Here is a 230,686-nt window from a genome sequence, read left to right on the forward strand (position 1 = left end):
CATGGCTATGCCCGGGCGCGCAAGCCGGTTGCAGGAGACTTCAGCAGCCACCGCCGACGAAGTGAACAATTTCAAACTTGTCCCCGGATGCAACCGGAGATGCGGCCCAGGTACTGCGAGGAACGATCTCGCCGTTCTGCTCCACGGCAATACGGTCTCCCTTGAGAGCAAGGGAGGTAATGAGATCGGCTACGGTAGGTGCGGCGGGCAGATCATCGATCGTGCGATCCTGCCCATTTAACGTGATCTGCATATCCTGACTGTATCAGGACAGGTGCCCCCCTACGCACTAGCGCAGGGTATGCCAGAGGAACCAGATGAGGAAGCCGCAGACCGCGAGGGCAAGGTTGAACAGCATGGCGAACATCAGCCCACGGTAGGCACCGGTCGGGTGCTCCGCGTAGACATCGTCCTCCGGGAAGAAGTTGACCTTTCGGGAGACAACCCGCAACACGGGGGACTGATCGGCATGCGCGCTTACGATAGGACCGGACACGTTCTACGCTCCTCCACTGCTGGGTCTATCGGCGAAGGAGCCTCGAACTTCAAAATGGAACGAGCTGTTTCAAATCGAGCCAGAATGGAACTGAAAGCTCACTCCAGATCCAATTCCACCTCATCCACATAGCACCAGCCCCATGTCTCACCGGGCTCGAAGGAGCGCATGACGGGATGCTGTGTGTGATGAAAATGCTTGGTCGCATGCTTGTTATGTGAAGAATCGCAACAGCCGACGTGGCCGCACTCCAGACAGAGGCGGAGGTGCACCTAGCGGTCGCCTGTCTTCAGGCATTCTTCGCAGCCTTGCGGGGTGCGGGGCGCTACGTTGTGGATGTGATCCAAGTGCTGACAGGTCTTCATCTTCTTCCTCTCTTTTCGATGCGAAATATTTCTCTCTTTTCCGCGTTAACTTCGGTTCTCTACCGCACATCTTCGGGTATATGATGGCTGGTGCCAAAAATCTGCCGTTCTTTTCGGTTGTGAAAAGTTGCCATTCCCTGCATCGAATCACCGCTGAATGCACGGTACCACCGTTGATGCCTTGACTCTTGACAGACGAAAAACTAGAGTCGTGACGTACCCGTAAGCGATGTTATTCCGGAGTCTTACTGGAACATGCCTACTCATCCCTATACGTGGAACTACATCCCTCTGCTGATCCAGATTCTCGTTGCAGTGGGTATGGGTTGCTCGATGACGACCGTCTCCTTTCTGATTGGCCGGCATCGCAGGCTCAAGACCAAACTCGAAGCCTATGAGTGCGGCATTCCCGCCGAAGGCGATGCGCGCGGACGCTTCTCCGTGCGTTTCTACATGGTCGCCATGCTGTTCATCCTTTTCGATGTGGAAGCGGTTTTCATGATGCCGTGGGCGGTGATCTATCGCCAGCTGCCGGCGATCACCGGTTCGCGCTGGTTCGGCTTCTGGGAGATGCTGGTCTATCTCGGCTTCGTTTTTATCGGGCTCTTCTACATCATGAAAAAGGGCGTTCTCGACTGGGCTTCAGACAAGGGTGATTTATAAGAGATGACCGATCCTGCGCTCGATAAGGATGCTGTTCTTCAGGCTCATGCAGAGAACCGAGCCATTGCCTCCCTTCTTGCTGCCATTCCCGACGCGGTCACCGATGCAAAGTACGACCGTAATGAACTGACACTCACCATTGCCAAGGATCGAATCCGCGCCGCCTGCAAGACGGTGCAAACTGCCGGCTATAACTTTCTCGAAGACGTAACCTGCGTCGATTGGTATCCGAGCGAGCCGCGCTTCCAGGTGACGTATCACATCGTCTCCCACACGCTGAATGAACGCGTGCGGCTGATCGCCATGGTCGACAGCGTCGATCCGACGATCGACAGCATCACGCCGATATGGCCTTCCGCAAACTTCTATGAGCGCGAGGTCTGGGATCTCTTTGGTGTGCGTTTCCATGAGCACCCGTCGCTCCGCCGCATCATGATGCCCGAAGAATGGAAGGGCCATCCGCTACGCAAGGACTACCCTGTGGAGGGCTACCGCTGATGCCGGCCGATCTTTCTGAATTTGTCCCTACCTCTGCGCTGATCAAGCCGCGCCCGGAAGAAGGCTCGAAGGACCGCACGCTGGTCCTCAACATGGGCCCACAGCATCCGTCCACGCACGGCGTGCTGCGCCTGGTGATCGAGATCGACGGCGAGACGGTGCTCAACGTCGTTCCTGACATCGGCTACCTGCATACCGGCATCGAGAAGACCTGCGAAGCGAAGTTCTACCAGCAGGTCGTGCCGATGACTGATCGCATCGATTACCTCAGTCCGATGACCAACAATCTCTGTTATTGTCTGGCCGTCGAGAAGCTGCTGCAGCTGGAGATCCCTGACCGCGCACAGTGGATTCGCGTGCTCTTCAACGAGCTCACGCGCCTCAATTCACATCTGGTCTGGCTGGGCACGCACGCCATGGACATCGGCGCGCTCACCGTCTTCCTCTACTGCTTCCGCGAGCGCGAACAGATCCTGCGCATCTTTGAGGCTGTTGCCGGCCAGCGCATGATGACTTCGTACTTCCGCGTCGGAGGCCTCTCACTCGAACCGCCACTCGATCTTCTCGGCAGAATCCGCGACTTTCTGAAGACGATGCCGGAGAAGATCGACGAGTATCAGAACCTGCTCACCGGCAATCCGATCTGGGTAAGCCGCCTGAAGAACGTCGGCCATCTGAGCGCGGAAGATGCCATCGCGCTCGGCGTAACCGGTCCTCCGCTCCGTGCCTCGGGCGTCGATTGGGATCTGCGCCGTGACATGCCCTATTCGAGCTACGAGAAGTTCCAGTTCAAGGTGCCAATCTCGCATGACTGCGACGTGTGGGCACGCTATGTTATCCGCCTCGAAGAGATGCGCGAGTCGGTAAAGATTTGCATGCAGGCGCTCGACGGTATGCCGGAAGGCGATATCCGCGCGCATGCACCGAAGATTGTCCTGCCTGATCGCGAAAAGATGAAGACCGAGATGGAGTCGCTCATCCATCACTTCAAGATCGTCACCGAAGGCTTCGCCGTACCCGCGGGCCAGGTTTACCAGGCGGTGGAATCGCCGCGCGGCGAGATGGGCTACTTCGTCGTCAGCGACGGTACAGCCAAACCCTATCGCGTGCACATGCGAAATCCCTCTTTCGCAACCCTGCAGGCGTTACAGACCATGTGCGCCGGCCGACTGATCGCTGACGTAGTTGCGGTGATCGGCTCCATCGACATCGTGCTGGGAGAGATTGACCGATGAGTTCGAAAAATACACTGGCATGGCTGGAAGAACAGACAGAGTCTCTGGCAGCCCGGACAGGAGCAGGCGCTGCTTTCTGGCCACAGCTGCAAGCAGCACTTCACTCTCTCGCCGCAGCTGAGCCGATCGCAGCCCATGTAACCGTAGCTGTGGCAGAAGAGGAACCGTGGCTGCTGACTGCATCGGCCGGTCTCTTTACGCTCAAGTTCGCGCTCGATACGCTGAGCGACACGTTGATCTATTCCTTCGTCTCAGATGAGCTGCTCGAGGTGCTTCCGCTCGAATCCGAGATCCTGCACTACGGCGTGATGCACCTCCGGCAATCTCCCTGGGGTGTGATCGATGGGCCGGACGAAGATGTGAGCACCTACTTCGTGGATGATCCGCAGAGCGTGCAGTATGACCCGCTGGCCGAGCAGGTCGCGCGGTGGGGACTGGAAGCGTTGCTTGGCGGCTTCGAACAGATTGCAGAGCTGGAAGCCCTGGCAGCAGAAGAGGAAGAAGACGAGGAGGAGGAGCACACGCATGGCGGCGGCAGCGGACACTAGCCTCTATCGCGAGCTCTGGATCTCCTTTGCCTCGCTGATTCGCTCCTATGTAGCGGCGCACGATATCGGCCGGGCAATCGGCCACGCTTTTGTGGATGAGGGCGAAGATGGGCATCTTTCGCTGCGCTCCGAGCAGCGCGTCCTGTCTGTCGACTTCGAGACGGCAACAGGTACCGGAAGCTGGGCTCTCTATGAAGAAGATCCTGGCCCGGAACGGGCTCTGGCCCAGGGCACATTCACGATAGGCGAAGACAGTCTGGTCGCATTCAGCGACCGGCGCGGGCGGCTGGAGCTGGAAGTCGCCGCAGAGGCATTCACGGCTAAGGTGTTTGACGAGGAGTAGGCGTTGGCTACGGAAAAGACGACCATATTTTCAACAGAGACGGCTGCACGCTTCGACCGGCTGGTCACGCTCTATCCGGTCAAGCGCTCGGCGCTCGTTCCCATGCTGCTCTATGCGCAGGACGATCTCGGCTACATCACGCCGGGCGCCGTAGCTGAAATTGCGCAGCGCCTCGATCTGCGCGAGAACGACGTGGAAAGCGTGCTCAGCTATTACTCCATGCTACGCACCAAGCCCGCCGGCAAGTACAACCTGCAGGTCTGCACCAATATCAGCTGCATGCTGCGCGACGGCTACGGTATTTATGAGCACTGCAAAAAGCGGCTCGGAATCGGGCATAAAGAGGTCACAGCTGATGGTCTCTTTTCGCTTGAAGAGGTGGAGTGCATCGGAGCCTGCAGCTGGGCGCCTGCCATGCAGGTGAATTACGACTTCTATGACGAGCTCACGCCGGAAAAGGTCGACGTGATCATTGAGGACTACAAGGCAGGCCGCGGAAAGGAAACGGTGTAACGATGCCCAGGCTCGTCTCCCATCCCGACGAAGTCAAGATCATCTCGCGCCGCTTCGGCCAGGGCGCGACCGACATCGACAAGTACATCGAGCTCGACGGCTACAAAGCCGTGCGCATGGCCATTGAAAAAGGCCCCGAGTGGATCATCAATGAGATGAAGGCCTCTGGCCTGCGCGGTCGCGGCGGCGCTGGATTCCCCACCGGGCTCAAATGGTCTTTCGTGCCCAAGCAGTCCGACAGGGCGAAGTACGTTCTCGTCAACGGCGACGAGAGCGAGCCGGCCACCTGCAAGGATCACGTTATCTTCCTGCACGATCCCCATGCGGTCATCGAAGGCACCATGATCGCCGCCCTCGCCATCGGGGCGAAGATGGGCTTCATCTATCTGCGCGGCGAGTATCGCTACCTGCTCAAGATCATGGAGAAGGCCGTTGCCGACGCTTATGCCAAAGGCTTCCTGGGCAAGAACATCTTCGGCTCGGGCATCGATCTTGAAATTGTGACGCAGACCGGTGCAGGAGCCTACGAAGTCGGAGAAGAGTCGGCGCTGATGGAGTCGCTCGAAGGCAAGCGCGGCGTGCCGCGCATCAAGCCTCCCTTCCCTGCTGTCGTCGGCCTGTACGGCGGCCCTACGGTCATCAACAATGCCGAGACGATCGCTTCTGTGCCGCATATCCTGCTGATGGGCGGCGAGCCCTACGCGAAGGTCGGCTCCGAACGCAATGGCGGAACGCGTCTCTTTGGCATCAGCGGCCACGTTGAGCGCCCTGGCGTCTATGAGCTGCCAATGGGCTACAACCTCAAGAAGGCTATCTACGAGGTTGCCGGCGGCGTAAAGGACGGCAAGGCACTCAAGGCCGTCGTCCCCGGCGGATCTTCGACGCCCGTATTGCTGCCGGACGAAATCGACGTAGGCCTCGATTTCGACCAGATGGGCAAGGCCGGCACCATGCTCGGCTCAGGCGGCATCGTGGTCATCGACGAGAGCGTCTGCATGGTCGAGTTCGCGCTGCGGACGATCAAGTTCTATCAGCATGAGAGCTGCGGGTGGTGTATTCCCTGCCGCGAAGGCACAGATTGGCTGAAGAAGTCGATTACCCGCCTGCACGCCGGCGGCGCGGAAGCGAAGGACATCGATAACATCCGCTATCTTGCCGAGAACATGCTGGGCCGCACCTTCTGCCCGCTCGGGGATGCAGCGGCGATGCCCACGATCGCTTTCGTCAAGAAGTTCCGCAAGGAATTCGAGGATCACCTGAACGGCAAGGGCTGCCCTTATCACCCTTCGATCGACCGTGAACCGGCGCTGGTATAACGCGCTCAGAAAGAGACTGGTATGGCTGACGTAACCTTCACTGTCGACGGCAAAAAGCTTACCGCTCCAGCGGGAACGCTGCTCATTGATGCCTGCAGAACTGCCGGCATCGAAATCCCTGCCTTCTGCTACTATCCCAATCTTTCGTTGCAGGCCGCCTGCCGCATGTGCGTCGTCCGCATCGAGAAGATTCCGAAGCTGCAGACCGCCTGCACGACACCGGTCGCCGAAGGCATGGTGGTGCAGACCGAAACTGAGGAAATCAAACAGTCCCGCAAGGCGATGCTCGAGCTGCTGCTCGGCAACCATCCGCTCGACTGCCCGGTCTGCGATGCCGGCGGCGAGTGCGAACTGCAGGACATGACCTTCAAGTACGGCGCCGGTGAGTCGAAATACGTCGAGACCAAGCAGCACCGCGAAGAGCAGCAGTGGTCCCCGGTCGTCTTCTACGACCGCCCCCGCTGCATTCTCTGCTATCGCTGTGTCCGCGTCTGTGGCGAGGGTATGGATGTCTGGGCTCTGGCCGTCGAGAATCGTGGCGCCAGCGCGGTCATCGCACCAAACCAGGGGGATCAGCTCGACTGCGAAGAATGCGGCATGTGCATCGACATCTGCCCGGTCGGCGCGCTCACCTCGGAGACCTATCGCTACAAGACCCGCCCCTGGGAGATGAATCATGTCGGCACCGTCTGCGCGCATTGCGGAGATGGCTGCAAGACCACCCTGGGCATGCGCCGCGCCGATGACGGCATGGAGATTGTACGCGCCGACAACCGCGACAAGAGCGGTATCAACAATGACTTTCTCTGCCTCAAGGGCCGCTATGCCTTCGACTTCGCCAATCACACCGAGCGGCTCACCAAACCTCTGGTTCGCGGCGCCGACGGCAAGCTCGCGCCTGTGAGCTGGGAAGAAGCGCTCGACTTCGCGGCGAAAAAGCTTGCAGAAGTTCGCGATACACGCGGCGGCAAGGCCATCGGCGTCATCGGCTCCAACCGCACGACCAACGAAGAGAACTATCTGCTGCAAAAGCTCGCGCGCGGCGTGTTGAAGACGAACAACATCGACCACCACCGCACTGCCGACTATGCGGCCTTCGCTGCTGCCCTTAAGGGCCATGCTGGCCGTGAAGCTTCTCTGCGCGATTTCTTCGACGCTCCCGCAATCCTTCTTCTGGGCAATAATCCCACCGAGCAGCATCCGGCCCTGGCATGGCAGATTCGCAGCAATGTTCGCCTGCATCGTTCGCGTCTTTATGTCGCGAATCACGAGCACATCAAGCTGCGCCGTCAGGCCAAGGCTGTTGCGGATATTCCGCAGACTGCTTACCCCGCCCTGGTGCAGTATCTGGCCGGTCATGACAGTGCCCTCGAGTCGAATGAATCGCTGGCCAGCTTCCGTGAAGCCATTCGCAAGGAAGAGTCGCTACTTATCGCCTTCGGCTCCGAGTATCGTGGACGCGATATTCAGGCGCTGGTGGAGTTCGCGCTCTCACTCCCCAATGCGAAGATTGCCTGCCTTGGCGATTACGCCAACTCACGTGGTGCGGCCGATATGGGCATGCTGCCTGACCTGCTGCCCGGCTATGTGCCGGTTACTGCGCCTGGACACTTCGCCGAAGAATATGGCGCATTGCCGACAGAACCGGGTCTCGATCTTGTCGAGATGTTTGACGCTGCCGGCGCTGGCGATCTTGCTGCTCTCTATATCGTCGGCTCGAATCCCGTAGCCCGCTACGGGGTCGACCCCTCAGCCCTCAAGAATACATTCCTCGTTGTGCAGGACATGTTCCTCACCGAGACGGCTGTGCTCGCCGATGTGGTCTTCCCTGCCGCCAATCTTTATGAGAAGGCCGGCACTGCGACGAACACGTACGGTGATCTGCAGCTGGTCAAGAAGGGCGCGGACAAGAGCGGTGTACGGGCCGACTTCGAGATCATTGTCCGCATGGCCGCCAAGCTGGGCGCCAATCCCCGGGCCTTCGTGCCTGTCGGCAAAGGGGTACGGGCCGATTTCGGCCAGACCCGCGGCGCACAGTCCGGTGAAGCCGATCGCCATCAGGTATGGCTCGCCGCACACAGCCTCGAGCCGAAGCTCAGCCCCTTCGATCCCTTCGCGATCTTCGACGAAATCCAGCGACTGGTTCCGGCCTATGATGTTCCCCGCCTCGACCTGCTGCTGGGCAACGATGAACATGTGAAGTCCGAGCTCGTGCAGATTGATGGCACCGTGGTACGCCGCGATCTGGTCCTGCCGGCCAACGATCATCTCGCGACCTCGGGGACTCTCGGCCGCTACAGTGCAAAGCTCACCGAGGTTGCCAACTCTCCGACCATGTTGACCAGTGCCGAGGAAACGGCAGCAGATTGATGGCGCCCTGCTGAGGCAAGAGCAGACACATAACGCATCAGGAACGCATTCAGGAAGGCCCTTGTGGAAGTAAGCATCTGGATTTTCTTATTGCTGAGCGTGTTAAAGGTGATCGTCGTCACGGTCATTCTGCTGACCGCGGTCGCCTACACGGTGCTGCTGGAGCGCAAGGTGGTGGGCCGCATCCAAAATCGCTGGGGACCCAGCCGCGTCGGCCCCTTCGGCCTGCTCCAGCCGCTCGCTGACGGGTTGAAACTCTTTCTGAAAGAAGACCTGATGCCGGAGTCGGTCTATCGGCCGCTGTTTGTGCTCGCACCGATCATCGCGCTGGCCTGCGCCCTGATGTCGATCTCCATGATCCCCTTTGGCGACGACATTCGTTACAAGGGAGTCGATCTCTTCCAGATCTCCGATGTCAATATCGGTCTGCTCATCCTGCTGGCCATCACCGGCGTCGGCGTTTACGGCATTGCGCTCTCGGGCTGGGCGTCGAACAATAAATACTCGCTGCTGGGCGCGCTGCGCGCCAGTGCCCAGGTCATCAGCTACGAGCTCGCCCTCGGACTTTCACTGGTCGGCGTCATCCTGCGCTCGCAGTCCCTGCGCCTGCGCGACATTGTCGACGTCCAGGCGACGCACGGCCTGCTTTCGTGGAATGTCTTCGGCGGATTCCAGTTCGTTGCTTTCTTTATCTATCTCACCGCTGCGTATGCGGAAACCAACCGCGCGCCGTTCGACCTTCCCGAAGCTGAAAGCGAGCTCACGGCCGGCTACCATACGGAATACAGCTCGATGAAGTTCGCCATGTTCTTCATGGCCGAGTATGCCAACATGATCACCGTCAGCTGCGTGGCGACGCTGCTTTTCCTTGGCGGCTGGTCGAGCCCGTTCGGCAACCTTCTGCCGGCGATTGGCGGCCCGATTGTTCAGGCGCTCCTGCCGGTCTTCTGGTTCGTTGCAAAAGTCTTCTTCTTCCTCTTTCTCTATGTCTGGGTGCGCGGCACGCTGCCGCGCTTCCGTTATGACCAGCTGATGAGCTTCGGCTGGAAGTTTCTGATGCCACTGGCGGTGTTGAATATCATCGCCACCAGCCTGTGGCTTGCGTTCCGTGCCGGCTAGCCTCTATTTCGCAACCGGTCTGACTTCGTGCGACTCAACAGGCACACATGTGAGTGATTGAAGCGATGCATCTGGTTCTCTTCTTCATCTTCGGCGGGCTTTGCGTGTTAGGAGCGCTGAATCTCCTGCTGCAAAGGCATCCCATCAACTCCGCGCTCTCGCTCATCGTCGTGATGAGTTCGCTGGCCGTGCTCTACCTGCTGCTCGGAGCCGAGTTCCTGGCCGCGGCACAGGTTATCGTTTACGCCGGTGCCATCATGGTGCTCTTCACCTTCGTCATCATGCTGCTCAACGCAGGCAAGGAAGAGAAGACGCACGGCAGCAAGGCTGCATATCTGGTCGGTTTCCCCGGCGCCGCGGCGATCATCGCCACACTCACCTACATGTTCCTGCAGAACAGCGGCCCACTGGGCGGCGCGAAACTCGGCGACTACCTGGTGACGACGCAGGACCTGAGCCGCGTGCTCTTCCGCGATCTTCTGTTGCCCTTTGAAGTCACCTCCGTCCTCATTCTGGTAGCGATCCTCGGCGCCGTCGCGCTAGCAAGAAGGGAGCACTGATCGATGGTCGTCCCTATCTCCTATTACCTCATCCTCAGCGCCATCCTGTTCTCGATCGGCGTCGCCGCTTTTCTTGTCAAGCGCAACATCATCAGCGTCTTCATGTCCATTGAGCTGATGCTGAACGCGGTGAATCTCAGCTTCGTGGCTTTTGCTCACCACTGGCACCAGGTGAGCGGGCAGATTTTCGTCTTCTTCGTCATGGTCGTCGCCGCCGCCGAGGCCGCCGTAGGCCTGGCCATCATCATCGCCGTCTTCCGTACGCGGAATACCCTGAACGTCGACTCGGTCGACCTGATGAAACTGTGAGGCCGAGGCAATCATGAACGGTTCCCTGCATCTCTGGCTTCTCCCCGTCATCCCCTTTGCCGGCTTCCTGTTAAACGGGTTGCTGGGCCGCCGCCTGCCCAAGGCCCTGGTCACGGGGATCGCGTGGATCGCCACCCTGGTTCCCTTTCTCCTGGTCGCCAATATCTGGTTCCATCTCGGCTCCATCCAGCAGCCTTATATCGAGAACCTCGGAACCTGGATCGCCGCCGGCAGCTTCCATGCTGACTTCGCCCTGCAGCTCGATCACCTGACGATGATCATGCTGCTGGTCGTCACCGGCGTCGGCTTCCTCATTCACATCTACTCGGCCGGCTACATGGCGCATGAAGAGGGTTACTGGCGGTTCTTTGCCTACCTCAATCTCTTCATGTTCTTCATGCTCACGCTCGTGCTCTCTGAGAACTTCCTGCTGATGTTCGTCGGCTGGGAAGGCGTGGGTCTCGCCTCGTACCTGCTCATCGGCTTCTATTTCCTCAAGGACTCAGCGGCGAATGCCGGCAAGAAGGCCTTCGTCGTCAACCGCATCGGCGACTTCGGCTTCCTGCTGGCCATGTTTCTGCTGGTCGCGCATTTCGGCACGCTCAGCTACAGTGGCGTCTTCGCGCAGATCTCGCAGCATCCCGAATGGCAGGGCGGCTTCCTGACCGCGATCGCCATCCTTCTTGTAGTCGGCGCCACCGGCAAGTCGGCCCAGATTCCACTCTATGTCTGGCTGCCGGACGCAATGGAAGGCCCGACCCCGGTATCGGCCCTGATTCACGCAGCCACCATGGTCACGGCTGGCGTGTACATGATCGCCCGCTCGCATGTGCTCTTTGATCGCTCTCCCTTTGCGCTCACCATCGTAGCGATCATCGGTGCGGCCACGGCCTTCTTCGCAGCAACCATCGGTCTTGTCCAGACGGATATCAAGCGCGTCCTCGCCTACTCGACCGTCTCGCAGCTGGGCTACATGTTCCTAGCCTGCGGTGTGGCTTCCTACGCTTCGGGCATCTTCCACCTGGTCACCCACGCGTTCTTCAAGGCATTGCTCTTCCTCGCCGCGGGCTCGGTTATCCATGCCCTTGGCGGCGAGCAGGACATGCGCGTAATGGGCGGCCTGCGCAAGAAGATTCCGGCCACCTTCTGGACGATGACCGCGGGCGTCATTGCTATCGCCGGTATTCCTCCTTTCGCCGGTTTCTTCAGCAAGGACGAGATTCTCTATCAGGCCTTTCTCTCGCCCAACGGCGGCAAGATTCTCTGGTTTGTCGGCCTGGTTACGGCCTTCCTGACCTCGTTCTACATGTTCCGGCTCTGGTATCTGACCTTCTTCGGCGAGAGCCGCGCGCATGAAGCTTCTGCGCTGCTCGATCACGGTGCCGCCGTACACGCCAGCTCGAGCTCCACATTGACCCTCGAAGAAGAACCCGATCACGGTCATGGGCATGGCCATGGTCACGGTGTGCATGAAAGCCCCGCCGTCATGCTGATTCCGCTGGCCATCCTTGCGCTCCTGTCCTTCATCGGCGGCTGGATCGGCGTGCCAGCCGCTCTGCATGGCCACAACGAGATCGCGCACTTCCTCGCTCCTATCTTCGGTGGCGAGGAGAATCCCGCAGGCTCTAACGGCCTGGCGTTGACGCTTGCCGCAGTATCCACTCTCACCGCCATCGCCGGCTGGTTCACCGCGCACTTCCTCTATTACATGCGACCCGAGCTTCCGGCCAAACTGGCGCAGAGCATGCGCGGCCTCTACCTCCTGCTGCTGAACAAATACAAGGTGGATGAGCTCTACAACTTCGTTTTTGTCACACCGCTGCTGCTCTTCTCGCGCTATGCACTCAAGACTGTCTTCGATATGGGTGTCGTCGATGGAGCAGCCTATGCGGCCGGCTCGGTAACCCAGGGTCTGGGCGCAATTGCTCAACGTTTTCAGTCCGGCAATCTCCGATCCTATGCAGGATGGCTCTCGCTGGGAGCCGCAGTATTGCTGATTCTTACGTATTTCGGATTCACCACGCACTTCACCTTGCGATAACGCAACGATGCCATGACCACCAACGAAGACACGACGCACTACAGATAAGGACATTCTTCGTGGAAATACCTTCGATCCTCTCGCTGATCACCTTCGTACCCGCTGCGGGCGCGGTGGTGGTCGCCCTGCTGCCGCGGAAGGGGCGTCTCATCCAGTGGTGGTCGCTGCTGGTGGCGCTTGCCACCTTCCTGCTGACCCTGCACCTGCCCGCGCATTACATCTACGGTCAGAGCGGCTTCCAGTTCGAGCAGAACGTGCCGTGGATCGCGAACCCGGCGATCCGCTACCATCTTGGCGTCGACGGCATCTCGATGTGGCTGGTCGTGCTCACCGGATTCCTCTCCGTCATCGGCGTACTGGCCTCCTGGAAGACTATTGAGCATCGGGCGAAGGAATTCTACTTCTTCTTCCTGCTTCAGCAGACGGCGATGCTTGGCGTTTTCGTCGCCCTCGACCTGATCCTCTACTACGGCTTCTGGGAGCTCTCGCTGATTCCGATGGCGATCCTCATCGCCATGTTCGGCAAGGACCGCGGCCCCAAGACAGCCATCAAGTTTTTCACCTACACCTTCATCCCTTCGGCACTTTTCCTGGTCGCGATCCTCTATCTCTACGCGAAGACCGGCACCTTCGATTACGTCGAGCTCCAGCATGCGCTCTCCGGAGGAGGCCTCTTCACCGCTAACGCACTGTGCTGGGTCTCGCTCGCCTTTCTCGCCGCCTTCTCGGTAAAAGTTCCTGTCTTCCCGCTGCACGGCTGGCTCGCGGATACCATCTGTGACGCGCCCACCGCCATGGCCATGGTGGTCGCAGGCAAACTCGGCCTTTACTCGATCCTGCGCTACAATCTCGGCCTCTTTCCTGAACAGGCGCGCGAAATCGCCCCGCTCATGATTGCCCTGGCCGTCATTGGCTTGCTCTACGGAGCTTGTATCGCCCTGGTACAGAAGGATATGAAGCGCCTGGTGGCATACTCGATCATGAGCCACCTCAGCTTCTGCACCCTCGGCATCTTCTGCTTCGCGGTCGCCGGGCTCAACGGAGCGGTCTACCAGATTCTCAACCACGGCATTTCCGGCTCGGCCATCCTGATCCTCATCGGCATCCTCTACGATCGCTTCGGCACCTACGAGATGCCGGAGTACGGCGGTCTTGCCGCGAAGACGCCCTGGCTCGTCACGCTCTTTGTCATCACTACGCTCTCGCTGGTCGGCCTCCCTATTCTCAACGGCTTCGTTGGCGAGTTCCTCATCCTTAGCGGCAGCTTTGCCAACCACATGGGCTGGGTAGCCGCAGCCACGGTCGGTGTCATTCTCGGCGCAGCCTACATGCTGATGATGGTGCAGAAGATCTTCTACGGCCCTGAATCCTCGCTCATCAAGACCGGACCTGCAGCCGACCTTACCTCCCGTGAACACCTGCTTCTCTGGCCCATGGCCATCCTGATGCTGGTCATGGGGGTGGCTTCTCCCTATTGGATCCGCGCCATCGACGGCTCAGTCAGTGGCCTCGCCGATCACGCAGCACAGACTCTCACCTATCTGGAGAAGCGATGAATACCGTAGCTCCCATCCTTCGCATTCTCCCTGAGGTTGTCCTTACCATTACAGGCATCCTCATCATGCTTGCCGAGCCGATGCTCGCGCCCAAAGCCAGCCGTAAGCCGCTGGGCTGGCTCGCCGTAGCCGGCACGCTCGTGGCTCTCGGGGCCAGCCATTATCAGTGCAAACTTGCTCCCGGCACGGCCTTCTTCAACACCATCCAGACGGACGCGTTCAGCAGCTTCTTCCACGTCACCATTGCAGGTATCGTGCTGGTTTCGCTGCTTGTCGCGCTTGATTCGACAAACGAGCACACACCGTTCCTTGGTGAATACTTCGCGCTCGTCGTCTTCGGCGCCGTCGGCATGATGCTGATGACCTCAGCCTCTGAGCTGCTCGTCGTCTTCATCGGCCTGGAAATCTCGTCGATCTCTACCTACATCCTTGCAGGCTTCCGCCGGAAGAGCGCCAAGGCGCCCGAGTCCTCGATCAAGTACTTCCTGCTCGGCTCCTTCGCCACCGCCTTCTTCCTTTACGGCATTGCGCTGACCTTTGGCGCTACCGGCACCACCACTATCTCCGGTATCGCTCAAGGCCTGACCACCAGCCAGACCCCGGCTCTCGCCCTCGTCGGCTCGGCCATGATCCTTATCGGTCTCGGCTTCAAGGTCTCCGCCGCTCCCTTCCAGGTCTGGACGCCTGATGTCTACGAAGGCGCTCCTTCTCCTGTTGTCGGTCTCATGTCGACCGCGCCCAAGGCTGCAGCCTTTGCCGTATTACTCCGCGTGCTCTACGGCGCCTTCCCGGCCCTGCACGCCAACTGGGTGCCGCTCATCTGGATCATCGCCGCGCTCTCGATGACCATCGGTAACCTCGGCGCGCTGCGACAGGTCAATGTCAAGCGCATGCTCGCCTACTCATCCATTGCGCATGCCGGCTACCTGCTCGTTGCCTTCACCGCTCTCTCGGCGGATGGCATCGCCGCGGCCAGCTTCTATGCTCTCTCCTACGCCGCCATGAATGTCGGCATCTTCGCCGTCGTCAGCCATGCCGGCGGCTATGAAGACCGCCTGACCGAGATCGAGGATTATCGCGGCCTCGCTTATCGTTCGCCGTTGCTTGGCGGGGCGATGGGCTTCTTCCTTATCTCGCTGATCGGCATCCCCTTCACCGGTGGATTCTTCGGCAAGTTCTATGTCTTCTCCGCCGCTATCCACTCGGGTTTTGTCTGGCTGGCGGTCATCGGCCTCCTCAACAGCGGTATTGCGGCGTACTACTACCTCCGCGTACTGGCCACGGTCTATAACCGCCCTTATGCAGCGGTTACGGCACCTCCGCTACCGCGCGCCAAAGTCTCGCTGCTGATTGCGCTCTTCCTCACCGTAGCTACGACCCTGATTCTCGGTATCGCACCGGGCAGAATCCTCTCCCAGGCCAAGGCCGGAGCACTCACGCTGCTTCCCACACAAACGACCGAGGCTCCGAGCCAGGGCCAATAACAACCCCAGCTTCCCAGCACAAGAAAGAGGATCCCGATGGGATCCTCTTTCTTGTTTCTGCCTTCATCGAGAGAGAGTGTGGCCGGTTTCCATATCCCATATGGGCTGCTGCCCCTCTATGGCCTCACGGTCCTGCTTTCAAGCAAGCAAAAAGCCCCCGCCAAAGCGGAGGCTTTTGCGAGCCAGGTCAACGAGATTACTTGGCGGTGAGGAAGATCACGACCAGCGTGAAGAGCGTGAGCGACTCGATAAAGGCGAGACCGAGCACGAGCAGAAGCTGAATGCCGGAGCGCGCACCAGGATTGCGGGCGATCGCCTCGGTGGCCGAAGCCGTTGCCTTACCCTGACCAACGCCGCAAAGACCGGCAGCGATACCCATGCCGATACCGGCACCGATCGGCACCAGGCTGACAGCACCGCTGCCCGAACCGGTCTGGGCGAAAGCGGGCGAGGCAATAAGCAGGCACGCCAAAGTCATGAAAAGATACTGAAGTTTACGCATACTTCCTCCTAGCTCCCCTATAAGGTATGCCGCCAGTGGGTGGTTGAGGCTCACCGTGCTGGCCCCCTCACGCTGAACGGCTCCGAAGCGCAGCGGCGGAAGCGCATCTCCGCTGCCCGGAAATCTCTTTAGTGCTCGACTGTAACCGCCATCGAAAGATAGATGAACGTGAGCAGCATGAATACGTATGCCTGGATAAGCGCCACGCCGAAGTGCAGTCCCAGGAAGACCACCGGGACACCGATCGGAATCATGGAGAAGAAGACCAGGGTCAACAGATCGCTGGCAAACATATTCGCGTAAAGACGAATAGTGAGCGACATGATGCGGGCGAGGTGCGAGATGATTTCGATCGGGAACATCAGCGGGGTCAACCACCAGATGGGCCCTGCGAAGTGCTTCACATAGCCCACCGGCCCCTGGGCGCGGACGCCGTTCCAGTTGTAATAAATGAAGGTGAGCAGCGCGAGCGCGAGCGGCACGACCGGATTCGCGGTAGGCGTCTCAATGCCCGGCAGCAGACCGAACAGGTTGCAGCACACCACGAACAGCAGAATCAGCGTGGCGTAGGCGACGTGCGGTTCGTAGCCGTGGCCGATAATGGCTTCGCCCTGGCTACCGACAAAATCGTTCACCAACTCGAAAACACCCTGCACCGTGCCCGGCTTCTCCACGCTGAGCGTGGCTCGCGCGATCACGAAGAAGAACAGCAGGCCAAACATGATGATGAGTTCGAGCGTGAGCGTGTTATCGCGCAGCGGCGCGTGCGGATGCGAGAAGTGAATGCCCAGGCGCGTCAGGAACGGCACGAGCGGCGCGGCGAAATAGACATTCAGCAGGTGCGTCAGAGCAGTGAGTAGGCTCAGCATAACAATCCAGTTGGAAACAATATCAGATCAGGAGCGGAGTAGGCGGACAGATTCTACGGTCAGAGCGACAACGCCTAATCCGAGACTCGCGACAAGCCCATAAGGCACGCCGTGAGAACACTTTAGGGTAACATACAGCATCCCTCCGGCGAGCACCAGACGCAGGAAAAACATGCTCACAACCCGAAAGGTCGTGCGTGGCGTCTGTTTCCCGTCCAGTTTGTCGTTCACAAAGGAGATCAGCCGCTGCCACTCGTAGAGGCCGGTAATCGAGATGATGCCGCCTGCCAGGCAGGCCAGCGCCGCTACCCATCCCTGGATAAATCCAAAAACGCCGCAGGCAATCAGGGTCAGGACGGCACATAGCCGCATGGCACGGCGCATGGTGGCCGCGAGATCGGCATCGGTAAAGTTCAGCATGGAGCCTATGTCTGTCATGGTCCTATTTCATCTGCGCTATGGAGGTGTGCAGCCGGCTATTCCTTGGCGCTCAGCGCCTGCCGGACAGCTTCTATCAGCCCGGCGACCGCACCGAAAATCAGGCCGACGATGTAGATCCAATGCTGGTGCAGCCAGTGATCCAGCATGGCCCCGGCGCCCCAGCCGATGAACACCGCGCACGGCATCACCACGGCGATCTGCGTCAGCCGCTCGGCCTTCGCAATGCTTTGAAGGTTTCCGCCCTGTTTGTTCCTGGAGCTCTGGTCTGCCATCGTATGCGCCTGCTTCCGCCGGCACCGCTGCTGGTCAGAATCGCTTTCTTATTCAATCACAAGCAGCCCTCCCGTGGCAGGCAGAGCCGGTTGCCGCCGGTATACTGGCTGAGAATCTCATTCAAGGAAGTCCAGTGTTCGAGTCAGAGTTTGAGCGGAATCTTTTCACGCTCCGCCAGGAAAAGCTGAAGCAGATTGAGGCGCTGGGGCAGCGCGCCTACCCCAACTCCTTTGCCGCCACGCATACCCTCGCGGCCATTCGCGAGCAGTACGATGCCGTTACCGGCGAAGTGCTCGAAGCCACTCGCGTGGAAGTTGCGGTGGCCGGCCGCATCATGGCCATTCGCGCCCAGGGCAAAGCCGGTTTTGCGCAGCTTCAGCAGGAAGGCATCCGCCTCCAGCTCTATGTCCGCAAAGATGCCGTCGGGGATACCGCCTTCGAGCTCTATAAGCTTCTCGACCTCGGCGATCACATCGGTGTCTCGGGCTATCTCTTCCGCACCCGCACCGGCGAACTCTCCATCCACGTCGAGACCATCTCTTTCCTGGCCAAGGCCATGCTGGCCCTGCCGGACAAGTTCCATGGCCTCTCCGACATCGAACTGCGCTACCGCCAACGCTACGCCGACCTCATCATGAACGGCGTGCTCAACGAGGAGCCGACCGAAGAGACTGAGACCACCGAAGCACCGAAGGGCATCCGGGTCCGTGATGTCTTCGTGAAGCGCGCGAAGCTGCTCTCCGCGCTCCGCCGCTTCTTTGATTCACGCGGTTACATCGAAGTCGAAACTCCGATGATGCAGTCCATTGCCGGCGGCGCTGCTGCGCGTCCATTCATCACGCATCACAACACGCTCGATCTCGATCTCTTCCTGCGCATCGCGCCAGAGCTTTATCTCAAGCGGCTGGTGGTCGGCGGCATGGACCGCGTCTACGAGATCAACCGCAACTTCCGCAATGAAGGCATCTCGACACAGCACAACCCCGAGTTCACCATGCTCGAGTTCTATCAGGCCTATGCGAACTATCACGACCTGATGAACCTGACCGAGGAGATCATCACCTACGTTGCGAACGAGGTGAACGGGACCACGATCACGCACTTCAACGGCGTGGAGATCGATCTCGGCAAGTGGCGCCGGTTCTCGATGCGCGAAGCGATTCTCGAATTCTGGCCGGAGACTGCCGGTGAGAAGCCTTCCCCTGATATCTTCCTGAGCGACGATGGCGTAGCTGGTCTCGTGCAGCGACTGCGCGCAGCCGGCGAAAAAGTCGACTTCCAGCCCGGCGAACCGCGCGGCAAGACCATTGCCACCGTCTTTGAGACTGTGGCCGAAGAGCACCTCATTCAGCCGACGATCATCTACGACTTCCCTCTCGCCGTATCGCCGCTTTCAAAGCAGAAGCCGGATGAGCCGGACTGGGTCGAACGCTTCGAGTTCTACATCGGCGGCTTCGAGGTGGGCAATGCCTTCAGCGAGCTGAACGACCCCGTGGAGCAGGAGTCACGATTCAAGCAGCAGCTCAGCGAACGCGAGCGCGGCGACGATGAGGCGCACCAGATGGACGAGGATTACGTCCGCGCCCTGGGCTACGGTCTGCCGCCCACCGGCGGCGAAGGTATCGGCATCGATCGCCTGACCATGCTGCTGACCGGCGCGCGGTCGATCCGCGATGTCATTCTCTTTCCCCTGCTGCGCCCGCAGAAGCCGCAGGAGAATACCGCAGAAGCAGCAGCGGAATAACCCGTCTCAAGCTCAACCCGCTGCTGCTTATGCCGTAAGCAGCAGCGGTTCGTTCTTTGTGATCATCATGGTGTGCTCGTGATGCGCAGCCAGCCCGCGATCGCTCGTGCGCATGGTCCATCCATCGCTCGCGAGATACGCCTTCGCCGATTTGCTTGCGATGATCGGCTCGATGGTGATGACCAGCCCCTCGGTCAGCAATGTCTTCGCATACGGGTCGGCATAGTTCGGCACCGAAGGCTTCTCGTGGATTGTCCTTCCAATGCCATGTCCGCACAACTCGCGGATCACATGAAATCCGCTACGCTTCACTTCGGCTTCAACAGCCGCACCGATATCCGCGACACGATTGCCTGCGCGCGCAGCCACCAAAGCCGCGTTAAAGGCGCGGCGCGCGCATGAGGCCAGATCTGCGCCCAGCCCATGCGGAGCTTCATCCACGCTGTCGCGGCCGACAATCACCGTCTCGCAGGCATCGGCCATAAAACCGTCTTTCTCAATCGTCACATCGAGCTTCAGCACATCGCCGGCACGAAGCTTGCGGTCACCCGGAATGCCGTGCACGATCTCCTGGTTCACGCTGATGCAGCTTGTCCCTGGAAACTGGTAGACCAGCTCCGGCGCCGATCGCGCTCCAGCCTCGCGCATCACCTGCGCCCCAATCTCATCCAGGTCGTGCGTGGTCACACCCGAGCGCACACCTGCCTTCATCGCCTCAAGCATCCGGCGCACCACCTGACCAGCGGCTTTCATGCCTGCCAGCTCTTCCGGGGTATTGATCGACATATGTTCTCCTTGCTTCTTTCGATGACGGCACGAAGAGCCGTCCTAACGCAGGCTGCTACTCTCCGAGCAGCAGCCTCTGCGTGGTATACGCGCGGCCCGTCACACCGTCGCATTCAATCAGCAGCGCAGCCATGCGTGGATCGCCCTTGGCCGCTTCAAACTTGCCAGGCATCCCGGTGAGGAACCGCTGCAAGACCAGCTCTTTCTCCACACCGATCACACTTTCATAGGGACCGCTCATGCCTACGTCCGTCTGGTATGCCGTGCCTCCAGGCAGCACGCGGTTGTCAGCGGTGGGTACATGGGTATGCGTACCGACGACAGCGGTCACCCGCCCATCGAGATACCAGCCGAGCGCGACCTTTTCCGAGGTGGCCTCAGCATGGAAATCCACAAAGATCACCTTCGCCTGGATTGTTTCCAGCAGCGCATCCATTTTGCGGAACGGATCATCATTCGATGCCATGAAGACGCGCCCCTGCAGGTTGATGACGGCATAAGCCTGCCCATTCGGCAACGTGCCCTCATACACACCGTGCCCCGGTGTGCCGCTGACATAGTTCGCGGGACGAATCACGCGGCGCGGGCGCTCATGGCTGTCCTCAGGGACAGACTGCATGTATTCGATGAGCTCACGTTTGTCCCACACATGATTACCGGTGGTGAGCACATGCGCGCCCAGGTCAAAGAGCTCCTCCGCGATTGCTGGCGTACAGCCAAATCCACCAGCGGCATTCTCCGCATTGATGATGACCAGATCGACGCCGCGTTCGGCAATAACATGGGCGATGTGTTCCCGCACAATACGGCGCCCGGCACTGCCGAAGACGTCCCCAACAAAGAGAATGCGCAAGTGAGTGATTGCCTCCTGAGATATATGTTCATGCTACATGTACGCCCCGGAAATCTTCTGCGCCTCCGTTCACACAGCCGAAACGTTACGATTCCGCACCGGACACAGTTACGAATACTTTTTCACCGTCTTCCCGCCTTTCACGGTAATTCCCGGTATGGTCTTTGGCTCCTACTGTGTTAGCGTGGCAATATGGCCGTCAATACCCGATTCGCAACTGGCGTTCACGCCCTTCTCCTGCTCGCTGCCGAACCGGATGTACTGCAGACCTCGGAGGACGTAGCGGGCAAGCTCAACACCAACCCTGTCGTAATTCGTCGTGTTTTCTCGCTGCTGCAACAGGCTGAACTGGTGGAAAGCCAGAAAGGACCGCACGGTGGTTCACGCCTGGCCAGGCCGGCGAAAGAGATCACGCTGAGCGATATCCATCGCGCCCTGGATGCTGGCGGACTTTTCCATACGGTCAGCTTCCCTGGCACACAGCAGGCTCGCGTTACTGCTGCTCTCGATCAGATCTTTACCTCTGTCAGCAAGACCGTGACAAAGGAACTGGAACAGGTCACTCTCAGCCAGCTGCTCAAGAAGATTTCGAAGAAGCCTTCCAAATAAGCCGCGGGGCGTTCGTCCCTGCGGCTTGTTCTATCCTTTTCCTCATTCCTATCTCAGTTGCGGAATTCTCGCCTGGCTCCAGCGCCAGGTCAGCAGCGCAGCGATCAGCACCAGTGCGGTTGTCAGCCCGCTCCACAATCCATAAAGCCCCCAGTGCATGCGAAAGCAGAGCCACGCGCCCAGAGGCAGGCCAATCACCCAATAACCGACAAGATTGGCCAGCATCGGCACCCGTGTCTCGCCCAGCCCGCGCAATGCCCCCGTGGCCACAGTCTGCGCCCCGTCAAAGACTTGAAAAGTCGCAACGACCAGCAGAATATGCACGCCCAGGGCAAGAACCCGCGGATCGCGCGTATAAATACTGAGAACCGGGCGCGGGATCAATAGAAAAAGCAGCGCCGCCAATGTCATAAACCCTACACCCAGCCCCAGAGCCATCCAGCCCGCCCGCTTCGCACGCTCCGGATTCCCCGCTCCGATGGCATGACCTACAGCGACTGCGCCGGCCGCAGAGATTCCCAACGGCACCATAAAGGTGTATGCGGCACAGCTGAGAGCAATCTCATGTGTAGCCAATGAAATGGCATCGAGATGCGCAGCCAGAATGGTCGCTGTTCCAAAGGCGGCGACTTCCAGGATCACCTGGGAAGCAGCCGGCACCCCCAGCTTTAGCAGGGCGCGAATGCGTGCCCAGTCTGGTGCTGGCCAGCGCGCAAAAAGTGGGTGACCTCGGCGGCGCTCGTGCAGCCACGCAAAGAACATCAGCACGGCGGCCATATATATACGGGCAAAAACTGTCGAACAGGCCGAGCCGCGCACGCCCATTGCCGGCATCCCGAACTTGCCGTAGATAAAGACCCAATTCCCGAGCAGATTGACCAGATTGGCAGAAATCAGGGCAAAAGTGACCGGACGTACCTGTCCCACCCCCTGCAGGTAGCGTCGAAACCCACCGTAGACCAGCAGCGGCAGGGTGCCCAGATTCAAGAAGCCGACATATTGCCGGGTGAACACGGCCACCAGAGGATCGACACCTCGACCGGTAAACAGCGGCCGCGCCACAAACATAAACGCCATCAGAAGAGGCGTGAAGGCCAACGCAATATACATGCCCTGAGCCAGAGAGCGATGACAATCATCGAAATCCTTCGCTCCCCAGGAACGCGAGACCAGCGTATCCAGCCCGAGCAGCAATCCGATGCCGAAAATCGACGGCGCGTAATAGATCGCATTGCCGAGGCCGACAGCCCCGATTGCGGCAGGGCCCAGTTTGCCCACCATGATGACGTCGACGACTGTCATCGTCATCCAGCCGATCTCGGAAAGAGCGACGGGAATGGCCAACGCCAGCAATGCCCTCAATTCGGCAGCAAGATTCGGTCGCCGGTTTGCCGGCTCATCGAAGATCAGCGGTTCGGAGGCGCTGCTATCTGTCCCCATGATCAGAAATCGCCCTCGTGCGATTTCCCGATTGTAGCCGCGCCATGGAAGCGGGAGAGCTATGTTATAGTGAACAAAGAAGTAGGAGAGTTGGCCGAGTGGTTGAAGGCGCACGCTTGGAAAGCGTGTGTAGGAGAAATCCTACCGTGGGTTCGAATCCCACACTCTCCGCCATCCTGCACCAGCTCATTCCATAAAAATCGAATAAATTGAGCAAAATCAGGCGCTTTGGCTTGTCAGAGTGCTGTTGCCGCACCCAATAAGAGAGCTTCATCTTATTGAACAGGATGCTACCTGCCAGCCTTAGGAAAAGCCTTGCTCGTGTCGTCGCAGGAAGTCAACCTGGCGTTAGACACTGCAACTTCCCTTCACCTTTTCCAGTAAGTCTGCCGGGTGGATAGGCTTTTCCAATATTTCAAAGTCTCCCTCCTGCTGTGCGCGCTTCAGCATATCCCTCATCGTTGCTTTTCCGGAAAACAGCAGCACTCTGCATGCGGGATATTTCGCTCGAATATATTTTCCCAAGTCGATGCCTGTCATACCTGGCATGGCCACATCACTGATGAGCAGGTCGGGAACAATCAGTTCTGCTGCGCTCAGTACGTCCTGGAAGCGATGAAAGGACTGGGCGGCGAAGCCAGACTGGCTAAGAATGACGGCCAGCGTATCAGCAATGATGGATTCGTCGTCGACGACAAAAACAGTTCGCGAAGTCTTCATGCGCGCTCTTCCTTAATTCCGGTGAGTAACCCAGCTCGATGCAAGATACTTCGTTTCATCTCTTGGACGTGCTGCCACCTTTTATCTTGAGGTGGCAGCATCACTCAGCATCTCGTGGGATGTTTATTAGCGCTTCGTGCTAATCGCTATGTTCCTGTTTGTTGCTGCTATCTTCCGGCTGTAACGTTGCGTTCCTTCTTAAAGCAGCCAGTCTTGCCGCATTCTGCCGATTGCATTCGCGACAGCGCTGGCTGCTTCCGAAGTAGAACCCATGGATGAGAAGATCGTGCCCTTTCGGGCAGTGCGTGCGATCCTTGGCAATGGTCGGCTTCATGCATTCCTTCCCCAGGGGCCATGCTGCTCTTTATTTCAGCGTGTATGTAATACCGGCGCTGAACTGGAAGGAGTTCTTCTTGCTGCCATAAGCCGGATCATTCAGGAAGTCATCGAGAGCCGAAAGGTTGAACCCGAGCCGCTTGTAGACCGGGAAGGCCAGGCCTGCCGTCGCCAGTGCAGACCACGCACTCGGCGTATTGAATGCCGGGGTGACGGTCAGTCCCTGGTTCAGAACGATGCCGTGCACAAGCTTGACCATGTACGCATCACCGGCATCGGCACCGATCAGATCCTTGTCCGGCGTTTTGACCTCAGGCACGACGCCGGGGGTGTATCCAAAATTTTGCCGCTCGTAGTGGATATCGCCCTTCAGGTCGAGCTCCTCCCTTGGGCTCTTGTAGGCCACAAACCCCAGACCGCCGCCATAAATCTGCTGAAGGCTCAAGCCCTGGGAGTAATTGTGATCGAAAGAGACATCGGCAAGCGCATAAAGCCGCGACGAAAGAAACCAGTCCTGCTCTGCGCCGGCATGAATAATGTTGGTCTTGGTTGTAACCGTGCCGGGCTGCGAAAGTGACCCGTATGCCGCAGCAAAATCAGCCATTGTCCGGTAGCGTGGATCAAGCCAGCTCACGGTCGGAACCGTCCGGATGAAATTTGCGGCTCCGGTAAAGGTACGGCTGTTCTGCGTTGCTTCCACATCGGCGAGGCCTGCGCTTAAAGTCCCATTCCATCCCTGGCCCCAGCCCGGATGGCTGTGGACTTCCTTGTCATAAGCAGCTGCGTCGACCATGTACTGCACATTCGCCTGTGGAATCTCTTTTGCCTGCCCTTCAGGGCCTACCTGGACGTTGCCATTCTGTATGGCCACCGCGCCTTTCGGCACGTCGGAATCGGCATTCTTGCGTGAGAGATGCTGACCCTGCTGAATCACGGCAAAATGCTGCGTTGTCTGAATGGACTTGATCTTGTCCCAGCTCAGGGTCAGATCTCCTGCACCATCACTGTGAAAGGTCACGGTTCCGGCGGTCTCACTCACCAGCTTGCCTCGCAGCTGGTCACCATTCGAGAGCGTAAGGACATCAGGGCTGGTCGCAGCTTGAGCAAAGGCTTTATGAATCCACCCATTCGTCAGTGAACCCGCCACCAGTACGACCGCAATCGGCATCGTTTTCAGGAATCGGGGGGAAAACCAGTTGGTTTTAGGGTTGAACATAGATCAGAAGTCTCCCTTCATCGTGCGTTTCCGTTGAGCCTGGTCCGGACATATAAGCGGTACTCCATCGCCATGGACCAGAATTGCGAGATAGCGAGCTCGGCAGGCCGCCTCACTTCAGTGCAGATATAGGCTGCCTGCCTGCTCATTCCTCATAAGAGCTACTGCTTGGCTTCGCTCTTCGCCACGTGATAGCCGGCCTTTTGCGCGTCGGCTTCCGACATGTATTTGCCCTGCTTCGTCTTGCCGTAATACTTGGTGCCTTCACGGTGATAAACGCCGGAAGCCGTGTTCACCCACACCATGCCCTTCTGCGGCGCCTGCGCAGTCGCGGCCTGCGGCTTGTCACTCGGGGCGGTGCTGATGGTATGCGTGTCGGCCAGGGTATTTCCCGTGGAAGGCGTGGAAGCAGCAGGAGTAGTGGCAGCGCTCGCTGCTTTCTTCCCTTTCTTTGTGGCCTTGGTGGTCGTAGTGGTTGGAGTGGTAGAGGAAGCGCTAGTCGACGGTTGCGTGGTCTGCGCGAAAAGCGGAGCCGCGCCGAGGATGAGGGCAAGAGCCGCGGTTACAAGTGAACTGCTTGTTGTCTTCGATGACATCTGTTGTTCTCCTTGAAAAATCACTGCTGCGTGGGGGCCTGGATATAACGCGGAAATTATGCGGAAAGAGTCGATGTGCAGAAGGCGCAGCGCCGCGCGTCGAGCGCGACCTCGCTCTTGCATTCGGGGCATTTCTTCTTGTCAGGAACAACAGGCTGTTCTTTCTTCAACCGGCTCATGAGGCTATTTACCGGCACAACGACGAAGAAATAGATCGATGCAGCGATCAAGAGGAACGAAATTACGGCGTTGGCAAAGTCTCCGTAAAGGAACTTTGCCCCATTGACCTCGAAGGAAAACCCTGAGAAATCGGGCTTCTTCACGAGAGCCGCAATGATGGGAGTAATGAGGTCCTTGACGAGGGCGCTGACCACGGTGCCAAACGCTGCGCCCATCACCACGCCTACCGCCAGGTCAACAACGTTGCCGCGTACAACAAAATCACGAAATCCTTTCAACATAGAGCACGTTCTCCTGATTTCTGGCCTTTCACTGGGTCAAGACAACGCGCAATTCGGAAAAGTCACATCGATGTGCCGCAATGCAGATTTTTTTGGGGAGGGTACAGAAACCTGTACAAGAAAGAGGGATGGGACGGAAGATATGAGATGCTAAGGGCGGTATGAATCGCCCCTCTACTGGCTGGTCCAGTTCTGTCCCAGATCCAGATGAAGATCTCCTGCTCCAAGCGCTGCAAGCGCCCGATGGCGATCTCCGCGCGTTTGAAAAGCTGGTCCTGCGTTACCAGAAGCGCGTGGTTGCCAATTGCCGCGGCATTACACGAGACTCCAACAATGCCGAGGATCTGGCGCAGGAGGTGCTCGTAAAAGTCTTTTTTGGGTTGCCGGGATTCAAGAGAGAGTCATCCTTCGGACGCTGGCTGCAGCGGATCAAGATCAATCACTGCCTGAACCACCTCAAGAAACAGCACGGGCGCTCTTTCGTCGATATCGGTGACCCTGACGTGGACACGGTCGACGAGCTTAAGGTTAAAGTCACCGCTGAGCAACTCGCAGGCGCTATCGGAGACCGACAGATCATCAGCGCTGTACTCGAGGCCATGCCGAACACGCTCAGAGTCCCGCTGGTTCTATGCGACATGGACGAACTGTCCTATGAAGAGGTCGCACAGTCTTTGGGAATTGGCCTCTCAGCAGCCAAGATGCGGATCAAGCGCGCGCGTGAGGAGTTCAGGACACGATACGAAAAGGCACAGTCGTCCCAGGCGACAGCGATTAGCAGATGAGCAACGGGCAGAGTGATCCAGAGAGACATGAGGAAGAGGTGGACCCAGGTGAGCCGATTGCGCAGCTCGCCGGGTTTGAATATGACGTCTCTACCGGGCTCCTGGGACGAATCAGGCGCGCCATCTCGCGCAGAACGACGGCTGCACAGGTAACATCGTTCACCTTCGATCTCCCTTTCGTCGTGTTCAAGGAGTTCTGGACGATGTTAGCGGAGCACCTTAATTTGAAGTAAGTCAGTGGAGGATGCCGGGCATGGAAGAAAAACTTTTTGATTCATTTCGGAGCCTTGGAGCCTCAGTGCTCGCTGCACTGCCAAAGGTAGCTGTAGGCATTGTGCTGGTGGTTCTAGGCCTTGTCGTCGCCAAGGTCATCGAGATTATCCTGCGTACTCTGCTGGTGCGGTTGCGCTTCGACAGCCTGGTAGAAAGGGCCGGCATCGACAAGGCACTGCAGAGAATCGGCCTGCGCCAGCAACTGAATCTCTTCCTGCCCAAGCTCATCTACTTCCTGATCATCTTCCTGCTGGCCAAGACCGCCAGCGATGCCCTCGGCCTGACTGCCATCTCCAACGCGATCGGAGCCTTCTTCGATTATCTGCCGAACATCATTGCGGCCCTTCTGCTCATGATCCTTGGAACCACCCTTGGACAATTCGCAGGGCAGATGGTGACACAGGCTGCCGAAAATGCGGGCATCGACTCAGCTCCAACGCTCGGCAAGCTGGTCTCCGCGCTGATCGTTTTCATCGTTGCCATGATGGCCATCGGCCAGCTCAAGATCGATACGGAGATGGTCCGCATCGTAACCAGCTTTCTCCTCGGAGCCGGGGCACTTGCCTTTGGACTGGCCTTCGGGCTGGGGACGCGGGACATTGTGCGCAATATTGTGAGCGGATTTTATGTTCGCAAGGTGCTTGTCATCGGCAAGCCGCTAGAGGTCGCAGGGCAAAACGGCGTTCTCACTGCCATTACTGCAACACACACCATTCTCGAAAGCGATGGAAGAGATATCGTGATTGCAAACTCGAACTTCATGGAACAAACGAGCAAGCAGTAGATACGAATCACCAGTCGGCTGCGAAATCTCTATATTGTTGTCTTCCACTGCGCAATGGGCTAGGCTCTTTCAACTCTGCAGAATCGGCAGGCCAGCGAAATCGAGCACGCGGGCCTGCCCAAAGATAGGGTGCTACGTTCTTCCCCCTGCCCGATCAGAAATTCAGGCGTGCACCGAGCAACATATTACGCGGCGGCATCGTGGATGATGTCTGGCCGAAACCTCCGTCGGCAAGGTTGGTGTCGACGCCGTTGAGATTGACGCGATTGAAGATGTTGAAGGTGTCGATCCTTAATTCGAGATTCACGCCCTCCCATATCTGCGTACTCTTCTTGAGTGTGAAATCGGTGTCCGCATAACCTGGATCACGGAACTGGTTGGGTGTTTCGCCGCCCTCCTGACCGACGTTCGGCAGAGTGAACTGACCGCAGGGTAGCGCTCCACCGGGACAGGTCTGAAAGAGGCCGTGGCCGGACTGATAGTCCTTGCGGTCATGCTTCTGCTTGTAATTCGTCACGTTCGGGTAGTCGTTGTTATCGCCATCGGCGTTAAAGTCGCCACTGCCGGCGGCGAAGCGCAGGTTGCCGGCGGCTTGCTCGCTGGCGTAGTTGGCGGAGGTGAGCGGAGTGCCGTCAGACGCAGTGGTGCTGAGCGCGAGCGGATTCCCGGTATAGACGGTGAAAGGATAGCCGGACTGGAGCACCGTCGTGCCAGCCAGCGTCCAACCACCCAGGGCATGCCGGGCAAAGCTGTTCCCGAGCTTATCGCCGGGCAGCAGATAGCTGACTCCCAGCGAGAAGCGATTCGGCACATCCCATGGCGAGGGCGCATAGAAGCGGGAGTAAGGATAAGCCACGGGATAGTTCTGCCAGTTATCCATGGCCTTGCCGTGCGTATAGGACGCAGTCAGGAAACCGCGGCGAGCGAAACGTCCTTTTACCGCGACGATGAGTGCCTGATAGTTGGCGATAGCACCGTTGAAGGCATAGCTGATGGAGCCGAAGCTGGTGTTCAGACGCGTCTGGGTGCCCGAGCCGGTGAAATTGCCGGAGGAGTCGAAGCTGGGGTGCGCGAGGAGGTCGCCAGCATAGGCGTTCACATCGTTGCCATAGGAAGTTGCGCCCTCATTGCCTCCACCGGTCACAAGGTCTCCGGAGTGCGAGCCGACATAGCCAATGCTCGCCGTCATGTCACGCGTGATCTGGTGCTCGATGGCGAGCGACCAGTTCAGGGTGAAAGGAGAGCTCAGCGAACTGTCGACACCGCCTACGCTGATCTGCGAGCCGACCAGTCCGCCCTTGGCATCCAGTGAACCGCCCTGAAAAGCCGGATAGGGGAAGCCGAAGGGAAAGGTGTTCTGCGTGCCGTAGCCAAAGATGGGAGCAGCGGTGGAACCGTTGTTATAGAAGGTGGGAACGATGGGTCCAGGCGGATTCGAACCTAGGCCATTCTCCGCATTTCCGAGCGTGAAGTAGTCGTGATAGAGACCGAAGCCGCCGCGGACCACCCACTCACCGTTGGCGAATGGATCGAAGGCAAAACCGCCGCGTGGTGCGAAATTCCAATTGAGGTCTTTCTTAAAGACGTGATCCTGTTGCGTCATCACGCCATTGGCTACCTGCTGCGCAAACGTTGCTCCGTCGCCCAGGTGGAAGTTCGCGAGCACCGTACCCTTGAGCGCGACATACGGATTGCCGAAGTTATCGTAACGGATGCCGTAGTTAATGGTGAGTTTGCGCGAAACCTTCCACGTGTCCTCAACGAAGGCGCCGCCTGTGGTCTCCTGATAACCGTAGTTGCGGACACCAGGTTTACCCGTGAGCGGATCGTAGGCGAGGCCCGACTCGCTGTACGGATCATCATTGATCAAGTTGATCATGTTGGTGTAGCTCAGGCTCGGCTGTCCATAGGCGCCAGCGAAGTAGGCAAGGTCATCCCCATGCCAGCCCTCGTAGCCCGCCTTGATCGAGTGTGCGCCGTGAATGTGCGTAAGCACGTCGCGCCAGTGATAGCTGTGCTGCACATAGTCGCCAAGCGCGAAGCCGTCACCAAAGCCAACACCGAGGCCGGTAACGCTGACAATGGGCACGGTAAAGAGGCCCGAGGATGGCGCGAAGCCCTCGATGCGGTTGTAGCCCATGAAGGCCTCATTGAGCGTATTCGGCGAGAAGGTATGTGTCTCGTTGCCCTGCAGCGAGAAGGTGTAGTAGTTATCGGTCTCGTTGAAAGCGGGACGGACCGAAGGACCGCCGGTGTTGATCGTGTCGCGATAGAAGAGACCGTAGACGCGGTCTTTCGAGAAATACTTATCGATACGGATGTTGTACTGCTTGGAGTTGTTGTAGCTCGAAGAGTTGAAGTTCCCCTGATCGAAGACGGCGGTGCCGCAAGGGATGTTATCGGTGCTCGGCGTACCGCAGCCCGTGTTGGCTGCCGTGTCTTGCGGGCCAAAGGCCTGCTGCGCAGTCTGAAAAACGTTGCGGAAGGTAGCGTTCGAGGCCGGGTATTTCGTAAAGAGCTGCACCTCAGGGCTGTTAGGACGCACGCTCTGCGCGAAGGCAACGAAGGCCGGGTCTTCATAGGTCTGCAGCGAAGCGCCGTTCGAGGTGAGCGAAAGATACGGCTCGTAACTGGCGAAGAAGAAGAACTTCTTGCCGGGAATCACCGGACCGCCGGCGCCGAATGACATGTTGTTGGTGTGATATGGCGCCAGCTTCTCCGGCTGGGGTACACCGAACTCACCGCGCGCCTGTAATCCTTGGTAGGTGTAGTACTCGCTGGCAAATCCATGATACTGATCAGCACCTGAGCGTGTGGACATGACCGTCTGGAGCGAGCTGGCGCGACCGTAGTCGACGGTATAGGTGTTGGTCTGTACCGTGGTCTCGGCCAGCGAATCAACATTGGGCGTGAGATTGACGACACCCGGGCGAATGCTGCTCGTCACGTCGAGGCCGTCGACGATGTACATGTTGCCGTTCTGGCCGCGGCCATTGGCGCTGGCGTCAACGTAATTCTCAGGGTTGAAGTTGGTGGCAGTCGATGCTCCGAGGCCGGTCACACCAGGCGTGAGCGTGATGAGCGCAGTGGGATTGCGCGAGGCCAGAGGCAGGTTCTCGAGCGCAGTCTGATCGAGCGTCTGCTGATTGCGGCTGTCGGCCGTATCGAGCAGCGGAGCCTGCGTAGTCACAGTAACGCTGGTGTTTACCTGGCCGATGGCGAGTGTGAGTGCGACGTTGCGCGTCTCGGCGGCGGTAAGCACGATGGCTGTCGAGGCATTGGAGAAGCCCTTAACCACGGCGGAGACGGTATAGTTGCCTGGTCCGAGGCTGGCGAAGCGGAAGACGCCGGCGGAATCGCTGGTGGTGCTCTGCGCGATCTTCGTATCGTCATTGACGATGGTGACTTTCGCAGCCGGGATCGAAGCACCGCTTGTATCCTGCACGCTGCCCTGTACACCGGCAGTGAACTGTGCCATCGCTGTGCGGGTAGAAAAGAGCAGCAGGAGAGCAAGAACGGAAAGAAGAGATTTCATGACCAGGCTGGATGCTGGGGTGGAATACAAGCTGCGCTGTGACTCGCTCTGCGGTGGAACACTTCTCAAATGCTTCATCTGGACCTCGTAAAAGCTGTCTCACTCCTGAAAGACCTGCATCTGCAACGTGTGCAGGCAGGTCGCAACCGCGAAGGCGCAGCCCACTTCTGCTGCCGGACTGGCGCTTCATCGCGAAACCCGAGTGAGCCTACCGGCGGCCATGAGCGATAGACATGAGCCACCTAGATCAGCCCTCTCTAGTCCGAATGGACTAGGGACGGCCGCAGATGGAGTAGTTTTGCTATGGTGGGGAGGGTGCGAACGGGCTTCCCCTCCAGGCCGCAGGCATACGATGAGTACAAGGACGAAGTTGAGATTCGATCTGCAGCGCACAGCGTGGATGCTGCTCATGCTCCTTCCTCTCCTGGGCTCATGCCATCGACAGCCTTCCGTCGTTATCGCTGTCATTCCGCGCACCTCGGGCGTGCTGATGTGGGAGCCTGAACACGGCGGCGCACTGGCTACAGCCCTCCCACAGGGAGCGGATATCTACTGGAACGCACCGACACGCGAAGATGATATTCAAGGTCAGATCGCTCTGGTGGATCGCGTAGCCTCGCGCTCCTACCAGGGACTTGTACTCTCACCCGATCACGCGCTCGCACTCATTACGCCGGTGCGACGCGCGATTGCGCGCGGACTGCCAACAGTTGTACTGGGCTCACCGCTGGCAATGCCTGCGGGCAATGGCCTGTGGTACGTACTGAACGATGAGCAGACGGGCGCACGGATGGCCGCACAGAGGCTCACAGCGATGCTCGGCGGCAAAGGCTCGATTGCGGTGCTGGGCATCAATCCAGATATCACCGGCATTGTGGAGCGGGCGCGCCTCTTCGAGGGCGATCTGGCCCAGAGCGCGCCAGAAATCCGCGTAGTCGTAAACCGGAGCGGCTCCTTCAATCTCCCTCACGAACAGCAGGTGGCTGAAGAGACGCTAAGGGAGCATCCGGAGATCGACGTGATCGTGACCATGACGGCCACCGCCATGCACAGTGCACTGGCTGCCATCGCGGCATCTCCGGAGAAGCATATCCGTGTGATTGCCTTCGATCCTGACTCACTGACCTTCGATAGCCCGAATCTCGATAGCATGATCTTCGAGAACACGCGACGCATGGGAACAGAAGCAGTGCAGCTCCTGCTCGCCGAGCATCGCGGCATAAGCCAGCCCGCCGTCACTTACGTCGAACCCGTACTGGTAACGCGTGAGAATATACATACCGACGAAGTCACTCAGTTGACCTCGATGGACTGGCGGCCCGCACGCATGCGTTGGAAGTGGAGTGTGGGACCATGAGCGAGGCAGGCATCGGAGCAGGCCGTGCAGGCAGGCGCAGTAGCTATTCTGCATCACGCGTGTGGTTCATTACCGGAGTCTCCGCCGTTCTGCTGGCCGCGATATTGGCCGGAATATTTATCTATTGGCGCAGCCCCACGCGTGGTCTGCCATACCATGACGCCTTCGCGGAGTTGCATACCGGGGAGTGGACCGCTTATGGCGGCACGTGGGAGGTTGCGCAGGGCGCCATCCACAATGACTCCGACGAGCGCGGCGCAAAGCTGGTAACCGGATCGCAATACTGGCGCAACTACTCGATAGAAGCCGACGTGATGCTGCTCGGCATGGGCGGCGATGCGGGACTGATCGTGCGCACCAGCAATGAAGAGGAAGGCGTGGATGCCTATAACGGCTATTATGCAGGACTGCGCACGCTCGACAATACGCTGACGCTGGGGCGAGCCGGTTACGGCTGGATGGAGGTGAACTTTCCTCTCAAGCCGCGCGGCACGCGCGTCGTAGCATCGCGATGGTATCACCTGAAACTGCTGGCCTACGGCTGCCAGCTGGTAGCTTCTGCGGCGCCGCTGCTCCCTGATGCTCATGCCGGCTCGCCCACGATTATTTCCATTACCGATGAGAGCTGCCTCCCTGCAGGCCGTGCCGGGCTGCGCTCATATTCCTCTGGCGGTATCTGGCGCAACGTGGCGATAAAACCCGCGACACGCCGTGATCTCGATGAGATGCTTTCACAAGGCCGTTCACAGATAGCGGCCACACCGCAGCATTCGCTGACCGAGCTGTCAAATGCCGGCGGCTCGATCACACCACCGGCAGAGGACCAACCGCCAGCACTGCCCTCGAGTCCGAACACGCAACCGATCAGCAGCCTGCGCCTGGCTTCGCTGGCGCGACCGGTGACCTCGACCGTGCGCGGTATCGTCATCCTGAATTCACCCGCGCTCTTCGTCGAGGACGCGACCGGCGGTGTGGCTGTACATCTCAAAACACCGCAGCCACTCAAGGTGGGGGACGAGGTCGAAGTCACCGGGGAGGTGCATGCCGACGCCTTCAGCTCGCGGCTCGAAGATGCGGTGGTGCGCGTGCTCTGGGAGGGCACTCCGATGCCAGCCGTCTCGGTTACCGCTTCGCAAGCGGCCACCGGAGCCTTCGATTCGACTTTTGTCGAGGTCACAGGCGCGCTCGAGAAAAAATCTTACGGGCCTGATGATTCCCTTATTCTCGATCTCGATTCCGGCCAGCAGTCCTTCCGTGCCATCCTCAACCGCGGCCGCGCGGGGGAGATTTATGAGCGCGTAAAACCCGGCAGCACACTCTTACTGCGCGGAGTCACAGTGGTAGACCCGGCTTACACGCAGTCACTCACGCCTTTCGCCGTACTGGTGCACTCCAGCGACGATCTCGAAATTCTTGCCGGGCCGCCATGGTGGAGCACGGGCCACCTGGTTGCGATCGGTATAGGGTTGCTGCTAGCGGCTCTGGTCACAAACTTCCTCTATCACCGTATCGACCGGATGCGCCTGCGTGCGGTCATTGAGGAACGTGAGCGGTTGGCCTATGAGATGCATGACACCCTGGCACAGAGCGTAGCTGGCATCGGTTTCCAGCTCGAAGCGATCCGCACTCAAACACCTGAAACCCTCGCGAAGGTACACCGCCAACTTGACCAGGCAAGCGAACTGGTGCGCCACAGTCATGCCGAGGCTCGGCGCAGCATCCGCATGCTAAGGCCTCAACAACTTGAGTCCGAGGGACTGCTGACTGCCCTCACACACACAGCCGAACGCCTGGTGGAAGGTGGTCCAGTACAGATCCACGCAGTCTCTCTGGGTGAACCACGAGCGCTGCCGCTGCGTGTCGCTGACGCGCTCTATCGCATCGGACAGGAAGCTCTGGCCAACGCCGTGCGCCATGCCCATCCAGGCATCATCCGTATCGAGATCGAGTACACACGGCAAACGGTGCGGCTGCTCATCGCCGACGACGGCATCGGCTTTGCACAGGGCGAAGAGCAGGGCCTCGGCCTGTTAGGCATGCGCAAACGTGCAGCCAGCATTGCGGCACGGCTCAATATCCGCAATCGCAAGACAAGTGGCCCAATACAGGGCACGGACGTACAGGTGACTGCGCCGCTGCCACCTGAGAATTCATGGCTGGCATGGCCGGCGACAGCATGGCGATATCTTAGGGAGTTACATCATGGCTGATCTGGAACAAAAGCCGATCCGTATTCTTATTGTCGACGATCACCCCGTAGTGCGTGCCGGCCTCACCAGCATGCTCGGCACGCAGGACGATCTTGAAGTTGTTGCCTCCGCTTCCTCTGGCGAGGCCGCGCTAGCACTGCTCGGACAGACTATCTGCGACGTAGTATTGCTCGACCTGCGTATGCCGGGCATGAGCGGCGTAGAGACGATTCTCGAGATGAAAAAGGCCGGGCGCAGTGCGCGTACCATCGTGCTCACCAGCTTTGAAACCGATGAGGACATCTACCGCGCAGTGCAGGCCGGTGCGCAAGGTTACCTACTCAAGGACACCTCGCTCAGGGAGATGATCGAGGCCATCAAGAGCGTACACGCCGGCAAGCGTTATATCCCGCGCGATATCGCGGCGAGACTCGCCGAACGGATGATGCGCACAGACCTCACGGCACGCGAACTGGAAATCTTAAAGATGCTCTCCAAAGGGCTAACCAACAAGCAGATCGGCCAGGTACTCGGCATCAGCGACAACACGGTAAAGAACCATGTGAACAGCATCATTGAAAAACTCGAGGTATCCGATCGCACCGAGGCCGCGACTACCGCCATTCAGCGAGGACTTATTTCGATCGAAGAGGCGTAAGATCGCTTTCGGCAGTCACTCAGCTGGTCGCGCTAGAAACGATGTAGCCCAGGTGGACTATGGACCCCGATCGAAGTGACAGGCGACACTGACGGAGCAGTCAGTCGTCAGAGCACGGGCCGGGCGACACTTCGACTGCGGGAGAGACCGCCTCTTGCTCGATCGTCGTGACTTCCTCAAGATTCTTGCCGCTGCCGGAGCTGCCCAGGGGCTCGGGCCTGCCCATGCACTCTTCGCACAACAAGGCACGACTCTGCGTAAAGGACAGTATGCGCCGGGACGTATTGCGAATGAACTGACGCTCTACCTGCCTGGAGAGGAAGAGACTCTGCGCGCTGTTCCCTCGGTGAGCGGACTCGCCGGCGATGCGCTCACGGTGAAGCTTGGCGCGGAATCGGCATCGATCAAAACAGGCGACGCATTCCACGGATGGCGCCTGCTCACAATCGCAGGCATGAATGGCGTGGAAACGGCGATCTTCGAAAAGCATGTGACGCACCGCGGCGCGCTGGCTTACGTCACCGAAGAGCGCGGCACGATTGCGTGGATTCCGAAGTACGTCGGCGATCTCTCGAAGATCCGTCCACGACCCACCCATACGCCGCATGGTGTGAAGCTCGAGCGCGCACCGCGCTACATACCCGGACCTGATGTGACTGGCGAATACTTGCTGAACTCGAACGAAGACCCGTGCTTCGAGAATGTCGCAGCGCTCGGCGAAGAATATATCGGCTGGACCCTGGTGGCCAACGAGCAGGGTGGCCCAAAGAGCTGCCTCTATCTTGAAGCCGATGGCATTTCGCGCGAGATCGCAGGCAAGCCTGAGGGCGAGGGCACATGGGAGCCGGACCAGGTAGGCGCATATTTCGATCCTGCCGCGCTGCTCTCCGATGACAACCCCAAGCTCTACGCATATCGCAAGGGTTACAGTAAGCGGACGCTGCTCGGAGGCTACCTTCCGGTGGCAAATATCGGCGTGTGGAATGCCGAGTACAGCTGCGGTTACGAGGTGATGGTGCTGCTGCCTCCGGGGGAAGATGCGAAACCCATCGGCCGTGTACGCTCAATGGTGCCTGATACACAGCGCAGCTCCGAAAAAGACATTGACGGCACGCTATTTGTCGATCGCTATTGGAATTGCGGGCCACAGGAGTTCTACTCCGAGCTGGCCGGGATCTGGAACCGGTGGTCGTCTCTATACGATGCAGCGATGCCGATCTCGATCCCCGATGAGGCACTTCTGAATGCGGCGCGCGGAGGCATTACGCTCTCACGCTGCAGCTACCGCGGACTCGAACCCACCTACCAGATCGGCGAGGGCGCGTACACCAAGATTCCCGAACGCAGCCATGCACTCTTCCCCGTCGCACACTACGAATTCGTGTGGGTGCAGCAACTGTGGAATCTGAACGCCGATGCCGATGCGTACTTCGATCATTACCTTGATAAGTATGTACTGCCGAACGGCGACTTTCTCTACAACACGCAGGATCAGGTAGAAGCGCCACTGAACATTGGCATCTTCCTTACGAACTCGGCACGCTCGTGGGACTATGGCCACGATCTCGATGCGCTGCGCAGGCGTCTGCCGGTGCTCGAGCGAATGATCGACTTTGTTCTCACGCGCTACGAATACAGTAAGCAAGCGTATTCTGCTGGCGACCGGCGCCGCGGACTCATCTACGGCTCGCCTGAAGCAGATCTTGGTGATCCGCACAACGACTTCCCTGCCTCGCATCCTCTCTACTACCAAAACTCTGTGTGGACCTGGCGCGGATTCACCGAGCACGCGCGCTGTCTGCGCTCAGCGAGCGCGGCTGCACATGACGACGCGCTGCGCGCCGCAGCAGACAAGTACGCAGCGCTGGCGCAGGAAATGCGCGGGCTCATCCAGAGCTCATTGGAAGCCACGCTGGCCTTGCGCAATACCGCAATGAAAGAGGCGGGGATTACCCCCTTCACGCCGGATGACATTCACCGCGATCCCAAAGACCTCTCCAGCTACGAGAACCATCGCTTTATGCAGGATTGGTTCACCGCCGACTGGGGGGATGAGACGCTCGATCTCGGCCATCTGAAGCATCGTGAGATAGCCGGCCTCCAGATCATCGGGCTGCACACCGACGGAGCGTGGGCGCGCACCTCAAACTTCATGGATCACGGCAGCCTCTCGGTGAAGATCCGCCAGAAGGACTATCGCCCCTTCCTGCTGAACCTCTACGCGCTGCTCTGCTATGCATGCGACCCAGGTTCAGGGTATGCGCCGGAAGACGCTTTTATCCCCGGCAGCTTTCCAGGCGAAGGCAATCGCTACGGCTGGGCATCGGTGGTAAACAGCACATTACAGCCTGCACTTGGACTCCGCTGGCTACTCTGCTATGAAGAAACACATGCCGATGTTTGTCACCTCCAAAAGGCTGCTCCGAAGGACTGGTTCACTGCAGGCAAGACTATCTCCGTCCAGCACTGCCCAACGCGCTTCGGCCAAGTAAGTTGGACCACCCACGCACTGGACGATCACCACTGGACGATCACGCTCGAGGTAGAAACAGGCTTCTCAGGAGACATCGTACTGCACATTCATCCACGTTCTGGCGAAGCGATTCGCACCGCAACGGTTGGAACCGTGGACCAGGATACGATCACACTGCTGCACCCGCTTTTCGCCTCACAAACAAGATTCGAGATCGACATTACTTAACCTATTCACTTACGAGGTCACGACAGATATTTGCCCTGTGGCCTGCTTGTCATGTTTTCAAGCTTTTTGCTGGAGCGTCTATGATTCCTCCCCGCCTGGTGTGCACAAGCCGCCGGATTTTCGATCGCCGCACCTTTTTAAAGCACGCCGGTGTAACTGCTGCAGCTGCTGTTGCATTTCATACGTACCCGCTATGGGCTTGGGCATCCATCGATGTATCAAAGAATCCACAACCCGCGGTGAAAAATCGCGCACCGCTCGCATCGAACGCGTTCTATCGATTACCGCTCTGCTCCATCCGGCCGGCGGGATGGCTGCGCGCGCAGATGGAAGTACAGGCCAACGGCCTCAGCGGTCATTTGGATGAAGTCTGGGGTGATGTTGGACCAGACAGCGGCTGGCTCGGAGGCAACGGAGAATCCTGGGAGCGTGGACCGTACTTCGTCGATGGCCTAGTCCCGCTTGCCTGGCAACTCGACGATGTGCGGCTCAAGGCCAAGGCACAGCATTTCATGGAATGGACACTGACGCACCCCTCCCCGAATGGCATGTTCGGTCCGGCAAATAACGATGACTGGTGGCCGCGCATGGTGATGCTGAAGGCTCTCACACAGTATCAGGAGGCAACCGGCGATACCCGCGTCATTCCCTTGATGTCGAGCTATTTTGACTATCAACGCAAGACGCTGCCGACACGTCCGCTGCGCGATTGGGGTAAGTTTCGCTGGCAGGACAATGCACTCTCGGTCATCTGGCTCTATAACCGCACAGGTGATCCAAAGCTGCTTGCATTACTCGATCTCCTGCACCAGCAGGGTTTCAACTGGAAAGCAAACTTCGCCGATTTCCGCTATACCCAGCGCATCACACCAGAAGTGATTAAGCTAAGCGAAAACAACGGCCTCAATGACATAGCGCTGGCAACGCACGGCGTTAACAACGGGCAGGCGCTGAAGGCCGGACCGGTGTGGTCGGTAGTCTCCGGCCAGGAAAGCGATCGTCACGCCCTGCGCGTCATGCTCGATGCCCTCGACAAGTATCATGGCCTGCCGAACGGCATGTTCTCCTGCGACGAGCATCTTGGCGGCCCAAACCCATCGCAGGGCAGCGAACTTTGTACTGTGGTCGAGACGATGTTTTCGCTCGAAGAGTCCATGGCCATCCTCGGGGAGCCTTGGATCGGCGATCGTCTTGAACGCATCGCCTTCAATGCGCTTCCCGGTGCCTTTACTGACGACATGTGGGCACATCAGTACGATCAGGAGCCTAACCAGGTGGAGGTAAGCCTGCACAGCAAGCCGTGGACGACGGATGGACCGGAGTCAAACCTGTATGGCCTGGCACCACACTTCGGCTGCTGCACAGCAAACTTCCATCAGGGGTGGCCGAAATTTGCGGCGAGCCTATGGATGGCCTCGGCAGACGACGGTCTGGCAGCGGTGGCATACGCACCGTGCGAGGTACATACGACCGTTCGCGATACAGCGATACGCATCGCGGTAGAAACCGAATATCCGTTCCGCGACACAGTGCGCATACACGTGGAACCTGCAGCAGAAGTGTATTTTCCCCTGCGCTTGCGAATTCCGGAGTGGGCAGAACGCGGCGTGGCTATCAAGATCAATGGCCAGTCGCAGCCTGCGCCGAAAGCAGGGACCTTTGCAGTGGTCGATCGCCAATGGAGCCCCAATGATCTCGTCGAAATACGGCTACCGCTTGCGCTGCGCGTGACACGCGGGTTCCAACAGTCAGTATCGATCTCACGCGGGCCGTTGCTTTTCTCCTATCCCATCGCAGAAGACTGGGTAAAACTGCAGGAACACGGCGAGAAGTCATCGGACTGGCAGGTATTTCCTGCATCCGGGTGGAACTACGCGCTGGCGGTGGACGAGAACAACACGAAGACGATCGCAACAGAAGAGATAGCCATAGGTCAAACACCATTCACAATGAAAACGCCGGGCGTAAAGCTGCACACCGCTGCACGCAAGCTCCCCTCCTGGCGAGCCGTGGATGGCGTGGCCGATCCAGTGCCGCAGAGCCCGGTAACAAGCGACGAGGCCCAAATGCAGATCGAGCTTGTGCCCTATGCCGCCGCGAAACTGCGTATCACTGCATTCCCGGTCCTAAAGAGCTAGCTTTTATCATCCTGTGTAATGCGATTTGCCTTCAGGACCATTGAATCCTTCATATGGATACATATCGCAAGGCGCACATACGGCAGTAACCGTGCGTTATGAAGTTCTAGCCCCCGGACCGGTCGATACTTTGCAGAACCCAAAGGCGTGCTGGTACTTTGGGCAAGGAGCATAAGGGAGTTTCTGTGAAGCCGACACCATCTCAGCACCTTTCGCAGCCATTCGTTCTTGATCGCCGGCGATTTCTTGAACTGGGCCTCGCCAGTGCTGCCGGCTTATTGGTGGATGCTCCGTCGCACGCAGCGGAGAACTCGCCAGCGATTGCGACACATGGCTTGTTCATGGAACTGGCGCCCGGTGCGGTTGAGCCGCAGGGCTGGCTGGGTGCATGGCTTTCCAAGCAGGCTGCCGAGCTTGGCTCGCACCTGCCGGAAATCTCCTGGCCATTCAGCGCAGAATACTGGAACGGTCTCGAACAGGGACCCAGTTGGTGGCCCTGGGAGCAGCGCGCTTATTGGACCGATGGCGCGACGCGGCTGGCTATCGTCACGCGCGACAGCACGCTGATGCAAAAAGTACAGGTGCCGATCGGTTTCACCCTTGCCCATGCTCGCGCCAATGGCTATCTCGGCCCATCTTATTTCGAGGATCCAATCGGCGACGAACATCGTTGGCCACAGATGGTCTTTTTCCGCAGCCTAATGGCTTGTGCCGATGCACAAGTGGGCCCATCCGGCATAGCAGAAGCCATGCGGAAACACTATCTCAACGACCCGGCAGATTATGCCCTGCCCGAGCGCAATATTACGAACATTGAGCCCATGCTGTGGTGCTACAGGCAGACTGGTGATCCAAAGCTGCTCTCTCTGGCCGAGGAGTCCTGGCGACGCTTTCAGGCTCAGGTCGCGGACACGCCGGGACACGGAGACTTAGGCAGCACGCGGGTCTATGCCGACAGCCCGATCCATGCACATGGTGTGACCTATGCCGAGACTGCTAAGCTGCCCGCCATTCTTTACATGTATACCGGCAATCCGGAGTACTTGCGCTTTGCCCTGGCCGCACAGCAGCGCATCTTCTCGCACCATATGCTGGTAGATGGAATTCCTTCGACGTCCGAATGGTTCCGTACTCGAACTTCGCTTGACTCACATGAGACCTGCGACATCGTGGATCACACCTGGGGCTGGGGATATATGCTGCAGGCTACCGGCGACGGTGTCTGGAGTGATCGCATCGAGCGGGCCTGCTTCAATGCGGGGCCGGGGGCTATTCGCAATGACTGGAAGGCGCTGCAGTACTTTTCTTGCCCGAACCAGTTTCTAGCAACCGAGAAGTCCGACCACAACGTGATGGCGCATGGCAGTTACATGATGGCCTATCAGCCAAACCCCGGTCAGCGTACTGCGTGTTGCGGCGGCAATGTGCATCGGCTTTACCCGAATTACGTAAGCCGTATGTGGATGCGCTCGGTCGAAGGCGGGCTCGTCGCGACACTCTACGGCCCTTCGACACTCCGCACTACCGTAGGTCCCGAGCGTACTCCCGTCGAAATTGTGCAAACAACAGAGTATCCGTTCCGCGATACCATCACCTTCCGATTTGCAGGAGCGCATGAAGCGAAGTTCCCGCTCGCACTGCGCGTGCCTGCCTGGTGCAAGCGGCCGCAACTCACACTCAACGGAAGTACCGTTACACTCACGCCGCAGAAGGGATTCGTTACGCTGGAGCACCGCTTCCGTCCTGGCGACACCCTGACATTGACACTTCCCATGGCGTTGGCTCGTACAGCATGGCCATATGGAGGCGTTGCATTGGAACGCGGTCCTCTGGTGTTTTCCCTTCCCATTCAGGAAAAGTGGAGTACCTTCACAGTGCCCGACTACTCCACCTCAGCCTTCCCTGGTTACAACGCAACGCCCACCAGCGCATGGAACTATGGACTGGCTCTAAATGCGAGCCCTCTCGATGGACAGATAAGCGTACACGAGTCCAATGGCGCAATCTCAGACGATCCGTGGTCGCACCCACCGATCAATATCACCGTAGCTGCGCGCAAAATCGAAAACTATACATTGCAGGACATCACCAACCAGGAGGGCCAGTCTTTCACCCCGCCCCTGCCCGACCTTGCTTTTACGCAGGTTCACCCTGAGCTCGAGCAGATCACTCTGGTGCCCTACGGATCGACACAGCTACGCGTCACGATCTTTCCTGATCTCGGAACACCGCATGCGCAAGAATCCAGTTAGACTTTTTCGAAGCTCCGATAGCCGTCTGATCCCGCAGAAAGTGGCACTTCGATGACACATCTCGCGCCATGCTCTACTTCTTCGAACGTCATCTTTCCGCCTATCCGGTCCACAATCAGCTTCGCGATCGAAAGTCCCAGGCCCGCACCGCTTCCTGAAGCATTGGCCAGAGCTCTGCTGGTATAAAAGCGTTCAAACACTTTTTGCTGCTCGTCGCGAGGGATGCCGGGGCCCTCATCCTGAAAATCGATACCAAGACGGTCCGACTCAAGCCTCCAATGGATATCCAGAAATGAGCCACGCGGAGAGTACTTCACCGCGTTGTGCAGCACATTCATGAAAGCGATGCGGAGAAGAGAGCGATCTGCAAGCACAGTAATATTGCGCATGGCGTCTCCGTCCTGCCGCACGGTGAGCTGCTTTTCTTCGATCAGGACTTCAAGCACGCCGAGTACTTCATCCACCAGGTCCCGCACCACAAATGCGCTCTGAGCCTCACCTGGCTGGCTGGACTCGGCCCGAGCCAGCAGCAAAAGACCGTTGATTGTTTCGTTCAGGCGAGCGGTTTCTTCAAGGACGCTCTCTAAAGTTTCCTGATAGGTATCCAGGCCTGCATGCTGCTCCAGGGTTACCTCGCTCATCGTGCGAATAGAAGCCAGCGGAGTGCGCAACTCGTGGGCTGCATCCGCCGTAAAGCGCTTCAACTGCTGAAATGCCTCATCGAGTCTCCCCAGAAGATGATTGAAGACCTTCGCTAACTGCCCTAGCTCGTCTCCTGGATTCGCAATCTCCAGACGATCATGCAGATTATTGGCCGTGATGCCCTGCGCGCGCTCCGTCATCTCTTTGAGAGGTCGAAGCGCACGGGCTGCGATGATCTGCCCAGCCGCTCCCGCCACCAGCAGCGCCAGAGGGACCGCAATCAGCAGCAACACCAGAAATTGCGTCATCCTCTCCCGCAGCGGAGCCAGGCTATACCCAAGCCGGATCACCATCGTCACACCATTCAGGGTGTGAATATGGCTGATGATCACTGCATACGTACCATCCTCAAGCCGCACTGCGCGCTCATTGAAGCTCCTGTCTCCCTCGTCTCTGCGCAACGGACCGCCCAATGGCATTCCGTGCAGGGCCGGGCTTCGATAGAGCACCAGCCCGGAAAGATCGCGCACTTCCATGAGCCGGTCGACCAACAGGTGAGATTGCGGACGCGAATAGTAGTTATCCTGCATGTGCAAGCTGCCGGATTGGTCGAAGTAGAGCAACCCTTCAGCCGTCACCACATCCTGCACTTCGTCATGAAAGATCTGCCGGCTGAGCACTGCATATTGAAACGCAAAGACCAGGCTCGCATAGACCAGTAGAAGAACAGCCAGCACGGCTACATACCAGAGCGTCAGCCGGCTTCGCAGACTTAATGGCAAATGCGGCATCAGACCTCCGGCTCCCGTAGCGTGAAACCCAGCCCGCGAACGGTCTGCAGCAGCTTTACTCCGAACGGGTCGTCGATCTTTCTGCGCAGCCGCGCGACCTGTACATCGATGACATTGTCGATCGGGGTGAAGCGCGAAGTTTCGTGCCATATATCCCGCGCCAGCATCTCGCGGGATACCGTGCGCCCGCGGTTCTCGACGAGATACAACAGCAGGTCGAACTCCCGCACCGTTAGTTCCAATCGCTGCCCATCACGCATGGCCATTCTCTTTTTCGCATCCACGCATAGGTCTGCTACCTGCAGCATCGCCGCAGTCTGAGCCGGAACAGTCCGCCGTAACTGTACATCAATGCGTGCCAGCAGCTCTGGAAATGAAAACGGCTTGCCGAGGTAGTCATCCGCGCCCAGGCGCAATCCCGTAACCCGGTCGTCGATTGTGTTGTGCGAGGTAAGAATCAGCACGCGTACATCCGTACCCTCACTACGCAGTTGCTGAAGCAAATCCAGTCCGGTGCGTTGCGGGAGTGTCAGGTCCAGTATCAGCAAGTCGGGATGCTGATTGTGTATAAGGAAAAATCCCTCCTCTGCCGAGCCTGCAGTCAGAACTTCGTAGCCGGCGCCGTCTCCCCCCGCAGCTACTGCTTCTGACAGCTTCCTGTCGTCATCGATGATCAGGATTTTCGCTCGTGCAGAAGACATGCCCATTTCACCCACTCTCATCATTTCGCAGCTCCGCGTCACCGGCAAGCACCCTGCTGCGATGTCAGAATCTTGTCAGATTTCTGTCAGCCCTATCCGTGGTCAACTCCAGATAAATCGTTACGCACGGAGGATCACACCGATGAACATTAAACTTCTTGCCGCATTCCTGCTTACCTCCACCTGCTGCCTGGCACAATCTGCTCCCGCTGCTCCCGTGCTCGACGCTCCGATCACACTGCCCATCATCTTCACTTCGAACGTCGCCGCACACGGCTCGCACGCAGGGGAAGGCTTCCAGGCTCGCACCACGCAGTCTGTCACCCTTGCTGGTGGCCAGGTACTTCCTAAGGGGGCTCGCATTACCGGCCATGTGGACACCGCTACGCCTTTTGTCTTCGATAACACCCCTTATGCGCGTCAGAAGACCTCTGTTCTCTCCATCCGCTTCGATTCCGTTGAGGTGAATCATCAGGCCGTGCCGCTTAACATCACCGTGCGCGCCATTGCCGATCCAGTCACCAGCATCGAGGCGCAAACCCCGATCAATCACGATATTGATCCTTCCGGAACCACGACGCAGATTGGCGGCGATCAGCGCTATCCCTGGAATGCGCCCGTGACGAATGAAGACGGCGATATCGTTGCCTACTCTCGTCATGGCGGTGTCTATGCGCACCTCATCGCTTCCGGACGCTGCGACGCCAGCACAACAGAGGTTTCAGTCGGTATCTACTCCGCCTCCGCTTGCGGACTCTACGGCTTTCCGCAAACTACCGCTGAAGAGATGGGTTCACCCTCGCACCCGTCCGTGCTGACCCTCGCCTCCACACACGATTCGCCCAGGATCTGGAAAGGTTCGACCGCACTGCTTGAGGTCATCGCCCCGCAGTCTTCGGTCGCCTCACGCTAAAGACTCCATAAGCCTAACCTCTGGAGACCGAACGCATGCTCAACATCGGGCCGGCACTCAAGGTGACGATCCATCTCAATCGAGATACAGGCGCCAAGCACGGCTTCCTGGTCGATGACATCCTCGATTTCCTGCAGAAACGCGGTATTGCAGGCGCCACTGCCATCCAGGCCTTCGCAGGTTTCGGTGCACACCGGCGCCTGCACACCGAGGGAGCGGGTGACGTCGGAGGAGAACATCTTCCCGTTCTTATCTATTTCATCGATGAACCGGCGAAGATCGACGCAATCCTCGACGACCTTCTCGCTTTTGTCACCGATGGTCTCGTCGAGATGCACCCAACGCAGGTGCTCCGCTCCATCACTGCCACGGAAAAGGTCATTACCTAGTGAAGCTTGTTTTGCGGAAGTCCATTTCCCCGCTCTTCCGTGGCATGCCATTTTTACTTGCCACTGCCTTTATCGCTTCTCCCTTTGTCTTCGCTCAGACTGCTGGCCCCACACAACCGGCGAGCCTGACCCTCGCTACGGCAGAAAATACGGCACTCCTGAATCAACCTCGCATGCTCGCCGCCCAGCAACGCGCACGCGCCGCAGGAGAACAGATTCGGGAGGCACGCTCCGCCGACTTCCCCACGATCGGCTTCAATACCACCGGCGTACGCGTCGCCGATCCCGGTACAGCAACGGCTGCCGGCAACATTACCACCTCTTCCATCTCGGATCGCTTCGCGTATGGCGGAACTCTCTCCCAGCTCGTCACGGACTTTGGACGAACCCACGCACTTGTGCAACAAAGCCGCGACCAGGCATCGGCACAGGCTGATCTTGCTATCCTGACCCGGGCGCAGGTGCGTCTCAATGTGCGCACAGCCTACTATCAGGTACTCGGCGCAGAGGCTGTGCTCCGCGCCGCGCAATCCGCAAAAGCTACCCGTGAGCTGGTCGCGCATCAACTCACCGAGCTTTCTAAAAGCGAGCTGCGTTCCACGCTCGACGTGCAATTCGCAACCGTCCTGGTCGAGCAGGCCGATCTTGCCGTCGTGCAGGCGCAGAGCCTTGTCGCGCAGGACCGCGCACATCTGGCAACGGCAATGGGACTGCAGCAGTCCATCGCTGCGCCACTCGCGGATGAGAGCCCCGCCGGAGATCCGCTCCCCGCATCGCCAGATAGTCTCCAACATGACGCACAGACACAGCGTGCCGATCTACAGGCCGCAGTGGCTCAGCAAAGCGCAGCACAACACTATGCCGAGGCCGAACAGCGGCTTTCCTGGCCAAAGCTGACTGTCCTTGCCGCAGCCGGTCAGATTCCTTATCACGACGCAACGCTGCATGACGATTATGCCGCCGCAGGATTCAATCTGAATATCCCCATATTTAACGGCGGTCTCTTTGCCGCGCAGCGTGCGCAGGCAGCGCATGAGGCCAGCGCCGCCGCACGAGATACCCAACAGGTACGGCTCGAGGTCAATGAACAGGTGCAAAGCGCCTGGTATCGAGCCGAAGAGGCATTCCAGAGCATCGCCGTCACCGCCAAACTCGTCGCCGCCAGCAGAGAGGCTCTGCGCCTCGCGCAGGATCGATACGACGCCGGACTTGGCAGCATCGTCGAGCTGAACGAAGCACAGTTGAATGAAACGTCGGCCGAGATACAGGCCGCCGATGCCAATTACACCTACCTCACCCGCCGCGCCCAGCTTGACTTTGCAACCGGCCAGCTCAACTGAAAGGTCTGCCGATGACGCCTCGGAAAAGAACTGTCTTATTTGGAAGCCTTACTGCCGTCAGCGCTCTTCTCGCCGCCTGCTCAAAACAGGCAGCTCCCACGGAAGCGACGCCTACCGTTCCGGTAGCCGCGGTCGGCTATGCGAACCTACAGAACGATCTTGTATTGACGGCCGAATTCCACCCTTACCAGGATGTCGATGTCATGGCCAAGGTCGCCGGCTATGTCAGGCAGATCAACGTCGACATCGGCGATCACGTCCATCAGGGACAGATACTCGCCACGCTCGAAGTCCCTGAAATACAGGATGACCTTGCAAAAGCAAAAGCAGGTCAAGCTGCAGCCGAGGCGAATATCGCCACCGCAGAGGCTGCTGTCGAACATGCCAGGGCCGCAGCCAGCATCGCATCCCTCTCTTACCAGCGCATTGAAGATGTGGCCAATCGCGATCGTGGCCTCGTGCCGAAGCAGGAAGTCGACGTCGCGCAGTCGCGCAAAGCCGAAGCCAGCGCGCAACTGGACAGCGCCGTTTCATCACTGAAAGCTGCGCAGCAGGCGCGTCTCGAAGCCGATTCTGAATATTCGCGCGCAGACGCGATGGTGCAATACGCGACGATTCGAGCGCCTTTCACCGGGGTCGTCACAAAGCGGTATGCCAATACCGGCTCAATGATCCAGGCAGGTATCTCCTCCCAGACGCAGGCTATGCCCCTCGTCAGCCTCGCACAGAATGACCTTCTCCGTCTGATCCTGCCCGTCCCTGTCAGCGATGTCTCCAGCATCCACAATGGCGAAGCCGTGGACGTGGATGTGGTCAGCCTCGGCCGCACGCTCAAGGGCACAGTCACTCGCTACGCCGATTCCGTGCAGTTCTCCACGCGCACCATGGACACGGAAGTGGATGTGCCGAACCCACAGGGCACACTCGTTCCCGGCATGTATGCCGAAGTCCATCTCCATCTCGCTCCCCGACCTCACGTTCTCAGCGTCCCTGTTGACGCGGTCGACGGCATCGGAACTGCCGCCGAGCAGGCATGGGTTATACGCGACGGCGCATTGCATCTGGTCCCAGTCACCACCGGTCTGCAGACTCCCAATCGCATCGAGATTCTCTCCGGTCTCGCGGAAGGCGATCAGATTGCGGTTGGCCGTCACACCGGCTTATCCGATGGTGAGCATGTGAATCCGGTTCCCGCTACGTACGAATCCGCATCCGCCGACAGGCACTAACGAGGAAAGGACATTCCCCAGGCATGTCGGGCTTTTCGATCCGCAATCCGTATCTGATCGTCGTATTGGGTCTCATCATCGCCATCCTTGGCATTGTCAGCGTCTCAGAGATGCCGGTCGACATGTTCCCACCAATTAATCTCCCAGTCGTCGCAGTGGCAACGTTCTATTCCGGCATGCCGCCCCAGCAGATTGAGACGAACATCACCTATCACCTTGAGCGCCAGTTCACGCTAGCCAGCGGCATCGATCACATCGAATCCCGCTCGCTGCCTGGAGTCAGCCTCATCAAGGTCTACTTTCTCTCCGGCACAGACCCCGACGCCGACGCAGCCTCCATCTCCTCGCTCGCTATGAGCGACCTGCGCGACATGCCGCCGGGCACGTATCCGCCCATCATTCTCAAGCAGGATGCTTCGAGCGTTCCCGTCGCACTGGTGCCGCTCACCGGTGCAGGGCTTAGCCAGAGCAAGCTGAAGGATATTGGTCAGAACTATGTCCGTAACCAGCTGGCCAGTGTTCCCGGAGCCTCCGTACCTCAGCCCTTTGGTGGAACATGGCGGCAAATTCAGCTATTCGCCGACCCCTACAAGCTCGAAGCCAACCAACTCAGCCTCATGGATGTCGTGCGTGCCGTCAACGACGCAAACGTCATCCTTCCTGCAGGCGACGCGCAGATCGGACGCTACGACTATGACCTCTACACCAACTCCATGCTCAAAGGACCTGACGACATCGCACAGGTACCGATCAAGACAGTTGGACAGTCCCCTGTTCGTGTCGGTGACGTGGCCGTGCCACAGGATGCGTACAGCCGCCAGTACAACATCGTACGTGTCGACGGTCAGCATGCTGTCTATGTTCCAGTCTTCAAAGGCGGCAGTGATGCGAATACCATCGCCATCGTCGACGGTGTCCGCGCCAAGCTGAAGGCGCTCTATGACGTGCCCGCCTCGCTGCGGACCGCAGTTGTTTTCGACCAGGCGCGCTTTGTACGCACGGCCATCGAAACACTGCTGCATGAAGGCGGAGTGGGACTCTTCCTCACCTGCCTGATGATTCTGCTTTTCCTGGGCAGCCTCCGCGCCACAGTCGCGGTCTTCTTCTCCATCCCGCTTTCGCTGCTTGCTACTTTTATCGTGCTGCACTTCACGGGTAGTTCGGTAAACAGCATGGTTCTCGGAGGGCTGGCTCTTGCGCTCTCCCGCCTGATCGACAACTCCGTCGTGGTGCTCGAAAACATCTTCCGTCACCTCGAAGGTGGAGAAGCTCCTGCCGTTGCTGCGGAAAAGGGCGGACGCGAAGTCGCACTGCCCGTACTCGCCGGCACCCTGACGACTGTCGTCGTCTTCTTTCCCGTTACCATGCTGTACGGGGTCAGTCGCTTTCTCTTTAGTGCACTCGCTCTGGCCGTCGTTATTTCACTCTTCGCTTCGTACTTCGTCGCAATGACAGTCGTGCCTCTCTTCTGCGCACGCTTTATTCACAGCCCACATCAGTCCGGGGAACACGCGACGGAATCCGGCGCAGTGCAGGAAGCCGGAGGCAAGCTCAGCGTCTGGGAACGCTTTAATGCAGCTTTCAGCCGCGGCTTCGATACCCTTCTTGCCCGCTATGATGTCGCCGTCGGCAAGGTTCTTGCCATACCCGGAAAGACACTTGCAGTCTGCGGCATCGTTTTCGCCCTTAGCCTGCTGCTCTTTCCGCTGCTCGGCCTCTCCTTCTTTCCACGTACCGATGCCGGCCAGTTCGTCATCAACTTCAAAGCGCCCTCCGGCACGCGTCTCGATGACACCGATGCGGAAGCAGCACATGTGGAACAAATCATTCGCAGCATCGTCGGCAAGCACGATCTCGGCATGATCATCTCCAACCTCGGTGTCGATCCCGGATTCTCTGCGCTCTATTCCTCGAACTCTGCCACGCATACAGGCTTTATCCAGGTGGCGCTCTCGCCCGACCACCGCGTCAGCAGTTTTGCTTATATCGAACGCGTGCAGCACGCGCTCGCTACGCAGATGCCCGAGCTCCAGACTTTCTTCTCCAGCGGGAGCCTTGTCGACGGCGTGCTGAACATGGGCGCTCCTGCGCCAATCGACATTCGCATCACCGGCAACGATATGAGTGCCGACAATGACACCGCGCACAAGATCGCAGCAGCGGTGCGCCGCATTCCCAATGTTGCCGAGGTCTATATCCCCCAGGATCTCGACTATCCCTCGCTGCGCATTGCCATCGACCGCACCCGTGCCAGCGAACTCGGTCTTACTGAAAAAGAGGTAGTCTCCAACGTCATCACAGCTCTCACCTCGAACCAGATGATCGCGCCATCCATCTGGATCGATCCCAAGAGCGGCAACAATTACTTCCTCACCGTGATGTACCGCGAAAACCAGGTCCAGTCTCTCGACGACCTCAAGGCAATCCCGCTGCATGGAGCTGGAATCACGCGCCCCACGCGACTCGACATGGTGGCTGATATCCAACAATTCCAGGCACCAACCGAGATGGACCACACACAAATCCGCCGCGTCATGGATATTTACGTACGCCCGCAGAGTGAAGATCTTGGCCGGATCACAAAATCTATCCAGGGAATCCTCAAGCACGAGCAACCCCCGCAGGGCGTTGATGTCAACCTCGCTGGCTCGGTCAACTCCATGAACGAGTCCTTCCGCAGCTTCGCTATCGGCCTCACACTCTCCGTGCTGCTGCTCTATCTCATCCTGGTTGCACAGTTCCGCTCGTTTCTCGATCCCTTCATCATCCTGCTCGCTCTTCCTCCAGGCATCACCGGCGTACTCCTTGCTTTGGTGCTCTGGGGAACCACGCTGAACGTCATGTCCCTGATGGGCGTCGTCATGCTCGCAGGCATCGTACTAACAAACAGCATCTTGATCGTCGAATTCGCACATCACCTGATGAAGGAAGGCCTGGCTGTTCGAGAGGCTATCGTCACCTCCTGCCGCGTACGCCTGCGTCCCATTCTGATGACCTCGCTTGCAACTCTGATCGGTCTTCTGCCTATGGCGCTCAAGCTGGGTGAAGGGAGTGAGGCCTATGCCCCGCTCGCGCAGGCGCTCATCGGTGGACTCGCCATTTCCGTGCTGCTCACAATCTTCCTCGTGCCCGCAGGCTTCTATCTCGCCTACCGCAACAGGAGCGCCTGATCTTCAGGCGCTTCTCGAATCATCAAGAGCGCGCGAGAGAAGATGCCGCTTGATATAAGTCGTCAATCTTTTTCAGCACATTCGTATGGAAAGAGACTGGCAACCCCTCCGCATGTTGTATACATAATTGCATACTACGTGCGAGGCGAACGATGGCTGCGAATCGTCGTGAATTCCTGCTCGGAGCTGCGACCTTGGCAGCCAGTACTTCCCTTCCATCTGAACTATGGGCTGCCAATCCCAACAAACTGAACACTCCTGGAGCAGACGTCCATACCTCTTCTCCGTTCCTGCTCGAGTTCGATGAAGGCGCAGTGACGAGTCTCCGTTTTGCCGGTGATGCTTTTCCTACCAACTATGTGGCTACAGGACAGAAACTTGGTCATGTCGAAATTGCCTGGCGACACCCCAATAGTGCCTGGCAAAAACTTCGCACTGCGGAATCGACTCCGAGTCATGATTCTCCCGCCACATATCTGGCTCAAGATGAACGTGGTCATGCGCTCGAAATAGCCGTTCGCCTGGCGCCTGAGCGCGAGATACTCCGATGGACGATTGCAGTACGCAATCTTTCCCCGGAAACAATCGAGATCGGCGATGTGGCTCTACCGCTGCCGATGCACTCCAGCTTCAATGGCAAAGAGCCTCAAACCGCTTCTGTCCTGAAACACAGCTTTATCTCCGGACATGGCTCATTCCTGTTCTGGATGCGATCGAACAGCGTCGGCCCCTATCTGGTAATGACCCCGGAGCATGGCACCTCTTTGGAATACTGGGACCACCTTCCGCCGGCAACCAAAGGAGAGCGCCCCGCATTTCGCGCTTACATCCACTCCACGGCCGTGAACGAAACAGTACAGGCGGTAGGCGGCCGATGGCGTCAGCCGCGAACGAGCACTACGCTTGCCCCAGCCGGCAAAGCAGGATCCGAGCACACCTATGCCTTCCAGTTCGCCTGGGCACTTGATTATGCGGGCGTGCGACAACGGCTGGTGGAGGCAGGCGGCATCGATGTCGAAATCGCGCCTGGCATGACAGTTCCCTCCGATCTGTTCACCTGTCTTGCCGTCCGGTCGCAGGACTCCATCACACACATTGCCGCCGAACACATCGAACAGACAATGATTGAACCACTCGGCGAGCGAAACGGATATACGTTCTATCGTGTGAAATTCAATCGGCTTGGCGAAAACATGCTGACCGTGCACCACGGTGTAAATCGCACGACACGGCTGGAGTTCTTTGCCTCCGAACCACTTGAGACGCTGATTCACAAACGCGCCGCATTCATCGCCAGGCATCAAGTTCGCGACACAAGCAAGTGGTATAACGGTCTGCTTGGAGAGTGGAATATGGATTCTCAAGTACAGCTCGGACCGGATAACTATGACCGCATCAAAGGGTGGCGTATTTATGAGGTGACCTGCGACGATCCAGGACTCAGCAAGCCGGCCTATCTTGCAAGCAAGAATGCAGAATTTCCTGACCAGTCCGAAGTAGAAGCGCTGGACTACTACATAGAACACTTTGTATGGGGCGGTCTGCAGCGCACCACAGAGGAGACCGACAGTTACGGCATATACGGCATCCCCGACTGGAAGCAGAATCGCGACAGCAGTGATCCCGGCAGCAAAGGCAGGCGTCATATCTGGCGAGCCTATGACTACCCGCATATCGTAGTCATGTATTTCAGTATGTATCGCATTGCCCGCGACTACCCCGGAATCAACATGAAGCTGGCCCCGGAGACATACCTCGAACGGGCATATGGCACCGCACTTGGAATGTTTATCATCCCCATGCGCGTCGTCGGCTGGTCCGCTTATGAGACCGGCTTCTATAACGAAATAGTCATCCCGCAACTCATCGAAGAACTGGATAAAACAGGCAAACATGATCAGGCGACACAACTGCGCATGCACTGGGAGAAAAAGGTCGCCTACTTTGTGAGCGGCAATACGAACCTGTTCGGGTCGGAATATGCGTTCGACTCTACTGGCTTCGAATCGACGCAGGCACTTGCACGTTACGCACTCGATCACCCGGCAACTCCGGGAATCACTCCGGAAGCAACCGCGAAGTTCGCCGCGACACAGATACGCGCCAATCTATTCTGCCGCGGCATGATTGAAAAAGCGTATTACTACTACGGCAGCGACTACCGTGCCGGCGCAGGCGATTCCTTCACCCTCAGCTATATGTCACCCATGGGCGGATGGGGCGTGCTGAATCACGCGCTTTACGATGGCCATGAACCCGATGCCACGATTCGTCTTGGATTCGCCTCTTATCTCAGCTCATGGTCCCTCATGAACACAGGCACACGAGAGAGCGGATGCGGATACTGGTTTCCCGGCGAGGCAAACGATGGCGGAACAGGAGGCGGTTTCGAGCCGGCAGCATATGGCATGACGTGGCTTGGACAACCCCACCATCGCGGCCCCTGGTATTACTCTTCCGAAACAGATCTGGGCTACTGTGGAGCACTGCGGTCGTCGGCGACGATCGTTGCCGATGACCCTGTCTTTGGACGCTTTTGCTTCGGTGGTGAGATGAAAACCGGGAAGGCATCCTTGCTCATCGTTCCACGCGATGGCGTAAGAAGGCGTCTCCACCTGCGTATATCGGGGCAGAAAATCGATCTCGAACTCACAGGTGCACGATTCGCAAAGGAAGAGCCTATTCATTGGTTTGCCGATCAGCAGAAATTTCTCTTCATGCTGGAATCTGAAACGATAAGCAGCGGGAAAGCACAGCTTCTAATCAAAGGCCTGCCTGTACATAGTTACAAAATCAGATATGGCTCAGAAACGCATGAACTTCAATGTAATGAAAAGAACCTATTTGAGCTGAGCATTCCCGCTGGAAGCTCAAAGGTGCAAATAGAAATCACCTCGATCTGACATCGATTAGCTTGTCATCGGTGTAAGAAATGTAAACACCCGTTCCGTATGGAACTTATCCTCCGTCAGAATGCAATTGACAATGCCTTTTTCATCGTGCACTATCATGCGCACTCATTGAGAAGGCACGGTCAACGCCGCACACTGCGGAAGGTTTCGACAAGCCGCTCCCATGCTCTGCTTGCAACTCCCGCCGCTCTGTCTCGTATTGAGAGAAACGGTGTTTTGGCCGGGCTTTTAGTCGTCATCGGTGGAGCATCTCCGCAGCTCACTCCTCTGCATAATGGAACCCACGGCAGGCAAGTAAGGAGCCCAATCGCATCAGTGCCTGAAGTGCCATGAGGTTGCAAGGCATCGTCGCAGATTCTGCAGCTTCACTCAGGCGGTCGCTCGTCTCGTTCCCTCTCTTCAGCGACCGGTCATCGCCTCAGGCATCATTCCCGAACCAGTTTCGTGCCATGCAGGCTCTCGACAAGCTGCGTTTACGCAGTCCGAGCTGTCCGCACACGCGGTGAAACGCGATACCAGCGTTGCGCCGGTATGGATCTATCTGCTCATTCAGCAGGCGAAGCGACAGGAGGAAAACTGTGGGAACTGTCGTCCTAGGATTACAAGGCGGAATCGCCAGCGGCTCAGAAACCACTTTTGATGGGCAGCCCATGCAGCCGGGCATCCATTTGCGATGGAGCTTTCAGCCGGAATTAGGCTTTCCGCCCGGCGGTTTCTGGCTTTGCCGCCGTGCCACGACAACGAAGGATCGAACGGCGTTCGCTCCTCCGGCTGCATACGCGACTCTGGTGAATCAGGCCACAGCTGTCACCGTCCCGGTGACAGCCGTGCCGGGAACCGATCAGTTTGAGGCTGTTGCTCCTACGCCGTGCAGCAGCGTGATGCTCGCCGGTTGCTCGGCTGAGGATTGTGACGAAATTCTGATCGAGACCTTTTGTCAGAATTCCGACGGCAAACTGGAGGAAACCAGCCGGCAAGTCGTACGAGTCCGGCCAGGAGCATTTCGCATCAGTATCGCAGCGCGCGAAATCTCCTGCGTTCGTGTCACCGGCGCCAGCAGCATGGAGGAATGTGGTTGCAGTGTAGAGCCTCCTGCCTATTGTGGATGCGGCAGTGGGAGCACGACCGGCGGCGGCACGAATCCACCGAACAACGGACAACCGGTGTGGGGCAACCCTGGCAAGGATGGATGGCAATGCTGGGGCGTGCCTTTCACCCTGCCCATCACCAATACAAACTGGCCTGCACGCTACTATGGTGCACCAGACCCACAGACCACACCCGACTCGACCGTCGCCGTGCAGGATGTGAAAGAAGCGCTGCGCCGCCTCGGCACACTGAAGCTGGCAGCATCGCTCTCCACAGCGCAACAGCATGCAGAACTCGACAAGCTTCGCGCCGAGCTCAAACGCCTCGTCGAAGGCTTTCCCAGCACACTTCTTCCCGATGTGCCGCTTGAGTCTTCGCCGGCTGGAGCCAATGCACCTGACTTGAACCTGTCTCTCATGCAGGAACTGCTGTTGTTGGCTCTCGATCCTTATTTTGCCCGCGTTCTCGGCCTCTATTTTGTCGACGACCAGATCGCTCCCGGCGTCAGCTACGACTATTTCCTGATCGGCTTCTGGGGATCTACGCCCTGCCAGGATCTGACACTCTACCCTGGCCTCGCGCCTGGCGCGCCGTTAGCCCTCGGACAGGCGCAGTTCGATGGCATGAGTATCCAGACAGCAAACGGCAATACCTCGCTCTGGCGTTGGCTGCGCGATGACAGCAGTGGCAACTACGATCCGCAGACCGATCCCAGCGCGCCCACCGCCATCGCGCCCGCGCTGAACACGGCGCTGGGCAGCCTCACCGCATCACAGCAGCCCGAAGCCATGCTCGCGCTCTATTCGCCTGTCAGCAATCTCTGGTTTCCCACGGCTGCGCCGGCTGTCAGCATCGCACTGCCGCAAACCTATATGCAGGTAGACGCGCAGGTCGCAGGCCAGGGCACGGTCACCGCGCTCTCGAATGGAACTTCCGTCGCCTCCGCCAGCTTCCACAACACCACGCTGGCCTCGGTCACCGTTACGGCAGCCAGCGCATCCGCTCCCATCGATACCATCCAGATTAGCGGCGTCACACAGAACGTCACCTCCGGCATTGTTGTTGCGGTTGGATCACTGACACTCCACCCGCTTTCGCCCGACACCATCGGCATCCGCTTCGCTCTCCTCGGTCCACCCTCCGCTATTTCTCCGATTGCTGCACCAGGACAGCCAGCGTGCAGCTTTGTACGCCGCCAGGCTGACGTCGATCCCTCCACTCTCGCTCTCGTTCCGCACAGCATGTTCAACCTGGAATGGCCTGCGCCTGCGGCCACGGCTGCGCAAACTACCGGCAATCCCATGACCGATCCGCTTGACCTGCCTCCGCCCGATCGTCCGATCGGCTTTGTCGCCGAACGTCAGGACAGCGGGAAGTCCTCAAGTCTCACGCGCCTCGGGAAATGGATCTCCGTCGCCAGCTCACCGACACCGGCAACCTCCAAAATCACGACACCACGTCTTTATCGGTATCTCGACACCGGCGTGCCCGATCCACTGGGCAGCTACAGCTATCGGGTTGCAGGATTCGATCTCTTCGGTGCCGTCGGTAACTGGTCTGCCTGGACTACACCGATCGGCGTTGAAAGAGTCGCTGCCGCACCTACCAATCTCCGCATTATCCAGTTCAACAACACAACCGCAGGAGGCGGCGCGCCCGATGCGGCGGGCGATGCATGGGTGGGCGGAACCCTCCTCTATCAGGTCAACTGGTCAGGAGCCTCTTTTGTCCTCTATCCAGACATTGAGACTGCTCAGGCCACCGTGCAATCGGTCGATCTCGCTACGGGCGCGCCGACCGGTGTTCTCACGACTCAGAACTTCACTCTTCCGCAGCGCATCGCCACCCAACTCACAGTCACTGCGATCAATGTCACTCCGGCGCCCATCGGAGCAGGCAATATCGTCACCATACAAACCAACCCTGCGCTGCCCTCGCTGCAACCGACCGATCCTGCAGCCATGCTGATCCTCACGCTCCCCGACGGGACAATCGAACGCTACGTGACCCGTCCCGCCGCCGTCACCTCGGGCGGAGCGGTGGTAGCCACGGTTCAGGCCGGATCGAGTGCGCGCATCGTCTCCACGTCCGGCGATTTTATCGGGCAGACCGCATATCTCATCTCTGGTTACAGCGTGCAACCCACGTTGTCTGTGCCACTCAGTATTCCCATGGCACAAAACACGGCTCGCGGACAGATTTCCATCCAGGGATCGACAAAGAATCCCTTCGACGGCAGCGAGCAGGTCGTCGATCCGAATGGCGTCAATCCGAATCAACCGGAGCCAACCTCCGTCACCCTTCGCTTCACCGGCGCGCAACGCCTGGTTCCGCCTGCTCCGCCCACGCCCACCCATTCCGTCGATCACGTGTACTACAACCCTGCGGATTACACCGGCATGGCAAGCGCCACGCTGCCTTTCAGCCTGAGCGGCGGAGCAGGCATCTACGGCTATATCCTGCAACGCGCTCCGGTTCGCTCCATCCAGCTCGCTGATGTAACGCGACGGATCGCTCTCAACAACGCGGCCGACCCCAATCCCATCGTGCCTGACGGCGGAGCTGCGCAGCGCCCCGACCTCGCCGCCTGGATCAACGATCTGACCCAGTGGCTCTCCTGTTACAACGCCCAGGCCGGCACGTCGTGGACCATGGCCAATCTTCTGTCCGACTCGAACGCACAGCGGGAATTCATCGAGCATTTCTATGGAGGGCTGCTCGATGACGAGCTGCGCGCTCTGGCAGATATCTCGCAAAATGCTCCCGGCTACGCGCGCGTGAACTCTTCGCCTTATACCTCCAGCACTCCCATGTCCGACAGCGTCAACGGCACGGGCTACGGCCGCAACGTCTACCGGATGACCACCGTCAACTCCGCGGGCACAGTCAGCGGCGCTACCGGAACCATCGGTCCTTATTACACCCGCGTGGTGACACCGCCGCGTCCACCGGTGCTCTACAAGCTGCAGCCCACGCAGTCATCCATCCTTGTTGCCTGGGCGCTCGATACCAACCCTGATATCGCGGCGTATCTTGTCTACCGGTCCGCCAGCGTCGATCAGCTCGCCGACCTGCGCTACTTCGGCCCGAATCCTGCCTACCCTCTGAGCCCCTCGGCTCTCGCGCAGGTGGCCTACAATCCGCAGTCGTCGCCCTCTGTCTCCTTTGGAGCAGGACAGGTCGATCCCCGCATCATCGCGCTCGTTCCCGATCCGCGCCTGTGCGCGCGCGATTACCAGGGCAGCGACATGGCAGAGATCACACTGCCCTCCGGTTCTGCACCGGACAGCATCAACGGTATCTACCGTCTCGATCAGTACAGCGCCGCACTGGGGCCGCTCCATCAGATCGCCTTCAACTACTGGACGCCGCCTTCTACCGGCGGCATCGCCCAGATCGTCGCCAGCAATCCGCCCTATGTACGCCTGACCGGCTTGCGCATCGGCCTTGGACGCGGCATCCCCGTAGTCGTCGTCGCGACCTACCAGGGCCAGGTTAAAGTCTTCGGTCAGGTTCCGGTGCGTCGCGCCGGATTCACCGACGGTGTGCTCTCCACGGGTACGCCTGTCGATTCCAATACGCTCCAAGGCGCGCCGCCGCCGAGCGTCAACGTTCCCAACGCCTATGCCATCGTCAGCGTGGATATCTTCGGGAATCTCTCTTTACCGTCCACGATCTTTGCAGCGCAGATGTTGGCCATTGCTTCATAAAACCCCATTCCATCCGGGAAAGGACAGCATTCATGGGCACCCCTGCAACGACACCTCCTGATCCAATTGCGCCGGTCGTCACAGCGCTCTCGTTTCTCGTCACTCCAAACCCCTCAACGATCAGCTCCGGCGATACGCCCAGCACCTGGGAAGGCTCCAGCGCCACCGATGGCTCGCTCTACAGCGTTCTCCAGCCACTGCTGAATACATTGTTCAGCATCTCCTCGCTGCAATCCGTGGGCTCCTCGGTAAACACCGCGCTCACCGATGTCGCGAAGGTCATCTCCACCATCGCCGATAAGCTGGCGTCTCTCGAGGGCAGCCTGCCCGCGGGCACCAGCGCAACAGACGTCATGAACGGCCTGCAATCCGCGCTATCGATGGCCAGTACCCTGCTGCCCTCCAGCGCCGGCTCGGCGGCCGGCTCCGCGCTCAACTCCGCCAGTCAGCTGTTCACCACCATCCAGAATCTGATTCAAGCCGTCGGAGGAGATCTGACCCAGGCCGCCAATGAGCTGGCGCAGCTGTCACAGCAGATTACGGCGCTCGCCGCGCTCTTTTAGGGCGGCAGGCGCACCATTCATGGTCAAGACGGCATTCCGCGTGTCTTGCGGGATTCCGTCATAGCGATCGCGTCGAACACCCGTCAGCCCAGCGGCCGGCGGGAATAAAGGAACCGTCATGGCGTCATCTGCGTCCATCGTTTCGCTTCTCGAATCCCTCGGCGTTCCCATCCTGCAGGAAGTGGCGGATGCCGCTCTCGGCCAGGGCGTACTCACCCTCTCTGACGACGCCTCGGGGCTCACCGTTGGCGTGACACTGAGCAGCGGCCAGAGCCTCCATGCCGACGATGTGACCTTCATGGGCTCACAGGGCTTCTCAGGTCATTTTTATGTCGACGGGCTCGATGCAAATCCGCTCTCCGCTACATTGGCCGGCGGCTTTGCCATTGCCCTCACCGCGTTCGATGTGACCATTGCGAATGGAGGCATGGCCGCCAGCACCATCGGAGGAGCGCTGACCATCCCCTTCTTCACCGATGAAAATGGCAACCCCGAAACGCTGGATGTCGAAGTGAGCACGAAGCAGGACGGCTCCCTCTGCATTACGCTCGCCGCCACCACCTCTTCACCGACGACTCCTGACGGTCTGGTGCAGCTTGTCTATAACCTCCCTGGCGGCCTCGGCAGTGTCGAAATCGATGTCGCCTCGATAGAGTTCGATGAGTCCGCCGGCACCTGGACCATCATCATTTCAGGCAACCTGATCATTACCGTACCAGGGCTCAATTGGCCCAGCATCGAGCTGCGCGGACTCGGCATCGACAGCAAGGGAAACATCTCCCTCCAGGGTGGATGGATCAATCTACCCAACCAGATGGCGCTCGATTTCTACGGCTTCAGCATCGCGCTGCAGGCTCTCGGCTTCGGCAGCGACGCCAGTGGCAAATGGATCGGTTTCAACGGCGATATCAATCTCGTGGAAGGGCTCTCCCTTGGCGGCTCTGTGCAGGGATTGAAAGTCAATCTCACCACGGGCTCGATCTCCTTCAACGGCGTCGGCATCTCCTTTGAAATTCCCGGCGTCATCACCATCGACGGCGAAATCGATCACATCCACGTCGATGCCAACACGCCCAACGATCTTGTGCCCTACGGGCTGATGCCGTCGATCTTCAACTCCATCGCCCCGGTCGGGCCCACCGGCCCCAAGAGCATCGATCTCTTCGCCGGCTCCGTAAAAGTGCAGGTGCTGCCTGACGAAATGGATCTCGAAGTCGATGCCAACTTCATCGTGGGCAATTTCGGCGGGCAATCCGTCTTCTTTCTCGCGCTCGATGTCGAGCTTCCCGTCGGCATCCCGATCTTCATGGATGTCTCGCTCTACGGCCTCTCCGGCCTCGTCGCGACGGGTCTCGATCCCGACCCCGAGCCAAACGACACGTGGTGGCAGTGGTACAAGTACCCAGCCGGAACCAGCGGACCACAGCTCAATGCCACGCCTGACTACAGCGCAACGGACTTCACCAAGTGGCTCGTCCCACAGCAAGGCGCCTTCGCTATCGGTGGCGGCTGCACCATCGGCACCAGCGCCGACGACGGGTACACCGTCTCCGCGGCCATTATGCTGGTCATCCTCATGCCCGGCCCGGTCATCTCCCTCATCGGGAAAGCGAATATTTTGTCGAAGCGCATCAGCGGCGCGGACCAGGATGCGAACTTCGAAGCCATGGCCACCTATGACGGTAATTCCGGCACCTTCGATCTCACCATCGACGCGCAGTACTCGATCCCCGTCGTGCTCGACATCGAAGCGACCGCGGAGCTCTATGTCGACGCCACTGCCGGTGAGTGGTTTTTTGCCATGGGCAAGCCACCACACACACAGCGCGTCTCGGCACGCATCTTCGATATCTTCGAGACGGACGCCTATTTTGTCGTCAGCAATGCCGGCCTCATCACCGGCACCTGGACCGGTTATCAGGGCTCATGGAGCTTCGGTCCGCTCTCCGCCAGCCTCGATGCCTATCTTGCCACGCTGGCGGCCATTCAATGGTCGCCACTGCAGATCGCCGGCGGCATCGAGCTGCATGGAAGCGTGCAGCTCAGCGCCTTCGGCATCGGTGTCGGCATCTCCGCCGACGCGCTGCTCGAAGGCTGCGCGCCCAATCCCTTCTGGGTGCATGGCGAGCTCTCTGTAGAGCTCGATCTCCCCTGGCCTCTGCCCAATGTCGGTGGCACCATCTCCCTGTCGTGGGGCGGCGACGACGGCTCCATACCGCCTGTCCCACTGGCGCTCAGCCACATCGACGCGGCGCTCTCCGATCATGGCGACTCTGCCGGCAAGCCGGCAAGCGATCACTACGTGCTGCTGGCCCACCGTAGCAACGGCCCCTTCCCCGATCTCACCGTGCAGTACGACAATCCCCAGGCGCCAGGCATCCTCGATCTCACCGGAACCGCGCTGACCAACTGGCAGAATCGTGTCAGCTCCGGCAATCTCGCCGACATGCTCCCGGACATGACGCCCGACAACACCAGCAGAACACAGATGGCCCCCGTCCTGCCGCAGGACACGCACTTCGTCCTCAACTTCTCTCATCCTGTCGTCGATATGAGCGGCGGTTTCAACAATGCGCTGCCCCAGGCGCAGCTTCCACCCGAAGTCGTGACCACCCCGCCTCCTCCGCCCCCAACCGAAGTAGGCAAAGACGACATGTCGAATATCAACCCGAATCCTCCCTCGGTCCAGTTCCTCATCCGCCACTCGCTGATCGACGTCAGCCTATACGAGTGGGTCGGCGGCGCGTGGAGCCTCGTCGCCTCCATTCCTCCGGTGCCTCCCACAGAAGCCAGCGCGCAAGCCGACACTACCTACCTGAGCGGCGTGTGGCTCGCGCCAACGAGTGCCACGCAAATTCAGCTCAAAGTCGTTCCCTGGATGATGGTCGAAGGAGAATTCTGGACAGTATCCTGGAGCAGCACCTCCACGCCCCAGAACTATGGCACGTCGTTCAACAATCAGGGCCTCGACTTTCAAACCACCAACACCCAGCCTGCAGCGATCGGAACAGGAAACGCCCCGGGCCTGCAGCAAGGGCTCGCCTTCACCAACGCCGGAGGCTCACAGCAACCCTCTGTCGCCATCACCTTTCCGCAGCCAGAGGTGCTCTCCTCGCTCACCGCCGTCGTCGCCGTGGACGAAGGCGAACTCCTCTACGCCTACAACGCGCCCACCTGCGTCGGCGACGGTGTCACCCTGACACCAACAGCCCAGTCGTGGGACTCCAACTTCATGCAGTGGACCCTCACCTTCGATCCCGAAGCCACGCCTATCTCCACGCTCACATTGAGCATGCAGAATACCTCCGGTGCCACGCTCGTCCTCTACGCGCTCGATTACACTGTCCCCCCCACAGCCATGGCTATCCTTCCCAAAGCACCCGCAACCTATGCACTGCGCGTCACCACAAAGATTGAAGCGGCCCGCGTGAACGGCGGCACACCGCAGTATCAGACCGCGCCTGATGGTTCTCCCATCGTCGAATTCGCCTATTTCCAGACTGCCTGCGGACCAGGTATCGCAGAGATCGGCGCGTCCATTCCCAATACTTCCGGTCTGCCCAGCACCCCCACCAACACCACACCTGTGCCTGCCGAAGCTGCGAACTTCCCGCAACTGGCCGTCAACTGCAGCACCATGCAGCAGCCTTTCACTTCATTCCCTCTGGGCGGCGCCATCGACGACCTCACTACCTACACGCAATGGTCCTGGCCGTTGAACGGCGCTGTAACCGCCTATTACGGATACGATGTGAATGTCGAGTTCTGCGAGAGCTATGTCAACGCGTTATACGTAGCCGCCGGAGGTCGCGGCATCGCCAATTCCCTCCATTTCCGTTGTGTCGATCGCAACCAGAATCATCTGCTGCTCCAGACACTCGCAATCCACGTGCCTTCTATCCCCCAGCAATCCGCGCTTGTCGCCACTGCGCTCACCGTTCCACTACCCAGTGTCATTCAGCCATCCGATCAGGACGGCCTGCTTACTCTCACCGGCGCGCAACTTGCCGGTCTCGAAAAGCGCGCGCTGGTGAAGATCGATTCCAACCTGCAGCCGGATACCGCGGCCTCCCTGCAAAACACTGCAATCACAAACGTGTCCCAGCTCACCGGTCCCGGTATTCAGCAGCTCAACCCAGGCATCATCGGCATTATCCTCAAGGAGCGCCAGGAGCAGGAGGCCGCGGCGACGGCCCGCCAGTTGTGGTTCCAGCCGCTCGCGCCGCAGATGCAGTACACGCTGGATGTTGTCGCCGGATCGTGGCTCGGCGCTACCAGTGACTTCTATCCTGCGGCCGGAGCTGGGACAGGCTCGCTCGAGGAGATCTTTTCCGCCTCCGATGCCATCAGCCTCCTCAAAGATCTCGAAAACTGGTACACAGCCCAGGCCGCGCTCACCACGCTCGAGCGGGTCACCTTCACCACCTCGCGCTATGCCACATTCAGCAGCCAGATGAGCAATGCCGCAGATCAGCTTGCCGGTGTAGCGGGTACAGCGCCGCTGCGTCACTACAACACTTCCGTCGATGTAAATACCTGGCTCGCCGATGCAGCCAACGGGTATTCGGCCTTCACCACCGCGCAAACCATCTACACGCAGCAGCGCGCAACGTTGGCCGGCGTTGTCGCACAGTTCGATCCCCGAGCCGATGATCTCGCACCCGGCGCGCCCTGGCCCGATAACGGCAACCATGCCCTCGTTACAGCACGAGAGGCGACATCACAAGCCTGGCAAGCACTCCAGCAGACCTCAGTCCCGGTCTTTGATGCGCTCATCGGTGCCCTGGGCCGAGCCGATCTTACCAGCACACAGAAGCCAGTGGCCGTCCCCGATACGGAGATGACCCTCTTCCTCGACCCCACCGGATTCGACATCCGCGCCATTCTGCTCGAAAGTCCTGAAGCTCTCCCCTGGCAACGTATCTGGCAGTGGATTCAACTCACACCCATTTCTCCTTCTTCGCTCGGGCTCAAACAGATCGACGTGCTTTGGAATTCCGACAACACGCGCGGCCTCATTCTGCCGCTCGGCAGCCCGCGCGGGCGCTACACGCTCTCCATCACGTTCCAGGGGAACCTGGGCGCCGAAGCACCCTGCATCACGCTGAACGGACTTCCCGTCACCGAAGCCGCAACCATCGGCGTTCTCAGCCTTGGCGCAGTTATCCATAAGCCACGCAACCTATAAGGAGCACATATACAAAGCTCTTCGCCAAACAATCCGTGAGGATCATATTCTCCTATCCCTCTGGAATCACATACGGACATCTATGTAGAGTGAAAGGGGCAGCACGAGGCGCAGCCATACTGCCGCCCTAACCAGTCGTCGATAAAGATTTCCTTGAGAATGAAAGGGTATTGATTCGTGAAGAGCGCAACATCGCAGCGTCTTCCACGCCGCGCAATATTTCTGATGCTGTGCTTTTGCATGGGCCTTTTGCCCGGAGCACGTGCGGCAGCTCAAAGCCCAACTCCTTCTGAAATTCATTGGCCTGAAGCGAACCTTACTTGTACTCCCAATGGCAAAGTCTTCCGTTGCTCTTCCATGACAGATGGCAGCACCGTGTTTGATGATGTGGAGAGCTTCTCTGTACAAGGCAGTGTTGCGATCATCGATATCCACGGAAAATGGCGCATCATCGATGCCAAAGGACACAATGTCCTCCCAGGCGAATACGACTTCATCTCTCATTTCGATAAAGATGGCCCTGCCCTTTTCCTCCTGGAATCCTGGGAAAAGAATACCGAGACTGTCGAAGGAGTCTGCGATAGTTCAGGTCAAATACTGATTCCTGTGAAGTACCGGGAAGTTCACTATATCCCGGCTGCGCAGCGTTTCATCGTTACGCAAAACAATAAGGATTTCTTGTTCGATGCAAACGGCCACAATCTCATGGAGACTGGCTTCGACAGCATCTCAAAGCCTTTTGCCGGTGAAAAAAACTCTCTCTGGGTTGTTCGCGAAGGACCGGAAGAAGGAGCCATCGCCCCCGCTACGGGCCACCTGCTGATTCCTCTCGGCAAGTGGTTACTCCAGAGTCGAGGGCCCTTTATCATTGCGGAACAAGATGATGCGCAAGGCGTATTTGACCATGATGGGAAGCCAATTCTTCCCATGGCTGAAGATCAGCAGATCTCCTGGTGGGAGGAAGGCCACCTGCTGATTGTGAACACTGGCAGCGGCGAAACCGATGATAGCTATGCCCTCAATGCCGATCTTCAGGAAGTGATTCCCCACCATCGCTACGCCGTCATGAAGCCCTATGGCAAGCGTCTTGCAATCTATAGCAACGAAAAGTGGGGACTGCTCTCACCACAATTAGCCGTGATAGTCGCGCCACAGTACAGTGCCATCAACGAGCTTCATCAGAGTGACAACAGCCTCTTTCTTATCGATGTACCGAAGCAGGAGGGTGCGCATCAATATGGGGTGATCGATTCCAACGGGAAGATCATCCTTTCTCCCGCATGGGAGAATATCAACCTCAAACTTCTTCCCGCGAATACCCCTGCAGCCGACGGGGACAAAAGAGCGGATGTGCCCGCCTACTATATCGTTTCGAAAGGACAGAGATTCGGACTCCTCTCCGCTACCGGAGACACGCTTCTCCCCACAGAGTTCGACAGCATCGAGTCTCTGGACGAGGATGATCCGAGACTGGTTGCCACGCGAAACAATCGCGCAGAGCTGGTTGATGGTCGAACAGGAAAGCAGATCCTGCCTCCCGATTACGAAGAGCTCAGTCTGCTGGATGGCTATAGCGATCTTTTTCTAGCGAAGAACAGCGGAAAATTAGGTGTCATTACCGCATCTAGAGAAACGCTCATTCCCTTCGCATACGATGCGTTTGTGGATGGGGACTCTCTCGAACATACCCTGCTTCTTTCGCAACATGGGCAGACTCATCGATTTACGCTCATTCGCTCGAATGATCATTGGGCAACGCGCAGCACTACTCAAGATGTGCTTGGCCTGCCATGCGACACAAACCCTGTCGTAAACATTACCCGTGCAAAAACCACGGAGTGCTATCTACCCAAGCCCTTCTCCCATGAACAACAGGTGCTGGACGGATCCCACAATGGGCTCCTGCGCGAAGCCACATGGCCGAGCCTGCTGCTCTCCCAAACGCAGGCATTCATCTTTTTAGGTGAATTCGCCACAGCCGAACTTCCATTACTCCCTAATACCTTACCGCTTTGCCGTGATACGAAAGGTTTCTCGATACTTCTAACCTCGAAATCGAGCCAGGATGATCCGACGCTTTGCCAGAGCTCATCTCTGCATCGACTGACCTTTATCCGTACAACTCCGACGACTTTGCACTGTAACGAATGTTCCGAACACAACATCCCCGACACCTGGATTCGCTACGATATGCAAGCGCACTAGGCATACAGCACATCTTGGAGCGCCAGCCTTCCCTTTCCGACTAGGGAAGGCTGATGTTTCTCTCCTGTTAGCCGATGGAGTGAGTGCATCGTGTGCGCGCCCATAGCGTCGCCTTCGCAGATTGCTCATTTCCGGGGAGTTTTTCACTATGTCGAGTGTCGGATTTACAACGAGTCTTTTGTCTCAGATCGTCAGCTCATCCTCTACGACCGATCAGTTTGTCACCGACCTGAATCAGCTGGCCGAGGATCTGCAGAGTGGCAATCTCAGCGCCGCAGAACAGGACTATGTCACTCTTTCTGACGATGCGTTGAATGGGACAACGTCATCGACAGCGACCAGCTCGGACAGTGGCATTACCGCCAGTCTGCTGTCGGACATTGCGTCCTCCTCCAGCAGTTCTACATCTTTCGTCGACGAGCTCAATCAGCTCGGGACAGACCTGCAGAGCGGGAATCTTACCTCGGCACAGGATGATTTCTTGGAACTCGATGCTACGGCATTGAACGCTGCATCCGCGGCTGGCACAAGCACCAGCACCAGTTCCTCTACTACAGGCACCAGCACCTCTGCTTCGCAGGCAGAGAGTGAAGAGCTGATCAATGCAGCTGTCGAGGCAATGGAATTTGGAGACGATTCGCTGGCAGGAAGCTCGCTGTCTGAACTAGCCTCGCTTACATCCAGCTCTTCCGGCGCGAATATTCTCGAACAGGACAGCGAGAGCCTCGGCTCAAGCTCGAGCAGTGCCAGCAGTTCTAGCTCTACAGTGAGCCTGCTGGCATAAACCCAGCGATGCTTCAGACCTGAACCACACATCGTCCTCCTGCGTGCGCTATGAAACCATCTTTTGTACAGACCAGGACCGCATTACCTCGCGCCGCGCACGCATAAGCCGCGACTTCACCGCGGACTCACTCATGCCCATACGTAGGGCCAGTTCGCGCGTGGAGCAGTCCAGTGCATGATGCATCACCAACACCTCTCGCAATTTTGGCCGCAGCCGCGCTACGGCATGACGCAGATGTGTTAGGTGCTCACGTTCCATGTAATTGCGCTCCATATCTACCCCGCAATCGGGTAGGCCTTCTTCTCCCATACCGCCGAACACATATTCGTCATCCAGCGGAACCTGAGGTCGCGCGCGATTGCGCCGGAGCAGCCCCAGAGCCGAATTGATCCCGATGCGAACCAGCCAGCTTGAAAACTGCGATCTCCCGTCAAAGCTGCCAAGGTGTAGATACGCCCGCAACAGCGCGTCCTGCAGTGCGTCCTGAGCATCCTCTTCGTTGCGCGTCACGCGCAAAATCGCCCGGTACACGCGCCGTGCATGACGTTCGCACAGCACCGTAAACGCGCCATGGTCACCTGCACATGCCGCCTCGATTAATTGCTTTTCAAGGTCGTAGAGCGGAAGCATCGCATCTCTGCGCACACTTTCTATCTTCATCGCTGGGAGGCCTTTCAGTAGGAAGAAATACAGCGCTGTCATTAGTTATTGCGGCAGGATTTACGACATAGGCTAGCTTCAGAACAACATATGGTTCGTATCGCGTCCATGTTAGAAAAACACCACAAGTGCCAACTTATTTCACTACAGCCTCGGGGCCCCGATGATCCGTCGCACTTCGGCCTCAGCCATGGATAGGCTCAGCTGTGCCGCCAGCAGCTGAGCCCGCGATCCTGCTTCCTGCGCGTGTGCCTCACTTGTGGCCGAAGGCAGCACCTCACTCTGCTCGAACTCCCGATCGCTCAGCCGAGCTGCTTCTGCACGCGCCGTCATCACAGCTTCGGCCGCACGCGTCATCTCGCGCCATTGGTCTACTTTGTCGTAGGCCTGCTCCAGCTGTACCGTGATCTCATCTTCAAGCTTCTGTCTGCTTAACTCTGACATCTCCAGTTCCGTACGCGCATCGCGAACCTGCGACTCGCGTTTGCCTCCGTCAAACAGGTCATACTGCAATGAGAACCCAAAGATGCCAAAGTTATGTACCAGTAACGGCACACCACTCTGATAGCTATAGTGCGCAATTCCCGTCACATCCGGAATATACGCATCCTTTGCTGCTGCTAACCCTGCACGCGCCTTCTCGATTGCCTGTTCCGCCAATCTCAACTCCGGACTTCCGGCCTCTGCAATGCGCAGGCACTCTTCACGCGACGGAAGTGGCACATCCACCATCGCAGTCTCCGGATCAAGGACCAGCGGCGTATGCACCGGAAGCCCCAATAAATCGGCGAGTGAGAGCATCAGCCCATGCAATGTAAGCTCCGCCTCGAGTTCATCCTGCTTCGCTTCCAGGAATGCCGCGTGACTCTCCATCGCCGCTTCGGTCAGAGCATTGCCGCGCTCCACATCGTGCCTCGCCTCATCGTCTTTCACCGTGCGCGCCACGATCTCCTGCTTCGCCGCTTCGATTTTCTGCTGCGCAATCAAGACCTGGTCGTAGAGTTCGCGCGTCTTGAGCGTCACATCATCCTGCCCTCGCTCAAGATCGATATCCGCCATGCGTACATCTGCCTGCGCCGCGCGGTTCGCCTCATGAATCCTGAACAGTTGTGTCGCGGGCTGATCCAGATTTGTACCGCTCGTATAGCTCAGCGAAGAGCCCTGATCGAGAAACAATGTCTTCCCCGGAACCTTTCCTGTTGTAGAGAAATCGCCAAAGGCACCTGCCGGAATCGCTACACCTGCCAGCTCCGTGATGTAAGTCATCTTCGAATCATTCGCAATCTTCGGGAAATACGAGGATCGCGCGATGTCCTTCTTCTGCTTCGCATCCGCGATACCTAACTTATCCAGCTTCACATCGCGATTTTGCTTCATCGCCATATCAATTGCCTGCGGCAGTGTCAGATGCACGGGTGCAGCAGCATCCTGCGCAACGCATGCCATAGGAGCAATCCCGCACATAGCTACAGCAGTCACGCACGCACGTCGCAGCAAAGAAATCTCACGCATCATCCGGTTGGGAATTTGAACTCGAAACATATGCTCCTCAAGCTGCTTTGGCATCAGCGGCGATCACCTTGCGATACGGCACCGGAACCTTTGCCATCGCGGACACGGCCACCAGGCACACCACACAACAGCAGGCAATCAACGCAAAGCTGTCAGCAACTGCCAGAGTTAGCGCCTGTTTCTTCACTTCAGCCGCCAGCAAAACCCCGGCCCGTGCTGTAGCTGTGCCTGCAGATTGGGAAAGTATCCCCGCGCGTAGCGCTAACAGTCTGTGTACCGTAATCGAGCTGCCGGAATTTACGCCAAGCCCAAGAATGTTCGAGTGGAACTGCTCGCGCACCGACAGGAAGCGCCCCATCATCGTCGCTCCCAGCTCTCCGCCCATAAGGCGTACTGTCTGGAAATAGCCGGCGAAGGTCAGCGTATCGATTGGCCGTTTAAGAGCGCCCGTATTGATCAACTCCAAAATTAGAGAGCCAACCATCGCATTAAAGGCCAACGGCAATCCCACCGCCATCACCACCTGTGTCATCACAAAACTGGACCCCGACCATACCGAGGTAAGTTGTGCATTCATCACGCAGGCTAATCCGACCAGCCCAAAGCCTGCCCCCAACAGCAGCCGAGGATCGACCCACCGCATGAGTGCCATCGCTCCAAGTCCCAACAAGAACTGCGGCAGTCCTACCCACAGCAGTACACGGCCAGTCTGCAGTGGAAGATAACCCTGAATCGAGCCAAGGAAGTTAGGAATACTTACCACGGTCGCCAGCATGACAAACCGAAAGCTCACCAGCACCAGGCTCAACAGCAGCGTGTTGCGTCGCCATAGGAACTGAAAGTTTATGAGCGGATTCGGCAGTACAAAATGGCGCACTGCCGCTGCCCCTGCCAGGAACGCTCCAGAGACAAAACACGCCACGATCGTGCCCGAGTGGAACCAGTTCAGTCTCTGCCCCTGGTCAAGCGCAATATAGATCAGCGCTGCTCCGAGACTCGCATAGAGGAATCCACGCCAGTTCACGCGTGGCTTGCCTGGATCTGCCTCCGGTAATGGCTGGTGCGGCATGCCATAGTGCAGCAGTGCGATCATCAGCGGCGTCAGCAATGCGCCATTCCAAAAGATCCACCGCCACGAGAAGTGATCCATGTAGAACGCTTCGAGTGCCGTCGAAGCATCCGTCGTGAACACGATGTCAATCGCATACATCGCAATGCCCAGCAAGATGTAACGCATCGGCAGGCTGCGCAATACAAACGAGAGCGTCAGCGGATAGAACGTTCCTGCCGTCAACCCTGCCAGCACCAGCATGATAAGCACCGGCGTCAGCCCATGGACGAGTGGCAATACCAGCATCAGCACCGTGAACATCACTGCAGCACTCAGCAGCACGCGCCGCGGCCCTAGTAGTCCCCCCAGATAAACCGAGAAGGGCCCGATAAACATCATCGCTGCGTTGAAAGCCGTACCCATCCATGAGGCCTCGTCAAAGCCGAGATGCATTGCCCCACGCAGATCCGCAAGCCCTACACTCAATAGCCGTCCCTGGCAGGTCGAGATCATGGCTCCCAGCAGCACACCCACCACTCCCAACACCGGATGCGTGGTGATAGTCTGCGCGTTACCTTGTCCAGTCTGCGGCTGTGTGCTCACCGTTCCTGCTCCTTGTTAGGATGAACGGTCACCACTGCCGACATCCCCGGTCGTAGCCGCGCAATCTCCGGTTCATCGCCGTCGAGCACCACTTTCACTGGAATCCTCTGCACCACCTTCGTGAAGTTTCCGGTTGCATTGTCTGGAGGCAGCAGCGCGAACTGCGAACCGGAGGCCGGCGAAATCCGAGCTACGTGGCCGTGCAGTTTCACACCTGGAAAACTGTCCACGCGCACATCCACACGATCTCCTTCACGCATGTGTGCCAGCTGCGTTTCAAGAAAGTTTGCCTGTATCCAGGGCTCCTGGTTGACCACATCGATCATCTGCGTCCCCGGAGTCACAAGCTGCCCCACAAACACATGCCGTTCGCTCACAAAACCGTCTTCAGGCGAGGCGATCTTCGTATACCCCAGGTTCACCTGACTGACCGTAATCGCCGACTGCTTCGCTGCGATGTCCGCACGATAGCTGCGGTCTTTCGTATCGAGTGCCAACCGCTGCCGCTCAGCGACCATCACCGCACTCCGTGCGGCAATCTCAGCCGCCTGAGCCTTCGCTAGGTCCGCCTGACTATTGGCCAGTTTTGCCTGCAGTTGCGCAGTCGAAGCTGCCACCTGTTCGATCGTCTGGTGCGTCGCCGCCTGCGAGCTATATAGAGCATCCTGGCGCTTTTGCTCCAGCAGAGCACGCTCGAGTTCCGGCTTTACGGCCTGAATACCTGCCTGGGCCGCCTCGACCGAAGCCTCCGCCTGCTGCACGCCGGCCTTTGCTGCTTCAATCTGCGCATCGGCTACACGCTTCGCATCCTGGTTATCTGCCAGCGCCGCTTCGGATGCGGCCAGTGCGGCCTTTGTCTCTTCGAGTTCCGCACCGTAGTCGCTGTCTTCCAGCTCCATCAGCACCTGCCCCGCCTTCACCGGCTGGTAGTCGCCCACGTTCACCTTGCGCACGGTGCCTGAAATACGCGTGCTCAGCGGCGTTACATCTGCCCGCACATAGGCGTCATCGGTACTCTGCTCGCCGCGTCCACTCTGCCAGAAGAGCCAGCGACCTCGGATGGTGAGCAGCAGTAGCGCAGCCACGGCCAGCACCACCACCGGAATCATCCATGATCGAATTGCAGATTGAATTCCGGATCGTATCTCGGCCTGCTCCGCCATCTCGTCTCGCTCCTTTGCTCTCCCGCTATCTGTCGCTCGCCTGCGTGCTCTCGAAGGCCCGGCATACTGCCTCGCGCAATCTCTCATCGAGTGGTTCCACTACGACGTCGAAGCACCCCAGCTCCAGTGCCTCCGACCATAGCCGGAAGTCTGCCTGCGGCGAATACACCAGAATTGCGCAGTGCGGTTCGCCCGTCGCCAGTTCCCTCCACAACAGCCGCCAGTGCTCGTGCAGCAACGCTGCCGGTGCCAGCAGTACATCGAACGGGCAGCTCTGCCGGTTGATCCGCGCAATCTCGTCTGCGTCACGCAGGAACATCAGGTTTGCGACCACCGGCTCCAGGCAGCGGCTCACCTGCGGCTGCGCTCCTGCCGGAACCAGTGCAACGACTCTCGGCTTTGCCCTGCCCGTCACCACATCCGTCATCGCCCCCGTCACATTTCCAGCTCCGGTTGTCTGGATTTTGCGCTCTATACTGTCGTCTGGCAGCGTGAGCAGAGGTGATCTCACCGTGAGCACGCTCCCTGAAAGATAGGAAGAAGCCAGGTGGAGTCATAGAATGGCTCGGTACGCAGATTACGATCCCCCCGAAGTGCCTCAGAGGTTTCACTCTTGACAGACAACGCCATTCCTCAGGCCGAGATACGGTCGGAGCTCGAGAGAATCCTCGCCAGCCCGCTCTTTTTGCAGTCGGAGCGACTCGCACGCTTTCTTCGCTTCACCATCGAGCAAACACTCCAGGGCGAGCACGCTTCGCTCAAGGAAGCGGTCATCGGAACTCAGGTCTATGACCGCAGACCCACCTATAATCCCAGCCAGGACTCCATCGTTCGCACAGAAGCCCGCCGCCTGCGCACCAAACTCAAGGAGTATTACGAAGGCGAAGGCCGCGATAATCCTGTCTACATCTACTTCCGTCCCGGCTCTTATGTTCCTGTTTTCCGTATGAGACATTCTCTGGAAGGCAACAGCACACCGCGCCATGAAGGCATCTCAATTGCGGTCATACCCTTCGAGCCGCTTTCTGCAAGCTCACTCGCTTCCGCTCTCGCGCTTGGAATCAGCGATGAATTGGTCCATGCCCTCATGCGCACCGAGGGCTGCCGTGTCGTTGCCGCCAGTTCCATCGGGCAACTCGTCGCTCAGGCCGCGGATATCCCCACGCTTGCGCAGCGCCTCGGAGCACAAGTGATCTTCGACGGCACCGTACAGCAGGTCGATTCGCGCATTCGTATCCATGCGCGGTTAGTCGATGCCGAAGGCGCACGCCTCTGGTCGCAGCGATTTGAAGTGAGCGCTGAATCTCCTGACCTCTTTGAAATCCAGGAGCGTGTCGTCTCGGCACTCATGACTCGCACAGGGCCCAGGCTCTCCGCTGTCCGCGCCGGTGCCGGCCTTCCTCCCCCGGAACAGATGCGCTTCTATCCCGATCTGCTCGCTGCCGAAGAACTGCTCGAAGAAGGCACCCTGACAGATCTGCCCCGCGCCCTGCAAGCCTTTCGCCGTTTGGCTGTGCTCACGCCTGACTATCCCCGCGTTCACGCCGGACTCGCCCAGAACCTCGTCTGGCTCGTACAGCGCGGCGCAGTAGACTCTCCTCAATTGGTCCAGGAGGCGCAGCAGGCCGCCGAACAGGCCATCCGGCTCGACCAGGATTTCGCCGACGCCCACTCCGCTCTCGGTTGTGCCCTCACCCTGCAATGGCGCTGGAATGAAGCCGAAACAGCCTTCCGTGCCGCCCTCGATCTTGGACGCACTCATGTCGTCGTGCGCCAGTACGCGGCCTTTCTTACCTTACGAGGCCGGTTCGATGAGGCATGGGATTGCTATCTTGACTGCGAAAAGCTCGATTCTTTTTCGCACCGATTCAAGGCTTCCATCGCACACTTCTTCTTCTTGTCCCGCCGCTATCAGGAAGGTCTCGATTACTTCGCAAGCGTCGATCGCGGCGGCAGCCTCCATCGCCTTCACGATGCGCTCCGCTACGGCACCCTGCCCGCCGAGACCTATGCCTGCCAGGCACTCTCACTCGTACAGCTTGGCCATCGAGAGGAAGCTCTCGCCATGGCTCGTGCCCTCCAGCAGCGCTTTGCCTACCATGCTCTGATGCAGACCGTCGTCGCCGAGATCTTTGCTCTTGCCGGTGAGTCTGCCGCCGCTCATACCCTGCGTGCCAGGATCATTGCTTCCCCCGGCCACCCGCTTCCGATCAGCGGCTTCCGCCTTGCCTCACTCGCTCTCGCTCTTGGCGATCAGGACGAGGCGCTCAACCTGCTCGAGACTGCCGCCAAAAACCGCGAGGCAGAACTGCCTCTGATCGGCATCGATCCTCGTTTCGACTCTTTGCGCCCGCACGAACGTTTCCGCACGCTGGTCACCGATATCGACGGATAAGGCAGATGCTCGCTCCGAAAGCATAGACAGCCCGGAATACGATGCAGGCTCGCCGATTTCTGTCAGCGATAATCCTCCGGATGGACGCTCATGCTATCCGGAGGAAATGAAGACGACAGCGCTCCGAGTACAGTGTTCGGCGTGTCTCCCATGGTCAACTCCAGCACACCGCCCTGCTCAATATCGGCATGGCGAAACCATACCCGGTCGAGCGGCTTCCCGTTCAGTACGATCTTCTGCACATACTTGTTCTGGCGCGATGCACCACGCGCCAGGATGACAAAATCCCTGCCATTCTCAAGATGGATCGTAACCTTGTCAAAGACCGGGCTGACAATGTCATAGACCGGAATGCCCGGCGTCACCGGATAGAAGCCCATCATCGAAAACACGACGAATGCGCTCATTCCACCGCCATCTTCATCACCTGGTATGCCGTGTAATGTATCCGTAAAGAAGGTGTCGAGCAGCATCCGCACGCGGGACTGCGTCTTCCACGGCGCACCGACTCGATCGTAAATATACGGGATCGCGAAGCTGGGCTCGTTGCCCATCGAAAACTGACCGACCATCGATGTAGAGTCAGGAAACTTGGCCTGAAACTCATATTGCGATCGCCCAAGCGGTTCACGGAACAGCTGGTCAAGATGACTCTCGGCCTTTTGCGCGCCACCCATCAGATCGATCAGCCCTGCATAGTCCTGCCCCACATCCCAGGTATAGGTGTACCCGTTATTCTCGTCATAATAATCGCGGCCCCCCATGCCTCCACTGAACTTGGGATCCATCGGCTCAATCCAGTTTCCTGCATCGTCTTTCGGCCACATCATGGCCTTATCTGCCCGGAAGACATTCCTGTAATTACCAGCCCGCTTCAGAAATAACGTCTCATCCTCCGGCTTATGCAGCACACGGGCAAGCTGCGCGATCGACCAGTCGTCGAAGCTGTTTTCAAGTGTCACCGGCACGGGCTGACGTTTCTCAAACGGGTGCACCTGCGGATAGACCTCTTTCTCTCCCGGACGCAGCGCCGGCATATAACCATGCGTGTTATAGAAATCATCGAGCGGTGTCTTCGGCCCCAACCGCCACGGCAGCAGCGTGCTCTCGAGCGAACGTTTCCGTACCCCCTCATACGCAGTGGCAAGATCGAAATTCCTCACTCCCTTGAACCATGCGTCCGCAAACCATGGCGCAGAGTGGTTGCCATTCATGCATGCCACAGGCCCGGTGACATTATTGAATGTCGGCATGATGCCGCCCTGCTCATACATGCGCACGTACGACTGCAGCTTATCCGCCTCCATCGCCGGATGCAGCAGCGTCTGTAGCGGCTCCAGCGCGCGATAGGTATCCCATAACCAGTTGTCTACGTAAAAAGGCCGAGGATCGGTATGCACCTGGTGATCGAAACCACTGTAATAGCGACCATCTTCCGTGATATTGATCATGCGCTCAGAGCTGCGATAAAGCGCCGTATAAAAAACGCGACGCTGCGCCTCCGTGCCGCCCTCTACCGTAATGCGGCCCAGCGTTTCGTTCCAGCGCGCCTTCGCCGCATCGCGAACCTGCTCGAAGCTGCGCGCACCGATCTCATGCTGCAGATTGCGCTTCGCCTGATCGGTGCTGATAAACGACACACCATAACGAAATTCAAGCGTACCTGTATCGGCAGAGATAAGAAGGCGCTGCTTATTCTCAGATTGCGACGCTGAGGCTTGAACCGGCTTGCTGAAAACTCCATAGACATAAGCCGCCATGCCGTCGAACTGCTCTTCCCCCTCGACAACACCGCCATTATGGATGCTGAGATTCCCAGCGATGCGATTGCTCAGCAAAAGTCGTGCCTGCCCATGAGCAAAGTTGAAGCGGAAGAATCCGCAGCGCTCGGTTGCTGTAAATTCCGCATTCGCATCAAGCGAATGAAAGCGCGTCGAGTAGAAATACGGCGTCGTGATTTCCTCGTCATACGCAACGGGAGAACCATCTCCCGGCATAATTCCAAAGAGTTCCGCGCCACGATGCGATTGAATGGTGAGGGGAAAGAACTGGATCTGGTCGGCTGTCGCATCCTCACGCACCGGATACATCCGAACCATGCTGTTCGGCAGATATACCGTCGGCCGGGTCGGCGCAAGAAGGATCGCAATATTTCCGATCGTGGGATCGACAGAGTCCACCTGAGCATAGGCCGCCGCGGTGAACAAACCGAAACAAAGAAGAGAAGCCCGAAGATATTTCTGCACGAAAACCGCCCGATTCATCGCCTTGAACGCTGTATGCATCTCTACGGCATCTTAACGGTTTGTGCGGAGTGCGGGAGAAACTTCTATCATCAATCTCCCGGCGTGTTGCCCCCATGAAACTGGCCAAAATGACGCGCTGAAAAGATACTGATGAGCAGTGCACCTGCTGCAGGCATAAGAACATCGCTCGTCGATCGCGCATCGAAGTGCCCGACGCGTAACACCAGCACATAACCGACGACTGCGTTGAAGAATCCCCATAGAACGTTGACAGTCGAGGAAGAAAGCCCCTGTCCTGGCGGCTTTGCAAAAGGGCTCTGAAAAGGCTGCCCCATCATACCGCTGACACAATGTGGAACGGCGTTGGCCAGAAAGACACCGCCGAAGAAGTACGAGACGAGATGCAGCCAGTTCATTGCTTAGAGCTCCTTTTGGCCAGCAGATCGATAATGTCCTGGGTCGTACCGGTTTCTCCAAGACGAGGAAAAACATGCGAAAGACTGTATGCGTGCGACTCCGAACGCGTGTCGGTCATGGCGTCGAGAGCAAGCGTGACGTGGAAGCCATGCTCATAGGCCTGGCGCGCAGTGGACTCCACGCCGGTTCCGGTAGCCACGCCTGCAAGAACAACCTGCGTGATGCCTCTCGCCTTCAATTGGCTTTCAAGATCTGTGCTCGCGAATGCGCCCCATGTTCTCTTCGTCACCACGATGTCCCCAGGCTGCTCGTTCAACTCGGGAAGCAGGTCTGTGAATCCTTCGGGCAGCGTCGCATAACGTCGTGGCTGCTCGGTGCGGCCGGGAGCTCCACCTGCCACATTCACGAGTACAACTGGGAGCCCATGTTTTCGGAAGGCATCAATCAACATGCAGGAGCGCTCGATAACCTCGGAGATCGGATGGATCGTGGGCGAATTGACAATGCCCTTCTGGAGGTCAACGACGATAAGAGCTGTTTTATCGTCGATCGTTGTGACTGGCATGCGCTTTTCTCCTTCGATCTGGTAGCAACAAGCGGCCTCACGCGAGAGCGCCATCTTCGCTAAGCCGGTTCAGCAGCTCGAGAGCTGCTGATAGCTTCTGCTGCTCCTGAGCGGAGAGCTGTTGCAGGATTGCGGCAGTGAGCCAATCCTGCCTCGCGGCGCGGCCCTCCCGAAGCAATTTTTCACACTTGCTGCTGAGCATCATGAGTGTCTGGCGGCCATCGTTCGGATCGGAAGAGCTATCGACCAGTCCTGTATTCTGCAAAGCAGTGACGATAGAGCTCATCGATTGAGGGCGCATCCCCTCTGCGCGAGCCAGGCCTGACACCGTGGCAGCACCATCCCTTTCAAGACGCAGCAGGACGGAGATTTGAGATGGTGTCAAATCTTCCCTCCCACCGTGCTCGCGCAAGCGGCGCTTCAGCCTGCTCAGGGTAGCCCGAATTTGCGCAGCAAGTTCTGATGCAGTTTCAGACTCGGAGGCGGGCAATCTTTTGCTCATGGTTTGAGCATAGCATTTCTACAGTTTGCCTGTACAGTTTTACTGCATATCTAAATAAAATTTACCTGCTGACTCGGTGAAACGAATCGGAGCTCTATCGCTCGGAACGGAAATTTTCAAATTGCTTTTGCTGATGCCCTGTTTCTCGAAAAAAGTTTTTCGTCGGATGTCGAAATCATCGGAGTTCATACGACATGAAGGTGAAGTCTAAAATCCTTCAACGGAGGAATTCTATGCAATATCTGCTTATGCTGTATGCAGACGACACCCAGTGGAACAACCTGTCCCAGGAGCAGCAGCAACAGGCTGTGGCGGCCTATGGCGCCTATACACAGGCACTCCAGGAAGCCGGAGTGCATAAGGGATCGCATCGGCTGCGGCCAGCGGCAACTGCAACTACCGTGAGCCTGACAAACGGAAAAACGCAGGTGCTGGATGGACCTTTTGTAGACACAAAAGAACAGCTGGGTGGCTATTATCTGATTGACGTACCAGATCTGAATGCAGCGCTGGCATGGGCGCGGCGTTGCCCCGGCGCTCAACACGGAACCGTAGAAGTGCGCGCAATCTGGGAAATAAGCGAGTATCCCAGCTAGCTCGATACTTCCAGGCTATGGGCTGGACTTTTGTCTATGGGATGTTGCACAGAAGTCTGGCCTGTAACAATGACGCATACATGAGCAATGCAGGTGGCGGCGTGCTGGCACATGAGGTGGCAGAGGCAACAGCACGGCATAGTTACGGAAAGCTGATAGCCTTTCTGGCTGCACGATCGGGAGATGTAGCCTCGGCTGAGGATGCGCTGGCGGATGCATTTGCAGCGGCGCTCGATCGCTGGCCGGTAGATGGACCACCTGCAAATCCCGAGGCATGGCTCCTGACGGTAGCACGACGCAGGCTTGTCGATGATTTGCGCAAGCGGCGTAGCGATATCGGAGCCGATGCATTAGAAGCAATAGCTTCAAGCTTGTCCATTGCCGCTGAGGACATGGGTAAGATTCCGGACCGGCGACTTGCCCTGCTGTTTACCTGTGCGCATCCGGCGATTGACGCAGGGATTCGCGCGCCACTCATGCTACAGACGGTGCTCGGCCTAGACGCTGCACGCATTGCTTCAGCCTTTCTAGTTTCTCCATCGGCCATGGGGCAGAGGCTGGTGCGCGCGAAGATCAAAATTCGCCAGGCAGGAATTCCCTTTCAAATTCCTGAACGCAACGAGCTGGGTGAACGGCTGGAAACCGTGCTGGATGCAATTTATGCCGCATTCTCGGAAGGTTGGATGGATGCCGCAGGAACAGATGTGGCGCGACGCGATCTTGCGGAAGAAGCGATCTATCTTTGCCGGCTGGTAACGGAGCTATTGCCCGACGAGCCTGAGGCATGGGGGTTGCTGGCGCTGATGCTTTATGCCGAAGCGCGGCGTGCGGGCCGCAGAGGAGCGGCTGGTGAGTACATTCCATTGGCGCAGCAGAATACGGCGCTGTGGGATGCAAGCCGGATCGAGCAGGCAGAAGCAGTGCTCCGGCATGCGAGTGCAATGGGCAGAATTGGACGTTATCAATTGGAGGCTGCGATTCAGTCGGCACATGTCGAACGGCGCCGGACAGGTCATGCGAACTGGCAGGCCGTGATGAAGTTGTACGATGCGCTGGTAACGCTGACTGCCTCTCCTGTTGCGATGTTGAATCGAGCGCTGGCGATGGCGGAGGTTTCCGGCGCGCAAACAGCGCTTGCCAGTTTGAATGAGATCGGCGCGGATGCGCGACTGATGGAATACCAACCCTATTGGGCAGCCCGGGCAGAACTGCTGTTGCAAACCGGTGCAATGGCTGAGGCACGCCATGCGTATGACGTGGCGATTGGTATGGAACGCGATCCTTCCGTACGACAGTTTCTGGAGGCGAAACGCGCAAAAGCTATTTAGCTAAGAAGTCCCAGCATCTGCTTAGCCTATTCCGACCGCAAAGCCTCCACCGGATTTACCCGCGCAGCGCGGCTTGCCGGCACTGCGGAGGCAATCACTGCCGCAGCAAGAATGACGAAGGCGGATATGAGGAATGCAAGTAATCCAGGTTGGCGCACATCTGCGATATACCTGGCGACTCCGCGCGCAAAAACCAGCCCGCACACAATCCCCACGCCGACGCCGATTCCGGCAATCGTGAACCCTTGCAATATCACGTCCGTGAGAATGTTCCGCGGCTGCGCGCCGAGCGCCATGCGAATCCCAAACTCTCGCGTACGTCCGCTGACAGAAAATGCAAGCACACCGGCTACCCCGACAATTGAGATCAGAAGAGCGACAGCGGCGAAGCCACCGAAGACGATGGCGTTGAGCTTGTCTGGCGTCATTACTTCTGCGCGAATGTCATCGAGTGTGCTCAATTTTTCCACGGGCTGCTCGGCCGAAATCTCGTGAATGGTCCGCGTGATAGCTGGCGCGAGAGCATATGGATCATCGGTCTTGGCACGCACAAATAGCCGCCCCTGCCACCCCTCCTGATCGGTAGGCTGATAAACGGTCATAGCCGGTGCAGGAATAATGTTTTCATCATCGATATCAGGAACAATTCCAACAATGCGGCGTGGCTCGTAGCCGATTCCGACGAACTTCATCACGCCATCAGTCCAGCTCAGTTCGCGATTAAGAGCATTGCCATTCGGGAAAAGCGTCTTGGCCAGGCTTTCGCTCACAATCACGACGCGCTCGCTGCCGGCTTTGTCTGCATCCCGAAAATCGCGCCCCTCTACGAGTGGCACGCCCAATGTATCGAAGTAACCCGGTGAGATCGAACGGAATTTCGCGTGCCAGTCATCGATTCCGTTTTTGCGCGCAGCCCCCGGGATAGCAAAGGCAAAGCTGATATCCAGTCCCTGATCGTCACGCCACGGAACGCTGAAGCCTGTGGAGACATGAGCCACGCCGGGCAACGCGCTCACGCGCCGCTGCACATCATGGTAGAAATTTTGCACCTCCTGAGGCGTTCTCCCATAGGTGAGTACCGGTAGATTGACCGCGAGGACATGCGAAGTATCGAAGGGCGGGCGCGTATTTTCAAGCGTGTAAAGCGTGCGCATGAGTACAGCTGCTCCAGTCAGAAGCAGGAATGAAGCCGTAATCTGCATCACCGCAAAGATGCGTAACCGGCGGTTACTGCTCCCTGTACTGCTGCGTGATCCACCGCTTGCAAGGCTGGTACCGAGTTGCGCACTGGCTGAAGGAAGACGTGGAATGTAAGCGAGAAAAACCGCGGCAACCAGCGCGAGTGCAATGCCAAACCACACCAGGTTGAGGTCGAGCGTCAATCCATCCGCCCGTACCGAGAAACGCGCAGCATAGCGTCCCAGAATAGCAACCATGGGCCATGCAAGGAGCAGGGCTGCAAAAACTCCGCTTCCGCAAAGCACAAGGCTTTCAGCCAGCAGCGAGCGGCGCAGCGATGCTGTGCTGGCTCCAAGCGCTGAGCGCACGGCCAATTCGGATTCGCGGCGAACAGTACGAGCGAGCACCAGATTCGCCACATTCGAGCAGGCAATGATGAAGAGCAAACCAGCAGCCGCAAAAAGCACCCACAGAACAGTGTTCGCACGAGAATTGATCTGCTCATGCATGCGCTTCACTTCTATTTGGTAATGATTGTCGGGCCTGTAGACTTCTGGGTGCGCGCTCAGCATGGCGGCGTAGCGCACGCGCAATTCAGAGCGCGCGGCATCAAGTGTGGCCCCCGGCGCCAGCCGAGCGAAGACCTCCGTCATCCGATGCTCCCGGCCCGTGACCATGGTGGCAGAGAGATGATGCGGGCTCGTAACGATGTTGGCCATAATCTCAGTGGCGACTGGATATGGAACCGAAGGTTCAAGCACTCCAACGATGGTCGCGTTCCGCGGTCCAGCAAAGCTTTCAAGATGCACAGACTTGCCAATCACGCTGGGATCGCCGTGCAATGACTCCTTCCAGAAGCGATACGTCAGCACAACGGCTCCTGCTGCATTAGGACCGTCATCGGACGTTGTCAACAGCCGGCCCAGCACAGGCCGCAATCCCATGACCTCAAAGTAGTGACCATCGACAACACCTGCTGGAATTTCGCGTGGCGTCCCCAGACCGATGATCGTAAAGTCCAGAGTCGAAAAGGTTCCGAGCTCAGTGATGGTCTTGAGATTCTTCCCGAGATCATCGATCTCCGGAATAGAAAAAGTCGTGTTTTGCTCGCCCAGTCCGGGCGCGCTCTGCCTTAGGTAAAGCAAGCGATCCTCATCGCGATTTGCAAGAGGACGCAGCAGCACCGCACGCACTACGCTAAAGATGGCGGCGTTCGCACCGATGCCAAGCGCCAGCGTGAGGGCTACCGTAAACCACAACGAGCGTACGCGCCATAACGAGCGTACCGCAATCTTCAGATCGTGAAGGAATAACATGAAGGTCCTCGACGCTCTTCAGGCTTGGCTAACCCTCGATCTATCCTCTTGCCACCATGCCTTGTGTTTCAAAACCAGGCCAAGTGCGTGGTCAGCGATATACGTTGATATCAACACATCAAAGAAAGTGTCAAGCCGGAAATCGACATCATGACCCTGAATTTCCACTGCCTGGTCCGTAAATCATCCTCTTCACCAGACACGAGCGCACTTCCTTCCTGATCCGCTCTCTCACGTCTCGAGGCAGCATCCCATAAACTTCTATTAGCTCAACCAGATTCCGCAAAGACAGAGGCATGAGGATTGAAGCAGTCAGTGCATAAGGTTGAAATATCGACACGCGGCCAGGGTCTTTATGAATTTACGTCGACCATCGACGAATGGGTGGTGCGTCAAAAGATCCAGACCGGCCTGCTGACAGTATTTTGCCGGCATACTTCAGCTTCGCTTTTGATCCAGGAAAATGCCGATCCTACCGTGCGACGCGACATCAAAGCATATTTCGACCATCTCGCGCCTGAGGATGGGCCGTACATTCATACCGCAGAAGGCCCTGACGATATGCCGGCTCATCTGAAAACCGCATTGACCCAGGTGCAGTTATCCATACCAGTGATCAATGGCAACCTCGTGTTGGGTACCTGGCAAGGCGTCTACCTTTTTGAACATCGCACGCATCCTCATCGGCGAGAAATCGTGCTGCACCTGATCGGGGATGAGAGAGGAAACAGATGAAGGCACTCATGCTTTCCGAATACGGAAATCTGCAGATCATGGATATCTCTGTCCCCACCTGCGCTTCCGACGAAGTGTTGATTCGAGTAGCAGCCTGTGGCATCTGTGGCAGCGATGTGCATGGCTACCAGGGCGCTTCCGGGCGTCGCATCCCGCCCATCGTAATGGGCCATGAGGCAGCCGGCATCATCGAGCGGGTAGGCGCTGAGGTAAAAGACTACAAGCCAGGCGATCGCGTCACCTTTGACTCCACCGTGTATTGCGGCAAGTGCGAATTCTGTCAGCGCGGCGAAGTGAACCTCTGTGATCATCGCCAGGTTCTCGGTGTTTCCTGCGGAGACTACCGGCGCGATGGTGCCTTCGCGGAACTGGTTGCGGTCCCAGCACGCATCCTTTATCGACTTCCCGACCAATTCCCTTTCGAAGAAGCCGCAATGCTCGAAGCAGTATCTGTCGCTCTGCACGGCGTGCGTGTCACACAGATGAAAGGCGATGAGTCCGTGCTGGTGATCGGCGCCGGCATGATCGGTCTGCTCACAGCGCAAGCAGCAAGATCCGCTGGCTGCAATGCAGTCATGATTGCCGATGTGGATGCGGCGCGATTGAAGATCGCCAAGGAAGTCGGCATACCGGACACGCTGCATCTTGGCGGTAAAGAACTGATTCATGAAGTATTGCGTCGTACTGGAGGACGCGGTGTGGACATAGTGCTGGAGGCTGTGGGTCGAGCCGAAACCGTCGTTGCTGCCATCGAGTGCGTACGCAAAGGCGGCACTGTCACGCTCATTGGCAACATCGAACCGGAAGTGCCGCTGCCGCTGCAACGCGTAGTCACGCGTGAAGTCCGCTTACAGGGCTCCTGCGCCTCGGCTGGCGAATATGAAGAGGCGATTCGCCTGATGAGCCATGGCGCTATCACAGTCAAGCCATTGATCTCTGCCACATCCTCGCTGGAACAGGCTTCCGACTGGTTCCGCCGCCTGCACAACCGAGAGACCGGCCTGCTGAAGGTCGTTGTTACGCCGAACGCATAATAAAGGCATACGCATGAGCTATAACTTCTTCGATCTCACGGGACAGGTAGCTGTGGTCACCGGCGCATCGCGCGGTTTAGGCCAGTATTTCTCACGAGCTCTCGGCCGCGCCGGTGCAAAGCTCATCATCACCAGCCGCAAAGCCGGTGACTGCGATCTGTTCCTTCAAGAACTGTCCGACCTGGGGATCGAGGCGAAGGCACTCACGCTGAATGTGCGCGAGAAAGACAGCATCTCCGCATTCGCCTCGGCTGCGGAAGCCGCTTATGGCAAGATCGATATCCTGGTAAACAACGCTGGCTGCAACATCCGCAAACCCGCGTTTGAAGTCACGTGGGAAGACTGGAACACCATCCTCGATACGAACCTGCGTGGACCATTCTTTGTTGCACAAGCGATTGCACAAAACATGGCTCAGCGCGGCTACGGCCGCATCATTAACATCGGCTCTGTCACCAGTGTCTTCGGCTACAGCGGCCTGTCTCCCTACGGAGCCAGCCGCGGAGGCATTCGCCAGCTTACGATGAGCCTGGCCGACGACTGGGGTAAGTACGGTATCACCGTCAACGTCCTTGCCCCAGGCTGGTTCAGGACCGAACAAAACAAGGTGATGTATGAGGATGAGACCTGGGTCGAGTATCTGAAGGAGCGCATCCCCCTCAACCGTCCCGGAAAACCCGATGATCTGGATGGCGCGATCGTCTTTCTTGCCAGCGAAGCCTCGCGCTACATGACTGGGCAGATATTGCTGGTGGATGGCGGCATCACTGTAGGCCGCACCCGTGCAACCGTGAACAAGTAGGCTGCCGCGTATGTTCCAACGCGCCCGGAGCGATCAAAATGCATTCCCTGCTGGCGTTGCATCTATCTTCACCGGCTCAATACGCCCCAGCATCGTCCCATAGGCAACCAGGCCCATGAGGATGTACACCGTTGGGATCACGAACGCAAGCACATAGCGATGCGTAAGCTGCACCATCCATCCGGTCAGAATAGGTGCGGCAATCGCTGAGAGCTGGTTGGAGAAGTTCATGATCCCTCCTACCTTTCCAGCACTCGAATTCGGCACCAGAAGCGACGGCAGGCTCCACAGAACTGGCGATGCGGCGGCGAGACCACTGATGGCGATCGTGATCGGAATCAATGCCGAGATGACGCTGTGCGCAAAGGCAGCACCTGCAATGCCCAGGCCGCAACACATGCCGCCAATCAGCACCGTCCGCCGCACTGCACTGGCATCCAGCCCACGCTTGATAAGCAAGTCCACTAGCACTCCACCAATGAGCAGCCCGCAAAGCGTAGCCACCAGCCAGGGCGCGCCGGTGTATAGGAACGACTGCCGCAACGTGATGTGCTGCGTCTGGGCCAGATAGGTCGGCAGCCAGGTCAGCAGCAGGTAAAACACATAGTTGTAGGCTCCGGAGCCGATAGCAGCTCCGATCACCTTGCGCTGGCGCAGCAAACGGCTCAGTGGAACGGGTGGCGCAAGCATAGCCCCAACATCGTCCGCGCCTCTCTCATCCCGAATAATCTTGTGCGGGAAGAAGCGGCTTCGCTCGCGATACAGCAATGCAAATACGGCGAGATAGCCAAATGACAGCAACCCGGTAAATCCGAAGGACCAACGCCAGCCCACCCGCAACAGGAGCAGTCCTAACAACGGTACACCGATCGCATTCGCCAGCTTTGCGGTGCTATCGAAGATGGCGGTCGCAAACGAGCGTTCCCCTGTCGGGAACCACGCTCCTACAGCTTTGGCACTTGCTGGAAAGGTTGGCGCTTCACCGATGCCCAGCAGCAGCCGCGCCGCGAAGAACACGACTAGACCGGGCGCAAAGGCTGCGGCAATGGAAGCAATCCCCCAGATCGCGGTTGATATCAGCGAGACTTTGCGCACGCCAAACTTATCCAGCACCACTCCCGTCGGCAGCTGACAGGCAGCGTAAGTCCATGAATAAGCTGCTGAGAGCTGCCCAAAGACAGCCGGTGTAATGTGGAAGCTTTCGACAAGCGCGTCATGCGATACCGAAAGATTTACGCGATCGAAGTAGTTGACCAGCACCCCAAAACCGAGCAACAGGCCAATGGTCCAGCGATAGGGCTCAGATGAGGAGTACTCCGAGGTTAGCTCTTCGGCAATAGGCATCTGCGCCAGTGTAGAGGAAGTCTCTGGAGGCGAACATCTGCAGATAAATCCAAATCTCAAGCAATGATTAAGACATGGAAAGAGTGATCTGCTGCGCTGAGTCTATATTTAGAAGGGAGTTTGGTAGCGCCATCGGGGATCGAACCCGAACTCTTCGCCTTGAGAGGGCGACGTGTTAACCAATTACACCATGGCGCCGTATTGGACCTTGGCCTGGCGGATCTCCTTATAAAAGGCATCCTGCGTCAGAACCAACTTCTTGAATATAACAGAAAAATCATCTCTTAGCTGTGGATTCTTGCGCAAATACACCGTGCAACAGCCCCCTATCCGGCCAACGCTTCCCGGCTTGGAGATCCCTGAGTGAACCGCTCCCGCATTCGTTGCACCTCTTCGATGGGCGAGGTCCCAAACATGCGTTTGAATTCCCTGCTGAACTGCGAGGGACTCTGATAGCCCACGCGTTCCGCCGCGATCGAGGCACTCAGCGAGTCCTGCACCATCATCATGCGTGCTTTATGCAACCGCACCGCCTTCAGATACTGGAGCGGAGAGGTCCCGGTCACCGCCTTGAAGTGATGATGCAGTGCCGATATGCTCATCCCGGCTTCCTGAGCCAGAGCCGGAACTTCAAAGACTCCCGCATACTCCGAATGCATGCGATGCAGGATGCGGTGCATCTGTAACCGTGAAGGGTCCATAAGCAGTAGAGACTGCAGTGCTCCGCCCTGTCGGCCGCGCAGTACCCGGTAGGTCATCTCACGAATGATTTGCGGCCCTAGCACACTGGCATCGAGCGGGCTCGTCATGCATTCCAGCAATCGCACCGCGGCATCGCTAAGCCCGGGATCCATCGGCGTCGCACTCACGGTCGATTCCGGAGTGGTCACCAATGTCGGCCGCGACGGCATCTCCATGCGCAAAAGGATCTCACTCACAACCGCAAGATCGATACGCACGCCAATCCCAAGAAACGGACCATCCTCACCAATCTCGGTATCGCACTCAAAGGGCATCGGCACCGTGAGAGTCAGATAATTCCGGGCGTCGTAATGGTAGACCTTGTCGTGCAGAAAGCCGCGCTTGCGTCCCTGCGCCACAATCACGATGCTCGGCTCATACAGCACCGGAACACGCGTACAGGCACAACTGGAGCGAAGGAGGCGCACACCTTCGATAGGGCCAGGACGCATACCGTCCAGGTGAGCCAGTTGGCCGAGAAGCTCCACCATGCGGCGCCGATTCTGCTCGAAAGTATCCATCACTATCGAGATTACCGGAGAAAGGCCCGGCAAGAGAAATCATCTGGAGAATCAGGCAAGAATGGGGCAGGTCTGTGTATGGATTTTTCCCCGCACATCGGTTTTCATAGATCTGGGTCCAAGAGGGCCGTAAGGAAGGATCGAAAAAAGTTATGTCTACTTCTGCGAAGTCGTACGCGGCGCAGTCGGCAACCTCGCCGCTGGCGCCTTTCACGCTGGAACGGCGCACTCCCACGGAGACCGACGTCGCCATTGAGATTCTCTTCTGCGGTGTCTGCCACTCTGACCTGCACACCGCCCGCAACGAATGGCAAAATACCACCTTCCCGACCGTCCCCGGCCACGAGATCGTCGGCCGCGTCACTGCAGTTGGCTCCAAGGTCACGAAATTCAGGCAAGGTGATCTGGTTGGCGTCGGCTGTATGGTCGATTCCGACCGTACCTGTCCAGCATGCCAGGCTGGTCTCGAACAGTATTGCGTCCAGTTCCCGATTCTCACCTATAACAGCCCGGACAAGCACCTCGGCGGCATGACCTACGGCGGCTACTCAGATAGCATCGTCGTCGACGAGGCCTTCGTCCTGCGTGTTCCCGAAAATCTTGATCCTGCCGCAGCGGCCCCCCTGCTCTGCGCCGGTATCACCACCTACTCGCCGCTCCGCCACTGGAAGGTCGGCAAGGGGCAGAAGGTCGGCATTGTCGGCCTGGGCGGACTCGGCCACATGGGTCTCAAGTTCGCGCATGCCATGGGGGCACACACCGTGCTCTTCACCACCTCGCCCAGCAAGGCGGAAGATGCCAAGCGGCTCGGCGCCGACGAGGTCATCATTTCGAAGAATGCTGACGAGATGCAGAAGCACGCCGGCAGCTTCGACTTCATCCTCGACGCCGTCGCTGCGGATCATGATCTGAATGCCTATCTCAATCTTCTGAAGGTAGACGGCTCCATGGTTCTGGTCGGCGCACCCGAGAAGCCGCTGCCGGTCTCCTCCTTCAGCCTCATCCTTGGCCGCCGCAGCCTCGCCGGATCACTCATCGGAGGCATCCCGGAAACCCAGGAGATGCTCGACTTCTGCGGCCAGCACAATATCGTCAGCGACATCGAAAAAATCGATATCCAGAACATCAACGAGGCCTACGAGCGCATGCTGAAGAGCGACGTGAAGTATCGCTTCGTTATCGATATGGCCTCGCTCAAGAAGTAAGCAAACTCCAACCTCAACGCGCGAATCCAACCAGGGTTCGCGCGTCTTTTCTTGCCTAAACCTCTCTACAAAGCATTCGACCTCCGCTTCGATGTAGCATCCTTGCTTGCAGACGAATTCCCCCGCGGCACATTCTTACGGAGCCGCAGCCCGGAGATGCAATGAAGACGATTCAAGGTCCTGCGCTCTTCATCGCGCAGTTCATCGGCGATAAGCACCCATTCCATTCGCTTGCCGGCATTGCACAATGGGCTTCGCAGTTAGGCTTTCGCGGACTCCAGCTGCCCACCAACGATCCCCGCTTCCTTGACCTCGCACTCGCAGCCGAGAGCACAGCTTACTGCGACGATCTCCGCGCCACACTCGCCCGGCACAATCTCGTCGTTACCGAACTCTCTACGCATCTGCAAGGTCAGCTCATCGCCATCCATCCTGCGTACGAGAGCCTCTTCGCCGCCTTCGGTCCGCCGCAGCTTGCCGATCGCCCTGCGGAGCGGCAGGCCTGGGCCGCGCAACAGCTCGCACTCGCAGCAAAGGCCAGCCGCAATCTCGGCCTCGCCGCGCATGCCACCTTCTCCGGTGCGCTTGCGTGGCCATACTTCTATCCGTGGCCACAACGCCCTGCCGGCCTGATCGATGAAGCCTTCGCCGAACTCGCCCGCCGCTGGCAACCGATTTTGCATGCCTTCGACGAGGCTGGCGTCGATCTCTGCTTCGAACTCCACCCAGGAGAAGACCTGCACGACGGCATCACCTTCGAGCGCTTTCTTGATGCCGTTCAGCATCACCCGCGTGCCCGGATTTTATTCGACCCAAGCCACTTCATCCTGCAACAACTCGACGCGCTCGCCTTCCTCGATCTCTACCATCCCTGGATACGCGCCTTTCATGTCAAAGATGCCGAGTTCCGCATCAGCGGACGTTCTGGAGCCTACGGTGGCTATCAGGACTGGATTGACCGCCCCGGCCGCTTTCGCACGCCCGGCGATGGGCAGGTCGACTTCAAGGCCATCTTCAGCAAGCTGGCGCAGTATGACTACCCAGGCTGGGCCGTCCTCGAATGGGAAGACTGCCTGAAAAACAGCGAGGATGGCGCGCGCGAAGGCGCCGCATTCATCGCTCAGCACATCCTTCGCGTCACCGATCACGCCTTCGATGACTTCGCGCGCACAGAGAACACGCCAGCGCTCCATCGCCGTCTGCTCGGAATTTGACCCATAGCGCGACACAACCGTGCATCATGAAAGCAGCACAGTTGCGAAGGAGGACGGATGGCTGTACCGGAGAGAACACTTGGCGCGCTCAAACTTCATGTACGCGAATCGCTGATCGCGCGCACCGTTCAGCTGCCCATTCAGACATTCATTCATACCCAGGGTGTCAGCAGCGCCTTTCTGCTTGCAGCCGCGGTCATCGCGCTCGCCTGGGCCAATTCGCCATGGCGTGAAGCTTACTTCCATGCCTGGCATATCGAGGTGTCGCTCTCCGGCCTCAAGCTTCCCATCCATGCCTGGATTAATGACGCCATGATGGCGCTCTTCTTCTTTCTCGTCGGCATGGAGATCAAACAGGAGCTCGTTTCCGGCGAGCTTCGCGATTTACGCCGGGCCGCGCTGCCCGTTTGCGGCGGCCTGGGCGGCATGATCGCGCCCGCACTCATCTTCGCCCTGCTCAATCACGGCCGTCCCGGGGCGCACGGATGGGGTGTTCCCATGGCCACCGATATCGCCTTCTCGCTTGGAGTTCTCACTCTCATCAAGGGTGTGCCACCGGAGCTCAAGATCTTTCTTCTCTCGCTCGCCATCGCTGACGATATCGGCGCAATCGGCGTCATCGCCATCTTCTATACCAGCCACCTGCACCTGGAATCGCTGCTCATCGCGGCGCTCATTCTGGTTGTCATTCTGCTCTGCCGTCGCATTGGCCTGGGCCGCCAGATTCTCTATGCCGCGCTCGGCTTCGCCTTCTGGCTTGCTGTACTTCGCTCCGGAATTCACGCCACGATCGCGGGTGTCATCCTCGGCTTTCTCATGCCGGTCAAGGCTGGCATCTCATCTGCGGATTTCAGCGAAATCGGCAGCGAGATGATGACGGATCTCAGGTCTGCCCAGTCCAGCGGCGATACTGCGCGCGTCCATCGCATCCTCGGCGCCATGGAATACCTGCTTACAAAGACAGAAGCCCCTGCCGACCGCATCACGCGCAAGCTTCACGACTGGATTGCTTTTCTGGTCCTTCCCCTCTTCGCGCTCTCCAATGCCGGGGTCACCTTTTCCCTGTCGACGCTCGGCACCATCCTGCACAGCAGCATCTGCTGGGGCGTTCTGCTCGGACTCATCGTAGGCAAGCCGCTCGGCATCCTCAGTGTCAGCTGGCTCGCTACACGCGCCGGGCTTGCGCGGCTGCCGGCCTCGATCTCCTGGACACAGATCGCCGGAGTCGGCGTACTGGCCGGCATCGGCTTTACCGTCTCGCTGTTCATCAGCGCGCTGGCTTTCGATGATCCACTGCAACTCGACGCCGCCAAAACAGCCATCCTGCTTGCTTCGCTCATCGCCGGTATCGTAGGGTTTTTTCTCCTGAAACGCGCCGTCCCTTCCGATAACCCCACATCTTCAACGCATTAAGCGGAAATCTGTTTGCGCTTTCGCTCTCCGATGCGAGGATAGGTCCATCCTGCTTGCAGAGGAAGTGCCATGCCTGTTCGCTCGCGCCGCTGTCTGTCCGGCATTCTGCCGCTCTTTGCTTTTCTGATTTTCTCAGCGCCTTCGCCCGCACACGCCGAAGTCCCGACACCCGTCTCCATCCTCGGCCATACACCGGGTGACGACTTCTATCTCGCCGACTACGAAGACGCCATCCGCTACTTCCACGCTCTAGCCGCGAGCTCCGATCGCATCAAGCTCTTCTCCATAGGCAAGTCCACGGAAGGCCGTGAATACGAGATCGCCGTCATCTCCTCTCCGGAGAACCTTGCTCACCTTGACGAATACAAGGAAAACTCCCGCAAGCTGGCCGACTCGCGCAATCTCACCGACGCCCAGGCGCGCGAGCTCGCGCACAATACAAAGATCATTGTCCATATCGACGGCGGACTCCACTCGAACGAAGTCGCCGGCGGCCAGCATTCGCTGGCCCTCGCCTACAAACTGCTCTCCGCGCAGAACGATCCGCAGATCGACGCCATTCTCAACAACGTCGTTCTCGTGCTCTGGCCCACGCTCAACCCTGACGGACAGGATATGGTCGTGCACTGGTACCGCCAGAACCTCGGCACGCAGTATGAGGTCAGCCCCATGCCGTGGCTCTTCCAGGATTACGTCGGTCACGACAACAACCGCGATGGCTACATGCAGAACATGATCGAGTCGCAGGTCGTCACCAAGGCTGAGATCGATTGGAGCCCGGCCATCTTCTACTGCCAGCACCAGACCGCGCCCTTCCCGGCACGCATCTGGATTCCACCCTTCTCCGATCCCATCTCCTCGAACATCAGCCCCTACATGCGCAGCTGGCTCAACGTCATCGGCACGCAAATGTCCGCGTCGCTGCAGGAACAGCACATGCCCGGGGCCATCTCCGAATACCGCTTCGACAACTGGTATCCCGGCTTCCTCGACTTTACTCACGTCTTCCGCAACGAAGTCTCATTCTTCACGGAGACCGCCCTCTACCGCTATGCGACACCGCGTTTCTACACCGTGGATGAGTTCCCCAAGGAGTCGCAGGATCTAAAAGCACTTACCATGTACACCGATCCATGGCAGGGTGGCTGGTGGCGTCTCGGAGACGCGGTTCGCTACATGGTTGCCGGCTCCATGTCCGTTCTCGACACCGCAGCCAAGTACCACGAGCAGCTTCTCTACAACCGCTGGCAGGCCGCGCACGACAACATCGAGCATTACCAGCACAACGCGCCCTATGCCTACGTCCTGCCCAATCCGCAGACCGACACCCCCGAGGCAGCACAGCTGGCCGACGTCCTGCTGAAGAACGGCATCGAAATCCACGTTGCGAAGCAGACCTTCCACGCCAACGGCATCGACTACCCCGCCGGCTCATGGATCGTGCTTATGGATCAGCCGTGGTCCAATCTCGTCAAGGAGCTCTTCGAGCCGCAGCACTATCCGCAGGCCATCCTCGACGGCAACTCCGGCAAGCCCGTCACACTGCCCTACGATGTCACCGGCTGGACTCTGCCCATGCAGATGGGCGTCCGCGCCGATGCCGTCACCGATCCCGTCTCCGAAGAAGAGCGCGCACACCTCGAACTCATCCCCGCCATCGCTTCACCACAAGGCGGTGTCGAGGGCACAGGACCGGTATTCGCCCTCAGCCACAAATCTAACGCCAGCTTCGAAGCCGTCAATGACATCCTCGCCACAGGCGGCTCCGTCTCCTTCTCCAGCAGCCCGATAAAAACCAGTGAAGGTACGGAAGCAGGCGCTTTCCTCGTAAGCGGCATCGGCAGGACCAGCCTCGAATCCATCACTGCAAAGTGGGGTGTGCCCGCCGTCTCTGCCGCCAAGAGCGACGATGCCATCCCCCTGCACAAGGCGCGTGTCGGGCTCTATCGTCCATGGGACCCATCCATCGATGAAGGCTGGACCCGCTGGATTCTTGAAAAATACAACTTCGCTCCCATCAGCATCTACAACGCCGGCATGAAGGCCGGCGACCTCAAATCGCGCTTCGACACGATCATCCTGCCTGATGTTTCGAAGAACACCCTTCTCAACGGATTCAAGCCCGGCATCGTGCCCAGCCAATATGTCGGCGGCATCGACAACAGCGGCGTCGAAGCCCTGCGCCAGTTCGTGCAGCAGGGCGGCAACCTCGTCGCATTCAACGATGCGGCCGCAGCGCTCATCGATCTCCTCGGCCTGCCCGTCACCAACATCCTCGATGGCGTCAGCAGCGATCAGTTCTTCTGCTCCGGCGCACTCCTGCGCATCGAGCTTGCCGATCGCTCACGTCCTGCCGTATGGGGACTACCTGAAAATCCCATCGTCATGTTCGAAAAAGGTCCCGCCTTTGCTCTCAAGCCCGGCTTCAACGGTGCGATCCTGGCTCGCTACCCGAAGGGGATCAACCCTCTCGAGAGCGGCGTCCTTCTGCACCCTGAAAAGATCGAAGGTCAAGCCGCGGCGGTCGAAGTTTCCGTCGGAAAAGGACACATCTTTCTCTACGGCTTCAAACCACAGTGGCGTGCCGAGTCGCACGGAACCTACAAGTTCTTCATGAACGCACTCTACCGCTACGAGGAACCGGCATTAGCCGAGCTGCCGCCCATCCCCGTTGCGCAGGAGCCTGCGGCAAAAATGCCTGTTCACAAATCCGAGAAGCAAGACGACATAAACCGCTAGGCTGAAAAACGACCAGAACGCGACCAAAAAGAGCAGGGCCGAAGACGATTCGCCCTGCTCGAAGTAGTGTTGCATCTTCCACGCCCGGTCGCGCGTCCAAAAGATCACGGCTGGACTCATCTCAGCCGAAGAGATGAGACAAGGGCTGCGATGAAGATTGGAATCACCTGTTATCCCACCTACGGCGGCAGTGGCGTCGTGGCCACCGAGCTCGGCATCGAGCTCGCCGCAAACGGACACGAGGTCCACTTCATCACCTACTCGCAGCCCTTCCGTCTCACCGGCCGGGAACATGGCATCTTCTATCACGAGGTGCCCGTCTCAAATTACCCGCTCTTCGAGTATCCGCCCTACGACCTGGCACTCGCCACGCGCATGTCGGAAGTCGCAGCCTACTACCAGCTCGACCTGCTGCACGTGCACTATGCCATTCCTCACTCCATCTCTGCGTACCTCGCGCGGCAGATGCTCGCCGAGCGCCATCGCCGCCTGCCCTTCGTCACCACGCTGCACGGTACAGACATCACGCTGGTCGGCCTCGATCATTCCTATCTGCCTATCACCCGCTTCGGCATCGACCAGAGCGATGGCGTCACAGCGATTTCAAGCTATCTCCGCGAACAAACCCTGCAACAATTCAAAGTAAAAGGCGAGATTGAGGTCATCCCAAACTTCGTCAACTGCGATGTCTACACACCGCTCAGCGCCGAGGTGCGCGAAGCCGGCCGCGCGCAGTTCGCCGAGCCCGGCGAGAAGATTCTCGTCCATCTCTCCAATTTCCGCCCCGTCAAGCGCGCCGTCGACGTCGTGAAAGTCTTCACCGAAGTTGTAAAGCAGGTACCAGCAAAGCTGCTGATGGTCGGCGACGGTCCCGACCGCTCGCAGGCCGAATGGCTCGCCCGCCGCGCGGGCATCCAGGATCGCATCCACTTCATGGGCAAACAGGCCAGCGTCAACGACCTGCTCCCGCTCGCCGATCTCATGGTCATGCCCAGCGAGATGGAGTCCTTCGGCCTCGCCGCTCTCGAGGCCATGGCCTGCCGCGTCGTACCTATCGCAACCGCTGTGGGTGGCGTGCCCGAGCTCGTGCAGGATGGCGAGAACGGCCGCCTCTTCGACGTCGGCGACATCGACGGCATGGCCAGCGCAGCAATCGATCTGCTCAGCGACGATACCAAATACGCGGCCATGGCTGCTGCTGCCCGCAAAACCGCGCAGCAGCGTTACTGTGCTTCGAAGATCATTCCGCTCTACGAGAAGTACTACGAGCGCGTCGTGGAGCGTGCGGCCGGCGTCACGATCTGAGCCTCGTCCCCCTCACCACCCACCGGCACAATCACCGTGACCTTTGTGCCGCGCCCCGGCCGACTGGTTACGTCGAAGAGCGCCGCGCCTCCGTACAGCACCTCCAGCCGCTCGCGCACATTCTTCATGCCGATGCCGGTACCGCGGAGCACGCCGCTTGAATGCGAGCGGCCCGGTGCAATCCCCACGCCATCGTCTTCCACCTCGATAATCATGCGCTCGCCTTCGAGCCGGCTGCGAAGCGTGATCGTACCGCCTCCGATGCGCGGCTCCAGCCCATGCTTGATGCTGTTCTCCACCAGCGGCTGCAGCAGCATGCTCGGCACCGGGTAATCCAGCGTGCGCGCATCGATCTCCTTCACCACTTTCAGCTTGTCCGCGCCAAAGCGAACCACCTCGATGCCGAGATAGTCCTCGGTAAAACTCAGCTCCTCGCGCAGCAGAATGTAGGAGTCGTGATCCTTGAGCAGAGCCCGCAGAATATTCGCCAGCTTCACGATCAGCTCCCGCGCTTGCTCGGGACGGAAGCGCACCAGCGAAGCAATCGAGTTCAGCGTATTGAAGAGAAAGTGCGGATTGATCTGCCGCTGCAGCGCGTCCAGCCTCGCCTCCAGCACCAGCCGCTTCTGCTCCTCGAGTGACCGCTCGGTACGAATCGCATTCCAAACCTTCAACGGAATGCCGACGACCACCGGCGCAACAAACCAGATCGCCAGCCGTGGGCCCCAGGAGCTCGGATGCAGTGAAAATAGCCACCGCGGATAGGCACGGTGAATCCACTCCCGACATATCTCCATGCCGACGATCAAAAACATCAGGAGAATCTGGCGATCGAAGCGTGGCTTGCGCAGGTTGCGCCTGATCCAGCGATAGATGCTCAGGTCCACAAACGGCGAAAAGGACCAGACCTCTTCTTCCTCGGCAAACTTTCCGAAGAGCCCGGCCGTCAGGCCAACGGCCAGGTTAAAGGGCAACGCCAGATATTCGTGATGAAGCAGTGCCGGCAAGGCCAGAAAACCACCGCCAACCAGCGCAGCGAAAGGCCCAAAGAGAATGCCGAGGATGACCGTAGCTTCGAACGAGAGATCCGCAGCCAGAAAATTTGGCACGGTGAACCGCATCCACACACCAAGCCCGAGCGGAATACAGATGAACGCCAACAAGCCAAGAACCTGTGCCGGACGGCGGCGGCTGGCAAAGAGCAGATTCTGGAAGGTACGCGAGCGTGCGAGGGCGCTCGAAACCGCGGCGGCAACGCCCAGCTTGACCAGCAGCGTGATAAAGATAAGCCGCGACTCGTTCACTTCTTTACTCTAACGCCAGATGCCGGAAATGCCCCCGAATCGATCCCCAGGGAGCCGCATCTATAATGTATCTATGCCGTTGCAGAATGTTCGAAAGGTTGCGGACGCGGACTTCCCTTCCCGCTGGGGTCATTTCCGCATCCTGGGATTTGAAGGGGACGTCGTCTCTCCTGAGCCTTGCCGAGAAGGCACAACGGCACCGGCTCTTCGTGTCGAGGCAGCAGTGGCGCTGGTCATGGGCGACATTCACGCCGCTCCGCCGATCGTCCGCATTCATTCGCAGTGCCTCACCGGCGATGTCTTTCATTCGCTGCGCTGCGATTGCCGCCAGCAGCTCGAGCTTGCGCTCTCGACGATCACCGAAGCCGGCACTGGCATCCTGCTCTACGAGCAGCAGGAAGGCCGCGGCATCGGCCTTATGGCCAAGCTCAAGGCCTATGAATTGCAGGATCAGGGTCTGGATACCATCGAAGCGAACGTCCAGCTCGGCTATAAAGCGGACTGCCGCGAATTCGAACTCCCCGCCGAAATCCTCAAGAAGCTGGGCATCAATGCCGTCCGGCTCATGACCAATAATCCGGAAAAAGTCGCAGCTCTCGAGTCGGCCGGCATCCAGGTCGTCGAGCGCATCTCAGCCGAGATCGAGCCGGAGAAGACCTTCGAGCGTTACCTCCAGGTCAAGCGCGACAAGATGGGCCATCTCATCGCCCCGCAACCGGTCAAGTAACCACCGCCATTACAAATTCAGCCCCGCCCGGATCTGCACAGCGTGCAGCGGTCCTTCAGCTTTCCGGCGAAGGATTGGGAGCAGGGCTTTCCGTTTTTTCTGGCAATGGCTCTGCTGGGGCTGTCGCCTGGGGAGCCGGCGCAATGCCGCCAATCTGCACCAGCGGCGGCGCAGCAGGCTGCGCTGTCCCCATGGCAGCCTCGTGCTGGCGTTTTGTCATAGCATCCAGATCCACCGGGAACCCACCGGGCACAATCACCGGCTGCGCATAACGGAACTTCAGCTCGGAGGTCGTAACCGTCAGAACAATCAGCAATGCGAACATTACCAGCACGCAGATGGCGCTGCCCTCCGGACCATAATCGCCGCCGGTAAGCCATGCCGGACCGATGGTATTGCTCAGGATCACCGGCGAAAAATTCGTCAGCCCGCTGATGGGCAGCCCAAACAGGATGCCCATCGAGACATTCCATCCCAGATGAAAGCCCCAGCCCACCCAGAGCGCGCGTGTGCGCAGCCATGCCAGCGAAAGCAGGCAGCCGGCAAGAAACGTCACAAAGGTGCTGGCCGCTGTCGATCCAGGATTGCCAAGGTGAATCAAGGCAAACAGGGCTGAGAGCACGATCGTGGCCGGCACCGGGCCAAAGGCCTCAATCAGTCGCTGAAAAGGATAACCGCGAAAGGCGACTTCCTCGGCCAGCGCAGCAATGGCGAGAATAGCCACATCGAGCACCAGCAGCGGAATCTGCGCCCAGCCCGTAAAGAACGTAATGACAAGACCGCCGGCGAGCGCAATCGGCAGCACGCACGCCACCATGCCGCCCCAGCCGAGCGCCGCACCGAGACCTACCTCGCGCCGCCAGCCGCTGCGCAAAGCCAGCCCCATGAGCTTGATCGGTGTACGCTGGCTCTGCCCGGCATAGGCCATCCCTGCATAACCCGCAATCAGCAGGAAGAGCAGCACGATGCGGTTCACCAGTTCGAGCCATACGCCCGAACTCAGGCCGAGAGCCACACGCTGCGCGATCTCACGCGCTACATAGAAGTAGCAAACGCCGATCAGAAACCACAAAAACGAGCGGAAACGTGAGCGCTGGTTCATACCACCTCTCGGCAGTCCTCACCGCGCTCTGGCACGCATACGATCTGCCGGAACGTGAAGACGAAAGGCATCAGGCGGTATAGAACTGCGCGATGTTGCGGAATTTTTCGTAGCGCTGATTCAGCAACTCATCGGTCGAGAGCGCCTTCAGCTCATTCAGATGCCAGCGCAGCTTCTCTGCCAGCAGTTGCGCCGCTGCCTCCGGATCCTCATGCGCGCCTTTACCCGGCTCCGGAACGATATCGTCCACGCAACCCAGTTCGTGGATATCCTCCGCCGTCGCCTTCAGCGCCGCTGCCGCCTGCGCGCGCTTTGAGGCATCACGCCACATAATCGACGCACAGGCCTCGGGTGAGATCACCGAATAAATCGCCTTCTCCAAAATCAACACACGGTCGGAGACCGCCAGCGCCAACGCACCGCCGGAACCACCCTCTCCCGTCACCGTCGCAATCGTCGGAACCCGCAGCCGCGCCATCTCGCGCAGGTTGCGGGCAATCGCCTCGCTCTGGCCGCGTTCTTCCGCGCCCAGCCCGGGATTCGCGCCCATCAGGTCGATAAACGTGAAGATCGGGCGGTTGAACTTCTCCGCCAGCTTCATCGCGCGCAGTGCTTTGCGATAACCTTCCGGATCCGGCATGCCGAACTTACGAAGCACTTTCTCCTTCGTCGTCCGGCCCTTGAGGTTGCAGATAACCATCACCTCTTCGCCCTCGAAACGGGCAAAGCCGCACAGCATCGCCGGATCGTCACCGAAGTTACGATCGCCGTGAATCTCGCTGAAATCAGTAAAAATCTGTTCGATGAATTTCATCGGATCGGGGCGCTGCGGATGCCGCGCCAATTCAGTCTTGGTCCATGCAGCGGGGACGGTTTCAACGCCGGAAGTAAGGTGCGGTGCAGTGCCTTGAGCGTGATCAGTCATAAATACAGTTGCGGCATTGCCGGAAAATTCACCGGCTCGCGTCGCTCTCCCGATTGTAGAGATGCCGGCGGTGCAATACAAACCCGCCGGCCCCTTATGCATGTCATCCCCTTAATCCAGGATCTGCACCACGCCCCGGCCCAGCAGCGCTTCCGTGCGATCGATAAACCCACGGTCCGCCGCAATGGCAAAGCCTGCCGGCTCCATGATGACGCAGTATTCGCCCTTTTGCTCCAGGCTCAGCATCAGCTTGCCTGGTCCCGGAGCGGCCTCCAGCAGTACCTTCAGCTCTTCGAGTGTCGCCTCGCTCGCCCGCTCCAGCGGCACCTTCAAGCGGATGTTCAGCGGCAGCTTCACCTTCACATCCTCGAGCGGCTGAATCGATGCAATCGCAATCTTCGGTGCCGCATCTTCTTCCGCCCGGATATTGCCCTTGATCAGAACCGGCACTTCAATCTTCAGGCTCTCGGCCAGCCGCGCATAATCCTTCGGAAAACAGATGATATCGATCTTGCCGACTGTATCCTCGAGCGAGGCCGCCGCATACAGTTCGCCCGAGCGCTTCGACTTGGCTACCTTCAACCCAACAATCACGCCCGCCACAGCCACATCCGGCTCCTGCGGCTGTCCGCGCCGCGGAGGCGCTGAGGACTGCTTCATTTCGAGCGCGGCAGCCGTATCCACCACGCCGGAAACATTCCGCAGCTTGTCCGCATACTTGTCGAGAGGATGCCCCGAGACAAAGAAGCCCAGTACTTCCTTCTCCGACTGCAGACGCTGATTCTCATCCCAGTCGGCGACATTGGGCAGATCATCCACTGCCGCTGCCGCCGGATGATCATCAAAAATGCCGAACAGTCCATGCTGTCCCGATGCCATGTCCCGCTGCGACTTCTGCGCCTGTTCGATGGCCTTGTCCGTCGCTGCAATCAGCTGGGAACGACGTCCGAACGAATCCAGCGCGCCCGCCTTGATCAGCGATTCCAGCACACGCTTGTTGATCAGCCGCAGGTCGATCTTTTCGCAGAACTCCCAGTATGACGAGAAGCTCTTGCCTGTCTCTGTTAGCTCGCTGCGCGCAGCCAGAATCGAATCGATCGCATTGCGGCCCACATTCTTGATCGCAGTCAGCCCGAAACGGATTGCATTACCGTGCGGCGTGAAGTCCGCGTCCGAGAAGAGCACATCCGGCGGTTCCACCGGGATCTCCATCTCGCGGCATTCCTTGATGTACTTCACCACGTTTTCCGGCTTCGAAATTTCCGACGTCAGCAGCGCAGCCATAAATTCGACCGGATAATGTGTCTTCAGATATGCAGTCTGATACGCCAGCAGCGCATAGGCTGCCGAGTGCGATTTATTGAAGCCGTATCCCGCAAACTGCTCCATCAGATCGAAGATGCGGACAATCTTGTCCTTCGGAAAGCTCTTCTCAAGTGCGCCGGAAACGAAGCGGTCGCGCTGCTTCGCCATCTCAGCCGGATCCTTCTTACCCATCGCGCGGCGCAGAAGATCGGCTTCGCCCAGCGAATAGCCGGCGAGCACGTTGGCGATCTGCATCACCTGCTCCTGGTAGACGATGACGCCCAGCGTCTCCTTGAGAATGGTTTCCAGCGGAGGCAGTTCGTACTCCACCTTGCGCCGTCCCCACTTGCGCTCGATGAAGTCGTCGATCATGCCGCCCTGAATCGGGCCAGGACGGTAAAGCGCATTGAGAGCCGTCAGGTCCTCCACTGACGTCGGCTTATACCGGCGCAGCACGTCGCGCATGCCGCCCGATTCAAACTGGAAGACGCCTGATGTCAGAGCACGGTGATAAACCTTTTCGTAAGTCTCCTGGTCGTCGAGCGGAATCGTCTCAAGATCCAGCGTCACATCGCGGTTCTTCTTGATGAGCCTTAGACAATCATGGATGACCGTCAACGTGGTGAGCCCGAGGAAGTCCATCTTCAGCAGGCCCATCTTTTCGACCGCCTTCATGTCATAGGCGGTCACAATTTCATCGTTCTTGCTGCGGCTTAGCGGCACCAGGTCTGTCAGCGGACGAGGAGCAATCACGACGCCGGCCGCGTGCACACCGGCACCGCGCACCAGCCCCTCGAGCTTGAGCGCCGTGTCGATCAGCTCACGAATCTGCGGGTTGCCGTCATAGGCCTCCTGCAGCGGCGGCGAGTCCTTCAGTGCCTGCTCGATGGTTACGCCGATCGTCGCCGGAATCAGCTTCGCGATGCGATCCACGTCGCCATACGGCATGTCGAGCGCACGGCCTACGTCCTTGATCGAGGCCTTGGCCGCCATCGTATTGAAGGTGATGATCTGCGCCACCTGCTCGCGCCCATATTTGCGCGTGACATACTCGATCACCTCGCCGCGCCGGTTCATATCGAAGTCGATATCGATATCCGGCATCGAAACGCGCTCGGGATTCAAAAAGCGCTCGAAGAGCAGCTCATTCTGCAGCGGATCGATATTCGTGATCTCCATCACGTATCCGACCAGCGATCCCGCCGCCGAACCACGCCCTGGGCCGACAGGGATATCGTGCTCGCGCGCATAGCGGATAAAGTCCCAGACAATAAGGAAATAGCCCGGAAACTTCATCTGCTTGATGATGGAAATTTCGCGCTCCAGACGCGCCTCGTAAGCCTCGATCGGATGCCGCAACAGCCCGCGGCTCTGCAGATGGCGAACCGCCGTATCCAGACGCTTGCGGAAACCCTCGCGGCACACCTGCTCGAAGTAGCTGTCGATCGTATGCCCGTCCGGAACGGCAAACTCCGGGAAGGGATTATCTACCTTGCTCAGCTTCAGATTGCAGCGCTCGGCGAACTGCATCGTCCGGCTCACTACCTCCGGTGCATGCGAGAAGACCTTCTCCATCTCCGCCGCGGTCTTGACGAAGAACTGATCGGAATCGAACTTGAAGCGCTTCGGATCGTGGATCGAACCCGCAGTCTGCACGCACAGCAGCACCTCGTGCGCATGCGAATCATCCTCGCAGAGATAGTGGCTGTCATTGGTCGCGACGAGCGGGATGTTCAGCTCTTTTTCAATCCGGAACAGATCGGCATGAATCTTCTTTTCCAGCTCCAGCCCCTGGTCCTGGATCTCGAGGAAAAAATTCCCCTTCCCGAAGATGTCCTGGTACTGTGCCGCGGTCGTGCGGGCAGCGTTGTAATTCCCTGCCAGCAGGTTCTCCGATAGCTCACCGGAAAGACACCCCGAAAATCCAATCAGCCCGCTCGCATGCTCGGCCAGATACTTCTTGCTGATACGCGGCTTGCGATAGAAGCCGTGCAGCGAAGCCTCCGAGGTGATGCGAACCAGGTTGCGGTAGCCTTCTTCGTTTTCGGCCAGCACCAGCAGGTGGTTGTAATCGTCGCCCTGCGGATCGGCGCGATGGTCTTCTTTTTTGCAGACGTAGAGTTCGCAGCCCAGAATCGGCTTGATGCCGCGCTTCTTCGCGGCTTCAAAGAAGTGCACCGCGCCATAGATGTTGCCGTGGTCCGTGATTGCGACTGCTGACTGCCCGATATCGGCAACACGGTTGACCAGCTTTTCTACGTCGCAGGCTCCATCGAGGAGGGAGTAATCGGTATGGATATGCAGGTGCGTGAATTCAGCCATGATTCTTCCTCGATTCTATTCCTCATGGCTCGCCGTATCCGCATAGGCATTGCATGTTACGGCTGAGGAAAACCCGGTACAAAATCTCAGTCACGCACAGGCTCTTCTGTAGACGCGCCCTGCCCATCGGCAGGCAGCCACAGGGTAAAAATAGCGCCGCCGCCGGGCCGGTTGCCCATCGTCACCCCGCCGCCATGCGCGATCATGATGGCCTTCACAATCGCCAACCCCATGCCAGTGCCCGATGTACCCGGCTTCTGGTTTCGCCCCCGGAAAAACTTGTCGAAAATATACGGCTGATCCGCCTCATCGATTCCGGGCCCCCGGTCTTCGAGGCTCACCATCAGCCGGTAGTCCTCAACGCGTGCCCAGATGCGCAGGGATGAGGCATCCGGCGAATAACGTGCCGCATTTTCGATCAGATGCCGCAGCACCCGCCGCACCAACTCGCGATCCAGCAGCACCCGCGGCAGGTTATCCGGAATCTCCACTGTGACTGCGCGGTTGCCCAGCGGGCCGCGCGCCTCTTCAAGCGCCATCGCCACCAGATCGGCAATTTTCTCGGGCTTCGGCTTTACCTGAATACCCTGCGCATCCAGCTGGGCCATCTCCACGGCACGGCCGATCAGCAGGTCCAGCCGCGCCGACTCCTCTTCGATCACCGCGTACATTTCCGAACGCCCTTCGTTCGGCAGATTCGGGTGGCTGAGCAGTGTCGATGCCGCCGCGCGGATCGAGGTCAGCGGCGTACGCAGATCGTGTGTCACAGAATCGAGCAGCGCCGAACGCAGCCGTTCGCTCTCGCGTGCAGCCTCCACGTGCGTACTTTGTTCGATGGTGGCCGCGCGCTCCAGTGCAATGGCCACCAGCGCGCCGATAGCCTCGAGCTGTACATGCGAAGCGCTGCTGCCCAGCACGGCCAGAGCCCCCACCGAGCGCATGCCGAACATCAGCGGCACCACCTGCGCGCCATCAATCGCGCGCGCCCCCGTCTCGAGTGCCAGGGCCGCTTTGCGCAACTCCGCTGCCGGAAGCAGCACAGCCTCAGGGTCCGAGTAGTGTGCCGCGTCATGATCCCGCACATAAAGCGCCACGGCCCGAAAACCAAAAATCGTCGCCGCAATCGACGGTGCCTGTCTTGCCAGCGAACGGAAATCATCCTGCAGCATCAATTGCTGACTGAAGCCGTAGAGCTGCTCCACTTCCTGCCGCCGCGCCTCCGAGATACGCGTCTGCTGCCGAGCCGTATCCGAGAGATGACTCACCAGGATGCCCACAGAGAGAAACGCGCCCAGGGCAATCCAGTTCTGCGGATCGTGAATCGTGAAGGTCCCGATCGGAGGCAGAAAGTAGAAGTTATAGAGCAGCGCGCACAACACCGAGAGATAGATCGAATGAACGATTCGGAAGCGTGATGCAGTCAACAGCACCAGCACCAGGAAGGTGAGTGCCGCGGTGGTCTGGTTGATTTCTGCAAGGTAGCGGCAAACCAGCGCCACAGCCACCGCCGCTGCGGTGATGCCCAGGAACGAAACCAGCTCACGGCGCACGCTCTGTCGATCCATACTCGCGTCGATGATACAGTCAGGAACGATGGGCCCCAAGCGGCGCCCTGGTAAAACCATGGCTGAACGAGTTCTTGTCGTCGACGACGAAGCGCAGATCACTCGCGTACTGCGCACCGCACTCTCCGCACAAAACTATGATGTCCGCACCGCAAACGACCCCGAAGAGGCACTGCATCTCTTCGAAGAGTGGGCGCCGGACCTGATCATCACCGATCTCATGATGCCCGGCATGACCGGCGTCGAGCTCTGCCGCGCCATCCGCACCCGCAGCAAGGTGCCTATCCTCGTGCTTTCGGTCCGCGAACAGGAACGCTCCAAAGTCGAAGCGCTCGATGCCGGAGCGGATGACTATGTCACCAAGCCCTTCAGCATCCAGGAACTGATGGCCCGCGTCCGCGCGCACCTGCGCCGCGCCCCGGAACGAGTCACCGATGCCCCCGTCACGGTCGGTGACTTTATCGTCGACATCGCGGCCCACGCAGTCACCGTTGCAGGCCGCTCTGTGCACCTCACCCCCAAGGAATTCGACCTGCTGCTGCTCTTCGCCCGCAATGCCGGCAAGGTGCTCACCCACCGCGCACTGCTGACTGCCGTCTGGGGTGCGCAATCTGCGCAACAGCCTGAATACCTGCGCGTATTTGTCGGCCAGCTGCGCAAGAAACTGCAAGGGGATAGCGGCAAGGAATACATTCAGACCGAGCCCTGGGTGGGCTATCGCTTCCTCCCTGACGGAGGCACCGAATAGCACCCATTACGACTTCCTTATAAATCCCTTACGAGGTGCTTAGCGTCCTGCTTGTTTACTGAGTTTTAGTCGATGATCTCAGTATGACAACCCTGCGTGACACCTCGAAGTTTCTGATTCTGATCGGTCTGCTCCTCCTGGCATTGCCTCTCGTCGCACAAGGCTCTGCGGCGTCCAATTCGCAGCAGCCTCCAGCAAATGACGGCGAAGTGCAGCAGCTGCGCGATACCGTCAAGCTTCTTGAGCAGCGCGTCAGCGCGCTCGAAGCTGAGATCGGTCGGCAATCCCACGCCGACTCGGCCACTGCCACCACAGAAGCCTCGAGCCTGACCGCGGCCACCAAGGAACTTTCCCCCACCCCGCCGTCCGCAACGCTTCCCGCGCCGGCTTCGCCCCCGGCAGCCGCGGTATCGATCCTCCCCACGCAGCTTCCCGGCGGCGCCACGCTCGGGTATGACATCGACGGCTACTACGAGTACGACTTCAACCATCCCATCGGCCGCGTCGACTACCTCCGTGCCTACGATGTCCTGAGCAACGCCTTCAGTCTGAACCAGGCCGGAATCGTCTTCGACCTCGATCCCGATGTCTCCCATGGCCGCCGCTACGGCGCGCGCCTCGACCTGCAGTTCGGCCAGGCGACTGAAACCAGCCAGGGCAACCCTGAAAATGAACCCCGCCCCGATATCTACCGGAATATTTTCCAGGCTTATGGCACCTATGTCGTCCCCGTCGGTTCGGGTCTAAATGTGGACTTCGGCAAGTGGGCCAGCTCGCTGGGCGCCGAAGGCAATTACACCAAGGACCAGCTGAACTACACCCGGTCTTTCTTCTTCAACTATCTGCCCTTCTATCACATGGGCATACGCACTTCGTACAAGGTCAACAGCTGGCTTACCGCCAACTACTGGATCGTGAACGGCACCAACCAGACCGAGCCCACGAACTCCTTCAAGGACGAGCTCTTCGGCTTCAACCTTCAACCCGCAAAGAGCGTCGCCTGGACGATCAACTATTACCTCGGGCAAGACCATCCCGACGTAACTACATCCACCGGCTGCACCACGCCGGTACAACCCGGCCTCTGCTTCACTCCGATCTCACCGGCGCCCGACGGCAAGCTTCATATCTTCGACAGCTATGCCACCTGGACCGTGAACCCGCGCCTCTCATTCACCGGCGAAGGCGACTACGTCATCGAACGCGAGTGGGCCAACGCCGCTCCCGGCGAATCTTCCGCGCCCTCGCATGTGGATGGCGGCGCCGCCTATGTGCATTTCCAATGGACGCCCCGCACCGCGCTCACCGCACGCACGGAATATCTCTCCGACCGTGGCGGTCTCTTCAGCGGCACGACGCAGGCGCTCAAGGAAGGCACCTTCACCTACGAATACAAGCTTGCTGACAATCTGCTGGCACGCATGGAATACCGTCGCGACTGGACAAACGTGCCTTTCTTTTTAACCGACAAAACAGGACTGCTCTCCGATCACCAGACCACCGCCACGCTCGGCCTTGTCTGGTGGTACGGAGGACGGCAAGGCGCCTGGTAACAAGCCCTCGTACTACGCAAGGAGCAATTGTGCTGGACATACTTATGCTCGTCATCACCGCGGCCTTCTTCATTGTGGCCCTGCTCTATCTCGCCGCCTGCGAGCGGCTAAGGTAGCCCCTGAGGAAACCATGGATATCACTACCCTGATCGTTGTCCTGCTCACCATTGCGCTGCTGGTGTATCTGGTCTTTGCGCTGCTTTCCCCGGAGAAATTCTGAAATGACCGCGAATGGATGGCTGCAGATTCTTCTGCTGCTCGCTGCAGTTGTAATACTGATGCGCCCTCTTGGCCTTTACATGGCTGCTGTATTCGAAGGGCGTAAAACCTTCCTCGATCCCGTCATCCGCCCCGTCGAGATGCTGGTCTACCGACTCTGCGGCGTCAAGCACGAGGAAGAGATGAACTGGCGTGAATACGGCACAGCCGTCATGCTCTTCAGCTTCGTCTCCATGCTGCTGACCTATGCCATCCAGCGGCTCCAGCATATCCTCCCCTGGAACCCGCAGGGTCTGCCCGGCGTCGAGCAGGCCCTGGCCTGGAATACAGCCAGCTCTTTCACCACCAACACCAACTGGCAGTCGTACGTACCCGAAGCCACCATGAGCTACTTCACGCAGATGGTCGGCCTCGCCTATCACAACTTCCTCAGTGGAGCAGTCGGCATCGCTGTCGCCATTGCCCTCCTGCGCGGCATCGCACGCAAGCAGTCCTCGACCATCGGCAACTTCTGGGTCGACAGCACGCGCAGCGTCCTCTACATTCTGCTGCCCATCTGCCTCATCCTCGCGCCGGTGCTCATCGGCCAGGGCGTCGTGCAGAACCTGCATCCTTACACCACCGCGCACACGCTCGAAAACGGCACGCAGACCATCGCCCAGGGCCCTATCGCTTCGCAGGAAGCAATCAAGATGCTCGGCACCAATGGCGGCGGTTTCCTGAACGCCAACAGCGCGCATCCGTTTGAGAACCCCACCCCCTTCAGCAATTTCCTTGAGATTCTCGCCATGTTCCTCATCCCCGCGGCGCTCACTGTCACGCTGGGACGCATGGCAGGCTCGCCCGGACATGGCTGGGCGGTCTTCTCCTGCATGCTGCTGCTATGGCTGGTCAGCGTCTTCTGCATTTATGCGGCGGAAACGCACGCCCATCCGCTCCTGCACGGCGTCGATCAGCAGCACACCGCATTACAGGATGGCGGCAACCAGGAGGGCAAGGAGATCCGCTTCGGCCAGGCCGGCTCGGCGCTCTTCGCCGGAACGACGACCGACATCAGCTGCGGCGCAGTCAACGGCATGCATGACTCCTTCACCCCGCTCGGCGGCCTCGTCGTCCTCGCCAACATCATGCTCGGGGAAATCGTCTTCGGCGGCGTCGGCTCCGGTCTCTACGGCATGCTCATCTATGTCGTGCTGGCTGTCTTTATCGCCGGTCTCATGGTCGGCCGTACCCCGGAATACCTCGGCAAGAAGATCGAAGCCTTTGACGTGAAGATGGCCATGCTCTATGTGCTCATCTTCCCGCTCCTCATTCTCGTGCTCACGGCGATTTCCGTGCTCGCGCCGCAGATGGGTCTTTCCAGCCTCAATAACGGTGGCCCGCACGGCCTGACGGAAATCCTCTACGCCTTCACCTCGGCTGCCGGCAACAACGGCTCGGCCTTTGCCGGACTCAATGCGAATACCCACTGGTACAACATCGCGCTCGGCTTCACCATGCTTTCCGGTCGCTTCCTGATGATGGTGCCGATGATTGCCCTGGCCGGAAATCTTGCCCAGAAGAAGAGCGTACCGCCTTCACCGGGAACCTTCCCCGTGAACTCCTCGCTCTTCACCATTCTGCTCACCGGCGTCATCCTCATCGTCGGCGCGCTGACTTTCTTCCCCGTACTCTCGCTCGGACCGATCCTCGAGCACCTGCTGCTGAAGCAGGGAGTCCTTTTCTAAATCACGTCGGAGAGATACCAAAATGGCAGAAAAACAGAGTCTCTGGAATCCGGCGATCCTCGGGCAGGCGGCGGTGGGCGCCATCACCAAGCTCAATCCCCGCCTGATGCTCAAGAATCCGGTCATGTTCGTCGTCGAGGTCGGCAGCGTCCTCACCACTGCGCTGCTTATTCAGGACGTCGTCCTGCACCGGCCCATCGGTTTCAATCTTCAGATCACCCTTTGGCTGTGGTTTACCGTGCTCTTCGCCAACTTCGCCGAAGCCATGGCCGAAGGCCGTGGCAAGGCCCAGGCAGACACGCTGCGCAAAGCCAAAGGCGAAACCATGGCCTACCGCTACAACGAGCACGGCTCTCTTGAGGCCGTATCCAGCTCCGCGCTTCGCTCCGGGGATGTCATCAAGGTAGAAGCCGGCCAGTTCATCGCCGGCGACGGCGAGGTTATCGAAGGCGTGGCCTCGGTCGACGAATCGGCCATCACCGGCGAGTCCGCGCCCGTCATCCGTGAAGCCGGCGGCGACCGCTCGGCCGTCACCGGCGGCACGCGCGTCCTCTCCGACTGGGTGAAAATCCGCATCACCTCCAACCCCGGCGAAACCTTCCTCGACCGCATGATCGCGCTCGTCGAAGGGGCTTCGCGGCAGAAGACCCCGAATGAGATTGCGCTGAGCATCCTGCTCTCCGGCCTCACCATCATCTTCCTGCTCGCCGTCACCACGCTCCAGCCCTTTGCCATTTACTCGCACGCGCCGCAGACCATCTTCGTGCTCGTCTCGTTGCTCGTCTGCCTGATTCCCACCACCATCGGCGGCCTGCTCTCCGCCATCGGCATCGCCGGCATGGATCGTCTTGTGCAATACAACGTCCTTGCCATGTCCGGCCGTGCTGTCGAAGCAGCGGGCGACGTCAACACTCTGCTGCTCGACAAGACTGGCACCATCACCCTCGGCAACCGCCAGGCTACGGAATTCTTCCCTGCTCCCGACATCAGCACCGAGCGCCTTGCCGACGCCGCGCAGCTCGCATCTTTCTCGGATGAAACCCCGGAAGGCCGCTCCATCGTCGTCCTTGCTAAGGAGAAGTACAACCTCCGCGGCCGCGACCTCACCAACATGCGCGCCGAGTTCGTGCCCTTCAGCGCGCAGACCCGCATGTCCGGCATCGATCTCCCCGGCACCGCGATCCGCAAAGGCTCTGCCGATGCTATCGCCCGCTTCCTCGAGCAGCAGGGCTCAAGCCTGCCGCGCAAGGTCAGCGATAAGGTCGAAGAGATCGCCCGCATGGGCGGCACGCCGCTCGTCGTCGCGGAGAACTCCACCGCGCTCGGCGTCGTCTACCTCAAGGACATCGTCAAGGGCGGCCTCAAGGATCGTCTCGCCCGCCTGCGCGCCATGGGCATCCGCACCATCATGATCACCGGCGACAATCCCCTCACCGCCGCTGTAATCGCCCGCGAAGCCGGTGTCGACGACTTCCTCGCCGAAGCCAAGCCCAAAGACAAGATGGACCTCATCAAGCGCGAGCAGGCCAAGGGCAAGCTCGTTGCCATGACCGGGGACGGCACCAACGACGCACCCGCGCTCGCTCAGGCGGACGTAGGCGTCGCCATGAACTCCGGTACGCAGGCCGCGAAAGAAGCCGGCAACATGGTCGATCTCGACTCCAACCCTACCAAGCTCATCGAGATTGTGGAGATCGGCAAACAGCTTCTCATGACCCGTGGCGCGCTCACCACCTTCTCCATCGCCAACGACGTGGCGAAGTACTTTGCCATCATCCCGGCGATGTTCGCCGGCGCTTTCCCGGTGCTCAATGCGCTGAATATCATGCACCTGGCCACGCCGCATTCTGCGATTCTCTCCGCCGTGATATTTAACGCGTTAATCATCATCGGCCTCATCCCGCTGGCGCTCAAGGGCGTCAAGTACGAACCGAAATCGGCGGCGGCTCTGCTGCGCCGCAATCTGCTCATCTACGGTGTGGGAGGCGTCATCGTCCCCTTCATCGGCATCAAGGCGATCGATATCGTCATCACCGCTCTTCACCTGGCGTAAGCCTTGAGAGAAACAGACACAGGAACAAACACGATGACCTCGCAACTCAATATCGCCATCCGCTTCACGCTGGTCACTACACTGCTGCTGGGAATTCTCTATCCGCTCGCCGTAACCGGGTTTGCGCACTTCACCATGCCCGCAAAGGCCGATGGCGAACTCATCCAGCACAACGGTCAGGTTCTCGGCTCCGAGCTTCTCGGGCAGAGCTTCGCCGGAGACAGCTACTTCCACGGCCGTCCTTCTGCTGCCGGCAACGGGTATGACGCCTCCAATTCCGGAGGCTCCAACCTTGCGCAGTCCAGCAAGAAACTTGTCGACCGCATTTCCGGGGATGTCGCTACATATCAGAAGAGCAACCCGGGCCAGCCCGTGCCGATCGATCTCGTCACCACTTCCGGCTCCGGCCTCGATCCGGATATCAGCCCCGCAGCCGCGCTCTACCAGGTGCATCGCGTCGCCGCAGCCCGTCATCTGTCCGATGACACCGTGCGCGCGCTCGTCGAACAGCACATCACCGGACGCCAGTTCGGTATTCTCGGCGAGCCGCGCGTTAACGTGCTCGCTCTCAACCTTGCACTGGACGCTCAGTCGAAGTAGCGCATTACATCGTACTGCGGCGAAGGCGTCCCAAGGCCTTCGCCGCAGTACGCATCTCCTCTTCCCGCGTAAGACAATCCGGACAAAGCCTCAGCCATGGCCCGCGCGCGTCGCAGACAATACCCTCACGCTCCAGCGCCTGCACCCACGCCTTTGCATCCTTCGCATAAATCGAAAGAAACGCGCCATGAGCGCCGTCTCCGCCGCGCATCGGTCCAATCCCCTCAGCGTCCAGAAGGCCACGTAATAGCGCAAGCTGCTGCAGACTATATGCCCGCAGCCGCTCGATCCCCATCGCCTGCACAAACTCCTGGCCGCTGCGTGCCTGGTAATAGGTAAAAACCGGTGGGGTGGATTCGAGAAAGCCATCGCCTCCCTGCTTCAGCAGAGGAGGATCAGGCCGCTCGTATGCGAATGTCTCTTCTTTCGCGAACCATCCGATATCCAGCGGCTTCAACCCCTCGCCCATCACCTGCGGTGAAAGATACAGGTAGCAAGCCCCCGGCCCTCCGCGCAGATATTTGTAACTGCCACCGATTAAGAAGTCCGCGCCCAGTTGCTGCACATCCACCGGCACCACGCCAACGGCATGATAGGCATCGACCAGCAGTCGGGCTTCATGGCGATGACAGGCCACAGCCAGCTTCTCAAGTCCATCCAGCAGCTGCCCGGTCATAAACATCACCATCGAGACCACCACCAGGTCGACTCCAGCCTCCAGCGCTGCAATCAGCGCGTCGACATGATAGGAGCCCTCAGAATCCGCGTCGATCCATCGCAGCTCAATCTCACCCATCGCTGCATATTGCCGCAGGATCACGTCAATCGAGTCGAACTCGCCTCGCGTCGTCAACACCCGCAGCCTGCCCGGCAGCGCATTCAACACCGTGCGCAGTCCCTGGCCGGCCGAGGCCTTCGGCACAATGCAATCCGGCCGAGGCGCATGAATCATCCGTGCGATACGCGCGCGAAATGCCTCCTGCTCTGCGAGCCATGGAGCCCACGCCTCATCCAGCCCGCGATACCAGACGCTCACCGCCTCCGCCAGGTCATCAGCCATGGCGTCCAGCGGTCTGCCCAGCGAATGATTGGCGAGGTAGATGCGATCGCTCGCCAGCACCCGCGAAAACAGCGGCGCAAGATGCCGTTGGATCAGACCTTCTTCAAGCGGCCTTCCTGCAAATGCTGCCACCGCCTGCGCGATACGGCTCATTTCTGCCTCAGCCCGGTCCGTACAGCTAACAGCTCCGGGAAAAAGGTTAGCTCCAATGCCTGCCGCAGAAAGCCCACGCCAGACGACCCGCCTGTTCCCTGCCGGAACCCGATAATCCGCTCCACCGTCTTCATGTGCCGGAAGCGCCAGAGCTGGAAGTACTCCTCCACATCCACCAGCTTTTCGCACATCTCATAGGCATCCCAGTAGGCCCGCGGATGCTCATAGATCTCGCGAAGCACGGCCACCAGCTCATCCGAGCGCTGGTGCGGCTCACTCCAGTCCCGATCCAGGCACCCCTCCGGCACGGCCAGTCCGCGCCGCTTCAGATGCAGCAGAAATTCGTCGTACAGGCTCGGCGCCGTCAGCGCGTCCAGCAGGTCCGCGTGGATGACCTCATCGTGCGCAAACACCTTCAGCGCCTCGCGATTCTTATTGCCCAGGAGAAACTCCAGCTTCCGGTACTGATAGGACTGAAAGCCGGAAGCATGTCCCAGCACCCCGCGAAACTCCATGTACTCCGAAGGGGTCAGCGTTTCAAGCACCGCCCACTGCTCGAACAGCTGCATCTGGATGAGCTTCACCCGCGACAAAATCTTGAAGCACGGATCGAGTTGATCCCCCCGCACCAACCGCATCGCCGCCTCCAGCTCATGAATCATCTGCTTGATCCATAGCTCCGAGACCTGGTGCTGAATAATAAACAGCATCTCGTCGTGGTGAGGAGGATTGGAAAGCGGCTTCTGCTGCGAAAGCAACTGCGGCAGGCACAGATACCCTGCATAACTCATGCGATCGGCAAAATCCGTCACGATACTCGATTCAAGCGGCCTGCGATTCTCGTCCAACGCTCACTCCCCCTGTTCCTGTCTACCGTGTTCCCGTCTCACGCCGGAACAGCCTCGTCTCCATGCCACCTTCGATCATAGGCGACCGCCCCTGCCAATTCCGGCGCTGCTGGTTATAATCGCAACTGCACCCTGCTCCCCTGCCGTCTTTTCTGCCGGAGTCACGCACGTATGACAGAGCTGCCGTCCACCCCGCTCACCCTGATCGATGGAGCCCGCGAAGTCCAGCTCCTCATCACCCAGAGCCCCTTCACCGTCGGCCGCATGCCGGGGAGCGACCTGCTGCTCGAGCACGAATACATCTCGCGCCGCCACGCCGAAATTCAATTCCAGGCCGGAGCCTTCATCCTCGTCGATCAGGGCAGCCGCCATGGCACCTTCGTCAACGGACATCGTGTACAGCGCCACAAGCTCGAGATCAACGACACCATCCACTTCGGCACCACCGACGGCCCCATGGTCCGCTTCGGCGTGCGCGGCCACACTTCCAGCTCCACCATGCGCTCGCTCATCGATCACCTTCATCCCGCGAATGAGCCCAACACCGCCATCGAGAAACTGAGCTGGTTCCTGGAAGCCGCCCGCAAGCTGAACGACGTCGGAGCCGTGGACCAAATCCTCTCCGCCCTTGTCGAAACCACGCTCGAGCTCACCCGCGTCGAGCGCGGATTTGTCTTCCTCTGCGACACGCGAACCAGAACCCTCAAGCTCGCCGTCGGCCGCGGCAGTGACGGTTCCGTCCTCAGCGACGAAGCCACCATCTCCCACAGCGCCATCCAGCAGGCCATTCACGGCGAAGGCCAGTTCATCGTCACTGACACGCTCAGCGCCGAGACCGGTGCGCCGTCAGACAGCATCATCGCCCAGAACATCCGCACCATTATCTGCATTCCGCTGCGCAGCCGCAGAATCAACGCTGAAACACAGTGCAGTGATGTTCTCGGCATTCTCTATCTCGACAACCGCCTCCAGCCTGGCCGGCTCACCAAGGTCGATAATGACCTGCTCAAGACCATCGCCACCGAAGCCGCCGCGCTCATGGAGAATGCGCAACTCGCCATCGAGGAAGAACACGCCCGCCGCTATCGCGAAGAGCTGAATATCGCCGCCAGCATCCAGCAGGACCTGATGGCCGTCCAGCCTCCCAAAACCAGTTATGCAAAGATCGAAGCCCGCTTTGCGCCTTGCAAGGAAATCGGCGGCGACTTCTATGACGCCGTCGAAGGCAATGGCTGCGTCTACGTCGTCATTGCCGATGTTTCCGGCAAGGGCGTCTCTGCCGCGCTGCTGGCGCAGACCCTCCAGGGCATGGTCTACGCACAGCTCGCCGCCGATCAGCCCCTCGACGTCATCGCCCGCGCCCTGAATCGCTACATCTGCGTCAAGGACATCAGCAAATACGCCACCATCGTCATAGTTCGCCTGGAAAGCAGTGGTCATCTCACCTATGTCAACTGCGGACATGTGCATCCACTGCTCAAGACCAGCGATGGGGTGCGTGAGTTGGCGCTGTCCAACCTGCCTGTCGGCATGATCGAAAACGCGGACTTCCGTCAGCATGAAGTGCAGCTTGAGCCCGGCACGCGCGTACTGCTCGTTACCGACGGCGTCACCGAGGCCGTCGACGAATGCGATGGATTCTTCGGCAACAATCGCCTGGAAGAGGCCTTCCTGCAAAGCAGCCAACTACAGGACATCTTCCTCTCGCTGTCCACCTTCTGCGGAGCGGCTTCCTCAGCCGACGACTGCACCCTCGTCGAAATCACCTACCTCGGCAACTCCGCGACAGCATAGCGCTATTCTTCGCGCAGCACCTCGAGCGGTTTCTGTCCCAGGATGCGGAAGCTGGCGATCCATCCCGTCGCGACGGCGAGTACCGCCGTCGCCAGCATGGCCAGCGCACTGCCTGCCCAGGAAAAGCGAAAGACAACATCCATCCGGTGCAGCAGAATCCGCGCCAGGAGATTCGCAAACAGCGCTCCGACCAGGCCGGCCAGCAGTCCCAACACGACGAACTCCACGCTGAACACCTGCGCAATCCGTCCACGGCTCGCACCCAGCGTCTTCAACACCACCACTTCGCGAATCCTGCGGAAGCGCGTGCTGGCCACGCTCGAAGCCAGAATGATCGCGCCGGAAAGGATCGAGAACCCGGCCAGGAACCGGATCACCATCGTGATGTGATCCACCACTCCCTGGATGGTCGCGAGGATATCCGCCAGGTTCACCACTGTCACCGTCGGATACGCCGCAAACAGCGACCGCTCGAGCACAGGAATCTGCTCGGGCGCGATGTGCACTGCGCCATACCACGTCGCCGGCACATCCTTCAGCAACCCTGGAGCAAGAATGAACTCACTCCGCGCAAAGGCATGCTCGCCGTCTACCTTGTAGATGGCCGCGACGGTCGTGGCAATCTCTCTGTCATCTGTGGAGAAGATCACTTTCGATCCGGGGTGCAATTGCAGCCGCCGCGCTACGCCGTCCACCACTGCCAGCGATGGCTGCGCATCGCTCGTCCACCACTGCCCTTCGGTGATTTTTGTCCCGCGTGGCTCCGCACTCGCCCACGTAATCGCCGCCGAACGCAGCAGCCGCTTCGGATAGTTCTTCACCCGCAACTGCTCCACGTCCACACCGTCGATGCTCACGATCCGCGACGAGATCACCGGAATCGTCTCCAGCCTGCCCTGCGTCCCCGGCTGCCTCTCCACCAGCGCCCGCACTCCGTCTACTTCATCGCGCGCAATATCGACCAGAAATACATTCGGCGTATCCGGGGCAGCCGCGCTGTGCATCTCCCGCACGACCGAGCGCTGCATCAGAAAGACGGCGAAGATCAGCATCACGCCCGTGCCCAGTGCGGCCAATACCGCTGCCGACTGGTTTCCCGGCCGGTAAAGATTCGCGAGCCCATGCCGCAGTGCTGACGGCAGATGCAAACGCGTCCGGTTAAGAAACACCCGCAGCAGGCGCAGCAGCATCGATGCAGCAAGGAGAATCGTAATCAGTACAGCAAACAAGCTGCTCGCAAACCACGCCCCGTTCTGCCATGAATCCGAGAGCGCGCCAGCAATGCCAGCCAGCCCCGCAAGAATGACAAGAATCGCCGCCCACTGCAGCCACCGATCGCGCAGAAACCAGCCGCGCCGGCCGCCCTGCGATTCCTCCACCTGGCGCCGCAGCACGGCAATCGGCCGCACGTGCCGCACATCCAGCAACGGAGGCAGGCAGAAGAGCAGCGTCGTGAATACACCCGTCGCCAGCGCTGCGCCCACCGGCCGCACCGCCAATGCCAATGGAGGCCGCAGCGGCAGCAGCGCGCCGAAGAGCGTCGGCAGCGCCATTTCGACCGCAAACCCGAGGATCACCCCCAGCAGCCCACCCGCAAGCCCGAGAAAGACTGTCTGCAACAGGTAGATACGCAAAATATCCGACGACTGCGCACCGATCGCCTTCATGATCGCCAGGATTTCCATGCGCTGTTGCAGATGGGCTCGCATCGCCATCGCAACACCGATCGCACCCAGCACCATCGCCACCAGGCAGATCAGGCTCAACAGGCCGGTCGCACGGTCCAGTCCATTCGTGATCTCCGGGCTGGTCTCGCGAAAATCTGAAATCTGCGCATCCGGCAGAATGTGCTCTAACTGCGGACGCAGTGTGGCGATGCTCTCGCCCTTACCCGGCAGTTTGAAAAGATAGCGCTCTGTCGCGCGAGTGCCTTCCCCCAGCAATCCGCTTTGCTCCATCGCGTGACGCGTAATCATCACCCGCGGGCCAAGTCCCACCCCGGCCGACATCCGGTCCGGCTCGCGCACAATCACCGCCGCGATGCGCAGGTAGCGGGTGCCGATTTTCAGCTCATCGCCCACCTTCGCATGCAGCCGCACCAGCAGGTTATCGTCCACCAGCGCCGTGTCGTCGTGTAAAGCATCGCGCAGCGGCTGCGACGGGCTCAGCACCACCGTGCCATAGAACGGATACGCACTCGGATCGACCGCTTTCAGCGAGACCAGCAGTGGCACCGGATCGCCGTGCACCGAGGCCATCGAAACCGTCTCCGTCACCTCGGTCCGTTCGACACCCTTGCTCGCCAGTGCATCGAGATCCTGCGATTCCCGCTGCGTCGGCAGCCGGAACATCCTCGCCGAGAGATCGGCTGCCATGATGCCCCGCGCATCGCCCAGCAGAGCTTTCTGGAAGGACTGGCTGAAGCCGCGCACGCCGGTAAGCGAAGCCACTCCCACCGCCACCGATAGCAGCACAAAGAGAAATTTCGCACGCGAAGCGCGCAGCTCACGCCACGCAATGCGGGCAGCCGTGCCCCACGGCAGCGCAGGCTTCTGAGCTGTCATGGCAGTGGCTCCACATTCATCACATCGGAGATCACCACCCCGTCCCTCAGATGGATCTGCCGGTCTGCACGTTCCGCAATCTGGGGATCGTGCGTCACCATCACCAGCGTGGTTCGCGAAGCCCTTTGCCGCCCGGTCAGCAGCTCCAGCACATGCTGTCCGTTCACCGAGTCAAGATTCCCCGTAGGCTCATCGGCCAGCACAATCGGCGGCTCCAGCATGAAGGCCCGCGCCAGCGCCACGCGCTGCTGCTCACCGCCCGAAAGCTGGACCGGATAATGCTGCAGCCGGTCCGCAAGCCCCACTGCCGTCAGCAGCTGCGTCGCCTTTGCCCGTCCGTCGCCGCGCGCATTCAGCTCATGCGGCAACAGCACATTTTCAAGCGCCGTCAGTGTAGGGATCAGCTGGTACGACTGGAAGACAAATCCGATCTTGCTCCCGCGCACCTCCGCCAGCCGGTCTTCATCCAGGCCGCCGATCGCCGTGCCGTCCAGCAGCACATCGCCCTCGCTCGGGGAATCGAGCCCCGCCAGCAGCCCCAGCAGCGTGCTCTTGCCCGAGCCAGAGGCCCCCATGATCGCCACAAACTGCCCCTGCGGAATCAGCAGATCGATCCCACGCAGAATCTCCACCGTGCGCGTGCCATTGCGAATCGACTTCCTCAAGCCCCGAACTTCGATCATCCCGGTCTCCGTCTTCCTTCAGGCTATAGCGGAATGCGGGGAAACATATCCAGCGTCACGCCTCTTCCGTCGCCTTTCCATCAAGAATTTGTCAAGAATCGTCAAGAAAAGGTCTAACTCCCCTCTCGCGAAAAACACGTTCCCCCGGATTCCGCTCTACAATGCAGGCGTGAAGCTGTTTTCTTTCGCCGTCCTTGCCGCTGTCCTCTTCCTTCTTCCTGCCTCCGCACATGCGGCAGCGTCTGACAGCCAGCCCGTCATCGCCTGCTTCGGAGACAGTCTCACCGCGGGCCATGGCGCCGCATTCGGCCACGCCTACCCAGACTACCTGCAGCAACTCCTCGACGCCCGCGGCTATCGCTATCGCGTCGTCAACAAGGGCATCAGCGGCGATACCACCAAAGACGGTCTTGCCCGCGTAAAAGACGTGCTCGCGGCGCACCCCGCCATCGTCGTCGTCGAGTTCGGCGGCAACGACGGCCTGCGCGGCCTGCCCATCACCGCCACCCGCGCCAATCTCGACCAGATCATCGCGCTACTCAAGGATGCCGGCGTGAAAGTAGTGCTCGCCGGCATTACCCTTCCGCCCGACTACGGCCCGGACTACATCCGCGATTTCAACCAGACCTACGCACTCGCAGCGAAGAAGTTCAACATTCCGCTGCTGCCCTTCCTCTATGCGCACGTCTACACCGTGCCCGGCACCATCCAGGCGGACGGCATCCACGCAACCGCCAAAGGCAATCAGCTCGTCGCCGAAAATGTCTTCGGCCTGCTCCGCCCTCTGCTGAAAAAGTAATGATTGCAGTTACAGAAGCACAACCGTTGGCTGAAAGAGCGTTCCCGCAATACGCTTCGCGATGCCCGCAAGCTCGCTCTGCCCGCGGAACACCTTCACCAGCGAGACCTGCGTAAACTCCGGCAGATTGATCTGCATGCCATTGCGCATGCGTCCGATCGTCTCCGCATCTGCCGTCACATTCGGAATCTCCGGCAACAGGGTACGCGGATGCGGCAGCCGCGTCGTCAGCTCACCTGCGCGCGCCCAGTTCTCGATCTCCCCAAGCGGCAGCGCCTCCTCGATACAGAACGGCCCTGAGGTCACGCGCCGCAGGCTCGCCAGGTGCGCGCCCGTTCCCAGTACCTGCCCTAGCTCGTGCGCGACCGAGCGCACATATCCGCCGGCCGAAATCTTCATGCGGAAAGCCGCAGTATCGCCCTCGAACGAGGTGATTGCGAACTCGTCGATGCGCACCCGCGCCGTCTTCAGTTGCGGCGTACCGCCTTCGCGCACAATCTTGTACGCAGGCTTGCCGCCAATCTTCTTTGCGGATACGGGAGGCGGCAGCTGGTCCATCTCGCCGGAAAAGCGCGCAGCCGCTGCCAGAACTTCATTCATACTGAAGGCCACAGGCACAGGCTCAGAGGCAGCCTGCCCCTCGGCATCATAAGTATCGGTTGAAAACCCAAAGCGGATGGTGCCCGTGTAGCTCTTCTCATGCGAGCCATAGAACTGTGCCAGCCGCGTGTATTTGCCGAGCAGAAGCGGCAGCACACCGGTGGCCATGGGATCGAGGGTACCAAGGTGCCCGATGGACTTTTCGCCAGTGGCTCGGCGCACCCGAGCCACCACGTCGTGCGAAGTCATCCCACCGGGCTTATCGATAACGAACAGACCGTTCACCTATCCATGATAAGTGCCCGGCCCGTGGAGAAACCGTTCTTAGAAAGAGTGTTGTCCGCGTTCGCGTACCAGGGAGAGAAATTCGTTGCGCGTGTTCTGCTTCTGGAAAACCCCGAGCATGGCCGAAGTCACCGTGGACGAATTCTGCTTCTCTACGCCGCGCATCATCATGCACAGGTGTCGCGCCTCGATCACCACACCCACGCCCTGCGGCTTGATGGCCTCGTCGATCGCCTCAGCAATCTGCCGCGTCATCCGTTCCTGCACCTGCAGGCGCCGCGCAAACACCTCTACCAGGCGCGGAATCTTGCTCAGCCCGATCACCTTGCCATTCGGGATATAGGCCACGTGCACACGCCCGAAGAACGGCAGCATGTGATGCTCGCACAGCGAGAACATCTCGATGTCCTTCACGATCACCATCTCGTCGTAGTCCACATCGAAGAGCGCACCGCGAAGAATCGCCGTCGGGTCCTGGTGATAGCCGTGGGTGAGAAAGCTCATCGCCTTTTCCACCCGTTCCGGCGTACGGATCAGCCCATCCCGCGTCGGATCTTCATCGAAACGCCGCAGCAGCTCGCGATAAATATCCTGCGTCGAGATGCCCTCAAGGCCCGTCTGCCCTGCAATTTCCTCCCGCAGATCCTTCGCCGCGCCCTTGGCTGCGGTCTTTATGGTCGGCATCGTCGCCACCTGGTTGTTCTTCATGCCGCACTTCCCTTTCCAAAGCTCTGCACCGTTCCCGCCACTGGCACCGGAAACTCGAATGAATTATTGGAGGTTTCCTCGGTGCGAACCGATGCAATTTCTGCTGACCCGAAGCTGAGCGGAAATGCCGCCGTCAGCCTGCGATGCACCACGATGTTGAAGTTCTCCGTCGTCGGCACCAGCTCGCGAAAGTCCTCATGCAGGTTCAGATTCGTGTGATCGAACACATCCAGCACTTCCCTCCGCACGCACGCATCGAGTTCCACCAGGTCGCACACCATGCCGGACTCTTCATCCACCGGGCCGCTCACAATGACCTCAATGAAGTAGTTGTGCCCGTGACCATGCGGATTGTTGCACTTGCCGTACGCCGCGCGGTTCTCCTCTGCACTCAATTGTTCGGAGTGCAGCCGGTGCGATGCGCTCAGCATGTAGCGGCGTCCAAAGTAGGCTCTCATCTACTCTCCGTAATAGTCCGCGAACAGCTCGGGGAGCTCGTATACGCGCACGCGATACAGCCGCGCCCCGGGAATCTTACCTTCCAACCGCTTCCAGACCGCAATCGCAATGTTTTCCGTCGTCGGCACTGCCGTCGCAAATTCCGGCACCTCGAGATTGAGATGGCGATGGTCATAAACACTCACCACCTCGCGCTCCAATACCTCTTTGAGTTGCTTGAGATCGACGACAAATCCGGTCGCAGGATCGATCTCACCTGCCACCGTCACCTCGAGCGTGTAATTGTGCCCATGGCCATTACGATTGGCGCACTTGCCGAAGCGGCGCAGGTTCTCCTCTTCGCTCCAGGCAGGGTTCCAGTAATAATGTGCGGCAGAAAATTCGGCTTTGCGCGTTAACAGAATCATGCGTTGGCTACCTTCAGCGTAGATGCCGAATCACAGCCTCCGGCTTCACCGATTGCTGCTGGCGTATTCGCGTCCCTTCCAGCTTACCCGCTTGGTGACGGTGTGGTGAAACCAGCTGCGATACAAGAGTGCCGCGAACAGCGGCAACGCCAGCGGTGTCACCAGGCAATCCATAAACGGAAAATTCGATTTCGCGACCCGGCGATAAAAGCGCCACAGATTTCGCACCCACAACAGCCCCAGAACCGCCATATACCAGAGCGGAAGCCCATGCTCATAAAGCGCCACCGCCAGCACCGGCAGCCCGAACAGCAAGAGAAAATCCAGCACCCGCCACGCCGCAAGCGCCAGCGAATTGCCAAAGAGCAGCGCCAGGTTCTTGGTCCATCCCTCGTACATCGCGCCGAAGCTGCGATACATCCGCGTAGCGACTGCATCCGGCGCATAGCGGAAGCGCAGCCCCAGTTTGCGCCGCTTCCAGATCCGTGCCAGCTCCACGTCCTCAAGCACGGCCTCTTTCACCGCCTCGTGGCCGCCATAGGCAAAATACACATCGCGCCGCACCAGCAGAAACTGCCCGTTCGCCGCCGCCGCATGACTCGCCGGATCGGAGACCTTCGCCGGCGGATATGCCAGCGCCAGTTCGCTGAAGACCAGAGGCATCAATGCCTTCTGCGCCAGCCCCGTCACCACCTGCCGCGGCGAATAAGAAAGCATCGTGACCTCATGCCGCTCCGCCTCCACAATCGACCGGCTCAGGTGTCCCGGCTCATGGATCGTATCCGCATCCGTGAACAGCAACCACCCGCCACGGGCCGCCTTCGCTCCAGCCCACACTGCATTCGCCTTGCCCGTCCAGCCCTTCTCGAGAGCAGGCGCTGTCAGCACCGTCACGCCAGCAAAGCTGCGGGCCATCTCGGCGGTATGGTCGGTCGACCCATCGTCCACCACCAGCACTTCCCAGTCACGGCCCAGCAGCCACGTCTCCTCGGATTGCTCCACCAGCGAACGCAGGCAATCACCCAGGCAGTCTTCTTCGTTGCGCGCGGGAATGATGACGGAAAGTCGGAGAGAGGCTTCAGCGGAGGGCTCGTACACCGCTCTATTATAAAAACGTGACCATCTGGAGAAGAGGCGTTTCCCTCGGCGTAGCAGCAATCCTGTTCCTGCTCAGCACCTTCGCGCTGACCGGCTGCAACCGCGGCGACCACCCCGCGCAGGTCGGCGAACTCGCCCCCGACTTCACCATCCATGACGAAGGCCAGACGATCAGCCTCGATCAATATCGCGGCAAAATCGTCGTGCTCAATTTCTGGGCTTCCTGGTGCACCTACTGCATCGAGGAGTTCCCCTCCATGGAGCAGCTCCAGAAGCAATTCCCCAATCTCGTCGTGCTGGCCATCGCCTTCGACTCCGACCCCACCGACTACCGTCAGTACGTCCAGGACAACCACCTCACCAACATGGTCATCGCCCTCGACCGGACCCAGAAGTCGAACCTCGCTTTCGGCACCACCCGGCCGCCGGAGAGCTATGTCATCGACCCCAGCGGCCGCATCCGCCGCAAGTTCATCGGTCCCGCCGATTGGAGCAATCCCGAGATTCAGGGTTTTCTGCGCAGTCTATAGCCTGGCGGCACAGTCTGTTCCGGGAACGCAGAAAACGCGCTGTCTCAGCGTACAAAGTCCTTGCTATCATGGCTGGCATGACGCAGCTTGAGGTTCTTTACCGCTACGAGAAGCACCCCACCGAAGCCGCTGTTGTTGCCTGGGGAAACACGCGCGAGGTCTACGGCATCCGCCGCATCCAGATCGACAAGGAATGGAAGACCATCCGCGTCGAGTACGACGCCACCCGCCTCACCAAGCCCGTCGTCTATGAGCTGCTTCGCCGCGCCGGCATCGATCTGGTCGAAGAGCTGCCTCTTATCCCACCGCAGCCCGTCGTCGAAGAAGCGGCCGCTACTGCGCCGGCAAAGTAGCAGGCACAGGCGTCAACGCAGTCTGCCCTTCGCAGAGCAGACTAGCCGGTATAAACAGAAAGACGACGCAGGAAACGCGTCGTCTTTCATCTTTGCGCAGGCTGTAAACCGGTGGTTAAGCATAGGCACAATCCGGGCGGGATCAACCGGAATCGGCACCCGCTCCATCAAAGCCCTAAAAACGAACTGCCGCAGAATCGCCTCACCGATTCTCTGAAAGGTGGGCTATTATGCGGCTAAGTCGTTTCAAATCTATGGTGCGCCCAGAAGGATTCGAACCTCCGGCCTACTGATTCGTAGTCAGTCGCTCTATCCAGCTGAGCTATGGGCGCGTGCTTGAGGCGCTCTTACATCGCCTCAACTTCACTAAATATAGCAACTTACCGCCGAGAACGCAACCGGCAGCGGGAAGATTCTGAGGAAATCTGCCCCGCTGCCAGACCGCGAATGGCAGACCGCATCACGCGGCCTTACGGGTGCGCGGGCTGATCTCCCTTGGCCGGTTGCGGCGGCTGTGCATCCGTAGCAGGTTTGGCTGTTTGCTCCGCCATTTTCGCCCTGGCGATCCGCTGGATCTGAATCGTATCTCCCGCTCCGCTGTCAATTTCCGGGCTGGTGGCATCGTTGTTTTGCGCCGCTCGCACAATGTGCGGCACGAGCATAAAAACGATCTCTTCATCGGTGTTCGTTTTATCCTGGGTGCTGAAAAGGTACTTGAGAAGCGGCACCTCGCCTGCTCCAGGCCATCCGCTCACCGATCCGGTGACTTCTCTTTCCACCAGTCCGGCCAGAACGCTCGGTTCACCATCCTTCAGCCGCACCGTCTCCTCGGCCTTCTGCTGCGCAATGATCGGCTCCGATACGTCGTCAATGGTCTCCGTGCCGGATACGGAAGAAACCTCGACTGCCATCTTCAATGTCACATCGCGGTTCTGGTGAATCGTCGGCGTCATCTCCACTTTCACGCCTACGTCGATGTATTGGAACTGCGTCTCCACCGCGCTCGAGCTGGACGACGTGGCGGTGGTATACGAACCGGTCGAGTACGGGTACTTCTCGCCGATATTCAAGGTCGCCTTCTGACCATCGAGCGCACGCACGGTCGGATTCTGCAGGAGCCTGGTCGTCGAATCCGACAGCAACAGCTCAGCCTGCGCCTCTCCAATCGAATAGCTATAGGAGGAATTGCGTCCGATGGCATTGAGCGTCGTGCTCGAATTCGAAGAAACAGACAGCGAGGTTGGCGGGGAGAGCCCAAGGTCGTGCTCTTTTGTGCGGCTCACTTCCATCACGTACACATCCACCAGGACTTCCGGCTTGGGCCGGTCGATATCGGCAATGATGTTCTTCGCCAGCAAAAGCTCATCGGGGGTACCGCGCATCACGATCGCGTTCTGCCCCTGCACCGCATACAGTCGGGCGCCCTGCATCAGGTTGCGAAGCGTCGTCTGCACGTCATTGAGGTCACTTTGCTGCGAAACATTCTGCAGGTAGAAGGTTCGCACCGCCTCCGTGTCGAGCAGCTTGCGCTTTGTCCGGTTGTCCGCGGCCACGTAGATCGTGTTGTGGGTTACCGGCTTGTAAAAAGTCCCGGAAACCTGTGCAAGTACCCGCAGAGCCTCGGCCGGAGATACGTCCTTCAGATCCAGGGTTACCGATTTAGGCTGAAGATCCGGGTCCACCAGCACATTCAGGTTCGCGATCTTGCCGATGGTGCGATACAGCGTGGCTGGGTCCTGGGTTGCATGCAGCGTCATCGGCGTCGGCGGCAGCGGGTCGAGATGCGTCGGCGGCGCAGCTTCGTCCGAATCTTCCTCATTCACCGGCGGCGCCTCTGCCTTCTGATCGCGTTTCCGCAGCAGCTCTTCCGTTTTCGTAATATCCTGCGCAGCCAGGTCGTTGGCCGGGTCCATCTCCCTGGCCCGGAAGAACTCCACCAGCGCCTGCACCGGCTGGCCGCTCGCCACCAGGCTCTCGCCCTTCCTGATATGCACTCCTGCCGCCTGCGTCCGCAGACGAGCGACCGCAAGCTTGTATGCCAGGTCTCCGGGAGACTTCTCGAGGGCCTGCGTGTAGTCGCTGTATGCCGTCTCCAGATCCTGACGCGCTTCCGCGGCCTGCCCTGCCTTAAATAACTTCTTCGCTGAATCGGCCCTGGCCGTTCCTGTCGTACCCAGGATTGCGAGTAGCGACACTGCCGCAACTCTGCGCAGTGATTCTTCTGAAATCTTGCTGATCATCCGTCCTGCCAGTGATGTAAGGTTCCTGCGCTTATGCCGGGTTCGCCATGCGCAGCCACACGGCGCAAGCCTCCAGCGGATGAACAATTCTCCGTGTCCGGGCGTCTTTTTCTTTGCCTGCCGATGCGCAGAGCCCGGGGAGTGAACTGCTCATGATTCAACAGACGCGAAGAGTGCGGGTAGCGTTCGCACCATGCTCTCTTCGCTCACACCGGTGGAAGCGAAGCTCGCTGGCCGCCCTGCTCACCCTTTCCGCTCTGTCTGGCCGCGCCGCGGTCACACCGGCTCCGGTGACGCACAACATGCACCTGCGAGGCGACGCGCAGACGGTCATTACCCAGGCCCTTGCCGAGTTCGGAGAATCGGCACAGTTTCCCGGTCTGCCGCCTCGTCAGCCAATCCGCTTCGACATGGACGACAGCGATCGTGCCACCACGCACCGGATGCTGGCCATGCTCACCCACACGCTCCTGGTCCCCAGCGGGCCAAACAAGGTCCTCATCATCCCGGACACCCCGCAGAACGAGAAACAGTACCTCGTCGAGGACAGCGAGACCATCCACCTTCCGAGCCTTACCAAGGATGCTTCCAAACGGCGATCCGAGGTCGAAAGCATCCTCACCACCGTTTTTTCCATTCCGCATGTCTCGTTTCAAAGCGACGGCGTCACGATCACCTCGGACCCCGAAACCCTGCAACAGGTCAACGACGTCCTCCGAAACCTTTACACCCATGACTCGCAGGTGCAGCTGCACATCCAGTGCTATCTCACCAGCCACAACCGCGACCTGGATGCGGGACTCACGCCGCCAGCCAGCACCACCGTCTTCAACGTCCTGACGGAGGCCGACAGCCTCGTCTCAAATAATGAATCGGTGATCGAAGCCGCCATCGAGGACGGCCTTATTTCATCCTCCGCCAGTGAACTCGAGCTCGCGATCCTGCTGGTCGAGTATGGCTATGCCAGCGGCACACCGCTCGGTTCTTCCTTCGAGGTATTCGGCAACGGCATCACCACCACCGGCGTCGAGCCCGACTCGATCACCCTCAACAACAGCCTCACCAACAGCACCGTCACCGAGCTGCAGGATGCCACCCTCCACCTGTTGAACGAAGAAACCGGAAAATTGCACATCGGGGAAAAGTACCCGGTAGTCACCGAAACCTACTCCTCGACCTCCACGAGCCTGACCACCAGCCTTTCGACTTCAACGAGCACTCTGGCCCAGCCGGCGATCGAGTATGAAGACCTGGGCCTCGTGCTCGAAGCCACTCCCATCATTCATGCAAGCGGGAGCATCGATCTCAGCCTGAAGCTTGCCCTTCGCTCTCTGTCCGGGAACTCGGCGAACGGTAACCCCATCATCGATGACCAGGAATTCTCCTCCGCACTCACGGTGCGCGCCGGCATGTCCACCATGATGGTGAGCAACCTCACCCACAGCGACACCGGCACGAATACCGGCCTGCCGGGCCTTGACACGACCAACCGCAGCACTTCCGGCCAGGATGAGCAGCTCGTCGTCGTGATCACCCCGGAGGTGACCCGCTCTGCCCGGCCGCACATCGAAGCGGATACAGAGATAAAGCCGGCTGGCCAGGGCGCAAGCTAGGTTGTATCCCCATATAGCTGGTCTGAGACTAAAGAACATACCCTTATCGTTGTCATCCCGACCGGAGCGCAGCGCAGTGGAGGGACCTGCGGTTTTGCCGGTACAGGGAGAACCGCAGGTTTCTCCACTCCGCAGGACGATGAAACTGTCCTGCTCCGGTCGAAATGACAGCCTTTACGATCGCTATAGGTGGATATAGCTAGAGCAAAATCCGACATCCACAAAAATCATGCCTGCAATAAGACGAGGCCCGGGGATTACCCGGGCCTCGTCTTATAAACGGCCTGTTTAATAATAATTATTATTAAACAATAGCACTTAGTAAATTCGGAAGTTCACCTCGATATTGACCTGCACTGCCACCGGGTGTCCCTGGTAATACGCGGGTTTGAACTTGTACTGCTTCACCGCTTCGATGGCTTTTTCGTCCAGTCCCATGCCCAGCGGCCGGATTACACGAATCTGCTGAGGGTTTCCCTGCGGATCGACGATGAGGGAAACAAGGCAGATGCCCTGGTACTTGGCACGCCGCGCCTCATCCGAAAACTCAGGATCAACCGAGTACACCAGCTGCGGAGCAGAAACGCCGCCGCCGGGGTGCATCACGCCACCGCCATAACCGCCACCCTGGCCAGGTCCCACACCACCGCCGGAACCGGAGCCGATACCGCCGCCGTGTCCGCTACCGAAGCCAGAACCGGAACCGGAGCCCTGCGAGGCCAGCGCCACCTGCGGGGAGTTGGGCAGGCCGATGTTCGGCATGTTGGGATTATCCGGCAGCTTCACCTGCTGCGGCATGACGATCGTGGGCTCCACCGCCAGCTTGGGGTGGTCATTCCGGATGATCTGCGGTGGAACGGTCTGCGTCTTCGCAATCTTGGGCAGATGCCCCTTGGAAGCCTCGACGACCTCGTGCGCACCGCCACCGCCGCCGCCGCCCATCGACTGGTTCATCTTTACCGTCATGGGGATGAACGGCTTGACGTCCACCGTCGTGGCCACTTCTTTCTTCTGGATCGGCCGCGTCTTCCACTGCCTCCAGGCATAGAACAAGGCCAGCAGAATCAGGAGGTGCAGCACAATGGCGATGCCCGTCGAGACGGGATCGCGTTTGACCGCCATCCGATCGGCCACCGCGACAGGCTTCGAGGTCAGCTCGAGCGGTGGAAGCTTCTTCGGGAACAACAGATCCTGAATGCTGCCCAGCAGCGTCTTCCAGACCGGTTCGGTCTGCGTAGCGTCGACAACTTCAACTGGCTGAGAACTCAACTGCAGCGGAGGCTGCTTGGAAGACGAAAAGGCGTCGCGCAGATTTGCCATCAGCGACGACCACATGGAACCGTCGGCTTCTACCAGAAGATGTGCTTCCTCTTCTGCCGGCCGTGTTTTGGGTGATTCCAGATCCGGAGGTGTCAAGAGCTCGTTGCCCATATTCTCTGCCGGTCGTTCCTTGCTCCGGCTATCCCCCCATTATGGACGACCTACGGTCCACTTGTCTTGAATCGGAGACGAACACATCCTCCCTGTATCCCGGAAGGAACTGCGCCACAACTCTCTGTCCTGCAAAATAGACGGCACATCCGCCGGTAAGTTACGCAATCGGCGCCCTCTTTCACCGGATACAATGAAATTTCAGAATCACGCCGATCCAATCCGCTGATGTGCAGCGGGATCGCACTACACAGTAGGAGACATGATGTCCGCAGCGCCCGAACTCAAGGCGACCCTTACCCTGCCTGAAACCAAGTTCCCCATGAAGGCGAATCTGCCGCAGAATGAGCCGCTTCGCCTCAAGCAGTGGTCCGAGGAAGGCCTCTACGAGCAGATCCGCAAGGCCAGGAAGGGCGCGGAGAAGTACATTCTCCATTACGGCCCTCCCTACGCCAACGGCCCCATACACCTGGGCCACGCGCTACAGAAGTGCATTAAGGATTTCATCCTCAAGTCGAAGACCATGTCCGGCTACGACGCGCCGCTCGTCCCCGGCTGGGATTGCCACGGCCTGCCCATCGAGATCAAGGTGGACGAAAAGCTCGGCCGCAAGAAATTGGAGATGCCGGCGCTCTCCGTCCTTCGCGCCTGTCGCGAGTACGCGCAGAAGTTCATCGACCTCCAGCGCTCGCAGCTGATCCGCCTGGGCGTCTTCGCCCATTGGGACAAGCCGTACCTCACCATGTCCAAGCCCTATGAGGCCAAGACCCTTGAAAGCTTCTACGACTTCTTCGAGAAGGGCTTTGTCTACAAGGGCTTGAAGCCTGTCTACTGGTGCCTGCACGACAAAACCGCCCTCGCCGAAGCGGAAGTCGAGTATGAGCAGCACACCAGCCCGAGCGTGTACGTCCGCTATCCGTTGACCAGCGCGCCCGAGGCCATCGACCCTGCGCTTGCCGGCAAGACCGTCTTCACCATCATCTGGACAACCACTCCCTGGACACTGCCCGCATCGCTCGCCGTCGCCTTTCAACCGGAGTTCGACTATGTTGCACTGGAGCAGGACGGCAATACCTATATTGTTGCCGAAGGCCTGGCCGCCGCTGTGCGCGAGGCCTGCAACCTGCAGTCGGCCACCGAAGTAGCGAAGTTCAAAGGCACCCAGCTCGACCGCGTCACCTTCCGCCATCCCTTCCTGGAAGAGCGCACTATTCTCGGCGTGAATGCCGACTACGTGACCGCCGACGCCGGCACCGGCGCCGTGCACACCGCCCCGGCTCATGGCGCGGATGACTTCTATACCGGTGCGCGCTATGGCCTTGAACAGACGTGCAATGTGGACAATGAAGGCCGCCTGCGCAATGGCCTGCCCAACTGGGAAGGCAAGACCGTCTGGGAGGCAAATCCGCTCATCATCGATCTGCTGCAGGAGCGCGGCGTGCTCATGGGCCGCCAGGATATCTACCACTCTTATCCGCACTGCTGGCGCTGCCACAACCCGGTCATTTTCCGCGCCACCGAGCAGTGGTTCATCAGCATGGAGACGCCGCTCAAGAATGCGGACGGTAGCGAGATCACCTTCCGCCAGCGCGCCCTCGACGAAATCAAGGGCGTCAAGTGGGATCCGTCCTGGGGTGAGGAGCGCATTTCGAACATGATCGCCACCCGGCCCGATTGGTGCATCTCGCGCCAGCGCCTCTGGGGCGTGCCCATCGCCGTTTTCCTCTGCAATGCCTGCCATGAGCCGCTGAGCGATGCGGCACTCTATCGCCGCATCGTTGCACTCTTCCATGAAGAGGGCGCGGAGGCCTGGCACAAATATTCGGTCGCCGACCTGCTACCCGCCGGAACCGCCTGCGCAAAGTGCGGAAACGCACAGCCAAAGGAAGGCCTCGACGCCTTCCGCAAGGAAACCGACATCCTCGACGTCTGGTTCGACTCCGGCATCAGCTGGAATGCCGTGCTCGTCGGCAACGAGGAGCTGCAGTTCCCTGCCTCGCTCTATATCGAGGGCGCGGATCAGCATCGCGGCTGGTTCCACTCGTCGCTTCTCTGCTCTACCGCTATCAAGGAACAGGCTCCCTACCTTAAGGTCGCCACCGTCGGCTGGACACTCGATGAACAGGGCCGCGCTTTCTCGAAGTCGCTCGGCAACGGCGTCGATCCGGTCGATATCGCCGACCGCCTCGGCGCCGAGATCGTGCGCCTCTGGGCCGCGAGCGTCGACTTCCGCGAGGACGTGACCGCCAGCGAGAACCTGATGCAGCGCGCCGCCGAGAACTACCGCAAGCTGCGCAACACTTTCCGTTTCCTGCTCGGCAACCTCAGCGGCTTCGATCCGGTGAAGGATGCCGTGGCCGAAAGCGAGCTGCTACCGCTCGACCGCTACATGCTGGCCCGCACACGCGAACTGACAGAAAAAGTTCTGGCGTGGTATGCGCAATTCGAGTTTCACCGCGTCTACCACGCTGTGAACGAATTCACCATCGTAGACCTGAGCGCGCTTTACCTCGACGTGCTCAAGGACCGCATGTACACCTTCGCGCCCGTCAGCCGCGAGCGCCGCTCCGCGCAGACTGTGATCTGGAAGATCACCGAAGCGCTGGTGCGCCTGGTCGCGCCCATGCTCACCTTCACCGCCGACGAGGTCTGGAGCTATCTGCCCAAGATCGAAGGCCGTGAAAACAGTGTGCACCTGGCGCTCTTCCTTGAGCCCGACCAGATCGCGACGAAGGATGACGCGCTGCTTGCCGACTGGGGCAAGTTGCTCGAGCTGCGCGATGTTGCATTGAAGGCTCTCGAGGAGGCACGCAAGGAAAAGCGCATCGGCAAGGCTCTGGAAGCCAAAGTCGAGTTACGGGGCGTGTACCGTGGGTTCGAATCCCACACTCTCGCCCGCTACGCCGAATCCTTAAAAGAGCTGTTTAACGTTTCGGCCGTCGAGCTCATCCCCGGCAACGAAGAAGCCGTCACCGCGACCGTACTTCCCGCCGATGGCGCCAAGTGCAACCGCTGCTGGAACTACCGCAACGACACTGCTGCTTTCGGTCCCTGGTCAGACGTCTGCGGCCGCTGCGCCGCTGCGCTCCGCCAGATGCCGGAATTTGCGCCTTTTGAGGCGGCAGGGAGCGTGAACGCGTGACCCTCGCCAAAAGTCAGACGCTCGACATGCGGGGATGGCTCTTCGGCCTCTCCGCGCTCATCATCGGCCTTGACCGCTGGACGAAACACCTGGTCAGCCATCACATCGGGCTTGGGGATGCGATCACCGTAATCCCAGGCGTCTTCCGCATCTCGCATGTACTCAATTCCGGCGCGGCCTTCAGCCTGTTCACAGATTCGCCGCACCCCGAGCACACGCGCTGGTTCCTCATCGCCTTTTCGCTGATCGCAGCGATTGTGGTTCTTGGCATCCTGCTGCGTATTGGCCGGCGCATGACCTTGACCGCGGTCGCTCTCGCGCTGGTTCTCGGCGGCGATATCGGCAACCTCTGGGATCGCATGCGCACCGGCCTGGTCGTCGACTTCCTCGAAGTCCACATCGTTCACTATCACTGGCCAGACTTCAACGTAGCGGACTCGGCCATCGTCACCGGGGGCATCCTGCTTCTGCTCGCCACCCTCTTCACCAAAGATGAAAGCCATGCCTAGGCGTTGGCTAACTGCGATCCTCTTCGGATTCGCATTGTCCGGCCTGCTGACTCTGTTTGCAGGCCGGACACACGCAGCTCAGCCACCCCAGCAGCTCGTTCTTCTCGATACCGATATCGGCGATGACATCGACGATGCCTTCGCGCTCGCGCTCATCGAGCGCAGTCCTGATCTGAGGCTCCTCGGCGTCACCACCGCATTCGGGGATACCCATCTTCGCGCCCGCCTCGTCCGCCGCTTCCTCGATGCAACCGGCTTTGCCTCAGTCCCCGTCGCGGCGGGCGTACCGACTACGCCGAAGACCACATTCACTCAGGCCGCATACGCAAACAGCAGCGGCACCGCGCATATCTCCTCCCTCTCCGGCCCTGATTTCCTTCTCGATCAGATCCGTCGCCATCCCGGCCAGATCACGCTGCTGGCCATTGGTCCTGAGACGAATCTCGCTGCCGCCATCGACAAGGACCCGGCGACCTTCCGCACATTGAAGCGCATCGTGATCATGGGCGGTTCGGTAGACCGCGGCTACGATGGCCACACCCACGCCGATCCCGAGTGGAATATCCTTTGCGACATCCCGGCTGCGCAAAAGGTCTTCACCTCGGGTGTGCCCATCGCGCTCATGCCGCTCGACTCGACAATCCTTAAGTTTCCTCCGGATCAGCTGCAAGAGCTCTTCTCGCACCGCACACCGCTTATCGGTCAGCTGCATGAGCTTGAAACCGAATGGAGCAAAAATTCACCCTATGCCGGTCCCACGCTAGCTCCAACACTCTTCGATCCCATGACCGTCACTTACGCAGTGCGTCCCGATCTCTGCCCCACGACGCCGCTGCATCTGGTCATCGACGATAAGGGCTTCACGCGGCGCACGGCCGGCACACCGAATGTCGGCGCATGCCTGAAGTCCGACCCCGGCGCATTCTTCCACTTCTATCTCTCACGAGTCTCCCGCTAGGTTATGCGCCGCTTCCGTCCGATTTTTCTTGCTCTCTTTTTCTCCGCACTGCTCTCGCGTGCTTTTGCGCAGGACACCTACCGCATCGTCCACACCTACCCGCACGATCCCGAGTCCTTCACCCAGGGCCTTGTCTTTGTGGACGGCCATCTCTACGAGAGCACGGGACTCAATGGCCGCTCCTCGCTGCGCATGGACGACCTCGAGACCGGGCATGCGCTGCAGAAGCTCGACATTGACCCGAAGTACTTTGCCGAAGGCCTGACCAACTGGGGCAGCACGCTGGTGCAACTCACCTGGAAGGCGAACACTGCTTTTGTCTATGACCGCTTCAGCTTCCGCCAGCTCAAGACCTTCCATTACGACGGCGAAGGCTGGGGGCTTACGCAGGACGGCCACAGCCTCATCCTCAGCGATGGCACCGCCACGCTTCGCTTCCTCAATCCCGAGACCTTTGCCGTGCGCCGCCGCATCACGGTGAGCGACCATGGCATACCGGTGAAGGAGCTGAACGAGCTCGAATACATCCACGGCGAAATCTACGCCAATATCTGGTTTCAGAAGCGCATCGCCCGCATTTCTCCGGCCACCGGCAAGGTTCTCAGTTGGATCGACCTCAGCGGCCTGGTCGCCGATGCCGGTGTCACCGACGAAAATGCCGTCCTCAACGGCATCGCCTACGACGCGCAGCACGATCGCCTCTTCGTCACCGGCAAACTCTGGCCGAAGCTCTACGAGATCAAGATCGTGAAGCAGCCATAGGGCTGCTGCGCGCAGGGCGGATCGCCTTCGGCCCCCGCTCCCGCTGGTCGCGATTGAGAAAGCATAAGCCCGACGGTGGCCCACACAAGCCCGGTTTTAGCTTGAGTGGGGTAGCGCTAGACTGAATTCGGGTGCCCCACATCTCGTGCCGTTCGAGATGTGGGTTCGCAGAACGAACCGCGAAGGTCCGTACCTCCCGCCCAAGCGCGGAGCTTGGATGGGGCACCCGTTTCCGTTTTCACCGCAAAGAACCTCAATCGCGACCAACGAGAGCGGGAGCCGAAGGCAGAATGCCGCGCGGTTAGCGTCGCGACCAGCGGGAGCGGAGGCCGAAGGCACAAGGCCTGGACGGCCAGTCCCTCGTATAATGGAGAATGGATTTCTTTGTGCTGCCCACGGCATTCCTGCACTAGGGAGTGCCCGGCGCATGGAATACGGGGCTTACGTTTGACCGATCAGATCGTCATCCGCGGCGCGCGGACTCACAACCTGAAAAACATCGACGTCGATATCCCGCACGGCAAACTCACCGTCGTGAGCGGTGTCTCCGGATCGGGCAAATCCTCGCTCGCCTTCGATACGGTCTACGCCGAGGGCCAGCGCCGCTACGTCGAGTCGCTCTCCGCCTATGCCCGCCAGTTCCTCGAACGCATCGAAAAGCCCGACGTGGACCTCATCGACGGCCTTGCCCCGGCTATCGCAATCAAGCAGAAGAACTCCACGCGTAACCCGCGTTCGACCGTAGCCACCGCGACCGAAATCTACGATTACATGCGCCTGCTGTGGGCGCGCTGCGGCACCGTGCATTGCATCGTCTGCAACGGCGTGGTCCGCCGTGACTCGGTCGATGAAATCGCCGCTGCGATCCTCGCCCTCGGAGACGGCACACGCCTGCACGCGCTCTTCCCCATCAAGCCTACGCAGCGGCCTGAGCTCGCCGCAGAGTCCGCGCCCGAAGAGCCTGCGAAACCGGCACGCGCAAAGAAGACCGCCCGCAAGAGTACGAAGAAGATTGCCGAAGAATCGCCGCTGACGGACGAACTGAAAGAACGTCTCTCCGACCTGCGCAAGCGCGGCTTCAATCGTCTCTATCAAAACGGCAACATCTACGAATTTTCCACGCCCGAGTCGCTGCTCGAGATCAATTTTGCACTGCCCGTTTTCATTCTGGTGGACCGTATTGTGGTCTCACCGGAGAACCGCGCCCGCATCGTCGATGCGGCTGAAATCGGCTATCGCGAGACCGGCGAAATCCTCTTCGAGATTGTCCTCCGCCCCGCTGATCCAGACGGTCAGCAGGAGCCTGAGCGCGAACGCCTGCGCTTCTCCGCCGCCTTCGAGTGCAAGAACTGCCATCGTCTCTATCGCGAGCCCGAGCCGCGCCTCTTCTCGTTCAACAACCCGTTCGGCGCCTGCCCGCGCTGCCAGGGATTCGGCAATACCATCGATTTCGATCTCGACCTCATCATTCCCGATAAGTCGAAGAGCCTCGAAGACGGCGCGATCGATCCGTGGAATCGCCCGAAATACCGCAGCTACTTCACGGAACTGAAGCGCGCGGCGAAACAGCACGGCATTCCCATGGATGTGCCCTGGTGGGATCTGACGCTCGATCAGCAGACCTTTGTCCTCGACGGGCACGGCAGCTTCCTCGGCGTGCATGGTTTCTTCCATTTCCTTGAGACGAAGAAGTACAAGCTGCACGTGCGCGTGATGCTTTCGAAGTATCGCGGCTACGCCACATGCCCCGAGTGCAAGGGTCAGCGGCTGCGTGCCGAGGCTCGTGCCGTGCGCATCGCCGGCAAGAACATCTGCGACGCTGCCGCACTTACCATCCGCAATGCGAATGACTTCTTCCAATCCATCGAGCTCTCGCCCATGCAGCAGGAGATCGCCGGCAGCATCCTCACCGAAGCACGGCAGCGCCTGCACTTCCTCGACGAAGTCGGCCTCGATTACCTTACGCTCGACCGCCTCGCATCGACGCTCTCCGGCGGCGAATCGCAGCGTATCCAGCTCGCAACCTCGCTTGGCTCGCGACTCGTCGGCGCACTCTATGTGCTCGATGAGCCTTCCATCGGCCTGCACACCCGCGACACGGCCAAGCTCATCCGCATTCTCGAGAGCCTGCGCGATCTCGGTAACACCATCCTCGTCGTCGAGCACGATCCCGACGTCATCCGCGCTGCGGACCACCTGCTCGATCTCGGCCCCGGCGCCGGGGAGTTCGGCGGCAAGCTGCTGGCCAGCGGTACGGTTGCGGAAGTCGAACACAATCCCGACTCGATCACGGGCCGCTATCTCTCAAACCATCTCACCATTCCCGTGCCCACGCGCCGCCGCGAGCCGGGTGGACCGAAGGACTGGATCAATCTTCGCGGCGCGCGCGCCAACAATCTCAAGGGACTGAACATCGACATCCCCATGGGCATGCTGGTCGCCATCACCGGCGTCTCGGGCTCGGGTAAGTCCACGCTCGTGCATGAGGTGCTCTACAAAGTCATCGCGCATCAGCTCGGCAAAACCGAGGGCGGCGACCCATCGAATCTCTACAAGGAGATCAAGAACGCCGACCGCCTGAATGACATCGTGCTCGTCGATCAGAACCCTATTGGCCGCACCCCGCGCTCAAATCCCGTTACCTACATCAAGGCCTTCGACGCTATCCGCGAGCTCTTCGCCTCGCAGCCCGAAGCGCAGCGCCGCGGCTACGGCGCCGGGCACTTCTCCTTCAACGTCCCCGGCGGGCGTTGCGATGTCTGCGAAGGCGATGGCACGGTGACCGTCGAGATGCAGTTCCTGGCCGACGTGGAACTGCCCTGCGAGGAGTGCGGCGGCACGCGTTACAAGGCCAGCACGCTCGAAATCAAGTACAAGGGCAGGAATATCCACGAAGTCCTCGGCATGACCGTGAAGGAAGCCCTGCGCTTCTTCACCGGCACGCCGAAAATCGTGGATAAGCTTGCCGTCCTCGAAGAAACCGGCCTGGGCTATGTACGTCTCGGGCAGTCGGCCACCACGCTCTCCGGCGGTGAGGCGCAGCGCGTGAAGCTGGCCGCGCACCTGGCCACCGTGCGCAGCGACCCGAAGAAGCAGAGCCGCGTGCTTTACATCCTCGACGAGCCCACCACCGGCCTGCACTTCGACGACGTCAGCAAGCTGCTGCAGGCCTTCCGCAAACTCATCGACGGCGGCGGCTCGCTGGTGGTCATCGAGCACAATCTCGACGTGATCAAGTCCGCCGACTGGGTGCTCGATCTCGGTCCCGAAGGCGGCTCCGCAGGCGGCCAGTTGGTTGCCGCGGGCACGCCCGAGGAGATTGCCGCCAACGAGTTCTCGCACACCGGCTACTGGCTCGCAAAAGTCCTCGCCGCACGCCGTGAGCCTGTAAACGAATCCGCTTCCTAGCCGTCCCATAGCAGGTGAACTTTTTGCAGCCCCTTCGTATCTCGCTTCTGTCGTTGTTCGTGCTTTCTCCGCTGGCTCTCAGCGCCCAATCGAACCAGCTTCCGCCTGGCTCGTCCGAACCGGATCAGACCCCGGCCAAGCAGCAGTCCGCCGCACCACAGCCCACCGATGGTCCGCTGGCAAACATCGAAAACGAGATCGAGCAGAAGCATTTCGACCAGGCGCGCACGCAGCTTGACCCATACCTTTCCGCACATCCGGATGATGCCCGCGCTCTCTTCGACCGCGGCTATTGCGACGATGCCGAGGACAAGAGCGAGCAGGCTCTCACCTGGTACCGCAAGGCGGTCGCCGCCGATCCCAATCAGTTCGAGCCGCAGATGGCGCTCGGCCTGCTGCTCGCCCAGCAGAACTCGACCGATGACGCCGTAAAGGCGCTCCAGGCCGCCGTCGCCCTTGAGCCCAACCCGCCGAACCCGGCAGCCAAGGCGCAGGCCTACCGCACGCTCGCCCGTTTGCTCGAGAAGTCTAATCCCGACGACGCCCGCGACGCGCTGCTCGCCGCCCTCAAGCTGACTCCGGAGACCACCGACGATACGCTGCTTACCGCCTCCATTGCCGAGGCAGAAGACGATGATGCTGTCGCCGAGCAGGCTTATCGCCAGGTTCTTAAGGTTGAGCCGGAGAACGGTACAGCCATCTCCGGCCTTGCGCACCTGCTCATCGCCCAGAAAAAGTTCGACGAAGCAGCGCCGCTGGTCCACTCCGCGCTGCTCCGCGATCCTGATGATCCGGCGCTGAACGCACAGTACGCTGCTCTGCTCGCTGCGCAGGGTAAAGACGACGAGGCGACTGCCACCCTCGAAAAGCTGCACACGCTGAAGCCGCAGGACCGCCAGGTATCGCTCATGCTCGCCGACTCCTACGTCAGCGCTGGCGCCCTGGATAAGGCCGATGCGCTGTATGCAGCCCTCATCGCCGCCTCACCCAACGATGCGGACCTGCTCTCGGCCCGCGGCCAGGTGCTCATCGAGGAGCAGAAGAATGCCGAGGCGTTGCCCCTTTTCCAGCAGGCCGTAAAGCTGGCTCCACAAAACGCCGATGCATGGAGTGGGGTAGCCTTCGCCGCCTCGAAAACCGGCAATCCCACCCTGGAACTGGATGCTCTTGCAGCCAGATCAAAATTGGCCCCCGAAACGCCTGCTACTTACTTTCTTTGGGCCACCGCGCATGACAAGCTGCACCATACCAAGCAGGCAGTGGAGTATTATCGTCTGTTCCTGAGCGCAGCTCAGGGCAAGCTGCCGGACGAGGAGTGGCAGGCGAAGCAGAGGCTGGCGCTTCTCGCCAAGTAGACATCCCACGCCGTAGACGTGCCGTAGCACCGGGAGGTGCACCATGCGGTTCGTAAGACTTATTCTTCTCACCGTCGCCGCCCCCACGGTTCTGGCTCTCAGCCCATCCTCAGCCCAGGCGGCCACAGAAAAATTCCTGGACAGCCAGCAGATCGCGGCGCTCGAGACACGCGCCGCGCAGGCCGCTCCGAAAGAGCAATGCTTCCTGTACGCGGAGCTCGCTCATTCCATGGCAGAGATTGCCGGCCAGCAGCTCAATGCCGGAGACGAGCGCGATGCCGCCGAGTCCATCCGAGCGGTTCAGCGATACGCAGACAAGATCCACATGAATGTCGCGGACGACGCGCGCAAGCTCAAGAACGCGGAGATCCTCATGCGGCAGACGGCTTTCCGCCTGAAGGCGATCATGCTCGACGCCTCGCTCGATGACCGCCCCTCGCTTGAAAGCACCCTGAAGCAGCTCGATAAGGTGGAATCCGAAATGATGCTCCAGGTTTTCCGGCACTGAGTTTGCAGGACAAAAAGCACAATCTGGCCATCCTGCATCTAAAGTGATGGAGTGAAAGAAAACTCTGTGCCAGCCAGTCTCATTTCGCGCAGCCGTACTAACTGCCCCCCCTGCAGCCGGCGGTCCCTGTCCAGGCTTGTCGTTTCTTTGCTGTTCTGCGCCGCTTTTCTCGCACCCGCGTTTCTCCATGCGCAGAATGACAAAGATCCGCTCAACGACCAGGAAGTGGACCAGATCCGCGAACTGCGCAATCAGCCCGTGGAGCGCATCAAGCTCTACCAGAAATTCATCGAGGCGCGGATCAGCGCCATCAAAGAGATTGGCGCACACCCGAAGACAGACGATCGCAAGGCCGAGTTGCGGGCCAAGCTCGAAGAGTTCACCCATCTCTCCGATGAGCTGCAGGACAATCTCGAGACCTTCGATGACTCCCATGCGGATATACGCAAAGCGTTAAAGGATCTCGTTCCGGTCAGCTCGAAGTGGAAGGAAATTCTCCAGGCCGCAGTTCCCGATCCGGCCTATGATTTTTCCCAGGAAACCGCCCTCGACTCTGCACAAAGCACAGCCGATCAGGCCCGCGAACTCCTCCAGAGCCAGCAAAAGTATTTTGCCGAACACAAAAACGAAGCCAATAAAAATGGCACCGGTCCCAGTTAGGTCGAGAAATCTCTCTTCTTACGCTTCTTGATATCCTTGAAGCAGTGAATCCTGAGCTCGTCCGCTGGTTTGAAGAGGAGTATCGTGTGCTGCGCCCGCGCGCACCGATGCCTGCCTTCGAAGTCCGTTTCTACCGCTTCACCAGCCTCAACACCACCATCCGGCTCCGCGAAGGCGTTCTGAAAGTCCGGCTCTCGGACATCCTGGAAAGCGCCCCTGAGTCTGTTCTCCGCGCCATCGCGCATATTCTTATCGCCAAGCTCTACCGCAAGCCGATCGAGACGGCACACGCGACGCGGTACCGGCGCTACACCTCCAGTGAGGTCGTCGTGCGGCATACCGAGCGCATCCGCCAGTCACGCGGCCGCAAACGCATCTCCACAGCCAAGGGCGACCACTACGACCTCGACGAAGTCTTCGAGTCCATCAATATCCGCTTCTTTCATGGATTGCTCGGCCGCCCCATGCTTACCTGGAGCGAGCATCGCGCGCGCCGCCTGCTGGGCCACTATGACGCGGCACATAACACCATCATGATCAGCAAGGTGTTCGACCGCCGCAACACTCCGCGCTATGCCATCGAATACCTGATGTACCACGAAATGCTGCATCTCAAGCATCCGGTGAAGACCCGTAACGGACGCCGCTGCGTGCATTCGCGCGAGTTCCAGGCCGACGAGAATCTCTTCCCCGAGCTTGACCAGGCCAAGGCCTTTCTCCGCACGTTATAGACACGCATCCCTGTTAGACTCAGCTTCGAGCCGGGTTCCATCCGGCCTCGATTTTCTTCAAGGAGTCACCGTGTCCGAAAACCAGCCCCAGAATGAAGTGAAGATCACCGTCCGCCCCAACGGCCCATTCCGCGTAGAAGGCGCCGTCACGCTGGTCGATGCTCAGGGAGGCCAGTGGGATCTGACCGGCAAGCCGGCTTTCTCGCTCTGCCGCTGCGGCGCCTCCGCCAACAAGCCTTTCTGCGATGGCGCGCACAACAAGATCGGCTTCCAGGCCAATGACACCGCACCGCCGCCGGCCGTTCCTCCCACCGCCACCGAGAACAGCTAACCTCCCTTTCAAGACCGGAGGCCGGCAGCGCGCCCCCTCGCCTGCCGGCCTTTCAGTATTTCTGGATGTCTTCCGCAGAGCGCGACCAGCGGGAGCGGAGGCCGAAGGCAATCCGCCCTGCGCGGAGCAGCCGGACTCGCCAGCAGCCTGCAAGTGGCGGACAATAGGTGCATGAGTACCACAAGCCCGTTCACCGATGTACCCGGCGCCCTGGCGGAGTTTCGCGCCGGCCGCATGATCGTCGTCGTCGACGATGAGGATCGCGAAAACGAAGGCGACCTCACCCTGCCCGCTGAGTTCGTCACTCCGGAAGCCATCAATTTCATGGCGAAGTATGGCCGCGGGCTCATCTGCCTCACACTGACCGAAGAGCGCGCCGACTACCTGCGTCTCGATCCGATGACGCAACAGAACTCTTCGCGTTTCGGCACCGCCTTCACAGAGACCATCGAAGCGCGCGAAGGCGTAACCACCGGCATCTCCGCCGCCGACCGCGCTCACACCATCAAGGTCGCCATCGATCCGCGTTCGACGGCGCACGATCTCGCCCGCCCTGGCCATGTCTTCCCGCTCCGCGCCCGCCGCGGCGGCGTTCTCGTCCGCGCCGGACAGACCGAGGCCTCGGTCGATCTCTCCCGCATGGCTGGCCTCGTGCCCGCAGGCATCATCTGCGAAATCATGAATGACGACGGCAGCATGGCGCGCGTACCCGACCTCATCAAGTTCTGCGAAGAGCACAACATGAAGATGCTCACCGTCGCCGAGCTTATCCGCTACCGGCTGCAGAACGAGCGCTACATCTTCCGCGTCGCTGAGAGCGTGCTCGACACCCCGCACGGCGAATTCCGCGTCATCGCCTATGAGAGCGAAGTCAACGGCGGAGAAAGCCATCTCGCTCTCGTCAAGGGCGACGTCGGCAAAGGCGATCAGCCTGACCTCGTCCGCGTGCATTCGCATTGCCTGGCCGGCGACATCTTCGGCGCATCCACCTGCGACTGCCGTCATCTCGTGCAGCAATCTCTGAAACAGATCGCGGAAGCCGGACACGGCGCTCTCATCTATCTGCACAACACCACCCGCGGCTTCGACATCGACCGCACCGTGCAGCCGCATCGCATTCTCTTCCATCGCGAAGCGCGCACCAGCGATCCAGACCGACACCAGCGCATCCTGCGCCAGGTCGGACTCGGCGGCCAGATTCTCGCCGACCTCGGCATCACCCGCATCCGCCTGCTCTCGAACACACCTACACACGTGCCTGCTCTCCAGGGCTTCAACGTGGAGATCGTTGAACAAGTGCCTGTGCTCGCGGCCTCACCACAGGAGACGACATAAAGCGGGAACTTTCTTCCTGCTGTTTGCGTAGCCGGTAAAGGCGCATCTGCGCTAAAGCTTTACCCGGGAGCCAACTTCTATGCGACGCTTGTTGTACGCCGCCCTTACTGCACTGCTCTTCTGCGTGGCCGCTCACTCAGCCCACGCAGAGGGCGACCGGGTTTCCTTCCTGCACGATATCCACGTCACATCGAATGAAGAGGCGCATGACCTTGTCTGCTTTGCCTGCTCTATTCATGTCGATGGTCCGGTTCACGGCGACACGGTCGCCTTCCTTGGCAGTATCCAGGGCAATGCGCCCATTGACGGCGATGCCGTCGCCTTTCTCGGGGACATCACCATCGGACCCAATGGGCATGTCGACAAGGACTGTGTCGCATTTCTGGGTTCGGTCCTACAGCACGAGCCAGGACAAGTGGGCAAGGATGTCGTCGAATTCCCTTTCATCCTGATTCTCATCCCCATCTGCCTCATTGTGTTTATCGTTTATCTCGTGCGCGCCCTGTTCCGCCGCCCGCGGCCACCCTTCCCCATGCCACCACCACCGCCTTTCAGATAGCGCAAGTAGCAATGCGTGCCTCACATCTCGTTCTGCTCAAGATGTGGGTCGCAGAACGCCGAAAAGATCGTGCTCCCCCACTCAAGCCAAAAGCAGGCTTGAATGGGCCACCCGGCCAGTGCCGCGACCAACGGGAGCAGAGGCCGAAGGCGGAAGGCCTGAACGGCCAGTCCCCTGTTACCCTCGATAGAGAATCCTGCAGTAGATCGAGGCACATTGGTACCCGTTCGACCCTTTGAATATCCCGGCAGCAAGGCTCCGCTCTCCTGCGGACCCGTTTCGCTCGCATCGCTCGCCAAGAAGCACGGCACGCCGCTCTACGTCTATTCGGCAGATGCCATCCGCTATCGCTTCGGCCTATTCCAGCAGGCCTTCGCCGGACAGCGCCATCTCATCTGCTACGCCGTCAAGGCAAACTCCTCGCTCGCGATTCTTAAACTGCTCGCCGCCGAAGGCGCAGGCTTCGATATCGTCTCGGGCGGTGAACTCGAGCGCGTGCTCGCCGTCGCTCCCGAGGCCGCAGGCCGCGTCGTCTTCTCCGGCGTCGGCAAGACCGCACCCGAGCTCGATCTTGCGCTCCGCTCCGGCATTCTGCTCTTCAACGTGGAGAGCGAAGGCGAGCTCGAGCTTCTCGCCGAGCGTGCCGCGAAGCTTCGCAAGCGCGCCCGCATCGCCCTGCGCGTCAATCCTGATGTCTTTGCCGAGACGCATCCCTACATCTCCACCGGCCTGCGCGAGCACAAGTTTGGCATCGATATCCGCCGTGCCCGCGCCGTCTATCGCCGCGCCGCTCAGGACAAGTGGCTTGAGCCAGCAGGCATCAGCGTCCACATCGGCTCACAGATTCGTACCGCCGACCCCTTCGGCGCCGCTGCCGATCGTGTTGCCAAGCTGGTTCGCGATCTCCGCAAAGATGGCCTGCCCATCCAGTACCTCGACGCAGGCGGTGGCCTCGGCATTGAATATCACGCTGCTCAGCCCTTCCATCCCGAAGAGAAGGTACAGCAATACGCCGCAGCAGTACGCGCAGCGGTCAGCGAGCTCTCCGACATCACGCTGCTGCTCGAGCCCGGCCGCTTTCTCGTCGCACAGGCCGGTGCGCTTCTCGCCCGTGTCCTCTATGTGAAGAAGAATGGCGAGAAGACCTTCGTCATCACCGATGCGGGCATGAACGATCTCATCCGCCCCACGCTCTACCAGGCGCATCATGAGATTCTGCCCGTCGAGCCACCATCCTCGCGCCGCACCATCACGGCGGATGTGGTCGGCCCGGTCTGCGAGAGCGGCGACTTCTTCGCCCGCGACCGCGTGCTTGCGCCGCTTAAGCCTGGCGACCTCGTCGCCATTCTGGACGCAGGCGCCTACGGCATGTCACTCGCCTCGAATTACAACACCCGTGGCCGCGCCGCCGAGGTGCTGGTCGAAGGCAAGCGCGCACGGCTGATCCGCCGCCGCGAAACATTAGCTGACATGTTAAGTACGGAGACTCCTTAGCTGTTAGCCACTAGCTTCTAGCTCTTAGCTGCAGTGGCCGCCACAACGCACGCGGTGCCCGCGATCTGGCTAGAAGCTAAAAGCTAGCAGCTAATAGCTTCTTCACCTTGTCATCACGCCATCCACGCAGGTATGTTGATGGCGTGATGACTCGCGCCCTGAAAGTCGCTGCCCCTCTTGTCTTCGCATTTTCACTCACCGCCCTGGCTGCCAATTCTCTTGTCGTCAAGACAAATAAAGGAAAAGTCCAGGGCGCTCCGACCTCCGATGGTCAGGTCATCGCCTTCAAAGGCATCCCTTACGCCGCCCCACCGGTCGGCGATCTCCGCTGGAAGCCACCGATCCCCGCGGAAAAGTGGAACGGCATCCGGCAGGCTACCGAGTACGGCTCACACTGCGTGCAGACCAATCCCTTCCCGGACATGGTTTTTCATGATCCCAGCGAGAGCGAGGACTGCCTGACGCTGAATGTATGGGTGCCAAAAGGCGCAAAACCAGGCTCGCTGCCCGTCATGGTCTGGATCTATGGCGGCGGCTACTATGCCGGTGGAACCTCCGAGGCTCGCCAGGACGGCCAGTTCCTCGCGCATCGCAACGTGGTCGTGGTAACCCTCAACTATCGCCTCGGCATCTTCGGATTCTTTGCCCATCCCGGCCTCAGCGCCGAATCGCCGCATCACGCATCCGGCAACTATGGCCTCATGGATCAGACTGCAGCCATCGAATGGGTCGTGCGCAACATCAAGGCCTTCGGTGGCGATCCGAAGAACCTTACTCTCTTCGGGGAGTCCGCAGGATCGTTCTCCGTCAGCGCGCAGCTGGCCTCGCCGCTTGCAAAAGACCATATTCAGAAGGCCATCGGCGAGAGCGGAGCCGCCTTCTTCAGCAGCGGGCTGAGCTTCCCCGCACGCGAAGCTGCAGAGAAAATCGACGCAGACTTTGCCGAAGCAGCCTTCCACACGACGAATATTGCAGATCTGCGCAAAGTCTCCGCTGCGGATCTGGTAAAAGCCTCGACGGCGAAGACCACGCCGCCTCCGCCGCGCTTTGGCCCGGATGTCGACGGCTATTTCCTGCCCGACAGCGTGCCCAATATCTACGCTGCCGGAAAGCAGGCGCACATCCCCCTGCTCGCAGGATGGAACGCGGATGAGGTTCGCGGTGCTGTCCTGCTCGCTCCGCAGAAAATGACCGCCGAGCGCTTCAGAACCCAGGCCCAGGCCGAGTTCACGACGAACGCCGACAGGTTCCTTGAGCTCTACCCTGCGAATACCGACGAAGAGGCCGTACAGTCGGCCGGAGACTACGTCAGCGATCGCTTCATCGCGTTCTCCACCTGGCGCTGGCTAGAAGCACAGGTAAAGACCGGGAGCGCGCCTGTCTATCGCTACCGCTTTGACCTGCCCGCTCCCACGGATAAGTTCCACCCCGTCGCCACCGGCGCATTCCACTCCGATGACATCGAATACGTCTTCGGCACACTCGATTCACGGCCGGATGCGAAGTGGCGTCCCGAAGACCGCGCGCTCTCCGACCAGATTCAGCAATACTGGACCAATTTCGCCCGCACCGGCGATCCCAATGGCCCAGGTCTGCCGAAGTGGCCCACCTACAACGCGGATGACGACTGGCAGATCATGCATCTGAATGCGACATCGGAAGCCAAACCCGAAGTTCAGCGCGACCGTTATCTCTTCCTCGACAGCGTATGGAGCGCTCCGAAAAAGCCGTAACCTCTTCTCGAAACGCAAAAAAGACCGCCTGGCTCCTCATTGGAACCAGGCGGTCCTTGCTTTCTCCCTGAAAGCTACGACTTGGCTTCCACCGCGGCAACTGTGATCGTATCGCCGTCAACGGTGCCCGTCACGGTTACATCTTCACCGGCATGCGCGGCCACAGCATCGGTCTTGCCCTTCAGTTGATAGACCTTCCCGTCCTTCACCAGCACCGGCTGGCTGCCGCCCTTCATGCATCCCTTGATGCACTTGGTTGCGGCCTCACTTGGTGAGCTATGCTCAGCGCCGCAGTGCGCTTCGCTGACAAACCCTGAGATCTGCTGCGCAGGTTGCGCAAAAAGAACCGGAACACCCAAAACCAGGGTTCCCACGATTGCTGCCATCCGAATCTTCATACTGCCTCCTCGCTGCCTGCTCATCTTACCCACCCGAGTTTACGCTACTTCTCCTGGTCGCCCGCTGTAAAGCCTGTCCACGGCCCTGCTTTCATATCGCGCAACACAGGCGCCTGCCAGGAATATTCCGGATGCGCCGCCAGAAACGGCTTGGCCAGAAAGTCCTCGCCGCACGGATGCCCGGCACGCGCCACGATGCCCATCTTTGCCGCCATGTCGCTATCTGTAGCTTTGCCCTGCACCGCGCCGCCCGGATAGTACGGCCCCCAGTCCCACTGCGGCACGCCATCCTTCGTCGCGTCCACATGTCCGCACAAGGAGCGCTCGCCGGCTTTCTCCGTCTTCAGGAAGCTGTCTTCATGATCGGCAAGAAACCGCTCCGCCAGGGATACATCGATTCTGCCTTTGTACTCCTTCATCAGCTGCTCCCAGCGCACGCGCCGCGCATTCGGAGAGGAGGACAGGTCGTTGATATTGAAACCATCCGTCTCGTCCTTGATCAGGCTTGGATCGCGCGCAAAGTTTGAGCTGACAAAGTAGCCATCCTTCTTTCGCCACACCGGCGAGTGCTTCAGACCGAGTTCGAGATAGGCGATCTCACCAGTTTTTCGATCGCCGATCAACCAGTCATTCGCATAGCCGCCATTATTCCCTTCAAGCATCGTGGCGAGATAATCGTCGATCGAGTTCGCATACTGCAGCGCCTTGCGCGAGCGCACGAACTCCGGCTTGCCCTTCGAGTTCCATCCCTCGAACTGTGTGATCGTCGTTTCGGTCATCAGGATTCCAGCGTCATTGATCCCGAAATCGTCTCCGCTGGTAATGACTCCTGCCGAGCCGTCCATCAGAATGCGGTGTCCTTTTGCCGGCTGCATGTCGAAGATCACCACCGAACGCTCGCCATCGGCATAAGACGACCAGTTATTGTGCGCAATCACAATCTTGCCGTCCTTCGTGTAGCTGCCCGTTGCGATAAACGCGCTGCAGTTCCCCGGGGCCTTCGGATCTGTCTTTGCCAGATCGGGCCGCGCACCCGCCGCCGTCTCCTTGCTCTTGTCCAGCCACGGCACGTAATACTCCGTCAGCTCGGTATTGCCGTTGATCGCCACGATGTCCCAAAGGTCGAGATTGCCTCCGTGCGCCTTCACCCCGGCGGCAATGCCCTTCAGTTCCGCCTGATATTCCGGATCGATCTGCGGCCACAGCATCGTGCGGCTCGCATCGCGAAAGAAGGCCCAGTCGCGATGCGTGGAATGCTCGGCCTCGAGCTTCAATGCCTTGTAGTTGTCCTCTATTTCGTCCGCGAGGAGATAACCGTGCTGAAAGCCGATCGTATCCGGGCTACCCTCAAGATGCACATACGTCCAGCCGCCGCGCTCGAAACGGTAAGCATGCTCTAACCGAGGATCACTGTGATTTTGGGTTGCTGCAAAGCTGAGCGGAGCCGCAAGAGCGGCAACCGCGAAAAGCACACGAAAGAATCGAGACATGCCCGCCTCTGACCGGAAAGAAGGATGGTCTCCATCCTACAGGCTGACGCTCTTCGCTAAAGAAAAAGAGAGCGGCGAATCTTCTCGCCGCTCTCTTGTCACGCTTCCTTGCGGAAGCTGTTTGTTTGCTGCCTGGCTCTAGCGCTTCTTTGCCGGCTTGGCCGGTGCTTTCTTTGCAGGAGCGGCTTTCTTGGCGACAGGCTTGGCCGGGGCCTTTGCCGGAGCAGCTTTCTTCGCGACAGGCTTAGGAGCAGGTTTCGCAGTCTTGACCGGCGCCTTGGCCGTACTCTTCGCCGGAGCGTGCTTCGTGGCAGGTTTCGCAGACTTGGCAGGCGCGGCCGGAGCCGGCTTGTGCGCCGCCTTCGCCGGGGCCTTCGCAACAACCTTGGCTGGAGTGTTCTTTGCCGGGGCTGGCTTGGCCGCAACCGCCTTGGCCGGCACAGCTTTTACCGCAGGCGCAGCCTTCACCGGCTTTGCCGCAGCCTTGGTTGCAACCGCCACAGGTTTCGCTGCCGCCGGTTCCTTCTTCGGCTCGGCTTTCACTTCCGGCTTGGGCTTTGCCTCTGCCTTTGCGGCAACCGGCTTGGCGCGCACCGGAGGAGGCACCGAATGATCCTCGTCCATCTCGTCGTCTGCTTCGTCCTCGTCGTCGAGGTTTCGCTCCGCCTCTTCTTCGAGTTCGTCGCGGGTAGGCAGATCTTCCTCGTCGTCCAGATCCTCTTCTTCGGCCTTGATCTTCACGCTGCCGCGCTTGCCGCGCGTGCGCTTGATGCTGACCGGCGGAGGAGGAGCCGGCGGCGAATGCGGCTCAAGAAAAGCACGCATGGCTTCGTCCGTCGCCAGATTGCCGTCCATCAGCTGGAAGAAGATCTCCTGCACCAGGTCTTCGTAACCCGGCAGATCCGGCGCAATGCGCATCTCCAGCATCAATGCGGTCGGAATCTTCTGCCGGAATTCCGGCCAGACTGTCGAGAAGTTCTTGAACTTCGTCTGCACCGCGGCATTCTTGCTCGTATAAGCCAGCCACAGCACCGCCTCCGGCGCATAGCTGGTCAGCAGCTTCCAGGTTGCCGAGGGTGAAGCATTTTTCTTATCCAGCAGTTCTTTCTGGAACTCCTTTGCCGACTCGTCCAGATGCTCCCACTGGCGTACAAATCCCGGACGCGGGAAGAGCTTCTTGAGTGCGTCAAGCTCTTTCGCCGGCAGCTTGGCCGTCAGCAGCTGGGTCTGCGCTGCCGAGTGATCCGGATGAATGCCCTGCATCAGCAGCTGGATCAGGGTCGTATGCAGCGCCTCAAGTCCATGCACGTCCGCCTTCGCCGAGGTCCATGCCGGGTCCAGTACCTTCAGCCAGCCTTCGGTCTCGAGCGCCTTCAGCGCCTTCAGACCGTCGTCCTCGTGCCCGATCTCTTCCAGCTCATACCCCTTCAGGTAAGGAGTAATCGCCGCGATCGCATTCTCTTCCTTGGCGTTTTCGTACCGCGTGCGGGTACGCTCGTCCATCTCCCAGCCGGTCCGGGCGAGCAGACGCGTCGCGCGCAGAAGCCGCGATGGATCTTCAATGAAGCCATAGGGGCTCACCAGGCGCAGAATCCGGGCTTCCAGATCGGCAATCCCGTTCAGCGGGTCCAGCAGCAGGCCGTAAGACCCTTCATTCAACGAGACCGCCATCGCATTCGCGGTGAAGTCGCGCCGCCGCAGGTCTTCGAGGATCGGAGCCCACTCGTACACCGGCTTGCCCGGCTTCGGAAAATGCTCCCGCCGGGCGCTCGAAACCTCCACACGGATACCGTGCAGCCAGAAAAACAAAGTGCGGGAGGGCTCGTACTCACCCCACAGCGCGGCGCCTGCTTTCTCTAAATCTTTCTTGAGTTTAAGGGCGTTTCCTTGAACCGAAAAGTCAAGATCGCGCACGGGGAAGCCTGTCGTCAGGTCGCGCACTGCGCCACCCGCCAGAAAGACATTCATGCCGTGCGCACGGGCGACATCGCGAACCGTGGTCAGGGAGTTTCGCTGCGCCAGGGAGAGACGGTTTTCCAGGAGATAAACGTAATCGGGCATGCGTGAACGAATCGCTGCAAAAATCTACGCCTGGACTCCAACTCTTACCTAACTAGTCTTGCTTACAATAAGTTAGAGGCAACTCCCGGGCGTTTACAAATTTTCAATGTACCACACCGTTCCCCGCTTGGCTATACGATTGCACAATTTCTGCGGCATTGCGTGCCGCTCATGCAACAATTCTTTATCATTCCTGGGAAGATTTTCTCCATTCCCATCGAGAAATTTTCGGATCACGCTGCATGTCCTCCAGCCGCAAGAAAGTGATCGTCCGCAAGCTCTCCCGCGACTGGGTACCGGGCTATCTGCCCGCGGACGGCTTCGTCCGGGGCGGCTCGGTGGAACTGCTGGGGCTCGACGGCAAAGTCGCCTTTATCGATGTCACCCAGGTGAAGTGGATCGCCTTCGTCCGCGACTTCAACTCCGGTGAAACGGCGAATCCGGAGCGACTGCTTCGCAAGACCTTCACCGGGCGCCCCCGCACTTCGGGCATCTTTCTCCGCCTCCGGCTTACCGACGGCGAGCTGCTCGAAGGCGTAGCGGCCAATGACTCCAGCCTGATCGCCTCGCACGGCGTCTTCCTCACTCCGCCTGACACCCGCTCCAATACTCAGCGCCTGTGGGTACCGGCCGGGGCGGTCAGCGAGCTGGAGGCGATCTCTGTGATCGGAAACGCAGCGAAACCCAAGCCCGCCTCAAGCCAAGCCCTCGAAACGTCTACGAGCGCCCAGGAAGAACTGTTCTAAGCTTTTCCGCTCATTGGCTACGGAGGACGCGAGCCGGATCGATGGCCGCAACGCGCAGAGCCGGGAGTAGCGATGCCGCCATGGCCAGCAGCAGGATCACCCCCACGGACAGTGCCAGCACTAGTGGATCGACCGGGCTCACTTCAAAGAGGAAGCTGCTGAGAGAGCGTGCAGCGAGGATGGCCCCACCAACTCCGAGCAGGCATCCCCAGATAGCCAGCCGAGCGCCGGAGGCCATCACCAGTGCCAGCACATTGCGCTGCCCTGCTCCCAGAGCCATCCGGATGGCCATCTCCTGCACCCTCTGCTCCGCAGTAAAGGCAATCACCCCATACACCCCCGCTGAGGACAACAACAGGGCCGCGAGCGCAAACGCCGACAACGTGTGCGTATAGAAACTGCGCTCCCCCTCGGCCTGATCCACCTGTGCCTCCATCGTGTGCATGCGATGAAGCGGTAATTGCGGATCGAGTGCGCGCACCTGCTGTTCCAGCAGCGGCATCGCCGCCTGCGGAGCCAGCCTCGCCCGCAGCACGATTGCTCCCCCTGAGCCATAGATCAGCGAAGGGTTTCCCACGCTCCCCAATGCTGCCAGACCCTGATCTGCCGTCTCGTAGAACTGCACCTTCCGCGGTCCGTCCGGCGACCCCTCTTTGACGTCCGCGACCTCACCGACGACCGTCAGCCATTGCGTCCCTGTTATCCCCAGCCGTATCCGCCGTCCGATCGGGTCCTGCCCGGGCCACGCCTGCTCTGCCAGCCCCCGACTCACGACTGTGGCCAGTTGCCCCGTCGCGTTGTCCCTCGCATCCAGATAGCGGCCGCGCAATAAGGGAATCCCCATCGCCCGAAAATACTGTCCCTCTACCGAAACCAGCGTCGCCAGATCATGCCCGGCAAGCGATTCCGCATTGCCCTCGGCGAAATACGGCGAATCCTGGTCGACTCCAGAAGCAGGCAGGATCGACGTCATCCCTGCGGCCTCGACACCTGGCAGCAATTCCAACCGCCGCACCAGCTCGCGGTTGAATGCATCCACCTTCTGCTGGCTGTCGTAGACCTTTCCCGGCAATCCGTAGTTCGCCACCACGACATTCTCCGGCGCAAAGCCCAGAGGTACCGCCCGCATCCGCGCGAAGCTGCGCAACAGCAGTCCGGCCGAGGCCAGCAGGATCAGAGCTACGGCTATCTCCATCACGACCAGACCGGAGCGCAGCCTCCCATGCACAGCACCGGAGCTTGCCGTCCGTCCGCCCTCGCTGAGCGTTGCATTCACCGGCACCCGCACCGCGGCAAAGGTCGGAGCCAGAGCACAGACTATGCCGGTCGCCATGGCCAATCCTAGAGCCAGCAACACCACCTGCGGGTTCAGGTGTATCCCATTCAGCCGCGGCAGCGTCTCCGGCAATGTGGCCACCAGCACCCGATCCGCTATCGCCGCCGCCAGCATCCCTAGCGTGGCTCCGGACAGGCTGAGGAGCAGGCTTTCCACCACTGCCTGCCGCAGCAGGTCTCCAGGACGCGCACCCAGCGCCAGCCGCACGGCGATCTCCCGCCGCTGCTCAATTGCCCGCACCAGCATCCAGCCGGCGGTATTGGCACAGGCAATCAGCAGGACAACGAGCACCGCAGCCGAAAGCGTCTTCAGCAGCGGCTGCGAGGCCTCCACCGTTTCCTCCAGCAGCCCCCGGACCACCGGATGCACGGTGTAGCCCGCTATCGCCGCAGCATGCTCTCGCACCGTTTCGGCTGATACGACAGCAGCATCCTCGGCGGCGACAGCGCGGCTCACACCTGCTTTCAGACGTCCCACCATATAGAACTGCCAGTCGGCGGCCTCTGTGGTCAACTCATCCTGCGTCAGGGACATCGGCACCCAGAGCTCGCTGTGCTCCTCATGCCCAAGCACCAGCGGGAAATCGAAGCCGCGCGGCATGACGCCAATCACCACGTATGGCCGGCGGTTCAGCTGAACAGTCTTACCCAGTACCGCGGGATCGGCCTGAAACCTCGCCTTCCAGGTTCCATAGCTGAGCACCGCCAGCCGTTCCTGCCGTTCATCCTCGGCCTGCGTATACCAGCGCCCCAGCAGCGGATGCACTCCGAGCGCAGTAAACACCCCGCTCGACATGCGCGCCCCGCGCACAATCGCCGGCTCGCCTGCGCCGCTCAGCTCCAGGCTCAAAGAGAGATACCCACCCAGTCCATCGAAGCTGTGTGTCTGATGGATGTAATGCAGAATGTCCGGACCGGTGACTCCTTCTTCACCATTGCCGGTGATTCCCGGCCCCTGAAGGACATCGGTCAACACGACCAGCCGGTCAGAATCGGGAAACGGCAGCCGATGGAGAAGAACACCTTCCACCACAGAAAAAACCGCTGTTGCCGAGCCGATTCCCAGCGCCAGCATCAAAATGACTCCGATGGAATACCGGGGAGAGGCCCACAGGCGGCGTGCCGCGAGGCAGATGTCCAGAATCACGAGTGAAGGCACCTCGGGAACGGCAGCAGAGGATAGAGGCGGTACAACTTAGTAAGCGGCGAAAGCTCCTGCCTCGTCAAGCCGAAGCGGCTCCAGAGCAAATCCCTCACACGGTACAATCGCCACCATGAAGCTCGCTGAACTGGCGCTGTTGCTCGACGCGGAACTGCATGGCAATGGGGATCTGGAAGTCAACGGCGTTGCCGGCATCGAACATGCCGGTCCCGACCAGGTTACCTTTGTCGCCAATTCCCGCTACACCGCCCTGGCACGCACCACTGCTGCAGCAGCCGTCGTCGTAGCTCCGGATTTTCCTGAAATCTCCGCCGCGACGCTGCGCCTGAAGAACCCCTACTTTGCCTGGTCGAAGGCCATCCGCATCTTCCATCCTGACCCGGTCTACGCGCCCGGCATTCATCCCTCGGCCTCGATTCATCCCACGGCCACCATCGGCAAGGATGCTCATATCGGAGCCTTCGTCGCGGTCGAGGAAGGCGCGGTCATCGGCGATCATGCCGTACTTCTGCCCCATGCCGTGATCTACCCTTACGCGGTCATCGGCGATCACTTCTTTGCCCACGCGCACTCCGTGGTCCGTGAGCACTGCCGTATCGGGAACCACGTCGTTCTCCAGAACGGCGTGGTCGTCGGCTGCGACGGATTCGGTTTTGCCAAAGACAATGCCGGCGCCTGGCAGAAAATCCCTCAGCCCGGCCCGGTCGTCATCGGCGACCATGTCGAGATCCAGGCCAACTCCTGCATCGATCGCGCCAGCGTCGGGGAAACCCGCATCGACTCCGGCGTCAAGGTCGACAACCTCGTCCAGGTGGGCCACGGCTCCAGTGTCGGGGAGCATACCCTGCTCTGCGCCCAGGTGGGCCTTGCCGGATCGTCGGAGATTGGCCGGAATGCCATCCTCGCCGGTCAGGCCGGCGTCGCCGGTCACTGCCGCCTGGGGGACGGCGTCATCATGACCGCGCAATCCGGCGTCTCCCATGATGTGCCCGACGGCAAGATGATCAGCGGCTCCCCAGCCTTCGACAATCGCCAGTGGCTGCGCTCCACGGCCATCTTCACTCGCCTGCCGGACATTGTGCGTCAATTGCAGAAACGGGATAAACCGGAGAAAACAAATCTGTAAGAGAGCGGCGAAGTTCTCCGGTTTCGCATCCAATTTCATTGTCCATGTCCAATGAAACAGAAAATTCGCGCGGCCATGAGAGCGATTCCGCTCAGGCCCTGGCTGACCCCATCCGAGTGCTCCTGCTCGACGATCACCTGGAAAACCTCGTCCTGCGCTCGACGATTCTGCGTAAGCACGGATATCTGACCGAGACCGCATCGACGATTCACGAGGCCATCCAACTTCTCGGCGAGATCGATATCGCCGTGCTCGATTACCACCTCGGCGCCGGTCAGTTCGGCACCGAAGTGGCCAATGCACTCCGCCGGCAACGGCCCGAGGTGCCGATCATCATTCTCTCGGCAACCCTCGAGCGGCGTTTCGGCGGCGTCGAGGATATGCACCTGCTCAAGGGCTACAGCTCCATCGACGACCTGCTCACCGCACTCCGCTCCTTCGAGGCCAAGCTCCGCGGAAAACCCGTGGTGGTCGATGCCCGCGACTTCTTTTACTCGCGCATCAGCATGGCCATGGGCGAGGACGTCTTCCTCGAAGTGCTGGACCGGGATGGCACCTGGCAATATGTCAACGAAACCTGCGCCAAGCTCTTCGAACGCTCCCGGGACTGGTTCCCCGGCCGCAACATCTTCGTCGAAATGCCGGATCTTGCCCCCGACTGGCGCGATATTCTGCACACCGTGGCTTTAACGCGGGAAACCTATATCGACCGCACCTACCGCGGCCTGCTCAACCTGCCCAGCAAGGGAGAGGAGTGGGTGTGGAATGTAGTTGCTTTCCCCATTACCCTGCACAACCGGGAAACGGGCGTCGTCGTGACAGCCCGCGCCCTGGAACGCAAGCCTACGATATAGCTTTCACCACTGCTTCAGGCATGATGGATGGCATGCGTACCGGCCCCATCCGTTTCCATATCGCTTCCGCACCCCGCGCTAGCCTGCTGCGGGTTCTTCCTCTTATTGCCTTGTCCGGCCTCTCACTCGCGCCGATGGCCTGCCGTTCCGCGTTCATTGCGGCGGACATCCGAAACGATGGCGATACTCCGATCCGACTGATCGAAGTCGATTACCCAAGCGCCAGCTTCGGCACCCAGCTGCTCGCACCCCACGCAACCTACGACTATCGCTTCAAGGTGCAGGGCTCCGGGCAGATCAGCCTCTCCTTCACGAGCAACGACGGCGTTTCGCACACCGTGAAGGGGCCGGAACTGATCGAAGGACAGGAAGGCCGGCTCAGCATGGCCATCGATTCTGCGAACCACGTTACCTGGTCTGAGCGTCTGATGAAGGCCCGCTGACGCGCAGCCGCTACTCGGGCTCAGGCATGGTCGGATGAATCGGGGCCGGTGCGGTTGTTTGCGTATTACCGGAGCTTGCAGGAGTGGACGCAGCCGGCTGCTGCGGACTTCCCTGGCTCTGCGTACCGGATTGTGTCCCTGAAGCAGTCGTGGACCCTGGCGCTGTCGTAGATGCAGATGAAGACGAGCTGTCCGTCCCCTTGGGGAACTGCACCGGTTGCATCTGCGGCGTGTTCTTGTCCGCATCGGCAGGCAGCTTCTCTCCCGGCATGCGCAGGGTAGGAGGAGCGTGCGGAGCACTCTCGCCATTTGCCGGCACCGGCGGCGCATCACCCAGCTTCACAATGCGAGTATTCTCCGCCGGCTGCGTATTCCAGTAATCACCCATCTCGTTCTGCGTGCGGATCACTGGTGGCTCACCGACCTTCGCGATCTCGACACGGATGACACGGTTGCCGTTGAAGCGCACGAATTGCACCGGTTCAGGTGGCTCGCCATAGATCCACTCCTCGAAAGGCGTCTGCCCGTCTACCTCGCGTACCTTGTCGCGCGGGGTGCCCAGAGCGCTCAATACCATCCGGTCATTCATTCCCACCAGCACATGGTGTTCGAGGATGGTCTTACGCAGGGCCGGGGGCAGTGTATCGGTAAAGGCCTGCTGCGGTGATTTCACAGAAAAGTCCACGACCGGCTTGAGCAGCGCCTCTACCTGCAGACCCGTCAGGTCCGGAACCTCATGCGCAAACTCCAGCACGATCCGGGTGCCGCTCGGCTGCTGGCCGTCGTCTGCAACCACGGGAGCCGTATAGTTTGGATCGGCTCCAACGGAAATATGGCGGAGAAACTTGTGTTTATGCTCCGGACCGCCGTTGAAATCGAGCACGATGCGGTCTTTCTCGATGCGGATATCGGTGATATTCACCCGCTCACCGGCCTTCACGGAAAGGCCGTGCGAACGAACCGCTTCCGCGTAATCCGATCCCGAGGGATGCAGCGCGCCGTTGGCATGCAGCGTAAGCGTGGTGATGGGCAGCGGGCGCATCGAAAACCCCTGCTCGGCCTGAAGAAAACGCAACAGGTCCTCGCGATTGTGATTGGTCAGAGGCTCCTGCGGCAGAGGAATACTGGTGGGCTGAAATTCGAGATAGCGCGCCTCAATGCCTTCGGGGGTGACGGTGAAGACCTGAGCGACGGAGTTGCCGCCTGAGAACAGCAAAAGAAGAACGGCGAGGCCAACAATCAAAGCCGGATTGCGATAGCAACGGCCTACGGGCGAGCGGCGAAAAAGACAGTGCGCAGAGCCGGACAAAGCGGAGGAGTCTCGCATCGCGACCTCCTTTGTGGCACAAGGATGATCCTATTCCGGAGAATTGGCAAGCCGGTTGTCTACGAGGTGAAAACACTTATGGCATAGGAGCCCGCACGTTGCCCGTAACCGCCAGACAGCCGAAGCTGCCGCTCAGGCCGACCACGAGGCGGTGCTCTCCGGCTCCGAAGACGGATGGGGCAGCGATGGCGATGCCGCTGGCCGCCAGGCCGACCGCTGCCGCAGCAGTTCCAGCACTTCCGGGTCTTTGGAGACAATCTGCCAGGCTTCGCGCACGTCGCGCACGCAGGCGATTGCCTCTTTCAGCCGCGCAGTCGATGCCAGCCGTGAGCCCTCAATGCACAGCGCGAAGATCGCCGCGTAAAACTCCGAAAGCGCCTGCGCGGACTTGCCTCCTATATCCATCCTCAGCCGCGACTGAAGGTGCATCAGGATATCGAGCGTGCGCTTGATGGCGATGCGGCGCTCGGCTATATCTCCTGCTTCAATCGCCTGGATGGCCCGATAAAGAAAACGGATCATGCCATCGTAGAGGGCGACGATCAGCTCGACCGGGTTCATACCCGCGATCGCCTTCTGCTGGTAGCTCATATCTCGTTACACCACGCTCCCTGCGCACTGCGGGACCGGCCGTCCATGCGTCTGCCTCCGCTCCCGATGGTCGCGAAACTGTCTACTTTAACCGAGATGAAATCAGAGGGAGACCGGGTCGCACCGGCTTTATGGGCCGGCGCGATCCGGCTCTATCCGTTCGTACTCTCGTTGTAGCCAGTGATCGCGCTATAAAGCTCGTTCACCTCATCCAGCTCTTCCGGAATCTCTTCCAGCGTGTAGTTGGCCTCGTTGAGCTCCGTGGTCAGGCTCGACTGCTGGGCTGTAATGTAGGCCTCTTCATTGCTGATGTTTGTCTCCAGCTCCGATTCGGTAGAGGAGTTATTCGAGATAGCCAGGCTGAGCACGCCGGTGGTACTCGAGGTTCCCAAGTTGTCGAGCACCGTCGTCAGGTTGCCGCCAAAGCTGGTATAGGTGCCGCTAGGCTCGAGGAAGTTGATGACATCCGCATAATTGCTATTCAGGACCGACTCCAGCGTGCTGGTGTTGAGACTGAGCGTGCCGTCATCGTTGGCCGTGATGCCAAGCTGAACCAGCGAAGTGATCGCATTGCTCTGCGATGAGGAGAAGGTCACCGTATCGCCAGTGGTTGTGTCCGTCAGGCTGCTGGAATTGACCGTGATCGCTCCGGCCGTGCCCGAGGTCGCATTCACCAAGCTCAACACCGCCGTGTCTCCGGAGGTGATGACCGTCGCCGTAACACCGAGATCGTCAGAGTTGATTGCCGAGGCGATACCGGAGAGCGTTTCACCCGAGGAGACCGTGATCGTCGTGGCTGTGCCCGAGCCGACCTGAATGCTGAGACTGCCGGAAAAAGTATCCGAGGTGCCGATGGAGTTAGTCGTACCGACAGCGTTCGCCGCCTGCGTGAAGTTGAACGCATCGTCGAGGCTTTCCTGCAGCTCCGCAAGCACCGGGCTGCCATAGAGCGGCTCTGCATTGCCCGAAGAGTCGTCGCCTTCCTGTGCGTTGAGGTCCGAGACGACCGTGTTATACGCAGAGACAAAGGTGGAGATCGCCGACTCGACCGTGCTGTCATCGTTGGTGATCTCGACCTGCACCGTCGTACCGGAATCGGCGCCGAGCAACTGAAAGGTTACTCCCGTGATCGCGTCGGTGACGGTGTTCGAAGAAGAGGTCTCGGAGACGCCGTTGACGGTGAACTCGGCGTCCTGGCCCGGCTGGCCCTGGGTAAAGCTGACCGAGTTGCCGTCGGCGTCGGTCAGGGTGCTGGTCAGGGTGAGGTCGCCGGCAGTGCCCGAGGTGCTGCTCGAGAGCACCAGCTCTTGGTCGCCGGAGGAGGTGGTGGCGACGCTGGCCGTCACCCCGTAGTCGCCGTCGTTGATGGCTGTGACCAGGGTCGAGAGGGTGTCGTTGGAGGAATCGATGGTGATGGTCTGGGCACTGCCGCTGCCAACGGCGATGCTCAGCGTAGTGCCGGTGGTGAGAGTGTCCGAGGAGCTGAGCGCGGTCGAGTAGTAGCTCGAGGTCTGGGCCAGCTGGCTGACCACCACCGAGTAGGTGCCGGCCTGCGCCGTGTCGTCGGCCGCGGTCAGTTCGAGGATCGAGGTATCCGAGCTCGAGCCATCCATGCTCGCCAGCGCCCCGTCAAAATCGGTCAGACTCGCGAGCGCCGTCGACAATGTGCTCAGATCCGATCCGATCGAGGTCAAGGCTGTGTCCTGCGATTCGAGCGATGTGAGTTGCGTCTCCCAGGGATCTTCGACAGTACGCAGGTTCGCCACAATCTGGCTGACCGTGCTGGTCACGTCAAAGCCCTGCCCGCTGGTGGGTGATCCGAAGGAAATGCCGACCGAACTCATAGAACCTCTCTCAGCGCCTCTATCGTCAGAAACGGTGCTCGACTTGATCCCCTTTCCTGCACGAGGCGTACCGGAGATCCGGAATGTGCTGAAAATTGTCTAAGAAAGGCCGGGGCCGCAGGCATCTGCCTGCGGCCCCGGGTTGCGTGCGGCATTACTGCAGCAGCTTGGTGACCAGCTGCTCGGTGCTGTTGGCCTGGGCCAGAGCACTGATGCCCGTCTGGTCGAGAACCTCGTATTTGGAGAGGTTCGAGGTAGCCGAGGCATAGTCGGTCGCTGTGATCGAGTTCTCCGCCGAGGTCACGTTTACCTGCTCCGTGCTCTCGACGTCGCTCACCGCGTTCAGCGCGTTGATCTGCGCGCCGGTGTAGCCGCGCTCGGCAGCCACGTCCTGTACTGCGGCGTAGACGTCGTTGAGCGCCGTTTCGGCATCGGACTGATCGGTCAGATCGGTCGTCGCAAGGTCCTCGTAGTCCGTCCCTGCGGTCGCAGCCGGAGTATAAGTCAGCGTCGAAGTTGCCGTGCCCGCACCCGAGGTATAAGTCAGGCCGGCGGAGCCGGTTGCATCGCCTACTTCGTCGCTGGCCAGCGTCGAGAGCGTCAGAGCATCGCTGAAGCCGCCGCCGGTTGTGCCGTCACCGGTGAAGATGGTGAAGGTGCCGCCGAAGACGGTTTGCCCGTTATAGGTGGTGGTGCTGCCGATGTTGCTGATTTCGTCGAGGATCGACTGGTATTCGGAGTTGGCGGCCGAGTCCTGCGCGGTGTTCAGCGTGCCGTTCGCCGCCTCGGTGGCCAGCGTGACTGCGCGGTTGAGCAGGCTGGTCACCTGCGAGAGCGCGCCGTCAGCGACCTGCAGGAGGCCCACGCCTTCACTCGCATTGGTGGAAGACTGCGTCAGAGCCGCCGAGTTGGCCGAGAGACCGTCGGCCAGCGAAAGGCCGGCCGCGTCGTCGGCGCCGGAGTTGATGCGCGAACCCGAGGAGAGCTGCGTGAGGACCGTCTGCAGGCTCGAGTCGGTCGAGTTCAGGTTGTTCTCTGCGTACATCGCGGAAATGTTGTTCAGGACACCCAAGGACATGGGGATCGCTCCTTTATGGATCGGTAGAAACCGTGCGTTCGATGGGTTCCTGCTCGTGGCGTTTCCCGGTTCGTCGCGCGGTGCGCCGGCCGGTCCGCCTTAGGGAGGAACCATGGACCCAATGCCTGTATCGGCGTGGGTTGGAGCGCCTTTATGCTTCCCTTCTGCTTTGGCACGCTACGTGCACACAGGGCCGCCGTCATGTTTCGTCATTCTTTTCTCCTCACCGCCGATAACCAGCATGGGAGGCATACGGTGATCGCCCTGACACGCCTGAACGGAAGCCGCTTTATCCTCAACAGCGACCTCATCCAGACCATCGAATCCTCTCCGGACACCACCGTCACGCTGATGCACGGGGAGAAGCTGCTGGTCCGTGAAAGCGCCGAAGAGGTGCGGGAGCTGGCCATGACTTCGCGCGCGCACCTGATTGTCGAGGCTGCGCGGCAATGCCCGAACGGACTGGTGATGATCTCCGGAGCGGCCTGGCGCAGCGCTATCGAGAGCCACCTGAACGCGGGCCTGCATACGGGCCTGGACCCGGAACATCGCTCGTAACCGCCGCGGAGAGATTGCCGAACTATGGATATCAGCAGCTTTCTCGGGATTCTTCTGGCCGTGGCCGGCATCCTGCTCGGCCTGCTCATCGAGGGTGGCCACATCGGCCAGGTCCTTCAGCCCACAGCGGCCATGATCGTACTTGGCGGCACGGCCGGCGCCGTCATGCTGCAGTTCCCTCTCACCACGGTGGCTTCCTCCTTTACCCGCGTGGCGCGCATTTTTCTGGTCCCTCGCTCGAACGGCGAAGCGGTGCTCAAACAGCTCGTCGGCTTCGCCCACAAGGCGCGGCGCAACGGCATTGTCTCGCTCGACAACGAGCTCGGCAGCATCCAGGACCCGTTTCTGAAGCAGGCTCTCATGCTGGCCGTCGACGGCACCGAGCCATCCGAGCTGCGCGCCATCATGGAGCTGCGCATCCACATGCAGCTGGAGCGGGACGACAAGATCCCGGCGCTTTATGAAGCGGCCGGCGGCTTTTCGCCAACCATCGGCATCATCGGCGCGGTGCTAGGCCTCATCCAGGTGATGCAGCACCTGGACCATATTGAGGAGGTGGGCAAAGGCATCGCAGTGGCCTTCGTTGCCACCATCTATGGTGTCGGTCTGGCCAATATCTTGCTGCTGCCTGCCGCCGGAAAACTTCGCCAGCGCATTAAAGAAGAGCAATCGGCGATGGAGATGACCCTCGAAGGCGTTATCTCCATCCTCGAAGGCATGAACCCCAACATGATGGAAATCAAGCTGAGCGCCTTCCTGGGAGGAACGCATGCGGCCCCGGGCAAACCGACAAAAGTGACACGGGGCGCCGCATGAGACGCAGGGAACGCCGCAAGGGGCATGTGAACCATGAACGCTGGCTGGTCTCCTATGCTGATTTCATTACCCTGATGTTTGCCTTTTTCGTGGTGCTCTACGCGAGCTCGCAGGCCGATAAGCGGAAACAGGCCGAGGTCTCGCAATCCATCAACGAAGCCTTCCGTGCCCTCGGTCTCTTCAAGAATGCTTCCGTCGTCAGCAGCAAACAGGCGCTCTCTGCGGCCAAGGATGACGCCGTCTCCCCGGTCAATGTGGTCCTGGGAGAAGATCTGAATGCGCCCGAAGATGTGAAGCGCGATCTCGAGCGTATCCAGCATCAGCTCGAAGGCCGTCTCTCCGACCAGATCGCCCATCATGTCGTCGCGCTCAAGCTCGGCCGCGACGGGCTGGTCATCTCCCTGCGCGAGGCCGGCTTTTTTCAGAGCGGCTCCGCTACGCCGAACCCCGGCTCCATCGGGAGTCTCGACCAGATTGGCGAGACGCTCTCCAGCGTTCCGTACGACATCCGCATCGAAGGCCACACCGATAACATTCCCATTCACACCGGCCAGTTCGCCTCCAACTGGGAGCTCTCCACCACCCGGGCCACGGCCATGGCCGAGCTTTTCATCGACCGCTACCACATGGTGCCGGGGCGGCTTTCCGCCTCGGGTTATGCGGAATTTCACCCCGTAGCCTCGAACGATACGGAAGACGGACGCTCGCAGAATCGGCGCGTGGATGTCATCGTCCTGTCCAGAATCAGCATTCCGAATGCGCCGGGACAGGCTCCACCCGGCTCCGCGGCTGCGGCATTGGCTCCGCCGGACAGCGCGGCAGGCGCACAGCCCGCCGCGAAACCCAAATAGCTCCAGCCATTTCTAACTTGCGTCCTGAGCGACAGAGAGATTCAAAGCCATGCGGGATCGGCATCGTCGCTTCCCACCCAAGCTTCGCTTAGGTGGGAGCACCCTTCTTCTGCTGCTCCAGACATCCCATAATGCGACCGGCGGGAGCAAGGGCCGCATGCAAAAGGCGCACGGCCAGTTCCCTGTGCGCAGAAGTAGAATGAGCTCATGCCACCGGAGCACGCCGCTGAAGCTGGGAACGACGCTCTGAACCATTACGACCGGGCGCTCGATGCGCTCGCCGAGGGTCATGTCCCCGCGGCGATTGCGTCCTTCCGCGCTTCCCTGGCAGCCAATCCCGCGTTTTCCGATGCCCGCCATGGCCTGATCCACGCACTGCGCGATGCAGGCAAACTCGACGAAGCGATTGCCGAAACCCAGGCTCTGATCGTCGACCATCCCGACGATCCCCTTGGCTATACCAGCCTGTCCATTCTGCTTCAGCAACAGAACCGCATCGAGGAGGCCGAGGCGGCGGCGCTCAAGGCCAAACTCGCAGGCTGGAAAGAGCAACTGCGGCAGGAGTCTGCGCTTCCTGCCTCGTTCGGCCAGCAGAACCAGTCATGACCTCGCGCCCTGCGCAGCGTTCCTCACGAGAATCCGCCGCGGTCTCGGCAGATCACGCTCGCCGTCTGCGCGCACTCTATCGCCATCTGGCGAAGCATTTTGGGCCGCTCGGGTGGTGGCCCGCGGAAAGCGCCTTCGAAGTGATCATCGGCGCCTATCTCACGCAAAACACGGCGTGGACTTCGGTCGAGCGCTCGATCGCCAACCTGCGCGCATACAGCGCGCTGACTCTCGAAGGCGTGCGCAAGATGCCCGTTGAAACGCTGCTGCTGCTGATCCGCCCCTCCGGATACATGATCCGCAAGGCTGCTGCGCTCAAAGCCTTCGTCGCATGGCTCGATGCGCACTACGCAGGCTCGCTCGATGCCCTTGCCAGCGTTCCCATGGAGCAGGCCCGCCTAGAGCTGCTGGCGCTTCCCGGCGTCGGTCCCGAGACTGCCGACGCCATTCTGCTCTACGCCCTGCACCAGCCTGCCATGGTCGTCGATGAGTACCTGCGCCGTATTGTCACCCGCCACGGCCTGCTGCACGCAAAGCCGCGCCACGAGAAGATCCAATCGCTCGCCGTCGCGGCATTTCATGACGATGCTCCCAATTCGCTTGTGCGCCACTTCAATGAGTTTCATGCTGTCGTTGTCGAAGTCGGAAAGCGCTGGTGCCGTCCTGTTCCTCGCTGCGCAGATTGCCCGCTTGCCTTCGATCTCGCTCACATCGGCGGCAAACCCGTCGGCAACGCGCCTCCAGCCACGAAACCGAAGCCGATATCCTGAAGGTGGCCATGCTGAATCTCTTCCTTGCCACTACCAATGCCGGTAAGCTGCGCGATTTCGCCGCCGCCGGGCTCGATAACGTCGTCCTTGAAGCTCTTCCAAACCTGAAAGAGCTTCCCGTTCCCGAAGAAAACGAAGACACCTTCGCCGGAAATGCCACGATCAAGGCCGTTGCCTACAGCCGCCATGCTCCAGGGCTGATCGTCCTTGCCGATGACTCCGGCCTTGAGGTCGATGCCCTCGACGGCCAGCCTGGCGTGCGCTCCGCCCGCTATGCCGCCGATGCCGCGTTCTCCGTGACCGGCGTTGCGGATTCCGACGCTCTCAACAACCTGCTGCTGCTCGAGCGCCTTCACGGCATTCCCGAGGGCCGCCGCACCGGCCGCTATCGCTGCGTCCTCGCAGCCGCGCGCAACGGCGAACTTCTCCTCACCGCCGACGGCACCGTCGAAGGGACGATCCTTGAAGCCCCGCGCGGTACCGGTGGCTTCGGATACGACCCCCTCTTCTTCGTCCCGGAATACAGCCAGACCATGGCCGAGCTCGATCCAGTCATCAAAATCGCCATCAACCACCGCGGCCGCGCCCTTGCGCAGCTGCTCAATGGGCCATTCCGCCTGGGGAGTTGATATTCCTCCGCTGAAACCCGGACCAATCCGGTCGCAGCCCGTTTTCTTGACGGGCCTTGTAAGAAGAACAAATAATGGGTGTTGATCCTTTCACAGATCAACTAGTTTTGCTGATGCAGCCCTGCCATGGGTCCGTGTCAACATCCGCCGCGCGTTTCAGCCTCCGGAACTGCTTCCGGTTCCCTGTCGTTCGGCCGTCATGCGTCTTCGTGTTAACCCTGGTTTCCGAGGACGAACATCCATCATGCGGATGATTCCGCCAGCCGGTACTCAAGGAGTGCGACTGTGAGTGCAGCAACCGCGGTGAACGTCGGCGAAGGCCGCGCGCCCAGCTTCTGGCAATCGACCAACGGCAAGAAGGCCGTCATGGCCGTCACCGGAGCGATCCTCTTCCTCTTCATCGTCGGCCACGTGGCCGGCAACCTGCAGATCTTCGAGGGCCGCGACAAGCTCAACGCCTACGGCCACTTCCTGCACAGCATCGGCGAGATCCTGTGGGTCGTGCGTGCGGTGCTGATCCTCAGCATCATCCTGCACATCGTCGCGACCATCCAGCTCGCGCTGCGCAACAAGGCCGCCCGCCCGGTCAGCTACTCCCGCAAGAAGGCGATCAACTCCTCCTACGCCTCGCGGACGATGTACTGGAGCGGCCCCATCGTGCTGGCCTTCGTCATCTTCCACCTGCTGCAGTTCACCGCCGGCTACATCCATCCCGAGTCGCAGTTCATCGAGGGCGATGTCTATCACAACGTCGTCGCCGGCTTCCAGGTGTGGTGGGTTTCGGTCTGGTACATCTTCTCTGTCAGCCTTCTCGGACTGCATCTGAGCCACGGCATCTCAAGCCTCTTCCAGTCGCTGGGTTTGCACCATCCGAAGCACACCGCTCTGCTCAAGAAGGCGGCGGTCGTCATCGCGCTGCTCATCACCCTTGGCTACATCTCCATTCCGATTAGCGTTCTGCTGGGGTTCGTAAAGTAATGACACTCGATTCGAAGCTTCCTTCCGGGCCGATTGAAACCGCGTGGCAGCGGACCAAGTTCGACCTCAAGCTGGTCAATCCGGCCAACAAGCGCAAGCACACCCTGATCGTAGTCGGCTCCGGCCTGGCCGGCGGCTCCGCCGCCGCGACGCTCGGCGAGCTCGGCTACAACGTCAAGTGCTTCTGCTTCCAGGACTCGCCCCGCCGCGCGCACTCTATCGCCGCGCAGGGCGGCATCAATGCCGCCAAGAACTACCAGAACGATGGCGATAGCGTCTATCGCCTCTTCTATGACACGGTGAAAGGCGGCGACTTCCGCGCCCGTGAAGCCAACGTCTATCGCCTTGCCGAGATCTCGGTCTCGATCATCGACCAGTGCGTAGCGCAGGGCGTGCCCTTTGCCCGCGAGTACGGCGGCGCGCTTACCAACCGGTCGTTCGGCGGCGCGCAGGTCTCGCGTACCTTCTATGCCCGCGGACAAACGGGTCAGCAGCTTCTGCTCGGCGCGTATCAGGCTCTCGAGCGCCAGGTAAATGCCGGCACCGTCACCATGTATGCCCGCACCGAGATGCTCGACCTCATCGTCATCGACGGTCGCGCGCGCGGCATCGTGGCCCGCAACCTGATCACCGGCGAGACCAGCATCCACATTGCCGACGCGGTCATTCTTGGCACGGGCGGCTATGGCAACGTCTACTACCTCTCGACGAATGCCAAGGGTTCGAACGTGACGGCGAGCTGGCGCGCGCACAAGCGCGGCGCACTCTTCGCCAATCCCTGCTACACGCAGATCCACCCCACCTGCATCCCCGTCTCCGGCGACTACCAGTCGAAGCTCACGCTCATGTCGGAGTCGCTGCGTAACGACGGACGCATTTGGGTACCGCTCCAGAAGGGCGACAAGCGCTCCCCCGACCAGATCCCCGAGGCCGAGCGCGATTACTACCTCGAGCGCCGCTATCCCAGCTTCGGCAATCTCGTACCGCGTGACGTGGCTTCGCGTAACGCGAAGGCCGTCTGCGATGAAGGCCGCGGCGTAGGCGAATCCGGCCTCGGCGTCTATCTCGACTTCACCGATGCCATCAAGCGCCTCGGCAAGCACACCATCCAGGAGCGCTACGGCAACCTCTTCGACATGTACCAGCGCATCACCGACGAGGACCCCTACAAGGTTCCGATGCGTATCTACCCCGCCATTCACTACACCATGGGCGGTCTCTGGGTGGACTACCACCTGCAGAGCTCGATCCCTGGCCTGTTCGTGGTGGGCGAGGCCAATTTCTCCGACCATGGCGCCAACCGCCTTGGTGCCAGCGCGCTGATGCAGGGGCTCTCCGACGGCTACTTCGTCATTCCCTACACCATCGGCAACTACCTGGCCTCGACCAAGCTGCCCAAGGTCGATGCGTCGAACCCTGAAGCACAGGCTGTGCTCGGCGGCGTGCGCGAGTCGATCCAGAAGCTGCTCTCCATCAAGGGCAAGCGCACCGTCGACTCCTTCCATCGCGAGCTCGGCAAGATCATGTGGGACTACTGCGGTATGTCCCGCACCGCCGAAGGCCTCAAGGAAGCCATCGCGAAGATCGATGTGCTGCGCGAAGAGTTCTGGACCAACGTCAACGTGCCTGGCTCGGGCGATGACCTCAACCAGAGCCTGGAAAAGGCCGGCCGCGTGGCCGACTTCTTCGAGCTCGGCCGCCTGATGTGCGTCGATGCTCTCGAACGCAATGAGTCCTGCGGTGGGCACTTCCGCGAGGAATACCAGACCCCCGACGGCGAAGCCCAGCGTGATGACGAGCATTATTCCTATGTCGCAGCGTGGGGCTACACAGGGGTAGGACAGCATCCGGAACTCAACAAGGAAGCGCTCGAGTTCGACTACGTTCATCCCAGCCAGAGGAGCTACAAGTAATGAAACTGACCCTGAAAATCTGGCGCCAGAAGAGCAACGGTGACAAGGGCAAATTCGTCACCTACGCGATGAACGACGTCAACCCCGAGATGTCGATGCTCGAATGTCTCGATGTGCTCAACGAAACCCTCATCGAGAAGGGTGAAGAACCCGTTGCCTTCGAGCACGACTGCCGTGAAGGCATCTGCGGCTCCTGCGGCTTCATGATCAATGGCGTGGCCCACGGCCCTGAGCGTGCGACCACCGTCTGCCAGCTCACCATGCGCCACTTTAAGGATGGTGAAGAGCTGGTCGTCGAGCCGTGGCGCGCCGCGGCATTCCCGCAGATCAAGGACCTGGTCGTCGACCGCCGTGCCTTCGATCGCATCATTGCCTCGGGCGGCTATGTGTCGGTTTCGACCGGCAACGCCCCCGACGGCAACGTGCATGCCATCGGCAAGGAGATCGCTGACCGCGCCATGGATGCCGCCGCTTGCATCGGCTGCGGAGCCTGTGTTGCGGCCTGCCCCAACGCTTCGGCGGCGCTGTTCACCGGAGCCAAGATCTCCCACCTCGGTCTCCTGCCCCAGGGCAAGCCCGAGCAGGATCGCCGCGCCGTCAACATGGTCTCGCAGCTCAACACCGAGCTTTTCGGCAGCTGCACCAACATCGGCGAGTGCACCGCCGCCTGTCCCAAGGAAGTACCGCTCGAAGTTATCGCCATGATGAACCGCGATTACGTGCGCGGCAGCTTCAACAAGCGCGACGACGAGATCAAGGTGACGCAGCCGGTCACGGGCTGGGCCAACGGCACCAAGTAATCTGTCCCCAACCCAAAGAAAAACTCCCGCATACGCGGGAGTTTTTCTTTGCCTGCTCGTGTTTCCTACTCGTTGCGCAGCGCCGAGATCGGGTCTACTCGTGCGGCCTGTACCGCGGGAGCCATGCTGGCGATCAGTGCGAGGAAGGCCACCAGTAACGCAACCGCAATGTATGTGACGGGGTCGAGCGCCTTCACGCCATAGAGCAGGCTCGCGACATACCGCGTCAGCAGCGCCGATACGGCGAGGCCGATCGCCAGTCCTACCGCAGCGAGACCTACACCTCGCTGCAGCACCAACCGCAGCACATCGCCACGCTGCGCACCCAGCGCCAGCCGCAGCCCCATCTCATTCGCCCGCTGCGCCACCATGTAGGCCAGCACACCGTAAAGACCAACACCAGCCAGCAGCAGTGCCATGCCCGCAAAAGCGCCCAGCAGCACCATCTGGAATCGCCGCGCCGAAGCCGCACCCGAGAGCAGGTCCTCAAGCGTATGCGCATCGTAGAGCGGCACATCGCGCCGCAACCCTGCCACCTGCGCACGCACCGCCGGGATCAGCGGCACGGGATCTGCTGCCGTACGCACCACCAGCAGCGGCGGTGTGATCGCGCATTGCGCAATCGGGATATAAATCGCGGCCGGCGCTACTTCAGTCAGGCTGTGTCCCTTCACATCTCCCACCACCGCGATGATCCGCCGCATCGGGTGCTCGTGCAAACCATCCGAAAGGAAGGGCTGGATCATTTTGCCCACCGGATCTTCGTTCGGGTAAAACTTCTTTGCGAAAGCCTGGTTAATGATAGCCACCGGCTGCCCGTCGCTGTTATCTACCGCGCCGAAATCGCGCCCCTCGAGGACCGGAATGCGCAGCGTATGGAAGAAGTTCGGAGTAATCAGGCTCGTGTCCACGATCGGCCGGTCGCCTGGAGCCACCGGCTTCCCTTCGAAGGCGACATCCACACCGATACCGCTGTTCGAGAGCGGCACCGGGAAGGCCGCAGCCACCGACCGCACGCCCGGCAGAGCTGCGACTTTCGGCAAAAGCTGGTCATAGAACCTCACCACTCCCGTGGTGAAATCCTTGTCTCCCGGGTAGTCCAGCCGCGCAGTCAGGACATTGCGCTTGTCGAATCCCGGATCGATCGCCGTTACGCGCAGAAAACTGCGCAGGAAGAGCCCTGCCGCCACCAGCAGCACCAGCCCCAACGCTGTCTCCGTGATGACCAGAGCCGCGTGCATACGCTGCTGGCCACGGCCAGCCGTCACGCTGCGCGTGCTGTCTCGCAGCGCCAGCGAAGGATCCAGTTTCGACATCCGCCATGCAGGCAACACGCCGAAGAGCAGCCCCGTCAGCACCGAAACTCCGATGGCAAACGCCAGCACACTCCCATCCACGGTCAGAGTGTCCAACCTGGGCAGATTCTTCGGCAAAAGCCCGCGTATCGCCTCCAGGAACAGCGTCGAGAACGCCAGTCCCACGGCACCGCCGAGCAGCGACAAGGTCAGGGATTCAACAATGATTTGCCGCATGATCTCGACGCGGCTTGCGCCCAGGGCCGCCCGCAACGCGATCTCTCCACGCCGCTTCGCAGCCCGCGCCAGCAACAGTCCGGCCACATTTGCGCAGGCAATCAGCAGCAGCACTCCCACTGCCGCAAACAGCATCCGCAACGCAGGACGCACGTCCCCGACCATGTGATCAAGCTCTGGTGTAACGACCGCCGAGGTAAAGTGCTTATTTGTATCTGGATAGGCGATGGCCAGGTGTGCGTCGATGTTGCTCAGCTCCGCCTGCGCCTGGGATGGCGTCACACCTTCTTTCAGCCTCCCGATCACGAAGAGCATGTTCATGCCGCGCTGCGCCGTCATCGGTTTCCCGCCTTCCGGGTCAAACGAGTCATCGGCCAGAGTGGTCCAGAGCTGCGGCGCAGGGTTGACCAGGGGAAATATCACGCCTGTCGGCATCACACCGGCGACTGTGTACGCATCGTTCCCGAGTCTGATCGTGCGGCCTACAATATCCGGATTGCCCCCGAAGGCGGAGAGCCACAGCGCGTGGCTGATCACCACGACATGCTGCCCGGCCTGCTCATCGGTTCGCGTAAAGTCGCGCCCCAGCGCCGGGCGCACACCCAGTACCCGGAAGAAGTCAGACGACACGACAGCTCCATCCAGTTCCTGCGCCTGCCCGTAACCGGTAAGCGTATAGGAACTGTCGCGATATGTGGCCATCTCCTCAAACGAATGGCTTTGTAAGCGCCAATCGAAGAAATCGGGGTAGCTCAGGGTGTTCGGCGTGACCATGCCGCCGTTATGGAAATTATGCTCGGCCCACATCAGCCGTTCGGAGTGCGGAAACGGCAATGGCCGCAACAGGACCGCATTCACCAGGCTGAAGATCCCTGTCGCAGCCCCGATACCCAGGGCGAGGGTGAGCACAACGGTGAGCGAAAATCCCGGATTCTTGCGAATCTGGCGGGCAGTGAGCCGGAGTTGAGAAAGGAGAGTGTGCATGGCGTCGGAATGGAAGAGTGCACGCAGCGTGCCAGCCTGCGCAGCCCTAAGTGATTGATTCTGGGCGCAAATATCCTGAGGTGAATACCGCATTTGTCCGCTTTCGGAGCGAACTGTTCACCACGGGACACCGGTAAAGCAAAAGGAGAGCCGAATGGCTCTCCTTTTTGCAGAATCGACCGGAGACGAGTTAGACCGCCTGGACGTTCTCGGCCTGCAGGCCCTTGGGACCGCTGACGACGTTGAACTGCACACGCTGCGCCTGCTGGAGGCTGCGGAAGCCGTTCGAATTGATAGCCGAGAAGTGCACGAAGATGTCTTCGTTGTTGACGTCACGGGTGATGAAGCCGAAGCCCTTGGCGTCGTTGAACCACTTGACAATACCCTGTTCCATTTTGGGGTGTTCCTTTGGTGTTAATTTGCGCTTGAGAATTTCGAGGAAGGTGTATCGGCAAGCAGTGCTCTGTAAGGCATGACAACCGGTGTTACCCACTCGGGTACGAGCGTACCTAGATTATATCTCAGTTCCGTTTTTTCGCCGCTACAGGCCGCTCCCGGCGCCGCTCAGCGGAGAAACAGTCCTGCAAAGCGATCACGATATCCCGCAAATACTACCAGCCAAAGCACAGAGAAGATCAGGCCCATCTGAATCCCCGTATGGAACAGAAAGATATGGAAAAACAGGATGTTCACGAGGATCGGACCGAGGATCACCAGCCCGAGCGGGACGAAGATGCCTGTCAGCAGCAGTAAGCCGCCCAGCGCCTGCAGCACCGCAACGGCCTGCATGTAGTGCGACTGGCTCATCGCGGTTACAAATTCACCCGCTGTGCCAGGCGGCACCATGTTCGATCCCGGCAGAAAGCGAAAGAAGGCATTCAGGCCAAAAATAACAAAGGCCAATCCAAGGAGAATCCTGGAGAGAATGGTGGCGATTTTCACGTGCAGCTCCTCCACAATTGCTTCGTACCTTTGTACGCCACAAAAAGCGGAGGAGCTACTGACCTGCCCCGTATTTCTCAGCCAGTCATCACTGGATGTTCTCTTCTTAGGTGATTGGTTGTGGCTTTTCGACAGGAAGGGAGACATTGGCTGAAGCACCATCCTGTGGTTTGAGCTTGCATCCTGCAATACGAAGGCGTGGGTCCTCTAGTGCGGATTACCCAAACCATATCGATATTGAGCTGGGGGAAAATCCATGCACAGACACAGGCAAGACTTGGCGTGAGGTTTTAGATTTCTCGTAGCATGTGACTATGCAGCGTAGCTGCTTGCAGGTTCGAGCGTCAGAGAATCACCACCCAAGCCTGCATGGTGTTTTCGAAATGTTCGACAAGCCTGTCTGAGCCGTAACCCTTGTCGGCAATCACAATCTTGGTCTTATGATCGCAAGCAATTTGATCACGAGCATAGAGCACTGATCTGCCCGGCGGTAATCAGGATATTCTGCAACAGTCCCAGTTCGTCGACTTATAAGTGAATCTTCGCCAGCGTGGAAATGCCACAGAGTAGAACCTTGTCACCTCCCTTTTGCCGCCTGTAGCTGCCTGCTGGAGAGCCTCTACAAAGTTGAATCGGTCATTGAATACTAGCGTTTCTCATCCCACACCAACTCTTGAAAGATGCTCTCCCATTGCTTGCCGTACTGCTCGAAAAGTTCGCTCCATCGCGCTCCCGGCGCAACGCCATAACACACTGCTCACCAAAGCGCAGTTATTAACCCCCTTGCGCCCCAGATGCTAGTCTCGGATTGTTGCCATCCCTCTCCGAATCAGCGTTCGAACGAAAAAAACCAGTTGCCACTCCACACTTAGGAGATCGGAGAATAACGATCTCTTAAGAACAGAGTTGTACCATGCATGAATAAGGCGCTCAAAGGAGTACAAGTGAAATCAGGAAACGAGCAAGGAGTGCAGAATGTTGTCACCGACGTTCGAACATCCTCCAAATTTTATCGCCCCGAATTGGATGTCATCCGGTTCGTGGCTTTCATGCTTGTATTTCTCAATCACTCTCTGTCCAGATTTCCAGATCGCTATAGCCATCATCTGGGGCCATTCGGAGCCAATTTGTGTGCATCCTTATGCAAGCATGTGCGGATTCGGCTTATGCCTGTTCTTCTTCTTAAGCGCGTACCTCATCACCGAACTTCTCCTGCGGGAACAGAAGCGCACTGGAACTATCAAAATTGCAAATTTCTACGAACGTAGAATGTTGCGAATCTGACCGCTTTATTTTTGGGAATTGCACTTGCCATGCTGATCGCCATCGCAAGGCATACACCAGATGATCTGAAACGATTTGCGTCCTATCTGTACATGATGGGGAATTGGTACATCGTTCACCATGGCTGGTCGCTCGATAACCCACTGGAACCGCTATGGAGCATTTCCGTCGAGGAACAGTTTTATCTGATCTGGCCTCTGGTAATTGCGTTGACCGGAGAACTCGGCGCCTGGATCAGTGCGGTATTTTTCGCTCTCTTATCCATCGGAGTAACCTTTCATCTGGCTAATACCGGTGCGCAGCTGGATTCCCAGATTTGGTGCAATTCCTTTGTCCAGTTCCTTATGTTTGCCGCTGGAATTCTCTTTGCGCTTGGGCTCAAAGGCAGAATGCCTGAATTGCCAAATTGGCTGCGATGCCTCTTTCCACCGATAGCCTTTGCCTTATGGTTTTTCTCTGTCGCTGTCCTGAGGACAAAGACCTACGGATACGCACAAGGTGGATTCGCAGTGCCCTTAGGATATGTGCTAACAGCGATTGGATGCATCCTGCTCTGTGCTTCACTGCTGGGAGTCAATGCGAAAATGCCCTCGGCTCTTGTCTATCTAGGCAAAATTTCCTTTGGGCTTTATGTCTTCCACTTATTGGCATCACAATTAGTCGCCAAGACGCATATACATCACGATGCGATATTCCAGAAGCCCCTGGCCCTGGGACTGACAATACTTCTTGCATCGATATCCTATCGCTATTTCGAAACACCATTCCTGCGCATCAAGAACAGGCGCGCGATCATTCACACTCGTCCCGAGTAGTCCGAACTAGCAAATCTACATTCACTCATCTCTTGCAGTTTTCCGAACCCGTTTGTGTCTCGCAGGTAAACCCAGAGATCCAAATGGTATTATTCATTACAGCCGCATTTTAAAAAAGGACAATGGAGAGAATCATATGGGACGCGAATCCCATCGGGTCTTCTTCCGGTTCATTGCTCTTTCATCATGACGACATCGAAAATTGCCATGATTATTCCGTGTTACAACGAGCGGAATCGGCTTCATCTAGATATTTACGAGGAGTTCCTGCGGGTCTCGCCCGTGCATTTCGTCTTTGTTGACGATGGGAGCAAAGATGGTACATCCGATTTTATCGAGAGCTTTCGCCGCGGCAAGGAAGATCGCGTCAATCTGCTCATTCAAGAGGTAAATCAAGGCAAAGCTGAAGCCGTGCGGCGAGGGATGGAGTTTGCTTTCGGCCGAGACTTCGATTTCGTCGGGTTCTGGGACTCCGATCTGGCCACCCCCCTGCATGCCATTTCCCAATTCATGGAAGTCCTGACGACGCGCCCTGAGATCGATATCGTATTTGGCTCGCGCGTCAAGCTTCTCGGCCACGATGTGCAGCGACGCGCAATTCGCCATTATCTTGGCCGAATTTTCGCAACGGTAGTTTCCACGCTTCTTCGCTTGCCGGTTTATGACACCCAATGCGGAGCCAAGCTCTTTCGTGTTGGTCCTTATACACGAGAAATCACCGCGCAGCCTTTCCAGAGCCGGTGGGTCTTTGATGTTGAACTGATCCAACGCTTCATCAAAAAGACCGGATCTCCGCGTGCTGCCGCGGCCCGGATGTATGAATTTCCGTTGGACTCCTGGGAAGAAGTAGGCGGCTCAAAGGTCAAGCCCTTTGATTTTTTCCTGGCATTTCGGGATGTTGTCAGGATTTATTTGTCCTACCGGTAATCCCAGGATTCCCTTGGCGTGGGATCGGTCCCCAAAAGCCATCTTCTACAATTTCACTTCACGCGTTTCCTACTGGTTCCCTGCTCGATAGAAAAGTGCACAAGAGACGGAAAGCATGATCTCCATCTGCACTCGTTTCCTGTTTCCGGCAAGCCGCTATCCTCTCAAACTCACCAAGGAGCTGCTCATTGCTCACCGTAAAGGGACCTTCCCGGCCGCTGTCTCTGCTGAATCTTAGCTGTTCGGTTGCATTTGGTCTGTTATTCGGACTCATCGCCTTCTCTGTGCTCGTGCTCTTTTTCCCCACGAATCTAGGCGTAGATCAATATTGGTGCATGTACGCTGCCAGCAGAGTGTTATCTGGCGTACAGCTGGATGGAGCACGGTTAATCGAAACGAACCCTCCACTCTTCGTGTGGTATAGCCTCATTCCGTCCTTTCTGGCCAAGGTGACTCATCTCTCCTATACCCTTTCGTATGAGTTAGTCACGCTCGTCCTCGCATTTCTAAGCTGGCTTGCATGCTGCAGGTTGCTTCGGATTCTGACTCGCGGAGAAGGAGGTGCGCCGTGGGCACTCGCACTGGTCACGGGAGCTGTCGAGCTCTTTCTGATCCAAAGGCGCCCTGGTGAATTGTCGTTTTCCCTGACGAACTTCGGCCAAAAAGAATATTTCGTTGTTATTTTTCTGCTTCCATATTTTCTAACTCGGCTGATTGGTGCCGATCGCGTTACGCGTACGATGCGCATTCTTATCGGCATCGCGGCTGGCGTGGCCATCTGTCTCAAGCCACATCAGGTTCTCGCCGTTTTTCTCTTCGAAATCATTGTCCTCTGGCATAAAAGGGAGCTGCGCAGTCTCCTGCGCTCCGAGATGCTGGCACTCGTTGTCACCTGCGCTTCCTATCCTCTCGCCATCGAGATTTTTTGCCCTCTGTTCTTCAAGAATGTTCTCCCGATGATGCTCGATGCGTACTGGGGCATAGCAACGCACACGATGTCCGCCATGCTTGTCCACCAAGAATCACATCATATTGCAGCATCTTTGCTGGCGGTGGCTGTATGGTTGGGGGTGAAGAAATCCCTGCGAGCTCCCATCCTGCCTCTGGCTCTGATTGCCGCAAGCATCGGTTCTGGGCTTGCCTATGCGCTTCAGCGCACCGGCTGGGCCTATCAACAATTGCCCGCGTGGACCTTTCTCATCCTAGCGATTGCCTGGATGCTCGTCGATCTCGCTTCTGTCTGGGCCAGCAAACGCCAGATTGAGATCAAGCCCTTGCCCGCCGTCTATATCAGCACAGGGCTGCTGTTCGCGGTGCTCCTGGGCCTCCAGGCTGCACGCATCACTAAGCGGAAGGAAGCAAAGCTCCTGGCCCAGGCAACGATCTCTCAAGAGTTGGCCATGCACTCGCCAGGCACACCGGTCTACCTTATCTCTACAAGCATGCCTCCCTTTCAGGTGTTGCTTACGCACCATCTCCTCTGGGCTGGTCGCTATGCGCATCTCTGGATGCTCCCAGCCATTGAAATGAATGAAGCGCATGCTCATATAACCAACAGACCATTCAAATTGATCCCCCCCGCAGAACTTGCCGCGCTCTCTAACCAGGTACATCAGGATATCTCTTCAGATATTTCGTCCTGGAATCCGGAGATAGTCTTTGTTGAGCACGTCAGCCCACAGAGCCCGACCGGCTTCAATCATCTTCAATGGCTTCTACAAGACAACAGCTTTGCGCTGAAGTGGGCCCACTACAAGATGGTGAAGACCGTAGCCAACTACGATGGCGCCCCAGATGCTTATGACGAATACGTACGTGCTGAGAACTAACGCATTATCGATTCGCAGCAAAGCAGATGTAAAGAGAGCCATTCTCCTTGACGAGAACATGCTCGCAAACACTGCCCTGCTCCAGTCGAAATGACAACGCGAGGCACTGGCTATACGTAGATACGGCCTAGGGCGTATCTACATATTGAGAGAGCCATCTCCGGGCACAAGCGATGGCGACGGTGGCGTGAAAATTTTGCTTGAGTTTATCAAAGCGAGTGCTGAGTCTTCTGAATTGCTTGAGGTGGGCGAAGGTTCGTTCGATGCGGTTTCGCGTTCAGTATAAGGTGCGATTGAAGTCGCGTTGAGTCNTTCGATGTTTTGTTCGGCGAGATGGTCGAGGATGTAGTTCATATCATAACCCTTGTCGGCCAGAACCGCCTTGGGTCGAAGGTCCCCGAGCAAGGTCAGGGCCTGGGTATAGTCGTTTCGTTCGCCGCCGGTCAACAGGAAGCCTAGAGGGCGTCCAAGCCCATCGGCGAGCAGATGGATTTTGGTCGTCAGACCTCCTCGGCTGCGCCCCAAAGCGGTCTCCGAAGCCTTTTTTTTCGCGCCGTGGCGGCTTGCTGGTAGGCGCGCACGATACTGGAGTCCATCATCACGTAGCGGGTGTTGCGATCCTCCAGCAGATCTGCGAAGACCTTGTCCCTGCCCCCCTTGCTCGCCCACCAGGTAAACCGCTTATGAACCGACTTGTACTTACCGTAACGCTCAGGCATATCTGCCCAGGGCATGGCCGAACGCAATACCCAAAGCACACCATGCACAAACTAACGGTTATCTACCGCCGGTCGCCCCACCCTGCCTGCTTGTCCTGGAAGAAGAGGTTCTATCCGGCGCCACTGAACCTCCGTTAACTCATACCGACCAACACCCATCCACTCACTGAAACAAATCAACTCCCCACAGAAAAGTGAATATGTCGACACAACCTAGGCCTCGCGGAAGAGGCCTGGATCGCTCACGCTGGGGCGGCCCGTCTCCACATGTCCGGCATAGCGGCGTAGATATTCCGGGGAGTCCGGACTGGTAACGGAGAGATCGAACCACGAGTGGCTCGCACCCAAATCCCAGCGATCAACCTGCGACGCTCCCGCTGCAACGGTGTATTCCCGCGGCTTCGCATCTGGAGCATAGGCATTGGCAATCTTCACCGTCGCCGACTTCGCCCCTGTATTTGTCACTGTAAGAGTGACATTTCCCGACGACTGGTCATACGCTACCGCGACCTCTACGCCCGGTAACTCTGCTGCATTCCCGCGGAACTCGCTGTGATATCCATGCGGTCCCCATAGCGCCAATCGATACTTCCCTTCTTCGAGCGGCCAGTAATCCGCCAGCTTGTCACCTGCAGCGATGCTGTAGCGGCGTGGCGGCGTATCGACGGCCAGCCCGTTGAAGGCATAGAACGCCATCCCCGCCTTGCCGGCGTTCGTGAAGTCCACCCACACCCGCCCGTCTTCCACCCGGCTATGTGCGTAGATCTCATATGGGAGCGCTCGCGAGGGCCGCGTGCCCGGCTCCTGTGCCGGCATCTCCTGCACTGCCGGCACATGCCAGGGTTTGTGCGCCGAGTTCAGAGGCGCGGGCGCGGTGAATTTCACCGGCTTTCCATCCGGCGTGCCTGCAAAGTCGAAGGCGGATGTCAGGTCGCCGCAGATCGAACGCCGCCATGCGCTGATATTCGGCTCCTCGATGCCGAAGCGTGCTTCGAGGAAACGCAGTACGGACGTATGGTCGAAGGTCTCCGAGCAGACCCAGCCGCCACGCGTCCACGGCGAGGCGATGACCATCGGCAACCGCACCCCGAGGCCAATCGGCTGCAGCCCGCCTGGGTCCGCACCTGGAACCAGGGGGGTCATTTCATGCGGATACTTGTTCAGATCGAGGAACTCATCCTTGAGCGAATCCACCAGCTCGGCTGACACCATCCCCGAGGCATTCTGTGCCTGCGTGTGTGGAGGCATCGGCGGCAGCACATGGTCGAAGAGCCCGTCATTCTCGTCGTAGTTCAGAATGAAGACCGTCTTGCTCCACATCTCCGGGTTCGACGTGAGGGCATCCAGCACCAGGTTGATGTAGTACGCTCCATCGGTCGGCGAAGCTTCGGGATGCTCACTGTACTTGTACGGCGCGACGATCCAGTTCACCTGCGCGAGGCGATTGTTCGCGACATCCTCGCGAAACTCGCGCAGTGTACGATCGGTCACGCCCTTCTGCACCAGCGGACCATGTGGATCGGCGCCTTCTTTTACCTGATAGGCGGCAAAGAACTCGAGCGAGTTATCCGTGTAATTATCCGTCGGCGTGCCCGGCTCTCCGCTACCGCCCTGATAGAGCTTCCAGCTCACCCCCGCTTTTTCGAGGCGCTCCGGATAAGTCGTCCACGTGTAGCCGTTGGTATGGCTGCGCTCTTCGATGCCCGGGCCGTTCGGCTTTTTGCCCAGGGCATTGCGCGCATCGATGGTTCCGCTCCACAGATAGATCCGGTTCGGACAGGTGTCCGCGTGAATGGAGCAATGGTATGCGTCACACACGGTGAAGGCATCGGCCAGCGCATAGTGAAAGCTCACATCTTCGCGCCGCAAATAGCCCATGGTGATGACGTCCTGCTTCTGATTCACCCACTGGTTGTGGTGGCCATGATTCCAGGAGAGATGGCCGCTGCTCCAACCATGGTCCGTGCCCGCCTGAAACTCGGTCGTTTGCTTTGGATTCAGATAGAACGGCAGGACATGCTCGGCCGAGTCGGAAAGTCCGCGAGCGTGGTAGCGATGCGTCTTTGTCTCCGCCGGCGGCTGATACCAGACGGGCTTGCCGTTCGGCAGCCGCGCGGGACGCGGATCGTTGAAACCACGCACGCCACGCATCGTACCGAAATAGTGATCGAAGGAGCGGTTCTCCTGCATCAGGATGACAACGTGCTCCACGTCCTGAATCGTGCCCGTAACTCGATGGGGAGGAATAGCCAGTGCGCGGCGAATGCTGAGCGGCATGGCCGATGCGCCAGCCGCAGCAGCGACGATGCGAAAGAAATCGCGGCGAGTACGTTTCACAGAAGAGCTCCGGGCAGAATTTTTTCCAGCATAGTATGCGCTGCGTCAATCCGCGATGAATCGCAGTGACTTAGCGATGTGCCGTCGCTTCATCCGCATAAAGATCTACGATCTCTGCCGCATACTTTTCCGCGATCACCCGCCGTTTCAGCTTCAGACTGGGTGTCAGCTCACCGGAATCGAGCGACCACTCTGTCGGCACCAGCCGAAAGCGCTTGATCGTCTCGTAATTCGACAGGCCCGTGTTCACTTCGTCCACGATCTCCTGGTATCGCGCCACTACCTGCACATCATTCACCAGCTCACGCCGGGTTGCCGCGGCAATTCCCTGCTCCTTCGCCCAGACTTCGAGCGCTGCAAAGTTCGGTGAGATCAACGCCGAGGCAAACTTATGCCGATCGCCCACCAGCGCAGCACCGCCCACCAGCAGGTGAGCCTTCATCCTGTTCTCAATCGGCTGCGGTGCGATCAGCTTGCCGCCCGAAGTCTTGAGCAGTTCCTTCTTCCGGTCGGTGATGTACAGGAAGCCGTCGGCATCCGCATTGCCGATATCCCCGGTGCGGAACCAGCCTTCCGCATCGAAGTTCTCCGTATCGTGCGGCTCCCGCTTCCAGTAACCGGAAAATACATTCGGCCCCTTCACCAGCAGCTCGCCATCTTCAGCAAAACGGTATTCCACCTGCGGCAGCGCCTTGCCTACCGAACCCATCCGATAGGCCGACGGCGTGTTGATCGCCAGTACCGGCGAAGTCTCCGTCAGTCCATAACCCTCGAGAATCCGTATCCCCACCGATGCGTACCACTTCGCCGTATCCTGCCCCAGCGGAGCTCCGCCGGAGATGAAATACCGTACCTTGCCGCCGAAGAAGTCTGTCACCTTGCTATAAACCAGCTTCTTCGCCAGCTTCCAGCTCACCGCGCCTGGTATCTCACCGCGTCCGATCTTCTCCATATGACCGGTACCTGTCTTCACAGCCCATGCGAAGATGCGCTTCTTCACCGGCGAGAGCCCGGCGCGCCGCTCTACCTCCTGCCGCACCTTTTCATAGACACGCGGCACCGCCACCATCACCGTAGGCCGCACCTCGGCCAGCGCGGCAGGCAACTGCTCGAAGGCCGAACAGTAAGCCACCGTCGCCTGCTTCGTGTAGATCGCGTAATCCAGGTGCCGGGCGGTAATATGCGATAGCGGCAGGAACGAGATACAGCTGTCCTCGGTCCAGATATCGAACCCGGCCAGCGACTCGTTGAGGTTCGACGCGATATTGCCATGCGTCAACACCACGCCCTTCGATTCCCCGGTGGTGCCCGAGGTATAGATCAGCGTTGCGATATCGTTAGGCTGTACATCGTAGGCCCGGCGATCGAATTCCGCATCGCGCGCCGTTTCCTTGTCCGCGCCCTCCATCAGTGAGGCGAACGGTATCCCGTCCGGCGTGCCCTCGCTGTCCATGATCACAATGCGCTCAATCGCCGTTGTACCGCGGATCGCTGCTACTTTTTCGTACTGCGCGCGGCTGGAGACGAAGATCACGCGCGCGCCCGAGTCGGCCAGCAACACCGCGGTCTGCTCGGCATTCAGCGTGGGGTAGATTGGCACGTCAATGGCGCCGATGGCCAATGCGGCAAAATCCGTGACCGCCCACTCCCAGCGGTTTTCAGAGAGGATGGCGATCCGGTCGCCCCGGGAAATGCCCCAGTCGCGCAGCACACTGGCCAGTTTGCGCACCCGCTGGTAAAGCTGTCCGCTCGAGATGGGTGTCCAGCGCAGATTTCCGCCAGGTCCGGAGACCGGCTCCAGGATTACCCGCTCCCGGTTTCCGGCCGTTACCAGGAAGAAGATGTCGTTCAGGGTCTTCAGGTTCGTCACAATCGCATCACTCTAGCCGAGCCGCATAACCCCACACAAGCCACCGGTACCATGCCTCTGCATCCTCTCTATAAAATAGCCGCCCCATTCGGGATGCGGCCCTGCTAGCCTAGAAGTGTATGAAAATCGGTGTTCTTGTCTTCCCCGGCTCCAACTGTGATCATGACACGTACCACGTCGTCGCCGAGCTTGCGCAGCAGCCGGTTACCTTCCTCTGGCACGATTCCTCGAGCCTCGAGAACTGCGACGCTATCCTCGTGCCCGGCGGCTTTGCCTATGGCGACTATCTGCGCACCGGCGCTATCGCCCGCTTTTCGCCCGTCATGCAGTCGGTGAAGAAGTTCGCATCCGACGGGGGCCTGGTCCTCGGCATCTGCAACGGATTCCAGATCCTCTGCGAATCCGGCCTGCTCCCCGGCGCGCTGATGCGCAATGCCGGACTCAAGTACATCTGCAAACAGGTTTACCTGCGCACCGAAACCACCGATACCCCATTCACGCACCAGCTGAACAAGGGCGAGGTAATGAAGATTCCCATCGGTCACATGGAGGGCAACTACTTCTGTGACGAGTCCACGCTGGCCCAGCTTCGCGCTCAGGACCGAATCGCTTTCCGCTATGCCACTCCCGAAGGCGAGATCACACGCGAAGCCAACCCCAACGGCTCACTCGACAACATTGCCGGCATTCTCAGCGAGGGCCGTAATGTTCTCGGCATGATGCCCCACCCCGACCGCTCGAGCGAAGCCCTGCTCGGCTCGGCTGACGGCTTCAAGATCTTCCAATCACTGGTCGCCTCGCTCGCCGGCGTCCGATAGAGCCTAACCGGAATTCACCCACCGGAACCACCTCAACCGGCTTCAGCGCAGTGATGCAACCATGATTGATATCCATCACCATCTGCTCTACGGTCTCGATGACGGCTCGCCCGACATCGAGACTTCGCTTGCCATGGCCGAAGCCGCAGCCGCCGATGGCATCACCCATATCGTCTGCACGCCGCACGCCAGCTCCAACTTCGCCTACCAGCCGGAGCTCAACCAGGAGCGCCTGGCAGCACTGCGCGAGCGCCTCGGCGATCGCATCACGCTTGGCATCGGCTGCGACTTTCACCTCTCCTACGACAACATCGAAGACGCGCTCAAGAACCGGACGAAGTACACCATCAACCAGAAAAAGTACCTCCTGGTTGAGTTCAACGACTTCATGATCCCGCAGAACATTACCGATGTGTTCTACGAGCTCAGCATTGCCGGACAGCAGCCGATTATCACCCACCCTGAGCGGAATGCCGTCATCAAGCGCAATCCTGAACGCATGAAGGATTGGATTCGCGAAGGCGCACTGGTGCAGATCACCTCTTCCTCGCTCACCGGCCGCTTCGGCAAAACCGCGCAGGCACTCTCCTTCCAGTTTCTCGAGAAGAACTGGGTCCACTTTCTCGCCACCGATGCGCATAACCTGGACTCGCGGCCGCCGAAGCTCAGTGAAGGCTATGAGGTGCTTGAAAAACGCTTCGGCAAGGAGACTGCGGAACGCCTCTGCGTCACCAATCCCCGCGCAGTCTTTTACGGAGAGGATTTTCCCCGCCAGCCGCAGGCTCTGGATATTGCCGACGAACATAGCGGACAGCCCTTGCCCAAGAAGGGCTTCTTCGGACGCCTGTTTTCGCGCGACTGACTCCCAGCCGCGCGAAAACCGTTCCTATAAGCCCAGTCCGCCGTCTACGCCCAGCAATTGTCCGGTGATGAAGTGCGGCCCGGAGGCAAAGAAAACCACCGCCGCCGCTACTTCCTGCGGAGAGCCGTTGCGCTGCATCGGCGTCTTCTTCGCAAAATGCTCGTATTCGGCCGAAACCTCTCCGTTTACGATCATTCCTGGCGCCACGCAGTTTACGCTGATCTCGGGCGCAAAGGCCTTCGACATGGTCTGAGTCAGCATGTGCAGCGCAGCCTTCGATGTGCAGTAGTGCGCATGCGTCGGCCAGGGATGAATCCCGCCCAGCGAGCCGATGTTGATGATCCGCCCGTGCGCAGCCTTCAGATAGGGATAGGCCGCCTGCGCTGCCAGGAACGGGCCGCGGGTGTTGGTCTCGAACATGGCATCCCACTGCTCCACACTGATGCTTTCAAGGGCCGCGGTCTCGAAGCGGCCGGCGTTGTTCACCAGCACGTCCAGACCACCGAGGAACTCCGCTGCATCCTTCACTGCCTGCCGGATGCTCTCCGGGTTCCGCAGATCGGCATGCACAGCCTGCGCCCGGACGCCCATCTCGCGCAATTCTTCCACCGTTCGGGCCGCCGCGTCCGACGACTCCCGGTATGTAATCACCACATCCGCGCCTTCCGCGGCCAAAGCCAGCGCAATGCTGCGTCCAATTCTCTTCGCGGCGCCGGTCACCAGCGCCTTCTTTCCTGTCAGGGATGGCATACACTCAATTTTAAAGTGTGAGGATTCAGTTTGCTCCTGCCGGGCAGCGTGTCGGCCCCATTCCACATCCAAGCTGAAGTTCTTCAGATATCGGAGCGAAAGTACGTCGGTGTCCGTCCCTTACGACCGTCCTGATCAAAAACTCAGGTCACTTTTTTTTGTTTCCCCGGCAATTCGCACGAGCAAACCGCTTCTCACCGGCGCCCTGCTTCTCGTGCTTGCCATCATCTGCCTCAACTCCTGGCTGGCGCTGCGCTCCATCGAGGTACTGAACCGGAGCGAGTACTGGGTAGCTCATACCTGGCAGGTTATCCAGCAACTGGAGCACGTCATCAGCTCCGCCAAGGATGGCGAAAGCGGGGCCCGGGGCTTTCTGCTTACCGGCGATGACAGCTATCTTGCCCCCTACACTCGCGCGCGCCAGGTGCTCCCAGGCGAAATCGACGAGGTACAAAAGCTCACCTCCGACAATCCGGATGAGCAGAAGCGTGTCATCGAGCTGCGGGAGGTGGTCAACAGCCGCCTGCAGCTTCTTGAACAGGGCATCGAAGGCAAGCGCGGCGGTGATGCTACCCCGCTGCAGCTGATGGTCGTAAGCGGCACCGGCGAAGCCGAGATGGACCGCACACGCGAGATCGTAAGCAGCATGCAGGCTGAGGAACAGGGGCTGCTCGCACAGCGGACCTCGCACTCGGCCTCGGCACGGCGGCGCGCCATCTGGAGCGTGCTCTTTGCCAGCACCTTCGATGTCGTGATGATCGGTCTTGCCTTCTGGATGTTCAACCGGGAGCGAGGCTTCCGTCAGCGTGCGGATTTTGTCGCCTCACGCCTGGAAAAGCTCCAATCCATCAGCGACACGGGCCTCAATCGTCTCGACAGCGCCGAGCTTACCATCGCGCTTACTGGACGCCTGCGCTCCGTACTGCATGCCGACAGCGTTGTGTTCTGTAACTGGAACGACGATGAAATCGAGGTTGTACATGGGGACGGCATTCCTGTGCGCCCCGGTCGCAAGATCACCCTTGACCCTTCCGGACCACTCTATCTCGCCGGCGTGGAGAAACGGCTCATCCGCGCACAGGGAGAGGAATCGAAGGCCATTCCATTCCCCGCTCTCAGCTCGCAAATGGCCGTGGTCCTGGTGATGCCGGTGATCGTTGCCAACGAGGTACGCGCGCTTCTGCTGGCAGGCACGCATCAAGCCCGATCCTTCGCCGTGCAGGATGAGCAGCTGCTTACGCTCGCCGCCGACCGCATCGGTCTCGCGCTCGACCGCGCCCGCGCCTACGAGGCGGAGCACGCCGCACGCCAACGGGCAGAGGCCGCAGCCGCCGAGGTGACAGCCCTGAACGCAGAGCTCGAAGATCGCGTCCGCATCCGCACGGCCGAGCTGGAGGCGACCAACCGTGAGCTGGAAGCCTTCAGCTACTCCGTTTCTCACGACCTTCGTGCTCCGCTTCGCTCGGTCGACGGCTTCAGCCTCGCTCTTGAAGAAGATTTCATGGAGTCGCTCAACGAAGAGGGCCGCGACTTCATCCGCCGCATCCGCGCCGGCGTGCAGCGCATGGGCCAGCTGATCGACTCCCTGCTGCAGCTCTCCCGAATCACGCGCGCAGAGATCGCCTACGAGTCCTTCAACCTGAGCGAGCTGGCCGAAGAGGTCGCCAACGAGCTTCGCGCACAGAATCCGGACCGCAACCTTGCCTTTCATATCCAGCCGGATATGCAGGTTCAGGCCGACCCGCGGCTGCTTCGCGTAGCGCTGGAAAACCTGCTCGGCAATGCCGTGAAATTCACGGCCAAAAAGCCGGCAGCCGTCATCGATGTGGGTTATATCCCGGAATCCGGCGAATATTACGTCCGCGACAACGGCGCCGGCTTCGATATGCAGTACGCGAACAAGCTCTTCGTCGCCTTCCAGCGGCTGCACGGAGACAAGGATTTCAAGGGATCGGGCATCGGACTCGCCACCGTCGCCCGGGTCATCCGCCGCCATCACGGCACCATGCGGGCGGAGGCCAAACTGAATGAGGGCGCAACCTTCACCTTTACTTTAAGATAAAGAAGCTATGTCTGAGCCCAGAGTCATTCTTCTCGTAGAAGACGATCCGGATCACGAAGTCCTGACCATTCGCGCCCTGCGCAAGTCTAATATCGCGAATGAAATTCGCGTCGCCCGCGACGGCGAGGAAGCGCTCCGCCTGCTCTTTGGCTCGGACCCGGACTCGCTGCAGGCTGCCCCCCAGGTCATCCTCCTCGACCTCAAGCTGCCCAAGATCGACGGGCTCGAGGTGCTTCGCCGTATCCGCGAAAGCGACAAGACCTGCATGCTGCCGGTCGTCATCCTCACCTCTTCGGATGAAGAGAGCGACATTGTCCGCAGCTATCGCCTCGGTGTGAACAGCTACATCCGCAAACCCGTCAATTTCAGCGAGTTCGCGGACGCAACCCGGCAGTTAGGTATGTACTGGCTGGTACTGAACGAATGCCCACCCCTGGCGAACTGAGCGGAGCGCCCCTGCGCGTTCTTCTCGTCGAGGACAACGCGGATGACGCCCTGATTCTGGAGCGGCATCTGCGCCGTGCCGGCTACAGCGTCTCCGTACGCCGCGTGGAAACCGGCGAAGAGATGCTGGAGGCTCTGAGCGCCGATCTCATCTGGGACATCATCCTGGCAGACTTCAACCTGCCGGTCTTCAGCGCTCCAGCTGCGTTGACCCTGCTCAAGTCCACCGGCCGCGATATTCCTTTCATCATGATGTCCGGCGCCGTCGATGAAGAGACTGCCGTCTCCGCCATGCGTGCCGGCGCGCACGATTACATTGCCAAGCAGAACCTCGCCCGCCTTGTTCCCGCGATCGAGCGCGAAGTCAAAGAAGCCGAGGCCCGCCGCTCCAGGCGCCAGACCGAATCGGCCCTGCGTTCGATGGAAGAACGCTTTCATCGCCTGGTGGAAGCCATGCCGCTGGCACTACTCATCAGCGACCTCGACGGCCACATCACTTACGCCAACCAGGGAATCGAAAGCCTCCTCGGTTATTCGCAGGCAGAGATTGCCAGCGGCGTCGTGACCCTGGCCCGCATCTTTGGCTCTTCCGATTCCGGCCTGCCCTGCATCATCAACGCTTCCCGCGGCAAGATGAGCGAACCGAGCGAAGTCGAGTGCGTGAACGCCTCCGGCACCCGCGTTCCCGTGCTGATCGGCTCGGCCGAGCTCAACTCCGAGTCACCGGGCAGTGCGCCGCAGATCGCCGCCTTTCTCGTCGACCTTACCGAGCAGCGCCGCAGCCAGGAAGTATTGCGCCGCACGGAGAAACTGGCTGCTGCGGGCCGTCTCGCGGCCTCGATCGCGCACGAGATCAATAATCCGCTCGAAGCCGTGACGAACTGCCTTTATCTCCTCAGCCAGATGCCGTTCGATGACCACGCCCGCACCTTTCTCGATCTTGCCCAGCGGGAATTGAACCGCGTCGTGCACATTACGACCCAGACGCTGCGTTTCTACCGTCAGAGCACCAGGCCTGTAGAAACCGATCTGCATGAGCTCTTCGAAACCGTCATCTCACTTTTTGAAGGCCGTCTCCGCTCGCAGTGCATTCATGTAGAACGCCGTTATGGCGCACTCCCTCCCATCGTTGTTCATGATGGCGAAATCCGCCAGGTGATGGCCAATCTTCTCAGCAACGCTATCGACGCCATGGTTGCCAGCGGCGGACGCCTTATCCTACGCACAGCCATCAGCCGCGACTGGGCTACGGGCCGCGAAGGTGTGGCTTTTACCATCGCCGACACAGGCACCGGCATCGATGCTGCAACGAGAGAGCATCTCTTCGAGCCCTTCTACTCTACCAAGGGCATTACCGGCACGGGGCTGGGACTCTGGGTGAGCCGTGGCATCGTGCAGAAGCATGCCGGCCGCATTGCTCTCCGCTCTCGTACGGGCCACAATGGCGGCACTGTCTTTCGCATCTTTCTTCCCTTTGCCGCTCCGCCTGTCGAAATCAGCGGCGCTCCCCTGCTCCAGGCCTCTGCTTAACACCGTCCTCCTCGCAAGCAACACTCTCGTCGAACCGCGCCTCTGAACCTAGGGACCACAGTCTCAGTCAATCGCGAGGATGCACGATGGAACTGAAGCTTCTGCCCGGGAAGCCATACCCGCTTGGTGCCAAGTGGAACGGCACCGGGGTAAATTTCGCTCTCTACTCGGAAAATGCTACCGGCGTCGAGCTTTGCCTTTTCAACGAGGCTGACGAGCAAACGCATCGCCTGCAGCTCCGCGAAACCACGGCCTTTGTCTGGCATTGCTACATCCCCGGCCTCCATCCGGGCCAGCGCTATGGCTATCGCGTGCAGGGCCCATGGAACCCTGAACAAGGGCAACGCTTCAACCCTGCCAAACTCCTCGTCGATCCCTATGCGCAGGCCATCGCCGGCAAGGTTGACTGGAGCCAGCCTATTTTCCCCTACCAGTTCGGAGGCGAGGATGCCGACCTCCATATCGACGACCGCGACAGCGCCGCTGGCGTACCTAAATGCATCGTCGTCAATCCCTACTTTGACTGGGAACACGACCATCCACTGCGCATCCCACTTGCAGACTCGGTGATTTACGAAACGCACGTGCGCGGTTTCAGCATCCAGAATCCCGAGGTCCCCGAAAACCTGCGCGGCACCTATGCCGGCCTCGCGTCCCCAGCCAGCCTGCGTCATCTCAAGAAGCTCGGCGTAACTGCCGTAGAGTTGATGCCCGTGCATCACTTCGTGAACGACAGCCATTTAGTCGAAAAGGGGCTTACCAACTACTGGGGATATAACACCCTCAGCTATCTCGCACCCGCCGGACGCTACGCCGCCACCGGAGAAGACGGCAATCAGGTCTCCGAGTTCAAAGCCATGGTCAAGGCTCTGCATCGCGAGGGCATCGAGGTCATTCTGGACGTGGTCTACAACCACACGGCCGAGGGCAATCACCTTGGCCCCATGCTTTCCATGCGCGGCATCGACAATACGACCTACTATCGCCTCATGGCGGACAATCCCCGCTATTACCTGGACTACACCGGCACCGGGAACAGCCTCAATGTGCGCCATCCGCAGGTGCTCAAGCTCATCATGGATTCACTCCGCTACTGGGTGACCGAGATGCATGTGGATGGCTTCCGCTTCGATCTCGCCGCTACGCTTGCGCGCGAACTGCATGACGTCGATCGCCTCAGCGGCTTCTTCGACATCATTCACCAGGACCCCACTCTCGCGGATGTGAAGCTGATTGCAGAGCCATGGGATGTCGGCGAAGGCGGCTACCAGGTCGGCAACTTCCCTATCCTGTGGGCGGAGTGGAACGGCAAGTATCGAGATACCGTACGCCGCTATTGGAAGGGTGATGAGGGCCAGCTCTCCGATCTTGGCTATCGCCTCACCGGATCGAGCGATCTTTACCAGCACGATGGCCGCCGCCCCTACGCGAGCATCAACTTCATCACTGCGCATGACGGCTTCACGCTGCATGATCTCGTCAGCTACAACGACAAGCACAACGAGGCCAACGGCGAGAACAACCAGGATGGCGCCAACGACAACAACTCCTGGAATATGGGCGTCGAAGGCGAGACCCACGATATAGGGATCGGCGATGCGCGCCAGCGGCAGATGCGCAACTTCATGGCGACGTTATTGCTCTCGCAGGGTGTGCCCATGATCAGCGGGGGAGATGAAATCTGCCGCACGCAGAACGGCAACAACAATGCCTACTGCCAGGACAATCCCATCAGCTGGTACGACTGGTCCTCCACGGAAGAAAAAGAGGCCATGGTGGCTTTTACCTGCCGCCTCATTGAAATGCGCAAGCTGCATCCCAACCTGCGCCGCCGCAAATTCTTCCAGGGACGCGCCATTCACCACTCCGCCGACATCGCCTGGTACGGAACCAACGGAAAAGAGCTGAGTGAAGCGGCATGGAACGCCGGCTGGATCCGCAGTTTCGGCATGCTGCTCAACGGGCAGACCCTCGAAGCTGCCGACGAGCTCGGCAATCCGCTCACTGACGACACCTTCCTGATCCTCTTCAATGCACATCACGAAGCTGTGAGCTTTGCGCTGCCGCATCCACCGGCTGGAGGACGCTGGCGCGTCACCATGAACACCTACGACCTTGCCAACCCCTTCAAGACATTGCATACCCGCGCCCGCATCAAGGTGGAAGGCCGGTCTACGATGCTGCTCTGCGAGAAGAAGGCGAAGGAAAACATCCTGCCCTGAGGCTAGCCCGATGTGCACTCCGTGGGCCTATGATGTCGATGTTCAACGCACAGGCCCCGCGTGCTTCTTCAGCTCCGCGAGCGGATAGAACGTTCCCCGCCACTGCACACCACCGCTTGAGAGCGTAACGACCATCGAGCGGAGGATCGAATACACCATCACGCACAATCCCAGCGGAAAGGTCACGCAGTACCACGTCGAAATCCCCGTGTAGCGGCGGTAGTAGCGATACAACAGAAACAGCATGAACAGCACCGTCGCCGCCGGCCACAACAGCGCATGCGCGAACGGCGCGGCGAGAAACGGCCCCACGCAGAATGCGGTCATCCCTGCGCAGGCCAGTACTGTAATCCACACCGTAAAGCGAAATACGGCGAAGAAGTTCTTCGTAATATTGCGCACCATGCCGGCCAGTCCGACAGCCCAGCGTACGCGCACCATGCCTTTGCCGAAGGCCACACGCTGGCGATAGCCCTGCCGTTTCACCTCGACACCGAGACGCAGATCCTCAAGTACTTCCATCCGCAGCGACTCGAAGCCTCCCATCGCGCGGTACACGTCGGCCCGCACCATGTTGAAGGCCCCCACGCCGATCGACTCCTTCGCCTGCGGATCGGGGATCTTCCAGAAACGCGATGAGAGCGCCGCAATCCCCTGGAAAACCGCAATCATCATCCGTTCGCCGAACGACTTGAGAATTAGCGAGGGAAACACGACCAGGTGATCGGCCTCGTGCTCCTTCGCTACGCGCCCCTCGGCAAAGTTCATGGCGCGCAGCAGCGAGTCCGGCGTAAAGAAGATATCCGCATCGGTGAAGAGCAGCCATCGCCCGGCGGCGTGACGCGCCGCGTAGGCCATGGCATGTGTCTTGCCCATCCAGCCTTCGGGCAGCTCTTCGACATGCAGCACATGCATCCTGCGTCCTGCCGCCATGGCCTCGGCGGCCACGCGATCCATGATCGCGCCGGTCGCATCCGTGGAGCGATCGTCCACTGCAACGATCTCGATCGTCAGGCCTTCGATTGCCAACAGCGTGCGCAGCGCCGCCTCTACCGACTCTTCTTCGTTCTTCGCCGGTACGATCACCGATATCTCCGGCGTCTCGCTCTTTTCCCGCGGCGCGCCAAAGCGCGCATCCAGCAGGTCCGGGATTTTCGGGAGGTTTCGTAGCGCCTGCAGAGTTGAAATTACCCACAGCAGCGCGATCAGCCAATTCAAGGTCAACAGAGTGACCAGCAGGGCTCCATGCATCGTCGTTCTACTTCTCTTCCTCAAGAGGCACGGCAAAGCGCGCCCCCGTAAACAGAATGATTCCCGAGATCAACAGCGCGGCCTGCGTCATGCTCAGCCCCACGCGCAGGTTTGTCTTATCCGAAAGCAGCCCGATCAGATGCGGCGAGAAGGCATCGCCCAGCGCATGAATCAGAAACAGGTTCAGCGAAATCGCCGTCGCGCGGATCGGCGCCGCTACCGAGTTCACAATCGCAGCATTCAGTGGCCCGTTGCCGAGAAACAGGAAGAACTCCGCAGCGAAGGCGGCCGGCATCAACAGCTTCAGCGGGCCGAAGAGCACCAGCGCTACGAATGGAATCGCCAGCAGCGATCCCCAGCCTGACACCAGGTAGAGCGCACGATCATTCCGCCGCATCCAGCGCTGCGCCAGCCATCCGCCTACGGCGGTACCGATCAGCCCATCCACAACGGTCAGCCCGCCTGCGGCTGTACCTGCCTGCGCCACGCTCATGCCTGCAAAGCGCTGGAAAAACGTTGGCAGAAAGGTCGAGATACCGCCCACGGCGAAAGTCCATGCTGCGAGCCCCAGCGTTGCAAACCAGAAGGCCGGATTCCGCAGCAGTCCATGCAGTGTCGCACGTGTTTCCGTTGCCTGCAGGCGATCTGCACTGCCCCGCTTCGGCTCTTTCAGAAAGCAGAAGGCCAGCGCGATGAGCAGGCCCGGCAGCGCCGCGACGAAGAATGGCGCGCGCCAGCCATAGTGCTGGCCTACGACGCCGCCTGTAAGATATCCGAGCGCGCCGCCGATCGGGATGGTCAGATAGAAAATGCTCAGCACGCGATTGCGCGCCGTCTCCGGATAAAAGTCTGCCAGCAGTGAAGGCGCGAAGATGCTGAAGGTCGCCTCACCGATCCCCACCAGCGCATGGCGCAGCAGCAGCGTCTCGTAACTGTGCACCTTTGCCGTATACAGAGTTGCGATGCTCCAGAGCAGCGTGCTGCCAATGATCAGCGGCTTACGCTGGAACCGGTCTCCGAGCCATCCGGTCAGAGGAGCCGCAAGCATGTAGGTGAAGAAAAAGGCTGAGGTCAGCAGCCCCATCTTCGCGTCATTCACTCCGAACTCATGCTGCACCAGCGGCTGCACACCCGGCAGGATGTAGCGGTCGATGAAGTTGAAGAGATTGAGCGCGGTGAGAAGAAACAGTGCAAAGCCTGCCGTGCGCGCGGCAGGAATTCGTGCGCTCGCATGGGGGGCAGCAGGCATTCCGATGAACTAGAGCATAGCTGAAAGCGCGCAGGGGCGGAGCGTCCGCTCAAAAAGAAACGCGGCCCACCAAAGCGGGCCGAATCCTCGTTTCTCTTCTCTCAAAAATCAGCCTTCGACCTTAGGCCGGGGCCAGCGCGCCTCGACGATCGTCGAAATGCCGCCACGGGGACGGAAGTCACCGGTCACGACAGCCCATACCGGGTCGCACGCCTTCACCACATCCTCGAGGATCTGATTGACGACGTTCTCCTGGAAGATGCCCAGGTTGCGATAGCAGAAGAGATATTCCTTCCATGACTTCAGCTCCAGGCACCGCTCGCGTGGCATGTAGCGGAGTTTGATGACGCCGAAGTCCGGCAGGCTCGTCTTCGGACAGACCGAAGTAAACTCCGGATCGTCGATCAGGATCTCGTAAGCCGGAAACTGGTTCGGCCAGGTATCGATCGACGGGAACGCGAAGTCGAGACCGGCGTTGGCGTGGTCATCGGTGTAGCCGGTGCGCTGGGTGTTGGCTGTGCTCATAGTCCTGATTGTAGAAGATTCCCCGCATTCCGCCCTTCAGGTACCGCCGCTTTCTGTCACCTGCTCCCAGGTGCTCAGTCTGGTGACAGATACCCTGCAGATTTTTTGACGCCCCGCCCCATCCTCAGGAGTCTTATATACTTACACAGGTTTCGAGGCGGCTTTCCCCCTTTACCCACGCATGGTCACGAAGAGTAAATCCCGAAATACACGCTGGATCTGGCTGGCTACGGCCATCGCCTTGCTGCTGGTCTTCTATGGCGTTCACCTGGCCACGCGCACCAAGGTGCCTATCCGTGTTGCGGAAGCCACACGCGGCGAGTTGCGCAGCACCATCTCCACCAACGGCAAGGTCGAGCCCCAGGTGAACTTCGAGGCACACGCGCCCTTCCCGGGTGTCGTCAAGCAGCTCTATGTGCACGAAGGCGAGCAGGTCAAAGCCGGTCAGCTTCTCGTCGATATGGACGACTCCGATGCCCGCGCTCATGTCGCTGCGGCCCTGGCCACGCTGCGCGGTGCACAGTCCGGTTACAGCGACACTCTCGCCGGCGGCACGCAGGAAGAGCGCATCTCCATGAACAGCGATCTCACCAAAGCGCAGATGGATCGCGATCAGGCGCAACGCAGCCTCGCCACGCTTGAGAAGCTCCAGCTTACCGGCGCAGCCTCGGCGAACGAAGTCAACGATGCGAAGCAGCGCCTCGCCTCCGCCGACCAGTCCTTAGCCTCGCTGCAGCAGCGCAAGACAGACCGCTACAGCGCCGGCGATGTCGGCCGCTCGAAGAGCACCCTCGAAGAGGCACAGGCCGGCTACGCCGCCGCGCTCGATTCTCTGAACCAGGCGCATGTTCGCGCACCCTTCGACGGCACCGTTTATTCTCTGCCCGTTTCGCGCACCGAATACGTTCAGCAGGGCGATCGTCTTCTGCAGATGGCGAATCTCGAAAAAATGCAGGTACGCGGGTACTTTGACGAACCGGAGATCGGCAAGCTGCAGGAAGGCCAGCCAATCACCATCTCCTGGGATGCGCGCCCCAATGAAATCTGGCACGGCTCCGTATCGCGTGTGCCTTCGACCATCATCACGTACGGCACCCGCAACGTCGGCGAGGTGCTGGTCACGCTCTCCGATGCAGACGGCAACCTGTTGCCCGCCACGAACGTGCGCATTACCGTCACCACCGCGAATGAGAGCAATGCCCTTTACATTCCGCGTGAGGCTCTGCATACCGAAGCAGGTCAGGATTACGTCTACCGCGTCGATAAGGACATTCTGCATCGCGTCGTCGTCACCATCGGAAATCTCAACCTCACGCAGGTGGAAATCCGCAATGGCCTCAAGGACGGCGATACCGTCGCACTCAGCAGCACCAACGGCCAGCCGCTGGGCAATCGCATGCCCGTCACCCCTGTGCAGTAGGTAGAACCCCTTGTCCCTCTCCCGTCCATTTCTTCTTGCTGCGGCGCTGGTCTGTACGGCCTTCGCCGCGTGCGCGCTTCCTCCCGCCGCAACCACCGCAGCGCAGGACGCGCTGAATCGCGGCCAGGCCGACCAGGCACTGCACATTCTCAATGACAATCTGCAGCAGAACCCCTCCGATGCGCTCGCGCTCAACCTGCGCTGCCGTGTCTATTACGCCGAGGAGCGCTGGGACGAGGCTATCTCCGATTGCGGGCAGGCCGTGCGCCTGTCTCCGCAGGACAGCAATTTCCACCTCTGGCTGGGCCGCGCCTATGGCGAAAAGGCCAGCCGCGTAAACTTTGTCTCGGCCTACAAGATCGCCCGTCTCACACGCGCCGAGTTTGAATCCGCTGCCAGCCTGGATCCACACAATGGCGAGGCGCTCTCCGATCTTGGACAGTTTTATGTCGAGGCTCCTCAGGTACTGGGCGGCGGCACCGCCAAGGCGCAGGGCGTTGCGCAGCAGCTACAGGCCTATGCCCCGCTGCGTGCTCATGAACTGCAAGGGCGCATCGCCGAACAGAAGAAGGATTACGCCACCGCCGAGCAGGAATTCCGTACGCGGATATCGCTCGCCGCGCATGTCTCACCGACCGAGGCATCCCAGGCATGGATGGATCTGGGCAGCTTCTACCGCCGGCGCTCCCAGTGGGACCAGATGGAAGCCGCGCTTGTCAGCGGCGCAGCCGCAGCAATCGATCACGGGCCCGCGCTGGCTGACGGAGCGTCTACTCTCATCGAGTCCAACCGCCGCCCCGACCTCGCCGCTCAGTGGATGCAGCAGTATCTCGACGGCAAAGCACTCAGCGAGGATGCGCCTGCTTTTGTGATCCTGGCAAAACTCGGCGATCTCTATCGCAGCCAGGGCAATGCAACGCGTGCTGCCAATGCCTACGCCGAAGCGCAGTCTCTGGCATCCGGTTATGCCGGAGCCCAGCAAAACACGAAGAAAGCCCAGTCCGGGCGATAGCCTGTGCTGGCACCAGAACCATGAGAACCCTGCGACGAACACAGATCGTCAAGGGTGAAGCTGCGAGAGGACGATAGAATAAAGCTGCTTTCTCTATGAACCGAAAGGCATTCCACCGTCGGGCCATGATGTTCACAGGAGCCTGCGCCACCTTGGTGGCAGCTTCTGCGCACGCGCAGGTCTCTCTCTCCTCTGTCGTCGACCTCGCTCTGCGCAACAGTACCCAGATTCGTATCGCGCAGGCCAATGTACAGCACGCTGCCGCCGGTCTCTCCGAGTCGAAGGATGTCTATCTGCCCAGCTTCGTGCTCGGCTCGAGCCTGGGCTACTCCTACGGTTTCCCAGTCGGCCAGCCTTCCGTCTATAACCTCGCCGCTCAATCGCTCCTCTACTCGTTCTCGCAGCCGGACTACATCCGTTCCGCGCGCGCCGCGCTCGAATCTGCGCAGCTCAGTCTCAAGGATGACCAGGAACAGGTCGCGCTCGATACTGCAACCGCCTATATCCAGCTTGATAACGACCTGCAGCAGTTGCAGGCCCTTGATCAGGAGAAGCAATTCTCCGAGAGCCTCGTCTCCATCGAGCAGCAGCGCGTCGAAGCCGGCGTAGATGGCCGCACGGAACTTACCCGCGCTGAACTTACTTCCGCGCAGGTCGACCAGAAGCACCTGCACCTTGAAGACGATGCCGAGGAGATGCGCCAGAAGATCTCTCATCTGACGGGCATTCCGGCTACGGGTCTCACCACGGACCGAGCCAGCGTGCCGGCGGAGCCGAACTTTACCGACGCGCCGACGGACGGACAAATTACCTCAAACTCCGGCATCCGCGCTGCCTATGAGAATGCGAAGTCCAAAACGCTGCTGTCGTTCGGCGATGAGAAGCAGAACTACCGTCCGCAATTCGGCTTTGGTCTGGAATACAACCGCTATGCCGAGTTCAACAATTACAACGAGTACTACCTGCGCTTTCAGCACAACAACTTCGACGTAGGCGTGCAGATTACCTTCCCCATTTTCGATGCCAGCCGCCGGGCCAAAGCCCGTGAATCGGCTGCCGAAGCGACGCGCGCCCATGTAGAAGCCGATCAGGCCAAGCAAAAGGTCAGCGAACAGGTACTCGTGCTCAATCACGCCATCCGTGAACTGAAGGTGCAACGCCGGGTCGCGCAGCTCCAGTCCGATCTTGCTCAGGAGCAGCTAGCCACCACTGAAGCGCAGCTTCAGGGAACCAACACTGGCACCGGCGGTGGACAGCAGGTCACACCAAAGGATGCCGCCCTCGCGCACATCGATGAACGCGAACGCTATCAAGGGGCGCTCGACGCACAGATGCAGCTCATACATTCGGAGCTCAGCCTCATGCGTTCGCTCGGCGAGCTTGAAAACTGGGTCCATTCCGCAACGCAGGCGTCCCCTCAGCCATGAACCCGAACGCCAGCCCCAGCCACACTCAACAATTTTCGTTTCTACAACTTAGCCGTGCTGTCACGCGCGGATGGTAAAATGGGTGAGATTGCCATGCCTCTGAAAACACTGTTTCTGAATCCTCCATCCTTCGAGAACTTCGACGGTGGCGCAAGCTCCCGTTGGCCTGCCACCCGCGAGATCGAGTCCTACTGGTATCCGGTATGGCTGGCGTACCCTGCCGGCATGCTCGAGGGTTCCAAGCTTCTCGACGCCCCGCCGCATCACGTCTCCGCAGAAGAGACCATCGAGATGGCGAAGAGCTTTGAATTCCTGGTGCTCTTCACCAGCACCCCGGGCTGGACGGGCGATCAGAAGCTGGCCGAAGCCATCAAGCGCGCCAATCCGACCATCCGCATCGCCTTTGTCGGACCGCCGGTCACCACCTCACCCGATCGCGCCTTGAACGAGTGCTCGGTCATCGATTTCGTCTGCCGCCGCGAATTTGATTTCTCGACCGTTGAGTTTGCCAACGGCAAGCCGCTCGACGAGATCCTCGGCATCAGCTATCGCAAGGATGGCCAGATCGTCCACAATCCGGACCGCCCGCAGGTCGAAGACCTCGACGCGATGCCCTGGGTCACCGACATCTACAACCGCGACATGGACGTCACCAAGTACAACGTCCCGTTCCTGCTGCACCCCTACGTCTCGCTCTACTCGACGCGCGGCTGCCCGGCGCAGTGCACCTTCTGCCTCTGGCCGCAGACGCTCTCGGGCCACGCCTGGCGCAAGCGGTCTACAGACGATGTGGCGGCCGAAATGGCGCACGCCAAGAAGCTCTTCCCGCATGTGAAGGAGTACTTCTTCGACGACGACACCTTCAACATCCAGAAGGCGCGCACCATCGAACTCTGCGCAAAGCTGAAGCCGCTCGGCCTCACCTGGTCCTGCACCTCGCGCGTCACTACCGACCGCGACACGCTGAAGGCCATGCGTGAAGCCGGCTGCCGCCTGCTGATCGTCGGCTACGAGTCCGGCGACCCGCAGATCCTCAAGAACATCAAGAAGGGTGCCACCGTCGAGCGCGCACGCGAGTTCACCAAGGACTGCCACGACCTCGGCCTGACCATCCACGGCGACTTCATCCTCGGCCTGCCTGGCGAGACCAAGGAGTCGATCCGTAACACCATCAACTTCGCCAAGAGCCTGGACGTTGAAACCATCCAGGTCTCGATCGCACACGCCTACCCGGGCACCGAGTTCCACGATTTCGCCAAGGAAAACGGCTTCATCATCAACGACGGCAAGATGGTCGATGAGGAAGGTCACCAGCTCGCGCACATCGAATACCCTGGTCTGCCCAAGGAATATGTGCTCGAGATGGTGCACCGCTTCTACGACGAGTACTACTTCCGTCCCAAGGCGGCATGGCGCGTCGTTTCAAAGGCCATCATCAACCGCGATCTCAAGCGTCTCTACGCCGAGTCGAAGTCGTTCCTCAAGCTCCGTGCGCAGCGCAATCGCGTGGTGAAGGCTGCCAAGGCAAATCAGGGTTCCGAAAGCACAACTCCGGCCAAGGCAGGCGCATAAACCACCAAGCCACACAGAGACGGCCAGCAAATAAGCTGGCCGTTTCTGCTTTTCGAGCGTCGAATAAGTATTCCGGAACCCTCTGATGACCAAATCCACCATGACATTGCCGCGCTACCTGGTGCTGGCCGTCGTCGCCGTTACGGCGCCGCTCGGGGATACCCTGCTCAGCGTCGGCATGAAGCAGGTGGGCCCGGTTTCCCTGCACCACCTCTCTACGCTGATTCACGCTCTCGCAGTACCCCAGGTATTCCTCGGCATCGCACTGCTCATCGGCTTCTTCGCGTCCTATCTCGCGTCGCTTTCGTGGGCCGACCTCACCTACGTCCTGCCCGCGACCTCGATCGGCAATGTGATCGTCGCCCTGCTGGCAAGGTTCTGGCGCCATGAGCAGATCTCCGCATCCCGCTGGCTCGGCATTCTACTCATCACCATGGCCGTAGGCTTCGTGGCGCAGGGGCCCTCCTATACGGAAATGGAAAAGCCGGGTGCTGAGCAGGCTAACTCCGACTCTGCCGCTCTGGCCCCGCAGGAGCGTGCCTCGTGATCGTTCAGCATGCGGCCAAGGACGCTCTCATGATCGGTGCCGTCGTGGTAACTGCCACCGTCGGCGACGTGATGATTGCTTCCGCCATGCGTTCCATCGGCGATCTTGATGAAATCCGCGCCCGCAGCGGCATCTTCGGCGCCATTCGCGCCGTGCTCGGCAGCACCAGGTTTGTCACCGGTGTCACATTCATGGCGCTGAGCTTCTTTTCGTTGCTCTTTGCTCTCAGCAATGCGGACCTGAGCCTGATTGCGCCGGCGACGGCATCGCTCACCTTTGTGACTAACGCCGTCGCTGCAAAGTTCTTTCTCAAGGAAGCAGTCGACCGCCGCCGCTGGATTGCCGCTGTCCTTGTTTGCGCGGGTGTCGCGCTGATCACTCGCTAGAAATGCTCAGCGCCACGCGCCAGGCGTGTGCCCATCGTTCAAAGCCCTGTCAAGATAAGTCGCCGCGCTGATCAATGCCAGGTGCGTGAAGGCCTGAGGAAAGTTCCCCAGGTGTTCGCCGCTCGAGCCCAGTTGCTCCGCATACAGCCCAAGGTGATTCGCATAGCCCAGCATCTTCTCGAACAAAAGCTGCGCTTTTTCGAGCTGGTGCGAGCGCGCCAGACTCTCGACAAACCAGAACGAGCAGGCGGTGAAACTGCCTTCGGAGCCGCTCAGGCCATCGACGGGCGAGGATAGATTGTTGTAGCGATACACCAGCGCATCTTCCGTCAGCCGCTCTTCGATGGCCTTCAAGGTCGAGAGCCAGCGGCTATCTGAAGGGCTGATGAAGCGCATCAATGGCATCAACAGCACGGAAGCATCCACCGTCTCCGCACCCTTGTACTGCACAAACGACTGCAGCTTCTCGCTCCAGAAGTTGGTAAAAATGTCCTCGTAGATTTCATCGCGAGTCTGCCGCCACTTTTCCAGCGGCCCGGCCAGCGAGCGCTTCTCCGCCAGCCGGATCATGCGATCGAACGCGACCCAGCACATCAGCCGTGAGTGCAGGAACTCCTTCGCGCCGCCGCGCACCTCCCAGATACCTTCGTCCGGGCGCTTCCAGTTCTGCTCCAGCCACTCCAGGATGCGCTTCAGGCCATGCCAGCCATCGTAGGAGGCCGAGTCCCCATACTTATTGGCAAGATAGACCGCGTCCATCAACTCGCCATAGATATCGAGCTGCAGCTGGCTGTAGGCTGCATTGCCGATCCGCACCGGCCGCGAGTCCTTGTACCCATGCAGCGTCTCCAGGATCTCTTCTTCGATTTCCTGGCCACCATCCGGCCGGTACATCACCTGCAGCGGCCCGTGTTCGGCATCCTCGTGCACCCGCTCCCGCAACCAGTGCGTGAAGGCCCGTGCTTCTTCGACAAAGCCCAGCCGCATGAACGCGTAGAGAGAAAACGAAGAATCCCGCAGCCACGTATAGCGGTAGTCCCAGTTGCGCTCGCCTCCCACGCGTTCCGGCAGACCGAAGGTTGCCGCTGCGATCAGCGATCCATGCTCCTGGCTGCAGAGCAGCTTCAGCGTCAGTGCCGAGCGGTTCACCATCTCCCGCCAGCGGCCTTTATAGTTCGACCTGGAAATCCAACCCCGCCAATAGCGCGCCGTCTCCTCAAAGTGCTGCTCAACATTCGCTTTATCCAGCTCTGCATAGCCGGCCTTCTCTTCCTCATCCACCTCACCGAAAGCGAGCATGGCCGTCTCGCCGGCACGCAGCGTGAAGCGGGAAACAGCATCTCCTTGCTCGATATCCATGGGGAAGGTTGCGTGCAAAGCCATGCAGGGACAGGATGTATCCTGCGGAATAAAACAGATGGCGCTCTGCTCCCTGCGCACCTCGTGCGCAGTACGGGCATAGTTGAAGCGCGGCGCACATCGCATTTCAAAGGACACGCTGCCCTTTACCACGCGCAGCATGCGCAGGATGTGATGCCCATAGCTGGGCTGTGTGGAGTCTTTCACCACCGGCATGAAGTCGGTCAGCTCGGCTACGCCATCTTCAGAAAGAAAGCGGGTGAGCAGAATATTCGTATCCGGCAGATACATCTGCTTGACGCGCATCTCCTGCATGACGGGAGCCACTTTCAGGCAGCCACCGTCTTCGGCATCCAGCAGAGCGGCAAAGACACTCGGGGAATCGAAATCCGGGAAGCATAGAAAGTCAATGCTCCCTTCGACGCTCACCAGCGCAATCGACCGCATATTTCCGATCACGCCGTAATTTTCGATGGGCTGGAAGGCTGGTTCTGACTTAAGCTCTGGCATCTCGCATGGTTAGAGTGCCAGATAGGCCAAAAAGGTTGATAGGCCGGATCATTCCCGCCTAAGTAATAAAGTTCAGGCCAGCAGCCGCATCCAACCGGTCGGCGCAAGGTCCGGAACCAGAAAGCTCGCCGTATCCTGGTTTTCCCTGGCCAGTGCCTCGGCAGCGAGATAACCGCTGCGCACGCCGCTTTCCATCGTCGAGGGCCAGCCCGTCGCCGTCCAGTCCCCTGCCAGGTAGATGTTTTTCCAAGGGCTCATCGCACCCGGCCGCACCCGGTCCAGCATCGGCCGGATGCTATAGGTCGCACGCATTTCCTTGGTTACCGTCGCCTTCACCAGTACGGCCTCCGCAACCTCGGGAAAGAACAGCTCCAGTTCCCTCCTCGCCAGATCGATCACCTCAGTCCGCGGCATCGTCATCAGCGCCTTCGACGCGCTGATGACCAGCTCTACGTAACTGCGGCCACCGTTCGCATGTCCCGGCTGCAGCTTCGACTTATGAAACAACCACTGAGTCGTCGTATCAAGCAGCGCGGCATGGGTCAGGTCTGTGATCTCGCGATCGAACCACAGGTGCACGCTGGTGATCGGCGAATGCGAAAAGCTCCCAAGGTCGAAGCTCAACTGGCGGCTTGCGTCGTTGCGCGGCAACTCAAGAATCAACCGGTCCAGCGCCTCGAACGGCAACGCCAGGATCACACTGTCGCCGTGAAAGACCTGGCCTTCCTCACTACGCACCCGCCACTGTTCGCCCACCGGCTCAAAGCTTTCCACGCTGGTATGCAGATGCACCTTGCCGCCGCGCTCTTCCATATACTGCTGCGCGCGCCCATACAATTCGCTCAGCGGCAGCATGGGTATGCCCATTTTTCCGCCCTCCGCGGAGAAGAGGAAGGCCTGGCGAAAGAACCTGGCCGCGTATTTCACCGAGATGAACTCGGGCTCCTCATTGAGCGCGCATGCCAGCACCGGATGCCAGAAGCGTCGGATCACCTGCTCGGTCTGATGATGTTTTTCAAGCCACTGTGCGAAGTTCTCTTCTGAATCCACCGGTGTCTGAAAGAGAAAGGCACGAATTCCCGCGGCAATCGTCACCTTATCCGCGGTCGAAAAACACTTCGCTTTCAGAAATGAGGCGGAAGTATGGAGCGGAGCCGGCATCGATGAGGGCTCAAACACGCTCCGCCGTCCACCAGGCTCAAGGAAGGTGATCGCGCTCGACCAGTAAATCTGATCTTCCACGCCAAGTCTGCGATAGAGATCGATGAGATTTGTACAGCAACCCAGCAGGATGTGCTGGCAGTTGTCGATGACCTCACCTGTCCCCGGATGCTCATAGGAACAGGCTCGGCCGCCGAGATAAGGCCGCTGCTCCAGCAGTTGCACGCGATAGCCCCGATCCGCCAGCGCGCAGGCTGCGGCGATCCCGGAGACACCTCCGCCCACCACCGTCACGCTCCGCTGTCGCGCCAAGGGGAGCATCAGATGCCTTTCAGTCGCACCACCAATGTCCGCAGAATGCCTAGAGCCAGGTAGCCCAGCTTCTTCGCCGTCGAAACCTGTACCCGCGCCGTGAACACGTCATACCGCTTCCGCTCGATCTCGCGCAACAGCTGGTAATAGATGCGGATCAGCACCCACAGCGCCGGCCGGGCATCGGCCGAGATGAACGGCAATAACGCCTGTCCGGATTTGTAATAGTGTTCAGCACGATTTGCCTCAAAGGCCAGCAGGTTCCGCACGCGCTCATCCGGAACACCGCCATGATCGGCCAGCGCCGTGAGGGCATCGAGCTCCACCCCGTGCGCACGCAGGTCTTCGAGCGGAAGGTATACCCGCCGCCGCTCGACATCTTCTTTCACATCCCGCAGGATATTCGTGATTTGGAAGGCGATACCTGTCTCTTCAGCCAGCTTCTCCGCGCGGGGATCGTGATAACCGAAGATGCGGATACAGACCAATCCCACCACCGACGCGACAAGGTAGCAGTAGCGGTAAAGCTCGTCGAAGCGCTCGTATGTTTCGAGCGGCATCGCGGCAATATCGCTCACAGCCAGCACATCCCGGCGCAGATCCATCGTCACGCCCTCCACCAGCTGATCGAGCAGCTCATGAGGGATGGCAAACCGCGCCTGCGCATCACGCAGCGCGATGAAGACGGGATCGGCAGTGGCACCGCCCTGCGCCGCCGCATGCCAGGCCGCCAGCCAGTCTTCCATCGTCCGGCGCCGTTCGGATAGGGGTACACGCTCGTCATCGGAGATATCATCGGCGTGGCGCATGAAAGCATAAACCGCGCAGATGGCATTGCGTTTCACTTCGGGAAGAGCGAGGAAGGAGTAATAGAAGTTCTTCGCCTCACGCCGCGCAATCTCGCGGCACGTGCGATAGGCCTCCTGGATGATCGGAGAAGTATTCGAGCTCACGCGGTGGCCACACCCGGCACCGAAGGCGCGCAGTGGTTGTCCAGCCCATTCGTCTTGGAATTGATCTGCGAAGTCATCAGCCGTGAGCCTTACGGAATAATCGCCGTTTTAATGTCGCCCAGCCCGTCCTGGCGCGAACGCTTCAGATAGCTCTGCAGCACCGCATCCAGCTCTGCCAGAGGAGCGCGGCCGGTAATTGTCTCCCGGCTCTTGAACTGCCCGTTGCGGATCATATCGAAGGCGCGGCGCACCGTGCCCGGCGTGTGATGGAAGGTGGCCTTCAGCGTGATGTCGTTGTAATGCAGCCGGTTCGTGTCCAGTTCCACCTTGGTGCCGGAAGCCGGACCTCCGAAGAAATTCACCAGTCCACCCTTGCGCACCATATCCACGGCCCACTGCCAGGTCTCGGGAACAGCCACAGCTTCGATTGCGATATCCACGCCACGATGATCCGGCGTCAGCGCGCGCACTGCCGCAATCGGGTCTTCTACCTTGGTCGTCTGCACAACCCACTCCGCGCCAAAGGTCTTCGCCGCATCCACCTGGGCGTCATGCTTCACCACGGCGACCACGCGCACGCCTGCGATCTGCGCGGCCTGCATGAACATCAGCCCGATCGGCCCCGCACCGATCACTACCATCAGATCACCAGGTTGCGCCTGGCTTTCCTCGAGGCCGCGCACCACGCAGGCCAGTGGTTCAGTCAGCGCTGCATGCTCAAAAAGCAGCTCCTCAGGCACCAGTAACGTGTTCTTCTCGACGATGCGCGCGGGGATGCGAATGTACTCCGCATACGCTCCGTTATTGAAGAGCAGATCGTCGCAGAGGTTCTGCTGATCCTTCCTGCAGAAGTAACAGACATCACAGGGCGCTGAGTTCAACGCCACGACGCGATCCCCCTCGCGGAAGGCCGTCACTCCTTCTCCTACTTCGTACACTGTTCCTGCCAGCTCATGGCCAAACGGGATCGGCGGCTTGAGCATGCGCGCATGGTAGCCCCGCCGATATACCTTCAGATCGGTTCCGCAGGTGAGCGCCGCATGCACCTTCACGACAAGCTCGCCGGCTCCGGCCTTCGGGATGGGCAGCCGTTCGATCCGCAGATCCTCCCGCCCGTAGAGGACCGCCGCTGTCATTTTCTGACCCATTTTCCTGGTACGTCTCTTCCCTGTTTATTCTCTCAAACCGGCCTTTGCCGTGCTCGTCTCTGCGAGCCTATCTACCGGGGTTGATGAAGATCTTCATGGACTGCGCTGTCGGATGCGAGGCCACATCGATCGCCTCCACCGCCTGCTCAATCGAATAGCGATGCGAGATCAGCCTCGTCAGATCGAATCCATTCGCATAGCCGTCGAAAACCAGCTGCGCGCCCTCGTCCTGAATCTCGACCGATGCGCTGTACGAGCCGATCAAAAACTTCTCATCCATGCAGATTGCCGCCGGATCAACTGCTGCTTCACCGTGCTGGGTCTGCGCAAAGAGCAGCACCCGGCCACCGGGTCTGGCCGCATCCATGGCCGTCTTGATGAGCGCATCCACACCGACGGCAAGAATCACCGCATCGGCACCACGGCCTTCGCTGGCCTCGCGCGCCGCAGCCACCATGTCCGTCTCGCCGGAGAGGATCGGGTGCTTCAATCCATAGGCCGCCGCGACTGCGTGGCGCTCCGCGTAGAGGTCCGCCGTCAGCACCTTTGCGCCGGTGCGCGCCGCAAGCGCGGCCAGCAGAATGCCGATGGGCCCCTGGCCGATGACCAGCACCGTCTCATCCGGCTCAAGCGCCAGGTTCTTGATCGCCTTGTAGCAGGTGTTCACCGGCTCCACGAAGGCAGCCTGCTCGAAGGGCACGCCGTCGGGAATGCGAATGACACCGCCTTCGACGATCCAGTCCATCACTCGCGCATACTCGGCGAAACCGCCGCCCGAGGGCTCAAAGCCCGCCGTGATGCCGACCTTCTTGTACACCGCGCACTGTGCGAAGGTCTTCTTCCGGCAGTAATAGCAGTGACCGCATGGGATATGGTGAAAGGCCATCACACGGTCGCCGATGGAGAACTTCGTCACGCCTTCGCCAACCGCGACCACGGTGCCTGCTGTCTCGTGTCCGAAGATGCGCGGTGCCGAGTGCGACCCGGTGTGGATCTTCTTGAGGTCCGTGCCACAGATGCCGCACGCCGCCACCCGGATCAGGATTTCGCCCTTGCCAATCTCCGGTACCGGAACCGTCTCGACGCGCACCTCGTTCACACCGCGATAGACGGCCGCGCGCATCGTCTTAGGAATCGCGCCGCCAGCGACTTCATTCGTTACTGCAGAAGCTGTAGCCATGGTTATCCCTTTGATTATAAAGACTGGCGTAAGGATTCGCGGGTCAGCTCCGCCAGCTCCGCCGCCGCCTTGCGGCTGTTGCCGCCGAGCTTCGCCAGCGAACGCCAGTACCAGGGCCGCACGGCGACAAACTGTAAAAACGGAGCCATGCGCAACGTGCCCTGGTTCGAGATAAAGCGGCCAAAGTCCGGCAGATCATCGAGATACCCGTCGGAGACACCCTTGTAGCAATAAAAATCCAGCCGGTATTCCTTCGCCAGCCGCGCCACTGCAGCCGCTTCCATATCTACGAGAACGGCACGGTTTTGTTCCGCCAGCCTGCGCTTGTCCGCCGCCCGAGCAACGTAGTTCAGCGTCAGCAGCCGTGTGCCTTCGGGGTTCTGCGTCTCGAACCGCTTGCCCGAAGCCAAATGGACGACTTCCGTGATCCCACTCGCTTGCCCCGGTTTCAACCCGCAGCTCAGCGCTCCAGCCCAGCCATAGGAGACCAGCACCTCCGGCTCGAAACTGCCGCGCACTGCGTTCACGGCGCGATTCGCCGCTGCCGCGCCCATGCCTCCGGCTACGGCCACGCATGCGTTCTCACCCAGACGGCCTGTCCACTCGTCCTTGCCGGTCTTCTTCCAGCCCTTGACCAGCGGCGTCAGCTCACCGGCAATCGCCGCGATGATCGCAACCCGGGCGCTCATGCCGAGGGCGCGTACCCGTGCGCGCGAAACCAGTCGATTGCCGCCCGCAGTGCTTCGTAGACCGGGATCACCCGGAAGCCGAGCTCGCGCTGCGCTTTCGCCGAGGAGGCGAACATTTTCTTTTTCCCCATCCGCACCGCCTCTACCGTTGCCCGCGGTTCCTTACCGCGCATCTTCCCTGTCCACGTTTCGTCGAAGAACGCAAAGGCCATCGCCACGTTGTGCGGCACCTTCATCGTCGGCGACGGCAGCCCGGTGATCGCCGACATTTTGTCCAGAATCTGTTTGAGCGTGAGGTTCTCGCCGCCGAGGATGTACCGCTCGCCCGGCCGTCCCTTTTCGAGCGCAGCCACGTGTGCTCGAGCCACTTCACGCACATCGACAAGGTTCAGCCCGGTATCGACATAGGCCGGAAACTTCTTATTCAGAAAATCGACGATGATGCGCCCGGTCGGCGTCGGCTTGATGTCCTGCGGCCCGATCGGCGTCGTCGGGTTCAGGATCATCACCGGCTGCCCGGCGCGCGCAGCCTCGATGGCCACCTGCTCGCCGAGAAATTTCGACCGCTTATAGTGGCCGACCATATCCGCAAGCGAGACCGGCGTCGTCTCATCCACGATCGTGCCATCTTCCTTGAAGCCCATTGTTGCCACACTCGATGTACATACGACGCGACGGACACCCTCTTCGTGCGCAATGCGCAGCAATGCCCGCGTCCCCTCCACATTCGAGGCGTACATCGTCTCCGGCTCACGGACCCAGAGACGGTAATCCGCCGCCACGTGCATCAGGACATCGCAGCCGCGCATGGATGAGCGCAACCCTTCGGGCTGCAGCAGATCGCCGACCACTGTCTCCGCGGGCACTCCTTCGAGATTGCTCAGCTTGCTGGTAGGGCGCACCAGCAGGCGCAGCTCCGCGCCCTGCTCTGCAAGCGACTTCGCCACATGCGCGCCGACAAACCCCGTTGCTCCAGTGAGAAAGACTTTCATCCCGAGGCTCATTCTACGGGAAACCTGCGTGGGAAAGCCGCAACCCCCAATACGCCGCCCTGGCACGCAAAGAATAACGGCTGCGATCGCTCGCAGCCGTTATTACCGCTGGTTTCCAGCACTACGGTTAGTCGTAGTATTCCAGGCCCAGATGCGTGATCAGCTGCTCACCCTGAATATGACGCAGAGTATTCTTCAGCTTCATCTGCTGAATGAACAGATCGTGCTCCGGGTAGAGACCTTCGGCCGTCTGCGGCGACTTGAAGTAGAAGCTCAGCCACTCCTGGATGCCGCGATGCTTCAGCCCCGGCGTACGCTGCGCGAGATCGAGGAAGAGCACTAGGTCGAGCGCCAACGGTGCGGCGAGGATTGAGTCCCGGCACAGGAAATCGACCTTGATCTGCATCGGATAACCAAGCCAACCGAAGATATCGATGTTGTCCCAGCCCTCTTTGTTGTCCCCACGCGGCGGGTAATAGTTGATGCGGACCTTGTGGTAGATGTCCTTGTAGAGCGCCGGGTGTAGCTCCGGCTGCAGGATGTAATCGAGCACGCCGAGCTTCGATTCTTCCTTCGTCTTGAAGGACTCCGGATCGTCGAGCACCTCGCCATCACGATTGCCGAGGATGTTCGTCGAGTACCAGCCGCTCAGTCCCAGCATGCGCGACTTGAAGGCCGGTGCCAGTACCGTCTTGATGAAGGTCTGCCCGGTCTTGAAGTCCTTGCCGCAGATCGGGGCACCTGTCTGGCGCGAGAGCTCGATCATGCACGGCAGGTCCACCGTAAGATTCGGCGCGCCGTTCGCAAACGGAATGCCTTCCTTAAGAGCCGCGTAAGCATAGATCTGCGAAGGTGCAATTCCGGGATCGTTGTCGACGAGGCCCTTCTCGAAGGAAGCGATCGTCTGGTGCACCGCCGTCGGCTCCATGAAGATCTCCGTCGAACCGGTCCAGATCATCACCACACGATCAACCTTCTGGCGGAAGGCCTGGATGTCGGCGCGCACCTGCTGCGCCAGATCGCACTTGCTCTTGCCCGTCTTCACGTGCGTTCCGTTCAGCCGCTTCACGTAATGCTGATCGAAGACCGCCGGCATCGGCTTGATGCTCTCGAGGAAGGGCTTGATCGTCCGCAGATGGTCCTTGTCGAGCACCGCGGCATGGCTCGCCGCCTCGTACATGTCTTCGGGAAAGATCTCCCAGCCGGCAAACTCGATATCGTCGAGCGAGGCCAGCGGCACAAAGTCCTTGATGAGCGGCGTACGGTTGTCCGTCCGCTTGCCCAGCCGGATCGTACCCATCTGGGTCAGCGACCCGATCGGCTCGGCCAGTCCTTTGCGCACCGCCTCCACGCCGGCAATCAGCGTGGTCGCCACGGAGCCCATTCCGACTACCATGACTCCAAGTTTTCCGTTTGCTGGCTGAATCGTCTCAGCCTGGGGTGTAGACATCGCTTGCAGATTTTCCTCTCACTGATTTGTCTGGCGCACCAAACACGTCAGTTTCACCCGCTAGAGAGGAAATCTCCAACACGAAATGACCCAGTCGCGAGATTCGCGGGGCCAATGGCAGCAGGAGCGATATGTCCTGCATTTTCATAAATTTGAGGCCGATACGCGTAAGCGCTTAAGCCTTGGGCCGCGAGTTTTTGTCACCTCTCGCGGCCGCGTTTAGAGTACCAGAATCAGGGCCTTCAACTCCCGCTTCAAGTCCACAAACCCTAAACAAAAAATGTCATCCCGACCGAAGTGGAGGGACCTGCAGTTCACTCGGCGCAGAAGAATCCTCTCGCGCGAGCGGCGAGAACCGCAGGTCTCTCCACTTTGCGAGACGATGAAGCCGTCTCGCTACGGTCGAGATGACAGTTTTATCGGAGGAGGAGTTGATTCAGCCGGTACTGGATTATGCGTCCTGCGGGCGCACCCGATCCTTCCAGTGCGTCCAGACAAACCAGACGATGCCTGCCAGCAGCACGACCACTACCGCGGTGTGAAAGCGATGAAACGCCGTCTTGAATGCGGGATTCGTCTCCCAAGCCTGCCCCAGCTTCATGCCCACATACGCCAGCGCAAAGCACCATGGCCAGGAGCCCAGAAAGGTATAGATATGGAAGCGAAGCTGCGGCATCCGCGCGATACCCGCCGGCAACGCAATGAAGGTACGAATCACAGGAAGCAGGCGGCCCACAAAGACCGTGATCGAGCCATATTTCGAGAAGAAGTGCTCCGCGCGGTCGAGGTCGCGGTGATCGAGCAATACAAAACGCCCATATTTGGCGATGAACGGCCGACCACCGATAGCACCGATCCAGTAGGCAATCGCGGAACCGAGGTTGCAGCCGATGGCTCCGGCCGTCGCCACGCCCAGCAGTGTGAGCGTACCCATGTGCACCAGGTAGCCGGCAAACGGCATGATGATCTCGGAGGGCAGCGGCACGCAGGCCGACTCAATCCCCATCAGCAGCCCTACTCCGGCATACCCGGAAGTGGAAATTGTAGCAATGATGAAGTGGGCTAAAAGCGCGAGAATTTTCTCTGTCATTCGTGGGCAGTATACGTGATTGTCTTTACGCTTCCGCCATGCGCGATTCCCATACGGACAGAGGCTGCACCTGGGCTACTGCAGAGCTGCATCCTCACGCAAAGCCATCCATAAACCGCTCCCTACGCAGGCCACCACCGCGGCCAGCCCTCCCAGCATGTATCCGAGCATTGAGGGTTCCAGGTGCGGTGCATGAACCGGGATCAACTCCGAGGTCGAAACAGTCGCCATTCCCGACCCCATCCATGCGGGCAGTACATGCAACAGCCACATCGCCACGGCCAGCCCGTAAATTACACCTGCCACCCGCAGTACCCGGAAGATCGTCGCCGCCCGCGCCAGCGCCATTTCCTTCCTGCGCTGCTCGGCCCGGCGCCAGACCCGCGCCACATCCGGAACCGTCGCAACCCCCACCAACTGCGCAGCATCCTGTCGAAATGCTGCCGCCAGCTTCACCGTCCGGGCGCAATCCACGCACGTATCCACATGCGCCTGCAGCGCGGGCTGGGCTTCAAGCCCGCCTGTACGCACCGCGCGCAACACCTCGCTCTCACGTCCACATTCGCGGATTTTCATACGCGCTCCCTTCTCTCCGGCTCCAGCATCTCCGCTGCCCGCTTGCGCGCCCGGAAAAGCAGCATCCGCACGCTCAGCCGGTTCAGGCCGGTCACAGCTGCAATCTCCGCATGGTCCATGCCTTCCACATAAGCCAGCCACAGGAGCTGCCGCTCGCGCGGCTTCATCGCCGCCATCGCCCGCTGCAGATCGAGCTGCAACTCTCGCTCCGGACCGGCTTCTGCAACTCTGTCGAGGCTTGCATCGCCGTCCTCTAATTCTTCCTCAAAATCGTGAGAGCCGCGACTCTTCTGTCGCCAGAGATCATGCATCAGATTGGTCGCAATGCGGAAGAGATAGCGCCGGGTTTCGGCCTCATCCATCGTTTTTCCGTCACTGCGACGCATGAGAAAGCGGCAGAAGGTCTCCTGCACAAGGTCATCGGCGACTTCGCGCCGTCCCGAGATGCGCAGGAGATAGGCCCAAAGCGGACGCGCCGTGCGCTCATAGAGAACGGCAAATGCCTCCTCCTCGATCGCCCGTGCGCCGCTGCCCGGCACAGCAGCAGACTGCGAATATGTCTCCGCCACTGTCATCCGTACCCTTTACCCTCTGCGAACCGTATCCGGACCTTGCTCCAGCAATCCGAAGGAGCGCGACAGGATGTAGGAGGCCGCACCGGAAACTCCGAAACCGACACCTAGACCTACGGCCAGCGTTCCAAACACGGTAAAGCCCTCCGCGGAGAAAGGAATCCTCGAACGCAGCCACAGCATGGCCAGTCCGAAGCACGTGAGGACAATGCCTGCCTGCACGCTGTTGAGAATACGGGTGTACGGAGTCCGTTGTTCCCGCTCGACTGTCAGGCTATCCACAAACTGCCGCCCGGCGGGGGTTTCCGCATAAGCGATCAGGCTCTGGCTCGAGTCGATACGCTGCAGCAGGCTTGCCTGCACCTCGCTCTGCAACCGCGCCACCTTGTAACGGCGAACAGAAGAAAATACGATCCAGGCTATCCAGACCACAGCAGCAAAAAAAGCGATCCCTACCCAATTTCCGTCCATCAAAACTCTCCTGAGCGAAACAGCTCTTACTCCTTACAACGGATCACCCGCCTCAACGGTTAACACCCTGTTTCAAACTTTTTTGCCGCAAGCAGCTATCCTGATCACGACGCCCATGGCCATCCTGCTCGAACCCAACGAACTCCGCGTCCTCGGCTCCCTGATCGAAAAAGAGATCACCACCCCCGAGTACTACCCCCTCTCGCTCAACGCGCTGCTCAATGCCTGCAATCAGAAATCGAGCCGCGATCCGGTGATGCAGCTCGATGAGATCGCCGTCGAGCGCGCCCTGTCGCGCCTCGAAGAGTTGTCGCTTGTGCGCCGCGCGCATGATGCCCGCGTTACCAAATACGAGCATCAGGCCCGCAACCTGCTGGACCTCAAACGTCCCGAAATTGCGGTTCTCTGCCTGCTGCTGCTCCGCGGCCCACAGACGCCCGGCGAGCTACGCAGCCGCGCCGACCGCCTCTACACCTTCGACGACATCGGCGCCGTCACCTCTACGCTTGAACGCATGGGCCGTCAGCCCTCCGAGGAAGACTCCATCCAGCGCCGCGAACATGCGCCGCTGGTCACATTGCTGCCCCGCCAGCCCGGAGAAAAGGAAGCCCGCTACGCGCACACGCTCGCCGGAACACCAGCATTCCCTCTACGCGAACCCGCGGCAGCACCGGCAACGCATACCACCGCCGCACCGGATCGCATCGCCGCGCTCGAGGCCGAAGTTGCGAACCTGCACACGGAACTCCGCGAAACCCGTGAACGGCTTGCCCGACTTGAAACCCTCTTCGGCATCGAAGCTGATGCCAAAGAGACCGGCGGCAACCCGGAGTAGCCATTTCCTAATCAGACAAACTACCGTTACAGACATCCTCGCCATGGCAATCAAGAAGACCGCTCAAAAGAAACCGGTGAAAAGCTCTGCAAAGAAGGCCACTCCAGCCGCCTCCGCGCCAGTCACCGCTGCGAAAACAAAAGCCTCGCCAAAACGCCTGGCCCAGACCGACCTCGCGCCTGAGCGAATCGATGAGATCCTCCGCCGCCTCGCCGCCGCCTATCCGAATGCCGAATGCGCGCTGCATCACCGCAATGCGTGGGAGCTGCTGGTTGCGACGATTCTCTCGGCGCAGTGCACTGACGCACGCGTGAACATGGTTACCCCGGAGCTCTTCCGCAAATATCCCACTCCGCAGGCCATGGCCGAGGCCTCGCTGCCCGCCATCGAGGAAGAAATCCGCTCCACAGGCTTCTATCGCAACAAGGCAAAGTCCATCGCCGGCGCAGCACGACGCATCTCGCATGATTTCGGCGGCAAGGTCCCGCGCACCCTCGCCGAGCTCATCACCGTGCCCGGCGCTGCACGCAAAACAGCGAGCGTGGTCCTCGGCGTTGCCTATGGCCTCGCGGAAGGCATCGTCGTCGATACGCATGTTCTGCGTATCTCGCGCCGCCTCGGCCTTACACAGGCCACCGAGCCCAAGAAGGTCGAGCAGGATCTGATGAAGATCATCCCGCACAACCGCTGGATTCAGTATTCCCACGAGATCATTCATCATGGACGGCAGGTCTGCATCGCGCGCAAACCGCGCTGTGTCGACTGCACACTCGAAGATCTCTGCCACGCATCGGATAAAACCTGGTCCAGCGTGGACACAGCCAAGCTGCGCTAGCGAAATAGCCGCGTCACCGCTTCGATCAACCCATCGAGATCATGCGGATCGGCCTCCGCTGCAGGCTCCCAGGCTGCTGTGCGCAAGGTTGCGCTGGTCACCGGGCCGATGGACACAGCCTGCAGCCCTGCGGGCCGCGCAAGACCAGCCCTCTCGAGCAGGTTGTGAAAATTTGTAACCGCCGATGAGCTTGTGAACGTTGCCGCGTCGGGAATGCGCTCTTTTTCTGTAAACAGTGCTCTGACCTTTTCGATCGAAGCCTCCGGCACGACCGTCCGGTAAGCCTCGGCCACGGTGACGTTGGCGCCCAATGCGCGCAGCCCCTCGGGGATGACATCCCGCGCTACCGCCGCCCGCACCAATAAGACATGCTGTCCGGCCATTTCACGGCCCAGCGCGGTTAAGAGCGATTCCGCGACGTACGCATCGGGCACCACATCCACACGTACCCCAGCCTCACGCAATGCCTTAGCTGTCGCGGAGCCCACCGCGGCCACTCGCAGCAGAGCCAGTACATCGACAGAAAGCTGTGCGAACTGCATCCGCGCAAGCAGCGGCGCCACCGCATTCGCGCTGGTTAGAATAAGTAACGAATACTGTGACAGATGATGCACTGCGCTATCGAGAGACGCAAAGGACTCAGGGGGGTCCAGCGCGATGGACGGGATCTCGATAACCTCGGCACCCAACTCGGCCAGCCTCGCCGATAACCGGCTCGCCTGATGCGCAGCCCGTGTCACCAGCACCCGCCGGCCCATGAGCGGCAGGTTCATGGCTGCACGGAGGTCAGCAAAGAGAGAATATCCCGGGCACCCGCGGCCAGCAGCTTCTCCACCAGCCTACGTCCCAGCACCTCAGGCCGTTCTTCTTTCTGGCATTCGAGTTCGGCACGGACCAGGCTCGCGCCATCCGGTGCCGCGACCACCCCCAGAATGCTGTACCCATCACCAACAGGCTGGCAATAGATACCAATCGGCACCTGGCAACCTCCACCCAGCGCCGCAAGTGCTTCACGCTCAGCCGTCACAGAAAAACGCGTTGCCTCATCGTCTAAAAACGCGAGCGCGGCAAGAGTTGTCGCATCTCCGGCCCGGGTCTCAACCGCCAGCGCACCCTGCCCCGCTGCCGGGCACACGATCAATGCCGGAAATTGCTCGCGTAAATGCTCGGTGCGCTCCAGCCGCTCAAGACCCGCGGCGGCGAGGATGATCGCATCCACCTGCCCCTCGGCGAGTTTGCGAAGGCGCGTGTCCACGTTGCCGCGGAACTCGACATATTCCAGGTCGCGCCGCTGCACCTTGAGCTGCGCTTGCCGCCGGACACTGCTCGTCCCCACGCGCGCACCTTGGGGCAAGGAGGCAAAGGTCTCGTAATGCACGGACACAAACGCGTCGTGGGGATCGACCCGGGGTGGAATCGCGGCCAGTGTGAACGGCTCATCCAATGTCGTCGGCAGATCTTTCAGGCTGTGCACGGCAAGATCGATGCGCTTCTCGAGCAGCGCCTCTTCAATCTCCTTCGTGAACATGCCTTTCGTGCCCACCTGCTTGAAGCTGACATTCTGCAGCGCGTCACCCGTGGTGCGGATAATCTCAATTTCGACGCCGTATCCCTGCGCTCTCAGTTTATCGGCAATGTGATTAGCCTGCCACAGCGCCAGCTGCGATCCGCGCGATCCGATGCGCAGCGGCTCTGCATTCTGCACGTCTTCAGTCATGATCCTCCAGCCGCGCCAGCTGCTCGCGCAGAGAGGGCGCCGAGTCTGCCGGGTCGATGGTTGGCCCGAGATGAAAGGCCGCGCGGATTGCATCGATGGCTGCCGCATCGCCATCCCGAGCCGCGCTCTTCAGCGCCTGCAGCGGATGATGCAGGAATTTGTTCACCAGCCCGCGCGTCACTGCTTCTACCGCCGCCATCTGGTCCGGCGTCAACGCCTGCAGCCGTGATTGCGCCCTTCGCAACTCGCCCTGCCGCACCTGCTCCGCGTAGCCCTGAAGCTCGCGAAGCGTCGGTACCACATCCAGCGTCTCCACACGGACGCGATAGCGCTCCACTTCCTGCTCCAGCAGGCTCTCCGCCCGCTGCGCCTCGCGGCCACGATCCACGAGATTACTCGCCGCTACCTGTTGCAGGTCATCGATGTCATAGAGAAACGCGCCATCGATGCGATTGATTTCCGGATCGATGTCGCGCGGCACCGCGATATCGATGAGTACCATCGGGCGGTTTTTGCGCTTCTGCAGAAACTGCTGAGCATGATGCGGGCGGAAGAGAAAATCCGGCGCCCCGGTCGAAGTAATCAGAATGTCCGCTTCATGCGCCCGTGCATAGATGTCATCGAAGCGGATCACATGCGCCTCGAACTTCTGCGCCAGCCGCACCGCGCGCTCCTGCGTCCGGTTCGAGATAATCAGCGAACCCGCGCCCTGCTGGAGCAGATGCCGCGCTGCCAGCTCGCTCATCTTGCCTGCGCCGACCAGCAATACGCGCTTGCCCTTCAGCGAGCCGAAGATCTTACGCACTAGGTCCACGCCCACAGAAGCAATCGACACCGAGGACGAGCCGATCTGTGTCTCGGTCCTCACTTTCTTGGCAGCAGCAAAGGCTCCCTGCAGCAGACGCTCCAGGTTGCCACCTACCGCACCCACCTCCCGAGCGACGGCATAAGCTTCTTTCACCTGGCCCAGGATCTGCGGCTCACCCACCACCATGGAGTCGAGGCTCGCAGCCACGCGGAAGAGGTGTCTTGCAGCCTCTGTCTCACGATATTCATAGAGATGCGGCATCAGCTGCGCAGGCTCTACGGCATACCGTGCATGGAGAAACTCTGCCAGCTCCGGCTCCGGCCCGTCATAGGCCACCAGCATCTCCACGCGGTTGCAGGTAGAGACAATCATCGCCTCGCGTACACCCTCATGCTCCAGCAGCGCAGCAGTCTCACTGCCCAGCCGGTCAGGCGCTACGGCCAGCTGCTCGCGCAGCTCTACCGGGGCCGTTTTATGATTCAAACCTGTGAGCAGGAGTTTCATGGGGCGCTAAACCTGTGGACCGTACTTAATAGATTCGCAGCCCATACGCTAAGCATCACAAGAAATACGACCGACGAGAGATACACCGCCCGTCGTCCGCGCAGACCGCGGCTGCGCCGGATGAACAACATCACGGTGTACAGCGCCCACATGACGAACGAGAGCACGACTTTAGGATCGGCAAAATAGGCCGCGCCTACACTCTCCTGCGCGAGCAACGAGCCGGCCAGCAACCCAATCGTCATGCCATGGAAGCCCAGCACCAGCGTCTTCTGTGCAATCTGGTCCATGGTTTCGAGCGGCGGCAGCCAGCTCAGGAACGCCGGTGATTTCCGGCTCTTGAGCCTGCGCTCCTGCAGCAGGTACAAACTGCTGGCTATAAGGCTGAAGAGCAGCGCCGCATAGGCCAGCAGCAAAGCAGAGATATGCAGAAACAGCCAGCCGCTGCGGATCATCGGCGAGGCAAAGGTGTGGCTATCCGGCCCAAGAGCCGGCACCACTGTCAGCAAAAAAGCCAGCGGCAGCGCGAAGATGCCGAAAGACAGCGTGCGGTAGAACAGGGCGATGGCCAAAAAGACTGTCGCGATGAGCAGTGCCAGCATGGACTGCACCTCGTGCATGCCAACCGGCAACCAGCGATGCGCCAGCACCAGCCGCTCCGCCGTTGAAACCAGCTGCGCAAACCACGCCGCCCCGGCCAGCGGCAGGCACGCCCGCCGCCAGCGCTCGCGATTGCCGAGCACGGCCGCAAATGCCGACACCGAGGCGCAGCCGTAGAGTACTGCCGCCACCCGGAGCCAGAACAGGAACATATCTCTCCTAGAGCGTGTTTCATATACCCCAAAGCCCATCGAAGCCGAGGGTGAGGCCCGCAATCAGAGCGAGCCTCAAATCGTCCATCGAAGCCTTTAGCCCATTTATGAAACACGCAGTAACCACTTGCGTATTCTTCAGTATACGCGCGAAGCGCCGGGCATTTCGAGCCGGATCGCCTCGGCACTGGAGCCGGCCATGCCCTTCGCGGTATGCTGGCGTTTCCGTGTCTGATATCAACCCATCGCAAAACGAAGCCGCGCAGACTCCACTCATGCGCCAGTACTGGGCCGCCAAGCGCCAGCATCCCGACGCCCTGCTCTTCTTCCGCATGGGCGACTTCTACGAGCTTTTCTACGAGGACGCCAAGGTTGCTTCGCGCGAGCTGCAGCTCACGCTCACCGCGCGCGACCGCGAGAAGACGCAGCCCATGTGCGGCATGCCGTATCACTCGGTCGAGGGCTACATCACGCGCCTGCTGCGCAAGGGCTATCGCATCGCCATCTGCGAACAGCTCGAAGACCCGAAGTTGACCAAGAAGATCGTCAAGCGCGATGTCACCCGTGTGCTCACGCCGGGCACTGCTATCGATCCCACGCTTGGCTCGAGCGAGAACAACTACCTTGCGGCCGTCCATACCGATGGCACCACCATCGGCCTGGCCTTCCTCGATCTCTCGACCGGCGACTTCCGCGCCACTGAGTTCACCGGCGCCGCCGCGCAGCAGCAGGCCGCCGATGAGCTGGAAAAGCTCGGCGCAACTGAAGTTCTGGCTAATCCGGGCAGTGGGCTGTTGGACAAAAGTCCGGAGCTGGCAGCCGCGCTCTCGCGCTCGCGCACAAAGACCAGCGTCGACGACTACGCCTTCAGCGCCGACTACGCACTGCCGCTGCTCGAGCGGCAACTCGGCGCGCTTTCGCTCGAAGGCTTCGGGCTCTCGCAGCATCGCGCGGCCGCAGTCGCCGCCGGCGTCATCGTCCACTATGTTCGCCAGACGCAGCAGAACGACGCCTCGCACGTCGACGCCATCCGCTACTACGAGCGCAACCAGCACATGCACCTTGACCAGGTGACCGTGCGCAATCTCGAGTTGCTTGAACCCATCTTTACCGACGCAGGCGCCAATGCGACGCTCTTCCGCTCGCTCGACTGCCTGATGACACCGATGGGCAAACGTCTGCTGCGCTCATCTCTCTTGCGCCCGCTCCTTGAACCAGCAGACATTCAGCATCGTTATGACGCCGTTGCCGAATGCCGGGGAGATCTCATCCAGCGCGAACAGATTCGCCGCGCGCTCGGCGGCATCCTCGATCTCGAACGCCTGCTCGCCCGCCTCTCGCTCGACAGCGCAGGCCCGCGTGACCTGCTGGCTATGGCCGCCTCGATCCGGCATCTGCCAGAACTCCGCGCCGACCTCGCATTGCTCAACACGCATCTCTGGAAGAGCGCGCACGAGCGTCTGGACACACTGGAAGACCTGCATCAGGACATTGCAGGCACGCTCGTGCCTGAGCCTCCGCTCACACTCGCCGATGGCGGCGTCATCGCGACCGGCATCCATGCCGAACTCGACGACCTGCGAGCCATCAGCCACAGCGGCCGCTCGTCCATCGCAGCCATCGAGGAACGAGAGCGCCAGCGCACCGGCATTTCCTCCTTGAAAGTTCGCTTTAACAACGTCTTCGGCTACTACATCGAGATCACAAAATCGAATCTCGCCAATGTTCCCGCGGACTACGAGCGCAAGCAAACCCTCGTTAACGCCGAGCGCTTCACGACTCCTGAGCTGAAGGAGTACGAGACCAAGGTTCTGACTGCGCATGATCGCTCCATCGAGATCGAAAAGCAGATCTTCGGCGAGCTCCGCCGGCGCATCATGGCCGGATCTGGCCGCATCCGCAAGACCAGCATGATCGTTGCTGAGATCGATCTGCTTGCAAGCTTCGCGCATCTCGCTGCAGCACGCGGCTATACGCAGCCACTGCTAGCCGAGACATCTGTCCTGGAGATTGTCTCCGGCCGCCATCCAGTCATCGAATGCCTGATGGAAGAAGCCGGCGAAGGCCGTTTCATTCCCAACAATCTTTATCTCGATACAGACGGACCCAGCCTGCTGCTGCTCACCGGCCCCAACATGGGCGGCAAATCGACCTATCTGCGGCAGGCCGCATTGCTCGCCATCATGGCTCAGATCGGCTCCTTCGTACCTGCGGAGCGCATGCGCTACGGCATTGTCGATCGCGTCTACACGCGCATCGGCGCCAGCGATAATGTTGCCCGCGGCCGCTCCACCTTCATGGTAGAGATGATGGAAACGGCGACCATCCTTAACACCGCTACATCACAGTCGCTGATTCTTTTAGACGAGATGGGCCGCGGTACTTCGACCTACGACGGCCTTGCCCTTGCCTGGGCAACCGTCGAGCATCTGCATGCCCGCGTCGGCGCGCGCACGCTCTTCGCCACGCACTATCACGAGCTCACGATCCTTGCCGAACAGCTTACAAAGCTTAAGAATCTGCGCGTTGCCGTCAAGGAATCGCCACAAGGCATCGTCTTTCTGCACTCCATTGAGGACGGCCCGGCCAACAAGAGCTACGGTATCGATGTTGCCCGTCTCGCAGGCCTGCCTGCACCGGTGATCCAGCGCGCGCGTCAGGTACTCAAGCAGCATGAGCGCTCCGAGCGCATGCAGGTTGCCGCAGAAGCTGAAGCTCCATTACAGATGACCATGTTCACACCGCTCTCGCAGCACGTCATCGACCGGCTCGAACAGACCGATGTCAATTCTCTGACTCCCCTCCAGGCACTCAACCTGCTCGAGGAGCTCAAGACCGAAATCAAGGCAGGCCAGTCCGCACGATGACCTCTCTCCGCCAGCGCGTTGGACAGCTGCTCTTCGTTGGCCTTGAAGGCCCGTCTCTCTCGGCTGTAGAACGCGCATGGCTGCGTCTCGTTGCGCCTAGCGGCGTCATTCTCTTTCGCCGCAATATCGAAAATGTCGATCAGGTTCGATCGCTGCTTCGCGAAGCGCAGAGCCTCACTCCACATTCGCAGTTCCACAGCGTCGATCTCGAAGGCGGCCTCGTCGATCGCCTGCGCGATCTCATCGCGCCCATGCCCTCACCGGCCGCGGTGTTCGCCAGCGGCAAATCACGCCTCTTCCGCCGCCATGGCGAGCTCATCGGAGCGGCGGCCCATCTCACTGGCTTCAACCAGACACTTGCCCCGGTCCTCGACCTCGCGCTGCCCTCCTCTGCCGAGGTCATGCGTACCCGCGTTGTCTCCGATACACCGCAAGAGGTCGTCGCATACGCCAGCGCTTTTCTCGATGGCCTTGCGCGCGCGAACGTACTCGGCTGCGGCAAACACTTCCCCGGCCTCGGTGGCGGCACGCTCGATTCGCATCACGCCATGCCAGCCATCGAACGCAGCTGGCCTGAGCTCTGGGATAACGATCTCGCTGTTTTCCGAGCTCTTGCCCCGCGCCTTCCAATGGTTATGGTGGCGCACGCATCCTATCCGCTCAACGAATCCACCGAGCCGGCATCGGTTTCATCATTCTGGATCGATCGCGTACTGCGCCGGAAGATCGGCTTTCGCGGCATTGTCATCTCCGACGACATGGAGATGGGCGGCATCCTCACCCAACGCTCCATCGAAGATGCTGCCATCGAGGCCATCGCCGCGGGCACGGATGTCATTGAGATCTGCAAAGATCCCGCTCTGATCCTCCGTGCCTACGAATCGCTTCTGCGTGAAGCCGAGCGCTCCGCAGCATTTCGCCGCCGCATCGAGAACGCGACCCGACGCATCGCCGCACTGCGCCGCAAACTGCCCGCTGCCTCACTGAACCGCAACATCTCCACAGCGCGCATCTCCCGCATTCGGACCGCCATCCACAAGTTCGCCGAGGAAATTGCCCGATGAAGAAGAGCATGATCGTCGCCGGCATCATGAGCGGTACTTCCGCAGACGGCATCGACGTCGCCCTGGTGCGCATCACTCCTGGCCCCTCTGGTCCGCGTCTCAAGCTGCTCGCGCACTATGCCGAGCGTTACCCCGCCAGGCTTCGCGCTGCAGTGCTCGCTGCCATGAATGCGTCTGCGATCTCCGCGGCAGAGCTTGCCCGCCTGAACTGGCGTCTTGGCCTTGCCTATGCCGATTCTGTCACCACAGCAGTGACAAAATATGGTTTTCGTCCCGATCTCATCGGTTGCCACGGCCAGACTATCTACCACCAGGGCAAAAGTGAGCCGTATCTCGGTCAGCATTTCGCGTGCACATGGCAGATCGGCGAGGCCTCACTCATTGCTGCGAAGTCCAGGGTACCCGTCGTCTCAAACTTCCGCCCCGCCGATATGGCCGCAGGCGGACAAGGCGCGCCGCTCGTTCCCTTTCTCGACTACACGCTCTTCCGCCATCCTCGGCGCGCACGCGTGCTGCAGAATCTCGGCGGCATTGCCAACCTCACGGTCATCCCACGCGATGCCTCTCCCGATCAGATCCTGGCCTTCGACACTGGTCCAGCAAACATGATCATCGATGCGCTCATGGAGCAGCTCTATGCAAAGCGCTTCGATCGCAACGGCGCCGTGGCTCGCCGCGGAAAAGTGCTCTCCGAAGTTACAAATACTCTTCTTCGCGACCGTTACTTCGCTGCACCTCCTCCCAAATCCTGCGGCCGGGAAGAATTCGGCGCCGATTACACTACGCGATTCCTGGCACTCTGCAAACAACACAGCAACTGCCCGGAAGACGCCATAGCCACAGCAACAGCCTTTACCGCCGAAACTATCGCCGATGCATGGCAACGTTTTGTCGCACCTCGCATCAACGGCCAACCCGTGGATTACATCGTTGCCGGCGGCGGTGCACAAAACCCCACGCTCATGCGCATGCTCTCCGAACGCCTTACTCCACTTGGCGCTCGTGTGCTCACCATCGATGAGACCGGTCTCCCCGCGCAAGCGAAAGAAGCCGCTGCCTTCGCTCTCCTCGCCTGGCAGACATGGCACTATCTGCCCTCGAATATCCCCGCTGCCACTGGAGCCTCCCGTCCCGCGATTCTCGGTCAGATCACCTATGCCTAATCGTCTGCTCCGTGCCGTTGCGGCCTCGCTGCTCGCCTGTGCTCTCGCTGCCTGTGGCCATCGCAGCTCCGACAGCGACACTGTCACCATGCTCATCGAGAGCAGCCCCACCAGCCTCGATCCCCGCATCGGCACCGATGCGCAATCGGAGCGCATCTACTCCCTGCTCTTCGATCCCCTCGTCGCGCGCAATAATCGATTCGGCCTCGATCCCGCGCTTGCCCTCAGCTGGCAGGTCCCTGATCCGCAGACCTACATCTTCCACCTGCGCAGCGGAGTTCACTTCCAGGATGGCCGGCCGCTTACCGCACGCGATGCCAAGTGGACCATCGACTCCATCCTCAACGGCACCGTCATTACGGTGAAATCCGGATCCTATCGAACGATACAGTCCGTCGACACACCGGATCCGCTCACGCTCGTCATCCATCTGAAGAAGCCCGATCCCGCATTGCTCTGGAATCTCTGCGACGGCGCTTTCGGCGTCGTTCCCTACGGCAGTGGCAGTGACTTCTGGCGCCACCCTGTCGGCAGCGGCCCTTTCCGCTTCGTAAGCCAGACGATCGATAAGGATGTGAACATCGAGCGCTCCCCTAATTACTGGAGTACGCCTGCACAGCTTGCGCGGGTGCGATTCGCCGTCGTACCGGATGCCACAACACGTGCGCTTGAGCTGGAAAAAGGCTCCGCAGATGTTGAGGTAAACGCACTCACGCCGGATATGATCGAAACGCTGCGCAAACAGCCCTCGCTCACAGTGGAAGACGGACCCGGGACTACGCTTGCATACACCGTCTTCAACATGCACGACCCGCTGCTCAAGGATGCACGCATCCGCCGCGCCATCGCGCTCGGGATCAACCGTCCGCTCATCATCCAGTCTCTCCTGTGCGGAGAGGCCCGAGTTGCCGACAGCGTTTTACCTCCGGAACAGCCCCTCTATTGGAGCGCTCACGGCACTCCGGATGAAGTTTCCTACAACCCGGCGCGCGCCAATGCCCTGCTCGATGCCGCCGGATATCGTCGCGGTCCTGACGGCATCCGCTTCCATCTCGGGATGAAGACATCCACCGACGAAACCACGCGCCTGCTTGCCGTCATTCTGCAACAGCAACTGTCACAAATTGGCATCGCGCTGGATCTGCGCAGCTTTGAATTCGCTACGTTCTATGCGGACCTGGTCAAGGGAGCCTTCCAGCTCGCTCCTTCGCGCTGGATCGGCGGAAACGAGCAGCCTGACATCTTTCACTATGCTTACTCGGCTACGAGCTTCCCGCCTCACGGCGGAAACCGCGGCTATTACGCCAGCCCGCAGCTCGATGCCCTGCTCGATGACGCGGCAGCCACCACCAGCGACAGCCAGCGCAGCGACGACTACCGGAAGATTCAACAGGTTCTCGCCCATGATCTGCCGTCGCTGAACCTCTGGTATCTCGATACCGTCATTGTCCACTCGCGCCGCCTCACCCATGTCACGACAGCGCCCTCAGGCAATTTCGAGTTCCTCAAGACAGCGACGTTGAGCCACTGACACGACGCTTTGGATCGTGCAAAATAAAAGGTCCCGCCACTCTGGCGGGACCTTTGCCATTCTCCTGCACTTAGCAGCGAACGATCTTCTCCGAAACAATCCCCTTGGTAGCATTGCGCGTATCCACCACCAGCTTCGACTCGCGCACGATCCGCTCGTAGTCGTAGTCCGAGTGATCGGTCACGATCAGTACGCAGTCGTATTCGCCCAGGTTTTCAAGCGGCGCGCAGTGCATGTCGAGATGATAGTGGCGCCCCTGCCCGACGTATGGGAAGTATGGGTCGTTGTAGGAGACGATCGCCCCCTTCTGTCGCAACAGCTCGATGATGGTCAGCGACGGCGACTCGCGCAGATCGTCCACATCGCGCTTGTAGGACATTCCCAGCACCAGCACCTTCGCCTTTTTCAACGCCTTCTCATGCTCGTTCAGAGCATCCGCCGTCCGCTCGATCACGTAGTACGGCATCGCCGTGTTCACTTCGCCGGCCAGCTCGATGAATCGCGTGCGGAAGTCGAACTGCTTCGCCTTCCATGAGAGGTAGAACGGATCGATGGGAATGCAGTGTCCGCCCAGCCCTGGCCCGGGGTAGAAGGCCTGGAAGCCGAAGGGCTTGGTCTTCGCCGCGTCGATCACCTCGAAGATATCGATCCCCATCCGCTCGCAAAGCTGCTTCAGCTCGTTCACCAGCGCGATATTCACGCAGCGATAGATATTCTCGAGCAGCTTCGTCATCTCGGCCGTTGCGGGCGTCGAAACCGGCACCGTGCGATTGAAGATCGTTCCATAGAGCGAAGCGGCCAGCTCCTGTGCCACCTGACCGGCTCCACCCACCACCTTTGGGATATCCCGCCGTGCCACCGTATCGTTGCCCGGGTCCTCGCGCTCGGGCGAAAAGGCCACGTAGAACCCCTCAGCCTGCGTATCGCGCGCCACGTGGAGCCCCTGCGGGTTCTTTGCCTCGAGGATTGGAATCAGCTCCTCTTCGGTCGTTCCCGGATACGTCGTGCTTTCCAGCACAATCAGCTGTCCGGTGCGGAGATGCGGCGCAATCGCCTCGGCCGTCGCCTGCACATAACTCAGGTCCGGTTCATGAAAGTCAGTCAGCGGCGTCGGCACACAGACGATCACCGCATCCATCTCCGTGATCGCGGCAAAATCGCTGGTCGCCCGGAAACCGGCCCGCTGCGCGGCCTGAATTTCGGTAGCCGGGATGCGCACGATGTATGACCCGCCCTCGTTGAGCGTCGTCACCTTCTTCTCGTCGATATCGAAACCGGTCACACGGAAGCCGGCCTCGCTGAACAACAGCATCAACGGCAAACCCACATACCCCATGCCGATCACACCGATGCGCGCCGTGCGCCCTTCGATCTTCTTTCGCCACTCTCCGGTTGTGCCCGTTACCGCCAACGCCATAAATCTCTCGACCTCTATTCCTTCTTTACAGAACCGCAACAGCCAACTGGTTATGATATCAACCAGTCTTCAAATACTGCATTTTGCTATAGATAACCCCGAGAAGCCATGAATGGGTGTGTCTTCTTTTGAATTACCAAGGTCATGTCATCTAAGTACTATTGTGCGTTACTAAAAGCCATGTTAGCGTAATCCCATACCTTCGAAGCTCGCGTGGCTATCACCATGCCATGAAAGGTAAGCAGCCTGCAGCACATCCAGTCGCTCCGCGCAGGTTGCACCCAATACTCCTTCCCCGGCCCGCGTAATTCCAGCAGTGAATGTTTTGCCTTTAGCTTGCATTGCGGCCAAGCCGCGGAAAGAGCGAGTCATGAAGTTTTCTGTATCCCATTTTCGGGAACATGCCCGATCCCTATTTTTTCGAGGACTCCTTGCACTTCTGCTGTTTTATGCCGGTAGCGCTCTGGCTGTCGCCGCAACATTGCAATTAACCGCTACCAGCGGCCAGGGTGTGAATCCAACCACCGCCTGCCTGGGACGGAACACAACGTTTACCGCAGCGCTGTCCGGCGTCGCCGCTACGGATATCACCTGGGGCCTTGACGGGGCCGGCTCCATTACTTCCGCAGGCCTTTATACCGCCCCGGACACCATGCCGTCCTCACCGACCGTCACCGTTACCGCGACATCCGGTTCCGCGACGGTCTCCTACACCATGACGCTGATCAACCCCACGCCGGCCATCGTTTCCACCACTCCGGCGAGCGTCACGGCAGGCACGACAAACGCCGTCGTTCTCAACGGCTCCGGCTTCGTCTCGGGCACCAAGGTTCTGGTCAATGGCACGGCGGTCACGACGACCTATCAGTCCATCTATCACGTCACCGCGCAGATTCCCGTTGCCGCCAGCGCTACGACCGGCGTGACCATCACCACTTCGAATCCGAGTCCGGGCGGAGGCACCTCCAATGCGCTCACACTACCGCTGAGCTCCGCCGCAATCAAGCTCACGGCCACCAGCGGTATCGGCGTCAATCCCACCACTGCCGCTCTGGGGCGGAATACCGCTCTCGTCGCCACCGTCTCCGGCACCACCAGCACGGATGTCACCTGGAGCCTCAGCGGGGCCGGTTCCATTACTTCGGCCGGCCTCTATACCGCGCCCGAGACCATGCCATCGTCCACAACGGTCACTGTCACCGCTGCACTCAGCAGCCAGCCTTCCGTGACCGCCTCCTACACGATGACGCTGATCAACCCCACACCGGCAATCGTCTCCACGACCCCGGCCGTTCTTACTGCCGGCACTACCAATACGGTCATTCTGAATGGATCAGGCTTCGTCCCCGGCACCAAGATTCTGGTCAATGGCACGGCGGTCACCACCTCCTACCAATCCATTTATCACGTCAGCGCGCAGATCCCCGTCGCCTTGAACGCAACCTCTGGCGTCACCCTCACGACCTCCAATCCAAGCCCTGGCGGCGGTGTGAGCAATGCCTATTCCCTGCCTCTCAACAATGTGACGATCAAGCTCACAGGCACGAGCGGTATCGGCGTCAATCCCACCACCGCCGCACTCGGGAGAAACACCTCCTTTGTCGCCACCGTCTCAGGCACAACCAGCACAGCCGTTACCTGGAGCCTTACTGGTGCGGGCTCCATCACCTCCGCCGGTATCTATACCGCGCCGGAGACCATGCCTACCTCGACCGCCGTCACTGTCACGGCAACACTCACCAGCGAGCCTTCCGTAACAGCGTCCTCCATGATGACGCTGATCAACCCCACGCCGGCTATCGTCTCCACGACCCCGGCCAGCATCAATCCCGGCACCACCAATACCGTAATCCTCAACGGATCGGGTTTCATCCCCGGCACCAAGGTCCTGGTCAATGGTACGGCGGTCACGACGACTTATCAGTCGATCTATCACGTCACCGCACAGATCCCGGTTGCCGCCAATGCTACCTCTGGGGTCAGCATCACCACGTCCAACGCAAGCCCAGGCGGCGGCATATCCAACGCACTCTCGCTACCCTTGAGTGCTGTCGGCATCAAGATCACTGCCACCAGCGGACAGGGAGTGAATCCTGCCACCGCTGTCCTGGGGCGGAATACCACCTTTACCTCTACGGTCTCCGGCACATCCGACACCGCCGTGACCTGGAGCCTCAGCGGCCCAGGCACTATCACTTCGGCCGGCCTCTACACTGCCCCAAACACCATGCCCTCCACGACCACGGCCACCGTTACCGCAACGCTCACGAGTGAGCCCTCGGTGACGGCAACCTATGCGATGACCCTCGTGAATCCGGTCGTCAGCATTACCGGCACGACCCCTGCCTCCCTGGGTTCCGCGACCAATACTGTTGTGCTCAACGGATACGGCTATATCCCCAGCAGCGTTGTGCTGGTCAACGGCACGGCCGTTCCTACGACGTACCAATCCATGGATCATGTCACGGCGCAGATCACGGCAACCGCCGGCGAAACCAACTCGGTTTCCATCACCGTGCAGAACCCGTCGCCGGGCGGCGGTCTGAGCCCCGCATACAGTCTGCCGGTT

At 59.7% G+C, this 230,686-nt stretch carries 188 protein-coding genes, 3 tRNA genes and 1 pseudogene (1 of these 192 cut by a window edge); 109 read left to right on the plus strand and 83 right to left on the minus strand.

Annotated features, from left to right (window positions below):
* Positions 1-40: 40 nt before the first annotated feature.
* The 3 genes from thiS to ESZ00_RS11140 form a co-directional block, all read right to left on the minus strand.
* On the minus strand, positions 41-253 hold the full coding sequence (gene thiS / locus ESZ00_RS11130; RefSeq protein WP_129208322.1) for a sulfur carrier protein ThiS: 213 nt from the start codon (positions 251-253) through the stop codon (positions 41-43).
* Positions 254-289: 36 nt separating this feature from the next.
* A complete protein-coding gene (locus ESZ00_RS11135; RefSeq protein ID WP_129208323.1) occupies positions 290-496 on the minus strand; it encodes a hypothetical protein in 207 nt (68 codons plus the stop codon).
* Positions 497-594: 98 nt separating this feature from the next.
* Positions 595-768 (minus strand): UBP-type zinc finger domain-containing protein, encoded by a 174-nt coding sequence (locus tag ESZ00_RS11140; RefSeq protein WP_308419065.1) that lies wholly within the window; start codon positions 766-768, stop codon positions 595-597.
* A 348-nt stretch (positions 769-1,116) separates the two neighbouring features.
* Here ESZ00_RS11140 and ESZ00_RS11145 point away from each other — a divergent pair, with 348 nt between their 5' ends.
* The 14 genes from ESZ00_RS11145 to ESZ00_RS11210 all read left to right on the plus strand — a co-directional run bounded on the left by ESZ00_RS11145 (position 1,117) and on the right by ESZ00_RS11210 (position 15,416).
* The gene (locus ESZ00_RS11145; RefSeq protein WP_129208324.1) at positions 1,117-1,524 is read left to right on the plus strand and encodes an NADH-quinone oxidoreductase subunit A; all 408 of its coding nucleotides are present in this window, start codon (positions 1,117-1,119) and stop codon (positions 1,522-1,524) included.
* Positions 1,525-1,527: 3 nt separating this feature from the next.
* Positions 1,528-2,022, plus strand: coding sequence for an NADH-quinone oxidoreductase subunit C (locus ESZ00_RS11150; RefSeq protein WP_129208325.1), 495 nt, complete (start codon positions 1,528-1,530; stop codon positions 2,020-2,022).
* Positions 2,022-3,257, plus strand: a complete 1,236-nt coding sequence (gene nuoD, locus ESZ00_RS11155; RefSeq protein ID WP_129208326.1) for an NADH dehydrogenase (quinone) subunit D — start codon at positions 2,022-2,024, stop codon at positions 3,255-3,257. The genes ESZ00_RS11150 and nuoD overlap by 1 nt, the downstream gene beginning before the upstream one ends.
* Positions 3,254-3,805, plus strand: coding sequence for a hypothetical protein (locus ESZ00_RS11160; RefSeq protein ID WP_129208327.1), 552 nt, complete (start codon positions 3,254-3,256; stop codon positions 3,803-3,805). The genes nuoD and ESZ00_RS11160 overlap by 4 nt, the downstream gene beginning before the upstream one ends.
* Positions 3,783-4,148: a hypothetical protein gene (locus ESZ00_RS11165; protein ID WP_129208328.1), complete on the plus strand. Its 366-nt coding sequence runs from the start codon at positions 3,783-3,785 to the stop codon at positions 4,146-4,148. Before ESZ00_RS11160 ends, ESZ00_RS11165 begins: the two co-directional genes overlap by 23 nt.
* Before the next feature lie 3 nt (positions 4,149-4,151).
* On the plus strand, positions 4,152-4,661 hold the full coding sequence (locus ESZ00_RS11170) for an NADH-quinone oxidoreductase subunit NuoE family protein (protein ID WP_129208329.1): 510 nt from the start codon (positions 4,152-4,154) through the stop codon (positions 4,659-4,661).
* A 2-nt stretch (positions 4,662-4,663) separates the two neighbouring features.
* A complete protein-coding gene (gene nuoF / locus ESZ00_RS11175; RefSeq protein WP_129208330.1) occupies positions 4,664-5,977 on the plus strand; it encodes an NADH-quinone oxidoreductase subunit NuoF in 1,314 nt (437 codons plus the stop codon).
* Between the two features lie 21 nt (positions 5,978-5,998).
* Complete coding sequence (gene nuoG / locus ESZ00_RS11180; protein WP_129208331.1) at positions 5,999-8,347, plus strand: NADH-quinone oxidoreductase subunit NuoG; 2,349 nt, start codon at positions 5,999-6,001, stop codon at positions 8,345-8,347.
* Positions 8,348-8,410: 63 nt separating this feature from the next.
* Complete coding sequence (gene nuoH / locus ESZ00_RS11185) at positions 8,411-9,466, plus strand: NADH-quinone oxidoreductase subunit NuoH (protein WP_129208332.1); 1,056 nt, start codon at positions 8,411-8,413, stop codon at positions 9,464-9,466.
* A gap of 65 nt (positions 9,467-9,531) precedes the next feature.
* Complete coding sequence (locus tag ESZ00_RS11190) at positions 9,532-10,026, plus strand: NADH-quinone oxidoreductase subunit J family protein (RefSeq protein ID WP_129208333.1); 495 nt, start codon at positions 9,532-9,534, stop codon at positions 10,024-10,026.
* 3 nt (positions 10,027-10,029) lie between these two features.
* Positions 10,030-10,335 carry an NADH-quinone oxidoreductase subunit NuoK gene (gene nuoK / locus ESZ00_RS11195; protein ID WP_129208334.1) on the plus strand — a complete coding sequence of 102 codons (306 nt, stop codon included), beginning with the start codon at positions 10,030-10,032 and terminating at the stop codon, positions 10,333-10,335.
* Positions 10,336-10,348: 13 nt separating this feature from the next.
* Complete coding sequence (gene nuoL, locus ESZ00_RS11200) at positions 10,349-12,376, plus strand: NADH-quinone oxidoreductase subunit L (RefSeq protein WP_129208335.1); 2,028 nt, start codon at positions 10,349-10,351, stop codon at positions 12,374-12,376.
* Between the two features lie 59 nt (positions 12,377-12,435).
* Positions 12,436-13,932, plus strand: coding sequence for a complex I subunit 4 family protein (locus tag ESZ00_RS11205; RefSeq protein WP_229741196.1), 1,497 nt, complete (start codon positions 12,436-12,438; stop codon positions 13,930-13,932).
* Positions 13,929-15,416, plus strand: coding sequence for an NADH-quinone oxidoreductase subunit N (locus ESZ00_RS11210; RefSeq protein ID WP_129208337.1), 1,488 nt, complete (start codon positions 13,929-13,931; stop codon positions 15,414-15,416). Before ESZ00_RS11205 ends, ESZ00_RS11210 begins: the two co-directional genes overlap by 4 nt.
* Positions 15,417-15,612: 196 nt before the next feature.
* Here ESZ00_RS11210 and ESZ00_RS11215 read toward each other — a convergent pair whose 3' ends face one another.
* The 4 genes from ESZ00_RS11215 to ESZ00_RS11230 form a co-directional block, all read right to left on the minus strand.
* Entirely contained in the window at positions 15,613-15,918 is a 306-nt protein-coding gene (locus ESZ00_RS11215) for an ATP synthase F0 subunit C (RefSeq protein WP_129208338.1), read from the minus strand.
* Positions 15,919-16,046: 128 nt separating this feature from the next.
* Positions 16,047-16,787, minus strand: a complete 741-nt coding sequence (gene atpB, locus ESZ00_RS11220) for a F0F1 ATP synthase subunit A (RefSeq protein ID WP_129208339.1) — start codon at positions 16,785-16,787, stop codon at positions 16,047-16,049.
* Between the two features lie 27 nt (positions 16,788-16,814).
* A complete protein-coding gene (locus tag ESZ00_RS11225) occupies positions 16,815-17,225 on the minus strand; it encodes an ATP synthase subunit I (RefSeq protein ID WP_129208340.1) in 411 nt (136 codons plus the stop codon).
* A gap of 38 nt (positions 17,226-17,263) precedes the next feature.
* The gene (locus ESZ00_RS11230) at positions 17,264-17,500 is read right to left on the minus strand and encodes an AtpZ/AtpI family protein (RefSeq protein ID WP_129208341.1); all 237 of its coding nucleotides are present in this window, start codon (positions 17,498-17,500) and stop codon (positions 17,264-17,266) included.
* A gap of 134 nt (positions 17,501-17,634) precedes the next feature.
* Here ESZ00_RS11230 and lysS point away from each other — a divergent pair, with 134 nt between their 5' ends.
* Complete coding sequence (gene lysS, locus ESZ00_RS11235) at positions 17,635-19,245, plus strand: lysine--tRNA ligase (protein WP_129208342.1); 1,611 nt, start codon at positions 17,635-17,637, stop codon at positions 19,243-19,245.
* Positions 19,246-19,272: 27 nt separating this feature from the next.
* On the opposite strand, the gene map is transcribed toward lysS, so the two are convergent.
* On the minus strand, positions 19,273-20,031 hold the full coding sequence (gene map, locus ESZ00_RS11240) for a type I methionyl aminopeptidase (protein ID WP_129208343.1): 759 nt from the start codon (positions 20,029-20,031) through the stop codon (positions 19,273-19,275).
* Positions 20,032-20,086: 55 nt separating this feature from the next.
* Positions 20,087-20,884, minus strand: a complete 798-nt coding sequence (locus tag ESZ00_RS11245) for a TIGR00282 family metallophosphoesterase (RefSeq protein ID WP_129208344.1) — start codon at positions 20,882-20,884, stop codon at positions 20,087-20,089.
* Positions 20,885-21,076: 192 nt separating this feature from the next.
* Here ESZ00_RS11245 and ESZ00_RS11250 point away from each other — a divergent pair, with 192 nt between their 5' ends.
* Complete coding sequence (locus ESZ00_RS11250; RefSeq protein ID WP_129208345.1) at positions 21,077-21,493, plus strand: Rrf2 family transcriptional regulator; 417 nt, start codon at positions 21,077-21,079, stop codon at positions 21,491-21,493.
* A 48-nt stretch (positions 21,494-21,541) separates the two neighbouring features.
* Here ESZ00_RS11250 and ESZ00_RS11255 read toward each other — a convergent pair whose 3' ends face one another.
* Positions 21,542-22,846, minus strand: coding sequence for an MATE family efflux transporter (locus ESZ00_RS11255; protein ID WP_229741197.1), 1,305 nt, complete (start codon positions 22,844-22,846; stop codon positions 21,542-21,544).
* A gap of 171 nt (positions 22,847-23,017) precedes the next feature.
* Here ESZ00_RS11255 and ESZ00_RS11260 point away from each other — a divergent pair.
* Positions 23,018-23,107: transfer RNA gene (locus tag ESZ00_RS11260), tRNA-Ser, on the plus strand.
* Between the two features lie 174 nt (positions 23,108-23,281).
* On the opposite strand, the gene ESZ00_RS11265 is transcribed toward ESZ00_RS11260, so the two are convergent.
* From ESZ00_RS11265 to mscL, 5 genes are all read right to left on the minus strand, one after another.
* Positions 23,282-23,653, minus strand: a complete 372-nt coding sequence (locus ESZ00_RS11265) for a response regulator (RefSeq protein WP_129208347.1) — start codon at positions 23,651-23,653, stop codon at positions 23,282-23,284.
* Positions 23,654-23,792: 139 nt separating this feature from the next.
* On the minus strand, positions 23,793-23,987 hold the full coding sequence (locus ESZ00_RS11270) for a hypothetical protein (RefSeq protein WP_129208348.1): 195 nt from the start codon (positions 23,985-23,987) through the stop codon (positions 23,793-23,795).
* Between the two features lie 30 nt (positions 23,988-24,017).
* The gene (locus ESZ00_RS11275; RefSeq protein WP_164981475.1) at positions 24,018-25,157 is read right to left on the minus strand and encodes a DUF481 domain-containing protein; all 1,140 of its coding nucleotides are present in this window, start codon (positions 25,155-25,157) and stop codon (positions 24,018-24,020) included.
* A gap of 209 nt (positions 25,158-25,366) precedes the next feature.
* Positions 25,367-25,801: a hypothetical protein gene (locus ESZ00_RS11280; protein ID WP_129208350.1), complete on the minus strand. Its 435-nt coding sequence runs from the start codon at positions 25,799-25,801 to the stop codon at positions 25,367-25,369.
* A gap of 56 nt (positions 25,802-25,857) precedes the next feature.
* The gene (gene mscL / locus ESZ00_RS11285; RefSeq protein ID WP_129208351.1) at positions 25,858-26,262 is read right to left on the minus strand and encodes a large conductance mechanosensitive channel protein MscL; all 405 of its coding nucleotides are present in this window, start codon (positions 26,260-26,262) and stop codon (positions 25,858-25,860) included.
* A gap of 161 nt (positions 26,263-26,423) precedes the next feature.
* Between mscL and ESZ00_RS11290 the strand changes: the two genes are divergently transcribed.
* From ESZ00_RS11290 to ESZ00_RS11300, 3 genes are read left to right on the plus strand one after another with little or no spacing between them, the layout of a single operon-like run.
* On the plus strand, positions 26,424-27,047 hold the full coding sequence (locus tag ESZ00_RS11290) for an RNA polymerase sigma factor (RefSeq protein ID WP_129208352.1): 624 nt from the start codon (positions 26,424-26,426) through the stop codon (positions 27,045-27,047).
* The gene (locus ESZ00_RS11295; RefSeq protein WP_129208353.1) at positions 27,044-27,280 is read left to right on the plus strand and encodes a hypothetical protein; all 237 of its coding nucleotides are present in this window, start codon (positions 27,044-27,046) and stop codon (positions 27,278-27,280) included. The genes ESZ00_RS11290 and ESZ00_RS11295 overlap by 4 nt, the downstream gene beginning before the upstream one ends.
* A gap of 20 nt (positions 27,281-27,300) precedes the next feature.
* Positions 27,301-28,104 (plus strand): mechanosensitive ion channel family protein, encoded by an 804-nt coding sequence (locus ESZ00_RS11300; RefSeq protein WP_268235298.1) that lies wholly within the window; start codon positions 27,301-27,303, stop codon positions 28,102-28,104.
* Positions 28,105-28,258: 154 nt separating this feature from the next.
* Here the strand turns inward: ESZ00_RS11300 and ESZ00_RS11305 are convergent, their stop codons facing one another.
* The gene (locus ESZ00_RS11305) at positions 28,259-31,639 is read right to left on the minus strand and encodes a carboxypeptidase-like regulatory domain-containing protein (RefSeq protein ID WP_129208355.1); all 3,381 of its coding nucleotides are present in this window, start codon (positions 31,637-31,639) and stop codon (positions 28,259-28,261) included.
* Positions 31,640-32,048: 409 nt separating this feature from the next.
* On the opposite strand from ESZ00_RS11305, the gene ESZ00_RS11310 reads away from it, so the two are divergent.
* From ESZ00_RS11310 to ESZ00_RS11335, 6 genes are all read left to right on the plus strand, one after another.
* A complete protein-coding gene (locus ESZ00_RS11310; protein WP_164981477.1) occupies positions 32,049-32,996 on the plus strand; it encodes a substrate-binding domain-containing protein in 948 nt (315 codons plus the stop codon).
* Complete coding sequence (locus ESZ00_RS11315) at positions 32,993-35,206, plus strand: histidine kinase (protein ID WP_129208357.1); 2,214 nt, start codon at positions 32,993-32,995, stop codon at positions 35,204-35,206. The genes ESZ00_RS11310 and ESZ00_RS11315 overlap by 4 nt, the downstream gene beginning before the upstream one ends.
* Positions 35,199-35,843, plus strand: a complete 645-nt coding sequence (locus ESZ00_RS11320; RefSeq protein ID WP_129208358.1) for a response regulator — start codon at positions 35,199-35,201, stop codon at positions 35,841-35,843. Before ESZ00_RS11315 ends, ESZ00_RS11320 begins: the two co-directional genes overlap by 8 nt.
* Before the next feature lie 154 nt (positions 35,844-35,997).
* Positions 35,998-38,544: a twin-arginine translocation signal domain-containing protein gene (locus tag ESZ00_RS11325; protein WP_204520204.1), complete on the plus strand. Its 2,547-nt coding sequence runs from the start codon at positions 35,998-36,000 to the stop codon at positions 38,542-38,544.
* A gap of 80 nt (positions 38,545-38,624) precedes the next feature.
* A complete protein-coding gene (locus ESZ00_RS11330) occupies positions 38,625-40,682 on the plus strand; it encodes a beta-L-arabinofuranosidase domain-containing protein (protein ID WP_129208927.1) in 2,058 nt (685 codons plus the stop codon).
* Positions 40,683-40,867: 185 nt separating this feature from the next.
* Positions 40,868-42,934 carry a beta-L-arabinofuranosidase domain-containing protein gene (locus tag ESZ00_RS11335; protein WP_129208362.1) on the plus strand — a complete coding sequence of 689 codons (2,067 nt, stop codon included), beginning with the start codon at positions 40,868-40,870 and terminating at the stop codon, positions 42,932-42,934.
* Here the strand turns inward: ESZ00_RS11335 and ESZ00_RS11340 are convergent.
* Positions 42,931-44,367, minus strand: a complete 1,437-nt coding sequence (locus ESZ00_RS11340; protein ID WP_129208364.1) for an ATP-binding protein — start codon at positions 44,365-44,367, stop codon at positions 42,931-42,933. The two genes, ESZ00_RS11335 and ESZ00_RS11340, sit on opposite strands and share 4 nt — an antisense overlap.
* Complete coding sequence (locus ESZ00_RS11345; RefSeq protein ID WP_240034497.1) at positions 44,367-45,110, minus strand: response regulator transcription factor; 744 nt, start codon at positions 45,108-45,110, stop codon at positions 44,367-44,369. Before ESZ00_RS11345 ends, ESZ00_RS11340 begins: the two co-directional genes overlap by 1 nt.
* Positions 45,111-45,210: 100 nt before the next feature.
* Between ESZ00_RS11345 and ESZ00_RS11350 the strand changes: the two genes are divergently transcribed.
* From ESZ00_RS11350 to ESZ00_RS11400, 11 genes are all read left to right on the plus strand, one after another.
* Positions 45,211-45,981, plus strand: a complete 771-nt coding sequence (locus tag ESZ00_RS11350) for a hypothetical protein (protein ID WP_129208366.1) — start codon at positions 45,211-45,213, stop codon at positions 45,979-45,981.
* A 35-nt stretch (positions 45,982-46,016) separates the two neighbouring features.
* Entirely contained in the window at positions 46,017-46,370 is a 354-nt protein-coding gene (locus tag ESZ00_RS11355) for a DUF190 domain-containing protein (RefSeq protein ID WP_129208368.1), read from the plus strand.
* An 11-nt stretch (positions 46,371-46,381) separates the two neighbouring features.
* Complete coding sequence (locus ESZ00_RS11360; RefSeq protein WP_229741199.1) at positions 46,382-47,710, plus strand: TolC family protein; 1,329 nt, start codon at positions 46,382-46,384, stop codon at positions 47,708-47,710.
* 11 nt (positions 47,711-47,721) lie between these two features.
* Complete coding sequence (locus ESZ00_RS11365; RefSeq protein WP_129208370.1) at positions 47,722-48,939, plus strand: efflux RND transporter periplasmic adaptor subunit; 1,218 nt, start codon at positions 47,722-47,724, stop codon at positions 48,937-48,939.
* Positions 48,940-48,962: 23 nt separating this feature from the next.
* Positions 48,963-52,109, plus strand: a complete 3,147-nt coding sequence (locus tag ESZ00_RS11370) for an efflux RND transporter permease subunit (RefSeq protein ID WP_129208371.1) — start codon at positions 48,963-48,965, stop codon at positions 52,107-52,109.
* A 152-nt stretch (positions 52,110-52,261) separates the two neighbouring features.
* Positions 52,262-55,012 (plus strand): DUF5695 domain-containing protein, encoded by a 2,751-nt coding sequence (locus ESZ00_RS11375; RefSeq protein WP_129208372.1) that lies wholly within the window; start codon positions 52,262-52,264, stop codon positions 55,010-55,012.
* Positions 55,013-55,599: 587 nt separating this feature from the next.
* Positions 55,600-59,820 (plus strand): hypothetical protein, encoded by a 4,221-nt coding sequence (locus ESZ00_RS11380; RefSeq protein ID WP_129208373.1) that lies wholly within the window; start codon positions 55,600-55,602, stop codon positions 59,818-59,820.
* Between the two features lie 32 nt (positions 59,821-59,852).
* The gene (locus ESZ00_RS11385; RefSeq protein WP_129208374.1) at positions 59,853-60,383 is read left to right on the plus strand and encodes a hypothetical protein; all 531 of its coding nucleotides are present in this window, start codon (positions 59,853-59,855) and stop codon (positions 60,381-60,383) included.
* A 118-nt stretch (positions 60,384-60,501) separates the two neighbouring features.
* Positions 60,502-65,571: a hypothetical protein gene (locus tag ESZ00_RS11390; RefSeq protein ID WP_129208376.1), complete on the plus strand. Its 5,070-nt coding sequence runs from the start codon at positions 60,502-60,504 to the stop codon at positions 65,569-65,571.
* Positions 65,572-65,748: 177 nt separating this feature from the next.
* Complete coding sequence (locus tag ESZ00_RS11395) at positions 65,749-67,776, plus strand: WG repeat-containing protein (RefSeq protein WP_129208377.1); 2,028 nt, start codon at positions 65,749-65,751, stop codon at positions 67,774-67,776.
* A 178-nt stretch (positions 67,777-67,954) separates the two neighbouring features.
* Positions 67,955-68,560, plus strand: coding sequence for a hypothetical protein (locus ESZ00_RS11400; protein ID WP_129208378.1), 606 nt, complete (start codon positions 67,955-67,957; stop codon positions 68,558-68,560).
* A gap of 48 nt (positions 68,561-68,608) precedes the next feature.
* On the opposite strand, the gene ESZ00_RS11405 is transcribed toward ESZ00_RS11400, so the two are convergent.
* The 5 genes from ESZ00_RS11405 to ESZ00_RS11425 all read right to left on the minus strand — a co-directional run bounded on the left by ESZ00_RS11405 (position 68,609) and on the right by ESZ00_RS11425 (position 74,063).
* Positions 68,609-69,265, minus strand: a complete 657-nt coding sequence (locus tag ESZ00_RS11405; RefSeq protein WP_129208379.1) for an RNA polymerase sigma factor — start codon at positions 69,263-69,265, stop codon at positions 68,609-68,611.
* Between the two features lie 102 nt (positions 69,266-69,367).
* Positions 69,368-70,669 carry a TolC family protein gene (locus ESZ00_RS11410; RefSeq protein ID WP_164981478.1) on the minus strand — a complete coding sequence of 434 codons (1,302 nt, stop codon included), beginning with the start codon at positions 70,667-70,669 and terminating at the stop codon, positions 69,368-69,370.
* Positions 70,670-70,772: 103 nt separating this feature from the next.
* The gene (locus ESZ00_RS11415; RefSeq protein ID WP_229741200.1) at positions 70,773-72,389 is read right to left on the minus strand and encodes an MFS transporter; all 1,617 of its coding nucleotides are present in this window, start codon (positions 72,387-72,389) and stop codon (positions 70,773-70,775) included.
* The gene (locus ESZ00_RS11420; protein WP_129208383.1) at positions 72,386-73,552 is read right to left on the minus strand and encodes an HlyD family secretion protein; all 1,167 of its coding nucleotides are present in this window, start codon (positions 73,550-73,552) and stop codon (positions 72,386-72,388) included. Before ESZ00_RS11420 ends, ESZ00_RS11415 begins: the two co-directional genes overlap by 4 nt.
* A gap of 25 nt (positions 73,553-73,577) precedes the next feature.
* Complete coding sequence (locus ESZ00_RS11425; protein WP_129208385.1) at positions 73,578-74,063, minus strand: hypothetical protein; 486 nt, start codon at positions 74,061-74,063, stop codon at positions 73,578-73,580.
* 102 nt (positions 74,064-74,165) lie between these two features.
* Here ESZ00_RS11425 and ESZ00_RS11430 point away from each other — a divergent pair, with 102 nt between their 5' ends.
* The gene (locus ESZ00_RS11430; protein ID WP_129208386.1) at positions 74,166-75,947 is read left to right on the plus strand and encodes a hypothetical protein; all 1,782 of its coding nucleotides are present in this window, start codon (positions 74,166-74,168) and stop codon (positions 75,945-75,947) included.
* Between the two features lie 62 nt (positions 75,948-76,009).
* Here ESZ00_RS11430 and ESZ00_RS11435 read toward each other — a convergent pair whose 3' ends face one another.
* Genes ESZ00_RS11435 through ESZ00_RS11450 form a run of 4 tightly spaced genes read right to left on the minus strand, consistent with a single transcriptional unit; the run spans position 76,010 to position 79,677 of the window.
* Complete coding sequence (locus ESZ00_RS11435; protein ID WP_129208387.1) at positions 76,010-78,232, minus strand: GH92 family glycosyl hydrolase; 2,223 nt, start codon at positions 78,230-78,232, stop codon at positions 76,010-76,012.
* A 50-nt stretch (positions 78,233-78,282) separates the two neighbouring features.
* Complete coding sequence (locus ESZ00_RS11440) at positions 78,283-78,609, minus strand: hypothetical protein (protein WP_129208389.1); 327 nt, start codon at positions 78,607-78,609, stop codon at positions 78,283-78,285.
* On the minus strand, positions 78,606-79,175 hold the full coding sequence (locus ESZ00_RS11445) for an isochorismatase family protein (protein WP_129208391.1): 570 nt from the start codon (positions 79,173-79,175) through the stop codon (positions 78,606-78,608). Before ESZ00_RS11445 ends, ESZ00_RS11440 begins: the two co-directional genes overlap by 4 nt.
* A gap of 37 nt (positions 79,176-79,212) precedes the next feature.
* Positions 79,213-79,677, minus strand: coding sequence for a MarR family winged helix-turn-helix transcriptional regulator (locus ESZ00_RS11450; RefSeq protein WP_129208393.1), 465 nt, complete (start codon positions 79,675-79,677; stop codon positions 79,213-79,215).
* Positions 79,678-79,910: 233 nt separating this feature from the next.
* Between ESZ00_RS11450 and ESZ00_RS11455 the strand changes: the two genes are divergently transcribed.
* Both ESZ00_RS11455 and ESZ00_RS11460 read left to right on the plus strand, forming a co-directional pair.
* Positions 79,911-80,273: a YciI family protein gene (locus ESZ00_RS11455; protein WP_129208931.1), complete on the plus strand. Its 363-nt coding sequence runs from the start codon at positions 79,911-79,913 to the stop codon at positions 80,271-80,273.
* Positions 80,274-80,353: 80 nt separating this feature from the next.
* A complete protein-coding gene (locus ESZ00_RS11460) occupies positions 80,354-81,601 on the plus strand; it encodes an RNA polymerase sigma factor (protein WP_129208394.1) in 1,248 nt (415 codons plus the stop codon).
* Positions 81,602-81,627: 26 nt separating this feature from the next.
* Here ESZ00_RS11460 and ESZ00_RS11465 read toward each other — a convergent pair whose 3' ends face one another.
* Entirely contained in the window at positions 81,628-84,096 is a 2,469-nt protein-coding gene (locus ESZ00_RS11465) for an ABC transporter permease (protein ID WP_129208395.1), read from the minus strand.
* 303 nt (positions 84,097-84,399) lie between these two features.
* Between ESZ00_RS11465 and ESZ00_RS11470 the strand changes: the two genes are divergently transcribed.
* The 3 genes from ESZ00_RS11470 to ESZ00_RS11480 are packed head-to-tail and all read left to right on the plus strand — an operon-like array spanning position 84,400 to position 86,667.
* Positions 84,400-84,831, plus strand: a complete 432-nt coding sequence (locus ESZ00_RS11470) for a secondary thiamine-phosphate synthase enzyme YjbQ (protein WP_129208396.1) — start codon at positions 84,400-84,402, stop codon at positions 84,829-84,831.
* Entirely contained in the window at positions 84,828-85,865 is a 1,038-nt protein-coding gene (locus ESZ00_RS11475) for a galactitol-1-phosphate 5-dehydrogenase (protein WP_129208397.1), read from the plus strand. Before ESZ00_RS11470 ends, ESZ00_RS11475 begins: the two co-directional genes overlap by 4 nt.
* Positions 85,866-85,878: 13 nt before the next feature.
* The gene (locus tag ESZ00_RS11480; RefSeq protein ID WP_129208398.1) at positions 85,879-86,667 is read left to right on the plus strand and encodes an SDR family NAD(P)-dependent oxidoreductase; all 789 of its coding nucleotides are present in this window, start codon (positions 85,879-85,881) and stop codon (positions 86,665-86,667) included.
* Between the two features lie 33 nt (positions 86,668-86,700).
* On the opposite strand, the gene ESZ00_RS11485 is transcribed toward ESZ00_RS11480, so the two are convergent.
* The 3 genes from ESZ00_RS11485 to ESZ00_RS11495 all read right to left on the minus strand — a co-directional run bounded on the left by ESZ00_RS11485 (position 86,701) and on the right by ESZ00_RS11495 (position 89,273).
* Positions 86,701-88,011, minus strand: a complete 1,311-nt coding sequence (locus ESZ00_RS11485; RefSeq protein ID WP_129208400.1) for an MFS transporter — start codon at positions 88,009-88,011, stop codon at positions 86,701-86,703.
* 121 nt (positions 88,012-88,132) lie between these two features.
* Positions 88,133-88,209: transfer RNA gene (locus ESZ00_RS11490), tRNA-Glu, on the minus strand.
* Between the two features lie 128 nt (positions 88,210-88,337).
* A complete protein-coding gene (locus ESZ00_RS11495) occupies positions 88,338-89,273 on the minus strand; it encodes an AraC family transcriptional regulator (RefSeq protein ID WP_129208402.1) in 936 nt (311 codons plus the stop codon).
* 152 nt (positions 89,274-89,425) lie between these two features.
* Between ESZ00_RS11495 and ESZ00_RS11500 the strand changes: the two genes are divergently transcribed.
* From ESZ00_RS11500 to bshA, 5 genes are all read left to right on the plus strand, one after another.
* Positions 89,426-90,478 carry an NAD(P)-dependent alcohol dehydrogenase gene (locus ESZ00_RS11500; protein WP_129208404.1) on the plus strand — a complete coding sequence of 351 codons (1,053 nt, stop codon included), beginning with the start codon at positions 89,426-89,428 and terminating at the stop codon, positions 90,476-90,478.
* 161 nt (positions 90,479-90,639) lie between these two features.
* Entirely contained in the window at positions 90,640-91,692 is a 1,053-nt protein-coding gene (locus ESZ00_RS11505) for a sugar phosphate isomerase/epimerase family protein (RefSeq protein ID WP_129208405.1), read from the plus strand.
* A gap of 57 nt (positions 91,693-91,749) precedes the next feature.
* On the plus strand, positions 91,750-93,105 hold the full coding sequence (nhaA, locus tag ESZ00_RS11510; RefSeq protein WP_129208406.1) for a Na+/H+ antiporter NhaA: 1,356 nt from the start codon (positions 91,750-91,752) through the stop codon (positions 93,103-93,105).
* A 69-nt stretch (positions 93,106-93,174) separates the two neighbouring features.
* Positions 93,175-95,844, plus strand: a complete 2,670-nt coding sequence (locus ESZ00_RS11515) for a M14 family metallopeptidase (RefSeq protein WP_129208408.1) — start codon at positions 93,175-93,177, stop codon at positions 95,842-95,844.
* A gap of 150 nt (positions 95,845-95,994) precedes the next feature.
* Positions 95,995-97,149 carry an N-acetyl-alpha-D-glucosaminyl L-malate synthase BshA gene (bshA, locus tag ESZ00_RS11520; protein ID WP_129208410.1) on the plus strand — a complete coding sequence of 385 codons (1,155 nt, stop codon included), beginning with the start codon at positions 95,995-95,997 and terminating at the stop codon, positions 97,147-97,149.
* On the opposite strand, the gene ESZ00_RS11525 is transcribed toward bshA, so the two are convergent.
* Positions 97,107-98,453 (minus strand): sensor histidine kinase, encoded by a 1,347-nt coding sequence (locus ESZ00_RS11525; protein WP_129208412.1) that lies wholly within the window; start codon positions 98,451-98,453, stop codon positions 97,107-97,109. The genes bshA and ESZ00_RS11525 overlap by 43 nt on opposite strands.
* 73 nt (positions 98,454-98,526) lie before the next feature.
* On the opposite strand from ESZ00_RS11525, the gene ribA reads away from it, so the two are divergent.
* On the plus strand, positions 98,527-99,180 hold the full coding sequence (gene ribA / locus ESZ00_RS11530) for a GTP cyclohydrolase II (protein ID WP_129208414.1): 654 nt from the start codon (positions 98,527-98,529) through the stop codon (positions 99,178-99,180).
* Positions 99,181-99,235: 55 nt separating this feature from the next.
* On the opposite strand, the gene ESZ00_RS11535 is transcribed toward ribA, so the two are convergent.
* The 4 genes from ESZ00_RS11535 to ESZ00_RS11550 form a co-directional block, all read right to left on the minus strand.
* Complete coding sequence (locus ESZ00_RS11535) at positions 99,236-100,282, minus strand: CPBP family intramembrane glutamic endopeptidase (protein WP_129208415.1); 1,047 nt, start codon at positions 100,280-100,282, stop codon at positions 99,236-99,238.
* Between the two features lie 70 nt (positions 100,283-100,352).
* Positions 100,353-101,207 (minus strand): acetyl-CoA carboxylase carboxyltransferase subunit alpha, encoded by an 855-nt coding sequence (locus tag ESZ00_RS11540; RefSeq protein ID WP_129208417.1) that lies wholly within the window; start codon positions 101,205-101,207, stop codon positions 100,353-100,355.
* 111 nt (positions 101,208-101,318) lie between these two features.
* Complete coding sequence (gene dnaE, locus ESZ00_RS11545; RefSeq protein WP_129208418.1) at positions 101,319-104,834, minus strand: DNA polymerase III subunit alpha; 3,516 nt, start codon at positions 104,832-104,834, stop codon at positions 101,319-101,321.
* Between the two features lie 86 nt (positions 104,835-104,920).
* The gene (locus ESZ00_RS11550) at positions 104,921-106,399 is read right to left on the minus strand and encodes a sensor histidine kinase (RefSeq protein WP_164981479.1); all 1,479 of its coding nucleotides are present in this window, start codon (positions 106,397-106,399) and stop codon (positions 104,921-104,923) included.
* Positions 106,400-106,457: 58 nt separating this feature from the next.
* Here ESZ00_RS11550 and ESZ00_RS11555 point away from each other — a divergent pair, with 58 nt between their 5' ends.
* The 6 genes from ESZ00_RS11555 to kdpC all read left to right on the plus strand — a co-directional run bounded on the left by ESZ00_RS11555 (position 106,458) and on the right by kdpC (position 113,299).
* Positions 106,458-107,147, plus strand: a complete 690-nt coding sequence (locus tag ESZ00_RS11555) for a response regulator transcription factor (protein ID WP_129208420.1) — start codon at positions 106,458-106,460, stop codon at positions 107,145-107,147.
* An 83-nt stretch (positions 107,148-107,230) separates the two neighbouring features.
* Positions 107,231-108,700 carry an outer membrane beta-barrel protein gene (locus tag ESZ00_RS11560; protein ID WP_129208422.1) on the plus strand — a complete coding sequence of 490 codons (1,470 nt, stop codon included), beginning with the start codon at positions 107,231-107,233 and terminating at the stop codon, positions 108,698-108,700.
* Positions 108,701-108,830: 130 nt separating this feature from the next.
* Positions 108,831-108,920 carry a K(+)-transporting ATPase subunit F gene (kdpF, locus tag ESZ00_RS11565; protein WP_129208424.1) on the plus strand — a complete coding sequence of 30 codons (90 nt, stop codon included), beginning with the start codon at positions 108,831-108,833 and terminating at the stop codon, positions 108,918-108,920.
* 1 nt (position 108,921) lies between these two features.
* The gene (gene kdpA, locus ESZ00_RS11570; RefSeq protein ID WP_129208425.1) at positions 108,922-110,646 is read left to right on the plus strand and encodes a potassium-transporting ATPase subunit KdpA; all 1,725 of its coding nucleotides are present in this window, start codon (positions 108,922-108,924) and stop codon (positions 110,644-110,646) included.
* A gap of 22 nt (positions 110,647-110,668) precedes the next feature.
* Positions 110,669-112,699, plus strand: a complete 2,031-nt coding sequence (gene kdpB / locus ESZ00_RS11575) for a potassium-transporting ATPase subunit KdpB (protein WP_129208426.1) — start codon at positions 110,669-110,671, stop codon at positions 112,697-112,699.
* 33 nt (positions 112,700-112,732) lie between these two features.
* Complete coding sequence (kdpC, locus tag ESZ00_RS11580) at positions 112,733-113,299, plus strand: potassium-transporting ATPase subunit KdpC (protein ID WP_129208427.1); 567 nt, start codon at positions 112,733-112,735, stop codon at positions 113,297-113,299.
* A gap of 4 nt (positions 113,300-113,303) precedes the next feature.
* On the opposite strand, the gene ESZ00_RS11585 is transcribed toward kdpC, so the two are convergent.
* Both ESZ00_RS11585 and ESZ00_RS11590 read right to left on the minus strand, forming a co-directional pair.
* Positions 113,304-114,512 (minus strand): aminotransferase class V-fold PLP-dependent enzyme, encoded by a 1,209-nt coding sequence (locus ESZ00_RS11585; RefSeq protein ID WP_129208429.1) that lies wholly within the window; start codon positions 114,510-114,512, stop codon positions 113,304-113,306.
* Positions 114,509-115,360 (minus strand): tryptophan 2,3-dioxygenase, encoded by an 852-nt coding sequence (locus ESZ00_RS11590; RefSeq protein WP_229741201.1) that lies wholly within the window; start codon positions 115,358-115,360, stop codon positions 114,509-114,511. Before ESZ00_RS11590 ends, ESZ00_RS11585 begins: the two co-directional genes overlap by 4 nt.
* 171 nt (positions 115,361-115,531) lie before the next feature.
* Here ESZ00_RS11590 and ESZ00_RS11595 point away from each other — a divergent pair, with 171 nt between their 5' ends.
* On the plus strand, positions 115,532-117,154 hold the full coding sequence (locus ESZ00_RS11595; protein WP_129208431.1) for a SpoIIE family protein phosphatase: 1,623 nt from the start codon (positions 115,532-115,534) through the stop codon (positions 117,152-117,154).
* 2 nt (positions 117,155-117,156) lie between these two features.
* Here ESZ00_RS11595 and ESZ00_RS11600 read toward each other — a convergent pair whose 3' ends face one another.
* Both ESZ00_RS11600 and ESZ00_RS11605 read right to left on the minus strand, forming a co-directional pair.
* A complete protein-coding gene (locus tag ESZ00_RS11600; RefSeq protein WP_129208432.1) occupies positions 117,157-119,718 on the minus strand; it encodes an ABC transporter permease in 2,562 nt (853 codons plus the stop codon).
* Positions 119,715-120,401: an ABC transporter ATP-binding protein gene (locus tag ESZ00_RS11605; protein ID WP_129208439.1), complete on the minus strand. Its 687-nt coding sequence runs from the start codon at positions 120,399-120,401 to the stop codon at positions 119,715-119,717. Before ESZ00_RS11605 ends, ESZ00_RS11600 begins: the two co-directional genes overlap by 4 nt.
* Before the next feature lie 169 nt (positions 120,402-120,570).
* Between ESZ00_RS11605 and ESZ00_RS11610 the strand changes: the two genes are divergently transcribed.
* A complete protein-coding gene (locus ESZ00_RS11610) occupies positions 120,571-121,200 on the plus strand; it encodes an arylesterase (protein WP_308419066.1) in 630 nt (209 codons plus the stop codon).
* A gap of 9 nt (positions 121,201-121,209) precedes the next feature.
* Here ESZ00_RS11610 and truB read toward each other — a convergent pair whose 3' ends face one another.
* From truB to ESZ00_RS11635, 5 genes are read right to left on the minus strand one after another with little or no spacing between them, the layout of a single operon-like run.
* On the minus strand, positions 121,210-122,085 hold the full coding sequence (truB, locus tag ESZ00_RS11615) for a tRNA pseudouridine(55) synthase TruB (protein ID WP_129208441.1): 876 nt from the start codon (positions 122,083-122,085) through the stop codon (positions 121,210-121,212).
* A gap of 39 nt (positions 122,086-122,124) precedes the next feature.
* Positions 122,125-122,793 (minus strand): GTP cyclohydrolase I FolE, encoded by a 669-nt coding sequence (gene folE / locus ESZ00_RS11620; RefSeq protein ID WP_229741202.1) that lies wholly within the window; start codon positions 122,791-122,793, stop codon positions 122,125-122,127.
* Positions 122,790-123,251: a 6-carboxytetrahydropterin synthase gene (locus ESZ00_RS11625; protein ID WP_129208442.1), complete on the minus strand. Its 462-nt coding sequence runs from the start codon at positions 123,249-123,251 to the stop codon at positions 122,790-122,792. The genes folE and ESZ00_RS11625 overlap by 4 nt, the downstream gene beginning before the upstream one ends.
* Positions 123,252-123,659, minus strand: a complete 408-nt coding sequence (locus ESZ00_RS11630; RefSeq protein ID WP_129208443.1) for a 6-pyruvoyl trahydropterin synthase family protein — start codon at positions 123,657-123,659, stop codon at positions 123,252-123,254.
* Between the two features lie 45 nt (positions 123,660-123,704).
* Positions 123,705-124,757 carry a glycosyltransferase family 2 protein gene (locus tag ESZ00_RS11635; RefSeq protein ID WP_129208444.1) on the minus strand — a complete coding sequence of 351 codons (1,053 nt, stop codon included), beginning with the start codon at positions 124,755-124,757 and terminating at the stop codon, positions 123,705-123,707.
* 17 nt (positions 124,758-124,774) lie between these two features.
* On the opposite strand from ESZ00_RS11635, the gene ESZ00_RS11640 reads away from it, so the two are divergent.
* Together ESZ00_RS11640 and ESZ00_RS11645 are read left to right on the plus strand one after the other, a co-directional pair.
* Positions 124,775-125,287 carry a TlpA family protein disulfide reductase gene (locus ESZ00_RS11640; RefSeq protein WP_229741203.1) on the plus strand — a complete coding sequence of 171 codons (513 nt, stop codon included), beginning with the start codon at positions 124,775-124,777 and terminating at the stop codon, positions 125,285-125,287.
* 68 nt (positions 125,288-125,355) lie between these two features.
* Positions 125,356-125,640 carry a hypothetical protein gene (locus ESZ00_RS11645; RefSeq protein WP_229741204.1) on the plus strand — a complete coding sequence of 95 codons (285 nt, stop codon included), beginning with the start codon at positions 125,356-125,358 and terminating at the stop codon, positions 125,638-125,640.
* Between the two features lie 255 nt (positions 125,641-125,895).
* Here ESZ00_RS11645 and ESZ00_RS11650 read toward each other — a convergent pair.
* Positions 125,896-125,972: transfer RNA gene (locus tag ESZ00_RS11650), tRNA-Arg, on the minus strand.
* A gap of 138 nt (positions 125,973-126,110) precedes the next feature.
* A complete protein-coding gene (locus tag ESZ00_RS11655) occupies positions 126,111-127,835 on the minus strand; it encodes a secretin N-terminal domain-containing protein (RefSeq protein ID WP_129208445.1) in 1,725 nt (574 codons plus the stop codon).
* 197 nt (positions 127,836-128,032) lie between these two features.
* On the opposite strand from ESZ00_RS11655, the gene ESZ00_RS11660 reads away from it, so the two are divergent.
* A complete protein-coding gene (locus ESZ00_RS11660) occupies positions 128,033-129,493 on the plus strand; it encodes a hypothetical protein (protein ID WP_129208446.1) in 1,461 nt (486 codons plus the stop codon).
* A 318-nt stretch (positions 129,494-129,811) separates the two neighbouring features.
* Here the strand turns inward: ESZ00_RS11660 and ESZ00_RS11665 are convergent, their stop codons facing one another.
* On the minus strand, positions 129,812-130,924 hold the full coding sequence (locus ESZ00_RS11665) for an energy transducer TonB (RefSeq protein WP_129208447.1): 1,113 nt from the start codon (positions 130,922-130,924) through the stop codon (positions 129,812-129,814).
* 265 nt (positions 130,925-131,189) lie between these two features.
* Between ESZ00_RS11665 and ileS the strand changes: the two genes are divergently transcribed.
* From ileS to ESZ00_RS11735, 14 genes are all read left to right on the plus strand, one after another.
* Positions 131,190-134,066 carry an isoleucine--tRNA ligase gene (gene ileS / locus ESZ00_RS11670; protein WP_129208936.1) on the plus strand — a complete coding sequence of 959 codons (2,877 nt, stop codon included), beginning with the start codon at positions 131,190-131,192 and terminating at the stop codon, positions 134,064-134,066.
* Positions 134,063-134,575, plus strand: coding sequence for a signal peptidase II (gene lspA / locus ESZ00_RS11675; RefSeq protein ID WP_229741205.1), 513 nt, complete (start codon positions 134,063-134,065; stop codon positions 134,573-134,575). Before ileS ends, lspA begins: the two co-directional genes overlap by 4 nt.
* Entirely contained in the window at positions 134,568-135,533 is a 966-nt protein-coding gene (locus ESZ00_RS11680; protein WP_164981480.1) for a nucleoside hydrolase, read from the plus strand. Before lspA ends, ESZ00_RS11680 begins: the two co-directional genes overlap by 8 nt.
* Positions 135,534-135,536: 3 nt before the next feature.
* Positions 135,537-136,295: a glutaminyl-peptide cyclotransferase gene (locus tag ESZ00_RS11685; RefSeq protein WP_129208449.1), complete on the plus strand. Its 759-nt coding sequence runs from the start codon at positions 135,537-135,539 to the stop codon at positions 136,293-136,295.
* A gap of 447 nt (positions 136,296-136,742) precedes the next feature.
* Positions 136,743-139,703, plus strand: coding sequence for an excinuclease ABC subunit UvrA (gene uvrA, locus ESZ00_RS11690; protein ID WP_129208450.1), 2,961 nt, complete (start codon positions 136,743-136,745; stop codon positions 139,701-139,703).
* A gap of 23 nt (positions 139,704-139,726) precedes the next feature.
* On the plus strand, positions 139,727-141,058 hold the full coding sequence (locus tag ESZ00_RS11695) for a tetratricopeptide repeat protein (protein ID WP_164981481.1): 1,332 nt from the start codon (positions 139,727-139,729) through the stop codon (positions 141,056-141,058).
* A 43-nt stretch (positions 141,059-141,101) separates the two neighbouring features.
* Entirely contained in the window at positions 141,102-141,566 is a 465-nt protein-coding gene (locus tag ESZ00_RS11700) for a hypothetical protein (protein ID WP_129208452.1), read from the plus strand.
* 147 nt (positions 141,567-141,713) lie between these two features.
* Positions 141,714-142,226 (plus strand): hypothetical protein, encoded by a 513-nt coding sequence (locus tag ESZ00_RS11705; protein WP_129208453.1) that lies wholly within the window; start codon positions 141,714-141,716, stop codon positions 142,224-142,226.
* A gap of 44 nt (positions 142,227-142,270) precedes the next feature.
* Entirely contained in the window at positions 142,271-142,957 is a 687-nt protein-coding gene (locus tag ESZ00_RS11710) for a M48 family metalloprotease (RefSeq protein WP_129208454.1), read from the plus strand.
* 70 nt (positions 142,958-143,027) lie between these two features.
* Entirely contained in the window at positions 143,028-143,288 is a 261-nt protein-coding gene (locus ESZ00_RS11715) for a CDGSH iron-sulfur domain-containing protein (protein ID WP_129208455.1), read from the plus strand.
* A gap of 171 nt (positions 143,289-143,459) precedes the next feature.
* Entirely contained in the window at positions 143,460-144,623 is a 1,164-nt protein-coding gene (ribB, locus tag ESZ00_RS11720) for a 3,4-dihydroxy-2-butanone-4-phosphate synthase (protein ID WP_129208456.1), read from the plus strand.
* A 79-nt stretch (positions 144,624-144,702) separates the two neighbouring features.
* A complete protein-coding gene (locus ESZ00_RS11725; RefSeq protein ID WP_129208457.1) occupies positions 144,703-145,182 on the plus strand; it encodes a hypothetical protein in 480 nt (159 codons plus the stop codon).
* Between the two features lie 216 nt (positions 145,183-145,398).
* A complete protein-coding gene (gene lysA / locus ESZ00_RS11730; protein ID WP_129208458.1) occupies positions 145,399-146,676 on the plus strand; it encodes a diaminopimelate decarboxylase in 1,278 nt (425 codons plus the stop codon).
* Between the two features lie 146 nt (positions 146,677-146,822).
* Positions 146,823-148,409 (plus strand): carboxylesterase/lipase family protein, encoded by a 1,587-nt coding sequence (locus ESZ00_RS11735; protein WP_229741206.1) that lies wholly within the window; start codon positions 146,823-146,825, stop codon positions 148,407-148,409.
* A 74-nt stretch (positions 148,410-148,483) separates the two neighbouring features.
* Here the strand turns inward: ESZ00_RS11735 and ESZ00_RS11740 are convergent, their stop codons facing one another.
* The 3 genes from ESZ00_RS11740 to ESZ00_RS11750 form a co-directional block, all read right to left on the minus strand.
* Positions 148,484-148,807 carry a DUF5818 domain-containing protein gene (locus tag ESZ00_RS11740; protein WP_129208460.1) on the minus strand — a complete coding sequence of 108 codons (324 nt, stop codon included), beginning with the start codon at positions 148,805-148,807 and terminating at the stop codon, positions 148,484-148,486.
* A 44-nt stretch (positions 148,808-148,851) separates the two neighbouring features.
* Entirely contained in the window at positions 148,852-150,297 is a 1,446-nt protein-coding gene (locus tag ESZ00_RS11745) for a C45 family autoproteolytic acyltransferase/hydrolase (protein ID WP_129208461.1), read from the minus strand.
* Positions 150,298-150,435: 138 nt separating this feature from the next.
* Positions 150,436-152,358 (minus strand): tRNA nucleotidyltransferase/poly(A) polymerase family protein, encoded by a 1,923-nt coding sequence (locus ESZ00_RS11750; RefSeq protein WP_129208462.1) that lies wholly within the window; start codon positions 152,356-152,358, stop codon positions 150,436-150,438.
* Between the two features lie 242 nt (positions 152,359-152,600).
* Here ESZ00_RS11750 and ESZ00_RS11755 point away from each other — a divergent pair, with 242 nt between their 5' ends.
* Positions 152,601-153,104 carry a DUF6982 domain-containing protein gene (locus ESZ00_RS11755; protein ID WP_129208463.1) on the plus strand — a complete coding sequence of 168 codons (504 nt, stop codon included), beginning with the start codon at positions 152,601-152,603 and terminating at the stop codon, positions 153,102-153,104.
* A 10-nt stretch (positions 153,105-153,114) separates the two neighbouring features.
* Here ESZ00_RS11755 and ESZ00_RS11760 read toward each other — a convergent pair whose 3' ends face one another.
* A complete protein-coding gene (locus ESZ00_RS11760) occupies positions 153,115-155,598 on the minus strand; it encodes an ABC transporter permease (RefSeq protein WP_308419067.1) in 2,484 nt (827 codons plus the stop codon).
* A gap of 115 nt (positions 155,599-155,713) precedes the next feature.
* On the opposite strand from ESZ00_RS11760, the gene lpxD reads away from it, so the two are divergent.
* The 3 genes from lpxD to ESZ00_RS11775 are packed head-to-tail and all read left to right on the plus strand — an operon-like array spanning position 155,714 to position 158,024.
* On the plus strand, positions 155,714-156,727 hold the full coding sequence (lpxD, locus tag ESZ00_RS11765) for a UDP-3-O-(3-hydroxymyristoyl)glucosamine N-acyltransferase (RefSeq protein ID WP_129208465.1): 1,014 nt from the start codon (positions 155,714-155,716) through the stop codon (positions 156,725-156,727).
* Positions 156,728-156,771: 44 nt separating this feature from the next.
* Positions 156,772-157,581: a response regulator gene (locus ESZ00_RS11770; protein WP_129208466.1), complete on the plus strand. Its 810-nt coding sequence runs from the start codon at positions 156,772-156,774 to the stop codon at positions 157,579-157,581.
* Positions 157,582-157,613: 32 nt separating this feature from the next.
* Positions 157,614-158,024 carry a hypothetical protein gene (locus ESZ00_RS11775; RefSeq protein ID WP_229741208.1) on the plus strand — a complete coding sequence of 137 codons (411 nt, stop codon included), beginning with the start codon at positions 157,614-157,616 and terminating at the stop codon, positions 158,022-158,024.
* A 10-nt stretch (positions 158,025-158,034) separates the two neighbouring features.
* On the opposite strand, the gene ESZ00_RS11780 is transcribed toward ESZ00_RS11775, so the two are convergent.
* The 4 genes from ESZ00_RS11780 to ESZ00_RS11795 all read right to left on the minus strand — a co-directional run bounded on the left by ESZ00_RS11780 (position 158,035) and on the right by ESZ00_RS11795 (position 162,864).
* Positions 158,035-159,351 carry a hypothetical protein gene (locus ESZ00_RS11780; RefSeq protein ID WP_129208467.1) on the minus strand — a complete coding sequence of 439 codons (1,317 nt, stop codon included), beginning with the start codon at positions 159,349-159,351 and terminating at the stop codon, positions 158,035-158,037.
* 132 nt (positions 159,352-159,483) lie between these two features.
* On the minus strand, positions 159,484-159,942 hold the full coding sequence (fliS, locus tag ESZ00_RS11785) for a flagellar export chaperone FliS (protein ID WP_129208468.1): 459 nt from the start codon (positions 159,940-159,942) through the stop codon (positions 159,484-159,486).
* A 152-nt stretch (positions 159,943-160,094) separates the two neighbouring features.
* Entirely contained in the window at positions 160,095-161,786 is a 1,692-nt protein-coding gene (gene fliD / locus ESZ00_RS11790) for a flagellar filament capping protein FliD (protein ID WP_129208469.1), read from the minus strand.
* A gap of 154 nt (positions 161,787-161,940) precedes the next feature.
* Positions 161,941-162,864 (minus strand): flagellin N-terminal helical domain-containing protein, encoded by a 924-nt coding sequence (locus ESZ00_RS11795; RefSeq protein ID WP_129208470.1) that lies wholly within the window; start codon positions 162,862-162,864, stop codon positions 161,941-161,943.
* Positions 162,865-163,065: 201 nt separating this feature from the next.
* On the opposite strand from ESZ00_RS11795, the gene ESZ00_RS11800 reads away from it, so the two are divergent.
* From ESZ00_RS11800 to ESZ00_RS11840, 9 genes are all read left to right on the plus strand, one after another.
* Positions 163,066-163,422 carry a flagellar FlbD family protein gene (locus ESZ00_RS11800; RefSeq protein ID WP_229741209.1) on the plus strand — a complete coding sequence of 119 codons (357 nt, stop codon included), beginning with the start codon at positions 163,066-163,068 and terminating at the stop codon, positions 163,420-163,422.
* 24 nt (positions 163,423-163,446) lie between these two features.
* Complete coding sequence (locus tag ESZ00_RS11805; protein ID WP_129208471.1) at positions 163,447-164,238, plus strand: flagellar motor protein; 792 nt, start codon at positions 163,447-163,449, stop codon at positions 164,236-164,238.
* Positions 164,235-165,089 carry a flagellar motor protein MotB gene (locus ESZ00_RS11810; RefSeq protein ID WP_129208472.1) on the plus strand — a complete coding sequence of 285 codons (855 nt, stop codon included), beginning with the start codon at positions 164,235-164,237 and terminating at the stop codon, positions 165,087-165,089. The genes ESZ00_RS11805 and ESZ00_RS11810 overlap by 4 nt, the downstream gene beginning before the upstream one ends.
* 207 nt (positions 165,090-165,296) lie before the next feature.
* Positions 165,297-165,695, plus strand: a complete 399-nt coding sequence (locus ESZ00_RS11815; protein ID WP_129208473.1) for a tetratricopeptide repeat protein — start codon at positions 165,297-165,299, stop codon at positions 165,693-165,695.
* Positions 165,692-166,465 (plus strand): endonuclease III domain-containing protein, encoded by a 774-nt coding sequence (locus ESZ00_RS11820; protein WP_129208474.1) that lies wholly within the window; start codon positions 165,692-165,694, stop codon positions 166,463-166,465. Before ESZ00_RS11815 ends, ESZ00_RS11820 begins: the two co-directional genes overlap by 4 nt.
* A gap of 8 nt (positions 166,466-166,473) precedes the next feature.
* Positions 166,474-167,094, plus strand: a complete 621-nt coding sequence (locus ESZ00_RS11825; RefSeq protein ID WP_188590864.1) for a non-canonical purine NTP pyrophosphatase — start codon at positions 166,474-166,476, stop codon at positions 167,092-167,094.
* Positions 167,095-167,379: 285 nt separating this feature from the next.
* The gene (locus tag ESZ00_RS11830; protein ID WP_229741210.1) at positions 167,380-168,072 is read left to right on the plus strand and encodes a succinate dehydrogenase cytochrome b subunit; all 693 of its coding nucleotides are present in this window, start codon (positions 167,380-167,382) and stop codon (positions 168,070-168,072) included.
* Positions 168,072-169,985 (plus strand): fumarate reductase/succinate dehydrogenase flavoprotein subunit, encoded by a 1,914-nt coding sequence (locus ESZ00_RS11835; protein WP_129208475.1) that lies wholly within the window; start codon positions 168,072-168,074, stop codon positions 169,983-169,985. The genes ESZ00_RS11830 and ESZ00_RS11835 overlap by 1 nt, the downstream gene beginning before the upstream one ends.
* A complete protein-coding gene (locus tag ESZ00_RS11840; protein WP_129208476.1) occupies positions 169,985-170,785 on the plus strand; it encodes a succinate dehydrogenase/fumarate reductase iron-sulfur subunit in 801 nt (266 codons plus the stop codon). The genes ESZ00_RS11835 and ESZ00_RS11840 overlap by 1 nt, the downstream gene beginning before the upstream one ends.
* A 65-nt stretch (positions 170,786-170,850) precedes the next feature.
* Here ESZ00_RS11840 and ESZ00_RS11845 read toward each other — a convergent pair whose 3' ends face one another.
* From ESZ00_RS11845 to ESZ00_RS11855, 3 genes are all read right to left on the minus strand, one after another.
* Positions 170,851-173,394, minus strand: a complete 2,544-nt coding sequence (locus tag ESZ00_RS11845; protein ID WP_229741211.1) for an ABC transporter permease — start codon at positions 173,392-173,394, stop codon at positions 170,851-170,853.
* Positions 173,395-173,491: 97 nt separating this feature from the next.
* Entirely contained in the window at positions 173,492-173,695 is a 204-nt protein-coding gene (locus ESZ00_RS11850; RefSeq protein WP_129208477.1) for a cold-shock protein, read from the minus strand.
* A 170-nt stretch (positions 173,696-173,865) separates the two neighbouring features.
* The gene (locus tag ESZ00_RS11855) at positions 173,866-174,390 is read right to left on the minus strand and encodes a DoxX family protein (protein WP_229741212.1); all 525 of its coding nucleotides are present in this window, start codon (positions 174,388-174,390) and stop codon (positions 173,866-173,868) included.
* Positions 174,391-175,556: 1,166 nt separating this feature from the next.
* Between ESZ00_RS11855 and ESZ00_RS11860 the strand changes: the two genes are divergently transcribed.
* From ESZ00_RS11860 to ESZ00_RS11870, 3 genes are all read left to right on the plus strand, one after another.
* Positions 175,557-176,342, plus strand: coding sequence for an acyltransferase family protein (locus tag ESZ00_RS11860; RefSeq protein WP_129208478.1), 786 nt, complete (start codon positions 175,557-175,559; stop codon positions 176,340-176,342).
* A gap of 186 nt (positions 176,343-176,528) precedes the next feature.
* Positions 176,529-177,269 carry a glycosyltransferase gene (locus ESZ00_RS11865; RefSeq protein ID WP_129208479.1) on the plus strand — a complete coding sequence of 247 codons (741 nt, stop codon included), beginning with the start codon at positions 176,529-176,531 and terminating at the stop codon, positions 177,267-177,269.
* A gap of 632 nt (positions 177,270-177,901) precedes the next feature.
* Entirely contained in the window at positions 177,902-179,098 is a 1,197-nt protein-coding gene (locus ESZ00_RS11870) for a hypothetical protein (RefSeq protein WP_129208480.1), read from the plus strand.
* A gap of 127 nt (positions 179,099-179,225) precedes the next feature.
* On the opposite strand, the pseudogene ESZ00_RS11875 reads toward ESZ00_RS11870, so the two are convergent.
* From ESZ00_RS11875 to ESZ00_RS11885, 3 genes and pseudogenes are all read right to left on the minus strand, one after another.
* Positions 179,226-179,976: pseudogene (locus ESZ00_RS11875) on the minus strand (IS5 family transposase).
* Between the two features lie 54 nt (positions 179,977-180,030).
* Positions 180,031-182,154 (minus strand): phosphocholine-specific phospholipase C, encoded by a 2,124-nt coding sequence (locus tag ESZ00_RS11880; RefSeq protein WP_129208481.1) that lies wholly within the window; start codon positions 182,152-182,154, stop codon positions 180,031-180,033.
* A gap of 70 nt (positions 182,155-182,224) precedes the next feature.
* Entirely contained in the window at positions 182,225-184,024 is a 1,800-nt protein-coding gene (locus tag ESZ00_RS11885) for an AMP-dependent synthetase/ligase (RefSeq protein ID WP_129208482.1), read from the minus strand.
* Between the two features lie 119 nt (positions 184,025-184,143).
* On the opposite strand from ESZ00_RS11885, the gene purQ reads away from it, so the two are divergent.
* Entirely contained in the window at positions 184,144-184,842 is a 699-nt protein-coding gene (purQ, locus tag ESZ00_RS11890) for a phosphoribosylformylglycinamidine synthase subunit PurQ (protein ID WP_129208483.1), read from the plus strand.
* A 61-nt stretch (positions 184,843-184,903) separates the two neighbouring features.
* Entirely contained in the window at positions 184,904-185,704 is an 801-nt protein-coding gene (locus ESZ00_RS11895; RefSeq protein ID WP_129208484.1) for a tyrosine-protein phosphatase, read from the plus strand.
* A 24-nt stretch (positions 185,705-185,728) separates the two neighbouring features.
* On the opposite strand, the gene ESZ00_RS11900 is transcribed toward ESZ00_RS11895, so the two are convergent.
* Positions 185,729-186,454, minus strand: a complete 726-nt coding sequence (locus ESZ00_RS11900) for an SDR family NAD(P)-dependent oxidoreductase (protein WP_129208485.1) — start codon at positions 186,452-186,454, stop codon at positions 185,729-185,731.
* A gap of 214 nt (positions 186,455-186,668) precedes the next feature.
* Between ESZ00_RS11900 and ESZ00_RS11905 the strand changes: the two genes are divergently transcribed.
* The 4 genes from ESZ00_RS11905 (at position 186,669) to glgX (ending at position 192,712) form a co-directional block, all read left to right on the plus strand.
* Positions 186,669-188,516 carry a sensor histidine kinase gene (locus tag ESZ00_RS11905; protein WP_164981482.1) on the plus strand — a complete coding sequence of 616 codons (1,848 nt, stop codon included), beginning with the start codon at positions 186,669-186,671 and terminating at the stop codon, positions 188,514-188,516.
* 7 nt (positions 188,517-188,523) lie between these two features.
* Entirely contained in the window at positions 188,524-188,961 is a 438-nt protein-coding gene (locus ESZ00_RS11910) for a response regulator (protein ID WP_129208487.1), read from the plus strand.
* Positions 188,940-190,490, plus strand: a complete 1,551-nt coding sequence (locus ESZ00_RS11915; RefSeq protein WP_129208488.1) for a hybrid sensor histidine kinase/response regulator — start codon at positions 188,940-188,942, stop codon at positions 190,488-190,490. Before ESZ00_RS11910 ends, ESZ00_RS11915 begins: the two co-directional genes overlap by 22 nt.
* An 86-nt stretch (positions 190,491-190,576) precedes the next feature.
* Complete coding sequence (gene glgX, locus ESZ00_RS11920; RefSeq protein WP_129208489.1) at positions 190,577-192,712, plus strand: glycogen debranching protein GlgX; 2,136 nt, start codon at positions 190,577-190,579, stop codon at positions 192,710-192,712.
* Between the two features lie 42 nt (positions 192,713-192,754).
* On the opposite strand, the gene ESZ00_RS11925 is transcribed toward glgX, so the two are convergent.
* From ESZ00_RS11925 to queF, 3 genes are all read right to left on the minus strand, one after another.
* Positions 192,755-193,963 carry a glycosyltransferase family 2 protein gene (locus ESZ00_RS11925; protein WP_129208490.1) on the minus strand — a complete coding sequence of 403 codons (1,209 nt, stop codon included), beginning with the start codon at positions 193,961-193,963 and terminating at the stop codon, positions 192,755-192,757.
* Positions 193,964-193,970: 7 nt separating this feature from the next.
* Positions 193,971-195,212: a spinster family MFS transporter gene (locus tag ESZ00_RS11930; protein WP_129208491.1), complete on the minus strand. Its 1,242-nt coding sequence runs from the start codon at positions 195,210-195,212 to the stop codon at positions 193,971-193,973.
* A gap of 108 nt (positions 195,213-195,320) precedes the next feature.
* The gene (queF, locus tag ESZ00_RS11935; protein WP_129208492.1) at positions 195,321-195,737 is read right to left on the minus strand and encodes a preQ(1) synthase; all 417 of its coding nucleotides are present in this window, start codon (positions 195,735-195,737) and stop codon (positions 195,321-195,323) included.
* Positions 195,738-195,918: 181 nt separating this feature from the next.
* Here queF and ESZ00_RS11940 point away from each other — a divergent pair, with 181 nt between their 5' ends.
* The 6 genes from ESZ00_RS11940 (at position 195,919) to ESZ00_RS11965 (ending at position 202,101) form a co-directional block, all read left to right on the plus strand.
* Entirely contained in the window at positions 195,919-197,157 is a 1,239-nt protein-coding gene (locus ESZ00_RS11940; RefSeq protein ID WP_129208493.1) for an efflux RND transporter periplasmic adaptor subunit, read from the plus strand.
* Positions 197,158-197,167: 10 nt separating this feature from the next.
* On the plus strand, positions 197,168-198,169 hold the full coding sequence (locus tag ESZ00_RS11945; RefSeq protein ID WP_129208494.1) for a tetratricopeptide repeat protein: 1,002 nt from the start codon (positions 197,168-197,170) through the stop codon (positions 198,167-198,169).
* A 155-nt stretch (positions 198,170-198,324) separates the two neighbouring features.
* Positions 198,325-199,596, plus strand: coding sequence for a TolC family protein (locus ESZ00_RS11950; protein ID WP_164981483.1), 1,272 nt, complete (start codon positions 198,325-198,327; stop codon positions 199,594-199,596).
* Positions 199,597-199,689: 93 nt separating this feature from the next.
* Positions 199,690-201,168 (plus strand): hopanoid biosynthesis associated radical SAM protein HpnJ, encoded by a 1,479-nt coding sequence (gene hpnJ / locus ESZ00_RS11955; RefSeq protein WP_129208496.1) that lies wholly within the window; start codon positions 199,690-199,692, stop codon positions 201,166-201,168.
* A gap of 85 nt (positions 201,169-201,253) precedes the next feature.
* Positions 201,254-201,715 (plus strand): EamA family transporter, encoded by a 462-nt coding sequence (locus tag ESZ00_RS11960; RefSeq protein WP_229741218.1) that lies wholly within the window; start codon positions 201,254-201,256, stop codon positions 201,713-201,715.
* The gene (locus ESZ00_RS11965; protein ID WP_308419068.1) at positions 201,712-202,101 is read left to right on the plus strand and encodes an EamA family transporter; all 390 of its coding nucleotides are present in this window, start codon (positions 201,712-201,714) and stop codon (positions 202,099-202,101) included. The genes ESZ00_RS11960 and ESZ00_RS11965 overlap by 4 nt, the downstream gene beginning before the upstream one ends.
* A 6-nt stretch (positions 202,102-202,107) precedes the next feature.
* On the opposite strand, the gene ESZ00_RS11970 is transcribed toward ESZ00_RS11965, so the two are convergent.
* The 12 genes from ESZ00_RS11970 to ESZ00_RS12025 all read right to left on the minus strand — a co-directional run bounded on the left by ESZ00_RS11970 (position 202,108) and on the right by ESZ00_RS12025 (position 214,564).
* Entirely contained in the window at positions 202,108-203,970 is a 1,863-nt protein-coding gene (locus ESZ00_RS11970) for a glycoside hydrolase family 15 protein (RefSeq protein WP_129208497.1), read from the minus strand.
* 72 nt (positions 203,971-204,042) lie between these two features.
* Positions 204,043-205,452 carry a hydroxysqualene dehydroxylase HpnE gene (gene hpnE, locus ESZ00_RS11975; protein WP_129208498.1) on the minus strand — a complete coding sequence of 470 codons (1,410 nt, stop codon included), beginning with the start codon at positions 205,450-205,452 and terminating at the stop codon, positions 204,043-204,045.
* On the minus strand, positions 205,452-206,396 hold the full coding sequence (locus tag ESZ00_RS11980) for a phytoene/squalene synthase family protein (protein ID WP_129208499.1): 945 nt from the start codon (positions 206,394-206,396) through the stop codon (positions 205,452-205,454). Before ESZ00_RS11980 ends, hpnE begins: the two co-directional genes overlap by 1 nt.
* 89 nt (positions 206,397-206,485) lie before the next feature.
* Entirely contained in the window at positions 206,486-207,532 is a 1,047-nt protein-coding gene (locus ESZ00_RS11985; protein WP_164981484.1) for an alcohol dehydrogenase catalytic domain-containing protein, read from the minus strand.
* 79 nt (positions 207,533-207,611) lie between these two features.
* The gene (locus tag ESZ00_RS11990) at positions 207,612-208,724 is read right to left on the minus strand and encodes a zinc-dependent dehydrogenase (RefSeq protein WP_129208501.1); all 1,113 of its coding nucleotides are present in this window, start codon (positions 208,722-208,724) and stop codon (positions 207,612-207,614) included.
* 14 nt (positions 208,725-208,738) lie between these two features.
* Positions 208,739-209,413 (minus strand): phosphorylase family protein, encoded by a 675-nt coding sequence (locus tag ESZ00_RS11995; protein WP_129208502.1) that lies wholly within the window; start codon positions 209,411-209,413, stop codon positions 208,739-208,741.
* Entirely contained in the window at positions 209,410-210,405 is a 996-nt protein-coding gene (gene hpnA / locus ESZ00_RS12000) for a hopanoid-associated sugar epimerase (protein ID WP_129208503.1), read from the minus strand. Before hpnA ends, ESZ00_RS11995 begins: the two co-directional genes overlap by 4 nt.
* Before the next feature lie 127 nt (positions 210,406-210,532).
* Positions 210,533-211,855: an inositol-3-phosphate synthase gene (locus tag ESZ00_RS12005; RefSeq protein WP_129208504.1), complete on the minus strand. Its 1,323-nt coding sequence runs from the start codon at positions 211,853-211,855 to the stop codon at positions 210,533-210,535.
* Positions 211,856-212,306: 451 nt separating this feature from the next.
* The gene (locus tag ESZ00_RS12010) at positions 212,307-212,945 is read right to left on the minus strand and encodes a DedA family protein (RefSeq protein WP_129208505.1); all 639 of its coding nucleotides are present in this window, start codon (positions 212,943-212,945) and stop codon (positions 212,307-212,309) included.
* Positions 212,946-213,020: 75 nt separating this feature from the next.
* Positions 213,021-213,521, minus strand: a complete 501-nt coding sequence (locus ESZ00_RS12015; protein ID WP_129208506.1) for a hypothetical protein — start codon at positions 213,519-213,521, stop codon at positions 213,021-213,023.
* Positions 213,518-214,090 carry an RNA polymerase sigma factor gene (locus ESZ00_RS12020; protein ID WP_164981485.1) on the minus strand — a complete coding sequence of 191 codons (573 nt, stop codon included), beginning with the start codon at positions 214,088-214,090 and terminating at the stop codon, positions 213,518-213,520. The genes ESZ00_RS12015 and ESZ00_RS12020 overlap by 4 nt, the downstream gene beginning before the upstream one ends.
* A 15-nt stretch (positions 214,091-214,105) precedes the next feature.
* Positions 214,106-214,564 carry a hypothetical protein gene (locus ESZ00_RS12025; protein ID WP_129208508.1) on the minus strand — a complete coding sequence of 153 codons (459 nt, stop codon included), beginning with the start codon at positions 214,562-214,564 and terminating at the stop codon, positions 214,106-214,108.
* An 82-nt stretch (positions 214,565-214,646) separates the two neighbouring features.
* Here ESZ00_RS12025 and ESZ00_RS12030 point away from each other — a divergent pair, with 82 nt between their 5' ends.
* Together ESZ00_RS12030 and nth are read left to right on the plus strand one after the other, a co-directional pair.
* Positions 214,647-215,399, plus strand: a complete 753-nt coding sequence (locus ESZ00_RS12030) for a YceH family protein (protein ID WP_308419069.1) — start codon at positions 214,647-214,649, stop codon at positions 215,397-215,399.
* Between the two features lie 76 nt (positions 215,400-215,475).
* Positions 215,476-216,234 (plus strand): endonuclease III, encoded by a 759-nt coding sequence (gene nth, locus ESZ00_RS12035; RefSeq protein WP_308419070.1) that lies wholly within the window; start codon positions 215,476-215,478, stop codon positions 216,232-216,234.
* Here nth and ESZ00_RS12040 read toward each other — a convergent pair.
* Genes ESZ00_RS12040 through ESZ00_RS12055 form a run of 4 tightly spaced genes read right to left on the minus strand, consistent with a single transcriptional unit; the run spans position 216,231 to position 220,075 of the window.
* Complete coding sequence (locus ESZ00_RS12040) at positions 216,231-217,007, minus strand: uroporphyrinogen-III synthase (protein WP_129208510.1); 777 nt, start codon at positions 217,005-217,007, stop codon at positions 216,231-216,233. The two genes, nth and ESZ00_RS12040, sit on opposite strands and share 4 nt — an antisense overlap.
* On the minus strand, positions 217,004-217,951 hold the full coding sequence (hemC, locus tag ESZ00_RS12045) for a hydroxymethylbilane synthase (protein ID WP_129208511.1): 948 nt from the start codon (positions 217,949-217,951) through the stop codon (positions 217,004-217,006). Before hemC ends, ESZ00_RS12040 begins: the two co-directional genes overlap by 4 nt.
* A complete protein-coding gene (hemA, locus tag ESZ00_RS12050; protein ID WP_129208512.1) occupies positions 217,944-219,263 on the minus strand; it encodes a glutamyl-tRNA reductase in 1,320 nt (439 codons plus the stop codon). Before hemA ends, hemC begins: the two co-directional genes overlap by 8 nt.
* The gene (locus ESZ00_RS12055) at positions 219,260-220,075 is read right to left on the minus strand and encodes a cytochrome C assembly family protein (RefSeq protein WP_129208513.1); all 816 of its coding nucleotides are present in this window, start codon (positions 220,073-220,075) and stop codon (positions 219,260-219,262) included. The genes hemA and ESZ00_RS12055 overlap by 4 nt, the downstream gene beginning before the upstream one ends.
* A 227-nt stretch (positions 220,076-220,302) precedes the next feature.
* On the opposite strand from ESZ00_RS12055, the gene mutS reads away from it, so the two are divergent.
* Genes mutS through ESZ00_RS12075 form a run of 4 tightly spaced genes read left to right on the plus strand, consistent with a single transcriptional unit; the run spans position 220,303 to position 226,700 of the window.
* The gene (gene mutS, locus ESZ00_RS12060; RefSeq protein WP_373283925.1) at positions 220,303-222,942 is read left to right on the plus strand and encodes a DNA mismatch repair protein MutS; all 2,640 of its coding nucleotides are present in this window, start codon (positions 220,303-220,305) and stop codon (positions 222,940-222,942) included.
* Positions 222,939-224,006, plus strand: coding sequence for a beta-N-acetylhexosaminidase (gene nagZ / locus ESZ00_RS12065; protein ID WP_129208515.1), 1,068 nt, complete (start codon positions 222,939-222,941; stop codon positions 224,004-224,006). Before mutS ends, nagZ begins: the two co-directional genes overlap by 4 nt.
* Complete coding sequence (locus tag ESZ00_RS12070; RefSeq protein ID WP_229741220.1) at positions 224,003-225,169, plus strand: anhydro-N-acetylmuramic acid kinase; 1,167 nt, start codon at positions 224,003-224,005, stop codon at positions 225,167-225,169. The genes nagZ and ESZ00_RS12070 overlap by 4 nt, the downstream gene beginning before the upstream one ends.
* Entirely contained in the window at positions 225,162-226,700 is a 1,539-nt protein-coding gene (locus tag ESZ00_RS12075; protein ID WP_229741221.1) for an ABC transporter substrate-binding protein, read from the plus strand. The genes ESZ00_RS12070 and ESZ00_RS12075 overlap by 8 nt, the downstream gene beginning before the upstream one ends.
* 70 nt (positions 226,701-226,770) lie before the next feature.
* On the opposite strand, the gene ESZ00_RS12080 is transcribed toward ESZ00_RS12075, so the two are convergent.
* A complete protein-coding gene (locus tag ESZ00_RS12080; RefSeq protein ID WP_129208516.1) occupies positions 226,771-228,117 on the minus strand; it encodes a nucleotide sugar dehydrogenase in 1,347 nt (448 codons plus the stop codon).
* Positions 228,118-228,598: 481 nt separating this feature from the next.
* Between ESZ00_RS12080 and ESZ00_RS12085 the strand changes: the two genes are divergently transcribed.
* Positions 228,599-230,686 carry the 5' portion of a DUF1800 family protein gene (locus ESZ00_RS12085; RefSeq protein ID WP_164981486.1) on the plus strand. 1,728 nt of this gene lie beyond the right edge of the window, so the window shows 2,088 of its 3,816 coding nt (coding positions 1-2,088); the start codon lies at positions 228,599-228,601; its stop codon lies beyond the right edge, outside the window.

It is taken from the genome of Silvibacterium dinghuense, from assembly GCF_004123295.1.
Lineage (GTDB): Bacteria > Acidobacteriota > Terriglobia > Terriglobales > Acidobacteriaceae > Silvibacterium > Silvibacterium dinghuense.

What these genes read in the sequence shown, in the direction of transcription:
- hpnA (WP_129208503.1), bottom strand. Translation starts at nt 210,405, where the DNA reads ATGAAAGTCTTTCTCACTGGAGCAACGGGGTTTGTCGGCGCGCATGTG.
- thiS (WP_129208322.1), bottom strand. Translation starts at nt 253, where the DNA reads ATGCAGATCACGTTAAATGGGCAGGATCGCACGATCGATGATCTGCCC.
- ESZ00_RS11375 (WP_129208372.1), top strand. Translation starts at nt 52,262, where the DNA reads ATGGCTGCGAATCGTCGTGAATTCCTGCTCGGAGCTGCGACCTTGGCA.
- ESZ00_RS11370 (WP_129208371.1), top strand. Translation starts at nt 48,963, where the DNA reads ATGTCGGGCTTTTCGATCCGCAATCCGTATCTGATCGTCGTATTGGGT.
- ESZ00_RS11225 (WP_129208340.1), bottom strand. Translation starts at nt 17,225, where the DNA reads ATGACAGACATAGGCTCCATGCTGAACTTTACCGATGCCGATCTCGCG.
- ESZ00_RS11665 (WP_129208447.1), bottom strand. Translation starts at nt 130,924, where the DNA reads ATGGGCAACGAGCTCTTGACACCTCCGGATCTGGAATCACCCAAAACA.
- ESZ00_RS11700 (WP_129208452.1), top strand. Translation starts at nt 141,102, where the DNA reads ATGCGGTTCGTAAGACTTATTCTTCTCACCGTCGCCGCCCCCACGGTT.
- ileS (WP_129208936.1), top strand. Translation starts at nt 131,190, where the DNA reads ATGTCCGCAGCGCCCGAACTCAAGGCGACCCTTACCCTGCCTGAAACC.
- ESZ00_RS11800 (WP_229741209.1), top strand. Translation starts at nt 163,066, where the DNA reads ATGTTTCGTCATTCTTTTCTCCTCACCGCCGATAACCAGCATGGGAGG.
- ESZ00_RS11555 (WP_129208420.1), top strand. Translation starts at nt 106,458, where the DNA reads ATGGCTGAACGAGTTCTTGTCGTCGACGACGAAGCGCAGATCACTCGC.
- ESZ00_RS12075 (WP_229741221.1), top strand. Translation starts at nt 225,162, where the DNA reads ATGCCTAATCGTCTGCTCCGTGCCGTTGCGGCCTCGCTGCTCGCCTGT.
- ESZ00_RS11435 (WP_129208387.1), bottom strand. Translation starts at nt 78,232, where the DNA reads ATGCATACAGCGTTCAAGGCGATGAATCGGGCGGTTTTCGTGCAGAAA.
- ESZ00_RS11850 (WP_129208477.1), bottom strand. Translation starts at nt 173,695, where the DNA reads ATGGAACAGGGTATTGTCAAGTGGTTCAACGACGCCAAGGGCTTCGGC.
- ESZ00_RS11340 (WP_129208364.1), bottom strand. Translation starts at nt 44,367, where the DNA reads ATGCCGCATTTGCCATTAAGTCTGCGAAGCCGGCTGACGCTCTGGTAT.
- ESZ00_RS11595 (WP_129208431.1), top strand. Translation starts at nt 115,532, where the DNA reads ATGACAGAGCTGCCGTCCACCCCGCTCACCCTGATCGATGGAGCCCGC.
- ESZ00_RS11775 (WP_229741208.1), top strand. Translation starts at nt 157,614, where the DNA reads ATGCGTACCGGCCCCATCCGTTTCCATATCGCTTCCGCACCCCGCGCT.
- kdpC (WP_129208427.1), top strand. Translation starts at nt 112,733, where the DNA reads ATGACCTCGCAACTCAATATCGCCATCCGCTTCACGCTGGTCACTACA.
- ESZ00_RS11750 (WP_129208462.1), bottom strand. Translation starts at nt 152,358, where the DNA reads ATGCCCGATTACGTTTATCTCCTGGAAAACCGTCTCTCCCTGGCGCAG.
- ESZ00_RS11465 (WP_129208395.1), bottom strand. Translation starts at nt 84,096, where the DNA reads ATGTTATTCCTTCACGATCTGAAGATTGCGGTACGCTCGTTATGGCGC.
- ESZ00_RS11280 (WP_129208350.1), bottom strand. Translation starts at nt 25,801, where the DNA reads ATGTCATCGAAGACAACAAGCAGTTCACTTGTAACCGCGGCTCTTGCC.
- atpB (WP_129208339.1), bottom strand. Translation starts at nt 16,787, where the DNA reads ATGCTGAGCCTACTCACTGCTCTGACGCACCTGCTGAATGTCTATTTC.
- ESZ00_RS11330 (WP_129208927.1), top strand. Translation starts at nt 38,625, where the DNA reads ATGATTCCTCCCCGCCTGGTGTGCACAAGCCGCCGGATTTTCGATCGC.
- ESZ00_RS11910 (WP_129208487.1), top strand. Translation starts at nt 188,524, where the DNA reads ATGTCTGAGCCCAGAGTCATTCTTCTCGTAGAAGACGATCCGGATCAC.
- ESZ00_RS11270 (WP_129208348.1), bottom strand. Translation starts at nt 23,987, where the DNA reads ATGAAGCCGACCATTGCCAAGGATCGCACGCACTGCCCGAAAGGGCAC.
- ESZ00_RS11540 (WP_129208417.1), bottom strand. Translation starts at nt 101,207, where the DNA reads ATGACTGATCACGCTCAAGGCACTGCACCGCACCTTACTTCCGGCGTT.
- kdpF (WP_129208424.1), top strand. Translation starts at nt 108,831, where the DNA reads ATGGATATCACTACCCTGATCGTTGTCCTGCTCACCATTGCGCTGCTG.
- ESZ00_RS11925 (WP_129208490.1), bottom strand. Translation starts at nt 193,963, where the DNA reads ATGCATGGAGCCCTGCTGGTCACTCTGTTGACCTTGAATTGGCTGATC.
- ESZ00_RS11150 (WP_129208325.1), top strand. Translation starts at nt 1,528, where the DNA reads ATGACCGATCCTGCGCTCGATAAGGATGCTGTTCTTCAGGCTCATGCA.
- ESZ00_RS11420 (WP_129208383.1), bottom strand. Translation starts at nt 73,552, where the DNA reads ATGGCGGAGCAGGCCGAGATACGATCCGGAATTCAATCTGCAATTCGA.
- ESZ00_RS11845 (WP_229741211.1), bottom strand. Translation starts at nt 173,394, where the DNA reads ATGCGGTATTCACCTCAGGATATTTGCGCCCAGAATCAATCACTTAGG.
- ESZ00_RS11660 (WP_129208446.1), top strand. Translation starts at nt 128,033, where the DNA reads ATGATTCAACAGACGCGAAGAGTGCGGGTAGCGTTCGCACCATGCTCT.
- ESZ00_RS11630 (WP_129208443.1), bottom strand. Translation starts at nt 123,659, where the DNA reads ATGATTCTGTTAACGCGCAAAGCCGAATTTTCTGCCGCACATTATTAC.
- ESZ00_RS12015 (WP_129208506.1), bottom strand. Translation starts at nt 213,521, where the DNA reads ATGAAAATCCGCGAATGTGGACGTGAGAGCGAGGTGTTGCGCGCGGTG.
- map (WP_129208343.1), bottom strand. Translation starts at nt 20,031, where the DNA reads ATGTCGATCAATACCCCGGAAGAGCTGGCAGGCATGAAAGCCGCTGGT.
- ESZ00_RS11960 (WP_229741218.1), top strand. Translation starts at nt 201,254, where the DNA reads ATGACCAAATCCACCATGACATTGCCGCGCTACCTGGTGCTGGCCGTC.
- nuoK (WP_129208334.1), top strand. Translation starts at nt 10,030, where the DNA reads ATGGTCGTCCCTATCTCCTATTACCTCATCCTCAGCGCCATCCTGTTC.
- ESZ00_RS12005 (WP_129208504.1), bottom strand. Translation starts at nt 211,855, where the DNA reads ATGTCTACACCCCAGGCTGAGACGATTCAGCCAGCAAACGGAAAACTT.
- ESZ00_RS11275 (WP_164981475.1), bottom strand. Translation starts at nt 25,157, where the DNA reads ATGCCGATTGCGGTCGTACTGGTGGCGGGTTCACTGACGAATGGGTGG.
- ESZ00_RS11495 (WP_129208402.1), bottom strand. Translation starts at nt 89,273, where the DNA reads ATGGATACTTTCGAGCAGAATCGGCGCCGCATGGTGGAGCTTCTCGGC.
- ESZ00_RS11480 (WP_129208398.1), top strand. Translation starts at nt 85,879, where the DNA reads ATGAGCTATAACTTCTTCGATCTCACGGGACAGGTAGCTGTGGTCACC.
- ESZ00_RS11295 (WP_129208353.1), top strand. Translation starts at nt 27,044, where the DNA reads ATGAGCAACGGGCAGAGTGATCCAGAGAGACATGAGGAAGAGGTGGAC.
- nuoG (WP_129208331.1), top strand. Translation starts at nt 5,999, where the DNA reads ATGGCTGACGTAACCTTCACTGTCGACGGCAAAAAGCTTACCGCTCCA.
- ESZ00_RS11230 (WP_129208341.1), bottom strand. Translation starts at nt 17,500, where the DNA reads ATGGCAGACCAGAGCTCCAGGAACAAACAGGGCGGAAACCTTCAAAGC.
- folE (WP_229741202.1), bottom strand. Translation starts at nt 122,793, where the DNA reads ATGAAGAACAACCAGGTGGCGACGATGCCGACCATAAAGACCGCAGCC.
- ESZ00_RS11855 (WP_229741212.1), bottom strand. Translation starts at nt 174,390, where the DNA reads ATGTCTCCCTTCCTGTCGAAAAGCCACAACCAATCACCTAAGAAGAGA.
- ESZ00_RS11215 (WP_129208338.1), bottom strand. Translation starts at nt 15,918, where the DNA reads ATGCGTAAACTTCAGTATCTTTTCATGACTTTGGCGTGCCTGCTTATT.
- ESZ00_RS11190 (WP_129208333.1), top strand. Translation starts at nt 9,532, where the DNA reads ATGCATCTGGTTCTCTTCTTCATCTTCGGCGGGCTTTGCGTGTTAGGA.
- ESZ00_RS11645 (WP_229741204.1), top strand. Translation starts at nt 125,356, where the DNA reads ATGGCTGGCATGACGCAGCTTGAGGTTCTTTACCGCTACGAGAAGCAC.
- ESZ00_RS11895 (WP_129208484.1), top strand. Translation starts at nt 184,904, where the DNA reads ATGATTGATATCCATCACCATCTGCTCTACGGTCTCGATGACGGCTCG.
- ESZ00_RS11300 (WP_268235298.1), top strand. Translation starts at nt 27,301, where the DNA reads ATGGAAGAAAAACTTTTTGATTCATTTCGGAGCCTTGGAGCCTCAGTG.
- ESZ00_RS11315 (WP_129208357.1), top strand. Translation starts at nt 32,993, where the DNA reads ATGAGCGAGGCAGGCATCGGAGCAGGCCGTGCAGGCAGGCGCAGTAGC.
- hpnJ (WP_129208496.1), top strand. Translation starts at nt 199,690, where the DNA reads ATGCCTCTGAAAACACTGTTTCTGAATCCTCCATCCTTCGAGAACTTC.
- ESZ00_RS11535 (WP_129208415.1), bottom strand. Translation starts at nt 100,282, where the DNA reads ATGAACCAGCGCTCACGTTTCCGCTCGTTTTTGTGGTTTCTGATCGGC.
- glgX (WP_129208489.1), top strand. Translation starts at nt 190,577, where the DNA reads ATGGAACTGAAGCTTCTGCCCGGGAAGCCATACCCGCTTGGTGCCAAG.
- ESZ00_RS11210 (WP_129208337.1), top strand. Translation starts at nt 13,929, where the DNA reads ATGAATACCGTAGCTCCCATCCTTCGCATTCTCCCTGAGGTTGTCCTT.
- ESZ00_RS11455 (WP_129208931.1), top strand. Translation starts at nt 79,911, where the DNA reads ATGCAATATCTGCTTATGCTGTATGCAGACGACACCCAGTGGAACAAC.
- ESZ00_RS11365 (WP_129208370.1), top strand. Translation starts at nt 47,722, where the DNA reads ATGACGCCTCGGAAAAGAACTGTCTTATTTGGAAGCCTTACTGCCGTC.
- ribA (WP_129208414.1), top strand. Translation starts at nt 98,527, where the DNA reads ATGCCGTTGCAGAATGTTCGAAAGGTTGCGGACGCGGACTTCCCTTCC.
- nuoD (WP_129208326.1), top strand. Translation starts at nt 2,022, where the DNA reads ATGCCGGCCGATCTTTCTGAATTTGTCCCTACCTCTGCGCTGATCAAG.
- ESZ00_RS11310 (WP_164981477.1), top strand. Translation starts at nt 32,049, where the DNA reads ATGCTCCTTCCTCTCCTGGGCTCATGCCATCGACAGCCTTCCGTCGTT.
- ESZ00_RS11625 (WP_129208442.1), bottom strand. Translation starts at nt 123,251, where the DNA reads ATGAGAGCCTACTTTGGACGCCGCTACATGCTGAGCGCATCGCACCGG.
- ESZ00_RS11985 (WP_164981484.1), bottom strand. Translation starts at nt 207,532, where the DNA reads ATGACAGCGGCGGTCCTCTACGGGCGGGAGGATCTGCGGATCGAACGG.
- ESZ00_RS11450 (WP_129208393.1), bottom strand. Translation starts at nt 79,677, where the DNA reads ATGAGCAAAAGATTGCCCGCCTCCGAGTCTGAAACTGCATCAGAACTT.
- hemC (WP_129208511.1), bottom strand. Translation starts at nt 217,951, where the DNA reads ATGACTGAAGACGTGCAGAATGCAGAGCCGCTGCGCATCGGATCGCGC.
- ESZ00_RS11290 (WP_129208352.1), top strand. Translation starts at nt 26,424, where the DNA reads ATGAATCGCCCCTCTACTGGCTGGTCCAGTTCTGTCCCAGATCCAGAT.
- queF (WP_129208492.1), bottom strand. Translation starts at nt 195,737, where the DNA reads ATGAGCACAGCCAACACCCAGCGCACCGGCTACACCGATGACCACGCC.
- ESZ00_RS11940 (WP_129208493.1), top strand. Translation starts at nt 195,919, where the DNA reads ATGGTCACGAAGAGTAAATCCCGAAATACACGCTGGATCTGGCTGGCT.
- ESZ00_RS11865 (WP_129208479.1), top strand. Translation starts at nt 176,529, where the DNA reads ATGACGACATCGAAAATTGCCATGATTATTCCGTGTTACAACGAGCGG.
- ESZ00_RS11745 (WP_129208461.1), bottom strand. Translation starts at nt 150,297, where the DNA reads ATGTCTCGATTCTTTCGTGTGCTTTTCGCGGTTGCCGCTCTTGCGGCT.
- ESZ00_RS11825 (WP_188590864.1), top strand. Translation starts at nt 166,474, where the DNA reads ATGCTGAATCTCTTCCTTGCCACTACCAATGCCGGTAAGCTGCGCGAT.
- ESZ00_RS11385 (WP_129208374.1), top strand. Translation starts at nt 59,853, where the DNA reads ATGGGCACCCCTGCAACGACACCTCCTGATCCAATTGCGCCGGTCGTC.
- ESZ00_RS11355 (WP_129208368.1), top strand. Translation starts at nt 46,017, where the DNA reads ATGCTCAACATCGGGCCGGCACTCAAGGTGACGATCCATCTCAATCGA.
- ESZ00_RS12070 (WP_229741220.1), top strand. Translation starts at nt 224,003, where the DNA reads ATGAAGAAGAGCATGATCGTCGCCGGCATCATGAGCGGTACTTCCGCA.
- ESZ00_RS11990 (WP_129208501.1), bottom strand. Translation starts at nt 208,724, where the DNA reads ATGGCTACAGCTTCTGCAGTAACGAATGAAGTCGCTGGCGGCGCGATT.
- ESZ00_RS12010 (WP_129208505.1), bottom strand. Translation starts at nt 212,945, where the DNA reads ATGACAGAGAAAATTCTCGCGCTTTTAGCCCACTTCATCATTGCTACA.
- ESZ00_RS11350 (WP_129208366.1), top strand. Translation starts at nt 45,211, where the DNA reads ATGAACATTAAACTTCTTGCCGCATTCCTGCTTACCTCCACCTGCTGC.
- ESZ00_RS11505 (WP_129208405.1), top strand. Translation starts at nt 90,640, where the DNA reads ATGAAGACGATTCAAGGTCCTGCGCTCTTCATCGCGCAGTTCATCGGC.
- ESZ00_RS11930 (WP_129208491.1), bottom strand. Translation starts at nt 195,212, where the DNA reads ATGCCTGCTGCCCCCCATGCGAGCGCACGAATTCCTGCCGCGCGCACG.
- ESZ00_RS12080 (WP_129208516.1), bottom strand. Translation starts at nt 228,117, where the DNA reads ATGGCGTTGGCGGTAACGGGCACAACCGGAGAGTGGCGAAAGAAGATC.
- ESZ00_RS11550 (WP_164981479.1), bottom strand. Translation starts at nt 106,399, where the DNA reads ATGGATCGACAGAGCGTGCGCCGTGAGCTGGTTTCGTTCCTGGGCATC.
- fliS (WP_129208468.1), bottom strand. Translation starts at nt 159,942, where the DNA reads ATGAGCTACCAGCAGAAGGCGATCGCGGGTATGAACCCGGTCGAGCTG.
- ESZ00_RS11460 (WP_129208394.1), top strand. Translation starts at nt 80,354, where the DNA reads ATGAGCAATGCAGGTGGCGGCGTGCTGGCACATGAGGTGGCAGAGGCA.
- ESZ00_RS11915 (WP_129208488.1), top strand. Translation starts at nt 188,940, where the DNA reads ATGCCCACCCCTGGCGAACTGAGCGGAGCGCCCCTGCGCGTTCTTCTC.
- ESZ00_RS11600 (WP_129208432.1), bottom strand. Translation starts at nt 119,718, where the DNA reads ATGACAGCTCAGAAGCCTGCGCTGCCGTGGGGCACGGCTGCCCGCATT.
- ESZ00_RS11770 (WP_129208466.1), top strand. Translation starts at nt 156,772, where the DNA reads ATGTCCAATGAAACAGAAAATTCGCGCGGCCATGAGAGCGATTCCGCT.
- nuoF (WP_129208330.1), top strand. Translation starts at nt 4,664, where the DNA reads ATGCCCAGGCTCGTCTCCCATCCCGACGAAGTCAAGATCATCTCGCGC.
- bshA (WP_129208410.1), top strand. Translation starts at nt 95,995, where the DNA reads ATGAAGATTGGAATCACCTGTTATCCCACCTACGGCGGCAGTGGCGTC.
- ESZ00_RS11475 (WP_129208397.1), top strand. Translation starts at nt 84,828, where the DNA reads ATGAAGGCACTCATGCTTTCCGAATACGGAAATCTGCAGATCATGGAT.
- ESZ00_RS11165 (WP_129208328.1), top strand. Translation starts at nt 3,783, where the DNA reads ATGGCGGCGGCAGCGGACACTAGCCTCTATCGCGAGCTCTGGATCTCC.
- ESZ00_RS11815 (WP_129208473.1), top strand. Translation starts at nt 165,297, where the DNA reads ATGCCACCGGAGCACGCCGCTGAAGCTGGGAACGACGCTCTGAACCAT.
- ESZ00_RS11735 (WP_229741206.1), top strand. Translation starts at nt 146,823, where the DNA reads ATGACTCGCGCCCTGAAAGTCGCTGCCCCTCTTGTCTTCGCATTTTCA.
- ESZ00_RS11840 (WP_129208476.1), top strand. Translation starts at nt 169,985, where the DNA reads ATGAAACTGACCCTGAAAATCTGGCGCCAGAAGAGCAACGGTGACAAG.
- ESZ00_RS11585 (WP_129208429.1), bottom strand. Translation starts at nt 114,512, where the DNA reads ATGAGCCGTATCGCGCAGGCGGTGGCAGCATTTGCAGGAAGGCCGCTT.
- ESZ00_RS11500 (WP_129208404.1), top strand. Translation starts at nt 89,426, where the DNA reads ATGTCTACTTCTGCGAAGTCGTACGCGGCGCAGTCGGCAACCTCGCCG.
- ESZ00_RS11405 (WP_129208379.1), bottom strand. Translation starts at nt 69,265, where the DNA reads ATGACAGCGCTGTATTTCTTCCTACTGAAAGGCCTCCCAGCGATGAAG.
- fliD (WP_129208469.1), bottom strand. Translation starts at nt 161,786, where the DNA reads ATGAGTTCGGTCGGCATTTCCTTCGGATCACCCACCAGCGGGCAGGGC.
- purQ (WP_129208483.1), top strand. Translation starts at nt 184,144, where the DNA reads ATGAAAATCGGTGTTCTTGTCTTCCCCGGCTCCAACTGTGATCATGAC.
- ESZ00_RS11900 (WP_129208485.1), bottom strand. Translation starts at nt 186,454, where the DNA reads ATGCCATCCCTGACAGGAAAGAAGGCGCTGGTGACCGGCGCCGCGAAG.
- ESZ00_RS11680 (WP_164981480.1), top strand. Translation starts at nt 134,568, where the DNA reads ATGCCTAGGCGTTGGCTAACTGCGATCCTCTTCGGATTCGCATTGTCC.
- ESZ00_RS11795 (WP_129208470.1), bottom strand. Translation starts at nt 162,864, where the DNA reads ATGTCCTTGGGTGTCCTGAACAACATTTCCGCGATGTACGCAGAGAAC.
- ESZ00_RS11410 (WP_164981478.1), bottom strand. Translation starts at nt 70,669, where the DNA reads ATGGCATGCGTTGCGCAGGATGCTGCTGCACCCGTGCATCTGACACTG.
- ESZ00_RS11605 (WP_129208439.1), bottom strand. Translation starts at nt 120,401, where the DNA reads ATGATCGAAGTTCGGGGCTTGAGGAAGTCGATTCGCAATGGCACGCGC.
- ESZ00_RS11445 (WP_129208391.1), bottom strand. Translation starts at nt 79,175, where the DNA reads ATGCCAGTCACAACGATCGACGATAAAACAGCTCTTATCGTCGTTGAC.
- ESZ00_RS11685 (WP_129208449.1), top strand. Translation starts at nt 135,537, where the DNA reads ATGCGCCGCTTCCGTCCGATTTTTCTTGCTCTCTTTTTCTCCGCACTG.
- ESZ00_RS11780 (WP_129208467.1), bottom strand. Translation starts at nt 159,351, where the DNA reads ATGCGAGACTCCTCCGCTTTGTCCGGCTCTGCGCACTGTCTTTTTCGC.
- ESZ00_RS11485 (WP_129208400.1), bottom strand. Translation starts at nt 88,011, where the DNA reads ATGCCTATTGCCGAAGAGCTAACCTCGGAGTACTCCTCATCTGAGCCC.
- ESZ00_RS11390 (WP_129208376.1), top strand. Translation starts at nt 60,502, where the DNA reads ATGGCGTCATCTGCGTCCATCGTTTCGCTTCTCGAATCCCTCGGCGTT.
- kdpA (WP_129208425.1), top strand. Translation starts at nt 108,922, where the DNA reads ATGACCGCGAATGGATGGCTGCAGATTCTTCTGCTGCTCGCTGCAGTT.
- nagZ (WP_129208515.1), top strand. Translation starts at nt 222,939, where the DNA reads ATGACCTCTCTCCGCCAGCGCGTTGGACAGCTGCTCTTCGTTGGCCTT.
- ESZ00_RS11725 (WP_129208457.1), top strand. Translation starts at nt 144,703, where the DNA reads ATGCGACGCTTGTTGTACGCCGCCCTTACTGCACTGCTCTTCTGCGTG.
- ESZ00_RS11805 (WP_129208471.1), top strand. Translation starts at nt 163,447, where the DNA reads ATGGATATCAGCAGCTTTCTCGGGATTCTTCTGGCCGTGGCCGGCATC.
- ESZ00_RS11560 (WP_129208422.1), top strand. Translation starts at nt 107,231, where the DNA reads ATGACAACCCTGCGTGACACCTCGAAGTTTCTGATTCTGATCGGTCTG.
- ESZ00_RS12025 (WP_129208508.1), bottom strand. Translation starts at nt 214,564, where the DNA reads ATGGACGGAAATTGGGTAGGGATCGCTTTTTTTGCTGCTGTGGTCTGG.
- ESZ00_RS11250 (WP_129208345.1), top strand. Translation starts at nt 21,077, where the DNA reads ATGGCCGTCAATACCCGATTCGCAACTGGCGTTCACGCCCTTCTCCTG.
- ESZ00_RS11970 (WP_129208497.1), bottom strand. Translation starts at nt 203,970, where the DNA reads ATGCCAGAGCTTAAGTCAGAACCAGCCTTCCAGCCCATCGAAAATTAC.
- ESZ00_RS11320 (WP_129208358.1), top strand. Translation starts at nt 35,199, where the DNA reads ATGGCTGATCTGGAACAAAAGCCGATCCGTATTCTTATTGTCGACGAT.
- lpxD (WP_129208465.1), top strand. Translation starts at nt 155,714, where the DNA reads ATGAAGCTCGCTGAACTGGCGCTGTTGCTCGACGCGGAACTGCATGGC.
- kdpB (WP_129208426.1), top strand. Translation starts at nt 110,669, where the DNA reads ATGGCAGAAAAACAGAGTCTCTGGAATCCGGCGATCCTCGGGCAGGCG.
- ESZ00_RS11755 (WP_129208463.1), top strand. Translation starts at nt 152,601, where the DNA reads ATGTCCTCCAGCCGCAAGAAAGTGATCGTCCGCAAGCTCTCCCGCGAC.
- ESZ00_RS11160 (WP_129208327.1), top strand. Translation starts at nt 3,254, where the DNA reads ATGAGTTCGAAAAATACACTGGCATGGCTGGAAGAACAGACAGAGTCT.
- ESZ00_RS11860 (WP_129208478.1), top strand. Translation starts at nt 175,557, where the DNA reads ATGCTGATCGCCATCGCAAGGCATACACCAGATGATCTGAAACGATTT.
- ESZ00_RS11265 (WP_129208347.1), bottom strand. Translation starts at nt 23,653, where the DNA reads ATGAAGACTTCGCGAACTGTTTTTGTCGTCGACGACGAATCCATCATT.
- ESZ00_RS12055 (WP_129208513.1), bottom strand. Translation starts at nt 220,075, where the DNA reads ATGTTCCTGTTCTGGCTCCGGGTGGCGGCAGTACTCTACGGCTGCGCC.
- ESZ00_RS11145 (WP_129208324.1), top strand. Translation starts at nt 1,117, where the DNA reads ATGCCTACTCATCCCTATACGTGGAACTACATCCCTCTGCTGATCCAG.
- ESZ00_RS11515 (WP_129208408.1), top strand. Translation starts at nt 93,175, where the DNA reads ATGCCTGTTCGCTCGCGCCGCTGTCTGTCCGGCATTCTGCCGCTCTTT.
- ESZ00_RS11740 (WP_129208460.1), bottom strand. Translation starts at nt 148,807, where the DNA reads ATGAAGATTCGGATGGCAGCAATCGTGGGAACCCTGGTTTTGGGTGTT.
- ESZ00_RS11440 (WP_129208389.1), bottom strand. Translation starts at nt 78,609, where the DNA reads ATGAACTGGCTGCATCTCGTCTCGTACTTCTTCGGCGGTGTCTTTCTG.
- ESZ00_RS11995 (WP_129208502.1), bottom strand. Translation starts at nt 209,413, where the DNA reads ATGAGCGCCCGGGTTGCGATCATCGCGGCGATTGCCGGTGAGCTGACG.
- ESZ00_RS11810 (WP_129208472.1), top strand. Translation starts at nt 164,235, where the DNA reads ATGAGACGCAGGGAACGCCGCAAGGGGCATGTGAACCATGAACGCTGG.
- ESZ00_RS11820 (WP_129208474.1), top strand. Translation starts at nt 165,692, where the DNA reads ATGACCTCGCGCCCTGCGCAGCGTTCCTCACGAGAATCCGCCGCGGTC.
- dnaE (WP_129208418.1), bottom strand. Translation starts at nt 104,834, where the DNA reads ATGGCTGAATTCACGCACCTGCATATCCATACCGATTACTCCCTCCTC.
- mscL (WP_129208351.1), bottom strand. Translation starts at nt 26,262, where the DNA reads ATGTTGAAAGGATTTCGTGATTTTGTTGTACGCGGCAACGTTGTTGAC.
- hemA (WP_129208512.1), bottom strand. Translation starts at nt 219,263, where the DNA reads ATGAAACTCCTGCTCACAGGTTTGAATCATAAAACGGCCCCGGTAGAG.
- nhaA (WP_129208406.1), top strand. Translation starts at nt 91,750, where the DNA reads ATGGCTGTACCGGAGAGAACACTTGGCGCGCTCAAACTTCATGTACGC.
- ESZ00_RS11305 (WP_129208355.1), bottom strand. Translation starts at nt 31,639, where the DNA reads ATGAAATCTCTTCTTTCCGTTCTTGCTCTCCTGCTGCTCTTTTCTACC.
- ESZ00_RS11835 (WP_129208475.1), top strand. Translation starts at nt 168,072, where the DNA reads ATGACACTCGATTCGAAGCTTCCTTCCGGGCCGATTGAAACCGCGTGG.
- ribB (WP_129208456.1), top strand. Translation starts at nt 143,460, where the DNA reads ATGAGTACCACAAGCCCGTTCACCGATGTACCCGGCGCCCTGGCGGAG.
- nuoL (WP_129208335.1), top strand. Translation starts at nt 10,349, where the DNA reads ATGAACGGTTCCCTGCATCTCTGGCTTCTCCCCGTCATCCCCTTTGCC.
- ESZ00_RS12040 (WP_129208510.1), bottom strand. Translation starts at nt 217,007, where the DNA reads ATGAACCTGCCGCTCATGGGCCGGCGGGTGCTGGTGACACGGGCTGCG.
- hpnE (WP_129208498.1), bottom strand. Translation starts at nt 205,452, where the DNA reads ATGCTCCCCTTGGCGCGACAGCGGAGCGTGACGGTGGTGGGCGGAGGT.